The sequence below is a fragment of the Streptomyces albireticuli genome (assembly GCF_002192455.1).
In the GTDB taxonomy this organism is placed as follows: domain Bacteria; phylum Actinomycetota; class Actinomycetes; order Streptomycetales; family Streptomycetaceae; genus Streptomyces; species Streptomyces albireticuli_B.
In genome coordinates this window covers 4586357-4805000 of sequence record NZ_CP021744.1, presented here as the reverse complement: position 1 = coordinate 4805000, position 218644 = coordinate 4586357, and the positions used below count along the sequence as shown (strand labels likewise).

168 protein-coding genes, 2 tRNA genes, 2 pseudogenes and 1 riboswitch (2 of these 173 cut by a window edge) are annotated in these 218644 nt (G+C 73.0%); of the genes and pseudogenes, 56 read left to right on the top strand and 116 right to left on the bottom strand.

The genetic code is table 11. The annotated features are described in order from the left end of the window. Together SMD11_RS20750 and ahcY are read right to left on the bottom strand one after the other, a co-directional pair. Window positions 1-416, bottom strand: partial view of a hypothetical protein gene (locus SMD11_RS20750; protein WP_087927877.1) — the 5' portion only. Its footprint begins 199 nt before the window's first position; only the first 416 of its 615 coding nucleotides appear in the window; the start codon lies at window positions 414-416; its stop codon lies beyond the left edge, outside the window. A gap of 98 nt (window positions 417-514) precedes the next feature. Next, window positions 515-1972 carry an adenosylhomocysteinase gene (gene ahcY / locus SMD11_RS20745; RefSeq protein WP_087927876.1) on the bottom strand — a complete coding sequence of 486 codons (1458 nt, stop codon included), beginning with the start codon at window positions 1970-1972 and terminating at the stop codon, window positions 515-517. A gap of 423 nt (window positions 1973-2395) precedes the next feature. On the opposite strand from ahcY, the gene SMD11_RS20740 reads away from it, so the two are divergent. After that, window positions 2396-4384, top strand: coding sequence for a fructose-specific PTS transporter subunit EIIC (locus SMD11_RS20740; protein WP_087927875.1), 1989 nt, complete (start codon window positions 2396-2398; stop codon window positions 4382-4384). Between the two features lie 184 nt (window positions 4385-4568). On the opposite strand, the gene SMD11_RS20735 is transcribed toward SMD11_RS20740, so the two are convergent. The 6 genes from SMD11_RS20735 to SMD11_RS20710 all read right to left on the bottom strand — a co-directional run bounded on the left by SMD11_RS20735 (window position 4569) and on the right by SMD11_RS20710 (window position 10561). After that, window positions 4569-5537, bottom strand: coding sequence for a cation diffusion facilitator family transporter (locus SMD11_RS20735; protein ID WP_087927874.1), 969 nt, complete (start codon window positions 5535-5537; stop codon window positions 4569-4571). Window positions 5538-5636: 99 nt separating this feature from the next. Beyond that, window positions 5637-6842 (bottom strand): mannose-6-phosphate isomerase, class I, encoded by a 1206-nt coding sequence (gene manA, locus SMD11_RS20730; protein WP_087927873.1) that lies wholly within the window; start codon window positions 6840-6842, stop codon window positions 5637-5639. 144 nt (window positions 6843-6986) lie between these two features. Then, a complete protein-coding gene (locus SMD11_RS20725) occupies window positions 6987-8150 on the bottom strand; it encodes an SIS domain-containing protein (RefSeq protein ID WP_087927872.1) in 1164 nt (387 codons plus the stop codon). An 83-nt stretch (window positions 8151-8233) separates the two neighbouring features. Next, complete coding sequence (locus tag SMD11_RS20720; RefSeq protein WP_087927871.1) at window positions 8234-8422, bottom strand: Trm112 family protein; 189 nt, start codon at window positions 8420-8422, stop codon at window positions 8234-8236. Window positions 8423-8653: 231 nt separating this feature from the next. Further along, window positions 8654-10012 carry a phosphomannomutase/phosphoglucomutase gene (locus SMD11_RS20715; RefSeq protein ID WP_087927870.1) on the bottom strand — a complete coding sequence of 453 codons (1359 nt, stop codon included), beginning with the start codon at window positions 10010-10012 and terminating at the stop codon, window positions 8654-8656. 63 nt (window positions 10013-10075) lie between these two features. Then, window positions 10076-10561: a DUF3499 domain-containing protein gene (locus SMD11_RS20710; RefSeq protein ID WP_087927869.1), complete on the bottom strand. Its 486-nt coding sequence runs from the start codon at window positions 10559-10561 to the stop codon at window positions 10076-10078. A 227-nt stretch (window positions 10562-10788) separates the two neighbouring features. Here SMD11_RS20710 and SMD11_RS20705 point away from each other — a divergent pair, with 227 nt between their 5' ends. Then, entirely contained in the window at window positions 10789-11283 is a 495-nt protein-coding gene (locus SMD11_RS20705) for a metallopeptidase family protein (protein WP_087930630.1), read from the top strand. 163 nt (window positions 11284-11446) lie between these two features. On the opposite strand, the gene SMD11_RS20700 is transcribed toward SMD11_RS20705, so the two are convergent. The 3 genes from SMD11_RS20700 to SMD11_RS20690 form a co-directional block, all read right to left on the bottom strand. Beyond that, the gene (locus SMD11_RS20700) at window positions 11447-13033 is read right to left on the bottom strand and encodes a DUF5719 family protein (protein WP_087927868.1); all 1587 of its coding nucleotides are present in this window, start codon (window positions 13031-13033) and stop codon (window positions 11447-11449) included. Next, window positions 13030-16899, bottom strand: a complete 3870-nt coding sequence (locus SMD11_RS20695; protein WP_087927867.1) for a glycosyltransferase — start codon at window positions 16897-16899, stop codon at window positions 13030-13032. Before SMD11_RS20695 ends, SMD11_RS20700 begins: the two co-directional genes overlap by 4 nt. A 521-nt stretch (window positions 16900-17420) precedes the next feature. After that, entirely contained in the window at window positions 17421-17684 is a 264-nt protein-coding gene (locus tag SMD11_RS20690; protein ID WP_004952403.1) for a WhiB family transcriptional regulator, read from the bottom strand. A gap of 649 nt (window positions 17685-18333) precedes the next feature. On the opposite strand from SMD11_RS20690, the gene SMD11_RS20680 reads away from it, so the two are divergent. From SMD11_RS20680 to SMD11_RS20670, 3 genes are all read left to right on the top strand, one after another. Further along, window positions 18334-18870 carry a cysteine dioxygenase gene (locus tag SMD11_RS20680; protein WP_087927865.1) on the top strand — a complete coding sequence of 179 codons (537 nt, stop codon included), beginning with the start codon at window positions 18334-18336 and terminating at the stop codon, window positions 18868-18870. A gap of 65 nt (window positions 18871-18935) precedes the next feature. After that, window positions 18936-19904: a 2-phospho-L-lactate transferase gene (gene cofD, locus SMD11_RS20675; RefSeq protein WP_087927864.1), complete on the top strand. Its 969-nt coding sequence runs from the start codon at window positions 18936-18938 to the stop codon at window positions 19902-19904. Further along, window positions 19901-21277: a coenzyme F420-0:L-glutamate ligase gene (locus SMD11_RS20670; RefSeq protein WP_087927863.1), complete on the top strand. Its 1377-nt coding sequence runs from the start codon at window positions 19901-19903 to the stop codon at window positions 21275-21277. The genes cofD and SMD11_RS20670 overlap by 4 nt, the downstream gene beginning before the upstream one ends. A gap of 222 nt (window positions 21278-21499) precedes the next feature. Here the strand turns inward: SMD11_RS20670 and SMD11_RS20665 are convergent, their stop codons facing one another. The 3 genes from SMD11_RS20665 to SMD11_RS20655 form a co-directional block, all read right to left on the bottom strand. Further along, on the bottom strand, window positions 21500-22402 hold the full coding sequence (locus SMD11_RS20665) for a DNA-3-methyladenine glycosylase family protein (RefSeq protein WP_087927862.1): 903 nt from the start codon (window positions 22400-22402) through the stop codon (window positions 21500-21502). Between the two features lie 130 nt (window positions 22403-22532). Next, window positions 22533-23615 (bottom strand): sugar phosphate nucleotidyltransferase, encoded by a 1083-nt coding sequence (locus SMD11_RS20660; RefSeq protein WP_087927861.1) that lies wholly within the window; start codon window positions 23613-23615, stop codon window positions 22533-22535. A gap of 81 nt (window positions 23616-23696) precedes the next feature. Continuing rightward, window positions 23697-25187, bottom strand: a complete 1491-nt coding sequence (locus SMD11_RS20655) for a peptidoglycan recognition protein (RefSeq protein ID WP_087927860.1) — start codon at window positions 25185-25187, stop codon at window positions 23697-23699. A gap of 128 nt (window positions 25188-25315) precedes the next feature. On the opposite strand from SMD11_RS20655, the gene SMD11_RS20650 reads away from it, so the two are divergent. From SMD11_RS20650 to SMD11_RS20635, 4 genes are all read left to right on the top strand, one after another. Then, window positions 25316-26068 (top strand): TIGR03089 family protein, encoded by a 753-nt coding sequence (locus SMD11_RS20650; RefSeq protein ID WP_087930629.1) that lies wholly within the window; start codon window positions 25316-25318, stop codon window positions 26066-26068. Window positions 26069-26191: 123 nt separating this feature from the next. After that, window positions 26192-27499, top strand: coding sequence for an LCP family protein (locus SMD11_RS20645; RefSeq protein WP_234366100.1), 1308 nt, complete (start codon window positions 26192-26194; stop codon window positions 27497-27499). Window positions 27500-27726: 227 nt separating this feature from the next. Further along, a complete protein-coding gene (locus SMD11_RS20640; RefSeq protein ID WP_087927859.1) occupies window positions 27727-29484 on the top strand; it encodes an LCP family protein in 1758 nt (585 codons plus the stop codon). Between the two features lie 155 nt (window positions 29485-29639). Beyond that, window positions 29640-31391 (top strand): LCP family protein, encoded by a 1752-nt coding sequence (locus SMD11_RS20635; RefSeq protein WP_087927858.1) that lies wholly within the window; start codon window positions 29640-29642, stop codon window positions 31389-31391. Between the two features lie 93 nt (window positions 31392-31484). Here the strand turns inward: SMD11_RS20635 and SMD11_RS20630 are convergent, their stop codons facing one another. After that, the gene (locus tag SMD11_RS20630; RefSeq protein WP_087927857.1) at window positions 31485-32498 is read right to left on the bottom strand and encodes a glycosyltransferase family 2 protein; all 1014 of its coding nucleotides are present in this window, start codon (window positions 32496-32498) and stop codon (window positions 31485-31487) included. A gap of 222 nt (window positions 32499-32720) precedes the next feature. On the opposite strand from SMD11_RS20630, the gene SMD11_RS20625 reads away from it, so the two are divergent. After that, the gene (locus SMD11_RS20625) at window positions 32721-34223 is read left to right on the top strand and encodes an LCP family protein (RefSeq protein WP_087927856.1); all 1503 of its coding nucleotides are present in this window, start codon (window positions 32721-32723) and stop codon (window positions 34221-34223) included. A gap of 395 nt (window positions 34224-34618) precedes the next feature. Here SMD11_RS20625 and SMD11_RS20620 read toward each other — a convergent pair whose 3' ends face one another. After that, the gene (locus SMD11_RS20620; protein WP_087927855.1) at window positions 34619-35167 is read right to left on the bottom strand and encodes an acyl-CoA thioesterase; all 549 of its coding nucleotides are present in this window, start codon (window positions 35165-35167) and stop codon (window positions 34619-34621) included. A 120-nt stretch (window positions 35168-35287) separates the two neighbouring features. On the opposite strand from SMD11_RS20620, the gene SMD11_RS20615 reads away from it, so the two are divergent. Then, window positions 35288-36580, top strand: coding sequence for an LCP family protein (locus tag SMD11_RS20615; protein ID WP_087927854.1), 1293 nt, complete (start codon window positions 35288-35290; stop codon window positions 36578-36580). Here SMD11_RS20615 and SMD11_RS20610 read toward each other — a convergent pair whose 3' ends face one another. Both SMD11_RS20610 and SMD11_RS20605 read right to left on the bottom strand, forming a co-directional pair. Continuing rightward, window positions 36581-37384: a VOC family protein gene (locus SMD11_RS20610; RefSeq protein ID WP_087930627.1), complete on the bottom strand. Its 804-nt coding sequence runs from the start codon at window positions 37382-37384 to the stop codon at window positions 36581-36583. A 159-nt stretch (window positions 37385-37543) separates the two neighbouring features. Then, window positions 37544-38704 (bottom strand): acyl-CoA dehydrogenase, encoded by a 1161-nt coding sequence (locus SMD11_RS20605; RefSeq protein WP_087927853.1) that lies wholly within the window; start codon window positions 38702-38704, stop codon window positions 37544-37546. 238 nt (window positions 38705-38942) lie between these two features. On the opposite strand from SMD11_RS20605, the gene SMD11_RS20600 reads away from it, so the two are divergent. Both SMD11_RS20600 and SMD11_RS20595 read left to right on the top strand, forming a co-directional pair. After that, window positions 38943-40283 (top strand): UDP-glucose dehydrogenase family protein, encoded by a 1341-nt coding sequence (locus tag SMD11_RS20600; RefSeq protein WP_087927852.1) that lies wholly within the window; start codon window positions 38943-38945, stop codon window positions 40281-40283. Window positions 40284-40362: 79 nt separating this feature from the next. Beyond that, the gene (locus SMD11_RS20595; protein ID WP_087927851.1) at window positions 40363-40743 is read left to right on the top strand and encodes a VOC family protein; all 381 of its coding nucleotides are present in this window, start codon (window positions 40363-40365) and stop codon (window positions 40741-40743) included. A 45-nt stretch (window positions 40744-40788) separates the two neighbouring features. Here SMD11_RS20595 and SMD11_RS20590 read toward each other — a convergent pair whose 3' ends face one another. The 3 genes from SMD11_RS20590 to SMD11_RS20580 are packed head-to-tail and all read right to left on the bottom strand — an operon-like array spanning window position 40789 to window position 43633. Further along, complete coding sequence (locus tag SMD11_RS20590) at window positions 40789-41985, bottom strand: dipeptidase (RefSeq protein ID WP_087930626.1); 1197 nt, start codon at window positions 41983-41985, stop codon at window positions 40789-40791. Window positions 41986-41990: 5 nt separating this feature from the next. Beyond that, window positions 41991-42518 (bottom strand): 5-(carboxyamino)imidazole ribonucleotide mutase, encoded by a 528-nt coding sequence (purE, locus tag SMD11_RS20585; RefSeq protein WP_087927850.1) that lies wholly within the window; start codon window positions 42516-42518, stop codon window positions 41991-41993. After that, a complete protein-coding gene (locus SMD11_RS20580; RefSeq protein ID WP_234366433.1) occupies window positions 42515-43633 on the bottom strand; it encodes a 5-(carboxyamino)imidazole ribonucleotide synthase in 1119 nt (372 codons plus the stop codon). The genes purE and SMD11_RS20580 overlap by 4 nt, the downstream gene beginning before the upstream one ends. Before the next feature lie 237 nt (window positions 43634-43870). Between SMD11_RS20580 and SMD11_RS20575 the strand changes: the two genes are divergently transcribed. Beyond that, window positions 43871-44377 (top strand): GtrA family protein, encoded by a 507-nt coding sequence (locus SMD11_RS20575; protein ID WP_087927848.1) that lies wholly within the window; start codon window positions 43871-43873, stop codon window positions 44375-44377. 37 nt (window positions 44378-44414) lie between these two features. Here SMD11_RS20575 and SMD11_RS20570 read toward each other — a convergent pair whose 3' ends face one another. Together SMD11_RS20570 and SMD11_RS20565 are read right to left on the bottom strand one after the other, a co-directional pair. Beyond that, complete coding sequence (locus tag SMD11_RS20570; RefSeq protein WP_087927847.1) at window positions 44415-45671, bottom strand: ATP-binding protein; 1257 nt, start codon at window positions 45669-45671, stop codon at window positions 44415-44417. A gap of 54 nt (window positions 45672-45725) precedes the next feature. After that, window positions 45726-46406 (bottom strand): response regulator transcription factor, encoded by a 681-nt coding sequence (locus SMD11_RS20565; protein ID WP_087927846.1) that lies wholly within the window; start codon window positions 46404-46406, stop codon window positions 45726-45728. 463 nt (window positions 46407-46869) lie between these two features. Here SMD11_RS20565 and SMD11_RS20560 point away from each other — a divergent pair, with 463 nt between their 5' ends. Continuing rightward, window positions 46870-48408, top strand: a complete 1539-nt coding sequence (locus SMD11_RS20560) for a peptide MFS transporter (RefSeq protein ID WP_087927845.1) — start codon at window positions 46870-46872, stop codon at window positions 48406-48408. 79 nt (window positions 48409-48487) lie between these two features. Here SMD11_RS20560 and SMD11_RS20555 read toward each other — a convergent pair whose 3' ends face one another. The 5 genes from SMD11_RS20555 to SMD11_RS20535 form a co-directional block, all read right to left on the bottom strand. Then, the gene (locus SMD11_RS20555; RefSeq protein ID WP_087927844.1) at window positions 48488-49657 is read right to left on the bottom strand and encodes a hypothetical protein; all 1170 of its coding nucleotides are present in this window, start codon (window positions 49655-49657) and stop codon (window positions 48488-48490) included. Further along, window positions 49654-50865 carry a hypothetical protein gene (locus SMD11_RS20550; RefSeq protein WP_199843919.1) on the bottom strand — a complete coding sequence of 404 codons (1212 nt, stop codon included), beginning with the start codon at window positions 50863-50865 and terminating at the stop codon, window positions 49654-49656. The genes SMD11_RS20555 and SMD11_RS20550 overlap by 4 nt, the downstream gene beginning before the upstream one ends. A gap of 253 nt (window positions 50866-51118) precedes the next feature. Next, window positions 51119-51928, bottom strand: coding sequence for an LPXTG cell wall anchor domain-containing protein (locus tag SMD11_RS20545; protein ID WP_087927843.1), 810 nt, complete (start codon window positions 51926-51928; stop codon window positions 51119-51121). Window positions 51929-52097: 169 nt separating this feature from the next. Continuing rightward, on the bottom strand, window positions 52098-52592 hold the full coding sequence (locus SMD11_RS20540; RefSeq protein ID WP_087927842.1) for an ATP-binding protein: 495 nt from the start codon (window positions 52590-52592) through the stop codon (window positions 52098-52100). A 183-nt stretch (window positions 52593-52775) separates the two neighbouring features. Next, window positions 52776-53144 carry an STAS domain-containing protein gene (locus tag SMD11_RS20535; RefSeq protein WP_087927841.1) on the bottom strand — a complete coding sequence of 123 codons (369 nt, stop codon included), beginning with the start codon at window positions 53142-53144 and terminating at the stop codon, window positions 52776-52778. Between the two features lie 239 nt (window positions 53145-53383). Between SMD11_RS20535 and SMD11_RS20530 the strand changes: the two genes are divergently transcribed. Further along, window positions 53384-54274, top strand: a complete 891-nt coding sequence (locus SMD11_RS20530; RefSeq protein WP_087930625.1) for an RNA polymerase sigma factor SigF — start codon at window positions 53384-53386, stop codon at window positions 54272-54274. A gap of 102 nt (window positions 54275-54376) precedes the next feature. Here the strand turns inward: SMD11_RS20530 and SMD11_RS20525 are convergent, their stop codons facing one another. Then, window positions 54377-54733 carry a MerR family transcriptional regulator gene (locus SMD11_RS20525; protein ID WP_087927840.1) on the bottom strand — a complete coding sequence of 119 codons (357 nt, stop codon included), beginning with the start codon at window positions 54731-54733 and terminating at the stop codon, window positions 54377-54379. 59 nt (window positions 54734-54792) lie between these two features. Here SMD11_RS20525 and SMD11_RS20520 point away from each other — a divergent pair, with 59 nt between their 5' ends. Beyond that, window positions 54793-55296 carry a nitroreductase/quinone reductase family protein gene (locus SMD11_RS20520; protein ID WP_087927839.1) on the top strand — a complete coding sequence of 168 codons (504 nt, stop codon included), beginning with the start codon at window positions 54793-54795 and terminating at the stop codon, window positions 55294-55296. A 16-nt stretch (window positions 55297-55312) separates the two neighbouring features. Here the strand turns inward: SMD11_RS20520 and hutI are convergent, their stop codons facing one another. The 4 genes from hutI to hutU form a co-directional block, all read right to left on the bottom strand. Beyond that, window positions 55313-56482, bottom strand: coding sequence for an imidazolonepropionase (gene hutI / locus SMD11_RS20515; protein ID WP_087927838.1), 1170 nt, complete (start codon window positions 56480-56482; stop codon window positions 55313-55315). A gap of 44 nt (window positions 56483-56526) precedes the next feature. After that, entirely contained in the window at window positions 56527-57867 is a 1341-nt protein-coding gene (locus SMD11_RS20510) for a formimidoylglutamate deiminase (protein WP_087930624.1), read from the bottom strand. Further along, entirely contained in the window at window positions 57864-59054 is a 1191-nt protein-coding gene (locus SMD11_RS20505; protein ID WP_087927837.1) for an allantoate amidohydrolase, read from the bottom strand. Before SMD11_RS20505 ends, SMD11_RS20510 begins: the two co-directional genes overlap by 4 nt. 194 nt (window positions 59055-59248) lie before the next feature. Further along, complete coding sequence (gene hutU / locus SMD11_RS20500) at window positions 59249-60907, bottom strand: urocanate hydratase (protein ID WP_087927836.1); 1659 nt, start codon at window positions 60905-60907, stop codon at window positions 59249-59251. Window positions 60908-61066: 159 nt separating this feature from the next. Between hutU and SMD11_RS20495 the strand changes: the two genes are divergently transcribed. Then, the gene (locus tag SMD11_RS20495; RefSeq protein WP_087927835.1) at window positions 61067-62491 is read left to right on the top strand and encodes a diaminopimelate decarboxylase; all 1425 of its coding nucleotides are present in this window, start codon (window positions 61067-61069) and stop codon (window positions 62489-62491) included. Here SMD11_RS20495 and SMD11_RS20490 read toward each other — a convergent pair. Then, window positions 62475-63077 (bottom strand): hypothetical protein, encoded by a 603-nt coding sequence (locus SMD11_RS20490; protein WP_087927834.1) that lies wholly within the window; start codon window positions 63075-63077, stop codon window positions 62475-62477. The genes SMD11_RS20495 and SMD11_RS20490 overlap by 17 nt on opposite strands. A 282-nt stretch (window positions 63078-63359) precedes the next feature. Here SMD11_RS20490 and SMD11_RS20485 point away from each other — a divergent pair, with 282 nt between their 5' ends. Further along, window positions 63360-64694 (top strand): alpha/beta hydrolase family protein, encoded by a 1335-nt coding sequence (locus SMD11_RS20485; protein ID WP_087927833.1) that lies wholly within the window; start codon window positions 63360-63362, stop codon window positions 64692-64694. Between the two features lie 125 nt (window positions 64695-64819). Here SMD11_RS20485 and SMD11_RS20480 read toward each other — a convergent pair whose 3' ends face one another. Further along, window positions 64820-65671 (bottom strand): MurR/RpiR family transcriptional regulator, encoded by an 852-nt coding sequence (locus tag SMD11_RS20480; protein ID WP_087927832.1) that lies wholly within the window; start codon window positions 65669-65671, stop codon window positions 64820-64822. Window positions 65672-65795: 124 nt separating this feature from the next. Beyond that, a complete protein-coding gene (locus tag SMD11_RS20475) occupies window positions 65796-67157 on the bottom strand; it encodes an acyl-CoA synthetase (RefSeq protein ID WP_418952531.1) in 1362 nt (453 codons plus the stop codon). A 130-nt stretch (window positions 67158-67287) separates the two neighbouring features. Between SMD11_RS20475 and SMD11_RS20470 the strand changes: the two genes are divergently transcribed. Further along, window positions 67288-67716, top strand: coding sequence for a hypothetical protein (locus SMD11_RS20470; protein WP_087927830.1), 429 nt, complete (start codon window positions 67288-67290; stop codon window positions 67714-67716). A gap of 374 nt (window positions 67717-68090) precedes the next feature. Here SMD11_RS20470 and SMD11_RS20465 read toward each other — a convergent pair whose 3' ends face one another. Beyond that, window positions 68091-69485 (bottom strand): cystathionine beta-synthase, encoded by a 1395-nt coding sequence (locus SMD11_RS20465; RefSeq protein WP_087930623.1) that lies wholly within the window; start codon window positions 69483-69485, stop codon window positions 68091-68093. Between the two features lie 170 nt (window positions 69486-69655). Here SMD11_RS20465 and SMD11_RS20460 point away from each other — a divergent pair, with 170 nt between their 5' ends. The 3 genes from SMD11_RS20460 (at window position 69656) to SMD11_RS20450 (ending at window position 73392) form a co-directional block, all read left to right on the top strand. After that, on the top strand, window positions 69656-70681 hold the full coding sequence (locus SMD11_RS20460; protein WP_087927829.1) for an SGNH/GDSL hydrolase family protein: 1026 nt from the start codon (window positions 69656-69658) through the stop codon (window positions 70679-70681). Between the two features lie 377 nt (window positions 70682-71058). Then, window positions 71059-72279 carry an acetyl-CoA C-acetyltransferase gene (locus SMD11_RS20455; RefSeq protein ID WP_087927828.1) on the top strand — a complete coding sequence of 407 codons (1221 nt, stop codon included), beginning with the start codon at window positions 71059-71061 and terminating at the stop codon, window positions 72277-72279. Between the two features lie 285 nt (window positions 72280-72564). After that, window positions 72565-73392, top strand: a complete 828-nt coding sequence (locus SMD11_RS20450; protein WP_087927827.1) for a hypothetical protein — start codon at window positions 72565-72567, stop codon at window positions 73390-73392. Window positions 73393-73562: 170 nt separating this feature from the next. Here SMD11_RS20450 and SMD11_RS20445 read toward each other — a convergent pair whose 3' ends face one another. Further along, window positions 73563-73910 carry a hypothetical protein gene (locus SMD11_RS20445; protein WP_087927826.1) on the bottom strand — a complete coding sequence of 116 codons (348 nt, stop codon included), beginning with the start codon at window positions 73908-73910 and terminating at the stop codon, window positions 73563-73565. A gap of 98 nt (window positions 73911-74008) precedes the next feature. Between SMD11_RS20445 and SMD11_RS20440 the strand changes: the two genes are divergently transcribed. Beyond that, a complete protein-coding gene (locus SMD11_RS20440; protein ID WP_087927825.1) occupies window positions 74009-74239 on the top strand; it encodes a DUF4287 domain-containing protein in 231 nt (76 codons plus the stop codon). 111 nt (window positions 74240-74350) lie between these two features. On the opposite strand, the gene SMD11_RS20435 is transcribed toward SMD11_RS20440, so the two are convergent. The 4 genes from SMD11_RS20435 to SMD11_RS20420 form a co-directional block, all read right to left on the bottom strand. Continuing rightward, on the bottom strand, window positions 74351-75214 hold the full coding sequence (locus SMD11_RS20435; protein WP_087927824.1) for a Bax inhibitor-1/YccA family membrane protein: 864 nt from the start codon (window positions 75212-75214) through the stop codon (window positions 74351-74353). Between the two features lie 181 nt (window positions 75215-75395). Beyond that, complete coding sequence (locus SMD11_RS20430; protein WP_087927823.1) at window positions 75396-76241, bottom strand: TIGR03619 family F420-dependent LLM class oxidoreductase; 846 nt, start codon at window positions 76239-76241, stop codon at window positions 75396-75398. Next, on the bottom strand, window positions 76238-77827 hold the full coding sequence (locus SMD11_RS20425) for an AMP-binding protein (RefSeq protein WP_087927822.1): 1590 nt from the start codon (window positions 77825-77827) through the stop codon (window positions 76238-76240). Before SMD11_RS20425 ends, SMD11_RS20430 begins: the two co-directional genes overlap by 4 nt. 204 nt (window positions 77828-78031) lie before the next feature. Then, window positions 78032-78289, bottom strand: coding sequence for a helix-turn-helix domain-containing protein (locus SMD11_RS20420; protein WP_087927821.1), 258 nt, complete (start codon window positions 78287-78289; stop codon window positions 78032-78034). A 232-nt stretch (window positions 78290-78521) separates the two neighbouring features. Here SMD11_RS20420 and SMD11_RS20415 point away from each other — a divergent pair, with 232 nt between their 5' ends. Continuing rightward, complete coding sequence (locus tag SMD11_RS20415; RefSeq protein WP_087927820.1) at window positions 78522-82598, top strand: type I polyketide synthase; 4077 nt, start codon at window positions 78522-78524, stop codon at window positions 82596-82598. Window positions 82599-82617: 19 nt separating this feature from the next. On the opposite strand, the gene SMD11_RS20410 is transcribed toward SMD11_RS20415, so the two are convergent. Both SMD11_RS20410 and SMD11_RS20405 read right to left on the bottom strand, forming a co-directional pair. Next, complete coding sequence (locus SMD11_RS20410) at window positions 82618-83289, bottom strand: TetR/AcrR family transcriptional regulator (protein WP_159395333.1); 672 nt, start codon at window positions 83287-83289, stop codon at window positions 82618-82620. A gap of 177 nt (window positions 83290-83466) precedes the next feature. Beyond that, window positions 83467-83841 (bottom strand): ArsR/SmtB family transcription factor, encoded by a 375-nt coding sequence (locus tag SMD11_RS20405; RefSeq protein ID WP_234366099.1) that lies wholly within the window; start codon window positions 83839-83841, stop codon window positions 83467-83469. 135 nt (window positions 83842-83976) lie between these two features. On the opposite strand from SMD11_RS20405, the gene SMD11_RS20400 reads away from it, so the two are divergent. Together SMD11_RS20400 and sufU are read left to right on the top strand one after the other, a co-directional pair. Next, complete coding sequence (locus SMD11_RS20400; protein ID WP_087927818.1) at window positions 83977-85173, top strand: MFS transporter; 1197 nt, start codon at window positions 83977-83979, stop codon at window positions 85171-85173. A gap of 21 nt (window positions 85174-85194) precedes the next feature. After that, on the top strand, window positions 85195-85647 hold the full coding sequence (gene sufU, locus SMD11_RS20395; RefSeq protein ID WP_087927817.1) for a Fe-S cluster assembly sulfur transfer protein SufU: 453 nt from the start codon (window positions 85195-85197) through the stop codon (window positions 85645-85647). Window positions 85648-85709: 62 nt separating this feature from the next. Here the strand turns inward: sufU and SMD11_RS20390 are convergent, their stop codons facing one another. After that, window positions 85710-86945: a cytochrome P450 family protein gene (locus SMD11_RS20390; protein ID WP_234366098.1), complete on the bottom strand. Its 1236-nt coding sequence runs from the start codon at window positions 86943-86945 to the stop codon at window positions 85710-85712. Between the two features lie 324 nt (window positions 86946-87269). On the opposite strand from SMD11_RS20390, the gene SMD11_RS20385 reads away from it, so the two are divergent. Continuing rightward, window positions 87270-88829 carry an acyl-CoA carboxylase subunit beta gene (locus tag SMD11_RS20385; RefSeq protein WP_087927816.1) on the top strand — a complete coding sequence of 520 codons (1560 nt, stop codon included), beginning with the start codon at window positions 87270-87272 and terminating at the stop codon, window positions 88827-88829. Between the two features lie 60 nt (window positions 88830-88889). Then, a complete protein-coding gene (locus tag SMD11_RS20380) occupies window positions 88890-89921 on the top strand; it encodes an LLM class F420-dependent oxidoreductase (RefSeq protein WP_087927815.1) in 1032 nt (343 codons plus the stop codon). 84 nt (window positions 89922-90005) lie between these two features. Here the strand turns inward: SMD11_RS20380 and SMD11_RS20375 are convergent, their stop codons facing one another. After that, window positions 90006-91469, bottom strand: a complete 1464-nt coding sequence (locus tag SMD11_RS20375) for an aldehyde dehydrogenase family protein (RefSeq protein ID WP_087927814.1) — start codon at window positions 91467-91469, stop codon at window positions 90006-90008. A 172-nt stretch (window positions 91470-91641) separates the two neighbouring features. Here SMD11_RS20375 and SMD11_RS20370 point away from each other — a divergent pair, with 172 nt between their 5' ends. Both SMD11_RS20370 and SMD11_RS36845 read left to right on the top strand, forming a co-directional pair. After that, window positions 91642-92280, top strand: coding sequence for an SDR family NAD(P)-dependent oxidoreductase (locus SMD11_RS20370; protein ID WP_159395332.1), 639 nt, complete (start codon window positions 91642-91644; stop codon window positions 92278-92280). Further along, entirely contained in the window at window positions 92190-92393 is a 204-nt protein-coding gene (locus tag SMD11_RS36845; RefSeq protein ID WP_087927812.1) for an SDR family oxidoreductase, read from the top strand. Before SMD11_RS20370 ends, SMD11_RS36845 begins: the two co-directional genes overlap by 91 nt. A 90-nt stretch (window positions 92394-92483) precedes the next feature. Here SMD11_RS36845 and SMD11_RS20360 read toward each other — a convergent pair whose 3' ends face one another. From SMD11_RS20360 to SMD11_RS20335, 6 genes are all read right to left on the bottom strand, one after another. Further along, complete coding sequence (locus tag SMD11_RS20360; protein WP_159395330.1) at window positions 92484-93986, bottom strand: carotenoid oxygenase family protein; 1503 nt, start codon at window positions 93984-93986, stop codon at window positions 92484-92486. Window positions 93987-94003: 17 nt separating this feature from the next. Then, window positions 94004-96421: a KR domain-containing protein gene (locus tag SMD11_RS20355; RefSeq protein ID WP_087927810.1), complete on the bottom strand. Its 2418-nt coding sequence runs from the start codon at window positions 96419-96421 to the stop codon at window positions 94004-94006. Further along, complete coding sequence (locus tag SMD11_RS20350; RefSeq protein WP_159395329.1) at window positions 96418-97806, bottom strand: cytochrome P450; 1389 nt, start codon at window positions 97804-97806, stop codon at window positions 96418-96420. Before SMD11_RS20350 ends, SMD11_RS20355 begins: the two co-directional genes overlap by 4 nt. Window positions 97807-97827: 21 nt before the next feature. Next, on the bottom strand, window positions 97828-103920 hold the full coding sequence (locus tag SMD11_RS36465; RefSeq protein WP_087927808.1) for an SDR family oxidoreductase: 6093 nt from the start codon (window positions 103918-103920) through the stop codon (window positions 97828-97830). Between the two features lie 99 nt (window positions 103921-104019). Further along, window positions 104020-105804, bottom strand: a complete 1785-nt coding sequence (locus SMD11_RS20340; RefSeq protein WP_087927807.1) for an acyltransferase domain-containing protein — start codon at window positions 105802-105804, stop codon at window positions 104020-104022. A 459-nt stretch (window positions 105805-106263) separates the two neighbouring features. Next, window positions 106264-106346: transfer RNA gene (locus SMD11_RS20335), tRNA-Leu, on the bottom strand. 415 nt (window positions 106347-106761) lie between these two features. Between SMD11_RS20335 and SMD11_RS20330 the strand changes: the two genes are divergently transcribed. Together SMD11_RS20330 and SMD11_RS20325 are read left to right on the top strand one after the other, a co-directional pair. After that, window positions 106762-107547 carry an ABC transporter ATP-binding protein gene (locus SMD11_RS20330; RefSeq protein WP_087927806.1) on the top strand — a complete coding sequence of 262 codons (786 nt, stop codon included), beginning with the start codon at window positions 106762-106764 and terminating at the stop codon, window positions 107545-107547. A 93-nt stretch (window positions 107548-107640) separates the two neighbouring features. Then, the gene (locus SMD11_RS20325) at window positions 107641-110160 is read left to right on the top strand and encodes an ABC transporter permease (RefSeq protein ID WP_087927805.1); all 2520 of its coding nucleotides are present in this window, start codon (window positions 107641-107643) and stop codon (window positions 110158-110160) included. An 88-nt stretch (window positions 110161-110248) separates the two neighbouring features. On the opposite strand, the pseudogene SMD11_RS20320 reads toward SMD11_RS20325, so the two are convergent. The 10 genes and pseudogenes from SMD11_RS20320 to SMD11_RS20275 form a co-directional block, all read right to left on the bottom strand. Next, window positions 110249-111567, bottom strand: a pseudogene (locus SMD11_RS20320) (class I SAM-dependent methyltransferase). A 205-nt stretch (window positions 111568-111772) separates the two neighbouring features. Continuing rightward, a complete protein-coding gene (locus SMD11_RS20315) occupies window positions 111773-113158 on the bottom strand; it encodes an NAD(P)/FAD-dependent oxidoreductase (RefSeq protein ID WP_087927804.1) in 1386 nt (461 codons plus the stop codon). A gap of 355 nt (window positions 113159-113513) precedes the next feature. Further along, the gene (locus tag SMD11_RS20310) at window positions 113514-114455 is read right to left on the bottom strand and encodes a Ppx/GppA phosphatase family protein (RefSeq protein WP_087927803.1); all 942 of its coding nucleotides are present in this window, start codon (window positions 114453-114455) and stop codon (window positions 113514-113516) included. Beyond that, the gene (locus SMD11_RS20305; RefSeq protein ID WP_087927802.1) at window positions 114452-114982 is read right to left on the bottom strand and encodes a DUF501 domain-containing protein; all 531 of its coding nucleotides are present in this window, start codon (window positions 114980-114982) and stop codon (window positions 114452-114454) included. Before SMD11_RS20305 ends, SMD11_RS20310 begins: the two co-directional genes overlap by 4 nt. 54 nt (window positions 114983-115036) lie before the next feature. Next, on the bottom strand, window positions 115037-115507 hold the full coding sequence (locus tag SMD11_RS20300; protein ID WP_087927801.1) for an FtsB family cell division protein: 471 nt from the start codon (window positions 115505-115507) through the stop codon (window positions 115037-115039). Between the two features lie 112 nt (window positions 115508-115619). After that, the gene (gene eno / locus SMD11_RS20295) at window positions 115620-116906 is read right to left on the bottom strand and encodes a phosphopyruvate hydratase (RefSeq protein ID WP_087927800.1); all 1287 of its coding nucleotides are present in this window, start codon (window positions 116904-116906) and stop codon (window positions 115620-115622) included. Between the two features lie 334 nt (window positions 116907-117240). Beyond that, window positions 117241-117993 carry a transglycosylase family protein gene (locus tag SMD11_RS20290; protein WP_087927799.1) on the bottom strand — a complete coding sequence of 251 codons (753 nt, stop codon included), beginning with the start codon at window positions 117991-117993 and terminating at the stop codon, window positions 117241-117243. A gap of 3 nt (window positions 117994-117996) precedes the next feature. Next, window positions 117997-118181, bottom strand: a riboswitch (cyclic di-AMP (ydaO/yuaA leader). Between the two features lie 261 nt (window positions 118182-118442). Then, complete coding sequence (locus SMD11_RS20285; RefSeq protein WP_324614758.1) at window positions 118443-119486, bottom strand: transglycosylase family protein; 1044 nt, start codon at window positions 119484-119486, stop codon at window positions 118443-118445. A gap of 190 nt (window positions 119487-119676) precedes the next feature. Further along, entirely contained in the window at window positions 119677-120939 is a 1263-nt protein-coding gene (locus SMD11_RS20280; RefSeq protein WP_087927797.1) for a cytochrome P450 family protein, read from the bottom strand. Between the two features lie 164 nt (window positions 120940-121103). Continuing rightward, window positions 121104-121535 (bottom strand): DUF6479 family protein, encoded by a 432-nt coding sequence (locus tag SMD11_RS20275; protein ID WP_087927796.1) that lies wholly within the window; start codon window positions 121533-121535, stop codon window positions 121104-121106. A gap of 175 nt (window positions 121536-121710) precedes the next feature. Between SMD11_RS20275 and SMD11_RS20270 the strand changes: the two genes are divergently transcribed. Further along, complete coding sequence (locus SMD11_RS20270) at window positions 121711-122466, top strand: hypothetical protein (protein WP_087927795.1); 756 nt, start codon at window positions 121711-121713, stop codon at window positions 122464-122466. A 2-nt stretch (window positions 122467-122468) separates the two neighbouring features. On the opposite strand, the gene SMD11_RS20265 is transcribed toward SMD11_RS20270, so the two are convergent. From SMD11_RS20265 to SMD11_RS20245, 5 genes are all read right to left on the bottom strand, one after another. Continuing rightward, complete coding sequence (locus tag SMD11_RS20265; RefSeq protein WP_087927794.1) at window positions 122469-123446, bottom strand: nucleoside triphosphate pyrophosphohydrolase; 978 nt, start codon at window positions 123444-123446, stop codon at window positions 122469-122471. 109 nt (window positions 123447-123555) lie between these two features. Beyond that, entirely contained in the window at window positions 123556-124173 is a 618-nt protein-coding gene (locus SMD11_RS20260; RefSeq protein WP_087927793.1) for a SurA N-terminal domain-containing protein, read from the bottom strand. Window positions 124174-124363: 190 nt separating this feature from the next. After that, complete coding sequence (locus tag SMD11_RS20255; protein ID WP_087927792.1) at window positions 124364-125926, bottom strand: serine/threonine-protein kinase; 1563 nt, start codon at window positions 125924-125926, stop codon at window positions 124364-124366. Then, entirely contained in the window at window positions 125923-126945 is a 1023-nt protein-coding gene (locus tag SMD11_RS20250; protein ID WP_087927791.1) for a hypothetical protein, read from the bottom strand. Before SMD11_RS20250 ends, SMD11_RS20255 begins: the two co-directional genes overlap by 4 nt. Before the next feature lie 88 nt (window positions 126946-127033). After that, the gene (locus SMD11_RS20245; protein ID WP_199843915.1) at window positions 127034-129142 is read right to left on the bottom strand and encodes an N-6 DNA methylase; all 2109 of its coding nucleotides are present in this window, start codon (window positions 129140-129142) and stop codon (window positions 127034-127036) included. A gap of 196 nt (window positions 129143-129338) precedes the next feature. Here SMD11_RS20245 and SMD11_RS20240 point away from each other — a divergent pair, with 196 nt between their 5' ends. Together SMD11_RS20240 and SMD11_RS20235 are read left to right on the top strand one after the other, a co-directional pair. Continuing rightward, window positions 129339-130070: a hypothetical protein gene (locus SMD11_RS20240; protein WP_087927789.1), complete on the top strand. Its 732-nt coding sequence runs from the start codon at window positions 129339-129341 to the stop codon at window positions 130068-130070. Window positions 130071-130248: 178 nt separating this feature from the next. Beyond that, window positions 130249-131715 (top strand): DUF2079 domain-containing protein, encoded by a 1467-nt coding sequence (locus tag SMD11_RS20235; protein ID WP_087927788.1) that lies wholly within the window; start codon window positions 130249-130251, stop codon window positions 131713-131715. A 172-nt stretch (window positions 131716-131887) separates the two neighbouring features. Here SMD11_RS20235 and mfd read toward each other — a convergent pair whose 3' ends face one another. The 3 genes from mfd to SMD11_RS20220 all read right to left on the bottom strand — a co-directional run bounded on the left by mfd (window position 131888) and on the right by SMD11_RS20220 (window position 139060). Further along, window positions 131888-135445 carry a transcription-repair coupling factor gene (mfd, locus tag SMD11_RS20230; protein ID WP_087927787.1) on the bottom strand — a complete coding sequence of 1186 codons (3558 nt, stop codon included), beginning with the start codon at window positions 135443-135445 and terminating at the stop codon, window positions 131888-131890. Between the two features lie 256 nt (window positions 135446-135701). Then, entirely contained in the window at window positions 135702-138275 is a 2574-nt protein-coding gene (locus tag SMD11_RS20225) for an ABC transporter permease (protein ID WP_087927786.1), read from the bottom strand. Further along, window positions 138272-139060 (bottom strand): ABC transporter ATP-binding protein, encoded by a 789-nt coding sequence (locus tag SMD11_RS20220; protein WP_087927785.1) that lies wholly within the window; start codon window positions 139058-139060, stop codon window positions 138272-138274. The genes SMD11_RS20225 and SMD11_RS20220 overlap by 4 nt, the downstream gene beginning before the upstream one ends. Before the next feature lie 485 nt (window positions 139061-139545). Between SMD11_RS20220 and SMD11_RS20215 the strand changes: the two genes are divergently transcribed. Then, complete coding sequence (locus tag SMD11_RS20215) at window positions 139546-141384, top strand: lytic transglycosylase domain-containing protein (protein WP_159395328.1); 1839 nt, start codon at window positions 139546-139548, stop codon at window positions 141382-141384. Window positions 141385-141558: 174 nt separating this feature from the next. On the opposite strand, the gene SMD11_RS20210 is transcribed toward SMD11_RS20215, so the two are convergent. From SMD11_RS20210 to SMD11_RS20200, 3 genes are all read right to left on the bottom strand, one after another. Then, window positions 141559-142398, bottom strand: coding sequence for a cellulose-binding protein (locus tag SMD11_RS20210; protein ID WP_324614757.1), 840 nt, complete (start codon window positions 142396-142398; stop codon window positions 141559-141561). 262 nt (window positions 142399-142660) lie between these two features. After that, window positions 142661-145405 (bottom strand): SUKH-4 family immunity protein, encoded by a 2745-nt coding sequence (locus SMD11_RS20205; protein WP_087927782.1) that lies wholly within the window; start codon window positions 145403-145405, stop codon window positions 142661-142663. A gap of 7 nt (window positions 145406-145412) precedes the next feature. Then, window positions 145413-146390: an SMI1/KNR4 family protein gene (locus tag SMD11_RS20200; RefSeq protein ID WP_087927781.1), complete on the bottom strand. Its 978-nt coding sequence runs from the start codon at window positions 146388-146390 to the stop codon at window positions 145413-145415. Between the two features lie 375 nt (window positions 146391-146765). On the opposite strand from SMD11_RS20200, the gene SMD11_RS20195 reads away from it, so the two are divergent. After that, on the top strand, window positions 146766-147296 hold the full coding sequence (locus SMD11_RS20195) for a YwqJ-related putative deaminase (RefSeq protein ID WP_087927780.1): 531 nt from the start codon (window positions 146766-146768) through the stop codon (window positions 147294-147296). Between the two features lie 5 nt (window positions 147297-147301). Continuing rightward, on the top strand, window positions 147302-147808 hold the full coding sequence (locus SMD11_RS20190; RefSeq protein ID WP_087927779.1) for an SUKH-3 domain-containing protein: 507 nt from the start codon (window positions 147302-147304) through the stop codon (window positions 147806-147808). Window positions 147809-147987: 179 nt separating this feature from the next. Here the strand turns inward: SMD11_RS20190 and SMD11_RS20185 are convergent, their stop codons facing one another. Beyond that, window positions 147988-149274 (bottom strand): sensor histidine kinase, encoded by a 1287-nt coding sequence (locus tag SMD11_RS20185; protein ID WP_324614756.1) that lies wholly within the window; start codon window positions 149272-149274, stop codon window positions 147988-147990. 397 nt (window positions 149275-149671) lie between these two features. On the opposite strand from SMD11_RS20185, the gene SMD11_RS20180 reads away from it, so the two are divergent. The 5 genes from SMD11_RS20180 to pth all read left to right on the top strand — a co-directional run bounded on the left by SMD11_RS20180 (window position 149672) and on the right by pth (window position 153835). Next, window positions 149672-149742 (top strand) — tRNA-Gln (locus SMD11_RS20180). 117 nt (window positions 149743-149859) lie between these two features. Further along, window positions 149860-151338: a bifunctional UDP-N-acetylglucosamine diphosphorylase/glucosamine-1-phosphate N-acetyltransferase GlmU gene (glmU, locus tag SMD11_RS20175; RefSeq protein WP_087927777.1), complete on the top strand. Its 1479-nt coding sequence runs from the start codon at window positions 149860-149862 to the stop codon at window positions 151336-151338. 73 nt (window positions 151339-151411) lie between these two features. Beyond that, complete coding sequence (locus tag SMD11_RS20170; protein WP_087927776.1) at window positions 151412-152389, top strand: ribose-phosphate diphosphokinase; 978 nt, start codon at window positions 151412-151414, stop codon at window positions 152387-152389. Window positions 152390-152581: 192 nt separating this feature from the next. Continuing rightward, window positions 152582-153157 carry a 50S ribosomal protein L25/general stress protein Ctc gene (locus SMD11_RS20165; RefSeq protein WP_087927775.1) on the top strand — a complete coding sequence of 192 codons (576 nt, stop codon included), beginning with the start codon at window positions 152582-152584 and terminating at the stop codon, window positions 153155-153157. Between the two features lie 87 nt (window positions 153158-153244). Then, window positions 153245-153835: an aminoacyl-tRNA hydrolase gene (gene pth / locus SMD11_RS20160; RefSeq protein WP_087930620.1), complete on the top strand. Its 591-nt coding sequence runs from the start codon at window positions 153245-153247 to the stop codon at window positions 153833-153835. 102 nt (window positions 153836-153937) lie between these two features. On the opposite strand, the gene ppc is transcribed toward pth, so the two are convergent. Next, entirely contained in the window at window positions 153938-156691 is a 2754-nt protein-coding gene (gene ppc, locus SMD11_RS20155) for a phosphoenolpyruvate carboxylase (protein ID WP_087930619.1), read from the bottom strand. Window positions 156692-156904: 213 nt separating this feature from the next. On the opposite strand from ppc, the gene SMD11_RS20150 reads away from it, so the two are divergent. Both SMD11_RS20150 and SMD11_RS20145 read left to right on the top strand, forming a co-directional pair. Further along, the gene (locus SMD11_RS20150) at window positions 156905-157885 is read left to right on the top strand and encodes an acyl-CoA desaturase (protein WP_199843914.1); all 981 of its coding nucleotides are present in this window, start codon (window positions 156905-156907) and stop codon (window positions 157883-157885) included. Beyond that, a complete protein-coding gene (locus SMD11_RS20145) occupies window positions 157882-158574 on the top strand; it encodes a TetR/AcrR family transcriptional regulator (protein ID WP_087927773.1) in 693 nt (230 codons plus the stop codon). Before SMD11_RS20150 ends, SMD11_RS20145 begins: the two co-directional genes overlap by 4 nt. Before the next feature lie 64 nt (window positions 158575-158638). Here SMD11_RS20145 and SMD11_RS20140 read toward each other — a convergent pair whose 3' ends face one another. Next, window positions 158639-159454: a trans-aconitate 2-methyltransferase gene (locus SMD11_RS20140; RefSeq protein WP_087927772.1), complete on the bottom strand. Its 816-nt coding sequence runs from the start codon at window positions 159452-159454 to the stop codon at window positions 158639-158641. A gap of 141 nt (window positions 159455-159595) precedes the next feature. Between SMD11_RS20140 and SMD11_RS20135 the strand changes: the two genes are divergently transcribed. After that, window positions 159596-160093, top strand: a complete 498-nt coding sequence (locus SMD11_RS20135) for a MarR family winged helix-turn-helix transcriptional regulator (protein WP_087927771.1) — start codon at window positions 159596-159598, stop codon at window positions 160091-160093. Here SMD11_RS20135 and SMD11_RS20130 read toward each other — a convergent pair. The 9 genes and pseudogenes from SMD11_RS20130 to SMD11_RS20090 form a co-directional block, all read right to left on the bottom strand. Continuing rightward, complete coding sequence (locus SMD11_RS20130) at window positions 160052-160828, bottom strand: response regulator transcription factor (RefSeq protein WP_087927770.1); 777 nt, start codon at window positions 160826-160828, stop codon at window positions 160052-160054. The two genes, SMD11_RS20135 and SMD11_RS20130, sit on opposite strands and share 42 nt — an antisense overlap. Before the next feature lie 384 nt (window positions 160829-161212). Beyond that, complete coding sequence (gene galK / locus SMD11_RS20125) at window positions 161213-162385, bottom strand: galactokinase (RefSeq protein WP_087927769.1); 1173 nt, start codon at window positions 162383-162385, stop codon at window positions 161213-161215. Further along, window positions 162382-163362 carry a UDP-glucose 4-epimerase GalE gene (galE, locus tag SMD11_RS20120; protein WP_087927768.1) on the bottom strand — a complete coding sequence of 327 codons (981 nt, stop codon included), beginning with the start codon at window positions 163360-163362 and terminating at the stop codon, window positions 162382-162384. The genes galK and galE overlap by 4 nt, the downstream gene beginning before the upstream one ends. Next, window positions 163359-164408 (bottom strand): galactose-1-phosphate uridylyltransferase, encoded by a 1050-nt coding sequence (galT, locus tag SMD11_RS20115; RefSeq protein WP_087927767.1) that lies wholly within the window; start codon window positions 164406-164408, stop codon window positions 163359-163361. The genes galE and galT overlap by 4 nt, the downstream gene beginning before the upstream one ends. Window positions 164409-164727: 319 nt before the next feature. Further along, a pseudogene (locus SMD11_RS20110) lies at window positions 164728-165473 on the bottom strand (response regulator transcription factor). A gap of 287 nt (window positions 165474-165760) precedes the next feature. Next, window positions 165761-167677, bottom strand: coding sequence for a PQQ-binding-like beta-propeller repeat protein (locus tag SMD11_RS20105; RefSeq protein ID WP_087927766.1), 1917 nt, complete (start codon window positions 167675-167677; stop codon window positions 165761-165763). A 233-nt stretch (window positions 167678-167910) separates the two neighbouring features. Beyond that, complete coding sequence (locus SMD11_RS20100) at window positions 167911-169719, bottom strand: ABC-F family ATP-binding cassette domain-containing protein (protein ID WP_087927765.1); 1809 nt, start codon at window positions 169717-169719, stop codon at window positions 167911-167913. Between the two features lie 170 nt (window positions 169720-169889). Further along, window positions 169890-172493 (bottom strand): FtsX-like permease family protein, encoded by a 2604-nt coding sequence (locus SMD11_RS20095; RefSeq protein WP_234366097.1) that lies wholly within the window; start codon window positions 172491-172493, stop codon window positions 169890-169892. Window positions 172494-172619: 126 nt separating this feature from the next. Next, window positions 172620-174230 carry an acyltransferase family protein gene (locus SMD11_RS20090; protein WP_087927763.1) on the bottom strand — a complete coding sequence of 537 codons (1611 nt, stop codon included), beginning with the start codon at window positions 174228-174230 and terminating at the stop codon, window positions 172620-172622. Window positions 174231-174440: 210 nt separating this feature from the next. Here SMD11_RS20090 and SMD11_RS20085 point away from each other — a divergent pair, with 210 nt between their 5' ends. After that, on the top strand, window positions 174441-174860 hold the full coding sequence (locus tag SMD11_RS20085) for a hypothetical protein (RefSeq protein ID WP_159395327.1): 420 nt from the start codon (window positions 174441-174443) through the stop codon (window positions 174858-174860). A 234-nt stretch (window positions 174861-175094) separates the two neighbouring features. Here SMD11_RS20085 and SMD11_RS20080 read toward each other — a convergent pair whose 3' ends face one another. The 14 genes from SMD11_RS20080 to SMD11_RS20015 all read right to left on the bottom strand — a co-directional run bounded on the left by SMD11_RS20080 (window position 175095) and on the right by SMD11_RS20015 (window position 191573). Beyond that, window positions 175095-176024 (bottom strand): 4-(cytidine 5'-diphospho)-2-C-methyl-D-erythritol kinase, encoded by a 930-nt coding sequence (locus tag SMD11_RS20080; RefSeq protein WP_087927761.1) that lies wholly within the window; start codon window positions 176022-176024, stop codon window positions 175095-175097. Between the two features lie 250 nt (window positions 176025-176274). Then, window positions 176275-177150: a 16S rRNA (adenine(1518)-N(6)/adenine(1519)-N(6))-dimethyltransferase RsmA gene (gene rsmA, locus SMD11_RS20075; RefSeq protein WP_087927760.1), complete on the bottom strand. Its 876-nt coding sequence runs from the start codon at window positions 177148-177150 to the stop codon at window positions 176275-176277. Beyond that, window positions 177147-178736, bottom strand: a complete 1590-nt coding sequence (locus SMD11_RS20070) for a resuscitation-promoting factor (protein WP_087927759.1) — start codon at window positions 178734-178736, stop codon at window positions 177147-177149. The genes rsmA and SMD11_RS20070 overlap by 4 nt, the downstream gene beginning before the upstream one ends. Window positions 178737-178836: 100 nt before the next feature. Then, on the bottom strand, window positions 178837-179754 hold the full coding sequence (locus SMD11_RS20065) for a TatD family hydrolase (protein ID WP_087927758.1): 918 nt from the start codon (window positions 179752-179754) through the stop codon (window positions 178837-178839). Between the two features lie 33 nt (window positions 179755-179787). Beyond that, window positions 179788-180285, bottom strand: coding sequence for a hypothetical protein (locus tag SMD11_RS20060; protein ID WP_087927757.1), 498 nt, complete (start codon window positions 180283-180285; stop codon window positions 179788-179790). Between the two features lie 401 nt (window positions 180286-180686). Continuing rightward, on the bottom strand, window positions 180687-181547 hold the full coding sequence (gene rsmI / locus SMD11_RS20055) for a 16S rRNA (cytidine(1402)-2'-O)-methyltransferase (protein WP_087927756.1): 861 nt from the start codon (window positions 181545-181547) through the stop codon (window positions 180687-180689). A gap of 67 nt (window positions 181548-181614) precedes the next feature. Beyond that, complete coding sequence (locus tag SMD11_RS20050) at window positions 181615-182466, bottom strand: DMT family transporter (RefSeq protein ID WP_087927755.1); 852 nt, start codon at window positions 182464-182466, stop codon at window positions 181615-181617. 437 nt (window positions 182467-182903) lie between these two features. Beyond that, window positions 182904-184523, bottom strand: a complete 1620-nt coding sequence (locus tag SMD11_RS20045) for a penicillin-binding transpeptidase domain-containing protein (protein ID WP_087927754.1) — start codon at window positions 184521-184523, stop codon at window positions 182904-182906. A 174-nt stretch (window positions 184524-184697) separates the two neighbouring features. Then, complete coding sequence (locus SMD11_RS20040; protein ID WP_087927753.1) at window positions 184698-186458, bottom strand: dolichyl-phosphate-mannose--protein mannosyltransferase; 1761 nt, start codon at window positions 186456-186458, stop codon at window positions 184698-184700. Window positions 186459-186606: 148 nt separating this feature from the next. Then, complete coding sequence (locus tag SMD11_RS20035; RefSeq protein ID WP_087927752.1) at window positions 186607-187398, bottom strand: SDR family NAD(P)-dependent oxidoreductase; 792 nt, start codon at window positions 187396-187398, stop codon at window positions 186607-186609. A 10-nt stretch (window positions 187399-187408) separates the two neighbouring features. Then, window positions 187409-188599, bottom strand: a complete 1191-nt coding sequence (locus SMD11_RS20030; RefSeq protein ID WP_087927751.1) for a serine hydrolase domain-containing protein — start codon at window positions 188597-188599, stop codon at window positions 187409-187411. Window positions 188600-188761: 162 nt separating this feature from the next. Next, a complete protein-coding gene (locus SMD11_RS20025) occupies window positions 188762-189568 on the bottom strand; it encodes an energy-coupling factor ABC transporter ATP-binding protein (protein WP_087927750.1) in 807 nt (268 codons plus the stop codon). A gap of 168 nt (window positions 189569-189736) precedes the next feature. Then, a complete protein-coding gene (cbiQ, locus tag SMD11_RS20020) occupies window positions 189737-190510 on the bottom strand; it encodes a cobalt ECF transporter T component CbiQ (RefSeq protein ID WP_087927749.1) in 774 nt (257 codons plus the stop codon). A gap of 1 nt (window position 190511) precedes the next feature. Then, window positions 190512-191573, bottom strand: coding sequence for an energy-coupling factor ABC transporter permease (locus SMD11_RS20015; protein WP_087927748.1), 1062 nt, complete (start codon window positions 191571-191573; stop codon window positions 190512-190514). Between the two features lie 350 nt (window positions 191574-191923). Between SMD11_RS20015 and SMD11_RS20010 the strand changes: the two genes are divergently transcribed. After that, entirely contained in the window at window positions 191924-193963 is a 2040-nt protein-coding gene (locus SMD11_RS20010; RefSeq protein WP_087927747.1) for a DHA2 family efflux MFS transporter permease subunit, read from the top strand. A gap of 103 nt (window positions 193964-194066) precedes the next feature. Next, on the top strand, window positions 194067-194537 hold the full coding sequence (locus tag SMD11_RS20005; RefSeq protein ID WP_087927746.1) for an NUDIX hydrolase: 471 nt from the start codon (window positions 194067-194069) through the stop codon (window positions 194535-194537). A 10-nt stretch (window positions 194538-194547) separates the two neighbouring features. On the opposite strand, the gene SMD11_RS20000 is transcribed toward SMD11_RS20005, so the two are convergent. The 3 genes from SMD11_RS20000 to SMD11_RS19990 form a co-directional block, all read right to left on the bottom strand. Next, a complete protein-coding gene (locus tag SMD11_RS20000; RefSeq protein ID WP_087927745.1) occupies window positions 194548-195744 on the bottom strand; it encodes a MarP family serine protease in 1197 nt (398 codons plus the stop codon). Between the two features lie 223 nt (window positions 195745-195967). Further along, the gene (locus SMD11_RS19995; protein ID WP_087927744.1) at window positions 195968-198184 is read right to left on the bottom strand and encodes an MMPL family transporter; all 2217 of its coding nucleotides are present in this window, start codon (window positions 198182-198184) and stop codon (window positions 195968-195970) included. A gap of 119 nt (window positions 198185-198303) precedes the next feature. Continuing rightward, complete coding sequence (locus tag SMD11_RS19990) at window positions 198304-198876, bottom strand: TetR/AcrR family transcriptional regulator (RefSeq protein ID WP_087927743.1); 573 nt, start codon at window positions 198874-198876, stop codon at window positions 198304-198306. 179 nt (window positions 198877-199055) lie between these two features. On the opposite strand from SMD11_RS19990, the gene SMD11_RS19985 reads away from it, so the two are divergent. Further along, window positions 199056-202394: a S41 family peptidase gene (locus SMD11_RS19985; RefSeq protein WP_087930618.1), complete on the top strand. Its 3339-nt coding sequence runs from the start codon at window positions 199056-199058 to the stop codon at window positions 202392-202394. A gap of 69 nt (window positions 202395-202463) precedes the next feature. On the opposite strand, the gene SMD11_RS19980 is transcribed toward SMD11_RS19985, so the two are convergent. From SMD11_RS19980 to SMD11_RS19970, 3 genes are all read right to left on the bottom strand, one after another. After that, window positions 202464-202652, bottom strand: coding sequence for a hypothetical protein (locus SMD11_RS19980; RefSeq protein WP_087927742.1), 189 nt, complete (start codon window positions 202650-202652; stop codon window positions 202464-202466). A 90-nt stretch (window positions 202653-202742) separates the two neighbouring features. Beyond that, window positions 202743-203648: an SDR family oxidoreductase gene (locus SMD11_RS19975; RefSeq protein ID WP_087927741.1), complete on the bottom strand. Its 906-nt coding sequence runs from the start codon at window positions 203646-203648 to the stop codon at window positions 202743-202745. After that, window positions 203645-205174, bottom strand: coding sequence for a flavin-containing monooxygenase (locus SMD11_RS19970; protein ID WP_087927740.1), 1530 nt, complete (start codon window positions 205172-205174; stop codon window positions 203645-203647). The genes SMD11_RS19975 and SMD11_RS19970 overlap by 4 nt, the downstream gene beginning before the upstream one ends. Window positions 205175-205363: 189 nt before the next feature. Between SMD11_RS19970 and SMD11_RS19965 the strand changes: the two genes are divergently transcribed. Further along, the gene (locus SMD11_RS19965) at window positions 205364-206167 is read left to right on the top strand and encodes a MerR family transcriptional regulator (protein WP_199844077.1); all 804 of its coding nucleotides are present in this window, start codon (window positions 205364-205366) and stop codon (window positions 206165-206167) included. A gap of 329 nt (window positions 206168-206496) precedes the next feature. Here SMD11_RS19965 and SMD11_RS19960 read toward each other — a convergent pair whose 3' ends face one another. Next, window positions 206497-207564 carry a barstar family protein gene (locus SMD11_RS19960; protein ID WP_087927739.1) on the bottom strand — a complete coding sequence of 356 codons (1068 nt, stop codon included), beginning with the start codon at window positions 207562-207564 and terminating at the stop codon, window positions 206497-206499. A 240-nt stretch (window positions 207565-207804) separates the two neighbouring features. Between SMD11_RS19960 and SMD11_RS19955 the strand changes: the two genes are divergently transcribed. Further along, window positions 207805-208215 carry a hypothetical protein gene (locus SMD11_RS19955; protein ID WP_087927738.1) on the top strand — a complete coding sequence of 137 codons (411 nt, stop codon included), beginning with the start codon at window positions 207805-207807 and terminating at the stop codon, window positions 208213-208215. Further along, complete coding sequence (locus tag SMD11_RS19950; protein WP_087927737.1) at window positions 208212-208544, top strand: winged helix-turn-helix domain-containing protein; 333 nt, start codon at window positions 208212-208214, stop codon at window positions 208542-208544. The genes SMD11_RS19955 and SMD11_RS19950 overlap by 4 nt, the downstream gene beginning before the upstream one ends. 27 nt (window positions 208545-208571) lie before the next feature. Here the strand turns inward: SMD11_RS19950 and SMD11_RS19945 are convergent, their stop codons facing one another. The 6 genes from SMD11_RS19945 to SMD11_RS19920 form a co-directional block, all read right to left on the bottom strand. Next, window positions 208572-209039: a hypothetical protein gene (locus tag SMD11_RS19945; RefSeq protein ID WP_087927736.1), complete on the bottom strand. Its 468-nt coding sequence runs from the start codon at window positions 209037-209039 to the stop codon at window positions 208572-208574. An 81-nt stretch (window positions 209040-209120) separates the two neighbouring features. After that, window positions 209121-209345 (bottom strand): DUF397 domain-containing protein, encoded by a 225-nt coding sequence (locus tag SMD11_RS19940; protein WP_087927735.1) that lies wholly within the window; start codon window positions 209343-209345, stop codon window positions 209121-209123. Window positions 209346-209440: 95 nt separating this feature from the next. Then, complete coding sequence (locus tag SMD11_RS19935) at window positions 209441-210277, bottom strand: helix-turn-helix domain-containing protein (RefSeq protein ID WP_087927734.1); 837 nt, start codon at window positions 210275-210277, stop codon at window positions 209441-209443. Continuing rightward, the gene (locus SMD11_RS19930) at window positions 210274-210786 is read right to left on the bottom strand and encodes a DUF6879 family protein (protein ID WP_087927733.1); all 513 of its coding nucleotides are present in this window, start codon (window positions 210784-210786) and stop codon (window positions 210274-210276) included. The genes SMD11_RS19935 and SMD11_RS19930 overlap by 4 nt, the downstream gene beginning before the upstream one ends. Further along, window positions 210770-210979: a hypothetical protein gene (locus tag SMD11_RS36460; protein ID WP_087927732.1), complete on the bottom strand. Its 210-nt coding sequence runs from the start codon at window positions 210977-210979 to the stop codon at window positions 210770-210772. Before SMD11_RS36460 ends, SMD11_RS19930 begins: the two co-directional genes overlap by 17 nt. Window positions 210980-211522: 543 nt before the next feature. Beyond that, on the bottom strand, window positions 211523-212320 hold the full coding sequence (locus SMD11_RS19920; protein WP_087927731.1) for an exodeoxyribonuclease III: 798 nt from the start codon (window positions 212318-212320) through the stop codon (window positions 211523-211525). 67 nt (window positions 212321-212387) lie between these two features. On the opposite strand from SMD11_RS19920, the gene SMD11_RS19915 reads away from it, so the two are divergent. Next, the gene (locus tag SMD11_RS19915) at window positions 212388-212870 is read left to right on the top strand and encodes a GNAT family N-acetyltransferase (protein WP_087927730.1); all 483 of its coding nucleotides are present in this window, start codon (window positions 212388-212390) and stop codon (window positions 212868-212870) included. Window positions 212871-212946: 76 nt separating this feature from the next. On the opposite strand, the gene SMD11_RS19910 is transcribed toward SMD11_RS19915, so the two are convergent. From SMD11_RS19910 to SMD11_RS19900, 3 genes are all read right to left on the bottom strand, one after another. Then, the gene (locus tag SMD11_RS19910) at window positions 212947-213441 is read right to left on the bottom strand and encodes a DUF1269 domain-containing protein (protein ID WP_159395326.1); all 495 of its coding nucleotides are present in this window, start codon (window positions 213439-213441) and stop codon (window positions 212947-212949) included. A 230-nt stretch (window positions 213442-213671) separates the two neighbouring features. Then, complete coding sequence (locus SMD11_RS19905) at window positions 213672-214937, bottom strand: sensor histidine kinase (RefSeq protein WP_087927728.1); 1266 nt, start codon at window positions 214935-214937, stop codon at window positions 213672-213674. 20 nt (window positions 214938-214957) lie between these two features. After that, window positions 214958-215437, bottom strand: a complete 480-nt coding sequence (locus tag SMD11_RS19900; RefSeq protein ID WP_087927727.1) for a hypothetical protein — start codon at window positions 215435-215437, stop codon at window positions 214958-214960. Window positions 215438-215834: 397 nt separating this feature from the next. Between SMD11_RS19900 and SMD11_RS19895 the strand changes: the two genes are divergently transcribed. Beyond that, entirely contained in the window at window positions 215835-218096 is a 2262-nt protein-coding gene (locus tag SMD11_RS19895; protein WP_087927726.1) for an alpha-N-acetylglucosaminidase, read from the top strand. Window positions 218097-218109: 13 nt separating this feature from the next. Here SMD11_RS19895 and SMD11_RS19890 read toward each other — a convergent pair whose 3' ends face one another. Next, window positions 218110-218644, bottom strand: the 3' portion of a protein-coding gene (locus SMD11_RS19890) for an Lrp/AsnC family transcriptional regulator (protein WP_087927725.1). It continues 461 nt past the right edge of the window; only the last 535 of its 996 coding nucleotides appear in the window; its start codon lies beyond the right edge, outside the window; its stop codon occupies window positions 218110-218112.

The following is a 218644-nucleotide window of genomic DNA, read 5'->3' as shown; positions in this document are numbered from 1 at the left end:
CGGGGGGCCAGCACCGGGGAGGTGAAGCCGACCAGGCGGACGCGCTTGGCACCCTCCCCGAGCCCCGGGCGGACGAGCCGGGCCAGCGCCACATGGAAGGCGGGCGAGGCGCCGGTGAAGGCGTGCGCCGCGACATTGCCCTCCGTAGCGTGCTCGCCGGTCGGGTCGGTCCGTACCCAGGTGACGCCGTCGAGGGCGGCGCCCTTCACCTGCCAGCTCGCCGCGTGGAGCTGGACCCGGATGGGCCGGCCGAGCTCGTCGAGGGTGAGGTCGACCGAGCCGGTGTGCTCCCCGGACGGGGCGGTGAGCTGCGAGACGTAGCGCCAGCCCGAGGGGCCCGTGGCGCAGTGGAAGTGTTCCGAGCCGAGGGGCGTGTGGTCGTGCGGGTCGTGGAGGGAGTAGCGGCCGCGGGGCATGGTGTGGTCCTTGACGGGGAAACGGGGCAGGCCCCCGCCGAGGGCGGGGGCCTGCGTACCGGCTGAGGGTGCCGACGGGGTGCCGTCGGCGGGCCCGGTCAGTAACGGTAGTGGTCGGGCTTGTACGGGCCCTCGACCGGGACACCGATGTAGGAGGCCTGCTCCGGGCGGAGCGTGGTCAGCTTGACGCCCAGGGCGTCGAGGTGGAGGCGGGCGACCTTCTCGTCCAGGAGCTTGGGCAGCACGTAGACGTCGGTCGGGTACGACTCCGGCTTCGTGAAGAGCTCGATCTGGGCCAGGGTCTGGTCCGCGAACGAGTTCGACATGACGAAGGACGGGTGGCCCGTGGCGTTGCCCAGGTTGAGCAGGCGGCCCTCGGACAGCACGATGAGGACCTTGCCCTCGGCGAACGTCCAGGTGTGGACCTGCGGCTTGACCTCGTCCTTGACGATGCCCGGGATCCTGGCCAGGCCGGCCATGTCGATCTCGTTGTCGAAGTGGCCGATGTTGCCCACGATGGCCTGGTGCTTCATCTTGGCCATGTCGGCGGCCATGATGATGTCCTTGTTGCCCGTCGTGGTGACGAAGATGTCGGCGGTCTCGACGACCTCGTCCAGGGTGGTGACCTGGAAGCCGTCCATCGCCGCCTGGAGGGCGTTGATCGGGTCGATCTCGGTGACGATGACCCGGGCGCCCTGGCCGCGCAGGGACTCCGCGCAGCCCTTGCCGACGTCGCCGTAGCCGCAGACGACCGCGACCTTGCCGCCGATGAGGACGTCGGTGGCGCGGTTGATGCCGTCGATCAGGGAGTGGCGGCAGCCGTACTTGTTGTCGAACTTCGACTTGGTGACGGCGTCGTTCACGTTGATCGCCGGGAAGAGCAGCGTGCCCTGCTGCTGCATCTCGTACAGACGGTGGACACCGGTGGTGGTCTCCTCGGTGACACCGCGGATCTCGGAGGCCAGCTGGGTCCACTTCTGGGGGTTCTCGCCCAGCGTGCGGTTGAGCAGTGTGAGGATCTGCGCGAATTCCTCGCTGTCCGCCGTGGACGGGTCCGGAGCGGCGCCGGCCTTCTCGAACTCGACGCCCTTGTGGACCAGGAGGGTGGCGTCACCGCCGTCGTCCAGGATCATGTTCGGGCCGCCGGTGGCGGTGTCGGGCCAGGTCAGCGCCTGCTCCGTGCACCACCAGTACTCCTCCAGGGTCTCGCCCTTCCAGGCGAAGACCGGCACGCCCTGCGGGTTCTCCGGGGTGCCGTTCGGGCCGACGGCGATGGCCGCGGCCGCGTGGTCCTGGGTGGAGAAGATGTTGCAGGACGCCCAGCGCACCCGGGCGCCGAGGGCGACCAGGGTCTCGATGAGCACGGCCGTCTGCACGGTCATGTGCAGCGAGCCGGTGACGCGGGCGCCGGCCAGCGGCTGGGCCTCCGCGTACTCCTTGCGGATCGCCATCAGACCGGGCATCTCGTGCTCGGCGAGGGTGATCTCCTTGCGGCCGAAAGCGGCGAGGGAAAGGTCGGCGACCTTGAAGTCCTGGCCGGTGGAGGTGGTGGTCATACGGGCTGCTCCTCCTGAAGGGGCGAGCGAGAGTGGGTACGGCTGTGCACGCGGTCAGGCCGCCGAGGCGGGCAGCCGGACGGCAGCCGTCCGGGCCCGGTCGGGTGGAGTGCGGACGCACTCGTCCCCTGGCCGCAGCGCAGTCCGTCGGAGGCCCTCTCTCCCTCGGCCGGCCCGTCGCGCGGGCCGCCCGACCGCCATCAGCAGCGACGTCTGGCTCTGGTCACGAATCTACACCTGACGGCCCGGCGAACCCCAGCCCCTCCTGGCCCCGGCTCGTCGGTCCGCCGAGTTCCGCGCGCCCGGCGCCGCCTGACGATCCAGCAGGTAACCGCTTTGCTCCGCAGGTCACGTGTTGCAGGATGCGAACAGCGCGAGGACGCGGCACGCTCCCGCGCGCGATGACGTTGTGAGGAGATCCACGTGATCAGTCCAGCCGATCCTCCCGAGGACGCGGGGGCCCGGGGGCCGGGGCTCAAGCTGCTGGCGGTGACCGCCTGTCCGACCGGCATCGCCCACACCTACATGGCGGCGGAGAAGCTGGCGCAGGCCGCGCAGGCGCTCGGCCATGAGATCAAGGTGGAGACACAGGGGTCGATCGGCGCGGAGAACGTGCTGACTGACAACGATGTCAGGGAGGCGGACGGCATCATCGTCGCCGCCGACAAGGACGTCGACCTGAGCCGCTTCGTGGGCAAGAGGGTCCTCACCGTGGGGGTCGCGGAGGGCATCCATCACCCGGAGCGGCTGATCGACCGGGTGCGGACCGCGCCCGTGCACCGGGGCGCCGGGCCGGGAGCGGGCGCCGCCGGGCCGCCGGGCGCGGAGGGCGGCAGGGAGCGCGGCGCCCTCTACAAGGCGCTGATGAACGGCGTCTCGTACATGATCCCGTTCGTGGTCGTCGGTGGCCTGCTGATCGCCGTGTCGCTCGCGCTGGGCGGGCACACCACCCCCGAGGGGATCGTCTTCCACAGCTCCTTCTGGCAGTCCGTCCACGACATCGGCGTCATCGGCTTCACGCTGATGATCCCGATCCTGTCCGGCTACATCGCCTACGCCGTCGGCGACCGTCCCGCGCTCGTGCCGGGCATGGTCGGCGGCTGGATCGCGAGCCACGGGGAGCTCTACGACAGCAAGGCCGGCGCGGGCTTCATCGGGGCGATCGCCACCGGCTTCCTGGCGGGCTATGTGGTCCGGTGGATCCGGAAGGTCACGGTGCCGGAGTTCGTCCGACCGATCATGCCGGTCATCGTCATCCCGATCGTCGCGACGAGCGCCGTCGGGCTCTTCTTCGTCTACGTCATCGGGCGCCCCATCGCCTGGGTCTTCGAGCACCTGACGAACTGGCTGGGGAGCCTGACCGGCACCAGCGCGGCGCTGCTCGGGGTGCTGCTCGGGCTGATGATCGCCTTCGACATGGGCGGGCCGGTCAACAAGACGGCGTTCCTCTTCGGCGCGGGGCTGGTCTCCCGGAACCCGGAGGTCATGGGCATGTGCGCGGCGGCGATCCCGGTGCCGCCGCTCGGCCAGGGGCTCGCGACCGTACTGCGCCGCGGGCTGTTCACGCAGCAGGAGCGGGAGACCGGGCTGGCGGCGCTGTTCATGGGCTTCTTCGGCATCACGGAGGGCGCGATCCCGTTCGCCGCCGCCCGGCCGGCCCGGGTCATTCCCGCGAACATGCTGGGCGGCGCGGTGGCCGGCGCGGTCGCGGGCCTCGCCACGGTGAAGGACAGCGTGCCGCACGGCGGGCCGATCGTGGCGGTGCTGGGCGCGGTCGGCGGGGTGCCGATGTTCTTCGTCGCCATCGCCGTCGGCACGGTGGTGACGGCGATGGCGACGGTCACGCTGATGACGCTCGGCGGCGGGGCCGCCCCGCGGATGCCGGGTGCGGTGGCGGCCGTACCGGCGGTGCCCCTGGCGGCGGGCGGCGGCTCCGTCGAGGTGACGGGCGCCGCGACGGCTCTGTCAGGTCATCTCACGGAGGCGTCCGTACGTCCGTGGCTCGCCGCCCGGTCGAAGGAGGCCGCGATCCATGAGCTGGCCGGGCTGCTGGCGGCCACCGGCCGGGTGACGGACCTCGACGGGCTGGTCGGCGCCGTGCTCGCGCGGGAGGCGCTGGGCACGACCGGCCTCGGTGAGGAGATCGCGATCCCGCACGCCAAGACGGACGCGGTCGCGGCGCCGGTGGTCGGCTTCGCGCGGTCCGAGGAGGGCGTCGAGTGGGGGGCGCCGGACGGGACGAAGGCGCGCCTGATCTTCATGATCGCGGTGCCGGAGGAGATGGCGGGGGATGAGCATCTGCGGATTCTGGCGATGCTGTCGCGGAAGCTGATGGATCCGGGGTTCCGGGAGCGGTTGCTTTCCGCGGGGGGTGTGGGGGAGGTGATGGGGGTGCTGGGGGAGGTGTCGTAGCGGAGTGTTGTGCGGTGTGGGTGGGGTGAGGTGGGCGGGTGGACCGCTGCGCGGGGTCCTTCCCCGGCCCCGCCCCTTCCCGTAACCAGGGCTCCGCCCCGGACCCCGGTCCTCAAACGCCGGACGGGCTGGTATCGCGGGCGTACCCCGCATACCAAGCCCGTCCGATGTTCAAGACGTCATCTCAGTGCCGTGACGGTCCGCCCGGCGTCGCCGTCGGGTCCGCGCCCGCCGCCGCTGCCTCCTCGTCGTAGATGTCCGGCTCCAGGTAGATCACCCGGGCGATCGGGACCGCCTCCCGGATGCGGGCCTCCGCCGCGTCGATGGCCCGCGCGACCTGGACGGCGGTGTCGTCGTGCCGCACCGCGATCTTGGCGGCGACGAGCAGTTCCTCGGGCCCCAGGTGAAGCGTGCGCATGTGGATGACGGCGGTCACCGACTCGCCGTCGACCGCCGCGGCCCGGATCCTGGCGAGGTCCTCGCTGCCGGCGGCCTCGCCGAGGAGCAGCGACTTCGTCTCGGCCGCCAGGATCAGCGCGATCAGGACGAGCAGGGCGCCGATGCACAGCGTGCCGATGCCGTCCCAGACGCCGTCGCCCGTCGCGAGCGAGATACAGACACCGCCGAGCGCGAGGACGAGGCCGACGAGGGCGCCGAAGTCCTCCAGCAGGACGACGGGCAGTTCGGGCGCCTTGGCCGTGCGGATGAACTGGCCCCAGGACTGCTTGCCGCGCAGCTCGTTGGACTCCTTGATCGCGGTGCGGAAGGAGAAGCTCTCCGCGATGATGGCGAAGACGAGCACGCCGACCGGCCAGTACCAGTGCTCGATCTCGTGCGGTTCCTTGATCTTCTCGTAGCCCTCGTAGAGGGCGAAGACGCCACCGATCGTGAACAGCACGATGGAGACGAGGAATCCGTAGATGTAGCGCTCGCGGCCGTAGCCGAAGGGGTGTTCCTCGCTCGCCTTCTTCTGCGCCTTCTTGCCGCCGAGCAGGAGCAGCGCCTGGTTGCCGGAGTCGGCGACCGAGTGCACTCCTTCAGCGAGCATCGACGACGAGCCGCTGAACGCGAACGCGACGAATTTCGCCACGGCGATGGCCAGGTTGGCGCCCAGCGCGGCGACGATGGCCTTGGTTCCGCCTGATGCACTCATATGTGCGGGTTGTCCCTTCCGCCCCAGCAGTTGCTTTGCTTTTCCTTTACGGCGGGCCATTGTTGCAGCAGCCGGGCGGGGTTTCGGCTCAGATTCGCGTCAGAGGGCGACAGTGGCGCGGTAGACGGTGGCGCCGTCGCCGCTCAGCTCCACGCGCTCGCCGGCCCGGGCGAAGGCGGACTCGCCCTGTCGCAGCGTCAGCCGGGTGCCGTCGTCCGCGGTCAGGACGGCGGTTCCCGCGGTGCACAGGAGGATCTGCGGGGCGCCCGTGGGCAGGCCGGCCGGGGTCTCCGACGCGGGCGCGAAGACCTGCCGGGAGAGGCGGAACTCCGCGACGGGCGTCGCGTAGACCTCCTCGCCGCCGGCGTCGGCCTCGGGGCGCAGGACGGCGGGGACGGTGCTCTCGAAGCGGACGACGCGCAGCAGTTCGGGGATGTCGACGTGCTTGGGCGTGAGGCCGCAGCGCAGGACGTTGTCCGAGTTGGCCATGACCTCGACGCCGAGGCCGTCGAGGTAGGCGTGCGGCACCCCGGCCCCCAGGTAGAGGCCCTCGCCGGGGTTGAGGCGCACGTGGTTGAGGAGCATGGCCGCGACGACGCCGGGGTCGCCCGGGTAGTGGCGGGCGATGAAGGCGTACGCGGCGTACGCGGCCCGGTGCGGCCCGTCCTCGGCGGCGAGCCGCTCGGCCGCCGCGCCCGCGGCCTCGGCGGTCTCGGCCATGGCGGTGTGGTCGGCGCCCAGGACGGCGGTGAGGACCTCGCGCAGGGCGTCCGCCTCGGGCCGGGCGTGCAGCAGGTCGACGTAAGGCTTGAGGGAGTCCACGTCGAGCGCGGCGAGCAGGGCGGCCGTCTCGGCGGGGGCCCGGAAGCCGCAGAGGCCGTCGAAAGGCGTGAGGGCGCAGAGCAGCTCGGGCTTGTGGTTGGCGTCCTTGTAGTTGCGGTGGGGGGCGTCGTGCGGGATGCCGCGCGCCTCCTCCTCCGCGAAGCCCGCCTTCGCCCGGTCGAGGCCGGGGTGGACCTGGAGGGAGAGCGGCGAGGCCGCGGCGAGGAGCTTGAGCAGGAACGGCAGCCGCGGGCCGAAGCGCCGGACGGTGTCCGCGCCGAGCTCGGCCTCGGGGGCCTCACCGATGACGTCGCAGAGCGGTACGGGGCCGGCGCCGCGGTCGACGCGGGAGGGGGCGCCGGGGTGGGCGCCCATCCACAGCTCGGCCTGGGGTTCGCCGGTGGGGGCGGTGCCGAGGAGCTCGGGGATCGCGGTGGTGGAGCCCCACGCGTAGGGGCGCACGGTGTTGGCGAGGCGGTCCATGGGGGCGGTTCCTGACTGTCGGTGCGTCCTTCGGGCGTCCTTACGGTGGGCCGGGTCCGGATCACCGTGTCCACGGTGCCCCGGTCTCGCGCTCACCGGGCTGCCTGACGGGTCGTTCTTAGGGGTTCTTCTGGTTCTTGAGTTTTACGGGGTGGAAGCGAGCGCCAGGTAGACGGCGGCGAAATCCGTGATGGCGAGCAGCTCCGCGGCGGTCTCCAGGGGGCTTTCCCCCTCGTCCGCCTGGAGCTCGCTGACGGGGGTGTCGCGCTGGAGGGCCAGTTCGCGGGCGGCCGGGGCGGGCGAGGTGACGTCCGGCTCCCGCTCGCGGAGGAGGACGACGCGGGCGTGCAGGGCCTCGGGGTCCTCGACGCGGTCGCGGAAGAAGTCCTCCGGGTCGGCGCCGGCCGCGAGGTCCCCGGCGAGCAGGGTGCTGTGCGCGGTGAGGGCCTCGGGGAGCTCGGCGGCGAGCGCGGGGCGGCCGGCGAGCGCGGCGAGGACCGTCGCGAAGTGCCGGCCCGTGGCGCCCGCGAGGTCGCCCTCGGTCCAGATGAGCGGCATGGTGTCGGCCAGCTCGGCCGCCAGGGTCTTGGCGGGGTTGCTGTAGGTGGCGATCGCCGGTCCGCAGCGCTCGGCGACCTGGTCGAGGCGGTCGGCGAGCGCCTCGACCGCGCGGGCGTCCGCGGCCAGCAGGCCGATGCGGTCGGCGAGCACGAGCAACGGCGTGAGCAGGGACCAGAGGATGCCGGGGCCGACCGGCAGCGCGACCCGGTGGGCGGTGGCCCCGGGCTCGGCGTCCGCCGCGCGGGCCTCGCCGGGCGAGTTGGTCAGGGGGATCGCGAGGCCGCGGGCCTGGGTGGTGGCGTCGGCCAGCGGGGAACCGGCCGGGGTGACGCAGACGACGGAGCAGCCGCGCCGGTAGGCCTGTTCGAGCAGGATCGCGAGGCCGGGTTCCGTGCCGTCCGGGCTGGCGACGAGCAGCAGGTCCAGCGGGCCCGTCCAGCCGGGGAGCGTCCAGCGGAGGGCGCCGGGGGCGGGGGCCACGCCGGTCGGGCGGATCAGCGCGACCGGGGCGCTGTCACCGGCGAGGGCGGTGAGCAGATCGGCGGTGCAGCCGCCGGCGGGGCCGGGGCCGGCCACCAGGACGGCGCGTGGGCGGCCGTCGGGCCTGAGGGCGCCCACGCCCGCCTCGGTGGTGTTCCGGGCGGCCGTGCGGACCCTGGCGCCGGATTCGGCGGCGCCGCGGAGCAGGCCGTGGACATCGGCGCGGGACAGGGCGTCGGGGTCATCGAGGAGTGACTCGTCGAACACCGTTGATCAGCCTCCGATCGCCGTGGCGCACGCGCTCGCCGTCGCGTACGCCGTACGGGTTTGCCTGGGCCGGACGGGCGGGGTCAGGCCGGGCGCCGGGCCTCGTCCACGAGCAGCACGGGGATGCCGTCCCGGACGGGGTAGGCCAGGCCGCAGCCGCTGCCGCCCTGGCACACCAGCTCGGGGGTCTCCTCGGTGGCGCCTTCCTCGCGGAGGGGGGCGTGGCACGCCGGGCAGGCGAGGATCTCCAGGAGACCGGCTTCGAGCGGCATGGGGGTTCCCTTCGGGATGTGCGTCTCTGTCCGGCCAGCCTAGTCGCTCCCGCTGGGGGTGCGGGATCGTGGCGCGGCCACGGCGGGGTCCTCCGCAGGGCCCCGGCGGCGCGGGCGCGCCGCGCTTCGGGCTCTGCCCCGGACCCCGGTTCTCAAACTCCTCCGGTCGCCCCCCCCGGCGGTGCTCCGGGCAGGCCCGTTCACCCGCCCGGCGCTCCGGGGGCGGCGGGCTCACGCCCGGACGATCGCCAGGACCTCGTCCCGCACCCGCGCCACCGTCTCCGCGTCGCGCGCCTCCACATTCAGCCTCAGCAGCGGCTCCGTGTTGGAGGCGCGGAGGTTGAACCACCAGTCGGGCGTGGTGACGGTCAGGCCGTCCAGCTCGTCGATCGCGGTGCCCTCGCGGCCCTCGTACGCGGCGCGGACCGCGGCCGCGCTGGCGGCCTGGTCGGCGACGGTGCTGTTGATCTCGCCGGAGCCGGCGTACCGGTCGTACTCCCGGACGAGCCCCGAGAGCGCGCCTTCCTGGCCGCCGAGGGCGGCGAGGACGTGGAGGGCGGCCAGCATGCCCGTGTCGGCGTTCCAGAAGTCGCGGAAGTAGTAGTGCGCCGAGTGCTCGCCGCCGAAGATCGCGCCGGTGCGGGCCATCTCCTCCTTGATGAAGGAGTGCCCCACCCGGGTGCGGACCGCCTCGCCGCCGTGCTCCTTGACGACCTCCGGCACCGACCACGAGGTGATGAGGTTGTGGATGACCGTGCCGCCGGGGTGCTTCGCGAGCTCCCGCGCGGCGACCAGGGCCGTGATCGCGGACGGGGAGACCGGCTCGCCGCGCTCGTCGACGGCGAAGCAGCGGTCGGCGTCGCCGTCGAAGGCCAGGCCGATGTCGGCGCCGGTCTCGCGGACCTTCTCCTGGAGGTCGACGAGGTTCTTCGGGTCGAGGGGGTTGGCCTCGTGGTTGGGGAAGGTGCCGTCGAGCTCGAAGTACATCGGCGTGAGCTCGACGGGCAGGCCCTCGAAGACCGTGGGCACGGTGTGCCCGCCCATGCCGTTGCCCGCGTCGACGACGACCTTCAGCGGCCGGATGCCGCTCAGGTCCACCAGCGAGCGGAGGTACGCGGCGTAGTCGGCGAGGACGTCCCGCTGGGTGAGCGTGCCGGGGGTGGCGGCGGGCTCCGGGGCCCCGGAGTCGGCCCAGCCCTCGACGAGGGCGCGGATCTCGGCGAGGCCGGTGTCCTGGCCGACGGGGGCGGCGCCCGCCCGGCAGAGCTTGATGCCGTTGTACTGGGCGGGGTTGTGGCTGGCCGTGAACATGGCGCCCGGCAGGTTCAACTGACCGCTGGCGAAGTACAGCTGGTCGGTGGAGCACAGCCCGATCTCGGTGACGTCGACGCCGCGCGCCGCCGCGCCGCGCGCGAAGGCACGCGACAGGCCCGGCGAGGAGGGCCGCATGTCATGGCCGACCACGATCGCGTCGGCGCCGGTCACCTGGGCGAAAGCGGCGCCGAAGAGCTCGGCCAGCCCCTCGTCCCACTGATCGGGGACCACGCCGCGCACGTCGTACGCCTTCACGATCTGCGACAGATCAGCCACAGCCAACCCCTCCTGGAGTCCGGTACAGGAAGACAAACCTACCCGGAGGGACAGGAGACGCTGTCAGGAGTCGGGCGAGCGCAGCACTCTGAGGTGGCCTCGGCGGGCGACCTCCATCGGATCGGCCTCGCGGCCGGCCGGGGCGGTGGCGCCGGAGGTGCCGCCCGGCGGGGCCATGCGCTCCTGCGGACGGGCCGCCTCACGCACGGCGTTGGCCAGCGCTTCGAGGTCGTCACCGCTGGGGCGGGCGGGACCGCTGTCGAGGGCGAGCCGGACCACGTCCCAGCCACGGGGGGCGGTCAACCGCTCGGAGTGCTCGGCGCACAGGTCGTAACAGTGGGGTTCCGCGTAGGTGGCGAGCGGTCCGAGAACGGCGGTCGAATCGGCGTAGACGTACGTCAGCGTCGCGACGGCCGGGCGGCCGCACGCGGTGCGCGAACAGCGACGTACAGGGCTCACGAGGTTGGACGGTACCGCACTCTTGAGCGGTCCGCGACGACTCTCCTCCGGCTCACTCCTCCGTGTCGTCCCGGTTCGTCCCGTCGACACCGTTTCGCCACCGGGCCGTTGACCTGCGCGGAGGCCGTCGAACCGGATTTCGGCCGGTCGAAAAATTGTCATGAAGCCGTCCGTACAGTGTCATTCGGCATGGATCGACCGGTCCGCTACCTGGCCGCAATTGATCGCAGAGATGACCGGAATGTTCATCCGGCGACATGCTGTGGATGCGCGATCACTACGTGCGCACGGCCGACCGGCGGATACCCTCAGGAGTGATGGACAGCCCCGTACCTCCTCGTCACTCCGCATCGCGCCCGCGTCACCGAGACCGTCACGGACGTGGCATGCGCGGTCCGATCGCCCCGCCCCAAGTGCCGCTGTCGGTCAGTCGCGGCGAGGCGTTCGTCGATCTGGTGCACGACTCGGCGGAGCGGCTGGAGCGGCGCTGGCCCCAGCTCGCCGCCGTCGACTTCGTCGTCCGCGAGGTGCCGGTCACCCTCCGCGACGCGAGGGCACCGGCCGCGGATCCCGACGGGCCGGAGGGCCTCGACGTCTTCGACTTCGACGGCGAATCCGTGCCCCTCGGGCGGTACGTGCCCGCCCACGGCGACGCGCCCGACCGGATCGTGATCTACCGCCGCCCGGTGGAGATCCGCACCAAGAGCCGTGACGAGCGGGCCCTGCTCGTCCACGAGGTCGTGGTGGAGCAGGTCGCCGAACTCCTCGGGCTCGCGCCGGAGTCGGTGGACCCCCGCTACGGGCAGGACTGAGCGGCACCGGTCGGGCCGGGCGGGTGGTTCAGGCCACCGGCTGTTCAGGCTGTGAATGATGCAGGGGCTGAACAATGCGGCCTCTGAACAATGCGGCGCCTCGACAATGCGGCCGCTCGACGGTCCGGTGGTTCGACGATCCGGTGGTTCGACGATCCGGCCGTCAGCGGTTCAGCATCGACAGGTCCTGGCCCGCCGTCGGCACCGCCACCGTGGAGCGGTCGTCCGGCACCGGCTGGACCGTGAACATGGGCACGCCGTCCTTCGGCAGCGACAGCGTCCGTGAGGCGTGCACCGGGCCCCCGGAGACCTTCTCCACGGTCACCGCGTACGTCCCCTTGGCGCCGGTGGGCTGCGGGGGCTCCACGGCCAGCGTGGTGCCCGCCTTGACCGTGTAGGTCTTGCTGACGGCGGTCCCGCCCTCGCTGCCCGCCGACGAGGTGACCTTCACCTCCGCGGCCTCCTTGCCGGGCGCGACCAGGGCGAGCGTGCTGCCCTTGGGGCGGTTGTCCGCGACCGTGCCGCGCCGCTCGACGGGCGCGGTGGCGGGGATGAACGCGGTCTCCTGCTTGTCGTCCTTGCCGCGCGTCACCCGCAGGGCCGCGACGACCGGGGACTTGGCGCCTTCCGCCGTAAGGAGCAGCGACCCGGCCTCGCCCTTGGTGACGTCCCCGAGGTCGACGGCCTCCGTCATGCCGCTCTTGATGTGCAGCGTCTCGTGGCCGGCCGGGGTGATCGAGCCGCTCGGCCCGGCGAACCGCAGCTTGAGGTCGGCGTCGTCCGTGCCGGGCGCGAAGGCGATCAGCCTTACGGACGTCGCGTCGGCCGGGATGCCCGGCAGGACGGCGTCGGCGGCCGGTTCGGCGGAGGCCGGCAGCCAGTCGCCGCCGAGCTTGTCGTCGGAGGCCTGCACGGCGGCGCCCACCCGGCCGGAGCGGGCGGCCACGTGCAGCGTCGCGCTGTCCGCGGGCGCGTCCGACAGCGTCGACAGGAGCACCGGAACGGTGGACCGGGGCGGCAGGGTGACGCCCTCTCCGGCGGCGGCCTTGATCCTGCCGTCCTTGCCGTAGAGCTCCAGGTCGACGACGGCGGCCGTGGTGTCCGGGTTGGTCAGGTGGACGTAGTCCTGGCGCCCCTTGGCGGTGCTCACGCCCGGGAACCAGAAGGACGTGTCGGGGGCCGTGCACGTCAGCCCGTGCAGGCCGCGCCCGCTGCCCGCGCTGACCACGGTGGACTGCTGCACCGTCCAGCCGGGGGCCAGGGCGCCCTCGGCCGCGCCGACGAGGGCCGGCGCGTCGGAGCGGCCCGTGGTGGCGGTGGCCGGCTTGCCGGGCTCCTTCGGGGCGAGCACGGAGGTGCCGGGGGCCGTCGCGCCCTTGCCGTCGCTCTTGCCCTTGCCGTCCTTGCCATCCTTCTTGGCGCCGTCCTTACCGGCGTCCTTTCCGGCTTCCTTGGCCGCGTCCGTGACGGCGTCGTCCTTCTTGCCCGGGGCGGCCGCCACGAGGTCCGCCGCCGCCTTGCCGCCGGACACGCCCGCGGTCCGTGGCGTGAACGCCGTGTACGTGGTCTCCCCCACGTCCGAGGAGGTCGGGGCCGGGCAGAGCGCCGCCGACCGCTGCACGGGCAGCCTGGAGGGCGCCTTCGCGGGCGTCGTGCCCGCGCTGTCGGCGGGCGCGGCGACGACGGCCAGGCCCGTGGCGGCGGCGAGCGCCGCCACGGCGCCGAACAGGGACAGGGTGGTGCGCTTCACTGCTGTTCGCTCCCGTCGCGGTGGGGCCGGGTGCCGCCGCCGTACGTGGTGTCGTAGGGCTGTCCGCCGTAGCTGTACGGGTCGTAGGAACCGGCCGCGTACGGATCCGCCTGCTGCCCGCCCTGGTACGGGTCCGGCTGCGGGTACCCGGCCGCCTCCTGGCCCGCCTGCGGATAGCCGTTGCCGTCGTACTGGCCGCCGTAACCGCTCCCGTAGGCGTTGCCGTGGGCGCCCTCGTACGGACCCTCCTGGTAGCCCTGGGCGGCGTATTGGCCCTGGTGGCCGGAGTGGTCGGCCTGGCCGGTCCCCCAGCCGTCGCCGGCCTGCTGCTGCCCGTAAGGCTGCTGGTGCGGCACGGCCTCGTACGGGTCGGCGGACTGCTGGGCGTAAGGATCGGCCATCGGTTCCACCGCCACGGGCGGCTCGGGTGCCGCCGGTGCGGCCGCGCCGCCCGTGGCCCCGGCCGCGGCGCGGAGCCTGCGGGCGCGGCGGCCCTCGCCGGAGACGGGCTGCGCCGGCACGGGCGCCACGGTCTCCGGCGCGGGCGCGGCGGAGGCCGCCGGGGCCCCGGCGGCCGCGGCCTCCGGGAGGTCGTCGTCGACCTCGCGGCGGCGGCCCGGCAGGGCGAGGACCACCAGGACCAGCGCGAGCAGCCCCTGTGTCCACGCCCAGGCCGTGTGCGGCAGCGGGGTCCGGTAGGTCAGGGCGATCCGGCCGCCCTCGGCCGGGAGCGTGAAGCCCTGGGCCCAGCCGTCGACGGTCGTGGGCTTGAGCGCCCTGCCGTTCAGGGTGGCCTGCCAGCCGGGGTCGGCCTTGTCGGCGACCCGCAGCACCCGGCCGTCGCCGCCGGCGGCGAGCGTGCCGTGCGCCTCCACGGGCCCGGCCGCCACGGGCACCGGGCGGGCGCCGCCCTGGCCGCCGACGACGGTGACGCGGGCGACCTCCCGGTCGACCCGCCACAGCGAGCTGCTGTCCTGGCGGCTGAGCCGGGTGAGGCCGGTGGTGGTGTCCAGGACGCGGCCCATGCTCTTGGGGGCGCTGTCGCGGACGATCACATAGCCGACGGCGTAGTCGGCGAGGACGCCCGCCTGGTCGGCGCCGGAGCCCGCGACGAGCCCGGCGACGGCGGCGTCGAGCTTCTTGTCGGGCCCGGCGGAGGCGGCGAGCTCGGCGTCTCCGAGCAGGGCGCCGGAACCCCGGACGAGCGCGTAGGTGACGTGCCCGGCCTCGCCGCCGAGCACCAGGGTGCGGGCCTGGTCGCGGGTGGCCGCCTCCTCCGCGACGAACGCGGGCACCTGCGCGGCGGGCCGGCGCGCCAGCGGCCCGTCCGCGCCGCCCACCGCCCAGGCGACGGCGGCGGCCGGCGGCGCGGCGACCGCGGCGACGGCGACGAGGGCCGCGACGGGCTGCCGCCAGCCGAAGCTGAGGGCGGCGACGCGCTCGCGCGCGCCCTCGGCGCCGACGACGGACGCGGCGATGAGGGCCAGGCAGTAGGCGAGGGTGGCGGGCCCGGCCCAGCCGGAGGCGGCCGTGGTGAGCACCGCGCACAGGAGGGCGGCGAGGGCCGCGGCCCAGGCGGTGAGGACCGCCCGCCTGCGGTCGGCGCGGAGCAGGGCCGCCAGCGCGGCCAGCACCACGCCGACGAGCAGGAGACCGCCGAAGGTCTTCGGGCCGCCCGGATCGCCGGTGAGCAGCTGCCAGGGCGCGGACGCGCCCGGCTCCAGGTCGATGCCCGCCTCGGTGAGGAAGCGCCCGGGGTGCGCGAGCAGCCCGAACGACCAGGGGGCGAGGACGGCGAGCGGGGTCGCGGCGGCGGTCAGGAAACGGGTGCCGTGGACAGCCGGGCGGCCTCCGCCGCGCGTGAGGGACCAGGCGAGCGCGCCGAGGCCCAGGACGACGGCGAGCGGCCAGACGACGGGCGTGAAGGCGGTGGTGACGGTGAGCAGGAGGGCGTACGCCCAGGTCGCGCGCCAGGTGGGGCGGGCGCCCGGCGTCCGCAGCCCGGCGCTCGCGACGGCCGTGCGCGCCATCGGCGGCAGCAGGACCGCCAGGACCGCGGTGCCCAGCCTGCCGGTGGCGAGGGCGCCGGTGGCGGCGGGCAGGAAGGCGTAGGCGACGCTCGCCCAGGCCCGCAGGAGGCGTGAGGAGACCAGCGTGCGGGAAGAGAAGTAGGCGGTGAGCCCGGCCAGGGGCACCGAGCAGACGAGCAGCAGGGTGAGGGTGAAGCCGGTGGAGCCGAGGAAGAGCGCCGACAGCCCGGCGAGGACCGCGAGATAGGGCGGCGCCGCCCCGGTCGTGCCGGTGCCCACGGGGTGCCAGGCGTCGGCGTAGCGGGACCAGAGGCCGGAGACGCCGTCGGGGGCGGGCAGCAGGGCGCCGCCGGACAGCGAGCCGCCGCCGAGGAGCCCGCGGCAGGCGACGAGCGAGACGAGCAGGAGGACGGCGAAGAGGACGGGGCCGGGCTTGCGGGCGATCCGCTTGAGCCGGGCGAACTGCTCGATCTCCAGGAAGTCGGCGTCCTCGCCGCCGGGCCCGGACTCGACGGCGCCGTGCCGCCCGGCGGAGGAGGACTCGGTGTCCGGACGGCCTCCGAGACCGCTCGCGAGTCCTTCGACGGTGGCCCGGACGGTGGCGCCGGGAGGCGGGAAGAGCGGCCGCAGCTCGCTCGGGGCCACGGCCGGGCGGCCGCGTCTCTTCCGGGCGGCGCTGAGTCTGCCGGGGCGCAGCAGGGTGCCGAAGAGGCCGGTGAGCTCGTCCAGGGCCTGTCCGGGCGCCTTGCCGAGGAGGTATCCGAGTGCCCTCAGCAGGGTGCCGAGGACCAGCCGGACCAGCACGTACGGCAGGAGCTTGCCGTGGGTGTTGGCGAGCAGGGTGTGGACGGCACCGGCCTTGTCGACGCGGTGCGGGTTGACCGCGGTGCGGCCCGCGCAGTCGACGGGGCGGCGCTCGCGGGCGGCGGCCTCGGCGTGCCGGGCGACGGCGTCGGGCGCGATGAGGACCCGGTGGCCGGCGGCGTGGGCGCGCCAGCACAGGTCGACGTCGTCGCGCATGAGGGGCAGCCGGCTGTCGAAGCCGCCGAGCCGCTCGTAGACATCGCGGCGGATCAGCATGCCGGCGGTGGACACGGAGAGCACGGAGCGCACCTGGTCGTGCTGACCCTGGTCCTGCTCGCGGCGCTCCAGGCCGGTCCAGCGGCGGCCGCTGCGGGCGATGGAGACGCCCACCTCCAGCAGCTGCCTGCGGTCGTACCAGCTGCGGAGCTTGGGGCCGATGACGGCGGCTTCGGGCTCCGCGTCGGCGGCCCGCAGCAGTTCGTGGAGGGCGCCGGGCTCGGGGGCGCAGTCGTCGTGCAGGAGCCACAGCCACTGGACGGGTTCGAGCTCGCCGAGGCCCTGGCCGGTCCGGCCGCCGCGGCCGCCGGCGTCGTAGCCGTGCGGGTCGTCGGGGTCCTCGCGCCAGGTGCGGCTGACGGGGTCCCAGCCGCTGGAGCGCTTGAGGTACGGCAGTGTCTCCGGGTCCGGCGCGGGGACGGAGCGGACGGCCTCGTCGACGGCCGCGCCGAAGCCGGTGCGGCGGGCGAGGTGCAGGACGCGGTCGTCGCCGAGCGCCTCGGCCAGCAGCCGGGCGGAGTCGTCGGTGCTCGCGGTGTCGGCGCCGACGGCGGCCTGCACGGGGCGTTCCTGGCCGAGCAGGCCGGCCAGCGCGTCGGGCAGCCAGCGGGCGCCGTCGTGGGCGACGAGCACGGCGGTGACGACGTGCCGGGGGAAGGCCGGCGGCACGGCGGAGTCGTACCCGGGCAGGGGGGTGGGGGCGAACGGAGCGGTGCCGGCCGGGTGGTGGGCCGCCGTGGTGCTGTGCTCGGACATCGGGGTACGGGCCCTCCGGCCGGGGTCCGGAGGTCGCCCCCCGGAAGACTGCTGTGCTGGACTGCGGACGGTGCGCCCCCGCGGGGCGGCGGTGCGTCGCGGACGGGCCACCACACTAGTGGCTGCGCACACAGCGGTCCGCCTCGCTCGGGCGGCGCCCGGGAGACGGACCGTTCGTCAGGGGAAGGCTGTTACCGGTCGCGAACCGGCCGCGGAACCGGTCATGGAACCGGTCATGGAACCGGTTCCGGAACCGGTCGGAGTGCCGGTCGGGAGAACCGATTGAAGTACCGGTCGGGATGCCGGGCGCAGAACCGGTGGGGGTTCCCGGTGCGGGACCCCGGCGGTTTGCGCGCTCCGGCGGGGAAGCCGGTGCGGGTATGCGGGCCGGACCGGTCTCCGGTTTCCCGCGGGTCTTCCATAAGACCGTTCATCAGATCCATAGGATCTGTATGACCTATCGGAGTCCGAGTCCGATCCGGGTCGGATCCACGCGGGATCCGGCCGCCCGATCCGGGTGGTCAGACCGCGGCTTTCTTGAGGCGGCGGCGTTCACGCTCGGACAAGCCGCCCCAGATGCCGAAGCGTTCGTCATTGGCAAGGGCATATTCAAGGCACTCCGAGCGGACCTCGCAGGCGAGGCAGACCTTCTTGGCCTCGCGGGTGGATCCACCTTTTTCGGGGAAGAAGGACTCGGGATCGGTCTGAGCGCACAGTGCGCGCTCCTGCCAGCCGAGCTCCTCGTCCGCCTCCTCGACCAGCAGTTGCTGAAACAGCTCGGTCATGTGCGCCCCTCGTCTGTCATTTGCGTCCCCGTGATGCTGCCTTCATCAAAGCGGCAGAACGACACGGGTGAAATTACAAGTGTGCCGATCCGGGCCAGTCAAGCCGAGATCTGCTATTGGGCCCCTTATTCACTCTGCGGAACCAAAGCCAAGCAGAAAGTGCCCAAAACAATACAAGTCCGGACACATACATCTGCTCGCCACGACCGCCCCGTCACCTCTCTATGAGGTGAGGACGCCACGTGCGGCAATCCCGTTGCACCGTCCGGCCGAACGATGTTTACGGTCCCGACTGGTGCGCCACCTGTCCGTACCCACACATACGCAAACCTTTCGGCACCCACAGTAACCGGATGAGGTGAAAGATTAGCCCCAAAACGGACACGCGGTTGACAGAGCGCGGTCGCGCCCGCCACCTTGTTTCCATGCCAGCTATCGCCGCACTCAGCCTGACCCGCGCCTACGGGTCCCGCTGCGCTGTGCAGGCACGCTGTCGCTGTTCCAGCTGTTGATGCCCACGCGCTCCAGCTGACCTTCGCACCTCACCGCCCGCCGAGGGCTCGCGCTCCCGCACGCCCGTACGCGGCCACGCGTCACCCGTTCCGCCTGCTCCGCGCCGCCCCAGCACTTCCGCCGAGGAATCCCGCACATGAACAGCGATGTCCAGATCGCCGGCGACCCGCTCGCCGTCCCGCACCTGATGCCGCCGGTGCCCGCCCACCCCAGCACCGTCGCCGAGTTCGCCGGGCTGGCCCGCTCCGTCGCCGCCGACCGGGCCTCCTGGGCCCACCTCGTCCAGTACGACGCCACCAGCCGCTGGTACCACCGCCTGCGCACCGGCCCCGGCTACGAGGCCTGGCTGCTGAGCTGGGTCCCCGGCCAGGGCAGCGGCCCGCACGACCACGGCCCGTCCTCCGGCGTGCTGACCGTCCTCCAGGGTGAACTCACCGAGATCACCGGGGGCACGGGGCCGCACGGCGGCGCCCGCCGCCGGCTGCGCGCCGGAGCGCAGCGGGTCTTCGCGCCCGGCTACGCCCACGAGGTCGTCAACGACTCCCTCGCCCCGGCCGTCAGCCTCCACATCTACTCCCCCGGGCTCACGGAGATGCCCATGCACGGAGTCCGGCACCTGAGCAGGGACGCCTCCGCGCCGCGGCCCGCCCTCCAGGACGTCCTGCGCGGCTGACGCTCCGCCGGCCGCCCGGCCACCACCCCTCAAGCCCGGACCCCCGGCCTGACAGACTGCCCTTCATGCAGCGCATTGTGGTTCTGGCCGGCGGGATCGGGGGCGCCCGCTTCCTTCGTGGCCTCAAGTCAGCAGCCCCCGACGCGGACATCACCGTCATCGGCAACACCGGTGACGACATCCACCTCTTCGGGCTCAAGGTCTGTCCCGACCTCGACACCGTGATGTACACCCTCGGCGGGGGCATCCACGAGGAGCAGGGGTGGGGCCGGGCCGGTGAGACCTTCGCGGTGAAGGAGGAACTGGCGGCCTACGGCGTGGGGCCCGCCTGGTTCGGCCTCGGTGACCGCGACTTCGCCACGCACATCGTCCGTACGCAGATGCTCGCCGCCGGATATCCGCTCAGCGCCGTCACCGAGGCGCTCTGCGAGCGGTGGCGGCCCGGCGTGCGGCTCATCCCCATGAGCGACGACCGCGTCGAGACCCATGTCATGACCGACGACCCGGAGGCCGCCGGCGGCCGCAAGGCGATCCACTTCCAGGAGTACTGGGTCCGGCTGCGGGCCGAGGTGCCCGCGCACGCGATCGTCCCGGTCGGCGCCGACGAGGCCAAGCCCGCGCCCGGCGTCCTGGAGGCCCTCGCCGAGGCCGACGTCATCCTCTTCCCGCCGTCCAACCCCGTCGTCAGCGTCGGCACCATCCTCTCCGTGCCCGGCGTCCGCGAGGCCGTCGCCGCCTCCGCCGCGCCCGTCGTGGGCCTCTCCCCGATCGTCGGGGACGCCCCCGTGCGCGGCATGGCCGACAAGGTCCTCGCCGCCGTCGGCGTCGAGTCCACCGCCGCCGCCGTCGCCCGCCACTACGGCTCCGGCCTGATCGACGGCTGGCTCGTCGACACCGTGGACGCCGGCGCCGTACCCGACGTCGAGGCCGCCGGCATCCGCTGCCGCGCCGTGCCGCTCATGATGACCGACGTCGAGGCCACGGCGCGGATGGCCGCCGAGGCGCTCGCCCTCGCCGCGGAGGTGCGCGCGTGACCTCCCTCCCGTCCCCGGACCCGGCCCGGGCCCCTGTCCCGCCGCCCCCCGGTTTCCGGGTCTGGGCCCTGCCCGGCATCCCCGAGGTGCGGCCCGGCGACGACCTCGTCAAGCTCATCTCCGCCGCCGCTACCGCCGACGAGTTCCCCGGCCTCGCCGACGGTGACGTCCTGCTCGTCACCTCGAAGATCGTCAGCAAGGCCGAGGGCCGCGTCGTCGAGGCAGCCGACCGGCAGGCCGCCATAGACGCCGAGGCCGTACGGGTCGTGGCGCGGCGCGGCGAACTCCGCATCGTCGAGAACCGGCTCGGGCTCGTCATGGCCGCCGCCGGCGTCGACGCCTCCAACACCGCGGCCGGCACGATACTGCTCCTCCCCGAGGACCCCGACGCCTCCGCCCGCGCCCTCCGCGCCGGGCTGCGGGAAGCCCTCGGCGTCGACGTCGGCGTCATCGTCACCGACACCTTCGGGCGCCCCTGGCGCAGCGGGCTCACGGACGTCGCCATCGGCGCGGCCGGTGTGCGGGTGCTGGACGACCTGCGCGGCGGCGTGGACTCGCACGGCAACCCCCTGAACGTGACGGTCGTCGCCACGGCCGACGAGCTGGCCGCCGCCGGCGACCTCGTCAAGGGGAAGGCTTCCGGGCTTCCTGTCGCCGTTGTCCGGGGGCTTCCTCATGTCGTGGCCCCGGGTGAGAGCCTCGACGGTGAGGCCGACCTCGGGGCCCGTGCGCTCGTACGGAACTCCGCCGACGACATGTTCCGGCTCGGCACCTCCGAGGCCGTGCGCGAGGCCGTGACGCTCCGGCGCACCGTCCGCGAGTTCACCGACGCCCCCGTCGACCCCGGCGCCGTGCGCCGCGCCGTCGCCGCCGCCGTCACCGCTCCGGCGCCGCACCACACCACGCCGTGGCGGTTCGTCCTGCTGGAGTCCGAGTCCTCGCGCACGGAACTGCTCGACGCCATGCGGGACGCGTGGATCGCGGACCTGCGGGGGGACGGGTTCAGCGAGGAATCCATCGCCAAGCGGGTGCGGCGGGGCGACGTGCTGCGCGAGGCGCCCTACCTGGTCGTGCCCTGTCTGGTGATGGACGGCTCGCACACCTACCCGGACGCGCGGCGCAACGCCTCCGAACGGGAGATGTTCGTCGTCGCCGCCGGCGCCGGCGTGCAGAACTTCCTCGTGGCGCTGGCCGGTGAGCGGCTTGGGTCGGCCTGGGTCTCCTCGACGATGTTCTGCCGCCCCGTGGTCCGGTCGGTGCTGTCGCTGCCGGAGAACTGGGACCCGATGGGTGCCGTGGCCGTGGGGCACGCCGCCGCTCCGCCTCGGGAGCGGCCTGCCCGGGACGCCTCGGACTTCTTCTCCGTGCGGTAGCGATCTGCGTGCGGTAGCGATCGCCCTTGCGGTCGTGCGTGGCCGGGCGTCCGTGGTGCGGGCGCCCGGCCCTCCGGGGCAGGGCCCTGGACCGCGTATTTACGGCGCCGTGCCGGTCCCTTCCCGGCTTTCCGCCGGGTCCGCGCCGCACATACACGGCAGTGTCCAGGGCCCTGCCCCTGCGGGCCTGGCTCCCTCCCCGCCGCGTCCTTCCGCGGTCCTTCAGATGGCTCTGATGTCCCCCACCGAGAGCCTTGGGGCTCTTCTTGGTTGTGCTCTTGTCGTCAGGAGGATGAGGCGGCACGCCCTGTGTCTCTGGCCCTCGTACGGGGCCAGCAGGTCCAGCATCCCCGCGTCGTCCGTCCCCCTCGCCCCCGTCAGCGCGTAGCCCACCGTCCTCGGCAGGTGCAGGTCGCCCACCGTGACCGCGTCCGGCGCTCCGTTGCTGCGCTGGACCGTCTCCGCCGCCGTCCACGGGCCGATGCCCGGGATCGCCTGGAGGCGGGCCGCGGCCGAAGGCCCGTCCATCGCCGCCGCCTCCTCCAGCCGCGCCGCCGAGCGGGCCGCCCGGACGATCGCCGCCGACCGCTTCCCGTCCACGCCCGCCTTGTGCCACTCCCAGGACGGGATCAGCGCCCAGGCCCGGGGCTCCGGCATCACGCGCATCCCGGACGCCGGGCCCGGTGCCGGCTCGCCGTGCCGCTGGAGCAGCAGCCGCCAGGCCCGGTACGCCTCGTCGCTGGTCACCTTCTGCTCCAGGATCGCCGGGACCAGCGACTCCATGACCAGGCCGGTGCGGGCCAGGCGCAGGCCCGGGTTGCGGCGGTGCGCCTCGTGCAGGAGGCGGTGGCGCGGTACGAACGCCTCCGGGTCGTCCGTCGCGCCGAGCAGGGTGGGGAGGGTCTCCAGGAGCCAGTCCGCGCCCGGGCCCCACGCCTCGGCGCGCACCCGGCCGTCGTGGCACACCAGGTGCAGGGTGCCGGGGCCCGCCGGGGTGCGGGTGGCCCGCCAGACCGATCCGTCCGGCGCCCGGCGGTAGGCCGGGTCGCCGGGGCCGCGCGCCAGGACGCCCAGCGTGCGTCCCAGGTCGTACGGGCCCGGTGGGGCCCATGTGCGCGTTCCCATCCGGTCAGGGTACGTCCGGCCGGATAGGGAAGGGGAGGGTCCGTGTCCGTTTTTGGGGCTGCGCGGCGCTGCGGGGAATTGGTGCCGGAAAATCACTCTTGTGAGTGAATGGCTTGCTCCGCCGTGACGGTCACTGGTCCGACGAGAAGCGGACCGCCGCGTCCGGGATCCTCGCCCCGCACCAGATCCTCGCCCCGGCCCGCAGTTCGTTGTCGGCGCCGACGTCGGCCCCGTCCCCGATGACCGCGCCGTCGAGGACCGTACGGGCCCCGATCCGCGCCCCCGCGCCCACCAGCGAGTCACGCACCTGCGCACCCGCCTCGATCACCGCGCCGTCCAGCACGGTGCTGCCGTCGACCCGCGCGCCCGGCGCCACCCGGGCGCCCGCGCCGATGACCGTGCCGCCCGTGAGCTTGGCGTCCGGGGCCACCTCCGCGGTGTCGAGGACCAGCCGGTCACCGCAGCGGCCGGGGACCGCCGGGGACGGCGCCCGGCCCATGACCAGGTCCGCCGAGCCCCGTACGAAGGCCTGGGGGGTGCCGAGGTCGAGCCAGTACGTGGAGTCGACCATGCCCTGGAGGTGGGCGCCCGCCGCCAGCAGACCGGGGAACGTCTCGCGCTCCACCGAGACCGGGCGGCCCTCCGGGATGGTGTCGATCACCGAGCGGTTGAAGACGTACGCGCCCGCGTTGATCTGGTCCGTGACGATCTCCTCGGGCGTCTGCGGCTTCTCCAGGAAGGCCGTCACCCGCCCGTCCGGGTCGGTCGGGACCAGCCCGAAGGCCCGCGGGTCCTCGACCCGGGTCAGGTGCAGGGAGACATCCGCGCCCGCCGTGCGGTGGGTGTCGACCAGGGCCTCGATGTCGAGGCCGGTGAGGATGTCGCCGTTGAAGATCAGGACCGGGTCGTCCGGGCCGGAGCGCAGCTTGGCGGCCACGTTGCGGATCGCGCCGCCGGTGCCCAGCGGCTCCTTCTCGGTGACGTACTCCAGGTGCAGGCCCAGCGCGGAGCCGTCGCCGAAGTACGGCTCGAAGACCTCGGCCAGGTAGGACGTGGCCAGCACGATGTGGTCGATGCCCGCCGCGCGCGCCCGCGCCAGCTGGTGGGTGAGGAAGGGGACGCCGGCCGCCGGGACCATGGGCTTGGGCGTGTTCATCGTGAGCGGGCGGAGCCGGGTTCCCTTGCCGCCGACCAGGAGGATCGCTTCTGTCACCTTGTCGTCTCTGCTTCCTGCTGGGGCCGGGCCGTGATCGGCGGCCAGTGTATGCAGACCCGGAGTAGGTGGATTGCCAGATCAGCGTCCCTGGAGCCGGGCCGCCGTGGAGCGCGCCGTGCCGAGCCTGCTGTAGAGGCGGTCACCGGGGCACTCCGTCGCGTAGCCGTCGCGGTGCCCGGAGATGACCTTGAGCTTGACCGAGGTCCCCTTCTTGAACAGGTTGCCGCCGCCGGACACCAGCGTCGTGGTGCCCCTCGGGTTGGCCCCGAACAGTCCGAGCTTCCAGGCGGTGAGGGCGCCGACGGCGCTCACGGCCGCGGTGGGCGGGCTGCTCTTGTCGAATGTTCCGAGAACGGCGATGCCCATGCTGTTGCTGTTGAAACCGAGGGTGTGGGCGCCCATGACGGCCCTGGCCACACCGCCGGCGCGGCCTTCGTAGATCTTGCCGCACTTGTCGATAAGGAAGTTGTAGCCCAGGTCACGCCACCCGCTGCTCACCACGTGGTAGCGGTAGATACTGCGGATGACCGAGGCGGACTGAGCGCAGGTGTAGCGGTTGCCGGAGGCCGAATGGTGCACGAAGGCGGCCCGCACGGTGTTGGTGTACGCGAAGCCCTTCTCGCGCAGCGACTCGTCGGCGCCCCAGCCGGCCCGGGTGACGAGGCGCGGGCGCGGGCCGACGTAGCGGCCGGTGTCGGCCATCGACTGGTCCACGTCGTCGAGGTCCCCGGGGTACGTGGCGTCGACGGGGTCGCCGTACTCGGAGACCCGGGGCACCGACGCGTCGTCCGGGTCCATCGGGAACTCCGGGTCGTCGGCCCGGTGGCCGGTGCCCCGGCCGGTGCCGGTGGCGGCGATGTCGGCCACCGAGGTGGCCTTGCCGGCCGCCGGGATCTCGGTGGCGCCCAGCGGGACCAGCGGGGCGTTGGCGGCCGAGGTGGCGATCTCCTCCTCGGTGTCCGGCGGCGCGACGGCGCGGGTGCGGACCGGGTCCTCGCCCGGGTCGACCAGTTCCAGGCGCATACCGGCCGGCAGGGCACGGCCCTCCGGGGTCCGGTCGGCGACGGCCTCCGGGCGCACGCGCACCTGGATGGCGTCGGAGGCGCCGACCCACAGCGGCGCGGTGGAGCCGCGCAGCCGCCCGCCGCGCCCCTCGGCGGAGTCCAGGTCGGGGCGGTCGTCGTCATGGGTCTGCACGTCCTGCCACTTCGACCAGTCGCCGTTGGCCACCGCGCGGGTGCGCACCTGGGCCAGGCCGCGCAGCTCGGCGGAGGCGTCGTCCCAGACGATGCCGACCAGGGAGAAGGGCTTCACCTCCCGCTCCAGCAGCCCCTGCTCGGGGGCGGGCCCGCCCCCGAAGGCGCGCGCCCGGCCGCCCGCGGCGAGCGGGATCAGCGGCAGCGACTGCGTCGAGCCGGGGACCGCCCGGGGCGCGGCGGGCGCGTGCCCCTTGCTCCCACGGACCCCCGGGGAGGGCGAGGGAGCCGCCCCGTAAGAGGTCGCGAGGAAGGGCAGGGTGAGGGCGGCGGCGCATGCGGTCACGGTCGAGGAGACAAGAAATCCACGCATAAAAGAAATCCTGGACATATACGGGCAGACATGTCCATTCAGCGGGTGACGGCCAGTCGGCCGTGGCGGCCGTCACCCCGGGCCGTATCCCCCGGCCCGCGGCCGGCCCGCCGCGTAACCTGACGGCGATGAACGCCACCGATCGCACCCCCGCCGACCTGCTGCGTTCCGCGCTCGCCGCGGACCCGGCCCGCCCGCTCGTGACCTTCTACGACGACGCCACCGGCGAACGCGTGGAACTGTCCGTGGCGACCTTCGCCAATTGGGTGGCGAAGACCGCCAATCTGCTTCAGGACGCCTACTCCGTCGAGCCGGGCGACCGCGTCGCCCTGCACCTGCCCGCCCACTGGCAGACCGCCGTCTGGCTGCTGGCCTGCGCGTCCGTCGGCGTCGTGGCCGACGTGGGCGGCGACCCGGCCGCCGCGGACCTGGTCGTCAGCGGCCCGGACACACTGGAGGAGGCGCGCGCGTGCTCCGGCGAGCGCGTGGCCCTCGCCCTGCGCCCCCTGGGTGGCCGGTTCCCCCAGCCGCCGGAAGGCTTCGCCGACTACGCCGTCGAGGTGCCGAGCCAGGGCGACCGCTTCGCCCCGTACGTCCCCGTGGACCCGGACGCGCCCTTCCTCGCCGTGGGCGGCCTGGAGCTGACGGGCGCCCAGCTGGTGGAGCGGGCCCGCACGGACGCCTTCCAGCACGGCCTCGGCACGGGCTCGCGGATGCTGTCCGGCCTGCCGTACGACAGCTGGGACGGCCTCTCCGCCGGGCTCTTCGCCCCGCTGGCGGCCGGCGGCTCCGTGGTGCTCTGCCGCAACCTCGACCGGCTCTCCGGAGGCGGCCTGGACAAGCGCCGGGAGACCGAGCGCGTCACCGTGACGGCCCTCTGACGCTGCCGCATCCGCGCGGCCGCGCGATGATCGGGGGGCACGCATCAGACCAAGGCGCGGGCCCCCCGCGCGGACCAGGCCCCTACGGAGGCACGTACCACCCGGTGAGGGAGGGACGCAGCCGTGCACGACAGCATCGATCTCCTGCCGCCCGCGCCCCGGCGGCGGCGCCGCTGGCTGCGCTGGCTGGCCCTGGGCCTGGTGGTGCTGGTGCTCGCCGTGGTGGCCGTGGGCTGGCTGCTCTACCAGCGGCTCGACAGCAACATCACCACGGACACCGCGACCGCGAACGAACTGGCGCGCTACGAGAAGGAGCGCCCCTCGGAGCTGGTGTCCGGCGCGCAGAACATCCTGATCATCGGCTCGGACACCCGGGACGGCCCCGGCAACGGCAGCTACGGCGAGGACAGCGGCCAGCGCTCGGACACCACGATCCTGCTGCACGTGGCCGCCGACCGGCACAGCGCGACCGCCGTCAGCCTGCCGCGCGACCTGATGGCGAGGATCCCGGCCTGCCGCCGCCCGGACGGCACCGAGACCAACGAGCGGTTCGCCCAGTTCAACTGGGCCTACGAGCTCGCGGGGGCGGCCTGCACCATCCGCACCGTCGAGAACATCAGCCACATCCGCATCAATCACCATGTGATCGTCGACTTCAACGGCTTCAAGCGGCTGGTCGACGCCATCGACGGGGTCGAGGTGTGCCTCAAGCAGCCCGTGGACGACCCGGAGGCCCGGCTCAAGCTCCCGGCGGGCCGTCAGGTGCTCCTCGGGGAGCAGGCGCTCGGCTACGTACGCGCCCGCTACAGCCTCGGCAACGGCAGTGACACCGAGCGGATGGGGCGACAGCAGGAGTTCCTGGGCGCCCTGTTCAAGGAGATGCAGAGCAACGGCGTGCTGCTCAACCCGGCGCGGCTCTACCCGGTGCTGGACGCGGCGACGTCCTCGCTGACCACGGACGCCGGCCTGGACACCCTGCGGAAGATGTACGACCTGGTGCGCACCGTGCGCGGCATCCCCAGCGACCGGGTCCAGTTCCTCACGGTGCCGCGCCGCCCGTACCCGTACAACCCGGACCGCGACGAGCTCGTCCAGCCGGACGCCGACCAGCTCTTCGAGCAACTGCGCCGGGACCGCCCGGTGTCGGTGAGCGCCAACGTCCGGCCCGCGGACGGCAAGCCCGGCGGCGGGCCGGCGGGGAGCCGGCCCGGGGCCGAGGAGGGCGCCGAGGAGTGGACGCCCGAGCCGGAGTCCCCCGCGGCGGGTCCGGGTCCCGGGTACGGCGAGCCCTCCTCCGGCGCGCCCGCCTCGGGCGAGCAGTCCATCGCCCCTCCCGGCGCCTCCCCGATGAGCCCCCCGGCCGTCTCCCCGTCCCCCACCGCCCCTCCCACATACGAGGGAACCACCGCAGCACACGGCATCTGTGGATGAATCACCCGAAGCGTATGATCGGGTTTTTGCGTGGGCGAAGGGATTGGGCAGATTGCCCAGTTGTAGGGGAGTGGAATTTGTCACCGGCGTCGCTTGACGCTGAACTGGGCGGATAGTGTGAGCGATCCGGTGCGCACGGCCGGCTGACCGCGCACTGCACTGATGACGTGACCGAGCGCCTCTGGGGGGTAGGCGCCGCGTGGCACCGACGGAGGATTCAAGCGACCGTGGACGCGCAAGGCCGTGGGCGGGCGGGTGGCATCGACCCCGCCGACCAGTGGGTCTTCGACCCGAAAACCGGCAGCTACGAGCTGCGTCTTGACCAAGCCGAGGAGGCCGGGCAGGCCTCCGGGCACAGCTCCAGTACCGCTCCCACCGCCGATGCCCCGGCCGCTCCCGCCAAGCCCCGAAGCACCGAGGCACCGCCCGGCCGCCGCGCCGTGCCGCCGCAGCGCGGCGGTGGCGGCGGCGGACGGCGCGCGGGGGCCAAGCCGGCCACCGGCCGGCGGCGGCCCAAGCCGAAGAAGAGCACGAAGAAGAAGGTGATGCTGTGGACCGGCGGCACCCTCGCCTTTGTGCTGGTCGGCGGCTCGCTGGGCGCGTATCTGCTCTATCAGCACTTCAACAACAACCTGAACAAGATCGATGTCGGCGTGGACAACGCCGCCGTCACCAAGGGCCCCGTCAACATCCTGGTCATCGGTACCGACAAGCGTGACGGCAAGGGCAACCAGGGTTACGGCGACGAGGGCAGCGTCGGCCACGCGGACACCACGCTGCTCTTCCACGTCTCCGAGGACCGGTCGAACGCCACGGCGCTCTCCATCCCGCGTGACATGATCACCGACATCCCGGAGTGCACCACCAAGAGGGACGGGAAGACCACGACGATCCCGGGCTCCACGGGCGTCCGGTTCAACGAGAGCCTCGGCCAGGAGGACCGCGACCCGGGCTGCACCTGGCGGACCGTCGAGGCGCTCACGGGCCTGAAGGTCAGTCACTTCATGATGGCGGACTTCAACGCCGTCAAGCAGATGTCGGCGGCCGTCGGCGGCGTCGAGGTCTGTCTCGCCAAGGACATCGACGACCCCAAGTCGCACCTCAAGCTCAGCAAGGGCCGGCACAAGATCCAGGGTGAGGACGCGCTCGCGTTCGTCCGCACCCGGCACAGCGTGGGCTTCGAGAGCGACCTGGACCGGATCAAGCTCCAGCAGCAGTTCCTGAGTTCGATGATCCGCGAGATGAAGTCGGACGACACCTTCACCAACCCCAAGAAGCTCTACAACCTCGGTGACGCGGCGACGAAGTCCCTGACGGTCGACACGGGAATAGGGTCCGTCAGCAATCTGACCAAGCTGGCGAAGGACCTCAGCCGGGTCAACATCAAGAACATCTCCTTCGTGACCGTCCCGGTCAAGGACAACCCCGCCGAGGGCAAGAACCACAAGACGGTCGTCCTCGACAAGCCGAAGGCCGATCCGCTCTTCGCCATGGTCCGCGACGACGTCTCCCTCACCGAGGTGAAGGAGAAGGAGAAGAAGCAGCAGGAGAAGGCCGACGCCGCCCAGGACGCCCTCCTCAAGGGTCCCAAGGCCGAGCCCGCGAACGTCCGGGTGAAGGTCCTCAACGGCAGCGGCCGGATCGGCGCCGCCCAGGAGGCCGTCCTCTGGATGCAGAACTCCAAGGCCATGCGCCACACCAGTAATGGCGGCAACGCCGTCGGCGGCAAGAAGCTGGACAAGACCGTCCTGGAGTTCGCCCCCGACCAGGCCGATCAGGCGCGCCGGCTCGCGGAGGTCATGGGCCTGCCCGCCGAGGCCCTCAAGGTGGGCAAGACGGACGCCGCCCCGACCGCGGAGATGACGCTCACCCTCGGCGCCGACTACAAGGCCGCGGGCACTCCCATCTCCGTGCCGACGCCCGAGAAGGCGCCGGAAGGCATCCAAAAGGTCGAAGCGGACGACAAGAACATCTGCGCCAAGTGAACCCAGCCCCCGCACACATGCATCTCACTATCGGACGACCGGTCATTTGAGCACGGCACGGCCGTACGATCCGCTCGGAGCGATCTGCGTGCACAGAGCGACGAGATCAGACACGCCTGCCCATCGGGCCGGACGCAGCAGTTAGGGGAGGCCCCATGCGGGACAGCAGTGTGCGGGGGCCGCGGGCGCGCGGCCGCGTCCCGGGGGCCCGCGGCGGGCAGGAAACCGGCGCGGCCGGGAAGGCCGAGGACACCGGGAAGGCCGGAAAAGCCGGGAAAGCCCAAGAGGCCGGAAAGGCCGGGAAGTCCGGCAGGTCCGGTGGTTCCAAGCACCGCGCCGGGCGGCGCACCCGCGCGGCCCGAATAGCCCGCTGGACCGCGCTCTGCCTCGCGGTCCTCGTCCTCGGCACCGCCGCCGCGGGGTACTTCTACTACGAGCACCTCAACGGCAACCTCAAGAAGGACGCGCTCAACCTCGGCGACAAGCGGCTCGACCGCAGCGCCGCCAACGCCGCCGGCCAGCGGCCCCTGAACATCCTGATCCTGGGCTCGGACAGCCGGAACAGCCCGGAGAACGTCGCCCTCGGCGGCGCCCGCGAGGACGCCGACCGCAAGCCGCTCGCCGATGTGCAGATGCTGGTGCACGTCTCCGCGGACCGCACCAACATGTCGGTCATCAGCGTCCCGCGCGACACCCGGGTGACGATCCCCAAGTGCACCGACCCGGAGGACGGCAAGGTCTACCGGGAGACCGACCGCCAGATCATCAACACCAGCCTGATGAACGGCGGCCCCGGCTGCACGGTCGCCACCTGGGAGGAGCTCACCGGCATCCCCGTCGACCACTTCATGATGATCGACTTCGCCGGTGTGGTGAACATGGCCGACGCCGTCGGCGGCGTCCCGGTCTGCGTCGACAGCAACGTCTACGACGACAAGTCGGGGCTGCGGCTGCGCAAGGGCCGGCAGAACGTCAAGGGCGAGCAGGCCCTCCAGTGGCTGCGCACCCGCCACGGCTTCGAGGACGGCAGCGACATCGGCCGCACCCACGCCCAGCACATGTACATGAACTCGATGGTCCGCCAGCTCAAGTCCGGCACCAAGCTCTCCGACCCGGGCCAGCTCACCGACCTCGCCGAGGCCGCCACCAAGGCGCTCACCGTCGACAAGGACCTCGGTTCGGTCAAGAAGCTCTACGACCTCGCCGACGACCTCAAGCGGGTGCCGTCCGGCCGGATCACCATGACCACCATGCCGTGGGTCTCCGACCCGCAGAACCCGGACGCGCACGTGATCCCCAAGCCGGGCGACGCGGACAAGCTCTTCTCGCTGGTGCGCAACGACATCGCGCTCGACGGCAAGGACAAGAAGAAGGACGAGAAGAGCGCCTCGCCCGCGGCCCCGAGCGGGCCGAAGAGCGCCGTCGACGTCACCGTCTTCAACGGCACCGGCACGGCCGCCCAGCCCGTGGCCGTCGGCCGGGGCTCCGACATCGCCGCCTTCCTGGTGAAGCAGGGCTTCAGCAAGGCCACGGCGGACTCCACGCCCCGGTCGCAGGCCGACACGACGCTCAGCTACGCGAAGGCCTCCCAGCGCGGCGACGCCGAGGCACTGGCCAAGGCCCTGGGGCTGCCGGACAGCGCGCTGCGGATGTCCACGGCGGTCGACGGGCTGACCCTGGTCATCGGCGGGGACTGGCGTACGGGCACGTCCTACCCGAAGGCCGCGGACGGCCCGAAGGACGACGCCGGGAAGAACGGCGAGAAGAAGGACGGCAAGGGCGAGGACAAGGACGGGGAGAAGCCCCGCGGCAAGGCCGACGACAACAAGGCGCCCGAGAGCGCGGACCCGCTCAACGGCGACGACACCTCGGCCTGCATGAAGGTCAACTCGCTGAATCGTTTCTGAGCGGGACCGTTCCGGCCGGACCGTTCCCGGTCGGAACGGTCCGCGGACGGGCCGCCGTAAGGGTCCGGGCGGACCCGTACGGCGGCGCGCTCCCTACTTCGTGACCGCCGGGCGGCGGCTGGCGATGACCTTGCGGGCCAGCGAGCGCGGGCTGGTCAGGAAGCCGAACCCCCACGACATGTGCATCGTCGCCAGCGCCACCGGGATCTGCGCCCGCGCCTTGAGCGGCAGGCCCTTGCCCGCGGGCACCGAGCCCGCGGCGATGGCCGCCAGGTACCCGGCCGGCACGACCAGGCCCCACGGGGTGACGGCCGCGCCGACCACCACGCCCGCGGCGATGGCCACGACGGCGGTCGGCGGCGCGAGGTAGCGGAGGTTGATCGAGCCCTGGTGGTAGCGGGCGACGACGTGCCGCCAGCGGCCGTAGTCCTTGTACTGCTTGGCGAGCGCCTTCACACTCGGGCGCGGCCGGTAGGAGACCTTGAGCTCGGGCGAGAACCAGATCAGCCCGCCGGCCTCACGGATCCGGAAGTTCAGCTCCCAGTCCTGGGCGCGGATGAACTCCTCGTTGTAGCCGCCCTGCTGCTCCAGCGCCTCGCGCCGGAAGACGCCCAGGTACACGGTCTCGGCGGGGCCGGCCGCGCCGCCCGTGTGGAAGGCCGCGTTGCCCACGCCGATCTTCGAGGTCATCGCGGCGGCGACGGCGTGCTCCCAGTCGTTCTCGCCCTCGGCGTGCATGATGCCGCCGACGTTCTGCGCGCCCGTCTCGTCGAGCAGCCGCACGGCCGTCGCGATGTAGTTCGGCGACAGCATGCCGTGGCCGTCCACGCGCACCACGATCGGGTGACGGGACGCCTTGATCGCGGCGTTGAGCGCGGCGGGCGTCCGGCCGGTGGGGTTGGGGACGGTGTGGACCCGGGGGTCCTCCCTGACGAGCTCGGCGGCGATCTCGTCCGTGCGGTCCGTGGACGGACCGAGGGCGATCACGACCTCCAGCTCGCCGGCGTACTCCTGTTCCAGGATGTGCCGCACGGAGGTGCGCAGATGCCGCTCCTCGTTGAGCACCGGCATGATCACGGAAACGGCGGGCGGCTGCTGTTCGGGCATGGTTCCTCGGGGGTACGGGGGTCACTCACCGGACGGGCGGGGGGCGGCGGACTCGTCGGTCACGTTACCGCCAATGGCGGAAGCCGACGCTCCCGGCCGGGTGGCAGGCGTGACCCGAACGGCGTGGGGGCGCGGTCCGTAGATCGTATGGGCATACCGTGACCGCTCCCTGGCCCTTCCGGGCCCGGCCCCGTCCTGGTCCCGTCCGTCGCGGAGGTCCCCATGACCGCACCGGCCCGCAACCCGCGCTCGCACCGGGCCCGCCACGGCGCCCCCCGCCGCCCCCGCTGGGGGCTGCGGATCACCTCGCTGGCCGCGCTGGCGGTGCTGGGGGCGGGGGGCATCGGGCACGCCGTGGTCAGCGGGATCGACAGCCGGATCGACCGGGTGGACGCCTTCCGCGGGCTGGTCGACCGGCCGCCCGAGACCCGCCAGGGGATGAACGTGCTGCTGGTGGGCACGGACGGCCGGGAGCGGATCAGCCGGGCCCAGCGGGACCGCTACCACCTGGGCGGCGCGCCCTGTCACTGCACGGACACGCTGATGCTCGTCCACCTCTCCGCCGAACGGGACCGGGCGACCGTGGTCAGCCTGCCCCGCGACACCTACGCGATGATCCCCGAGCACACCGACGAGGCCGGCCGCAGGCGCCCGGCCCACCCGCAGAAGCTCAACGCCGCCTACGCCGAGGGCGGGCCCAGCCTGACCGTACGGACGGTGGAGCACCTGACCGGCGTGCACGTCGACCACTATCTGGAGGTCGACTTCGTGAGCTTCATGCGGACCGTCGACGTGCTGGGCGGGGTGCGGGTGTGCTCGGCCAAGCCGCTCCGGGACCGCTACAGCGGGCTGGACCTGCCGGCGGGGCCCAGCGACCTGGACGGCGGGCAGGCGCTCCAGTACGTACGCTCCCGGCATCTCGACGGCGCCGCCGACCTGGGCCGGATGCAGCGGCAGCAGCGCTTCCTCGCCTCGCTCCTGCACCAGGCGACGAGCAGCGGGGTGCTGCTGAACCCGGTGAAGTTCCAGGAGGTCTCCGCCACGCTGCTGGGCTCCGTCCGCGCCGACCGGGGCTTCGGCGGGGACGAGCTGGTCGGGCTGGGCCGGGCGATGCGCAACCTCACGCCCTCCTCCGCGGAGTTCGTCTCGGTGCCGGTGGGGGTCGCGGACTTCCCGGTGCCGCGCATCGGCTCGACCGTGAAGTGGGACGAGGCTGCGGCCGGCAAGCTCTTCCAGGCCCTGCGCGACGACCGGCCGCTCACCGAGCAGAACCGCCGGGCGCACGACGCCAAGGCGCCGCGCCGGCTGGCGGGGCCGCCGGCGCCGGTCGAGGTGGCGCCGCAGAAGGTCCGGGTGCAGGTCTACAACGGCAGCGGCCGCCACGGCCTGGCCCGCGCCACCGACCGGGACCTGCGCACGACCGGTTTCAGCACGACGGGCCTGCCGGCGGACGCGCGGGTGCCGGTACCGCAGCGGCGCACGGTGATCGCCTACGACCCGCGCTGGGACCGCTCGGTGCGCACCCTGGCGGCGGCGCTGCCGGGCGCGGAGCTGCGGCCGGTGCCGCGGCAGGGGCCGGTGATGAAGGTGACGCTGGGGCTGGACTTCAAGGAGGTGCGGGCGGTGCGGGTGATTGTGCCGGTCCCGAAGCGGCGGGGGGCGGCGGCGGTCACGGGCGACCAGGTGATCTGCCCGGAGGGGCCGCTGGGAGCGGCGGGGGTGTAGCGGGGGGAGTTTTCCCCTCCCCGCCCCTTCCCGAATGTCCTCAAGCGCCGGACGGGCTGGAATCCGGTCTCCGGACCTGTCGGCGCAGGCAGGCCTGAGCGAAATCCAGCACGCCGGCCCGGCCGGTGAAGACCGGGACGGGCGGAATCGGCCCCCAGCCCCGCCGGTAGGAGCCGACCCGGGCACATCCAGCCCCTCAGCCCGCCGGTGAAAGCCGACCCGGGCACATCCAGCCCCTCAGCCCGCCGGCAAAAGGCCGGCCCGGGCAAGATCCGGACCCCGGCCCCGGCGGCAAAGGCCGGCCCGGGCGGAATCCAGCCCGTCCGGCGTTTGAGGACACCGCGCGGTGGCGCGGAAGGGCGGCCCGGGGCGCGAGCCCCGAAGACCGTGGACGGTCAATCCTCGATACCGTCCGCGGCCCGCTTCTCGCGGAGCTCCATGATGGCCCGGCGGCGCGCCAGCCGGTGCGTGCGGCGGATCTGCGCCTCCTGGTAGCGCCTGCGGTCCCGCTCCGTCTCCGGGAGGACCGGCGGGACGCGCCGCGGCTTGCCGTCGGCGTCGACCGCGGCGAAGACCAGGTACGCGCTGCCGACCTGGACGGCGGGCGTCGACTCGTTCCACCGCTCGGCGAGCACCCGGACGCCGACCTCCATGGAGGACCGGCCGGTCCAGTTCACCTGGGCCTTCACATGGACGAGGTCCCCGACGCGGACCGGCTCCAGGAAGGCCATCTCGTCCATGGACGCGGTGACCGCGGGGCCGCCGGAGTGCCGGCCGGCGACCGCGCCGGCGACGTCGTCCACCAGCTTCATGATCACGCCGCCGTGGACGGTGCCCAGCAGATTGGTGTCGCTGCCGGTCATGATGTGGGACAGCGTCGTGCGCGAGGCCGACGTCGTCTTGCCGGGTATGTCCGTCTCCGGATTCCGGTCCTGAATGGTCATGTCCACCACTGTATGCCGCCCGTCGCCCGAGGGCCGTTCTGCATCAGCTCTGCAACAGCCCTGCCCCGATCATGTGGTCGCCCTGCCGGTCGCCCGGGTACCCGGGGCACACTGCGTTACATGAGCGATTGGCCGGATGGGCGGACCGACGAGCGGGGCCGGTACGGGCGCGGCAGTACGAATGCCGAGCCCGAGGGCGCCCGCGCCATGCCCCATGTGCGGCGCACGGCGCCACCCCGCCAGTACCAGCCGGCACCGGGCTACGACGAGGGCCCGGCGGTCACGGACCACGCCTCCGGCGGGCGCCGGGACGACGGCTACAACACCGGACAGGTCTACGGTCCCGGCGGCCCGGCCGGCCCGGGGCGCGGCGGCCACGGCGGGCACGGCGGCCGGGGCCCGCGCGGTGGCGCGCCGCGCACCACCCCGCCGAACTGGCGCAAGCGGATCACGGTCGGCCTGACCGCCTTCGTGGTGGTGCTGCTGGCCGTCTCCGTCGGCACGTACTTCTGGGCCGACTCCAAGCTGCGCCGCGAGGTCGACCTGGGCAAGGTCCAGGACCGGCCGGCGGCGGGCGAGGGCACCAACTATCTGATCGTGGGTTCCGACAGCCGCGAGGGCCTGTCCGACGAGGACAAGAAGCAGCTGCACACCGGGTCGGCGGACGGCAAGCGCACCGACTCGATGATGATCCTGCACACCGGTGACAACGGCACCACGATGCTGAGCCTGCCCCGCGACTCGTACGTCACGATCCCCGCCTTCACCGGCAAGGAGTCGGGCAAGAAGTTCCCCGCCTCGACGCACAAGCTCAACCAGGCCTACGCCGACGGCGGGCCGGAGCTGCTCGCGCAGACCATCGAGTTCAACACCGGGCTGCGCATCGACCACTACGCGGAGATCGGCTTCGGCGGCTTCCGCAATCTGGTCGACGCGCTGGGCGGCGTGGAGATGTGCCTGGACAAGCCGCTGAAGGACCGGGACTCCGGCGCGGACTTCAAGGCGGGCTGCCAGGAGCTGGACGGTGCCCAGTCGCTGGCCTTCGTGCGCCAGCGCCACCAGGAGGCCGACCAGGACCTGGGCCGGATGCGCAACCAGCAGAAGTTCCTGAACACCCTCGCGAAGCAGGCCGCCTCGCCGAGCACGGTCCTCAACCCGTTCCGCCTCTACCCCGTGATCGGCTCCGGGCTGGACACGCTCATCGTCGACAAGGACATGGGGCTGTTCGACCTGACGTCGATGTTCTGGGCGATGAAGGGCGTGACGGGCGGCGACGGCAAGCAGCTGACAGTGCCGATCGCGTCCGCGAACTTCCCGACGCGCAGCGACGGCGTCGCCGTGAAGTGGGACACGGCCAAGGCCAAGCAGCTCTTCGACCAGCTCAAGAAGGACCAGAAGGTCACCGCCGAGTGATCACGGGGCCTCGGTGGTGCTGGCGTCGATCAGGGCGAAGGCACCGCCCTGCGGGTCCTGGACCACGGCCATCCGCCCGGCGACCATGTCGAACGGCGGCTTGATCACCGAGCCGCCGGCCCGGATCACCGCGTCGACCGTGCTGTCCGTGTCGTCGACCGAGAAATAGGTCAGCCAGTGCGACGGTCCGTCGGGCGGGGCGGGCAGCACGCCGAGCGCCTGCATCCCGCCCACCGTCCGGTCGCCCGCGGTCAGCGAGAAGTAGCCGGGCGCGCCGTCCATCGGGGCCGCCTTGAGGCCGAGCGCGGTGGCGTAGAAGCCCGAGGCGGTGGCCGTGTCGTTGGTGTTGAGCTCGTTCCAGATGAACGAGCCGGGTTCGTTGACGACCTTCGCGCCCGTGAAGTCCTTGGCCTGCCAGAGGCCGAAGACCGCGCCCGTGGGGTCCTCGGCGACCGCCATCCGGCCGAGGGTGAGCACGTCCGTCCCGTGCATCATGAGCTTGCCGCCGTTGCCGGTGATCTGCCGCTCGGTGGCGTCCAGGTCGTCGGTGGCCAGATAGGTGGTCCACACGCTCGGCGGCGCCGGGTCGGGCGTGCTGCCGTCCGGGTTCATCGCCGTCATGATGCCCGCCACGGGCTTGCCGTCCTTGGCGCAGATCGCGTACCCGCCGGTCTCGGGCGGCCCGGCCTCGCCCTGCCAGCCGAACAGGTCGCGGTAGAAGTCGAGGGCGGCCTGCTGGTCGGGGACCATCAGGTCGACCCAGCAGGGGGTGCCGGGTGGGTACGGACCGGTGACGTCGGGCATGAGCGGGGCCTCCATGGCGGTACGGGCGTCCTCCACCCGCAGCTTCGGCGCGCGGCCGCGGCGCCGCCAGGGGTATTGGCCCGTACGGGCGCGAAAGGCCCCCCGGCAGGGTGCCGGGGGGCCTTCCCGCTCGCGCGCCGCACGGGCGCGTGCCCGGGGCTACTTCGGCAGGTTCCTCGCCATCACGATGCGCTGGACCTGATTCGTGCCTTCATAAATCTGCGTGATCTTGGCGTCGCGCATCATGCGCTCGACCGGGTAGTCACGGGTGTAGCCGTAGCCGCCGAGGAGCTGGACGGCGTCCACCGTGACCTCCATGGCCACGTCGGAGGCGAAGCACTTCGCCGCCGCGCCCTGGAAGGTGAGGTCGCTGTCACCGCGCTCGGACTTGGCGGCGGCCGCGTAGGTCAGCTGGCGGGCGGCCTCGATCTTCATGGCCATGTCGGCGAGCATGAACTGGACGCCCTGGAAGTCGCCGATCGGCTTGCCGAACTGCTTGCGCTCCTGGACGTAGCCCTTGGCGTAGTCGAGGGCGCCCTGGGCGATGCCGAGGGCCTGGGCCGCGATGGTGATGCGGGTGTGGTCCAGGGTCTTCATCGCCGTGGCGAAGCCGGTGCCCTCCTCGCCGATCATGCGGTCCGCGGGGATGCGGACGTTGTCGAGGTAGACCTCGCGGGTCGGGGAGCCCTTGATGCCGAGCTTCTTCTCCGGGGCACCGAAGGAGACGCCCTCGTCGGACTTCTCCACGACGAAGGCGGAGATGCCCTTGGAGCGCTTCTCGGGGTCGGTGACGGCCATCACCGTGTAGTACTCGCTGACGCCGGCGTTGGTGATCCAGCGCTTCACGCCATTGAGGATCCAGTGGTCGCCGTCGCGCACGGCCTTGGTCTTCATGCCGGCCGCGTCGGAGCCCGCGTCGGGCTCGCTCAGGCAGTACGAGAACATCGCGTCGCCCTTGGCGAGCGGGCCCAGGTAGCGCTTCTTCAGCTCGTCCGAGCCGGAGAGGATCACCGGCAGCGAGCCGAGCTTGTTGACCGCGGGGATCAGGGAGGACGAGGCGCAGACGCGGGCGACCTCCTCGATGACGATCACGGTGGCCAGGGCGTCGGCGCCGGCGCCGCCGAACTCCTCGGGGACGTGCACGGCGTGCAGGTCCGAGGCCACCAGGGCGTCCAGCGCCTCCTGCGGGAAGCGGGCCTGCTCGTCGACCTCGGTGGCGAACGGGGCGATCTTCGCCTCGGCGAGCTGGCGCACGACCTTGCGGAGCTCGTCGTGCTCCTCGGCCGGCCGGTACAGGTCGAAGTCCTTTGATCCCGCCAAGGCGTACTCCCCTGAGAGTTAACTACCGTTTAGTAACTCGATTCTAGGGGGCGGCTTCCGGGCAGGGATACGTGAGCTTGCCGACAGCGTCGCGACGACGGTCCGCACGAGTGCGCACCGCGCTCGGCACCACGTCCGGTACGGCGCCCGATGTTCATGGCGTCTCCCCAGGTCCTTCCCCTGCCGGGCCCCTACTATGCTCGGGCACCGCACCAGCCCGTCAGCACATGGAGCACGCATGGCCCCCAGGATCACCGTGATCGGCACCGGATACCTCGGCGCCACCCATGCCGCGGCCATGGCCGAGCTCGGCTTCGAGGTACTGGGCCTCGACGTGGTCCCCGAGAAGATCGAGACGCTCGGCCGGGGCAAGGTCCCCATGTACGAGCCCGGGCTGGAGGAGCTGCTGCGCCGCCACGTGGCCGGCATCGAGGGCTCGACCGGCAGGCTGCGCTTCACCACCTCCTGGGAGGAGGTCGGCGAGTTCGGCGACGTCCACTTCGTCTGTGTGAACACCCCGCAGAAGCACGGCGAGTACGCCTGCGACATGTCCTACGTCGACGCCGCCTTCTCCTCGCTGGCCCGGGTGCTGCACCGCCCGGCGCTGGTCGTCGGCAAGTCGACCGTGCCGGTCGGCAGCGCGGCCCGGCTCGCGGCGCTGCTGCGCGAGCTCGCCCCGGCGGGCGACGAGGTCGAGCTCGCCTGGAACCCCGAGTTCCTGCGCGAGGGCTTCGCCGTCCAGGACACCCTGCACCCCGACCGGATCGTCGTCGGCGTCTCCGGCGAGCGCGGCGAGAAGCTGCTGCACGAGGTCTACGCGACCCCGATCGGCGAGGGCACCCCCTTCGTCGTCACGGACTACCCGACGGCGGAGCTGGTGAAGACCGCCGCCAACTCCTTCCTCGCCACGAAGATCTCCTTCATCAACGCCATGGCCGAGGTGTGCGAGGCGGCCGACGGCGACGTGGTGAAGCTGGCCGAGGCCATCGGCCACGACGAGCGGATCGGCAAGAAGTTCCTGCGGGCCGGCATCGGCTTCGGCGGCGGCTGCCTGCCCAAGGACATCCGCGCCTTCATGGCCCGCGCCGGCGAGCTGGGCGTGGACCAGGCGCTGACCTTCCTCCGCGAGGTCGACTCCATCAACATGCGCCGCCGCGGCCACATGGTCGAGCTGGCCCGCGAGAGCCTGGGCGGCAGCTTCCTCGGGCAGCGGGTCGCCGTCCTGGGCGCGACCTTCAAGCCCGACTCCGACGACGTCCGGGACTCCCCCGCGCTGAACGTCGCCGGGCAGATCCACCTCCAGGGCGGCCAGGTCACGGTCTACGACCCCAAGGGCATGGCCAACGCCCGCAGCCTCTTCCCGACGCTCGGCTACGCGCCGACCGCGCTGGAGGCGTGCCGCGGCGCCCAGGTGGTGCTGCACCTCACCGAGTGGGCGGAGTTCCGCGAGCTGGACCCGGCGGCGCTGGGCGAGGTCGTGGCCGCGCGCCGGATCCTGGACGGCCGCAACGCCCTGGACGCGGCCGCCTGGCGGACCGCCGGCTGGGCCTTCCGGGCGATGGGCCGGCCGCAGGCGTAGCCCGGCGGACCCCGGGGGAAGCACCCCCGGGACCTCATTCTTTCCCCCTCGCACCACCCGCACCGTCCGAGGAGAGAGCGTGTCCTTCGCGAAGATCACGGCCACCGTCGTCGACTGCCCCGAGCCGCTCCGGCTCGCCCGGTTCTACGCCGAGGTGCTCGGCGGCCGGATCGAGGAGGACCCCGAGGACGCCGACTGGGTGGACCTCCATCTGCCGGACGGCGCGCGGCTGGCCTTCCAGCGCGCCCCCGGCTTCGTACCGCCGGAGTGGCCGCGCGCCGACGGCGGCTCCCAGCAGCTCCACCTCGACCTCGACGTGACGGACATGGAGTCGTCGCACGCGCGGGTGCTGGAGCTCGGGGCGAAGCCGCTGGACGTGGACGACGACGGGGGCCGGCGCGACTTCCGTGTCTACGCCGACCCCGCGGGGCACCCGTTCTGCCTGATCCGTACCGCCTGAGCGGTCCGGCCGGCTCTTTCCGGCCGTTCCGCTCCGGCGGGCCGGTCAGCCGTCCAGCTGGTCGATCGTGGCGATCGACGGGCCGCGGCTCGCCTGGAGCCCGCGCGCCACGTCCTCCGCGTCGCGCAGCACGCGCACGGCGTTCTTCCAGGTGAGCTTGGCGAGGTCGGCGTCCGACCAGCCGCGGCGCAGCAGCTCCGCGATCAAGTGGGGGTAGCCCGCGACGTCCGCGAGGTCGGCCGGGGTGAAGGCCGTGCCGTCGTAGTCGCCGCCGATGCCGATGTGGTCGACGCCGGCGACCTCGCGCATGTGGTCGAGGTGGTCGGCGACCGTCGCGGCCGTGGCGAGCGGGCGCGGGCGGACGGCCTCGAAGGCGCGCTGCACGGCCATGCCCGCGGCCGTGGTGTCCAGGTGGTGCAGGCCGTTGGCGCGCATGTTCTCGTCCGCGGCCAGGGTCCACTCGATGGCGGCCGGCAGGATGAACTTGGGCACGAAGGTGGCCATGGCCACGCCGCCGTTGGCGGGCAGCGCGGCGAGCACGTCGTCGGGGATGTTGCGCGGGTGGTCGCAGACGGCGCGCGCGGAGGAGTGCGAGAAGATCACCGGCGCCTCGGTGACCCGCAGCGCGTCCCGCATGGTGCCGGCCGAGACGTGGCTGAGGTCGACGAGCACGCCCGTGCGGTTCATCTCCCGGACGACCTCCTCGCCGAAGCGGGTCAGCCCGCCCGCCCTCGGCTCGTCGGTCGCCGAGTCCGCCCACGCGATGTTGTCGTTGTGGGTCAGCGTCATGTAGCGGACGCCGAGCCGGTGCAGGGCGCGCAGCGTCGCGAGGGAGTTGTTGATGCTGTGGCCGCCCTCGGCGCCCATCAGCGAGGCGATCCTGCCCTCGGCGCGCGCCGCCTCCATGTCGTCGGCGGTGAACGCGAGCCGGAGGTCGGCGGGGTGGCGGGCGACGAGCTGCCGTACGACGTCGATCTGTTCGAGCGTGGCGCTGACGGCCTCGTCGCCGGCCATGTCGGTGCGGACGTAGACGGACCAGAACTGCGCGCCGACGCCGCCCTCGCGCAGCCGCGGCAGGTCGGTGTGCAGGTCGGCGCTCTGGTCGGTGGCGATGTCGCGCCGGTCGAGGTCGTAGCGGACCTGCTCGCGCAGCGCCCAGGGGAGGTCGTTGTGGCCGTCGACGACGGGGTGCGCGGCGAGGAGCTCCCGGGCGCGGGCGAGGTGGGCGTTCCCGGCGGTCACGGCGGTCACTTCCCGAAGCCGAAGGAGTCGTTGCCGCCGGCCTTGGCGCGCAGCCGGCGGCCCTTCTCGGTCGCCTGCTCGTTGAGCTCGTCCTGGAAGTGGCGCATCCGCTCCTGGAGCTCGGCGTCGTGCGCGGCGAGCATCCGGACGGCGAGCAGGCCCGCGTTGCGGGCACCGGCGACGGAGACGGTGGCGACCGGCACCCCGGCCGGCATCTGCACGATGGACAGCAGGGAGTCCATGCCGTCGAGGTACTTCAGCGGCACGGGCACGCCGATGACCGGCAGCGGGGTGACGGAGGCGAGCATCCCGGGCAGGTGGGCGGCTCCCCCGGCGCCGGCGATGACCGCCTTGAGACCGCGGCCCGCGGCCCCCTCGCCGTACGCGATCATCTCGCGCGGCATCCGGTGCGCGGAGACGACGTCGACCTCGTAAGGGACCTCGAATTCGTCCAGGGCCTTGGCGGCGGCCTCCATGACGGGCCAGTCGGAATCCGAGCCCATCACGATGCCGACGAGGGGGGAGCTGGTCATTCGGTGATCGTTCCTCGCAGATATCCGGCGGCGTGGCTCGCGCGCTCACGCACATCCGCCAGGTCGTCGCCGTAGGTGTTGACGTGCCCGACCTTGCGGCCGGGCTTCACGTCCTTGCCGTACATATGGATCTTCAGCCCCGGGTCGCGTGCCATGCAATGGAGGTACGCGGAATACATGTCCGGGTAGTCGCCGCCGAGCACATTGGCCATGACGGTCCACCGGGCCCGGGGGCGGGGGTCGCCGAGCGGGAGATCCAGCACGGCCCGGACGTGGTTGGCGAACTGCGAGGTGATCGCGCCGTCCTGGGTCCAGTGACCGGAGTTGTGCGGGCGCATGGCCAGCTCGTTGACGAGGACGCGGCCGTCGCGGGTCTCGAAGAGCTCCACGGCGAGGTGTCCGACCACGCCCAGCTCCTTGGCCACCTTCAGGGCGAGCTCCTGGGCGTGCGCCGAGAGCTCCGCGGAGAGGCCGGGCGCGGGGGCGATCACGGTGTCGCACACGCCGTCGACCTGGATGGACTCCACGACGGGGTAGGAGACCGCCTGGCCGTGCGGGGAGCGGACGACGTTGGCCGCGAGCTCGCGGACGAAGTCGACCTTCTCCTCGGCGAGGACGGGCACCCCGGCGCGGAAGGGTTCCCGCGCGCCCTCGGCGTCGCGGACCACCCACACGCCCTTGCCGTCGTAACCGCCGCGCACGGTCTTGAGGACGACGGGGAATCCGTCACCCTCTTCCGCGAAGCGCACCACGTCGGCCGGATCGGCCACGATCCGGTGCCGTGGACAGGGCACTCCGATCTCCGTGAGCTTCGCCCGCATCACGCCCTTGTCCTGGGCGTGCACCAACGCGTCGGGCCCGGGGCGGACGGGGATGCCGTCGGCCTCCAGGGCCCGTAGGTGCTCGGTCGGAACGTGCTCGTGATCGAAGGTGATCACATCGCAGCCTTGTGCGAAAGCACGAAGGGTTTCCAGGTCGCGATAGTCGCCGATGACGACCTCGCTCACGACCTGGGCCGCCGAGTCCTGCGGGGTATCGCTGAGCAGCTTGAACTTGATGCCGAGGGGGATGCCCGCCTCGTGGGTCATACGGGCGAGCTGGCCGCCGCCGACCATGCCGACTACCGGGAACGTCACGCCCCCAGAGTATCCGTACGCGCGAACCACCCGGGCACCGCGTTTGGAGGATCGTCCGAAGAGACGTCCCGTGCGGTGATGGCCGATATCGCGCGCGTTCGTCTCGCGTTCACCGACTCGGCCCATCGGCCGCCGGGGTCGCTGGATAGCATGAACGCCGCTTCACCCCTCGGAACACTTTCCCCGACCGCCCACCGACGGAGCCTGACGATCGTTATGAATCAACGGCGCACAGTGCGATCCCGGCTGGAACGGCTGGCCCGCGAGATCGCGAAATTCGGCGCGGTCGGAGCCATGGGGTTCGTGGTCAATCTCATCGTCTTCAACATCTGCGTGCACGGATTCCAGCTCGCGGTGGTGCGCTCGGGCGTCATCGCCACCGCCGTCGCGATCGCCACGAATTATGTGGGCAACCGCTACTGGACGTACCGCGAGTGCGACCGCTCCCGGCGCAGCCGCGAGCTCTCCCTCTTCCTGCTCTTCAGCGGGGCGGGCCTGGTGATCGAGAACGGCATCCTGGCGCTCTCGCACTACGGCTTCGGGCTGACCTCGTCGCTCGCGGACAACATCGCGAAGAACGTCGTCGGGCTCGGCATAGGGACGGTCTTCCGCTTCTGGTCCTACCGGACCTGGGTCTTCCGGGCGCTGCCCGCGCGGGAGGCCGTGGAGACTGCTGAATCGTTCCTGGCGACGGCTCCGGAGCGGGCCGAGGCGCGTAAGTAGGTGTCCCCGGGGGCGCCGGAGGTACGGGCGGCGGCTCTCAGCCGTCGCCTTCGCCGTGGCCGTCCGCCTCACGGCTCAGGAAGAGCGCGAACACCGGCGGGTTCGCCTGGAGGAGCTCCAGCCGGCCGCCGTCCGCCTCCGCCAGGTCGCGGGCGACCGCGAGGCCGAGGCCCGTGGAGTTCCGGCCGCTGACCGTCCGCTCGAAGACCCGGGCACCCAGGTCCGCGGGGACCCCCGGGCCCTCGTCGGTGACCTCCACGACCGCCTGGTTGCCCGTGACCCGGGTGCGCAGCGCCACCGTGCCGTCCCCGTGCATCAGGGAGTTCTCGATGAGCGTCGCGAGGACCTGGGAGACGGCGCCCGGGGTGCCGACGGCCCGCAGCCCCGGCTTGCCCGAGCGCACCAGCGCCCGGCCCTCACTGCGCGTGGCGGGCCGCCACTCCTCCAGCTGCTGCTTGATGACCTCGTCCAGGTCGAAGGTGACGGCCGAGCTGGACTTGGGGTCACGGGAGTTCGTCAGCAGCCGCTGGACGACGTCGGTGAGCCGCTCCACCTGGGCGAGGGCGATCGTCGCCTCCTCCTTGACCGTCTCCGGCTCGTCGGTGAGCGTGATCTCCTCCAGCCGCATGGAGAGCGCCGTCAGCGGGGTGCGGAGCTGGTGCGAGGCGTCGGCGGCCAGCCGCCGCTCGGCGGTGAGCATCCGGGCGATCCGCTCGGCGCTGGAGTCCAGGACGTCCGCGACCCGGTCCAGCTCGGGCACCCCGTAGCGGCGGTGGCGGGGCCGGGGGTCGCCCGAGCCCAGGCGCTCGGCCGTCTCGGCGAGGTCGGTGAGCGGCGCGGTGAGCCGGTTGGCCTGACGCACGGCCAGGAAGACGGCCGCGACGACGGCCAGCAGGGCCACCGCGAGGATCACCAGCAGGGTGCGGCCGACCTCCCGGCTGACCGTGGAGCGGGACTCCTCGACCCGGACGATCTCGCCCTGCTCGCCCTTCTCCGTCGCCGCGATGACCCCGCCCTCCGGGCGGGTGCCGACCTCGATGGAAGGGCGGCCCGGGATGTCGATGCGGGCGTAGCGCTCCTGCGTGATCTGCTCGCGCAGCACCCCGGACTCCACGCGCTCGTGCCCGAGCAGCCGGCTGTCGACGATGGCGACCAGGCGCACGGCCTCGGACTTCACGCTCTCCCGCGCGCTGCTCTCGATCGTCCGGGTCTCGACGAGGACGAGCGAGACGCCGAAGACGGCGATCACGACGAGGACGACGGCGAGGGTGGAGTTGATCAGTCGGCGGCGCACGGTGCCCTCCGGGCGGTGGTACGAGGAGCAGCCCGGACGGGCCGCTGCGTCGGCTCAGCTCTTCTCGAAGCGGAATCCGACGCCGCGGACCGTGGCGATGTAACGCGGGTTCCCGGCGTCGTCCCCGAGCTTCTTGCGGAGCCAGGAGATGTGCATGTCGAGGGTCTTGGTGGAGGACCACCAGGTGGTGTCCCAGACCTCGCGCATCAGCTGGTCGCGGGTGACGACCCGGCCGGCGTCCCGGACCAGCACCCGGAGCAGGTCGAATTCCTTCGCCGTGAGCTGGAGTTCCTCCTCGCCCATCCAGGCGCGGTGGGACTCGACGTCGATGCGCACGCCGTGGGTCGCGGCCGGCTGCTGGTGGGACTCGACGGCGCCGCGCCGCAGCAGGGCCCGGACCCGGGCCAGGAGCTCGGCGAGCCGGAAGGGCTTGGTGACGTAGTCGTCGGCGCCGGCGTCCAGGCCGACGACGGTGTCCACCTCGTCGGCGCGGGCGGTGAGGACCAGCACGGGGAAGCCGTGGCCCTCGGTGCGCAGCCGTCGGCAGACCTCCAGGCCGTCCATTCCGGGCAGCCCGAGGTCGAGGACGAGCAGGTCCACCCCGCCCTTGAGGCCGGCATCGAGTGCCGCGGGACCGTCTTCGCGCACCTCCACCTCATAGCCTTCGCGGCGCAGCGCGCGCGCGAGAGGCTCCGAGATGGACGCGTCATCCTCGGCGAGCAGTACACGGGTCATGGGGTGATGGTAGTCCGCTCGGGCCCACGTCAGAGGTGCAGTCGGCGCCACCGGGACCAACACTTCACCTCGGCTGAACTCACCTTCGAAAGGGTGTGAATGGTTCCGGATCGGCCTGTGATCCATGTCTCAACTCCTTCCTTTTGCGGGCGGTGTGTGACGTATGGTTACCGGAAGTCTGTAGCACCACCGAGGGACCTTCGGCAGGTTTTCGCACCGAAGGTCTCTGTTGTGCGCGGGGCTGGACCCCCAGCCTTGTTTCACAGTGAATGACCTGGCGGCCGGGCCCGCCGCGCGAAGATGCGCGGGGGCGTGGATCCCGGTGCACGGCCGACCTGCCGGCCCTCACAAGGGCCGAACCCCTGGGGCGTAGGGGGCGGACGGTGCGGTGTCCGGTGCCGGCCAACCCCCACCCGGGCGCGCAGCAGCTCCACCGCGCGTCCCGAGCACACAAGGATCGACCATGGCGTCCAGCCTGACGAAGGGAACCGCCGAGCAGGAGAAGACCTCTCCGAGCGCCGGCGGCATGACCTTCTTCGGCCACCCCCTCGGCCTGGCCCCCCTCTTCCTGACGGAGATGTGGGAGCGCTTCAGCTATTACGGCATGCGCGCTCTCCTCGTCCTCTACCTGATCGCGGGTGGCCCGGACGCGAAGCCCGGCAGCCAGGGCGGCGGTCTGGCGATGCCCGAGGCCAGCTCGGTCGCCATCTACGGCGTCTACGTGGGCATGGTCTACCTGCTCGCCATGCCCGGCGGCTGGTTCGGCGACCGGATCTGGGGCCCGCGCAAGACGGTCACCATCGCGGCGGCCGTGATCATGGCCGGCCACCTGTGCCTGGCGGTCCCCGGCAAGCCGTCCTTCTTCATCGGCCTCGCGCTGGTCGCGATCGGCTCCGGCCTGCTGAAGTCCAACATCTCCACCATGGTCGGCCACCTCTACGACGGCCCGCAGGACCCGCGCCGCAACGGTGGCTTCACGATCTTCTACATCGGTGTCAACCTCGGCGCCGGCCTCGCGCCGCTCGTCATCGGCACCGTCGGCCAGACGGTCAGCTGGCACCTGGGCTTCGCGATCGCCGCGATCGGCATGGGCCTCGGCCTGATCATCTTCCTGCTGGGCACCCGCCTCCTGAGCCCGGAGAGCAGCGTCGTCCCGAAGCCGCTGCCGGCGGACGAGCGCAAGTCCATCCTGATGAAGGCCCTGCTGTGGTTCGGCATCGCCGCCGTCTTCTACGGCGTCGTCGCGGGCACCGGCCACTTCACGCAGAAGTGGGCCACCATCCCGCTCGCCCTGCTCGGCGTGGCCATCCCGGCCGCGGTCCTGATCCGCATCAAGCGCGACAAGGACCTGACCTCGGACGAGCAGACCAAGGTCACCGGCTACATCTGGTTCTTCATCGCCGCCGCCGTGTTCTGGATGATCTTCGAGCAGGCGGGCTCGACGCTGTCGACCTTCGCCGAGAAGCGGACCTCGGACACCATCTTCGGCTGGCAGATCCCGTCCACGCTGTTCCAGTCGATCAACCCCATCTGGGTCATGACCATCGCCCCGGTCATCGCCTGGCTGTGGCTGTGGCTGGCCCGCCGCGGCAGCGAGCCGAGCTCCACGGTGAAGTTCGCGGTGGCCATGGTCCTCATCGGCGCGTCGTTCTTCATCTTCGCGATCCCGATGTCGTCGGCCTCGGAGGGCTCGAAGGCCGGCCCCATGTGGCTGGTGATGATCTACATGATCCAGACCATCGGTGAGCTCTGCCTCTCCCCGGTCGGCCTGTCGCTCACCACCAAGATGGCGCCGGTGAAGTACGCCAGCCAGATGATGGGCGTCTGGTTCCTCGCGGTCACCGCGGGCAACTGCACCACGACCCTGCTGCGCGAGGTCGGCGGTCTCGACCTCAACGGCATCGGCGTGATCCTCGGCCAGGCCACCGCGGCGGTCCTCGCGGCCTTCGCGGTGTGGATGTACCGCAAGAAGATCGAAGCCCTCATGGGCGACGTCCGCTGACGCGGTCGCGGAACGGTTGAGGGTGCCCCCGGCGCGATGACGCGCCGGGGGCGCTTTCATCGGGGCCGCTCCGGCCGGCTCACGGCAGGGGTGCGGGAGGCTCGGGCGGGGGCGGCGCCGGGCGGCCGGGGGCCGTGTCCGGCGTGAACCACGGGAGGGTGCGGGCGGGGGAAGCCCCGGCCGCCGCCGAGGAGGCGCTGGAAGGCGGCGCGGAGGCTCCCGGAGCCTGACCGGAGGGCCTGATGCCGCCGGAGGCCGCGGAGGCCGCCTTACGGGCTTTACGGGCCTTACCGGCCACACGGGCCTTCCGGACCCTACGGGCCTTACGGCTCTTACCGGTTTCACTACGGGTCTTACGGACCTCCGCGGGCCGGAACCGGTCCACGACGGCCATGCCCGCCCGGAACAGCCCCGCGGGCACCACCACACCCAGCAGGATCCAGAAGAGCGTCACACCCCACGGCCTGCTCACGTCCCACGGCTCCTCGACGAGCAGCTTGTCGCCGTACTTCAGCGACACCAGGTAGTCGCCGTACGCGCCCGCCGCCAGTTCCACGTCCAGCGCGACCTTCGCCCGTTGCCCGGCCGGGACCGTGCCCCGCCAGCGCCGCTCCTCCCAGGTGGGCGCGAGCACCCCGTGCGAGGCGCCGACCCGGAAGACCGGGTTCTCGGCCGCCGTGGTGCCGAGATTGCCCACCGTAAGGACGAGCCGCCGCCTGGGCGGCGCCCCGAACCACGTGAGGATCCCGCTGGAGCCTTCCAGCCGCGCCCCCAGGACGCCGAGGCGCTCCCCGCCCGTCTGCCGGGGCAGCGGGGCGATCGGATGACCCGCGACGGCGAAGGGCGCGTCCACGGCCGCCGCCTCGCCGGTCACGGTCGCGACGTGCACCACGCACGGGCAGGGCTTGGGCGGCGCGGCGACCGGGATGCCCGTACGGAAGGCGCCGTCCGCGCCCGTGGTGGCGGTCCGGCCGTCCGCGTTGGCGCAGGCGTTGGTGCCGCCGATCATGTTCTGGCCGCAGACGAGCAGGGTGAGCAGCGTCCCCGGCCGCCACCCGGTGCCGCTCACGGTGAGGCTGCCGCCCTTGCCGGCCTCCTTACGGTCCAGGGTGACGGCCGGAGTGAGCACCGAGCCGTCGGCGGCCGCCCGGCCCGCGGGCAGCGGGACGAGCAGCGCGGCCGCGAGCAGGACCACGAGGAGCCCGGCCCAGGGGCGGCCGTGGCGGCGGGGAGCGGGGGCGCCCGTCACGCCGGGGTCCCGGCGACGGGCTGCGCGGCGGCCTCTCCGGGGGTCTCGGGAGGGGCCTCGGGGACGGCACGCTCCGGGGGCCGGGCAGGACGACGGGCGCGCGGGCGGCGGCGTACGGGCTGCGCGACCGCCTCCCCGGAGGCGTCGGGACGGCCCTCCAGAGCGGCACGCTCCCGAGGCCGAGCCGGACCACGGGGGCGCAGGCGACGGCGTACGGGCTGCCCGACGGTCTCCCCGGAGACCTCGGAACGGGTCCCCTGGGCGGCACGCTCCGGGGGCAGCCCCCGGCCACGGGCCCGCAGGCGGCGGCGTACGGCCTGCGCCACCGTCCCCCCCGAGCCCTCGGGAGGGTTCTCCAGGGCGGCACTCTCCGAAGGCCGCCCCCGGCCACGGGCCCGCAGGCGGCGGCGTACGAACAGTCCGGCCGAGGTCACCAGGGCGAGGGCGAACACTCCCAGTGCCGGCAGCACCCAGGGCAGGGGCGTCCAGGCTCCGGTGGCGGAGGCGTGCGCGCCGCCGGGGGCCGTCGCGGTGACCCGGACGTCGACCCGGTCCAGGCGCGGCGCACCGGGCCACGGCTCGGCCAGCCGCACCCTGCCGCCCGGTGGCAGCTCGGCGGGTACGCCGCTCGCGGCACGCCGCAGGACCGTGCCGAAGAGGCCGTCGGCGCGGATGGCCAGGCTCGGGGCGAGCGTGGTGTTGCCCCTGTTGACCAGGGCGTACCGGATGACCGCGCCCGTACCGGCCTTCTCGACCCGCACGTCCTCGACGGCGAGCGCGGCCAGCGCGGGCCCGCCGGTGACGCGCAGGGCGAGCCGTATCCGCGCCTCCCGGCCGCCGCCGGTGACGACGAGCGCGGCGGAGTGGTCGCCGGGCCGGGCGCCGCTCGGGACGGTCACGGTGAACGGGACGTCCGCGCGGGTCCGCGGCGGCACCCGCACCCGCTTCGCGGCCAGGGCGATCCAGGGGCCGGAGCCCCGCAGCTCCAGGGAGCGCGGCTGATCGGCGGGGTTGGCCACGGAGAGGCTGTCCTCCAGGACCGCGCCCGGGCCGCCCTCCAGGTAGAACGCCGTGCGGGCCGGAGCGCCCTTGCCGTTCGTGGCGGGTGCCGCGGTCCAGGGCGGGGCGGCGGCGAGGGCCGCGGGGGCGGTGAGCAGGACCGCGGTCGCGGTGAGGGCGCTCAGGGCGAGGCGGGGGCGGGTCGTCATCGGCGGCTCCCTGTGCGGGCGTACGGCGCGGGGGCGGGGGTGGACGGGGCGGGGCGGTGCCTCCGGCGGTCGTTCCCCGGCCCCGCCCCTTCCCGGCCCGGGGCTCCGCCCCGGCCCCGGTCCTCAAGCGCCGGACGTGCTGCTCTCAGCCCGTCCGGCGCTTGAGGACACCGCGCGTCAGCGCGGAAGGGGGCCTGGGGGCGGAGCCTCCAGTTCCGGGAAGGGGCGGGTAGGGGAAACCGCCGCGCACCCCTTACCCCGCCGCGCGGTTCCGCCGGGTGAGCCAGAGCGCCCCGGCCACCCCCGCGAGCAGCACCGTGCCACCCAGCGTCCCGAGCGCGACCGCGGAATCCGTGGGCCCGGTCTGCGGCAACTGCCCACCACTGCTGGAACCGGAACCTCCGGTAGTGCTGCCGCCCGAGCCGCCCGTGGAGCCGCCCGTCGACCCGCCGGTCGTCGAACCACCCGTGTCCGAGCCGCCCGTGGACCCGCCCGTGGTCGAGCCGCCTGTCGTGGACCCGCCCGAGGACGACCCGCCGGGCAGCTTGACGTCGAGCGTCAGTGAAGGCTTCGGGTTGTTCGACGGGGTGCACGTGGTCGTCGTGCCGAGCGCCTTGATGGTGAGGACGCCGGCCGTGAAGGTGACGGAGCCGGCCTTCTTGGGCGTGTACGTGCCCGACAGGTCACCGATCTTGATGGGTGTGTTGGCGGGGATCTTGTCCGCGTTCGGGGGGCCGGTCACCGCGACCGTGCCGGACTCCGCGCCGCCGAGCTTGATCAGGGCGCTCGGCTGCATCGCGCCCTTGCCGAGTTCGACGGGGCTGGAGGAGACGCCCTTCTCGAAGGACATCGTGAGCTTGTACGTGTCGCCGGTGGGCGTCGCCTTGATGTCGATGGGCGAGACGGCGCTGCGGTCCCCGATCGGGGTCTTGCACTGGTAGTTCACGTCGACCGTGACGGCGTGCGCGGCCGGGGCGACCAGCAGAATCGTCCCGCCGGCCAGGGCGGCGGCAGCCGCCGTCGCGGCCGTACGGCGCGCGGTGCGGCGTGGTAAGTGGGACACCTCGGGTTCCCCTCTCGTCCGGTGCCGTAGCCGAAATTCACTGACGACACATCAGATCGGGCGCCGACAGTACGCCGGGGACCTTGCGGAAGGAAGACACGGAACGCGCCGCTGTGGACATCAGCGGCGCGTGACCGGGCGCCGGCGGGCCCGCGCGGGGCCGGCCGGGTCAGGCGGGCGCGGCGAGCTCCGCCCAGACGGTCTTGCCGGGGCGGCCGTCGTTGCGCACGACCCCCCAGTCCAGGCAGAGGCGCTGCACGATGAACATGCCGTGGCCGCCCGGCCGGCCCGCGCGGTGCGGGGTCCGGGGCGCGGGCTGGCCCGCGCCGAGGTCGACGACCTCCAGCCGCAGCACCTTGCCCGCGCAGCTCACACGGAGCTCCTCGGGGCCGTCGGCGTGCAGGCAGGCGTTGGTGACCAGCTCGGAGACGACCAGCAGGACGTCCTCGGCGGCGGCCCGGTGATCGGCGGTGGCGGCCGGCAGCCAGCCCCAGTCCTGGAGTGCCTGGCGGGCGAAGTCCCGGGACCGGGGCACGGCGCCGCTCACCCCGACCAGGCGCAGGCGGCGGACCTGCCCGGCCGGTGGTGGGGTGACGGGCGAGGCGGCGCCTTCCGCCTCCGGACCGGGCTCGCCCGGCGGCGGGTACGGCCGGGTGGTGCTCATCAGCGCTTCACCTCACCGATTCACCGATTCAGAAATGATGGTCACCTGGCACATTGAACAGATTCAGCAGACTCCTGCCCGACCGAACGAGGGGAACACCCACTTCTTCGGTGCGACACTGTGACGCAGGCAACGCGTGCGTGACACAGGTGACGGGGCGGTGTGGCCGTGGTCACTCGGCGGCTACTCGGCGAGCGCGGCGTCGAGCGTGTCGTGCACGGCGAAGACGGCTTCGGCACCGGTGATCTCGAAGACCCGGGCGACGACGGGCTGCATGGCCGCGAGGTGGACGGCGCCACCGGCGGCCTCCGCGGTGAGGCGGGCGCCGAGGAGCACATTGAGCCCGGTGGAGTCGCAGAACTCCAGCTTCGAGCAGTCGACGACCACTCGGGACAGGCCCTGCGCCACACATCCGTCCAGCGATTCACGGAGCAGATCGGCCGTATGGTGATCGAGCTCACCCGCCGGCGTCACGACGGCGCTCCGGCCATGGCGCCGGACCTCAACATTCAGCCGGCCCTTGCTCGCACTGCCGACCATTTCGCGGTCCATGCGCGTCCTTTCTCGTGGGCCTGCGTGGGCGGGGAAAACACTACGCCTTCGCTACGGCGTCCGGTAGCCGAACATCCGTTATTTACCCATATAAGAGGACAAGACTCACTTGCTATCCGGAGGGCAAGGCAGGTAGGGCTAGTAGAGGACATCCACCACGGACGGCTTTGGAGGCGCCGCAAACCGCAGCAAGAAGTCATGGCATCGGCGGCCTTATGCCGAGAATGATGGAGGAGACCATGTCACCCCGGCTCGACGAACCGCGTACCGAATACTCTCGGGAGACCGCCTCGTCGACAACCCCGCCCGAGCAGATCGAGCCCGAGAACTGGGGGCTCCCCACGATCCCGCCGTACGACGAGGTGGGACCGGTCGACGCCCGGGCGTTGTCCAAGACGCTCTTCGCGCGGCTCATGGAGCTCGAAGAGGGCACCCACGAATACGCGTACGTACGCAACACCCTGGTCGAACTGAACCTGGCGCTGGTGAAGTTCGCGGCCTCCCGCTTCCGCTCCCGCAGCGAGCCGATGGAGGACATCATCCAGGTCGGCACGATCGGTCTGATCAAGGCCATCGACCGCTTCGAGCTCAGCCGGGGCGTCGAGTTCCCGACCTTCGCGATGCCGACCATCATCGGTGAGATCAAGCGCTTCTTCCGCGACACCAGCTGGTCGGTGCGCGTCCCGCGGCGCCTCCAGGAGCTCCGCATCGAGCTGGCCAAGGCCCGTGACGAGCTGGCCCAGCAGCTGGACCGCTCCCCCACCGTCGGCGAACTGGCCGAGCGCCTCGGCATCCCCGAGGACGAGGTCGTCGAGGGCATGGCCGCGAGCAACGCGTACACCGCGAGCTCCCTGGACGCCCAGCCCGACGAGGACGACACCGAGGGCGCCCTCACCGCCCGCATCGGCTACGAGGACCACGGCCTCGAAGGCATCGAGTACGTCGAGTCCCTCAAGCCGATGATCGCCGAACTCCCGTCGCGCGACCGGAAGATCCTCTCCTTGCGCTTCGTGGCGAACATGACCCAGTCGGAGATCGGCGAGGAGCTGGGCATCTCCCAGATGCACGTGTCCCGCCTGCTCTCCCGCACGCTGGTCCGGCTGCGGAGGGGACTGACGGTCGAGGAGTGACCGCCCGCCGTTCCCTCCCGCCCCTTCGCGGAGCGCCGCACGGAATCCCGTGCGGCGCTCCGCGTTTCCGTGACGTACGCGGGCGGCGAGACGCCCGTACGGCTACGCCGCCGCCCCCTCCGTCGCCGCGAGCAGTCCCGCCAGCGACGTCCGCGCGCCCTGGAGGTCCGCGATGCGCGCGTCGAGGCCCTCCAGGTGCTCGCGCAGGTGCGTGGCCACGCACGGGTCGAAGGCCGTCGCCGCAGCGCCCCGCACGCACGGCAGGACGTCACGGATGACGCGCGTGGGGAGCCCGGCCGCGAGCAGCACCCGGATGCGGCGGACGGTCTCCGGCGCGTCCGCGTCGTAGCGGCGGTGGCCGCTGGGCAGGCGCCGGGAGGCGAGCAGGCCCTGCTCCTCGTAGTAGCGCAGCAGCCGGACGCTCACGCCGGCGGCCCGCGCCAGTTCACCGATCTTCATGTGACCCGCCCCACATCCCCTTGAATCTCACACGGGTGTGAGAATTTAGCGTTGCGGTCATGACGAACACCGCACCCGCCCCGGCCGATTCCCCTTCCGCCGCTCCCGCCGTCAACAGCAACCCCTTCAACCTCCGCGTCATCGAGGAGTTCCGGGCCAACGCGGGCCGGGTCGGAGGGCAGTTCGCCGGGGTGAGGCTGTTGCTCCTCACCACCCTCGGGGCCCGCAGCGGGCTGCCGCGCACCACTCCCCTCGTCCACCTGGAGGACGGTGCGGACCGGCTCGTGGTCTTCGCGTCGAACGGCGGGTCGCCCACCGCCCCGGCCTGGTTCCACAACCTGATGGCCGCGCCCGAGGCGACCGTGGAGGTGGGTGCGGAACGGCGTTCCGTACGGGCCCGGCTCGTGGACGAGGCCGAGCACGACGCGCTGTGGGCCCGTCAGATCGCGGCCGACCCGGCCTTCGCGGACTTCCGTGAACGGGCGCGGCGGGCGGGGCGGACGACTCCCCTGGTGGCGCTGGAGCGGGTCGCGCCGGCCCCGGAGGCCGGGGGCGCGGTGTGAGGCGCCCCCGGGTCCGTCAGAGCTCGCGGACGCCGCGCCGCCAGACCGCCGTGACCAGGGGGACGCCCGGCCGGTAGGCGAGGTGGACGTGGCTGGGCGCGTCGAGGAGGGCGAGGTCGGCGCGGGCCCCCGGGGAGAGGCGCCCGATGTCCGTGCGGCGCAGGGCAGCCGCGCCGCCCGCCGTGGCGGCCCACACGGCCTCGTCGGGGGTCATCCCCATGTCACGGACGGCCAGGGCGACACAGAACGGCATCGAACTGGTGAAGGACGAACCGGGGTTGCAGTCCGTGGAGAGCGCGACGGTGGCACCCGCGTCGAGGAGCCGGCGGGCGTTCGGCCACTGCGCGCGGGTGGAGAACTCCGCGCCCGGCAGGAGGGTGGCCACGGTGGCACCGCTCGCGAGGGCGTCGACGTCGGCGTCGGTGAGGTGGGTGCAGTGGTCGGCGGAGGCGGCGCCGAGCTCGACGGCGAGCTGGACGCCGGGCCCGTAGGACAGCTGGTTGGCGTGCACGCGCGGGACGAGGCCGCGGGCGGCGCCGGCGGTGAGGATCGTCCGGGCCTGGTCGCCGTCGAAGGCGCCCTTCTCGCAGAAGACGTCGATCCAGCGGGCGTGCGGGGCGCAGGCGTCGAGCATCGGGCCGGTGACGAGGTCGACGTAGCCGGCCGGGTCGTCGGCGTAGTCGGGGGAGACGATGTGCGCGCCGAGGTAGGTGACCTCTTCGGTCTGCGCGGCGGCGATGCGCAGGGCGCGGGCCTCCTGCTCGACGGTGAGGCCGTAACCGGACTTGGTCTCCAGGGTGGTGGTGCCCTGACGCAGCGCCTCGTGGAGATAGCGCCGGAGGTTGGCCGCCAGCTCCTCGTCGCTCGCGGCGCGGGTGGCCGCGACGGTGACGCGGATGCCACCGGCGCTGTAGCTCCTGCCGGACATCCGGGCGTTGAACTCGGCGGTGCGGTCGCCCGCGAAGACGAGGTGGGAGTGGGAGTCGACGAAGCCGGGGAGCACCGCGCGGCCCCCGGCGTCGACGCGATTGTCAGTGGCGGGTGCTTTGCTGGACGTACCGACCCAGGCGACGCGGTCGCCGTCGACGACGACCGCCGCGTCCTGGAGCAGACCGAGGGGGCCTTCACCGAGGGAGGGGTCGTTGGTGACGAGACTGCTGATGTTGGTGATGACCGTGGTCGCCATGGGCGGTCGGTTCTCCTTCGGGTTTCTCGGTGGCTTCCGGGATCTCAGGCGCGCAGCGCCGCGACGGCCTCGGCCAGCGCCTGCCCCACGTCGGGCACGAGCTGATGGGCTCCCTCGCGGACGATGTGCCGGCCGCCGACGACGGTGTCCCGGACGTCCGCGTTGGTCGCCGCGAATACGGCCGTCTCGACGGCGAGCTCCGGCGGCGGGCCCGCCGTGCGCACCGTGTCCAGCGCGATCGAGGTGAGGTCGGCGAGGGCACCCGCCCGGATGCCGCCCGCGTCGTGCCAGCCGAGGGCGGCGTGGCCGTCCGCGGTGGCGGCGCGCAGCAGCTGGGGCGCGGTCCAGTGGCCGCGGGTGCGGCTGTGCAGCCGCTCGTCGAGCTCCATCGCGCGCGCCTCTTCGAGGATGTCGATGACGGCGTGGCTGTCGCTGCCGAGGGAGAGCGGCGAGCCCGCGCTCTGGAGCCTGGGCGCCGGGCCGATGCCGTCGGCGAGATCCCGCTCGGTGGTGGGACACATGCACACGCCGGTGCCGGAGTGACCCAGGAGGCGGATGTCCCCGGGCGTCAGGTGGGTGGCGTGGACGGCGGTGGTGCGCGGGCCGAGCACGCCGTGGTCGGCCAGGAGCGTGGTGGGGGTGAAGCCGTGGGCCTCGACGCAGGCGTCGTTCTCGGCGGTCTGCTCCGAGAGGTGGACGTGCAGCGGCGCCTCGCGCTCGTCGGCCCAGGCGGCGACGGTGGCCAGCTGGTCGACGGGCACGGCCCGTACGGAGTGGACGGCCGCGCCGATCCGGGTGTTGTCGTCGCTCTTGAGCCCGGCGGCCCGCTCGGCCCACCGCTCGGCGGTGGTGTCGCTGAAGCGGAGCTGGTGCCGGCTGGGCGGCGCGCCGAAGCCGGAGGAGAGATAGCAGGTGTCGAGGAGGGTGATGCGGATGCCGGCCTCGGCGGCGGCCGCGATCAGGGCCTCGCCCATGGCGTTGGGGTTGTCGTAGGCGGTGCCGCCGGGGGCGTGGTGGAGGTAGTGGAACTCCCCGACGGCGGTGATGCCGGCGAGGGCCATCTCGGCGTACACCGCGCGGGCCAGCGCGTAGTAGCTGTCGGGCGTGAGCCGGTCGGCGACGCCGTACATGATGTCGCGCCAGGTCCAGAAGGTCCCCTCGCCCTGCTGCACCGTGCCCCGCAGGGCGCGGTGGAACGCGTGCGAATGCGCGTTGGCCAGCCCCGGGAGCGTGAGGCCGCGCAGGGTCACCGAGCCCGTCGGCGGCTTCTTCGCGCCCTTGCGGACGGACGCGATCCGGCCGTCCGTGCCCGTCTTGATGACCACGCCCTGCTCGACCCCGGTGTCGAGCCAGGCGTGTTCCGCCCAGTAAGTCTGTGCCGTCAGCGACACGCCAGGCCCTCCAGTACGTCGGCGAGTGCGGTCACCCCGGCCAGGCAGTCGTCCTCGTCCGCCGTCTCGGCGGGTGAGTGCGAGACGCCCGTGGGGTTGCGTACGAACAGCATGGCGGTCGGGACGGTCCCGGAGAGGATTCCGGCGTCGTGTCCCGCGCCCGTGCCGAGGACGGGGACGTCACCGCCCAGGATCCGGCCGAGCTCGTCGCGCAGCGCGTGTTCGAATTCGACGACGGGGGTGAAGGACTCCCGGGTGATCCGGACGTCGACGCCGTCGCGCTCGCCGCGCTCGACGGCCGCCTTCTCGATCTCGGCGATCACCAGGTCGAGGGTGTCCTGGTCGGCGGCGCGGGAGTCCAGCCAGCCGCGGACCAGGGACGGGATGGCGTTGACCCCGTTCGGCTCGACGCTGACCTTGCCGAAGGTGGCGAGGGCGCCGGCGAGGCGGGCCTTCTTCCGGGCGGCGAGGACGGTGTTGGCGTAGGTGAGCATCGGGTCGCGGCGGTCGTCGAGGCGCGTGGTGCCCGCGTGGTTGGCCTCGCCGTGGAAGTCGAACCGCCAGCGGCCGTGCGGCCAGATGGCGGAGGCGATGCCCACCCGGTCGCCGGAGAGGTCCAGGGCACGGCCCTGCTCGACGTGGAGTTCGACGAAGGCGCCGATCCGGGCCAGCCGCTCGGGGTCGGCCCCGATGGCCTCCGGGTCGTACCCGGCGCGCTCCATCGCCTGCGGCAGGGTGACGCCGTCGGCGTCGCGCAGCTCCCGGGCCTTGTCGGGGGTGAGCTGCCCGGCGGCCAGCCGGGAGCCCACGCAGGCCAGCCCGAAGCGGGCGCCCTCCTCGTCGCCGAAGTTGACGACGGCGAGGGGACGGCCCGGCTTCGCGCCGCGCGAGCGCAGTTCGTCCAGCGCGGCGAAGGACGAGACGACGCCGAGCGGCCCGTCGAAGGCGCCGCCGTCCGGGACGGAGTCCAGGTGCGAGCCGGTGACGACGGCGTCACCGGCGGCGGGGTCGCCGAGCCAGGCCCACTGGTTGCCGTTGCGGTCGAGCTCGTAGGCGAGCCCGCGGCTCTCGGCCTGCGCGCGGAACCACGCGCGGCAGTCGGTGTCGGCACCGGTCCAGGCGTAGCGGCGGTATCCGCCGCTTTCTTGGTTACGGCCGAGGGGCAGAAGGTCGCGCCACATCTCGTGGAACGAGGGCGTTGTGGGCAGTCGTTCCGCCGGGGCGGAACGGGTGGGCACGACCCCACCCGCACCCGGCGGCGTACGGTCAGCCCCACCGGGGGTTTCGTACCCGGGCGCGGCCCGGTGGTCGGGCTGCGCCCGCCCTCCCCCAGGGGGTGCCCCCGGCCCTGCGGCACGACTGCCCGCGGCCTCGCTCACGAGTCCTCCCGCATCGGGACGCGGACGCCCTTGTCCTCCGCGACCGACTCCGCGATGTCGTACCCCGCGTCGACGTGCCGGATGACGCCCATCCCCGGGTCGTTCGTCAGCACCCGGCGGATCTTCTCGCCCGCGAGCTTCGTGCCGTCGGCGACCGTGACCTGGCCCGCGTGGATGGAGCGGCCCATGCCGACGCCGCCGCCGTGGTGGAGGGAGACCCAGGAGGCGCCCGAGGCGACGTTGACCATGGCGTTCAGCAGCGGCCAGTCGGCGATCGCGTCGGAGCCGTCGAGCATGGCCTCGGTCTCGCGGTAGGGCGAGGCCACCGAGCCGCAGTCGAGGTGGTCGCGGCCGATGGCCAGCGGCGCGGCGAGGGTGCCGTCGGCGACCATCTCGTTGAAGCGCTCGCCCGCCTTGTCGCGCTCGCCGTAGCCGAGCCAGCAGATGCGGGCGGGCAGGCCCTGGAAGTGGACCCGCTCGCCGGCCATCTTGAGCCAGCGGGCGAGGGACTCGTTCTCGGGGAAGAGTTCGAGCATCGCCTTGTCGGTCTTGTGGATGTCGGCCGCGTCGCCGGAGAGCGCCGCCCAGCGGAAGGGGCCCTTGCCCTCGCAGAACAGCGGGCGGATGTAGGCGGGGACGAAGCCGGGGAAGTCGAAGGCGCGGGTGTAGCCCGCGAGCTGGGCCTCGCCGCGGATGGAGTTGCCGTAGTCGAAGACCTCGGCGCCCGCGTCCTGGAAGCCGACCATGGCCTCGACGTGCCGGGCCATCGACTCGCGCGCCCGGGTGGTGAAGTCGGCGGGCTTCTCGGCGGCGTAGGTGGCCATGTCGTCGAAGTCGACGCCGACCGGCAGGTACGACAGCGGGTCGTGGGCGGAGGTCTGGTCCGTCACGATGTCGATGGGGGCGTTCATGGCCAGCAGCTGCGGGACGAGCTCGGCCGCGTTGCCCAGCACGCCGATGGAGAGCGGGCGGCGCGCGTCGCGCGCCTCCACGGCCAGCTGGAGCGCGTGGTCGAGGGAGTCGGCCTTCACGTCCAGGTAGCGGTGCTCGATGCGGCGCTCGATGGCGCGCGGGTCGCAGTCGATACAGATCGCGACGCCGTCGTTCATGGTGACGGCGAGCGGCTGGGCGCCGCCCATGCCGCCGAGGCCGGCCGTGAGGGTGATCGTCCCGGCGAGGGTGCCGTGGAACTTCTTGGCCGCCACGGCCGCGAAGGTCTCGTAGGTGCCCTGGAGGATGCCCTGGGTGCCGATGTAGATCCACGAACCGGCCGTCATCTGCCCGTACATGGTGAGGCCGAGGGCCTCCAGCCGGCGGAACTCCTCCCAGTTGGCCCAGTCGCCGACCAGGTTGGAGTTGGCGATGAGGACGCGCGGGGCCCATTCGTGCGTCTGCATCACGCCGACCGGGCGGCCGGACTGGACGAGCATCGTCTCGTCCTGCTTCAGCGTCCGCAGGGTGCGCACCATGGCGTCGAACGAGCGCCAGTCACGGGCGGCCTTGCCCGTGCCGCCGTAGACGACGAGCTTGTCCGGGTGCTCGGCGACCTCCGGGTCGAGGTTGTTCTGGAGCATCCGCAGAGCGGCTTCCTGCTGCCACCCCAAGGTGCTCAGCTCGGTACCTCGCGGTGCTCGAACGGGTCGCGGTCCTGACATGGGGCCCTGCCTCCCTGGCGCTCCGTAGAGACCATTGAATAGAACACTTCACATCTTGTGGCAGTGAATACCTCCAGTCAACAGGTGTGCGGGGGCCGCCGGGGACCGGACCGGCCGCGTCCCATGGCATCGCGCCCCGCCGGATGGTGGAGTGGACGCATGGGTCCGGAGAGCGCGAGCGCGCGCGAGCGACGTGAGGCCGCCGTCCGGGCGGCGGTGCGGGACGGTCTGGTCGACGCGCGGCGCCCCGTGGCCGGGCTGCTGGACGTGCGGGGCGTCCGCGGCGCCGTCGCCGCGCTGCGGGCCGCGTTCGAGGAGGTCACGGCGCCCGGCACGGAGGTGCTGCACGCCTTCGCCGTGAAGGCCGCGTCGCTGGTGCCCGTGCTGCGGCTGCTCGCCGACGAGGGGATGGGCTGCGAGGTGGCGAGCCCCGGGGAGCTGGCGCTGGCGCGCGCCGCGGGCGTGCCGGCGGACCGCACGGTCCTGGACTCCCCCGCGAAGACGGACGCGGAGCTGCGGGAGGCGCTCGCGCTCGGCATCGCGGTCAACGCCGACAGCCGCCAGGAGCTGGCCCGCCTGGACGCGCTCGTACGGTCCGCGCCGACCGCCTCCGTGCTGGGCGTACGGGTGAACCCGCAGCTCGGCGCGGGCAGCATCGGGGCGATGAGCACGGCCACGGCGACGTCCAAGTTCGGGGTGGCGCTGCGCGACGAGGGGGCGCGCGCATGGCTCGTCCGCGCCTTCGTGGAGCGCCCCTGGCTCACCCGGATGCACGCCCACGTCGGCTCGCAGGGCTGCCCGCCGGAGCTGATGGCCGAGGGCGTGCGGACCGCGTACGAGCTGGCCGAGGAGATCAACCGGGCCGTCGGCGGGCAGCGGGTGCGGACCCTGGACATCGGCGGCGGACTGCCCGTCAATTTCGCCTCCGAGGAGGTGACGCCGAGCTTCCGGGATTACGCGCGGCTGCTCGACGTGACCGTACCCGCCCTGTTCGACGGGCGCTACGGCCTGGTCACGGAGTTCGGCCGGTCGCTGCTGGCCAAGAGCGGCACGGTGCTGGCCCGGGTGGAGTACGCCAAGTCGGCCGGCGGGCGGCGGATCGCGGTGACGCACGCGGGCGCCCAGGTCGCGGCGCGGACGGTGTTCGCGCCCGGCGCCTGGCCACTGCGGGTGGCCGCCTTCGACGCGGAGGGGCGGCCCAAGGAGGGCGAGCCGGTGCCGCAGGACGTGGCCGGGCCGTGCTGCTTCGCGGGCGACCTGGTCGCGGTGGACCGGCCGCTGCCGCTCCTGGAGCCGGGCGACCATGTGGCGCTGCTGGACACCGGCGCGTACTACTTCTCGAACCACTTCGCGTACAACTCTCTGCCCCGCCCGGGGGTTTACGGCTACGTGTCCGCAGAAGGCCGCACGGAGGATCTCCGCGACGGGCACGGGGAGTACGGGCAGCACGGGGAGTACGGCGCCGGGCGCGCGCCCGGCGGCCCGGACGTCCGCTTCGTGCCCGTCCGCCGTCCGCAGTCGCTCGACGAGCTCGTCGAGGAGAGCGGCGGCCCGCTCGCCGCGGGTCTCAGCGCGCTGCGCTGACGCCCGGCCGGGAGGCCGCCCGCCCGGCCCGGCGCCGCGCGCCGCCCGGTGCCGCGTCCCCGGCGGAGAGCCCGGTGGTCTCGTAGCCGCGCACGTCCGGCCCGGCGGGTCCGCGCCGGACACTGTCCACGCGCACCCACAGCAGGCTCCCGGACCGCCGCTCCAGCCCGCCCAGCCAGCGGGCCTTCGCCCACAGCCCGGCGCCGGCCCCGGCCGTCGCCAGCCCGGCGGCGGCGGGCGCGGCGAAGGAGGAGCCGACGGCCGCGAGGAAGGCGAGCGCCAGCCACCAGCGGCCGGCTCGCCGCCGGTTCCGCAGGGTGACGGCGCGGTCCTGGAGGAAGACGGACCGGCCCGCCCGCGACGCGCCGCGCGCCAGTTCCTCGTAGCGCCCGCGGCGCACCGCGAAGACCACGGCCGCCGTGATCAGGAACAGCGCCGCGCCCGCCGTCACCCCGATCCGGCGCCCGGTGAGCCCCGGCACCAGGGTGCCGACGCCCGCGCCCACCAGTCCCGCCCACCACAGCGGGCCCGCGGCCGCTCTCACGACCACCGCCACCCGTGCCAGCGCATACGCACCGCGCCCCACGACGCACCTCCTCGTACCCGGGGACCTCTCGGCCCCCTGCGTGAACCTGACCGGAACCGGAGCCCGGACCGGGCCCGGCCCCGTCCGGAATCTGCCCGGATTCCGGCCGGAATCCGCGCGGCAGGCTAGCCAACGAATCTGAGTGCGGGCTGAGAAGCGCCGGGCACGGCCGGGGCGCGGGTCATACCGGGGTAGCACCCGCGTGTTGGCTCCGTCGTACGACGCGGCGGGGCACGGCCCTTCCCTAGAGTCGGCGCACCGGGCGAGCGGGAGGAGCGGGGCATGGTGGCGTACGAGCGGGGACTGCGGCGGCGGGCCGTACTGGCGGCGGGGGTGCTGGCCGGGACAGCGCTGCTGGGCACGGCGGCGGGCCGGGCCGAGGCGCTGGCCGCCCCGGCCGGCGCGGCGGCCGCGGCCCGGCCGCACGCGGAGCTGCCGGCCCCCACCGGCCCGTACGCCGTCGGCACGGCGACCCGGCACCTGGTGGACGCCTCCCGCCGGGACCCGTGGAAGCCGGAGAGCGGGGACCGCGAGGTGATGGCGAGCCTGTTCTACCCGGCCGGCGGAGGCGGGCACGGCCGGACCGCCCCGCACATGGACGCCGCGTCCGCCGCGCACTTCGGGGCGGCGGGCAGCGCGGCGGAGGCCAACTACCGGGTGCGCGCGGGCGCGGCCGACTGGGCCGCCACGCGCACGCACGCGCGCGTGGACGCGCCGGTGGCCCGCGGCGCCCGGTCCCTCCCGGTCGTCCTGTACTCGGCGGGCCTGGGCGACCCGCGCACCTGGAACACCGGCCTCGCGGAGGAGCTGGCGTCGCGCGGCTACGTCGTCGTCACGATCGACCACACCTACGACTCGTCGGAGGTCGCCTTCCCCGGCGGGCGCCTGGCGGAGTCCGTGCTGCCCGCCCTCGCCAAGGACCCCGGCACGGGGCCGCGCGAGATCGACGCCGCGCTGCGCCGGTCGCTGGCGGCGCGCGTGGGCGACACCCGGTTCGTCCTCGACGCCCTGGGCGGCGACGCCGCCTGGCGGCGGGCCATGCCGCGCGGCCTGGCCGACGCCATGGACCTGCGGCGCGTCGGCATGACGGGGCACTCCATGGGCGGCCTGACCGCCGCCCAGACCATGCTGGAGGACCGCCGGGTCCGGGCGGGCGTCAACATGGACGGACAGCTGGCCTTCGCCCTCCCGGACGCCTCCGGGAGCGCGCTGAGCGGGGCCGCGCGCGAGGGCGTGGACCGGCCGTTCCTGCTGCTGGGCTCCGAGGGGCCGGGCGCGGCGGAGAACCGGCCGTCGTGGACGGCCTTCCGGCAGCACTCGCGCGGCTGGAACGCCGAGCTGACCATGGCCGGTTCCCGGCACGGCGCGTACACCGACGCCGCGTCGCTGCTGCCTGCCCTGTCCCGGCAGGGCGCGCTGTCCGGGGCCGATCTGAAGGAGACCCTGGGGACCGTACGGCCGGAGCGGGCGGTGGCGGCGACGCGGGCGTACACGGTGGCGTTCTTCGACCGCTTCCTGAAGGGCCGGGACGGCGGCCTCCTGGACGGCCCGTCGACCCGCTTCCCCGAGATGCGGCTGTCCGGCGCGGGCTTTTCCCCTACCCGCCCCTCCCCGTAACCGGGGGCAAGCCCTGGACCCCCGCTCCGCGCTGACGCGCGGTGTCCTCAAGCGCCGGACAGGCTGATTTCAGCCCGTCCGGCGCTTGAGGACGATTCGGGAAGGGGCGGGGTGGGGAACGAGCCTCATTCGACGAACAGCCCCCGCGCCGCCGCCTTCGCGTCGAACTCCTCCAGCCGTGCCTGGGCGTCGGGCAGCGCGTCGCACATGGCCTCCAGCAGCACCCGCCCCAGCAGCATCGGCGCGCACGCCGTGTCGAAGGCGAGCCCGGTGCCGACGGCGGCGGGCAGCAGCAGGTCGCTGTGGCGGGCGACGGGCGCGAAGGTGGAGTCCGCGACGGTGACGACGGTCAGGCCCTCGCCCCGCGCGTACTCCAGCGCCTCGACCACCTCGCGGGGGTGCCGGGGCAGCGCGAAGCACAGCAGGGTGCTCGCACCGGCCCGCACGGCCGCGTCGATGCGGTCGGCGAGGAGCGTGCCGCCCTCGTCGAGCAGCCGGACGTCGGGGTGGACCTTGCGCGCGAAGTAGGCGAAGCCCGCCGCCTGCGCGGTGGCGGCGCGCAGGCCGAGCACGGGCAGCGGCCGCGACCGCGCGAGCAGCCGCCCGGCGCGGGCGACGGGCTCGGGGTCGGCGAGCAGGGAGGCGAGGTGGCGGAGGTTGTCGATCTCCGCCTGGACCGCCTCCTGGTACTCGTTGTACGAGCTCTCGCCGGGCTCGGCCGTGGTGGGGACGACCTCGCGCAGGTGGCGGCGCAGGGCGGGGTAGCCGTCGAAGCCGAGGGCGACCGCGAACCGGGTCACGGACGGCTGGCTGACGCCCGCGAGCTCGGCGAGCTCGACGCTGGAGAGGAACGGCGCGTCGGCGGCCCGCCGCACCACGCAGTGGGCGATCCGGCGCTGGGTGGGCGTCAGCCGGTGCCCTTCGAAGAGCTTTTGCAGGCGCGCGGTGGCCTCCGGCTCGCCGCCGTTGTCACTCATCGGCCCTCCACGTTCTCGGTACGGACCGTCGGCGGGTCCGCCGGCGGGGCCTCGCACGGTCATTCACGACCCCTGGTCCTGCATGGAATTATGCAGGAGGGTGTTCTCCCAGGGCCTCCCACCGCTACAGCGGCGGGAGGAGCTTCTTCTGCGGCTTGCCCATCGCGTTGCGCGGCAGCGCCTCCAGGAACCGGACGCGGCGGGGCCGCTTGTGCGCGGAGAGGTGTCCGGCCACGAAGTCGATCAGGGTCCGCTCGGACACCCCGTCGGCCACCACATAGGCGACGATCTCCTGCCCGAGGTCGTCGTGGTCCACGCCGACGACGGCCGCCTCCCGCACCGCGGGGTGGTCCAGCAGGGCGTTCTCCACCTCGCCCGCGCCGACCCGGTAGCCACCGGTCTTGATCAGGTCGACGGAGGCCCGGCCCACGATGCGGTGCATGCCGTCGGGGTCGACGGTCGCGATGTCGCCGGTGCGGAACCAGCCGTCCCCGGCGTGCGCCGCGGCCGTCGCCTCCGGGCGCCCGAGGTAGCCCGCGAAGAGGGTCGGCCCGGACACCTCCAGCTCGCCGATGCCGCTCTCGGTCCGCGCCAGCCTGGTCCTTATGCCCGGCAGCGGCAGGCCCACCGAACCGGGGCGGCGGTCACCGTCGGCCCGGGTCGAGACGGTGATCAGGGTCTCCGTCATGCCGTAGCGCTCCACGGGCCGCTGCCCGGTGAGCGCCTCCAGGTCGCGGAAGACGGGCGCGGGCAGCGCCGCGCTGCCCGACACCAGCAGCCGCGCCTTGCCGAGCTCCCGGGCGGCGGCCGGCTCCCGGACCACGCGGGACCACACGGTCGGCACGCCGAAGTAGAGGCTGCCGCCGGCCGCCGCGTACGCCGCGGGGGTGGGCCGGCCGGTGTGGACGAGCCGGCAGCCGGTGCGCAGGGCGCCCAGCACCCCGAGGACGAGGCCGTGCACATGGAACAGCGGCAGGCCGTGCACGAGGGTGTCCCCGGCCGTCCACGCCCACGCCTCGGCGAGCCCGTCCAGGCCGGCGGCGACGGCCGCGCGCGGGATCAGGACGCCCTTGGGCGAGCCGGTGGTGCCGGAGGTGTAGAGGATCAGGGCGGTGGTGGCGGGGTCCGGCTCGGCGCCTGACCAGTCGGCCCGCTCCGCCACGTCGACCGGCAGGTCGCCGCCCGCGCCCAGCACCAGGGCGGCACCGGAGTCGCGCAGGATGTGGTCCCGCTCGGCGGGCCCGGCGTCCGGCGGCAGCGGCACGGCGGGCACCCCGGCGAGCAGCGCGCCCACGACGGCGACGACGGTCTCCAGGGTGGCCTCCGCCTGGACGGCCACGGACGGCGCCCCGGCGATCCGGTGCGCCACCGCGGCCGCGGCGCCCAGCAGTTCCTCCCGCGAGCACGTCCGGCCGGCGACGGTCAGGGCGTCGGGCAGGTCGGGGCCGCCGGCGCCGCCCGCTCCGGCGGCGAGGGACGTCAGCAGAGGTACGGTCGGTTCGGGCACGGACTGCTCCTTCCACGGGGGTCCGCCGGCGGTCCGGGGACAGCCCCCACTGCGGATACGGGTGCTAGCCCCAACGACCCGGGGCTCCCGCGACCGTATCGTCGTCGGCATGACGGCCCACGACCCCGAGACGAAGTCAGAGATGAAGAAGGAACTCGACGCGACCCTCCAGACCCGCAAGGAACTGGGGCCGGAGTACGAGTCGGAGCTGGTCGACGGCTTCCTGGACAAGGTCGACCGGAAGATCGACGGCACCATCGACCGCCATGTGCGCCGGCATCTGGCGGAGCAGCAGATGGCCGCCGCCCGCGGCGCCCGCCCGCGGCCCGCCGAGGCGGGGCCCGGCAGCTTCGGGGAGCGGTTCGGCTTCGCGGCGATCTCGCTGGTGCTGGCGGTGCCGCTGTCCGCCATCGGCGTGGTCAACGCCGGGCTGGCCGGCCTGCTGGTGACCTGGGCGGGCATCGTGGGCGTCAACGCGCTCAACTCCGCCGGGTTCTTCCCCTGGCCGAGCCACCGCAAGCCGCACGACGAGAGCTGACGGGAGCCGCGCGCCCCCGGGGAGAAGTGAGCGGGGGGCCGCCGTACCCCGGCCGAGGCCGGAGTCGGGACGACGGCGGTCCCCCACGAGGACACGGTTCCGGGTCAGGGCCGGTCCACCCGTGTCCGGACGGCCTTGGAGTCCGGGAGCCGCTCCGGAGGTCCTGCCGCCGCACTGGTGCCGGTCCGGGCGGACCCTCGCCGACACCCCTCAATATGCCGGACCGTTGTTAAGTCCGTGCTGCGGACGCGTGACGCATACGTACCCTTTACGCGTCGTCCGCGTGACTTGACGCCCACTTGGCGCGGGATCCGGCGCCTGTCCGGCGCCCCGTCCGGCGCGCGCCGGACATCCGTCCGGCGCGCGCCCGGCGGCTACTTGGCGGGAGCGGCGCTCTCGGCCAGGAAGGCCAGCAGGTCCTGGCGGCTGACGACGCCCTTGGGCTTGCCCTCGACGATCACGATCGCCGCGTCGGCCTCGCCGAGCACCGCCATCAGGTCCGCGACCGGCTCACCGGAGCCGACCTGCGGCAGCGGCGGGCACATGTGCTTCTCCAGCGGGTCGGTGAGCGAGGCGCGCTGCGTGAACAGGGCGTCCAGCAGCTCGCGCTCCACGACCGAGCCGATGACCTCGGCGGCCATCACATCGGGGTGCCCCGCGCCCGGCTTGACGATGGGCATCTGCGAGACGCCGTACTCGCGGAGCACCTCGATGGCCTCGCCGACCGTCTCCTCGGGGTGCATGTGCACCAGCGAGGGCATGCCGCCGTCCTTGCGGCGCAGCACGTCACCGACGCGGGCGGCGTCGCCCGGCTCCTCCAGGAAGCCGTAGTCCGCCATCCACTCGTCGTTGAAGATCTTGCTGAGGTAGCCGCGGCCGCTGTCGGGCAGCAGCACGACGACGACGTCGTCCGGGCCGAGGCGCTTGGCGAGCTCCAGGGCGCTGACGACGGCCATGCCGCAGGAGCCGCCGACGAGCAGGCCCTCCTCGCGGGCGAGGCGGCGGGTCATCTGGAAGGCGTCCTTGTCGGAGACCGCGATGATCTCGTCGGTCACCGTGCCGTCGTAGGCGCTCGGCCAGAAGTCCTCGCCGACGCCCTCGATCAGGTACGGACGGCCGGAGCCGCCGCTGTAGACGGAGCCCTCGGGGTCGGAGCCGATGACCTTGACCCGGCCGTCGCTGACCTCCTTGAGGTAGCGGCCGGTGCCGCTGATGGTGCCGCCGGTGCCCACGCCGGTCACAAAGTGAGTGATCTTGCCCTCGGTCTGCTCCCAGATCTCCGGGCCGGTGGAGTGGTAGTGCGACAGGGCGTTGTTGGGGTTGCTGTACTGGTCCGGCTTCCAGGCGTTCGGGGTCTCCTGCACGAGACGGTCCGAGACGTTGTAGTAGGAGTCCGGGTGCTCCGGGTCGACGGCGGTCGGGCAGACGACGACCTCGGCCCCGTAGGCGCGCAGCACGTTGATCTTGTCGTTGGACACCTTGTCCGGGCACACGAAGATGCACTTGTAGCCCTTTTGCTGGGCCACGATCGCCAGGCCCACACCGGTGTTGCCGGAGGTCGGCTCCACGATGGTGCCGCCGGGCTTGAGCTCGCCGGACTTCTCGGCGGCCTCGATCATCCGCACGGCGATCCGGTCCTTCACCGAACCGCCGGGGTTGAAGTACTCGACCTTGGCAAGCACGGTGGCCTGGATGCCTTCGGTCACGCTGTTGAGCTTCACAAGCGGGGTGTTGCCGACAAGCTCAACCATCGAATCGTGATACTGCACGGTGATCTCCGCGGTCAGGGGCACTAGCGCATCGCGTACCCGTATCTCCAGCCTATTGCGCCGTCGAGGGGACACGGCCCCGCGTTGCACGGGGGTGGTCTCGGGGCAACAACCAGTTAGCGGGGTCCGGCGGGGGTGCGTACCGTCGGAGCGGGAGGAGGTCGGGGCCCATGTCCATGTCGAGGGCGAGAGTCGCACGGCGGATCGCGGCCGCCGCGGCGTACGGCGGAGGCGGTATCGGCCTGCTGGGCGCGACGGCGGTCGGTGTGCTGCTCACCGAGGCGCGGCTGGCCAAGCGGGTGGTCGGCGGGGCCCACGAGGCGCCGCCGCACGCGGACGGCCGCTACGGCTCCGCGTTCGTCCACCGGCTCGGCCGGGACCCGCTGCTGCTGGGGGTCCTCGGCGACTCCACGGCGGCGGGCCAGGGCGTGCACCGGCCCCGGCAGACGCCCGGCGCCCTGCTGGCCTCCGGGCTCGCGGCGGTCGCCGAGCGGCCGGTCACGCTGCGCAACGTGGCACTGTCCGGCGCCCAGTCCCACGACCTGGACCGGCAGGTCACCCTGCTGCTCGACGACGGCCCGCCCCCCGACGTCTGCGTGATCATGATCGGGGCGAACGACGTCACCCACGGGATGCCGGCGGCCCGCTCGGTGCGGCTGCTGTCCGACGCGGTGCGCAGGCTGCGCGAGGCGGGCAGCGAGGTGGTGGTGGGCACCTGCCCCGACCTGGGCACGATCGAGCCCGTCTACCAGCCGCTGCGCTGGGTGGCCAAGCGGCTGAGCCGGCAGCTGGCGGCGGCCCAGACGATCGGCGTCCTGGAGGCCGGCGGCCGTACGGTCTCGCTCGGCGACCTGCTGGGCCCGGAGTTCGCGGAGAACCCCCGCGAGCTGTTCGGACCCGACAACTACCACCCGTCCGCGGAGGGCTACGCCACGGCGGCGATGGCCGTGCTGCCGACGCTGTGCGCGGCGCTGGGCCTGTGGCCGGAGCACGAGGAGCGCCCGGACGTGGCGCGCCGCGAGGGCATCCTGCCGGTGGCCCGGGCGGCCGCGGAGGCGGCGTCCGAGGGCGGCACCGAGGTCACGGCGGCGCGCGGGCGCTGGGCCCTGCTCAAGCACCGCAAGCGGCGGCACCTGCCTGCCCATACGGAGGCGACTCCGCACCACGCGTGGCTTCGGGTGGGGCGGGGGTCGTGAGGAGGCCCGCCCTGACTGGGCGGTTCGGGCTCGGGTGCCGGCGGCGGTGGGTCGGGGGCGGGGCGGGGTGGGCCCTCCGGGGCTGCATGATTTACGGGCCCACTCACCCACCGGTGCACAGTTGGCCGCCGTACGGCCCGCAAATCACGCTTCACGCCCCTTCCGGGCCCACCCCGCCCCGCCCCCTCCCGCCGTACGCCGGCTGCGGGCCGTTACCCCCCCTGAGCGGCCGCTTAGAAAAGAGGTCCGCATCACAGCCGCCAAGCCGTGACCAGAGCCCTACGGACGGGTAACTTCCAACAGGCCCTGTCGTCCCGCCGCCCAGGCGCTCGGCAGGCCCGCCTCAGGCCCGCCTTCCCACGCCCACTGGAGCCGTGATGCCCGAAGCCGTGATCGTCTCAACCGCCCGCTCCCCGATCGGCCGCGCCTTCAAGGGCTCGCTGAAGGAGATGCGCGCCGACGACCTGACCGCGACGATCATCGGCGCCGCGCTCGCCAAGGTCCCGGAGCTCGACCCGCGCGACATCGACGACCTGATGCTCGGCTGCGGCCTGCCCGGCGGCGAGCAGGGCCACAACCTGGGCCGGATCGTGGCCGTCCAGATGGGCATGGACCACCTGCCCGGCTGCACGATCACCCGCTACTGCTCCTCGTCGCTCCAGACCTCGCGGATGGCGCTGCACGCCATCAAGGCGGGCGAGGGCGACGTCTTCGTCTCGGCGGGCGTGGAGACGGTCTCCCGGACGGTCAACGGCTCCTCCGACGGCATGCCCGGCAGCCACAACCCGCTCTTCGCCGAGGCCGAGGCCCGCACGGCCGCCCGCGCCGAGCAGGGCGCGGACGAGTGGCACGACCCGCGCGAGGACGGCCTGGTGCCGGACGCGTACATCGCGATGGGCCAGACCGCCGAGAACCTGGCGCGCCTGAAGGGCATCAGCCGCCAGGAGATGGACGAGTTCGGCGTCCGCTCGCAGAACCTCGCCGAGGAAGCCATCAAGAACGGCTTCTGGGCCCGCGAGATCACCCCGGTCACCACCCCGGACGGCACGGTCGTCACCAAGGACGACGGGCCGCGCGCCGGCGTGACCCTGGAGGGCGTGCAGGGCCTGAAGCCCTCCTTCCGCCCCGACGGACTGATCACGCCGGGCAACTGCTGCCCGCTCAACGACGGCGCCGCCGCCCTGGTGATCATGTCCGACACCAAGGCGCGCGAGCTGGGTCTGACCCCGCTGGCCCGGATCGTCTCCACCGGCGTCTCGGCGCTCTCCCCCGAGATCATGGGCTTCGGCCCGGTCGAGGCCAGCAAGCAGGCGCTGCGCCGGGCCGGCCTGGGCATCGGCGACATCGACCTGATCGAGATCAACGAGGCCTTCGCGGCCCAGGTCATCCCCTCCTACCAGGCGCTGGGCGCGGACCTGGACCGGGTGAACGTCAACGGCGGCGCGATCGCGGTCGGCCACCCCTTCGGCATGACGGGCGCCCGGATCACCGGCACGCTGATCAACTCCCTCCAGTGGCACGACAAGCAGTTCGGGCTGGAGACGATGTGCGTGGGTGGCGGGCAGGGTATGGCGATGGTCATCGAGCGGCTGAGCTGAGCTGGAGCGCAGCGGAAGCGAGGCGAAGACGCGCGGGCGGTCCGAGCGGCTGAGCTGATCACGAACTCATTCACGGCGCCCTGTACGTGACCGTGACCGAATCGCCCCCAGGATGTGACCAACCTCCTGGGGGCGATTCGTTTCCGCAGGTCAGATATGTTGAAGAGGCAACGTCCGGGCCCTAAGTCCCGTCCCCTTCATGACGTTTTGCACTGTGGGCATACAGCATCACGGGCGAAGCTGAGGTAGGAATCTGGGGGACCTATAGCAACCGGGAGTACGTCAGTGAGCGCCTTGTCCCTTGCCCTGCTGCTTGCCGCTGCCACCGCCACGGCGGCGGGTGCCGCCGCCCTCCACAGCACGCGCGGCCTGCGCAAGCAGATCGCGGCCCTGCGGGCCGACCTCGCCGCGGCCGGCGCGGAGCGGCGTGAGCGCGCCCAGGTGCCGCACGCCCGGCCCGCCCCCGGCGCCGAGATCGCGGAGATACGGGCCGCCGTCGCCGACGCCCTCGCCGAGGAGCGCGAGCGCGAGCTCGCCGAGGCCCGCGCCTTCTGGGCGGCCCAGGAGGCCAGGGACCCCAGCGGCGCCGACGCCCCCTCGCTGCTCGGCGGCCTGCCCGGGCTCGGTGACGACCTGCTGGGCCCCGAGGGCCCGTACGGCAGCCTCTACCTGCCCCGCCAGGCCGACCTCGTGGGACTGGACCCGCTGGACTCCGCGGCCTCCGCCGAGGCGGAGGCCGCGGAGTCCCCGGAGCTGGCCGCCGCGCGCCGCCGGCACCCCTCCCACCCCGAATTCACCCCCGCGGGCCCCGCCGGCGACCACGAGAGCACCGTCGAGCGCCTCGCCGAACTCTCGGACGCCCGGATTCCGCTGACCGACGTACGGCCGGGGCCGCTGGGCACCCTCGACGTGTACGTCTTCGCCGACGGCACGACGCTCTGCATGACCCCGGGGCACCGCGAGACGGCGGAGCGGCTGGGGGCGGCGCTGGACGCGGGGGACGCGCCTGTGCTTCTCGGGGGGTCGGGGGTTTCGGGGGCGTACGCGCTGACGTTCTCCTGTGCGGTGGAGAGGGTTTACGTCCTGGCTGATCGGGTGATCGCTTCGCCGTGATCCCGAGTTGTCCTCAAGCGCCGGACGGGCTGCGTTTCAGCCCGTCCGGGGGCACCTCCCAGCGGTAGCCGGGGGAGTTTGAGGACCGGGGTCCGGGGCGGAGCCCCGGTTCGGGAAGGGGCGGGGTGGGGTGGGGACAAAGCCCTGCGCAGCGGTATACCCACCCCCGTTCAGACAACCCCGCTCCGCCTCCCCGCCTCCTCCACCCGGGCCACCGCCTCCGCGACCCCCACCCCCTCCGGCAAGGCACCCGCGCCCCCGGCCGCCAGCGCCAGCGCTTCGGCCAAATCATGACCGGCCACCGCCACTTGGTCCGCGACCGCGAACATCCCCGCGTCCGGCATCTCGCGCGGCGAACCCGCGCCCGGTTCCTCCAGGCGCTGGGTCCACGCGGCCAACTCTCGGGCCAGGGCCAGCGCTTCCGCCGCGGCCCCCCTGCTCAGACGGGACTGCGGCAGGGACCGCAGCCGGTCGGCGTAGGCGTCCACGGCGGCAAGAAGAGGCGTCACATCATCCACAGCGCGAGCCTATGCGCCGCCGACGGACTGTTGCCAACGGATGAACACTCAGGCACGGTGACAGGAAGGACCATCAGCCGACGCGTCCGGAGGCGCCGATGTCCCACGTCTTCTCCGACGAGACCCACCGGAATCTGCTCTCCCGTATCCCTCAATGCACCGGCCGTGAAGTCGCGGACTGGCTGCGCACGGTAGAAGAAGGCCCTTCCCTCTTCCGATTCGAGGAGAAGGTGAGCTGGCTCCGTGGAGAGCACGACCTCGCCTACGGCCATGCCAAAGCGATCGTCCACGAGTACGACCTCCGACGGGCCGCGCGGAAGCTCCGGTAGCGGACGCCACCCCGATCAGCACCTCCACAACGGGGCACGCACATGCGAAGGGCCCGGGAAGACGATGTCTTCCCGGGCCCTTCGTCAGCCGCCGGCCGTCAAGCCGGGGCGCTAGTCGTTGCCGGTGATGGCGGTGACCAGCTGGAGCATCTGGACGTAGATCCACACCAGCGACAGCGTGAGGCCGAAGGCCGCCATCCAGGCGATCTCGCGGGGGGCGCCGTAGCGGACGCCGTCCTCGATCTGCTTGAAGTCGATCGCCAGGAAGGCCGCGCCGATCAGGACGCCGATGACGCCGACGCCGATGCCCAGCGGGCCCGAGCGCAGGCCGAGGCCGTCACCGCCGCCGAAGGCGGCGAACAGGACGTTCACCAGCATCAGCAGGACGAAGCCGATGGCGGCGGCCGTCACGAAGCGGATGAAGCGGCGGTCGACGCGGATCAGCCGGGTCTTGTAGGCGATCAGGACACCGACGGACACGGCGATCGTGCCGAGCACGGCCTGGACCGGGGCGCCGTCCGCGTAGTGGTTGTACGACCGGCTGACCACGCCGAGGAACAGGCCCTCCAGGGCCGCGTACCCCAGGATCAGCGCGGGGACGGGCTTCTGCTTGAAGGACTGGACGAAGCCGAGCACCATCGCGACGAGGCCCGCGGCGAAACCGACGCCCACCGGGATCTTCGCCGCCCAGCCGATGACCGCCGCGACGACGACCAGGCCCAGCGTGGTGCCGGTGCGCATGACGACGTCGTCCATCGTCATCCGGTCGGCCCGCGCGGGGGCCTGCGGGGCGCCCTGCTGGGTGTCGGGACCCTGCGCGTACGGGTTCGCCGCGTACGGGTTGGTGGGCTCCGCGTAGGGGTTGTTCGCGTACGGGTTGCCCTGGGCCGCGGTCCCGGCCTGCGGGGCACCGTTGAAGCCGGCGTAGCCGTTGTCGCGGAACCCTCGCGAGAAGACCGGGTTGCTGCTCCTCATCCTCACTCCTCCGTGGCCACCCTGCGCGGCCTTGCGACCAGGGTAATGGGTAGGCAAAAGAATGCACTCGTGCTTGGGGACGATCTTTTGGTCGGGTACCCCCACCCGGAGAACGGGAATCCCGCGCCGACGGTTCCCTTCCCCCTTCTGCCCCACGCGGAATCCACCCCGGCCACGGTGGTCACCCGAGCCCCGCGACGGTGAGCCGCCCGGCGATGCCCTTGAGCTGTTCGAGCACCTGGGGGGCCGGGCCCGGGGTGACCGGCAGGAGGATGCGGTGCACCCCCAGGGCGGCGTACTCGTCGACGTCCTCGGCGGACGGCTCGCCCGCGCAGACCGTGATGGGGATGTCCGCGCGCCCGGCCGCGCGGGCCCGCCGGCGCAGGGCCTCGGCCCGCCGGTGGAGCCGGGCCGGGCTCCGGGCGTAGGGGAGCCACTCGTCCCCGTAGGCGATCACCCGGTCGATGACGCCCTCGTCGTCGCCGGCGACCAGCACCGGCGGGTGCGGCCGGCGCCTGGGCTTGGGCCAGGACCAGATCCGCCGGAAGGAGACGTACGTCCCCTCGTAGCTGGCCTCCTCCTGGGTCCAGATGGCCTTGACGGCCTGGACCCGCTCCCGCATCAGGTCGAGGAGCGTGTCGGGGTCGCCGCCGTGGTTGCGCAGCTCCTCGGCGTCCCCGCCCGGCCCGACGCCGAACAGGAAGCGGCCCCCGGACATCTGGTCCAGGCTCGCCGTCTCCTTGGCCAGGATGATCGGGTCCCGCTGGGCGATCAGGCTGGGCCCGGTGCCGATGCGCAGCTCGGTGGTGGTCGCGGCGACGGCGGCCAGGGCCACGAAGGGGTCGTAGACGCGGTACGAGCGCGGGCGCAGGGCCTCGCACTCGGCCACCCGGGGCCGGCGCGAGGCGGGGATGTGCGTGTGCTCGGGGAAGAGCAGGGATTCGAAGCCCAGGTCCTCCGCCGCCCGCCCGAGTTCACTCGGCTCGATGCCGTCGTGCACCGGGTAGGTCAGCAGGCCGAATCTCACGAGCCGGCCCGGCCCGCCCCGGCGGCGGGGTTCCGCAGCTCGCGGCGCAGGATCTTGCCCGCGTTCGAGCGGGGCAGGGCGTCGAGGAACGCGACCGACCGCACCTTCTTGTACGGGGCCACGCGGGCCGCGACGTACTCCATGACGGCCTCGGCGGTGAGCGCGGCGCCGTCGCCGGGGCCCGGCGCGGCGACGACGTAGGCCCTGGGGGTCTCCATGCCGTCCTCGTCGACCACGCCGACGACGGCCGCGTCGGCGACGCCGGGGTGGGTGAGCAGCACGGCCTCCAGCTCGCCGGGCAGCACCTGGTAGCCCTTGTACTTGATGAGCTCCTTGACCCGGTCGCTGATGAAGAACCAGCCGTCCTCGTCCACCCGGGCCAGGTCGCCGGTGTGCAGCCAGCCGTCCTCGTCGACCACCTCGGCGGTCTCGGTGGGCCGGCCCAGGTAGCCGCGCATGACCTGGGGGCCGCGGACCCACAGCTCGCCCTCCTCGCCCGGGGCGACGTCGCGGCCGTCCTCGGGCGAGACCAGCCGGCACTCGGTGGAGGGCAGCGGCTTGCCGACCGAGCCGGGCGGCGGGGTCTGGCCGCGGGGCGGGACATGGGCGCCGGGCGACAGCTCGGTCATGCCGTAGGCCTGGACGACGGGGACGCCGATGCGCCGGTGGACCATCTCGGCGAGCTCGGGCTTGAGCGGGGCGGCGGCGCTGAGCAGCTGCTGGATCGAGGAGAAGTCGCGGCCCTCGACCAGGGGGTGCTTGGCGAGGGCGAGCGCGATGGGCGGCGCCACGAGGGCGTGCGTGATGCGCTGCCCGGTCAGGATGTCGAGGAAGCCCGCGAGGTCGAACCGCGGCAGGACCACCAGCGTGGCGCCGGAGCGCAGGGTGACGCCGATCAGCGTGCTGAAGCCGTAGGCGTGGAAGAAGGGCAGCACCGCCAGCACCCGGTGGTCGGGGGTGACCTCCAGGGCGTGGCTCATCTGGGCGATGTTCGCGGTGACGTTGCCGTGGGTGAGCACCACGCCCTTCGCCGCCCCGGAGGTGCCGCTGGAGTACGGCAGCAGCGCGATGTCCGCGCTGCCCCGGGAGGCGTCGGCGGCCGGCCGCGGGGCGCCGGAGCCGGCCAGGTCGCCGATGCTCCGGTGGTGCTCGGCCTCGTCCAGGACGAACACCTCGCGCACGGTGTCGCCGCCCGCCTCACGGACCGTGGGGAGCAATGCGGAGACGGTGAATAGAATGCGGGCTTCCGCATCTTGCAGCTGGCGGGCCAAGTCCTTGGCGGTGGCCAGCGCATTCACCAGGGTGACGGCGGCTCCGGCCCGGGCGGCGGCGAGACAGACCACCGGGTAGAAAAGGGAATTCGGGGAATAAACCGCCAGGACCTCGCCCGGCTTCAGCCCTGCGTCGGCGAGTCCCGCGGCCACGGAGTCGACCAGCCCGGCCAGCTCCGTGTAGGTAATGGTCCGGCCGCTCACCGCGTCCACCAGGGCGGGGTGGTCACCGCGCTCCGAGGCACCGTCGAGAATGTATTCGTCGAGCGGTCGGCCCGGAAGATCTATGTCCTGGAACGGGCTGCGATAAATCATTTTTGATTCTCCTGCACAGCGGGACGGCGAAAGAGGCGGAACCGGCGGTGCGGAGTGAAGGACGCAACGACGGATCCGCCTCCCCCACCCCCCGCCCGGCCACCGGCCTTGCAAAAGTTTGACGTTCCTCGAACCATTTCGGCCGACGACGCGCGGCCCGGCGGCCGGTTCCGGCCACCGGCCGCGCCGCGCGGACGCGGCGGCTCAGCCGGCCTTCACCGCGGCGAGATGGCGCCCTTGCGCCTGGTGGTAGATGTACGAGACGAGGCCGGCCTGAAGACGGGATTCCACTTCCAACTTGGTGAGTATGCGGGCCACATGGGCCTTGACGGTGCGCTCCGTCACCTGGAGCCGCACCGAGATGGAGCGGTTGGAACAACCCGCTCCGAGCAGCCAGAACACGTCCTTCTCCCGGATGGACAGGAGATCCACCCTCCTGATCTGCGGCCACCAGTCAGGCATCCGTCACCGACCCCCTCGCATCGACAACACGAAACATGGACTCGCGTCTACAACTGGACACTAGACGGTCTTTGCACTCCGGCGCACTTAATCGTGACCCACGTCTCAATCAAGGAATCATAAATGCGCAAATGCCGATCAATACACATATGCCGGGCAGTTGCCCGAGTGGCCGGGGAAGGCCGCCCACTTCCCGCCGAATAAAACATGTGCGCTGGTATACATTTGAAGCATGAATCACCTGGATGGCGAGAACAGGAAAGATATTGCTGTTATTGGAATGGGATGCCGATTCCCCGCCGCACAGAATGTCGATGAATTCTGGAAAATGCTGACGGAGAACACCGACGCGATCACCCGGGTACCCGCCGACCGCTACCCCGTGGCCGACCACCACGACCCGACCGGCAGCGTCCTCGGGAAGACCGTGTCGGCCTACGGCGGCTTTCTCGACAAGCCGTTCGATTTTGACGCGGGATTCTTCGGAATTTCCCCAGTGGAGGCCGTCACCTCCGACCCCCAGCAGCGCCTTCTCCTCCAGGTCGTCTGGGAGGCCCTGGAGAACGCGGGCGTGGTCCCCTCCCGCCTGGCCGGCAGCCGCACCGGGGTGTTCGTGGGCCAGGCCACCGCCGAGTACGGCGAGACCATCGCGCCGGCCGACCGCACCGTGCGCACCGCCGCCGGCACCCGGCTCCGGGCCATCACCGCGGGCCGCGTCTCCTACGCGCTGGACCTGCGCGGACCCAGCATGGTGCTGGACACCGCCTGCTCGTCCTCGCTGGCCGCCGTCCACACCGCCCGGCAGAGCCTGCTCACCGGCGAGAGCGACCTGGCGATCGCGGGCGGCGTCAACATCATCCTGTCGCCCGAGGACTCCATCGCCTACACCCAGGGCTCCATGATGGCCCCGGACGGCCGCTGCAAGTTCGGCGACGTCACCGCCGACGGCTTCGTCCGCAGCGAGGGCGTGGGCGTCGTGGTGCTCAAGCGGCTCGCCGACGCCGAGCGCGACGGCGACCCCGTGCTCGCCGTGCTGCACAGCAGCGTCTGCAACAACGACGGCCGGGGCTCGGGCCTGCTGCTCCAGCCCGCCGTGTCCGGCCAGTCCGACATGATCCACGAGGCGTGCCGCGCCGCCGGTGTCACACCCGCGCGGCTGGACTACGTGGAGGCCCACGGCACCGGGACGCCCGTCGGCGACGACGTCGAGCTGCGCGCCCTGGCCGAGGCCGTCGCGGGCGCCCGGTCGGCGGACCGCCCGCTGCCGATCGGCTCGGTGAAGAGCAACATCGGCCACACCGAGGCCACCGCGGGCGTCGCCGGCCTCATCAAGGCCGTGCTGATCGCCCGGCACGGCGTCATCCCCGCCTCCCTGCACGTCCGTACGCCGCACCCGCTGCTCACGCGGGACGACTCGCCCCTCGACCTCGTCCGGGCCAACCGGCCGCTGGGGAGGACCGGCGAGCGGGCCCTGATCGGGGTCAGCTCGTTCGGGCTGTCCGGCACCAACGTGCACGCCGTGATCGGCGAGTACGTCCCGGTGGCCGACGGCCCGGCCGCGACCGCCGAGGACGGCACCGGCCCCCACCTGCTGGTCCTGTCCGCCCGGTCGCACTCGTCCCTGCGCCGGCTGGCCCGCGCGTACGCCCGCCACCTCGGGCCGGACGGGCCCGGCCGCCGGCACTCGCTCCGGGACGTCTGCGCGACCGCGGCCACGCGCCGCGACGCGCACACCCACAGGCTGTGGGCGGTCGGCACGACGCACGACAACCTCGCCGCCACGCTGCGGGCGCTCGCCGAGGGGACGGAGACCCCCGACGGCGGCATCGCGGAGGCCGGCTTCGGCGGCGCCCGCGGGACCGTCTTCGTCTTCCCCGGCCAGGGGTCGCAGTGGCTCGGCATGGGCCGCCGGCTGCTGGAGACCTCACCCGCCTTCCGCGCCGCCATGGAGGAGTGCGACAGGGCGGTGCGCGACGAGCTCGGCTGGTCGGTGACCGAGCTGCTCACCACGGCCACGGAGGAGTTCCCCGACGACGTCGCCGTCGTCCAGCCCGTGCTGTGGGCCGTGCAGGTCGCGCTGGCCGCGGCCTGGCGCGAGCGGGGCGTCGAGCCCGACGTCTGCGTCGGCCACAGCATGGGCGAGGTGGCCGCCGCCCAGGTCGCCGGCGCCCTCTCGGCCGAGGACGCCGCCGCGGTGATCTGCCGCCGCAGCCGGCTGATGGAGCGGGTGGCCGGGTTCGGCTCGATGATGGCCGTCGAGCTGTCGGCCGACGAGGCGCGGCGGGCCGCGGCCGGGCTCGGCTCCCTCTGCGTGGCGGTGGAGAACTCGCAGAGGTCGGCGGTGCTCGCGGGCGCCCCGGACGAACTCCGGGAGCTCGGCCGGGTGCTGGCGGGCCGGGGGGTCTTCCACCGCATGCTGAAGGTGAACGTCGCCTCGCACTCCCCCGGCATGGACCTGATCCGCGAGGACCTGCTGGCCGCGCTCGCCGGCCTGCGGCCGAAGCCGGTGAAGACCGCGATGGTGTCCACCGTGCGCGGCGACCGGGTCCGGGGCCCCGAGCTCGACGCCGCCTACTGGGCCGACAACCTGCGCCACCCGGTGGAGTTCGCCGAGGCCGTGCGGTCCGTGGCGAAGGAGGGCGAGCACGTCTTCCTGGAGATCAGCCCGCACCCCGCCCTGCTGACGGCGGTCGACGACGTCCTGGGCGACCTGGGTACCCCGGTGCCGCCGGTCGCCTCGCTGCGGCGGCACGAGGACGAGCCGCTGATGCTGGCCCGCTCGCTGGGACAGCTGTTTGGCCAGGGGGCGGCCGTGGCGTGGGAGCGCTGGTTCTCCCCCCGCGGCCCGGTCGTCCCGCTGCCCGCCTACCCCTGGGACACCGAGACGTACCGGCTGCCCGCCGGCCCGTCGCGGCCGGCCGCGCGGCGCGAGCGGGTGCGCGAGTTCCCCGTGACCGGGTCGGTCGCGGTCACCTCCCTGCGCGGACTCGCGCCGATCCCGCCCTCGTACTACATGGCGGCGGTGCTCGACACGGCGCGCGCCGACGGCGAGGGGGACGACGGGCGCCTCGTCCTGGAGGACGTCCGGCTGGGCGAGGAGTTCGTCGACGTGACGGAGGGCGCCGGGGTGACGCTCCGGGTCACGCTCACGGACGACGGCCGGGCGGGCGGGGCGCGGGCCCGGGTGGAGGCTTTGCGTCCGCCGGGCGACGAGCGGCCGCCCGTGCTCTGCATGACGGCCCGGGTCCGGCACGACGAGGAGGCCGGCGACGGGCGGCGGGGCGCCGACGAGCTGAACGACGCGCTGGCCCGCTGCCGCGCCTACCTGCCCGCTGCCGAGTTCGAACGCCTGGCCGTGGCGCGCGGTTACGAGTTCGGCGAGGCGTCCCGCGCGGTGGCCCAGGCGTGGCGTACGGAAGGGGAGGCCGTCGCCCGGATGCGGCTGACGGGGGCGGGGCAGCCGGCCCTGTGGGAGGCGGGCCTCCAGTCCGTCGCCGCGGCCTATCCGCTGGGCGGCGCACCCTCCGCCGCGACGTGCGCCTACGTCCCGGTGTCCTTCGACAGCGTGGAGATCGCGGGCGAACTCCCGGCGGAGTTCTGGAGCCTGGCGCGGTTCGTGCCGGACCCGGCGCGGCCGGAGGGGCGGGCCGAGGTGCTGCTCCTGGACGGCGCCGGCGCCGTCCTCGCCGCGTTCCGGGACATCCGGATGCACCGGATCGCCGGGGCCGAGGCGTCCCTGCCGCAGCGGATGGCCTCGCTGCTGCCGAGGCTGCCGGAGTTCGTCGTGAGCGCGCCGGCCGTCGCCACCGTGCGCGGCGGGGCCACGGCGCTGCTCTCGCACGTCGGGAGCCTGCTCGGGCAGGTGGCGGCCCGGACCGCGGCCACCGCCGGATCCGCAGGGGCCGGACCGGACCCGCTGTCCTCCGCCGGGGCGCACCGGCCTCCCGTGGCACCTCCTGTGGCACCTCCTGTGGCACCTCCTGTGGCAACTGCCGCGCCACCCCCCGTCCCGTCCGCCGTCGCGCCTCCGGCGGCGGAGGCGGGTCCGCCCGGGCCACGGCCGGCGCCGGCACCCGCGTCCGTCCCGGCGGCGACGGCCGAGGAGCGCTTCCTGGCCCAGGTGGCCGCGGTGCTCGGGCTGCCGCCCGAACGGATCGACGGCCGCCGGCCGCTGCGTGACCTCGGGCTGGACTCCCTGATGGCGGGTCAGCTGCGCCGGAGGCTGCTCACCGAGCACGGTGTCGACCTGAGCATCGGCCGCCTGCTGGGCGAGGACAGCATCGGGAGCCTGGCCGGCTCCCTGCGGTAGGCCGCGACCGGGGTCCCCGTCAGGCGGCGCCGGGGGCCCCGCTCGGCTCGGGGGCGGCCGCGAGCGGCCGCTCCACGCCGAGCGCGTAGCCGGGCATGATGCCCCGGAGGATGATGTGGAACAGCTCCCGCAGTTCCGCATAGAGGTGGGTGTCCGCGCCCTGCGCCTGCGTCCAGCGGTAGAGGGCGCCCAGATAGGCGTCGCGGAGCAGCTGGCCCACCCGTGACGCGTCCACGCCGGGGGACACCTGGCCCTGCCGGAGGCCCTCCTCGATGATCTCCGCGAAGATCCGGCTGGAATAGGGGTCCTCCAGCATCGGCCGGCCGGCCTTCACCCAGGCGAGGAGCATGGCGCGGGTGATGTCCCGCTCCTCCTCGTTGATGTCCACCAGGGCGGACACGCACTGATCGAGGCGTGCCACGACATCGCCGCGCGGCGCGGGCAGGAATCCGAGGCTGGCCTGGAGTTTCTCCCGCCGCAGGTCGCCCCAGGCGATGATGATGTCTTCCTTGCGCTGGAAGTAATTGAAGAACGTGGCCCGCGCGACGTCGGCCTCTTCGGTGATCTCGTCGATCGAGGTCTGGTCGTAGCCCTGCTTCGCGAAAAGCGTGACCGCCGCCGAGTACAGCCGCTGGCGGACCCTCTGCTTATTTCGCTCCCGGCGCCCTGCGACCGGTTTGGTCTCTATCATCTCAGCTCCTGGATGCGGAGAATTGCGACTTCGCTCCGCACCGTCGACGCCGCCCAGTATGCGCATGTCCCGAAGGCACTGTGCGCCGCCTTTGACGGGAGGTTGGTGCATTTTGAACCATTTTTACGCTGCGGCGCAACCCCGCGTTCATCTCACGTACCGCGGACGAAACACGTTTCAGACATCGTTTCCGGTTCCGTTTCCGGCGCCGGCCGCGTCGGGAGAGTCCGTCACATCCAATTCCCGGGCGCCGCCGAGCACGGCGTCCAGCAGACCGGAGAACCGGGCATCCAGGTCTTCTCTACGCAATTGAACGAAATAGTTGCGGCCCTCCAGGCGGGTCCGGGTGATCCCCGCCTCGCGCAGCACCCGGAAGTGGTGCGACAGCGTGGACTTGTGGACGCCCACCAGGAACTCCTCCGGCCAGCACGGGTGGTACTCGCCGTCCGCCAGCACCAGGAGCATGCGCAGCCGGACCGGGTCCGCGAGCGCGCGCATGACCTCCACGAACTTGATGCCCACCGCGTCCGGTTCCGCGAGGTAGCGAGCCACCGGGCCTCCCTCCGCCAAGTCGACGCAGCGATTGTATCCGTTGCATGGCGATCAAACCGTACCTTGACACGATCACGGGACGGAGCCCTAGTATGACGACTGTCAAACGATCTGTTACGTATTAAGCGAGGGGAAATGTACAGTCGCCTGCTCTTCCTTACCCTAGGAACCTTCGCGGTGGGTACGGACAGCTTTGTCATCGCAGGAATCCTCCCCGAGATCTCCGACTCGCTCGACGTGAGCATTTCGACCGCGGGCCTGCTGATCACGGTCTTCGCGTTCACCTACGCGATCCTGTCGCCCATCGTGGCCGCCACGACCGCGCACTGGCCCCGCAAGCGCCTGCTGCTGGCCGGCCTGCTCATCCTGGCGATCGGCAACGCGCTGACCGCGGTCCTGCCCACCTTCGGGCTGGTGCTGGCCAGCCGCGCGGTCGCCGGTCTCGGCGCGGCGATGTTCACCCCGACCGCGAGCACCACGGCGGCGGCGCTCGCCCCGCCGGAGCAGCGCGGCCGGGCCCTCGCGATCGTGATGGCCGGTCTCAGCGGCGCCACCGCCCTCGGCGCGCCCATCGGCACGGTCATCGGCAGCCAGGTCAACTGGCAGGCGACGCTCTGGTTCGTCGCCGTGCTCAGCGTGCTCGGCGCCGTCGGCATCGCCGTGCAGATGCCCGACGTCCCCTCGATGCCCCCGGTCAACCTGCGCAAGCGGATGGCCCCGCTCAAGGACGCCCGGGTCGGCTTCACCCTGCTGACCACCGTGCTGGTCTTCACCGGCCTGTACACCAACTACAGCTTCGTGGCCGAGTCCTACGACCGGGCCACGGACGGCAACGGCACGGTCCTGGCCGTGCTGCTCTTCGTCTGGGGCGCCGGCGCGACCGTCGGCAACCTCGGCGCCGGCCGGCTCACCGACAGGATCCCGGGCAAGCGCATCATCGCCGTCGCGATCATCGTCGCGGGCATCGACTTCGCGCTGATGCCGCTGTCCAACCGGTACCTGGGCACCGCGATCGTGGCCATCTTCGTCTGGGGCATCTGCGGCTGGGCCTCGCTGGTCCCGCTCCAGCACCGGCTCCTGACGATCTCCCCGGCCCACGGCACCCTGACCATCGGCCTGAACGCCGCCGCCACGTACCTCGCGGTGTCCGCCTCCGGCCTCACCGGCGCCGCCGGCATCCGCCTGGTCGGCGTGCACAACCTCAGCCTCTTCGGGCTCGGCTTCATCGTGCTCGGCCTGATCTCCTCGGGCATCGCGAGCCGGCTCATCAAGAAGGGCGAGGACGCCCCGGAAGAGGCGTCCGCCACCACCCCGGCCATGTCGAAGAGCTGAGGGAAACCGAGGAGACCCGCCATGAATCTCGACTCGATGTACCGGGAAGTGATCCTCGATCACTACAAGCACCCGCACGGTCGAGGGCTTCGCGACGGCGACGCCGAGGCGCACCACGTGAGCCCGACCTGCGGCGACGAGATCACCCTGCGGGTGAAGCTCGACGGACGGGTCGTCCAGGACGTCTCGTACGAGGGGCAGGGCTGCTCCATCAGCCAGGCCAGCGCCTCCGTGCTCAACACCCTCCTGGTCGGCCGCGACCTGGACGAGGCGGAGCGCATCCGGGGCGCGTTCCTGGAGCTGATGCAGTCGAAGGGCCGGACCGCGCCCGACGAGGCGGACGAGGCCGTGCTGGACGACGCGGTCGCCTTCGCCGGGGTCTCCAAGTACCCGGCCCGGGTCAAGTGCGCCCTGCTGAGCTGGATGGCCTGGCGGGACGCCACGGACCGGGCGCTGGCCGCCACGGGCGGATAGGAACGGGGACGGAGCCCGCGTGCCGCACGCGGGCTCCGTCGCCACGGGACCGGTCACGGCCGTCAGGCCGCGGCCGCCGCCGAGACCTCCTGGCCCCCGTACAGCGGGGTCCCGGCGGGCCCGCCCAGGTCGACCGGGAGGGTGAGCAGACCGCGCATCGGCATCCCCGGGCGCCAGCGGAGCTCGTCCACCGGGGTGTCCAGGGCCAGACCGGGGAAGCCCTCGAAGAGGGCGCGGAGCGCGATCCGGGCCTCCATCCGGGCCAGCGCCGCCCCCAGGCAGTAGTGGATCCCGTGCCCGAAGGCCAGGTGCCCGCCGGTCTTCCGGCGGATGTCGAAGGACTCCGGGTCCTCGTACACCGCCTCGTCGCGGTTCCCGGACACCAGGGAGATCAGGACGATCCCGCCGTCGCCCGGGATCAGGGTGTCCCCGATCGTCAGGTCCTCCGAGGCGAACCGCCAGGTCGTCGCCTCCACCGGCCCCTCCCAGCGCAGGGTCTCCTCGATCGCCCCGTCCAGCAGCGACCAGTCCTCGCGCACCGCGGCCAGCTGCTCCGGGTGCGTCAGCAGGGCCAGCGTGGCGTTGCCGATCAGGTTGACGGTCGTCTCGTGGCCCGCGAAGAGCAGCACGAACGCCGTACCGCGCAGCTCCTCGTCGCTCAGCCGGCCGCCGTCCTCGTCGGTGACGTGGACGAGCGCGCTGAGGACGTCGTCCCCGGGCGCGCGCCGCTTCTCGGCGACCAGCTCGTCGAGGTAGGTGTTGAGGCGCGTGGCGCTCTCGAAGTAGTCGGGCGTCGGGGCGTCCGAGGAGATCAGCTTGTTGGACGCCTCCTGGAAGCGGTCCTGGTCCAGGGCGGGCACCCCGAGGATCTCGCAGATCACGGCGATGGGCAGCGGATAGGCCAGCGCCTCCATCACATCGGCCCGGCCGCCCGCGGCCAGGGCGCCGACCAGGTCCGCGGTGAGCTCCTCGATGCGCGGCCGCAGGGCCTCGATCCGGCGCGGCGTGAACGCCTTCGAGACCAGCTTGCGCAGCCGGCTGTGGTCCGGCGGGTCCGCGCTGAGCATGCTCCGGCCGAACAGCTGGGTGGTGTTCTCCTCGCTCCCGGTGCGCATCCTGCGCAGCTCGGGGGCGGCGAAGGACCAGTCCTTGCGCAGCCTCGGGTCGCCGAGGGCGGCCCGCGCCTCCTCGTAGCTGACGACGAGCCAGGCCTCCAGGCCGCCGGGCAGCCGCACCCGGTGCACGGGGCCCCGCGCCCGCAGTTCCCGATAAATCGGATAGGGATTCTCGGTAAACACTGGACCAAATTCCTCCAGGTCCACTATGTTGCCGCTCACTGAGGCTCCCTTCCGCGAGTTCGCATTTCCGGCCGGCCTTTCTGGGGCAGACAAAGCACAGAGGCCACCGAGCGGGAAGCTAGCAGTCGGCGCATGTCCCGTAAATTGAACTTTCGATACATTGCACGGGTCCGGGGCCTGTGCTGCCACTGTACTTTTGACCAGTGTTCGGCCGGGACCGATGCGGTCCGGGCCGGTTTCGTGTTCGACTGGACGGCCATCGCAATGGACTGCCGATTCTTTTGCAACACCACGGCCTGCATCGGATGCGGAGCGTAAATACACATGGGTGACGGGACGCTGCACGAGCGGATCGCGGAACTCCAGGAGCTGAAGTCCGCGGCGCGGCTGGGCCAGGACCCCGCGGCGACGGAGCGCCAGCACGCCAAGGGCAAGCTGACGGCCCACGAGCGCATCGCCCTGCTGCTCGACAAGGGGTCGTTCACCGAGGTCGAGGGGTTACGCAGACACCGTGCCCGGGGCTTCGGCCTGGAGGCCCGGCGACCGCACTCCGACGGTGTGATCACCGGCTGGGGCACCGTCCACGGCCGTACCGTGTTCGTCTACGCGCACGACTTCCGGATCTTCGGCGGGGCGCTCGGCGAGGCGCACGCCCAGAAGATCCACAAGATCATGGACCTGGCCGCCGCCGCGGGCGCGCCGCTGGTCAGCCTGAACGACGGGGCCGGGGCCCGCATCCAGGAGGGCGTCTCGGCGCTCGCCGGCTACGGCGGCATCTTCCAGCGCAACGTCCGGGCCTCCGGGGTCGTCCCGCAGATCAGCGTGATGCTCGGGCCCTGCGCGGGCGGCGCCGCCTACTCCCCCGCCCTCACCGACTTCGTGTTCATGGTGCGGGACATCTCCCAGATGTTCATCACCGGCCCGGACGTGGTCCAGGCGGTCACCGGTGAGCAGGTGAGCCAGAACGGCCTCGGCGGCGCCGATGTGCACGCCACGGTCTCCGGAGTGGCCTCGCTCGCCTACGACGACGAGGAGAGCTGCCTGGAGGACGTCCGCTACCTCCTGTCGCTGCTGCCCTCCAACAACCGCGAGCTGCCGCCGCACGAGCTGCCCACCGACCCGGCGGACCGTTCCAACGACGCGCTCCTGGACCTCGTCCCCGCCGACCCGAACCGCTCGTACGACATGCGCGCCGTCGTCGAGGAGATCGTCGACGACGGCGAGTTCTTCGAGGTCCACGCCGGCTGGGCGACCAACGTGCTGTGCGCCCTGGCCCGGCTGGACGGCCATGTCGTCGGGGTGATCGCCAACCAGCCCGCCTCGCTCGCGGGCGTCCTGGACATCCACGCGAGCGAGAAGGCCGCCCGCTTCGTGTCCACCTGCGACGCCTTCAACATCCCGCTGGTCACCCTCGTCGACGTGCCCGGCTTCCTGCCCGGCGTCGACCAGGAGCACGGCGGCATCATCCGGCACGGCGCCAAGCTGCTCTACGCCTACTGCAACGCCACCGTGCCCCGGGTCTCGGTCATCCTGCGCAAGGCCTACGGCGGCGCCTACATCGTCATGGACTCCCAGTCGATCGGCGCCGACCTCACCCTCGCCTGGCCCGGCAACGAGATCGCCGTCATGGGCGCCGAGGGCGCCGCCAACGTCATCTTCCGGCGCGAGATCGCCGCCGCCGACGACCCCGACGCCGTACGGGCGCAGAAGATCGACGCGTACAAGAGCGATCTGATGCACCCCTACTACGCGGCCGAGCGCGGTCTGGTGGACGACGTGATCGACCCCAGGGAGACCCGGTCCGCCCTGATCAGCGGCCTGCGGATGCTGCGCGGCAAGCACGCGGACCTCCCGTCGCGCAAGCACGGCAACCCGCCGCAGTAGGCACGCGCCCGGCGCCCCCGGCGCCCCGTCCATCCCGATGCATCACCGTCAGGAGACTCCATGAAGTTCGGGTACCACTCCGGCTACTGGTCCGCGAAGCCCCCCACGGGCGTGGAGGGTCTCGTCGCGGAGGCCGAGCGGCTCGGATTCGACTCGCTGTGGACCGCCGAGGCGTACGGCTCGGACGCCGTGGCACCGCTGGCCTGGTGGGGCGCGCGGACCGAGCGGCTGCGGCTCGGCACCGGCATCATGCAGATGTCCGCGCGCACCCCCACCGCGACGGCCATGACGGCGCTCACCCTCGACCACCTCTCCGGCGGCCGGTTCGTCCTCGGCCTCGGCGCCTCCGGCCCGCAGGTGGTGGAGGGCTGGTACGGCCTGCCGTACCCCAGGCCGCTGGCCCGCACCCGGGAGTACGTGGACATCGTCCGCGCCGTCATCGCCCGGGAACGCCCGGTGGAGTACGCCGGCGAGCACTACCGACTGCCCTTCCCCGGCGGTACGGGCCTGGGCAAGCCGCTGAAGTCGACGCTGCACCCGCTGCGCCGCGAGATCCCGGTCCTGCTGGCGGCCGAGGGCCCGAAGAACGTGGCGCTGGCCGGGGAGATCGCCGACGGCTGGCTGCCGTTCTTCTTCTCGCCGCGCAGCGACGCCTACTACAAGGAGCGGCTGGAGGAGGGCTTCCGGCTGCGGGCCGCCGAGCGCTCCCCGAAGGAGGACTTCGAGGTCCTCGTCAGCGCGCCCATCGTGCTCGACGACGACCTGGAGCGGGGCATCGACAAGCTCCGCCCGCTGATCGCCCTCTACGTCGGCGGCATGGGCGCCAAGGGCGCCAACTTCCACGCCGACGTGGTGGCCCGGATGGGCTACGAGGCCGACGTCGAGAAGATCCAGAACCTCTATCTGGGCGGGCACAAGAAGGACGCGATCGCGGCGGTCCCGGCGGCCCTGGTGCAGGACGTGGCGCTCGTCGGCGGCAAGGACAAGATCCGCGACGACCTGGCCGCGTGGGACGAGACGGTGGTGACCACCATGCTCGTCCGGGACGAGGACCCGCGCGTCCTGCGCACCATCGCGGAGCTCATGGACTGAGCTCCGCGCCCCGCGCGGACGGCGGCGGGTGACCGGTCCGTACCGGTCACCCGCCGCCGTCGTGCCACGGAAGGGGACGCCGGGTCAGCGGCCCAGCTCGGCGATGACGCTCTTGGTCTCCAGGTAGTTCTCCAGCACCGCGTGGCCCAGCTCGCGGCCCCAGCCGGACTGCTTGTAGCCGCCGAAGGGCAGCGCCGCGTCGACGGTGTTCCAGGTGTTCACGAACACCGTGCCCGCCTTCATCGCCGAGGCGGTGGTGAACGCCTTGTCGATGTCGCGGGTGAACACGCCGGCCGCCAGGCCGTACGGGTTGTCCTTCTCGATGGCGACGATCTCGTCGAGGCTGTCGAAGGGCAGGACGACCAGGACGGGGCCGAAGATCTCCTCGGCGACGATCCGCATGTGCGGCTTGGTGTCCGTGAAGATGGTCGGGGCCATGAAGTAGCCCTTCTCCCCCACGCGCCGGCCGCCGGTGCACAGGGTCGCGCCCTCCGCCACGCCGGACTCGACGTACTCCATGACGCGGTCGAGGTGCTCGGCGGAGACGAGCGGGCCCATCACGGTCGCCGGCTCGGTGCCGGCGCCCACGGTGATCTGCTCGGCGGCGGCCTTGAGGCCGGCCACGACCTCGTCGTGCACCGGGCGCTCCACGTAGAGGCGCGAGCCGGCGAAGCAGGTCTCGCCCTGGTTGAAGAAGATCGCCTCGGCGGACTTGGCTATCGCCTTCTCCAGGTCGGCGTCGGCGTAGACGACGTTGGGGGACTTGCCGCCCAGCTCCAGCGTCACCTTCTTCACGTTCTCGGCCGAGGCCCGGATGATCTCCTTGCCGACCTCGGTCGAGCCGGTGAACGCCACCTTGTCCACATCGGGGTGGGCGACCAGCGCGGCGCCGGTCGAGCCGTCACCGGTGACGATGTTGACGACGCCGTCCGGGACGCCCGCCTCCTGGATCAGCTCGCCGAGCCGCAGCGCGGTGAGCGGGGTCTGCTCGGCGGGCTTGAGGACGATGGTGCAGCCGGCCGCGAGCGCCGGGGCCAGCTTCCACGCGGCCATCAGCAGCGGGTAGTTCCACGGCACGATCTGCGCGACGACGCCGAGCGGCTCGCGCTGCGTGAAGGACAGGAAGCGGCCCGGCGACGCGGACGACATGGGGATGGTGTTCCCCTCGATCTTCGTCGCCCAGCCGGACATGTAGTGGAAGGTGTCCGCGGCCATCGGGACGTCCGCGAAGCCGGCGAAGGACACCGGCTTGCCGTTGTCCTTCGACTCCAGCAGCGCCAGCTCGTCCCGGTGCTCCAGGATCAGGTCACCGATCTTGTGGATGATCCGGCCGCGCGCCGACGGCGGCATCCTGCGCCACGGCGAGCCGGGCTCGAAGGCCTCCCGGGCCGCGCGCACCGCACGGTCCACGTCCGCGCCGCGGCCCCAGGGCACCGTGGCCAGCACCTGCTCGGTGGCCGGGTCCACGGTCTCGAAGGTCGCGCCGTCCGCGGCCTCGACCCACTTGCCGCCGATCAGCATCCTGCGCTCTTCCGGGCTGTTCGTCATCGAGAAATTCCTCCCATGGCACCGGCATCGGGTCCGGCCCCATTATTTGAAATCCTGACTGCCGCCGAGATCCGCACCGGTAAATCCGGGCTTCTCAACAGCAATTACCTTCGCTATGTTGTCAACGGTGCGGCGGGCGCCGCCCCTTCAAAACGAGAAAAGGAGAAATCCCATGACCGGGAAACCCGTTTCCGTCGTCACCGGCGCAGCCCATGGAATCGGCCGGGAGACCGCGATCCGGCTGGCCGCGGAGGGCTTTTTCGTGGTCGCCGCGGACCGGGACGAGGCCGTCTCGGAGGTCGCCGAGCTGACCGGCGGCCGCGCCGTGCAGTGCGATGTGACCGACCCGGAGGCCGTGCAGGAGCTGGCCGACGGCCTCGACCGGCTGGACGTGCTGGTCAACAACGCGGGCGTCTGGGAATTCATCCCGCTCGCCGAGACGACCGTCGAGCGCTATCGGCGGGTCATGGACATCAATGTGCTCGGCAGCCTGCTGTGCCTCCAGACCCTGACTCCGGTCATGGCCCGCAGCGGTGGCGGCTCGATCGTCAATCTCACGTCCTTTCTCGCCGAAACGACCCGCGCCGAGTCCGGTATCTATCCGGCGGCGAAGGCGGCCATCAACGCCCTCACCCGGCAGGCCGCCGTGGAATACGCGGAACTCGGTATACGGGTGAACGCGGTCGGCCCCGGAATGATCCAGACCGAGGGGCCGGTGACATGTACGGGCCGACGCGCGAGGAGCGGGACCGGCGTGGCAGCCACATCCCGCTCGGCCGCATCGGCCGCCCCCAGGACATCTCCGGGGTGATCGCGTTCCTCGCCTCGGACGAGGCCCGCTACGTCACGGGCCAGGTCCTCTACGCGGACGGCGGCATCGGCCTCGGCACGATGAAGTACCTCCGCCAGGCCTGGGCCGGCTGACCCGGCCGCCCGCCGGCCGCTGCCCCGCGAGGGCAGTGGCCGCGCCACGGTCCCCGTCCCCCTCTTCCGGGTCGCTCGTCCGGGCTCCGCTCAGCGCACCAGGCCCGCGTGGAACTGGCCGTGGAAGTCGTTCGGGATGTGGTGCGGCACATGGGCGCGCCCCAGCTCCTCGAACGACCGCGCGTCCAGCACGAGCATGAAGGACTTGCCGGTCTTGGCGTCGAGCACGCCCGACAGCAGGACGCCGTCGTCCTCCCCGGTGGCACCGGGACGCTGGACGAAGACGCCCTCGCTGGGGAAGCAGCCGCGCTCGTACCAGGTCTTGTACGAGCCGTCGACGATGTCGATCTTGGAGAGCCGGTTCATCGCCATCAGGCTCTTGGGCGAGGAGCTGATGCCGTAGGCGTAGCGGTACGGGCGGCCGTTGTTGCCCCGGTAGTTGATCGTCGGCATCTCGATGCCGCGCGGGGAGAGGTGCTCCCAGCCGACCGTGTCGCCGGACCCGGCCATCGGCAGGGTGTAGCGGCGCAGCGCGTACCCGTAGGCGTCCAGGTCGAACTGGCCCTCGGTGGGCGGCAGGCCGAGCACGGACTCGTACGGGGTGTGGGTGGCGGCGATGTCCACGACGATGTCGTTGCCGATCTCGGCGGCGTTGACGTGGTGGAAGGCGAAGAACGCCTCGCTCTCGAAGGTGCGGGTGACCTTGCCCTCGCGCTTGTCGACGACGAGGAAGCGGGCGGGCCGCTCGGGCTGCCAGCTCATGCAGGCGACGAACGGGTAGCCGGGGTCGCGGAACTTCTCCGTGTCGAGGACGACGGGGAACTCGACGAGGATCACGTAGTTCTCGGTCACGGCGAAGCTGTGCATGTAGCAGGGGTCGTCGATGTCGACGACGGCCAGCGGCTTCTGCACGGCCTCGTTCTCGGGGATGTAGAACACCTGGTAGGCGTTCCCGTCCGTCATCTTCGTCGTGTAGTTGATGACCGCGCGCTTGTGGAAGTCGAAGTGCGGGTGCGGGGTGGACACCTCACCGAGGAACTGGTCCTTGAAGGTGTGCTCGCCGTGCGCTTCCAGCTTCAGCGGGTCGAACTCCATCCACATCGGCGACTCGTTGATCGCGTAGAACTTCTCCGCGACCTTCATCAGGTTGACGCTGGGGTTGTCGCTGATGTTGGGCGAGTACGCGGACATGTGGCGGCCGAACAGCTTCTGGCAGGGGTCGAGGAGCTCCAGGCCGTACTGCTTGCCGTGGAACTCGCCCTTGTCCATCCACAGGTCGTAGGCCTTGGTGCGCAGGTGCCGGTTGACGTAGGAGACCTGGCCGTTGCCGAAGGAGTACGAGTGGAGCATGCCGAGCCCGTTGAACCAGTGCGTGAGGCGGTAGTCGCCCAGGTCGAACTTGGCGGGGCCGTTGCGGATCAGGGTGCCCGTCAGCCACTCCGGGATGCGCCCGGTGATCGGCAGACGGTCGACGCTGACCTCCTGGTCCAGGCTCTGGTAGCCGGGGAACTCCTTGGGCAGCGGCGAGGGACCGGCCGGGATGGTCATCCTCTGCGGAAGGACCGGCAGATCCGAGCTGGTCTCGGGGCTCATGACTCTCCTTGTGTGCATCACTGTGTGAGGTGTTCGGGCGCCCAGGCCAGGCCGGTCACCCGGAGCAGGGTGCGGTCGCTCCCCGCGTCCGCGACCCGCCAGTCCCGGCCGTCCGGGCCGCCGTGGAGCCGCACCCGGGCGGCGGTCGCGTCGCCTTCCGGGGCCAGGTCCAAGCGGGCGACGGTCAGCAGGTCCACGCCCGGGGCCTGCCGTGCGGTGTGCCGCCAGATGTTCTCCAGGGCGGCCAGCGGGAGCCGGGAGGCCGGCACGGAGGGTGCCGTCCACAGGTCGCCGGCGACGCTCTCGCGGAGCTCCGCCAGGTGGCCGCCGGCCGGGTCCTGGGACCAGCGCGCGAGCGGCAGGACCAGGCCCCGCCAGCGCAGCGGCCCGCCGGTGCCGGGCAGATGGCGGGCGGTCCCGGCCGCCGGCGTCCCTTCCGTCCGCCCCACCGGTTCCGCCCGCCCGGCCCGCTCGGGGTCGTGGACCACCCGCATCCGGGCCAGCACGTCCTCGGTACCACCGGCCGGGGCACCGGCCGGGAGGTAGCGGACGTCGACGACCCAGCGGGCGCCCTCGTAGCGGCCGGTCGTCTCGCGCCGGACGAGGAAGCCGGGCCCGGTGAGCCGCAGGGCGCCGACGCGTACGGTCAGGTCCTCGACGGACAGCGGGCCGGGCTCCAGGCCGCCCTCGGGCTCCAGCCAGCTCGCCGCCCGTACCGCGTTCTCCAGCATCAGGGAGACGGGCACCGCCTCCTCGCCGCCGACGAGGAAGTCCCCGAGCACCGGGGCGACGGTGCGGTCGAGGGCGACGGTCGCCGTGAGGGAGCGGCCCGGCACCTGGGTGCGCGGCTCGCCCAGGTGGAAGATCCGGGGCAGCAGCTCGGCGAAGCCGGGCAGGTCCGGGGCGGCGGGGTAGCCGCGCGCCTGGAGCGGGCCGAGGGCCCGGCCGAGCGGGCCGACGAAGCCGATCTCCCCGGAGGCGCCGGTGACCAGCTCGGTCCGCCAGCACCGGATGCCCTCGTCGACGTCGAGGGCCGTCATGTAGCGCAGGGTCGCCTCGAAGTTGGCGATCATGCCGACGCGGTCCCAGGTGGGCCAGCAGAGCGTGGTCACCGGGAAGGGCACCTGGTGGCGGGCCCACAGGCCGAGCCGGGCCAGACCGTCGTTGGCCGCGCCGTAGTCGAGCTGGCCCGTCATCCCGCCCAGCCGGCCGGTGAGCGAGCCGACGTTGCAGAAGAACTTCAGGGGCAGCCCGCGCACCTGCTGGAACAGCGTGACGAAGGAGTCGACCTTGGTGGAGACCGTGCGCAGGAACTCCTCGTCGGTCTTCTTCGGCAGCCGGACCGGGGTGTCGACCCCGGCGTTGTGGATGACGCCGGTGAGCGGCCGGCCCAGCCGTGCGAGGAGGTCCGCGACCTGTCCGGGCGCGGTGAAGTCGCAGCGCTCGTAGACCACGTCGAGCCCGGCCCCGGCGACCTCGGCCATGTTGCGGGCCAGGTCCCGGAGCGAGCGGACGCGCGCGAGGTCGGCCCGTACGTCCGCGAGGCCCTCGCCCTCCGCGCGGTGCACCAGGCGGTCCCGCTCGTAGCCCTTGAACTCCTCGTCGGTCAGGTCCGCCCAGGGCTCGGAGCCCTCGGGCAGCCGCTGCCGGCCGGTGACGACGATGCGGCAGCCGGACTCCTTCGCCAGGGACTTGGCGAACTCGAAGCCGATGCCGCGCCCGCCGCCCGAGACGAGCACCAGGTCCCCGGGGGTGATCCGGACCCGCTCCGGGCCCGGCTCCTCCCGCTGGGCGAGCAGGCTGTAGCGCCGCCCGTCCCGGTGGCCGACCTCGTACAGGCCCCACCGGTACAGCTCGCGGGCGAGCAGGGACGGGAGCGCGCCGGTCTCCTCCGGCGCCACGTCCACGACCCGGGTGTTGCAGTTGGGGAGCTCCCGGTGGAGCGTCTTGGCGAGGCCCGCCCAGATGCCGCCGAGCGGCTGGGCGGGGGCCTGCCCGGCGGGGTCCCCGTAGCCCATGAGGCCGCCGAGGTAGGTGACCGCGACGTAGAAGACCCGGTCCGCGTCCTCGGTCCCGGTCCAGTGCGGGTAGCAGGCCCGGAGCGCGGTGACCGAGCGCAGCAGGGCGTCCCGGTAGCCGTGGTGCTCCCCGGGGACGAACGGCTCGGCGGTGGTGAGGTCCACCAGGCCGTCGGGCGGCTGCCCGCCGACCGTCCAGTCCGCGCCCGCCCGTCCCGTCTCTCCGTGCCCGGCCACGACGGCGGTCGCGCCCGCGGCCCGGAGCTCGCCGGCCACCCGGCCGGCGAGCTCCGGGGTGCCGCCGAGCACCACGATCCTGGCCCCGCGCAGCCGCGCGGACGGCTCCGGCGGCAGCCCGGCCTGGGCCACCGCCCGCCACACCATCCGGCGCACGGGCGCCACCGCCGCCGTCGTCATGCCGCGGCCGCCCGCTGTCCGTCGTTGTGCTTGACGGTCATCAGGACCTTGGGCTGCGGGCGGAGCGAGACCAGCGCGGACGGGGTGACCGGGTGGCCGGCCACCAGGCTGAGCCGGTAGCGCCGGGTGATCATCGCGACGGCCAGCTGGATCTCCAGGAGCGCGAGGTCCATGCCGATGCACTTGCGCGCGCCGCCACCGAAGGGGAAGTAGTCGTACCGGTCACGGCCGCTCTTCTTGCCCGCGACCGGGCAGAACCGCTCCGGGTCGAAGGCCTCCGGGTCGTCCCAGCTCTCCTTGTTGTGGTGCGCCGCGTAGGTGGGCACCAGGATCGTGCTGCCGGCCGGGATGTGGAAGCCGTTGATGTTGTCGTCGGCCACCGCGTCCCGGGGGAACAGCCAGATCGGCGGGTACATCCGCAGCGACTCGTCGACGACCTGCCGCAGGTAGGTGAGCTGGGGAAGGTCGTCGGCGGTGGGCACCCGGTCGCCGAGCACCGCGTCCAGTTCGGCCTCCAGCTTGCGCCGGACGTCGACGTTCTTGGCGATGGCGTAGAGCGTCCAGGTCAGGGCGCAGCCCGTGGTCTCGTGCCCGGCCAGGAACAGGGTCTTGAGCTCGGCCCTGATCTGCGTCTGGGTGAACGGCTTGCCGGTGACCGCGTGGGTGGCGCCGAGCAGGGCGGCGACGACGCTCTCGTCGTCTCCCTTGCCCTGCCGGTGGAGGTCGATGATCTCGTCCATGACGCCGTTGAGCACGCCCTGGTAGTGCTTGAGGTCGCGCTGGTACTTGGTGGGGATCCACTTCGGCAGCATCTGCTTGACCTCGCCGGTCAGGATCATCGCCTTGAGCGAGAACCGGACGGCGGGCATCAGGCGGTCGGCGTAGTTCCGGAGGTCGACGCCGTAGAACATGCGGCCGAGGACGCCCATCGCCAGCCACATCATGTCGTCCGTGACGTCGATCTCCTCGCCCGTCCGGGCCGCGCCCTCCCACTTGGCGATGAGCTCGTCGGTGGTCGTGGTGATGACGGCGGAGTTGTTGCGCAGCTTGGTGCGGTTGAAGAACGGCTGGCTGACCGCGCGCCGCGTCTTCCACTCGGGGCCGTCGGTGGTGAGCATGCCGCGGCCGAAGAAGAGGTTGAAGCCGCGGTAGAACTTGCCGCGCGTGTAGTTGGAGCTGTTGTTCTGGAGCACGTGCTTGACGTGCTCGGGGCTGGTCAGCTGGTGGACGAGGTAGGGGCCCATCTTCATCCGGACGATGCCGCCGTACCGGCGCTGCATCTCCATCAGGAGCTTCAGGGTGTCCTTCTTGAAGCTGCTCAGGGCTCCGAACAGGACGCCGCCTTCGGGGCCGGGCGCCTGCCGGCCGGTTCCGGTCTCGGGCACGGGCTTCTCCTTGGTCGTCATTCAGCGCACCGCCATCGCCGGCTCGGTGAGGGGTTCCTTCTCGGGGGAGTAGAACTGCCCGGTCAGGTGGTCGACGTAGCCGATGACCGTGGCGCGGACGTCCTTCATCTGGGCGATGACGCGGCCGTCGGAGGTGGCGGCCACGAACCGGTTGTCCGGGTCGCTGCCCGGCATGTTGAAGCCGGCCGGGGTGGCGTAGAGCTCCAGCGAGCCGTAGCGCTCGACGAGTTCGGCGTCGTTGGCCCGCTCGTAGAGGTCGATCCGGCGGATCGACAGCGGGGCCGCGATCGGTACGAGGTGCCCGTCGACGAGGTTGAGCACGCCCGTCCGGGCGAGCCCGTCGAGCAGGATCGACGGCGCGGTGAAGCGGGACCACACCGGGTCGCCCGCGGGCAGGTCCACCCGGTAGGTGGCCCGCTTGCCCTGGGAGGTCAGCCGGGTGTCGGTGGTGGAGACGAACGGCCCGGTGAGCGTCACCGGCGAGGCCGGCGCGTGGTACGGGTCGATGACCGGCTGGGCGTCGGACTCGTCCCACTTCTCCCAGCGCGGCGGCGTCGGGAACCCGGCCCGCAGCAGCACCCGGGCGGTGAAGTGCGTCTTGTCCTTGACCAGCAGCACCCCGCTGGGCGAGACGACGTCGGTGGAGATGCGCACCTCGACCGTCGTCACCTCCTCCGTGCGGTCGGTCACCCGCGCGGTGATCCGCTTCGGGGTGTCCTTGCCCCCGTCGTAGGCCCGCAGGAAGTGCTGGAACTCCAGGTCCTCGTAGGCGAAGACCTGCATGTCCGGGGCGAGGAAGCGGGCGGCCTCGCCGGCGATCTCGGTGACGAACGTGCCCGGCAGAGTGGGTGCCTCACGGACCAGGTGGTGGTTCAGGTATCCGTGCGTCTCCAGGTCGAAGACGCAGGAGAAGACGGCCTCGTCGCGGTCGGCGGAGACCACCTCCCGCAGGTAGAACCCGCGGTCGGCCGGGCCGCCGGCCGCCGCGCCCGCCCGGGTGCCGGCGCCGCTGGGGTAGCCCGGGTAGAAGCGCTCGACCGTGGCCTCCTCGGCGGTGCCCAGGTGCACCACGGAGGGGTGCCGGTAGGGGGCGTGCAGCTCCCGTACGAAGTGGTGGGTGCCCTCGGCCACCGCCATGTGGCTGTACGAGCCGGCGCGCTGGAAGTACGCCTTGGTCAGCTCGTTGGCGCCCATGCCGGTGCCGTCCCAGAGCGTCCACCCGATGGTGAACTCGCTCTGCCCCGCGCTCCGGGCGCCGTAGGTGGCCGCCGTCGCCAGGAAGTCGTTGCCCGAGGCGTAGTCGGGCTCCCCGACCTGGCCGAAGTAGCCGAGCAGTGAGCCGAAGTTGCACCACATGCGGGGCTGCCGGTCGCCGAACGCCCGCTTGAGGTTGTGGTAGCTGCGCAGCTTCAGGTCGCGGATGGCGGTGAACTCCGCGAAGTTCTTGTCCTTGATGGACGCGGAGCGGTTCCGGCCCGCCGCGTTGATCAGCAGGTCCACGCCGGCGCCTGCGGCCAGGACCTTCGCCACGACCGCCTCGACGGCCGCGCCGTCCTGCCCGTCGCAGGCGAAGTAGGTGACCCGGCCGGCGCCGCTGTGCGCCTCCATGTCGGCGATGTTGCGGCGCGCCGCGCGGGCGTCCAGCATCCGGTCGAACTCGCGGTTGGCCTGGGCGACGTTCTTGCCCGCGCCGATGCTCCGGCGGATGTGGGCCTGGCGGGTGGCGGCGAACGTCTCGTCGTCGCCCTCGAAGACCTCGGCCGGGTAGCTGTCGAGCGGGTTGCTGCCGACCAGGTAGATCCGCGGGCCGAAGTGCTCGGCGAGGCTCTTGACCACCTCGGCGGTGATGCCGCGGGCGCCGCCCATGGCCAGCACCACGGAGTCGCGGGTCAGCCGGGCCTCGGTGGGTCCGGTGAGCTCGACGGGCTCGTCGACGAGCGTGTAGCCCTTACGGACGCCGCCGTCCTCGTACACGACGGGGAAGGTGCGGGCCAGCCGGGTCTCCGCCTCGGCGAGCAGGGCCCCCTTGCGGGGCCCGTCCTCGGCGGTGAACAGGGCGAACACCAGGGCCTCGGACAGCTCCAGGAAGGCGCCCTTGAACAGGCCGGAGAAGAGGCCGGCGAAGGCGTGCGGCACCTCGTCGGTGACGGCGCCCAGCAGCAGGCCGATGACGGAGGAGCCCTCGGTGTCCAGGTCGTCGAAGCGCGCCTGGAGGGTGAGGAACAGCGCGTCGTGCAGCGCGGTCAGGGTGGGGCTGCCGGTGGCCAGCGACCGGGGCAGCGGGGCGGAGCGGTTCAGGTCGGTGACGACCCGGACGTGGCGTACGGGCAGGCCGTGCGCGTCCAGGGCGGCGCGGACCGTCTCCGGGGTGACCTCCGACAGGTGGGTCCAGCCGGGCCGGGTCACGTCCACCTTGGCGGTGGAGAGCACCAGCGAGTCCTTCGGCAGGTGCCGCAGGCTGGCGCCGAGGTCCGGCAGGTCGGTGAGGACCACCACGCCCTGCGGCAGGAACGGGATCCGCTCGCGGGTCTCCGCCGCGGGCAGCTCGGTGAGGACCGGCACCCGGCGGCGCACCTGGAGGGGGCTGCCCGGCGCGTACTCCGCGGAGTCGGCGAACCGCTCCGGGAGCGGCGCGGGGGTGCCGTCCGCCGCGGGCCCGGCGGCCGGCGCGGCCGCCGGGGCGTAGGCGCCGGTGACGGTCAGCTGGAGCCGGGTGGTCGCGGTGCCCTGGCCGCAGGTGATGGCCACCTGGCCGGCGGGCCGGTGCAGGGCGTCGAGCAGCGCGAGGCCGCCCGCGGCGCCCAGGTAGCGGGACCGGTCGTAGGTCTCCGCGCCGCACTCGATGGTGTCGGCGCCGCCCGCCCGCTCGTCGTCGACGGTCAGCCCGTCCACGTAGCCGAGGATCGGCAGCCCGGCCTCGCGGGCCTTCGTCTCGGTGGCCAGGCCGAAGAGGAACGCGCCCTCGGCGAGGTCCTTGTCCTCCTCGAAGGAGGGGCCGAACAGGTCGGCCAGCACCGTGCGGTACTCGCGCAGGCTGTTGCCGTTGATGCCGCCGGCGAGCGCGAAGTCCAGCTCGCCGCTGCGCAGGTAGCGGCAGGCGGTCTCGACCGCGGTGAGCGCGGAGGAGAAGCCCGAGTCGAGCGTGATGTTCGGGCCCTTGAGGTCGAAGTAGTTGGCGACCCGGGCGGAGATGACGTTGGGCATCATGCCCGGGAAGGAGTCCTCGTTGGACGGGGGTATCTGGCCGCGCACCCGCTCCCGCAGCCGGTCGATCACCTCGTCCAGCGCGCCCGGGGCCGCGCCGTCCGCCTTCTGCCGCAGGGCGAGGGCGATGTCGTCGAGGTAGCAGCGGTTGGCGTAGAGCATGGCCGCGCGGGTCGGGCCCATGTTGCCGACGAACACACCCGTGGTGCGGCTGTGCTCCTCCCAGAAGTCCGTGAACTGGTCGCGCAGGTCGTGCGCGCACTCCAGGATCATCAGCTGGCAGCGGTCGATGGCGCGCACCGTCTTCGGAGGCAGCCGGACCTTGTTGAACGAGGGCGCCGGGTAGAACTCGCCGAAGCTGCTCTCCGCCCGCGCCGTGCCGTCGGTGAGCCAGCCGCGCACGGACTCGCGCGAGTCCAGCCCGGGGACGTGCGCGGACCAGGACACGACGGCGATCCGCTCGTCGGTGGGCGGGGTCAGCGGGCCCGCGGCCGCGGGCCCGGCGGGCTCGCCGGCCCGGTGCTCCTGGACGATCAGGTGGGCGTTGGTGCCGCCGAAGCCGAAGCCGGAGACCGCGGCGGAGCGGACCTTCCCCTCCTCGGCCGGCCAGGAGACCGTCTCGGTGGGGATCTCCAGCTTGGAGTCCTCCAGGTGGAAGTCCGGGTTGGGGGCGTTGAAGCGGTACTGGTGCGGGATCGCGCCGTGCTCCATGCCCAGGATCGCCTCGATGACGGAGACGACGCCCGCCGCCCAGCCGGTGTGCCCGATCAGCGACTTGTTGGAGGTCACATAGCTGGTGCGCTCGGTACCGAAGTGGCCCCGGAGGGTGGTGAACTCGGCCAGGTCACCGGCGGGGGTGCCGGTGGCATGGGCGATGATCCAGTCCACGTCCGCCGCGGAGACGTCGCCGTCCAGCGCCCGCTGCACGGCGAGGTCCTGGCCGGCCGCGTTGGGGGCGTAGATGGCCTTGCCCTTGCCGTCCGAGGACGAGCCGAAGGCCTTGAGCACCGCGAGGACCTTGTCACCGTCGCGCTGCGCCTGGCGCAGCCGCTTGAGGACGATCACGCTGGCGCCGTCGGCGAAGATCACGCCGTCGGCGTCGGCGTCCAGGGAGTGCACGGCGCCGCGCTTGGAGAGGCCCTGGAGCTTGGAGAAGAGCACCGTGCCGCGCGGGGCGAGGGCGAAGGCGCCACCGCACACGGCGATGTCGTGCTTGCCCATCAGCAGGCCCTTGATGCCGATGTCGATGGCGTAGAGGGACGAGGAGCAGGCGGTGTCGACCATCTGGAGCTCGGTGTTGCCCGGCAGGACGCCGTCCATGGCGAGCTGGCCGACCCGGTGCGGCAGGAATCTGGAGGGGGCGTTCCCGCCCCGCCAGTAGCGCTCGTCCAGGGTCGCCTCGATCCGGGCGAGGACCTCCGCGCGCTCGGCCTCGGGCACGTCCAGGTCCTGGACGATCTCCTCGGCCCGCTGCCGGATGCCGGTGATGACACCGGCCTCCTCCAGGTGCTGGCTGCCGTCGGGGGTGTAGCCGACGAGGAAGGAGTAGCGGTCGTCCCCGTCGTGCTTGACGCCGTCGAGCGCCTGCACCAGCGAGTGGCGCAGCCACATGGTGGTCAGCTCGTGGTCCGCGGCGTCGCCGAGGCCGTCGAGGGAGCCCTCCTCGGGCTCGAAGCCGGTGATGAAGACGCAGGTGTCCTGGTAGGACTTGTCCTCGGCCGCGGTGTCGGGCGAGAAGAAGGGGGCGCGCTCCCAGCGGTCCTCCGGGACGGGGACGAACAGCTCGTCACCGGTGATGCGCAGCTGCCAGAACTCCGAGGGGCTGTTCGCGCCGGCGACGGCCATGCCCATGCCGACGACGGCGATGTCGTCCGGGCCCGCGTCGTCGAAGAGCTCGTCGGCGGTTTCGGCTGCGGCCGCGGCGGCCGGCTCGGCCGGCGTCCGGTCCGGCACGGCCGCTACGGGCGCGGGTGCGGCGGCCGCTGCGGGCTCGGGAGCGGGCTCGGGAGCGGCCTCCGGGGTGGTGGAGGCGCCGGCGGCGGCCTCCGGGGAAGTGCCCGCCGCGTCGGCGGGATGGGCATCAACGACCGACGCGGCGGAGTCTGTGCGGGCGGGGGGCGCGAGGAGCGTGGCGCCCAGGGTGAGGCCGCCGTCGGCGAGGACGGTCTGGCCGGTGATCCAGCGCGAGGAGTCGGAGGCGAGGAAGCAGACGACCTCGGCGAAGTCCTCGGCGGTGCCGAGCCGGCCCAGCGGGGTGGCGTCGGCGATCGCCCGCTGCATCTCCTCGGCGCGCGGGAAGGCGTCGGCGACCTCGCTGACCAGCATCGCGGCGGACGCGGTGTTCACCCGGATGTTGTGCGGCGCGAACTCCACGGCCAGGTAGCGGGTGACCGCCTCGGCGGCCGCCTTGGCGGGCGCGCAGGCGAGGTAGTTGGCCATGACCATCTGGGAGCTGCCCAGGGCGGAGACCGTGACGATCGAGCCACCGCCCCGGCGGGCCATCAGCGGCGCCGCCGCCCGGGAGACCCGCAGGCCGCCCTTGTAGTTGGTGTCGATGGCCCGGTCGAGGAGGTCGTCGGTGATCTCGTCCACCGGCACCAGGGCGCCGTTGGCGGCGTTGTTCACCAGGATGTCCAGGCCGCCGAAGCGCTCGTCGATCTCGGCGAACATCCGGTCGACCTGCTCCTGGCGTGCGACGGAGGCGCGGATGAGCGTCACCTGGCCGCCGGCGGCCTCCAGCTCGGCCTTGGTCTGCTTGGCGGCGTCGGCGGAATGGAAGTAGTTGATGATGACGTGTGCGCCGCGGGCGGCGAGTGCCTTCGACACTGCCTTGCCCACGTTCCTGGCACCACCGGTGACCAGCGCCAGCTTGCCCTTGAGATCTTGCACGAACGTACTCCTCGCCCTTCTACATGGCCTGCCGGGCCCCGGGGCGCCGCTCTCGGGCGCCCCGGGCCGACGGTGGGATGCGTGGTGGTGCGGGGCTGATCAGGCCGCTACGGGGACCGCGCCGGATTCCAGGTTGGTGACGAAGAAGTCGACGACCTTGGCCATGGTGTCGATCTCCACAAGACGGAAACCCGTGTCACGCGGCGGCAGCCCGTAGTGCTCCGACACCCGCGTCAACAACTCCACCTGCTTCACCGAGTCCACACCCAACTCGGCCTCCAACAACACGTCCTCCGTGAAGACCTCTTCCGGGTACTCCAACGCGGCCGCATAAATGGAACGAATCGCATCCGCGACGGCACCGCGCTCGACGGCGGCCTGTTCGGCGGGAAGTTCCGTTGCCGTCTTTTCCTGCGGAACGTCGAGTTCCGCGGCTCCGTCACCGAGGTTCGCGACGAAGAAGTCGACAACCTTGGCCATGGTGTCGATCTCCACAAGACGGAAACCCGTGTCACGCGGCGGCAGCCCGTAGTGCTCCGACACCCGCGTCAACAACTCCACCTGCTTCACCGAGTCCACACCCAACTCGGCCTCCAACAACACGTCCTCCGTGAAGACCTCTTCCGGGTACTCCAACGCGGCCGCATAAATGGAACGAATCGCGTCGGCCACGGCACCGCGCTCGACGGCGGCCTTCGGGCCCGTACCGGCGGCGGCCGGCGGAGCGGCCTGCCCCGTGCCCTCGGCGCGCAGCGCGCGGAACTCCGCCAGCCGCTCCTTGCCGAGCCCGACGAGCTGGCCGCCGAACGCGGCCCAGAACTCGGCGAACTCCGCCGCGCCGGCGTCGGGGGCGAAGACGGCGGCGAGGGCCTTCGCCTTGCCGTCGTCGAGCTTCGCGGGGGTGCCGAGGTCCGCGAGGGCGCCGGCCAGGCCCAGCTTCCCGTCGCCGCCCAGGCTCAGCGTGGACCAGGTGGCCGGCCGGGCGCCGGAGCCCAGGACCTTGCCGACCAGCTTGGTCAGCACGGCCTTGCCGCCGACCTCGACGAAGCGCAGCTCGCGGCCCTCCCCGTGCAGGTGGCGCACGGCGGCGCTGAACCGCACCGGCTTGACGAAGTGCTCGGCCAGCAGCTCGCCGAGGGCGTCGTCGGGCTCGTAGTAGCGGCCGAGGACCGGGGAGTAGACCGGCGTCCGCAGCGGGCGCTGGTCGAGCTTGCCGACCAGGCCGGCGAAGACCGGCGCGGCGGGCGCGAGGATCGGGGTGTGAAAGGGGAACGGCGAGTTGATGTCGGCCGTCGAGATGCCCAGCTGCTTCGAGACGGCCAGGGCCTTCTCCATGGCGTCCCGCGGGCCGCTCACCACCGTCTGGGTGTCGTGGTTCTCGGTGGCGACGCTCAGCAGCTCGTCGCCGATGAGGGCGATCAGGGCGCGGACCCGGTCGCCGTCGGCGCTCAGCGCGGCCATCCGGCCCGGCGCCAGGCCCTGGCGCTCGATGACCTGCACCCGGTGGGCGACGATGCGGGCGCCGTCCGCCACCGAGAACGCCTGCGCGGCGACGAGGGCCGCGATCTCCCCCAGGCTGTGCCCGACCAGGACGTCGGCCTCCGCGCCGCTGTCGGCCAGGATCTGCCAGGCCGCGAGGCTGCTGCCGTAGATGGCGAGCTGCGACACCCAGGCGTCGTCCGCGAGCAGCTTCTCCATCTCGGGTGTCACATCGCCGAAAAGCACCTTGCTGAGGTCACGGGAGAAGAATTCCCGGCTGACCGTGTCGATCTCTTCGAAAACCCGCTTGATCTGCGGGTACTCACGATAGGCGGCGGCGAGTGCCGCGCCGTCAAATGCACCCTGGCCCGGAAAAAGGGCAATAACCTTGGCGCGCTCAACCATCGTACCGTCGCTCCCTCTTGGCTACCATGGTGTGTGGCGGAACTGAGTTCCAGGTTTCCGGAGGGCGGCATACGTATCCCACTGGCCGATATCTTGCCGATGACGAATTGCCGGAGTAAGAGAAACCCCGCGCCCCGTCAACGCCCCCTCACACAATCAGCTCGCCCGGGACGGAATACGCACGTTCCATCCCGCAGCATCGAAAAACTTAGCCAGAGCGGCCAGGAGCGTCAATTGTCCTTTGGGACACCGCAATACCCTCGGGGCGGCGGCGCGGGCGGCCCTCGCGCGGGCCCGCCATGGGATCCGACGGTTCGCCACCGATCGAACGTCAGTCAGAAAAACACACTGGCGGACCGGTTTTTTGTTCGGCGGGCCACGCGTTCCGGGATCCGGACCGGAAGCCGGCCGAAGCCCTCGCGTGAACCGCCTCGCGGACGAGGTTGAATTTTTGAGGAGTGCCCGGAGCCGGACTTGAACCGGCACGGCCCGAAGGGCCAGCGAGGTTTAAGCTCGCCGTGTCTGCATTCCACCATCCGGGCAGGGCTCTCAAGCGCACAGGCAGGAAGAGGCGCGCGAGCCTCCCTTGTAAGGAGAGCAGGACGAGCCTAGCTCGGGAGCGCCCCCCAAACAGCGGAACGAGGACCCGAGGTTGTCTTATTTTATGGGCAGCTGAGGGAACATCAGTACATGTTCGGCGCCAAAGGCACATGCCACGGGCCGATACCCCCCGCTCATGGCCCCACCCGCGCCCCGGTGCGGAATTGTCGCAATCTCGTGCCTTCGGGACGGCCGGGGCCCCTGAGGGCTCCCCTCATACCAGAGGAGGAGACCGGCCCGCCGGGATACCTCCCGGGTCGCCCCCGGGAACGGGCGCCAGGTCTGATCCCCGCGCCCTCCTGGCCAGCGACGATGGAGGAGTCCCCCCGACCGTCGTCCCGACAGGAGCGCTCCCCCGTGACCACCACCCCCTTCGGCGTGCAGACCGCCGCCCCCCGCACCACCGCGGTGGCCGCCCGCGCCACGGAGCTCTCCAAGGTCTACGGGCAGGGCGAGACCCGGGTGGTCGCCCTGGACGCCGTCTCCGTGGAGTTCCGCCAGGCCGAGTTCACCGCGATCATGGGCCCCTCCGGCTCCGGCAAGTCGACCCTCATGCACTGCATGGCCGGCCTCGACAGCGTCTCCAGCGGCTCCGCCACCATCGGCGACACCGAGCTCACCACCCTCAACGACAAGAAGCTCACCCGCCTCCGCCGCGACAAGATCGGCTTTATCTTCCAGGCCTTCAACCTGCTGCCGACGCTGACCGCCCTGGAGAACATCACCCTGCCGATGGACATCGCCGGCCGGAAGCCCGACAAGCAGTGGCTCGACATGGTCGTGGACACCGTCGGCCTCTCCGGGCGCCTCAAGCACCGCCCCAACCAGCTCTCCGGCGGCCAGCAGCAGCGCGTCGCCGTCGCCCGCGCGCTGGCCGGCAAGCCCGAGATCATGTTCGCCGACGAGCCCACCGGAAACCTCGACTCCCGCTCCGGCGCCGAGGTCCTCGGCTTCCTGCGCAACTCCGTCCGCGAGCTCGGCCAGACCGTCGTCATGGTCACCCACGACCCCGTCGCCGCCTCCTACGCCGACCGCGTCGTCTTCCTGGCCGACGGCCGCATCGTCGACGAGCTCCGGCAGCCCACCGCCGACGCCGTCCTCGACCGCATGAAGCGCTTCGACGCCAAGGGCCGTACGAGCTGACCCGCGCGGCCCCGCACCGGGCCCGCACCGAACCCCCCGGACTTCTCCCCTCGCCCCGCGCTCGGCGGCGCGGGAACCCCACTCAGGACTGACATGTTCCGTACCGCCTTGCGCAATGTGCTCGCGCACAAGGCCAGGCTGCTGATGACCGTCCTCGCCGTCATGCTCGGCGTGGCCTTCGTCTCCGGCACCCTGGTCTTCACCAACACCATCTCGGACGCCTACCAGAAGAGCTCCCAGAAGGGCTTCACCGGCGTCGACGTCGCCGTGCAGCCGCACAAGCAGGACAGCGACAAGAGCAACCCGGGCGCGGCCCCGCGGCTCTCCCAGAGCCTGCTCGACCAGGTGGCCAAGGTCCCGGGCGCCGCCTCCGCCACCGGCTCGGTCAACGGCTTCGCCGCCGTCGCCGACAAGAAGGGCAAGCTCGCCGGCGAGGGCTTCAACTCCTCCGGTGCCAACTACTACCCCGGCGCCGACGGCAAGGACCCCCGCTACCCGCTCAAGAGCGGCCGCGCGCCCCACGGCGCGGGCGAGGTCGCGCTGGACGAGAAGACCGCCGACCGCGCCGGGTACAAGGTCGGCGACACCGTCCGGATCTCCGTCGACGGCCCCGTCCTCCCGCAGAAGCTCACCGGCGTCTTCACCACCGACGACGGCAACGTCTCCGCCGGCGGCAGCCTCGCCCTCTTCGACACCGCCACGGCGCAGAAGCTCTACGGCAAGCCCGGCGAGTTCGACCAGATCGACGTCAAGGCCGCGGCCGGCACCTCGCAGGCCGCCCTGAAGTCCGCGGTCGAGAAGGTCCTGCCCAAGGACACCGAGGCCACGACCGGCAAGCAGCTCGCCGACGACGAAGCCAAGATCATCGCCCAGGGCATGGACGGCATGCGGACCAGCCTGCTGGTCTTCGCCGGCATCTCGCTGTTCGTCGGCGTCTTCATCATCGCCAACACCTTCACCATGCTGGTCGCCCAGCGCACCAAGGAGCTCGCGCTGATGCGCGCGGTCGGCGCCAGCCGCCGCCAGGTCACCCGCTCGGTGCTCATCGAGGCCTTCGTCGTGGGCTCCGTCGCCGGCGTCGCGGGCCTGCTCGCGGGCATCGGCATCGGCGCCGGGCTGCGCGGCCTGATCGGCGGCACCGGGGCCACCGTCCCCGACGGCCCGCTCGTCGTCTCCCCCGGCACCGTCGTCACCTCGCTGGTCGTCGGCGTCGTCGTCACCATGCTCGCCGCCTGGCTGCCCGGCCGCCGCGCCGCGAAGATCCCGCCGGTGGCCGCGATGAACAGCGTGCACGCCGTCGCCACCACCAAGTCCCTGGTGGTCCGCAACTCCATCGGCGGCGTCCTGACCGCTCTCGGCGCCGCGGTCGTCCTGACCGCCTCCAGCTCCACCATGATGGGCCTCGGCGCGGCCCTGGTCCTGATCGGCGTGTTCGTGCTGACGCCGCTGATCTCCCGCCCGGTGATCGCCGCCGCGGCGCCCGTCCTGCGCCTGTTCGGCATGCCCGGCAAGCTGGCCCGGCAGAACGCGGTCCGCAACCCGCGCCGCACCGCCGCCACCGCCTCCGCGCTGATGATCGGCCTCACCCTGATCACCGGCCTCACCGTGATCGCCGGCAGTGTGCAGCAGGCCATCGACAAGATGGCCACTGGCTCCCTGAAGGCCGACTACGTCGTCTCCATGGCCAGCATGACCCCGCTCTCCACCGACGTGGCGAAGAAGCTCTCCGCCCACCCGGACGTCACCGCCGCCAGCCCGCTGCGCGGCTCCCCGTCCCGGATCGACGGCGACCACGAGCAGCTCACCGGCGTCAACGGCCGGACCATCGGCAAGCTGACGAACCTCGACTTCACCGCGGGCTCCTTCGGCGGGCTCACCGGCGACAAGGTCGTCGTCGACGACGCCACCGCCCGCACCAAGCACTGGAAGCTCGGCTCGTCCTTCCCCGTCACCTTCGAGGACGGCAAGCAGGGCCGGCTGACGGTCTCCGGCGTCTACAAGGGCAACGACCTGATGCGCGGCATCATGGTCGACCTCAAGACCCTGACCCCGCATCAGAGCCAGGTCGACGACCGGCAGGTGATGGTCAAGACCAAGGGCGGCGTGAGCGACAGCACCGAGGACTCCCTGCGCAAGGCCCTCGGCGACAACCCCGCCATCCAGATCCAGACCAAGCAGGACATCTCCGACGGCATCTCCAAGGCCATCAGCCTGCTCCTGAACATGCTCTACGGCCTGCTGGCCATGGCCGTGATCGTCGCCGTCCTCGGTGTCATCAACACCCTGGCGATGTCGGTCTTCGAGCGCCAGCAGGAGATCGGCATGCTGCGCGCCATCGGCCTGGACCGCAAGGGCATCAAGCGGATGGTGCGCCTGGAGTCGCTGATCATCTCGCTCTTCGGCGGTGTGATGGGCGTGGGCCTGGGCGTCTTCTTCGGCTGGGCCGCCGGCGACCTCATCAGGAAGGGCATCAGCACCTACGAGCTGGTGCTCCCCTGGGGCCGGATGGGCGTCTTCCTGCTGCTGGCCGCCCTGGTCGGCGTGCTGGCCGCACTGTGGCCGGCCCGCCGGGCGGCGAAGCTCAACATGCTCGCCGCGATCAAGGCCGAGTAGCGGTCACTCCCCCTTCGGTACGGGTCCGGCCCCGCAGCGCGTGCTGCGGGGCCGGACCCGTTTTCCGTACGGGAAGGGGGCGCGGGCGTCAGCGCCAGTCGCGCGGGCGCAGCGGCACCCCGGCCTCCCCGACACCGGGGTACGGACCGCGAGGACCTGGTTGACGCCGATCCGGTTGCGCTCGAAGGACAGCGCGGACGCGGCCATGTAGAGCCGCCAGACCCGGGCGCGGCCGGGCGAGGTGAGCTCGACGGCCTCGTCCCAGTGGGTCTCCAGGTTGGCCACCCAGCGGCGCAGGGTCAGCGCGTAGTGCTCGCGCAGCGCCTCCACGTCCCGGACCTCGAAGCCCGCCTCCTCCAACTGGGCGACGGTCCGGCCGACCGGGGCCAGTTCGCCGTCCGGGAAGACATAGCGGTCGATGAACTCGTCGACCTCGTAGGCCGCCTCGTCGCGCAGCGGGCGGCGGGCGATCTGGTGGTTGAGCAGCCGGCCGCCCGGCTTCAGCAGGGCGTGCAGGTCGGCGGCGTACTCGGCGTAGAGCGCGGAGCCCACGTGCTCGGCCATCCCGATCGAGGAGACGGCGTCGAAGGGCCCGTCGGCGATCTCGCGGTAGTCCTGGACCCGGATCTCGATACGGTCCGTCAGACCGGCCTCGGCGACGCGCTTCCGGGCGTAGGCGGCCTGTTCCTCGGAGAGGGTGATGCCGACGGCGCTGACGCCGTACTCGCGGGCCGCGTGGAGCACCATCGAGCCCCAGCCGCAGCCGACGTCCAGCAGCCGCTGGCCCGGTTCCAGGGCCAGCTTGCGGCAGACGAGGTCGAGCTTGGCGCGCTGGGCGTCCTCCAGGCTGCTCACCCCGTCCTCCCCGGTCCCCCAGTACGCGCAGGAGTAGACCATCGAGGGGCCGAGGACGCGCTCGTAGAAGGGGTTGCCGACGTCGTAGTGGTGGCTGATGGAGGCCTTGTCGCGGCGCAGGGTGTGCAGCCGTCCGCCGGTCCTGCGGGCCTCTTCGCGCGGGGGCCGGGGGCGGAGTCCGGGCCCGGCGAGCTTGACCAGCTCGCGGGCGGCGCCGCGCAGCCGCGGGTCGCGCGCGGCGGTCAGCAGGGCCGCGAGGCCCGTGGGTCCCGCGGCGTCCTCGCCGCGCTCCCAGAGGGAGCCCGCGAGCAGGTCCAGCGCCTCGTAGAGATCGCCCTCGACGTCGAGGTCACCCGCCACCCAGGCGCGGGCCAGGCCGAGTTCGCCCGGCTTCCACAGCAGCCGGCGCAGGGCCCGGCGGCGGCGGACGACCAGGACGGGTGTGCCCGGCGGGCCGTACTCGCTGCGGTCCCAGGCGCGGAGCCGGATCGGGAGCGGGGCTCCCAGCACCTGTTCCGCGAGCGCGGTGAGCCGTCGGGCGGCGTCGGCCATGTCGCACACCTCCATGATGCAAGGTCAGGAGAAACGTTCAACTGACACCTAAACACCCGGAGTGGGTCCGGTAGTCCCGTTCCGTCAGACTAGATCAACTCTGCGCTTCCGAACACGCCGAAAGGCGCCCACCCCACGGATTGGTGGACGCCTTTCGGCTACGACGACCGCGGTAGCGCGAGCTCCGCGGATCGGACCAGCGGACTCAGGAAGCCTTGGCCTTCTGCGAGGGCGCCGAGGCGTCCTGCGGCTTGGGGGCCGGCTTGGCCGCCTCGTAGAACTCGTCGCGCGGGTTCTCCATGGCGCCGAGCGAGACGACCTCGCGCTTGAGGAACATGCCGAGGGTCCAGTCCGCGAAGACGCGGATCTTGCGGTTCCAGGTCGGCATGGCCAGACCGTGGTAGCCACGGTGCATGTACCAGGCGAGACGGCCCTTGAGCTTGATCTTCATCTTGCCCATGACGATCATCGCGACGCCCTTGTGGAGGCCGAGGCCCGCCACCGCACCCTTGTTGGCGTGCTCGTACGTCTTCTGCGGGAAGCCGCGCATGCCCGAGATGACGTTGTCGCCGAGGACCTTGGCCTGCCGCAGCGCGTGCTGGGCGTTCGGCGGGCACCAGGCGTTGGGGTTGCCGGCCTTGCGGCCGATCATGTCCGGGACCTGGGCGTTGTCGCCCGCGGCCCAGATGTAGTCGGTGCCCTGGACCTGGAGGGTCTCGGAGGTGTCGACGTGGCCGCGCGGACCCAGCGGCAGGCCGAAGCGGGACAGCGCCGGGTTGGGCTTGACGCCCGCGGTCCACACGATCGTGTTGGAGTCGACCTCAAGGCCGTTCTTCAGCACGACGTGGCCGTCGATGCAGGAGTCCATCGAGGTGGAGAGGTGGATCTCGACCCCACGGCTCTCCAGGTGCTCCTTGCCGTACGCGCCGAGCTTCGGCCCGACCTCGGGAAGGATCTTGTCCGCGGCGTCGACCAGGACGAAGCGCATGTCCTCGCGCTTGACGTTCGGGTAGTACTTCGCGGCGTCGCGGGCCATGTCCTCGACCTCGCCGACCGTCTCGGCGCCGGCGAAGCCGCCACCGATGAAGACGAAGGTGAGCGCCTTGCGGCGGATCTCCTCGTCGGTCGTGGAGTCGGCCTTGTCGAGCTGCTCCAGGACGTGGTTGCGCAGGCCGATGGCCTCCTCGATGCCCTTCATGCCGATGCCGTTCTCGGCCAGGCCGGGGATCGGGAAGGTGCGGGAGACCGCGCCGAGCGCGATGACCAGGTAGTCGAAGGGCAGCTCGTAGGCCTCGCCGACGAGCGGCGCGACCGTGGCGACCTTGCGGTCCTGATCGATGGTGGTGACGCGGCCGGTGAGGACCTCCGCCTTGGGGAGCACGCGTCGCAGCGGCACCACGACGTGGCGGGGGGAGATGCTGCCGGCAGCTGCTTCGGGCAGGAAGGGCTGGTAGGTCATGTACGAGCGCGGGTCGACGACTGTGACGGTCGCCTCCGCGTACCGCATCTTCTTCAGGATGCGGCGCGCCGCGTACAGGCCGACGTACCCGCCGCCTACTACGAGGATCCGTGGACGCTCCGTGGTGCTCATGTTTCGAGTATCCAGCACTCCCGACAGGGGTGCTCGTGAGCCCCTTCACAAGGTGTGGGGACCTGTCTGCTACACTCCGCCGCCTCCGTGACCCATGTCATGGTGCCGAAAGGGAACCACTCCGTCCGGGCGTGCGTTGTGCACCCCCACTGAACTGGACTTGTGGCGTGTGAGGCGACTGGACCACTGCTCCGTGGCCGCCTGCATAAACGTTCCTTTAACCCACCAGAAACCGGACCCATTCCGGCCGTGACGACCCCCGGGACGGACAAAGGGGACCCAAAGGTCCCCTGCCGTGGCCCGTCGGCCATTTTTTCATGTGAAGGATTTCACGAACCTTTTTCCGCGGCGCCCGTCAGGCGACGCTCCAGGCGATCCCGTCGAGGATGTCGTGCTCGCTCACGACGACCTCCTGGGCGCCTATGCGCTCCATGATCGAGCGCAGCACGAGCGCCCCGGCGGCGATCACGTCGACCCGGCCCGGGTGCATCACGGGGATCGCCGCACGCTGTTCGTGCGTCGACGTCAGCAGCTCGTCGGTGATCTCTTGCACCCGTTCCAGCGAGATACGGGAGTGGTGGATCACCGACCAGTCGTACTCCTGGAGGCCGAGGGCGATCGCCGCGACCGTGGTGACCGAGCCGGCCAGCCCCACGAGCGTCTTCGCCTCGCCCAGCGGAACGGTCTCCTCCGCGAGGTCCAGGGCGGCCTCGATGTCCGCCTTCATCGCGGCGATCCGGTCGGCCGCCGGCGGGTCGGACACCTCGCCGTCCCGCACCAGATGACGCTCCGTCATCCGGACGCAGCCCACGTCCACGCTGCGCGCGGCCCGCACCCGGTCCTCGCCCACGACGAACTCCGTGGAGCCGCCGCCGATGTCGACCACCAGATACGGCTTCGCCAGGTCGTCGCGGCCGGTCAGCTCCTTGGTCGCGCCGGTGAAGGAGAACTCCGCCTCCTGGTCACCGCTGATCACCTCGGGCTCCACGCCCAGGATCTCCACGACCCCGCGCACGAAGTCCGCGCGGTTCTCCGCGTCGCGCGAGGCGGAGGTCGCCACGAAGCGGGTGCGCTCGGCCTTCAGCTCGCGGATGACCCCGGCGTACTCCCGGCAGGCGGCGAAGGTCCGCTCCAGGGCCTCGTCGGCCAGCCGGCCGGTGCGGTCCACGCCCTGGCCGAGCCGGACGATCGTCATCCGGCGGTCCAGCTCGGTGAGCTCCCCGGTGGCCGGATCCAGGTCGGCGACCAGCAGGCGGATGGAGTTCGTGCCGCAGTCCACCGCGGCGACGCGGGTCACTTCTCGTCACCTCCGCAGGGGCTCACGCACGGGCCCTTCGCCCACCACTCGGGGAGCATCGCGAGGGCCTCGTCGCCCAGCGGGTTCACGCCCGGGCCCGCGGCCAGCGAGTGGCCGACGAGGACGTGCAGGCACTTCACGCGGTCCGGCATGCCGCCCGCGCTCGGGAAGCCCTCCAGCACCTCGATCGCGTCGCGGCGCGTGATGTAGTCGTCGTGCGCCGCCTGGTAGGCGGCGGCCAGCTCCGGGTCGGTCTTCAGGCGCGCCGTCATCTCCTTCATGACGCCGTCCGCCTCCAGCGTGCCGATCGCGGAGGCCGCGCGCGGGCAGGTGAGGTAGTACAGCGTCGGGAACGGCGTGCCGTCCTCCAGCCGCGGCTGGGTCTCGACGACGTCGGGGTTGCCGCAGGGGCAGCGGTGGGCGATCGTGCGCAGCCCGCGCGGCGGGCGGCCCAGCTGCTCCTTGAACGCGGCGATGTCCGCGTCGGTGGGCTCGGTGGGCTCGGTCTTCGGAGGAGGGGTGTCCATGTGCTCGCTCGTGCTCGCTCGTACTCGGTCTCGGATCGGGGTCGGGGGTGCGGCTCAGGGTGTGTCGGCGTCGGCGGTGTCCACGCCGTCCCAGAGGTTGCTGTACCAGGGGCGGTCCGCGGCCCCCTGGTCCTCGGGCCGCTTGGCGTCGCCGCTGCCGTCGACCACGCTGTAGCCGGTCTCGCCCTCGCGTACGTAGTGCAGGTGTTCGCGCGCCTGCTGCTCGACGTAGGCCGGGTCCTCCAGGCGCGCCTTGTGGTCCAGCAGCTCCTGGACCTGCTCGCGCGCCCGCTCGGACTGGCGCCGCTGGTCGGCGATGTCCGAGCGCTGGGTGACCCACTGGCGCATGGGGTAGGCGAGGGCGACGACCAGGGAGCAGACGACGAGCGCGAGGAGCGCCGCGCGGCCGGTCAGCCGGCTGCGGCGGGGCGGCTTGGCGCGGTAGACCCGGGCCGAGGGCCCGTTGACGAGCACCGTGCCGAGCGCCTTGAGCTTGGTCGCGGTGGAGAACCGGTCAGCCACCACATCGCCTCCCCGTTACGAACGTACGTCCCCGGCCACGGTACGGGACCGTGGCCGGGGACGTAGTGAGGCTGTCGACTCTCCCGGGGGAGTTTTCTCAGCCCTTGCCGTTCGTTCAGTTCGCGGAGCGGAACCGCGGGAAGGCGCTGCGGCCCGCGTACACCGCGGCGTCGTCGAGGATCTCCTCGATGCGCAGCAGCTGGTTGTACTTGGCGACACGCTCGGAGCGGGCCGGGGCACCGGTCTTGATCTGGCCGCAGTTGGTGGCGACGGCCAGGTCGGCGATGGTGACGTCCTCGGTCTCGCCGGAGCGGTGCGACATCATGCACTTGAAGCCGTTGCGCTGGGCCAGCTCGACGGCGTCCAGGGTCTCGGTCAGCGAGCCGATCTGGTTGACCTTGACCAGCAGGGCGTTGGCGGCGCCCTCCTCGATGCCGCGGCCGAGGCGCTCGGGGTTGGTGACGAACAGGTCGTCACCGACGATCTGCACCTTGTCGCCGAGGCGCTCGGTGAGGGTCTTCCAGCCGTCCCAGTCGTCCTCGAACAGCGGGTCCTCGATGGAGACCAGCGGATACGCGGCGACGAGCTCCGCGTAGTAGTCGGTCATCTCGGCGGCCGAGCGGGACTTGCCCTCGAACTCGTACGCGCCGTCCTTGTAGAACTCGGAGGCGGCGACGTCGAGCGCGAGCGCCACGTCCTGGCCGGGGGTGTAACCGGCCTCCTTGATGGCCTCGAGGATGAGGTCGAGGGCCTCGCGGTTGGAGCCCAGGTTCGGGGCGAAGCCGCCCTCGTCGCCAAGGCCGGTGGACAGGCCCTTGCGCTTCAGGACGGCCTTGAGGGTGTGGTAGACCTCGGTGCCCCAGCGCAGCGCCTCGGAGAAGGACTCGGCGCCGATCGGCGCGATCATGAACTCCTGGATGTCGACGTTGGAGTCGGCGTGCGACCCACCGTTGAGGATGTTCATCATCGGAACGGGCAGCAGGTGCGCGTTCGGGCCGCCGAGGTAGCGGAAGAGCGGCAGGTCGGAGGCCTCGGACGCGGCGTGCGCGACGGCAAGGGAGACGCCGAGGATGGCGTTGGCGCCGAGCGAGCCCTTGTTGTCGGTGGCGTCCAGGTCGAACATGGCCTGGTCGATCAGGCGCTGCTCGGTGGCGTCGTAGCCGACGAGCTCCGGGCCGATCTGCTCGATGACGGCCAGGACGGCCTTCTCGACGCCCTTGCCGAGGTAACGGTTCTTGTCACCGTCACGGAGCTCGATGGCCTCGAAGGCACCGGTCGAGGCACCGGACGGCACGGCGGCACGGCCCGTGGAGCCGTCGTCGAGGCCGACCTCGACCTCGACCGTGGGGTTGCCTCGCGAGTCGAGGATCTCGCGAGCTACGACGACGTCGATGGACGGCACGAGGGTCTCCTTCGTGTGTGTCTGGAGTTCTGCACCCCGAGCCTAACGGGCCCCGGAGGCTCCCCCTGCCGTTGGACCGGTTTCCCGGGCCGGGAAGCCGGAAAAAACAACACAAACGCCGAGATCAGGGGACGAATGTCAAGGGTGTTCGCTCAGCGGTGAAGGGAGCGGGGAACCGCCCGTGGCCGGGCGGCGGTGCGCCGGGAAACGGCGGAAGCCCCGCTCCGGCGCGCGCCCGGGGGCGCGGCGGAGCGGGGCGACCGCTGCGATCGGTGTCCGGCCGGCGACGGGTGAGCGTCCGGCCGGGCGGCGGCGGGGCGTGGCGCCCGCCGGGTCAGCGCAGGTGCAGCTGCTGACCGACGAAGATCAGGTCGGCGTCCTCGACGACGTCCTTGTTCAGCTCGTGGAGCTTCTGCCAGCCGCCCTTGACCTTCTCGGTCTCGGCGATCTTGGCGAGGGTGTCGCCTTCCTTGACCTGGTACTCGCCGTCACCCTTCTTGAAGGACCCCGAGGCGGAGTGCTTCGGGGCGGCCGGCTTCGGCGCGGGGGCCTCGTCCTGGTCGTCGGCCTGCGGGGCGACGTACTTCGGGGCGCTCTGCTTCGGCGCGGTCCGCTTGGGCGCGGCCTGGCGCTCGCTGCGGTCGGCGTGCGACTTGGTGGAGGTGCCGCGCGAGGACTTGGCGGTGCTGCCGGAGTCGGACGTGTCGACGTCGGCCTTGGCGCCACCCGGGGTCAGGCCGGGCACGGCGCAGCCCCAGGCACCCGGGCCCTGCATGGCGAGCAGCTTCTCGGCGACGGCGATCTGCTGGCTCTTGGTGGCCTGGTGCGGGTACGCGGCGTACTGGCCGCCGCCCGCGGCGTCCCAGGAGGACTTCGAGAACTGGAGGCCACCGTAGTAGCCGTTGCCGGTGTTGATGGACCAGTTGCCACTGGACTCGCACTGGGCGACCTTGTCCCAGGTGGAGACGGAGGCGGCGTTCGCGGAGGTGGCGATCATCAGCGGGGCGGCGACGGCCGCGCCGGTGACACCGGCGAGCGTGACGATGCGGACGGCCTTGGACGGACGACGGTGCTTGCCCTTGGACATGAGTCGTTTCCTCACCGACGCCTACGAGGTGAGCTGTCGGGTTCGGGCTAGTGAGTTCGCCCGGCCGGTCGTGCGAGCACTCCCGGCTTCACCCCAAGCCGTTCCGGCCTCCCCCGGTCACCGACCGACGGAATCCGTTCCGGCGCCTACCTTGGTTCCCCCGCTCCTGCCTACGGCGCTTAACGCGACGACTCCGCCGGCCGCCGGCAGGATTCGGCGTGGCGACCGTGGTGCTCGCGGTGGCGAGCGGTCACGACGGTAAACACAGTCGGCCGGAGGGTTCAAACCCCTCTTTCCAGCCACAGTTGCCTCTGGTTACCCATGGGAACCCGACATTTCCGCAGGTGAGGGCGGGTGCGGAAAGTCCGGGAGGATGCCGTTCCGCCGAAAAGCAACGAGACCCATGTCTCACTTTCGACTGGAACGGACATTCCCCCCGAACTGCCGCGCTATTTGCCCATCTCAAGCCTCTGACCAGGAAGGATCAGATCCGGATCCTTGCCGACCACCTTCTCGTTGCGCTCGTAGAGCGAGTGCCAGCCACCCGTAACGGAGTGCTTCTCCGCTATCGCTGACAGATTGTCACCGGGACGCACGGTGTAGTCGCCGGCCGCCGGCACACCCGGGCGCGCCTCGTCGCCGCCCCGGGACGGGCGCTGCTCGTCGTCCGAACGCGGCGGATCCGCGCGGTGCTTGCCCGTGCCCTCCCCGGCGGGGGCGCCGGGCGTACGGGAGTCCGCGGGGCCGGGCGTCGTGCCGGGGGTGCCCGTGGGCGGGTTGACGGGGGCCGTGGGGATCGCGGTGGGGTCGTCGGTGGGCGCGCCGCCGGGTCCGGCGTCCGGCCGTCCGCTCGCGGGGGCCGAGGGCGAGCCGGAGGGGGTCCGCGACGGGGATCCGTCGCCCTTGCCCGGCTCCCCGGAGCCGGAAGGCGTTCCGCTCGGGGCGGGTGCCGACGGGGACGGCGAGGAGGACGGCGTGGAAGGCTTCGACGGCTCGGAGGGCTTCGGCGACTCGGAGGGCTTCGTCGGCTCGGACGGCTTCGTCGGCTCGGACGGCTTCGACGACGCGGGCGACTCGGAGCGGTCCGTCGACGGGGACGGCGAGTGCTCCGGCGCGCGCGGGGCGGGAGACTCCGGCCGCGAGGGGTCCTTCGTGCTCCCGGGGTTCACGTCCGGCGCCCGGCCGCCCTTGCCGAGACCGGCCGCCGCGCCGCAGTTCTGCCAGGCGCTCGGGCCGCTGCCGTTGAGGATCTTCTCCGCGACGGCTATCTGCTGGGACCGGCTCGCGAGGTCGGGGCGCGGGGCGTACACCCGGCCGCCGTTCTGCTCCCAGAGCTCCTGGGTGAGCTGAAGTCCGCCGTACGAGCCGTTGCCGGAGTTGGCGCTCCACATGCCTCCGCTCTCGCACTGCGCGACGCGGTCCCAGGTCGGGGCGTCGGCCGCGTGGGCGCCGGTGGCGGCGAGCAGCGGCATGGCGATCGCCGATCCCGTCACCCCCGCGGCGACCACGATGGCGGGTGCCTGGCGGGGTCTGCGATGTCGACCGTTCCCGGAGCGCATGCGGTGGCCTCTCGTGTGGCGGCGGATATGGTCGTCGAAGATAGCGACGGCCCCCGGGAGTCACAAGCCGGTGTAGCGCAGGTCACGCGCAGATCACGTGCGGGGCACGTGGTATGACATGGGGTCATTTTTCGTGCGCCGTGAACTCCACCGGAAGCGTGCGCAGTCCGCGCATGATGAGCCCGCCGCGCCACCGCAGTTCCTCCGGATCGGCGGCCAGCCGCAGGTCCGGCAGACGGCGCAGCAGTGTGGCGAGGGCCGCCTGGCCCTCCAGCCGGGCGAGCGGCGCGCCCAGGCAGTAGTGGATGCCGTGGCCGTAGCCGAGGTGCTGGTTGTCGCGGCGGGCGAGGTCGAGGGTGTCCGGGTCGGCGAACCGCTCGGGGTCACGGTCGGCGGCGGCGAGGACGACGAGCACGGGGTCGCCCTCGGCGACGCGCTGCCCGCCGATCGTCAGGTCCTGGGTGGCGAACCGCCAGGTGGCGAGCTCCACCGGCCCGTCGTAGCGCAGCAGCTCCTCGACACCGGTCGCGAGCAGGCTCTCGTCGCCCTCGGCGAGGGCCCGCTGGAGCCGCGCGCGCTGCTCCGGATGGCGCAGCAGAGCGTAGGTTCCGTTACCGATCAGGTTCACAGTTGTTTCGAAACCGGCGAAGAGGAGGATGAAGGCCATCGCCGCGGCCTCGTTCTCCGTCAGGTGCTCACCGTGGTCGCTCGCCCGGATAAGGCCGGAGATGAGGTCTTCTCCCGGGTTCTCCCTCTTACGGTGGATCAGTTCCGCCAGATAGGTGCGCATCCGCTTGACCGCGCGGGCGACGCCGCCGCGCGGCCCGCCGCCGTGGCGGATCATCATGCCCGCCCAGTCGCGGAAGTCGTCCTGGTCCTCGCGCGGCACGCCGAGCAGGTCGCAGATCGCGTAGATGGGGAGGGGAAAGGCGAACTCGTGGATGAGGTCGGCCTCCCCTCTCTCCGCGAAGCCGTCGATGAGCTGGTCGGTCAGCTCCTGCACGCGGGGCGCGAACTCCGCGACCCGGCGCGGGGTGAAGGCCTTGGACACCAGCCGGCGCAGCCGGGTGTGGTCCGGCGGGTCGATGTTGAGCAGGTGCGTCATCAGATTGGCGCTGCGCTCGCCGGGGATGCCGACCTTGCCCTTGCCGTGGGCGGACTCGGAGTGGTGCACGGGGTTCTTCGAGAGCCGCTGGTCGGCGAGGGCCTGACGGGCGTCGGCGTACCGGGTGACCAGCCAGGCCTCGACACCGCTGGGCAGGGCGGTGCGGTGCACGGGGGCGTGCTCGCGCAGCCAGGCGTACGCGGGGTACGGGTCGGCGGCGAACTCCCAGGTGAAGAGGGGAGGCGCGGGAGCGGGGGCGGGCGAGGCGGTCTTGTCGTGCACGCTCCGACGCTACTAGGGCGGGGCGGGCGGGGCCGCCCCGCGCCCCTGGGACCCCGCCCGGGCCCCGGCGGAAAGGGGCGTACCGGGTGACGGGTCCCGGCAGGAAGGGGCGTTCCGGGTGACGGGTCCCGCGCGGCGGCACGCCGGCGGCGCACCCGGCGGCCTCAGTGGTGGCCGGGCCCGCCGCTGCCGAAGCCGCCGCTGCTGCCCGGGTTCCACTTCTTGCGCTCCTCCGACAGCTCCTCCGGGTGGCTGCCCGGGTTCTGCACCTCGTGCGGGAGCACCCGCTCCCCCTCCGCCTCCGGATGCAGCTCGTGCGACTCGCGGTGCTCGGTGACATAGCCGACCGTGCCCTCTTCGTCGTTGTGCCCGGGCCCGTGGTCGGGCGACGTCGGCCCGGTCTCGTGCTCCTGCCGCGTCTGCCAGGCGCCCATCCGGCGCTGCGGCGCGGAGGTCGGCGGGGGCTCCTGGTCCCGCTTCCGGAAGCCCTTGACGACGGCGACGATCAGCAGCGCGACCACGACGATGCCGACGATGAACTGGATGATGCCCCCCGCCCAGTGCGGGGCGGCGAGGACTGAGTACTCGATGCGCATGGGACTCGGGTACCCGGAGGCCGCCCGGACAAGTCGGTACCTAGGCCGAACGGGTGCCCGAGCGGGGGTGGGCCGACCCCGAAGTCATACTTACGTTCGACATTCGGGTCATTTGATGATCTTGCCGCCCAGGCCGCTCCGGCCGGCCGCGGATCCGTTTCACTAAGGAACAACCGTGCACGTTCACCCCCGCCGGTTCGCGGTCGCCACCCTGGCCGCCTCGACGCTGCTGCTGGCCACCGCCTGCGACGGCGGCTCCGGCAGCGGTTCCGGCTCCGGCTCCGGCTCCACGTCGAGCCCCGGGAACAAGGCGAAGCCGAGCAGCGCCCCGGCCCCTCTCACCCCCGCCCGCGCGAAGGACGCCCTCATCGGCGCCACGGACCTGCCGGCCGGCTGGAAGCTGGAGGAGAACGCCGTCATCGACAAGACCATGGGCGCCACCGACGAGATGCTGGAGAAGGCCCGCGCCCAGTGCGCGCCCCTGGTGACCGTCATCAATTCCGGCCGCCTGGAAGCGGACTACAAGGCCAACCTCCAGCAGGTCTTCGTCAAGCAGGGCGACGAGACCAACATCAGCCAGGACGTCAGCGGCTACACCCGCGAGCAGGCCGGGAAGGCCATGGCCGCGCTGCGCACGGCCGTCGGGAACTGTTCCTCCTTCAGCGCCACCATGAAGGGCAAGAAGGCCACGGTCACGGTGAAGGGGCTCGACGTGGCGAAGGCCGGCGACGACTCGCTCGGCTACACGGTCACCATCCTCGTCGGCGAGTACGCCATGGACTTCGACTTCGGCACGGTGCGCAGCCGCGGTGCCGTCACGACGGTCCGCAACAACTGGGGTGCCAACGGCGACCGCGGCAAGGAGGCCTTCACCAAGGGCCTCGCCAAGGCCGCCGAGAAGCTGACGGCGGCCGCGGCCGGGACCGCCTGACCTCAGCCGGCGGCGCCGCCCCGCGCCGACTCCGCGGCCACGATCGCGTCGCGGTAGGCGCGCGCGGCGGCGCGCAGCGCGGTCTCCGGCTCGACGCCGGACGCCTCGGCCCGCGCCGCCAGGGCCAGCAGCTCGTAGCCGATGCCGGACCCGGCCGGAAGGGCGACGTCCAGTCCCTCCGTACGGGCCCGGGAGGCCAGCTTCGCCGCGAGGGCGAGCGCCGGCTGACCCAGCGGGACGCCCTCGGTCACCGAGACCCGGCCCTTCTCCTCCGCCTTGGCGCGCAGCCAGTGCGCCTTGACCTCCTCCGGGGTCCCGGCGGTCTCCTCGCCGAAGACGTGCGGGTGGCGGTGGATGAGCTTGTCGACGATCGTGCCCGCCACGTCGTCGATCGCGAAGGGCTCGTCCGGGTCGTCCTGGGCGATCCGGGCGTGGAAGACGACCTGGAGCAGGACGTCGCCGAGCTCCTCGCGCAGCGCCTCCCGGTCCCCGGTCTCGATGGCCTCCAGCATCTCGTACATCTCTTCCAGGCCGTACTTCGCCAGGTCCTCGTGGGTGCGGATACCGCTCCACGGGCAGGCGCGGCGGATCCGGTCCATCACCTGGACGAGGTCCAGCAGCCGGGCGCCGGGCAGGTCGTACGAGCCGGGGAGCAGCTCCAGGGAGGGCATCGCCTCCCGGCCGGAGCCGGCCAGCCGGGCCAGCCCGTCGGTGAGGGCCGACTCGCCCTCGGCGGAGGTGAGCACGACCGCGCCGCGGCCGGTCAGGCAGTAGTCGACCAGCTCGCGGGCGGTGGCCGAGCCCTGCTCCACCTCGATCCCGGCCTCGCGCAGATAGGGCAGCTGCGGGTGGCCGGGGTCGCCGCACAGCACCCGGTCGGCGGCGCGCAGCGCCTGCCAGGCGGGCCAGGACAGCAGGCCCGGGGCGACCCGGTGGCTGGTGGTGAGCAGGACGATGCGGCCAGGTACGGACTCGTTCACACGGCCGAGCCTAGGCGACGCGGGGGGCGAGGGCCCAGACGTGCCGGATCGGGGGCGGCTTTCCGGGCCTGAGGTGCCGGTGCCCGGGCCCGGGCGCCGGCACCGTGGCTCAGGCCGGGCGCTCCGCGACGGGCGCGGCGGCGCGCAGCCAGGGCTCCTTGGCGGGCTGCGCCGTGCCGCGCTTGGAGTCCCAGGTGCCGTAGCGGGGGTTGACGTCGACGTTCAGGGCGTCGGAGGTGCGCATCAGGAGCTGGTTGGTCCGCTCGGTGCCGAACCGGGCGTCGAGCTTGGAGCGGACGAGCTCCACGGTCAGGGCCCGCTCGATCTGGTCCGGGGCGATCCCGAGCGCGAGGAACCTGTCGCGCACCGCCTCGGCCCCGCCGTTGGAGCGCTCGACCTGGGCGCGCTGCTCCTGGAGCTCGCGGCGGGAGACGGTGATGTCGTTGTCCTTGCCGGCCTTCTCGACGATGCGGTACTGGATGAGCCGCACGAGGGTGTCCTGGCCGAGCCGGGCGCTGTTGGCCGCCGCCTGCTGCCCCTGCGGGGAGGACCGCTGCGCCTCCCGGACCTCCGCCACCCGCGCCTGGAGCTGGGCGACGGTGATCCGGTCCTTGCCCACGACGGCCGCGGCACCCGGATGGGCGGTGGATCCGCAGGCGGTGAGGGCCGGTGCCGCGGCCAGCAGGGCGACGGCGGAGACGGAGAGCGCGGTCCTTCGGCGGATCATGAAGCCTCCCGGCAAAGATCGTGCGACGGTCCCTCGATGTTAGGGAGTCGGTGTGACGCGGGCCACCGATTCGACCAACGATTCGCGATTCGCGGAGACGCGCGGATCCGCCGACGGACCGTCAGCGCACCAGCCGGGCAGGCCCGGAGGCTCCCGGCGGCGGGCCCGGAGCGGGCCGGCGGCCGACTCCTCAGGCCCGCACCTGGCCGAGCCACTGGAGGGTGTGCCGGACCTCGGCGGGCAGGGGGTGGTGCGGGCCGTGCAGCCGCTCGGCGTCGTGGAGCAGCGCGACGAGCGTGTCGTGGGCGGCCTGCCGGTCGCCGAGGGACAGCAGCAGATGGCCTATGCGACGGCGGATGTCCAGGGGGGTGGTGGGGTCGTCCGGGTAGCCCTCGAAGCGCGGGAGCAGGGCGCGGTACTCGGCGAGCGCCGCGACCGCCTCCCCGAGCTGCTCCAGGCACTGCGCGGCGTCGTACTGGAAGCGAAGCACCCGGCGGGCGGCCTGCGGGCCGCTCTCCATGGCGTAGTCGTCGGCGAGGCGGCGCAGTTCGGGCAGCGCGCGCCGGTACTGGCCGTCGTCCATCAGCGTGGCCGCGTACTGCCTGCGGAGGGTGCGCACCACCGTGGACCGCTCGCCGTGCTCGGCGGCGGCCGCGGGGAGGATCGAGCCGAGGAGGTCCACGGCCTGGGTGATGCCGCCCTGGTCGAGGAGGCGCTTGACCTCTTCCACCGCTTCGGCCACGTCGGGACCGCTGGGGGCCTCCGGCGGCGGGCCGAGCAGCGCCGTCGCGGGGACCGGGGCGGGCTGCGCCGCGGTGGCGGCCCGGTCGGGCCAGGGGGCGTGCGGCAGAAGGAAGGGGCGCGTGGGGTTCATGGGCCCCAGGACCGGCCCGGCGGCGTTGCCCGTGGCCGTGCCGGGGAGCGGCAGCAGGGGCGCGAGCGCCTGGTACGCCTCCTGGGCGTCGGCGAAGCGGTGGAGCGGGTCCTTGGCCATCAGCCGCAGGACGAGCTCCTCCAGGGGCCGGGGCACCTCGGGCCGCAGCTGGCGGACCGGGACGGGCGGCTCGTAGAGGTGGCGGTGGAGCACGCCCAGCGCCGTCGAGCCGGCGAACGGCACCTCGCCGACCAGCAGTTCGTGGAGCAGCACGCCCAGGGCGTAGAGGTCGGTGTACGGGCCGACCGCGCCGCCCATGGCCTGCTCGGGCGCCATGTAGGCGGGACTGCCGATGGGCGAACCGGTGCGGGTGAGCCGGGTGGTGTCGGTGTCCAGGACGGCGGCGACACCGAGGTCGAGGACGAGCACGGAGCCGTCCGGGCGGACCATGACGTTCCGTGGCTTGAGGTCGCGGTGGACGATCGGCACGGCGTGCACGGCGGACAGCACGGAGCACAGCTGCGCCGCCACGGAGACGGCCCAGGGCCAGGGGTAGGGGTCGTTCTCGGCGAGGTGGTCGGCGAGGTCGGCGCCCTCCACGTACTGCATGACGAGGTAGAGCTCCTCGCCGTCGCTGCCCGCGTCGTGGACGGTGACGAGGCCGCGGTGGTCGACCTGGGCGGTGACCCGGCACTCGCGGACGAAGCGGCGGCGCATCTCGTCGGCGCCCTCGGTGCCGGCCATCCGGTCGGGGCGCAGCAGCTTCACGGCGACGCGGCGGTCGAGGCGGCGGTCGTAGGCGGTCCACACCTGGCCCATGCCGCCCTGGCCGATGACCGTGGCGAGCTCGTAGCGACCGGCGATGACGCGGCCGTTCACAGGCCCTGCTCCCTACGGTCCCGGGGCTCCCTGCGCAGCAGGTCGCTCAACTCGTCCAGCTCCGCCCGAACTTCGTCGATGCGCTGCGGCTGGTACGGCGTCGCGGCCTGGGGGCGGCGGTGCCGGCCCGGCGCCTGCGGCTGGGCGGGGGCCTGGGCGACCGGGTCGCCCTGGACACCTTGGACAGCCTGGACGCCCTGCCACGGCGGAGGCGTGGGCGCCGGGGGTGTGGGAGCCGGGGGTGCGGGAGCCGGCGGCATCTGAGGCTGCGGCGTGGGGCCCGGCGAGGGCTGGGATATGTAGCCGTACGAAGGGGTCGGCGGCGCCTGCCGGGCGTGCGGCGGCTGGGCGTACGGCGGCTGGGGATGCGACGGCTGGGGATGCGACGGCGGGAAGGGCGACGTCCGGGGCCGGGTCTGCTGGAGGTGGGCCTGCTGGGGCAGGGGCGGCTGGGCGTGGGGCGGGCGGGGCCGGGGCGGCTGCGGGTGGGACAGCTGGGCGGGGAACGGGGACCGGAAGGGCTGGGTCTCCGCGAAGGACCGGTCGGCGTGTACGGGGCGGGCGTCCCGGAAGCCGGGCGCCGGGGGCGGCCCCGGCTGTCCGTACGGCTGGGCGTCGCCCGCGTACGCGTCGTACGCCCCGGCCGGGGCGGGGGCCGCCGGGAAGGCGGGCGCGAGCTGGGCGTCGAGCTCCCGCTGGTGCCTGATGTCGCCCCGGATGTAGGTGGTGAGGGTGACGCCGCCCAGCACGAGCAGCGAGGCCACCGCCACATTGGGCCAGGGGGTGCCGGCGAGCGACTCCCGGAAGCAGGACATCAGGAAGACGGAGAGGACGAGCACTCCCCAGAACAACGCCCAGTCCAGGCCCCGCCGGCGGACGATGGCGAGCCTCAGCATCGGCACCCAGCACAGGATGCAGACGGAGCACACCGTGAGGACGATGACGACCACCCTGGTGGCGATCACCATCGATCTGCCGGGTCGGCTGTTCTGCGGCGGTGCGAGGCCGGGGCCGTTCATTCCTGCTCCTGGAGTGCGGTTGTGCCTGAGCCTATCTACCGACCCGGACAACACCGCCCCAGTTGTACGGATCAGACGGTGTAACAGATCACTCCGGCCGCACCGTGCCGTCGGTCAGCCCGTCGTACAGCCCCTGGACGAGGCGCTCGCCCAGCCGCTCGGTGAGCCGCAGCGCCTCCTCGAACGCGGCGAGTTCGCGGAAGCGGGCGCCGTAGCGCCGCTGGTCGGCCAGGGGCAGCCGGGGCACCTGGAGCCGGCGCACGTCGAGCCGGGTGGCGGTGGAGGCGTAGCTGCTGGCCTGGCGCTGGTTGGCGCTGCCCCGCAGGAAACCGGCGAGGAACCAGGCGTCGAGCGCGGCCGGGTCGGGCCGCAGGAGGAACAGACCGCGGCCGAGCGCGGCCCCGGCGGTGGCCTCGTCGACCACGCGGGCGGCGGTGACGTCGCCGAGGACCGGCACCACGACGTCGCCGGCCTCGACGAGGACGGGCTCCTCGGCCGGGCCCTCGGGGAGGGTGCCGGAGGGGGCGCCGCCCGCCTTGACGTCGTAGTCGGTGAGGACGGGCGGGGCGTCGGCGCCCGGTTCGGGGACGGCCCCGGGGCCGCCGGCGCGCAGCACGAGGGCTCCGGCACGGGCCAGTTCGCCGACGGTGGTGGCGGGCCAGCGGGCGGGGTCGGCGGGCTCGCCGGGCAGGGCGGGGGCCAGGTCGCCGGCCCGGCGCAGGGCGAGGGTGAGCCGGTCGTGGACGTCGGCGAGCTCGGCGGCGCCTCCGCCGGCCGCGGGCGGCGGGAGGTGCCGGGCCGGGGCGAGGTCCACGTCGTCGTCGAGGAGGTCGATGACGGGCAGCGAGCGGCACCGGCCGGGCCGCTCGGCGACCGTGCCGTGCCGGTCGAAGTCCGCCCAGGCCTCTAGGGCGGCGGTGCGGACGGCCTGCCAGGGGAGCTTCTCGCGGCCCGCCGGGGCGGGGCCGCCGGCGCCCGCGGTGTCGACGAGCAGGACGTGCGGGGTGGGTGACTGCTGGGCACCGGGCCGGCGCAGCACCCACAGGTGGAGGGGGATGCCGTAGGGCGGCGCGGCCCCGGCGGGCAGGGCGATCACTGCGCGCAGGGCGCCGCGGCGCAGGAGGTCGGCCCGGATCCGGCGGCCGGAGCGGCGGGAGGCGACGGCCGGCGGCATCAGCAGGACGGCGGTGCCGCCGGGCCGCAGGCGGGCGAGGGCGTGCTGGACCCAGGCGAGCTCGGATTCGGTGCGGGCGGGGAAGCCGTACTCCCAGCGCGGGTCGTAGGCCAGCTCCTCGTGGCCCCAGTTGCGTTCGTTGAACGGGGGGTGGCACAGCACGGCGTCGGCCGCGGAGTCCGTGAAGGCGTCGGCGCGCAGGCTGTCACCGGCGCGCACCCGCACCCGGCCGTCGGTGTGCAAGGCGAGGCGGAGGGCTGTGAGGGCGGCGAGCTCGGGGTCGGCCTCCTGGCCGTGGAACCCGGCCGGGGCCGGGGTGCCCGTGGTGACGGCGGCGTGCAGCAGGCCGCCGGTGCCGCACGCGGGGTCGAGGACGGTGTGCGGCCGCGGGCGGTCCGCGGGGTCCTGGGCGGCCCCCTGGGGGAGGCCGAGGGCGAGGGCCGCCATCAGCTCGGCGGGGCCGGCCGGGGTCAGGGTGTACTGCCGGGGGTTGGCGTCGAGGTGCCGGCCGAGGAGGAATTCGTAGACCTGGGCGGCGCTCCGGCCCGCGGCGAGCTCGGCGGCGCCGCGGAGGAGGGCGGAGGAGACGGCCAGCTCGGCGGGGCCGGGCACGGTGACGGGGTGCCGCTCGCCGAGCCGGGCGGCGAGCACGGCCTCCAGGGCCGTGGGCAGTTCCTCGGCCAGCTTGAGGTCGGTGAGGGCGGCGAGCTCCAGCCAGGTCGTCGGGCGGTCGTGGACGAGCAGGAGGACCGCGCCCGCGGTGCGCAGGGCGGCCACGGCGCCGGCCGGGTCGCCGCTGAGCTGCTGCCAGACCCGCTCGCGCAGAGGCACCTCGGCGAGCTTGCCCTGATGGCGCAGCCAGGTCTCGACGTCGCCGAGGGCGAAGGTCGGACTCGTCTCGGTGCCCCCTATGGGCTGGGGGAAGTCGGGGTGGCGCCGGCGCCAGTTGCTGACGGCCGCGCGGCCCACTCCGGCCAGCCGGGCGATCCCGGCCGCGGTCACTTCCGCTGCGCTCTCCTGCACCGGGCTCCCCTCTCACTCGCACGCTCGCCGGCCTGCGTCGTCTCGCTGTGGTGCCGAGCATACCCGCGCACAACGACCCGACCCGTTCACAGCCGTGAACTCACCCGTTCTCGTGAATCGTGTTGACTCGGTTCACAGCGTCTGTTGTCATTGCCTCATCGGTTCACGACTTTCCTCACGCCGAAAGGTGTCAGCCATGTCTCACCACGCCAACCCCCACAAGCAGCGGAGCTGGTTCGCGCGGCACAAGGTCCTCACCGGGGCCGGCGCGCTCGTCGTGGTCGTCGCGGTCGGCGCCGCGGTCGGCGGAGGCGGCGACGAGGGCGACGGCACGACCACGGCCTCGTCGTCCTCGGAGCGGGCCGGCGCGGGCAAGGACACGGCCAAGGGCGGCGCCAAGGAGAACCAGGACGGCCAGGGCAAGGACAAGAAGAAGGCGGACGTCTCCGGCAACGGCACGTTCCAGGTCGGCTCGGACATCAAGCCGGGCACGTACCGCTCCACGGGCAACAAGCTCGGCTGTTACTGGGAGCGGGCCAAGGACTCCAGCGGCGGCCTGGACTCGATCCTCGCCAACGACAACGTGCAGGGGGCGAGCTATGTGACGGTCAAGGCGGACGACAAGATCTTCAAGACGCGCGGCTGCAAGGGCTGGCACCGCGTCACCGAGGACAAGGCGGGCGCCACCCCGCAGACCCAGGTGTCCGGCAACGGCATGTACCGCGTGGGTGTCGACATAGCCCCGGGCACCTACAAGGCCGAGGGCAACAAGTCGGGGTGCTACTGGGAGCGCGACAAGGACGCCCTCCACGAGATGGACAGCATCGAGGCCAACGAGAACGTCACGGGCAGCGGCATCGTGACACTTTCCCCGCAGGACGGGTACTTCAAGACCAACGGCTGCGCGGACTGGAAGAAGACGGGCTGAGCCACCCCGGACGAGGCCGAGCCGGTCCGGACCAGACTGAACCGGTCCGGGCGACGGCCCGTCTCCTGAAGGGGGGCCGGAGGCCCAGGGGCTCCGCGTATCTTTTCCGACAGTCGTCCCGTCCTCCCGGACGGTCGTCCCACATGTCCCCCGCAGCCCCAGAGAAAAGGACTCCCCCATGGACCCGGCCGCAGCCGCCACCGCTCCGGCACCGGACCGGCACGCGGCCGAGGCGACGCCCGGGAGCCGGCCCCGCGCGGCCTCCCTGCGCGCGCCACGGCTCGATCCCTACTGGGTGGCGGGCGTCCTCTTCGTCCTCTTCACCGCGCTGTCGGTCTGCCGGCACCGCCGGATGCTCACCATGTCCTGGGACCTGGGGATCTTCGAGCAGGCCATACGGGCCTACGCCCACCTCCAGGCACCGGTCGCCGACCTCAAGGGCCCGGGCACCAACATCCTCGGCGACCATTTCAGCCCGGTCACGGCGCTCCTCGCCCCGCTCTACCGGCTCTTCCCGAGCCCTGTCGTCCTGCTCGTCGCCCAGGCCGCCCTCTTCGCCCTGTCCGCCGTCCCCGTCACCCGGCTGGCCGCCGGGCTGCTCGGCCGCAAGCGCGGCCTGGCCGTCGGCATCGCCTACGGCCTGTCCTGGGGCGTCCAGCGCGCCGTCGACTTCGACTTCCACGAGATCGCGTTCGCGATGCCGCTGCTCGCCTTCTCCCTGGAGGCGGTGGTCCGCCGGCGCTGGCGGGCCGCGATGGCCTGGGCCCTGCCCCTCGTCCTCGTCAAGGAGGACCTCGGGATCACCGTGGCCGCGATCGGCGTGGTCGTCCTGATACGCCTGCGCGGCACCCGGCGCGAGCCGAACGCCGCCGCGCTCGCCATCGGCCTCGTCGCCTTCGGGCTCGCCTTCGCCGCCCTCGCCTTCGGCGTGATCATCCCCGGCTTCAACCACGACGGCTCCTACGACTACTGGACCAAGCTCGGCGGCGGCGACGGCCCCGCCCCGACCATCCCCGCCGACACCGCGATCCGCACCCTGCTCTGGCTGCTGCTGCCCACCACCGGGCTCCTCGCCCTGCGCTCGCCGCTGCTGATCGTCGCGCTGCCCACCCTCGGCTGGCGGTTCGCCTCCCACGACGACCACTACTGGGGCACCGACTGGCACTACAGCGCCGTGCTCATGCCCGTCGTCTTCATCGCCCTCACCGACGCCCTCACCCGGGCCCGCGGGAGCCGCCGCCCCTGGCTGCGCTCCTACGCGGACCACCTGCCCGGCGCCGTCCTCGCGGCGGCCCTGGCCCTGACCGCCTCGCTGCCGCTCTACAGCCTGACCGAGCCGGACACCTACCGCGTCCCCGCGAGCGTCCGCGCCGCCGAGCGGCTCCTCGACCGCATCCCCGACGGCGCCACGGTCGAGTCCGACGTCGGGCCCATAAGCCGGCTGGCGGGGCGCTGCCGGGTGCTGTGGATCGGGGACACCCGCGGGCTGATACCGGAGTACGTGGCGATGCGCACGCCCGACGGCAAGGGGGCGGCGGACGTCGTGGAGGACATCCGCCGGCTGCACCCCGGGACGGAGTACGCGGTGCTGGGCAACGAGGGCGGGTACACCGTGCTGCGGCGGGTCGCGGCGACCGCCCCCTGACGGGAGGCGTTCCCCGGTCCGGCCCCCGGCCCCCGGGCCCCTGTTCCTCGGACCTCGGCCGCTCTGACTCCCCCCGGCTACCTCACCCGCTGCCTCCCGGAACGCCCCCTGCAAATGCCGCCGGGCGGGCCGAAGGATCCGGCCCGCCCGGCGGTCGAGGGCGACGAGGGCGTCACGACCCCAGGATCGTCGTGAGGAACTCCCCCGTCCACGCCAGCAGCTCCCGGCCCACCAGCGGCTTCCCGCCGATCGGGCGGGTGGCCGGCCTCGGCACGAGGATCTGCTGGGTGGCCGGCTTCATCACCGTGCGGGGGTAGAGCCGCTTGAGGCGCAGCTCCTGGGACTCCCTCAGCTCGACGGGGCCGAAGCGGACGTTCGAGCCCTGGAGGGTGATGTCGGCGACGCCGCACGCCCGCGCGAGCATCCGCAGGCCCGCGACGAGCAGCAGGTTCTCCACCGGCTCCGGGAGCTTGCCGTACCGGTCGGTGAGCTCCTCCCGGACGGCCCGGATGTCCTCCTCGCTGTTGGCCGAGGCGATCGCCCGGTAGGCCTGGAGGCGCAGCCGCTCGCCCGGCGCGTAGTCGTGCGGGACGTGCGCGTCGACCGGCAGCTCGATCTTCACCTCCAGCGGTGCCTCCGCCTCCTCCTCGCCGCCCTCGACCGACGCCCGGTAGTCCGCCACGGCCTCGCCGACCATGCGGATGTAGAGGTCGAAGCCGACGCCCGCGATGTGCCCGGACTGCTCGCCGCCGAGCAGATTGCCCGCGCCGCGGATCTCCAGGTCCTTCATCGCCACGTACATGCCCGCGCCCATCTCGGTGTGCTGGGCGATCGTGGCGAGCCGCTCGTGCGCGGTCTCGGTCAGCGGCTTCTCCGGCGGGTAGAGGAAGTAGGCGTAGCCCCGCTCGCGGCTGCGGCCCACGCGGCCGCGCAGCTGGTGCAGCTGGGACAGGCCGAAGTTGTCGCCGCGCTCGACGATCAGGGTGTTGGCGTTGGAGATGTCGATGCCCGACTCCACGATCGTCGTCGAGACCAGCACGTCGAACTTCTTCTCCCAGAAGTCGACGACGACCTGTTCCAGCGCGCTCTCGCCCATCTGTCCGTGCGCCGTCTGGATCCGCGCCTCCGGCACGATCTCGCGCAGCCGGGCCGCGGCCCGGTCGATGGACTCCACCCGGTTGTGGATGTAGAAGACCTGGCCCTCGCGCAGCAGCTCACGGCGGATGGCCGCGCCGATCTGCTTCTGGTCGTACGGCCCCACGAAGGTGAGCACCGGGTGGCGCTCCTCCGGCGGCGTGGTGATCGTCGACATCTCGCGGATGCCCGTCACCGCCATCTCCAGGGTGCGCGGAATCGGGGTGGCGGACATCGTCAGCACGTCGACGTTGGCGCGCAGCTTCTTCAGCTGCTCCTTGTGCTCGACGCCGAAGCGCTGCTCCTCGTCGACGATGACCAGGCCCAGGTCCTTGAACTTCGTCTCGGACGAGAAGAGCCGGTGCGTGCCGATGACGATGTCGACCGAGCCCTCGCGCAGCCCCTCCAGGACCGCCTTCGCCTCGGCGTCGGTCTGGAACCGCGACAGCGCCTTCACCACCACGGGGAACTGGGAGTACCGCTCGGAGAACGTCCCGAAGTGCTGCTGCACCAGCAGCGTGGTGGGCACCAGCACCGCGACCTGCTTGCCGTCCTGCACGGCCTTGAAGGCCGCGCGGACCGCGATCTCCGTCTTGCCGTAGCCGACGTCGCCGCAGACCAGGCGGTCCATGGGGACGGACTTCTCCATGTCCTCCTTGACCTCGGCGATGGTGGTGAGCTGGTCGGGCGTCTCCGCGTACGGGAAGGCGTCCTCCAGCTCCCGCTGCCAGGGGGTGTCCGCGCCGAAGGAGTGGCCGGGGGCCGCCATCCGCGCCGAGTACAGCTTGATCAGGTCGGCGGCGATCTCCTTGACGGCCTTCTTCGCGCGCGCCTTCGTCTTCGTCCAGTCCGCGCCGCCGAGGCGGTGCAGCGTGGGCGCCTCCCCGCCGACGTACTTGGTGACCTGCTCCAGCTGGTCGGTGGGGATGTAGAGCCGGTCGCCCGGCTGGCCGCGCTTGGCGGGCGCGTACTCCACCAGCAGGTATTCGCGGGTCGCGCCTTGGACGGTGCGCTGCACCATCTCGATGTAGCGGCCGACGCCGTGCTGTTCGTGGACGATGTAGTCGCCCGCCTGGAGGGTGAGCGGGTCGATGGTCTTGCGGCGGCGGACCGGCATCCGGCCCAGGTCCTTACTGGCGGACTTCTGCCCCGAGAGGTCGGTCTCGGTGAGGACCGCGAGCTTCAGGCCGGGGTCGACGAAGCCGTTGTCGAGGCTCGCGCAGGAGACGTGGACGACGGACGGCGACAGCTCGGCCACGTCCGCGTCCAGCCGGGCGGCGATGCCCTCGCCGCCGAGGACCTCGACCGTGCGGGCGGCGGGGCCGTGCCCCTCGGTGACGAAGACGGCCCGCCAGCCGTCCGCGAGCCAGCCCTTGGTATCGGCCAGGGCGCGGGCGGTGTCGCCGCGGTAGGTCTCGGGGGCGTGCATGCCCAGCTTGAGGGTGTCGCCGTCGCCCGCCGCGCCGGCGGCAGATGTCAGCGTCTCGTCGGCGGCGAAGGGGCTGACGGACCACCACATCATGCCGAGCTCGCGGGCCCGGTCGCGGACGTCCGCGATGCCCCACAGCGAGGCCGCGTCGACGTCGATGGGCGCCTCGCCGCCGCCGGCCGTGGCCGCCCAGGACGCCTGGAGGAACTCCTGGCTGGTGGCGACGAGGTCCGCGGCCCGGGTCCGCACCCGCTCGGGGTCGCAGACGACGGCCATGGCCCCGGCCGGGAGGACGTCGAGCAGCAGCTCCATGTCGTCCACCAGGGCGGGGGCGAGGGACTCCATGCCCTCCACCGCGATGCCCTCGGCGATCTTGCCGAGCAGCTCGCCCAGCTCGGGGTGCTCCTCCGCGAGCTCGGCGGCCCGCGCCCGCACGGCGCCGGTCAGCAGCAGCTCGCGGCAGGGCGGCGCCCACAGGCCGTGCTCGGCGGCCTCCAGGGACCGCTGGTCGGCGACCTTGAAGTAGCGGATCTCCTCGACGTCGTCGCCCCAGAACTCCACCCGCAGCGGGTGCTCCTCGGTCGGCGGGAACACATCGAGGATGCCGCCGCGGACGGCGAACTCGCCGCGCTTCTCGACGAGCTCGACCCGGGCGTACGCGGCGGCGGCCAGCGCCTCCGTGACCTCCCCGAGGTCGGCGCTCTCGCCCGTGCGCAGGCTTACGGGCTCCAGGTCGCCGAGCCCCTTGACCTGCGGCTGGAGCACGGAGCGCACGGGCGCGACGACCACGCTCACCGGCCCGGCCGCCGGGTCGTCGGCGCGCGGGTGCGCGAGCCGGCGCAGCACGGCGAGGCGACGGCCGACGGTGTCGGAGCGCGGCGAGAGCCGCTCGTGCGGCAGCGTCTCCCAGGCGGGGAACTCCACGACGCCGTCGGGCGGCAGCAGCGAGCGCAGCGCGGCCGCCAGGTCCTCGGCCTCCCGGCCGGTGGCGGTCACGGCGAGCACGGGGCGCCCGGCGGAGCGGGCGAGGGCGGCGACGGCGAACGGCCGCGCGGCGGGCGGGCCGACGAGGTCGACGTGCGGACGGTTGCCGTCGGCCGCGGCCTTGACCGCTTCGGCGAGCGCCGGATCGTTGACGACGGCGTCGAGCAGACCGTGCAGGCTCATGAAGGGTTTCCGATCCCGGGTTGGACGTGAGGGACAACGCGAATCGCCCGACACGTACGCACGGGCCGGGGTGCCCCCAGCCTACGACGGTGGGCCGACACACACCGCTGGAACGATTCGCCCGGGCGGCCGGGTCGGCGCGGGCCGGGGAGAGCCGCGCGAACGGCAGGAAGAGGGCATGAGAAGGCCCGGTCCTGGTGCGCACCCCCGTGGCGCACCGGGACCGGGCCGGGTCCGACGGACCCCCTCGCGGGGATCAGTCGGTGGCGATGGCCTTCAGGACGTTCATCCGGCCCGCCCGGAACGCCGGGACCAGTGCGGCCAGCAGGCCCACCACCGCCGACCCCAGGAAGACCGAGACGATCGTCGGCCAGGGGATGTCCAGGACGCCGAGGCCCTGGAGGGCCAGCAGCTTCTGGGCCGTGGTGCCCCAGGCCATGCCGAGGCCGAGGCCGAGCAGGGCGCCGAAGAGGGCGATGACGACCGACTCCAGGCGGATCATGCGGCGCATCTGGCGGCGCGAGAGGCCGATCGCCCGCAGCAGGCCGATCTCCCGGGTCCGCTCGACGACCGACAGGGCCAGGGTGTTCACGACGCCCAGCACCGCGACGATGATCGCGAGGGCCAGCAGGCCGTAGATCATGTTGAGCAGCTGGCCGACCTGGTCCTGGATGAGCTTCTTGTAGTCGGACTGGTCACGGACCTTGATCTGCGGGTACTGCTCGACGGACGCCTTGAGCGCGGCGGCGGCCTGCTCGGTCTGCCCGTCGGCGGCCTTGGCGAGGAGCATGAAGTCCAGCGGCATCTTCTCCGCCGGGAGGTAGCTCCGCGCGGTGGCGATGTTCGTGTACATCGCGCCCTGGTCGATGCTGGTGTCGTCCGAGGTGACGGCCTTGACCGTGAGCTCGGCCGGCTTCCCGCCGACCATGGCGACCTTCAGCCGGTCGCCCAGCTTGACGCCGTGGTCCTTGGCGAAGCCCTCCGGCACGGACATGGCGTCCTTGGCGTAGGCGTCCTTGAGGTCGCCCTTGACCGTCTCGGCGCGCACGTCGTCGGCGTAGGTCGGGGTCACCGCGGACAGCCGCTGGGTCGCGCTCTTGCCGTCCGGGGTGGTGATCTTCGCGTTGACGACCGTGTACTCGGTGACGTGCTCGACGTGGCCGGCGGACGTGACCGCCTTGACCACGGCCGGGCTCAGCGGCTGCTGGTTCTCGGACTGGACGATGAAGTCCGCGCCCACCGACTTGTCGAGCTGGTCCGTGGCCGAGGCGACCATGGAGGAACCCACCACGGCCAGGGCGGCGACCAGCGCGAGGCCGATCATCAGGGCGGAGGCGGTGGCGCCCGTACGCCGCGGGTTGCGCAGCGCGTTCCGCTCGGCGAGGCGGCCGACGGGGCCGAAGACCCGCAGCACGACCGCGCTCAGCACGCGGACGACGAAGCCGGCGAGCAGCGGGCCCACGACGATGAAGCCCACCAGGGAGAGCAGGACGCCGAGGCCCAGCATGCCCGAGCCCGCCTGGGCGTCGTCGGACGTGGCGGCGGCGACCAGCGACAGCCCGCCCAGGGCGGTCAGCAGCAGGCCGACCGTGGTGCGCACCTTGCCGGCCTTGCCGTCGGCCGGGGTGCCCGCGTCGCGCAGGGCGGCCATCGGGGAGATCTTCCCGGCCCGGCGGGCGGGGAGGTAGGCGGCGAGGACGGTCACGATCACACCGATGGCGAGACCGGTGATCGGCGTGGCGGCCTTGATGGTCAGCTCGCCCATGTCGAGCTTCATGCCCATGGACCCCATGAGCTTCATCAGCCCCACGGCGAGGGCCACACCGCCACCGATGCCCAGCACCGAGCCGACGACGCCGAGCAGCAGCGCCTCGACCAGCACCGACCGGTTGATCTGCCGGCGGCTGGACCCGATGGCCCGCATCAGGCCGATCTCCCGGGTGCGCTGGGCCACCAGCATGGAGAAGGTGTTGACGATCAGGAAGATGCCCACGAGGACGGCGATGCCGGCGAAGCCCAGCAGCGCGTACTTCATGACGTCGAGGAAGGAACCCAGCTCCTTCTTGTCCTCCTCCTTGGTCTCGGCGGCGGTGCGCACCGCGTAGTCGCCGGCGGCCGGGCCGAGGGCGGTGGTGACGCGCTCCTTGAGCTGCTCGTGGCTGACGCCGGAGGCGGCGGTCAGCCCGTAGCTGCTGTACTCACGGGTGCTGCCGAGCAGCTTGGCCTGCGCGGTCGGGGTGTCGAAATAGAGGACGGCCGCCCCGGGGTTCGTCGTCCTGTACGTCGCGATGCCGACGACCCGCACGGTGAAGTCGCCCGGGGCGGCGATCACCCGGAGGGTGTCCCCCGTCTTCACGTGGTGCTTGTCGGCGGTGTCGGAGTCGAGGACGGCCTCGCCCACGCCGTGCGGCTCGTGCCCGCTGGTGATCTCGACGGACTTCTTCTGGCTGTCGTCCCAGTTGGTGCCCACGGTGGGGGCGCCGGAGGTGGGGCTCAGGCTCTTCCTACGGCTGTCGGCGACCGTGATCTGCTGGCTGGTGGCGTGCGGCTCGACCTTGGCGACGCCGTCGACGGCGGCCAGCTTCTCCCGGAGCGACGCGGGGAGCGTCTCCGGCTTGCCGGTCTGCTGGGCGTCGTCGTTCTTCTTGGGGCTGACGCCCACGTCGGAGGCGGTGGACGCGAACAGCTTGTCGAACGTCGCCGTCATCGTGTCGGTGAAGACGAGCGTGCCGCAGACGAACGCCACCGACAGCATGACCGCCACGGCCGACAGCGCCATCCGCCCCTTGTGGGCGAGGAAATTGCGCAGGGAGGTACGGAGGACGGTCACGACACCCGCCCGCGCGCGTCGAAGTGCTTCATCCGCTCCAGGACCGCGTCCGCGGTCGGGCTGTACATCTCGTCGACGATCCGGCCGTCGGCCAGGTACAGCACCCGGTCGGCGTACGAGGCGGCCACCGGATCGTGGGTGACCATGACGATGGTCTGGCCCAGCTCGTCCACCGAGCGCCGGAGGAAGCCCAGCACCTCGGCGCCGGCCCGCGAGTCGAGGTTGCCGGTCGGCTCGTCACCGAAGATGATCTCCGGCCGGGCGGCGAGGGCGCGGGCCACGGCGACGCGCTGCTGCTGACCGCCGGAGAGCTGGTTCGGGCGGTGCTTGAGCCGCCCCGCGAGGCCGACGGTCTCCACGACCCGGTCCAGCCAGGCCCGGTCGGGCTTGCGGCCGGCGATGTCCATGGGGAGCGTGATGTTCTCGAGCGCGTTGAGCGTCGGGAGCAGGTTGAACGCCTGGAAGATGAAGCCGATCCGGTCCCGGCGCAGCTGGGTGAGCTTCTTGTCCTTGAGACCGGTTATCTCGGTGTCGTCGATGTGGATCTGCCCGGAGGTGACGGTGTCGAGGCCCGCCAGGCAGTGCATCAGGGTCGACTTGCCGGAACCGGAGGGACCCATGATGGCGGTGAACTGCCCACGGGCGATGTCCACGTCCACATGGTCGAGGGCGACGACCCGGGTCTCCCCGGATCCGTAGGCCTTCACAACCTGACGCGCGCTCGCCGCGACGGCCGTATGCCCTCCACTGCCCCCGGTCCTGGGAATCGATACAGCGGTAGTCACGTGAGTCTCCTATTACCTGTTCCGTCCGGTGCGTCCATGCCACCGGGCCATGTGCTCAGCCTGCGGGAATGCGGGTACCGGCCGCGATGGTGCTCATCCGTGTATGTGGGGTGGTGCTAACCCCACCCCCGCACTCCGGCCGTCCGTAAGAAGGCTAGGGAGCGCCCGGGGCACCCTCCTCCTGCTGCGGGACGAACCTCGCGGAGGAGCGCGGAGGAGATCGCGGGGAACATCCCCTAGGGGACGTGACCTTGCCGGCGCCCTCCGTCTCGGGGTAGCTCCGGCCACGCCACCGCGCGCCCCGGCGCCCGCGCCGCGCCCCCGCGGACGGCGCCCGCGCGGGGAACGAAGAGCGAAGAATGCGTGAAGCCCGTCCCCGGACAAGACAATTGGGGCTGCGGAGAATTAGTGTTCGGGTTCATGGCCGAGGGGGGCACCGTGCGACCCCCTTCGCACCGGCCGACGGCCTCCGGAGGAAGCAGCCTGTGAAGATACTCCGTACCCGCGCTGCCAGCGTTTCCCGGCAGGGCCTGTGCACAGCCCTGCTCGTCGCCAGCCTGACCGCCGCCGTCGGCGTCAGCCCCCCGCACAACATCGCCGACGCCGACGACACCAAGCCCGGCCCGGACAACCCCCAGGGTCTGCCGCACGGCACGCCCAACCTCACGCTGCCGGACCTCAAGCCCCGCTCCCCGGGCCCGCTGCCCCCGCCGAACCAGAGGGTCGACGGTTCGGACGCCGCCTCGGGCATCCCCGCGACGGCCCTGGACGCCTACCGGAAGGCGGCCCAGGCCATGCGGACCGACCGGCCGGACTGCCACATCCCCTGGGAGCTCATCGCCGGCATCGGCAAGGTCGAGTCGCACCACGGCACGATGGAGGGCAGACAGCTGCTCTCCGACGGCCGCAGCGACCGGAAGATCCTCGGTCCCCGGCTGACGGGCGGGCAGTTCGCCACGGTCCGCGACACCGACCACGGGCGCTACGACGACGACACCGAGTACGACCGGGCCGTCGGCCCCACCCAGTTCATCCCCTCCACCTGGGAGAGCTTCGCCTCCGACGGCAACGGCGACGGCGTCAAGGACCCCAACAACATCTACGACGCCGCCCTCGGCACCGCGCGCTACCTCTGCGCCGAGGGCCGGGACATGAACAAGCCGGAGGACCTCGACCGGGCCATCCTCCGCTACAACCCCTCCCGCGAGTACGTCACCGCCGTCCTCGCCTGGATGCGGAAGTACCAGTCCGGCGACGTCGCCGAGCTGCCGGGCCTGCCCGGCGGCGGCAGCCCGCAGCGCCCCGCGCCCTCCGGCAGCACCCCGGGCAACCGGCCCACGCCGACCCCGCCGGACCGGAAGCCGGGGAACACCCCGGGCGGCTCCGGCGGCGGCTCCACGGGGCCGGCGAAGCCCGCGCCGCAGAAGCCGACGCCTCAGAAACCCGAACCTCAGAAGCCGACGCCTCAGAAGCCCGATCCGCAGAAGCCCGATCCGCAGAAGCCGACTCCCGGGAAGCCGGCGCCCGTCGCCCACCTCGACCGCTACGAGACCGCCGAGGAGTGGCAAACCACCGAGGGCGCGACCTTCAAGGAGCGGGCCCGTGTACGGGCCACTGACCGCACGGGCAAGCCGGTCGCCGGCATCCAGGTGACCTTCGAGATCATCGGGAAGACCGACGCCTACTTCCCGAGCGGCACCAAGGCGACCAAGGTCACCAAGGTCACGCTCCCCACCGGCAAGGACGGCGTCGCCTCCGCACCGCAGGTCGTCGCGGGCGACCGGTCCGGCAACTTCCCCGTTCGGGCCACCGTCGACGTCCGGAACGTCGACCCCGTCGACTTCTACGCCACGGTCGTGGCCCCGCACGCCGACACCCTCACGCAGGTCGGCAACGAGAAGTTCACGGCTACCCCGAACGGCTTCTTCACCGATCGCCTGACGGTCGTCGCTCGGAAGAAGGACGGCACGGCCGTCAACCACCTCCGCCTGACCGCCACGGTCACCACCCCCGACGGCAAGACGGACGTGACCTCCGGCCCGTACTTCAAGGGCGCCGACGGGAAGCCCACCCGCACACTCGACCTCGGCCGGACCGCCGCGGACGGGACGCTCACCCTGCCCGAGCTGTTCACGGACAAGAACACGGGGGCGTACGCGCTGCGGCTGACGGCGGCCGACGGCACGGGCCTGGTGGTCCACCTGAACGTGGAGCAGAAGCCGGAGGGCGGGAAGGAGAAGGACGGCAAGGCGAGTCCCTCACCGTCCACGCCGGCCACCACCCCGTCGGCCACGCCGACGAAGAAGGCGGGCGCCACGTCGTGACCGGAGGTCCGCACCGGGGCCCCGGCCCCGGGTCGCCGGGCGGGCTCAGCCGCCGCCCGGCGACCTAGGACACCGCTCCGCCTGCGTCTCGCCGGGGGCGGGCGGCAAGGCCCGGCCGTACGGTCCGCGCACACCCGGGGAGCCGCCCGCCCGCCGGAGACGCCTCGCCGGAGGTCACAGCTCCCCCGCGCCCAGGTCCTCCGCGACCGGCTTCCCCGTCAGCGCCGCGAGGCTGTGCCGCACGTGCGCCATGTGCGCCCGCAGCTCCTCCCTCCGCTCGTCGTGCTCCCGCAGCACCCGCTCGGTGTCCCGGGCCACCCGCTCCTCGCGCACCCGCGCGTGCGAGATAAGGGCCGTGCCCTGCGCCTCCGCGTCCTCCTGGCCGTGCCGCGCGGCCTCCTCGGCCTCCGCGTAGCGCCGCTGCGCCTCGGCCAGGGCGTTGCGCGCGTACTCCTCCATCGCGGCGATCCGCACGTCCAGCGCCGCCTCGCGCTCGGCGATCTCACGGCCCGCGGTCTCCCAGCGCTCCGCGTGGCCCTTCTCCTGGTCCGCGAGGACCGCCGCCGTCCGCTGCCGCATCTCCTTCAGCGCCGCGAGGGCCTCCTCGCGGCGCTCCTTCACCTCGCGGCGCGCCACGGCCGCCACGTCGTCGGCGACGGCCTCGGCCGCCTCCAGGGCCCGGCGCGCCCACTCCTCCGCCTCGGCGCGCACGGCCACCGCGTGCTCGTGCGCGGCGTCCCGCACCGCGCGCGCGTGGCCCTCCGCCGCGTCCATCAGCTCGGCGGACGCCGCCTCCGCGCGCTCCCGCAGCCCCGTCGCCTCGGCCTGCGCCGTGAACAGCAGCCCCTGGGCGCGGTGCCCGAGCTGCTCGTAGGTCTGCGGTGGAAGCTGGGCCACGACTTGCGCGAGGCGCGCGACCTCGTCCTCCATCTCGCGCGCGAGCACGGTCAGCCGGGCGGCGCGCTCCCACGCGTCGTCCCGTCGGCGCGCGTACTCGGCGAGGGCGCGCTCCACCTGATCAGGACGGTAACCACGGCCCCGTACCACGGAGAAACCGTCAGGAGATACCGATGCACTCATCCTTGAAGCCCCTTTTATCCCGGATATCCGGTATGTGACGCGGTCCGGCGCACATCATTCCTGGACGACGGAACTGCCCGAAACACGACACTCCGCCCGCTTCCTCTGTCAAGAATGCGCCGACCGACGACAGCAGGGCGTCCGACCCCTCATCAAGGGTCGAACGCCCTGCGCCCTCAACACGCCGGTCGGCCCCCTAGAAGAGACCGTCCCACATCTGCTCGACCAGCACGGCCCACCAGTTCTCGGGAGACGCCAGCGCCGCCGGGTCCAGCGCCAGCAACTGCTCCTGGAAGTCCACGGTCCAGCGCCCGGCCTGCTCCGGCGTCAGCCCGTAGCGCCACCGCCACATCTTCCCGAGCAGAGCCAAAGAGCGTACGAACTGAGGAAGGCTCGTGTTGACGAACTGCGGTGGCACCGGCCCGCCGTCCGGTCCCGCCTCCATCGGCACCGCCACGATGTGCGCCGTGCCGTACTGCACGCACAGCTGCCGCCCGTAGTCGCTGCCCATCACCAGATACGAACCGGCGTCCGGGGCCGCCCGCACGCCACGCTCCGCCGCCAGCTCGCCCAGCGTCGGCACCGGCCGGCCCGGCTGCGCCTGGCCCCAGAAGAACGGGCCGAAGTCCACCGGCAGCCCCGCCCACACGAGCGTCTGCGCCACGACGTCCGGCACGCCCTGCCGCGACACCGCGCGCTGGTCGAAGCGGAAGACGCCCTGCGGGCCGAACGACTCCGCCAGCTCCCGCGCGACGGCCTCCGGACCCACCGGGGGCGCCTGCCGCACCTGCTGCGGATGCGGCAGCGGCACCCGGTTCGGCGCCGGCCGGGCCGGGCCGTCCGCCACCTGGTGCAGCTCGCCCTGGTGCTCCACCAGGTGCCGCACACCCTGCTGCCGGGTCGCGTGGTCCCGCCCGTACGCGGCCGTGTGGCTCACCCGCACCTGCGGCCAGGTCTCGCGCACCATACGGGCGCAGTAACCGCCCGGCAGGTCGCACGACTCCAGCTCCGTGTGCAGCTCCAGCACCTGCTGCGGCGGCACGTTCATGGCCCGCAGCTCGTGCAGGATCTGCCACTCCGGGTGCGGCGTGCCCGGCGCGCTGCGCCGGATCAGCTGCTGCTCCGAACCGTCGGGCGCGCGGTAACGCAGCACGGCCATGTAGCCGGGCCCGACCGTCGGCACCCCGGAGGGGGCTTGCGGATAGCCGTACGCGCCGGGCGCACCGGGCGGCACCGGAGCGGCGGGGGCGTGCGGAGCCGCCGGTGCGCCGGGTACGCCCGGCGGCGTCGGGGCACCGGGCGCACCCGGACCGGCGAGCATCGTCGCCGCGGCGTGCACCCCTCCGGGCCCCTGCGGGCCGCCGGGGGCGCCCGGAGGCACGGGGCCGCCCGTGGCGGGCCGGCCCGGCGCACCGGGGGCACCCGGGGCGCCGGGCGCGTGCGGGACTCCCGGCGCGTGCGGCGGCTGCCCCGGAGCGCCTGGGGCTCCGAGGGCGTTGGGGTCGGCGAGCATCGTCGCCGCGTAGTGCACACCACCGGCCGGCGGGTTCGGGGCGCCGGGCGCGCCCGGCGCCTGCGGCGGCTGACCGGGAGCCGCCGGGCCCGCCGGAGGAACCGGAGCGGCGGGCATGCCCGGGGCGTTGGGGTCCGCGAGCATCGTGGCGGCGTAGTGCGCGCCACCGGGCGGCGGGGTGCCGCCCGCGGGCCGCGCCCCTTCGGGGCCGCCCTGCGAAGGCTGACCGGGAGCGCCGGGGGCCTGCGGGGGCTGTCCCGGGGCACCGGGGGCGCCCGGCGGGCCGGGCGGCACGGGAGCGCCCGCGCCGGGGCGGCCCGGGGCACCGGGAGGTCCGGGCGGCATCGGGGCACCGGCTGCCGGCCTGCCGGGCGCGGCCGGGGCCCCGAGGGCCTGGCCGGGGGCACCGGGAGCACCGGGCGGTACGGGAGCGCCGGCCGGAGCCGGCGGGGCCGGCCGCCCCGTCGGGTCGTCGATGGCCGGTGCGATCGCCGTCGGCGGCAGCGCGCTGCCCGTGGCCATCAGCGCCGTCTTGGCGTCCGGCTGGACGCTCGGCGCCGGCGCGTCGTCCTCGTCGTCCGTGCCCGACAGCGCGGGCGCCAGCACCGTGGCGGGCAGGCCCACGGAGCGGTCGGCGTCGTCGTCGCCCACGTTCGTGTCGGCGTCGGCCCACGAGACCGCGCCGAGGGGCTCCGCGACACCGTCGCCCGCACCGGACGGACCGGCCGGGGAACCGGCCTGCGGGTCCGCCCAGGGGCTCGCCACCGGGCCGGTCGCCGAGGCGTCCGTACCCGGCCCCGAGAACGTGTCGCCCGTGCCCGAGGCACCGGCGGAGAACCCGGCGGAACCGTCCGTACCGAGCGGGCCGGCCGGGCCGGCCGACGCGTCCTCGCTACGCACCTCGGCGGAGGGCACCGGAGCGGGAGCCGGGACCGGAGCGGCCGTACCCCCGGCGGGCGTCGCCCCGGAAGCCCCGGAAGCCCCGGACACACCCGAAGCACCCGAAGTCACCGGAGCACCGGACGTCCCCGACGTACCCGTACGCCGGTCGGGGATCCCGATCGCGTCCGCCGCGTCCTGCAACCACTGAGGCGGACTCAGCAGGAAGGACGTCGCCTCCAGATCCAGCCGCTTGGGCGGTTCGTCCGCCACCGGCGCGGGCTCCTCCACGACTCCGTACTCCTCCTCGTACCGCCGGATCACCTCGCCGACCGGAAGCCCCGGCCACAGCGTCGTCTCCCCGCTGTCACGGGCGATCACCAGGCGGGCGCCGCCGCCGTCCGACGTCGGACCGTCCTCCCGGTCCTCCGCCCAGACCACGAAGCCCAGGTCGAACTCCCGTACCCGCACCTCCCGGTGCTGGTACGCCGGGACGTCACCGTTGACCCACCGCTCCGCGCGCTCCTGCGCCTGCGCGAACGTCACCATCCCGCGCTCACCCCTCCACCGGGACGGCGTACGCGAAGCCACCGTCGACCATCAGGTTCGCGACGGTCTCCAGCTCCGGCGGCCCACCGGCCAGCCGCGACAGAAACGCGTCGAAGTCCTCACCGCACGGCAGCAACAGCCGCTCCACCCGCTCGTGCACCGTCCAACCGTCCCGGTCCCGGGCGTCGTCGTACGGGCAGAACCACACCGAACCGATCGCCTCGCCCTTCACCTTCACCGCGAGGACACCGCCCTGCACGAAGGCCACACCCAGGTAGTCCTTGGTGAAGTGGTCGCGCAGGCACTTGTTCACGTACACGAGGTCGTTGACCGCCGCCTCGTCCCGCACCGTGAAGAACGGCTGGTCCACCAGCAGGCCCAGCTCGGCGTCCAGCGCCGCGCCCACCGGCGCGCAGCCGCCCGCGGCCTTCAGGAACGCGCGGTAGGCGCCCGGCAGCCGGTAGCCGAGGTCCTCCTCGACGCCCTGCACCTGCTCCTCCGTCACCGCCAGGTCCCGGTGCGGCAGCGCGAAGTGCACCGGCCGGGTCTCCTGGAGCGGCCGGGTGCCGCGCTTGTCCTGCTCGACGGCGGCCGTCGCCAGCCCGCCGTGGTGCCGCAGCAGCGCCTTCACCTCGGCCGGGACCAGCTCCAGCCGGCGGGTGCCCGCCACGTGGTGCCACGTCCAGCCGTGCGGCGTCGCCACCAGCGGCAGGCTCGCCCACAGCTCGTGGCCCTCCGCGTGCAGGGCCGCGTTCGCCGACACGTAGTCGGTCAGCCGCAGCTCGTCGACGCCGAAGCCCTCCGGCGGCTCGGCGATCTCCGCCGCGGCCCGCGCGTAGGGCGAGAAGTCCGGGAAGCCGTCGTCGTCCACCCGCACACCCTTGGGGTAGCGGCCGGCCCGCACCGGGTCCGGGAAGTGCACGACCTGCCCGGCATAGGCCGTGTTCGGTGGCGCGGCCTGCTGCCCGAGCCGACCTGTCGTCATGGCGGATGCCCCCTGCTGACTGTGTCCCCTGACGGCCCGGACAGGTGCGGCGGACGCCGCGGGCCACCAGACCCCGGCCGCGCCACGGGGCGGCCCGGCCGGTCGGTGTCCCCATGGCCGAGAACACCCCTAGTGCGGCACAGCCTATGCGGTGCCGCAAGGAGGCCGGCGCGCTCCGCGCCCCGTTTGCGGGCGCACTCGACGGGCCCGCCACGCCCGGCGTGCCACGGTCACCATGCGATGCCCCACAGTGATCACCCGACACATGAACACCACACGGCACTCACCCAACCCCGACCTGACTTCCACACCCGCCACCCCATTTGGCAGGCTGATCCCCGCAACAGGGGGATTGCACGGGAGGGAAGAACCACCATGCACACGACACAGGACCGCCAGACGGACGGCACCTCGCCCGGCGACCCCCGGCTCAGCTGGAGCGCCACCGAGGACGCCGACCGTCCGCCCGCCCTGCTCCACCGCCGCGACGGCATCCTGCCCGCCGTCGCCGCCGCCCTCTCCGTCCGCGGCGAGACGCTGACCTGCACCGGCGGCAAGGCGGAACAGCCCCCCGCGCTCCACCCCCTCGTCCAGGACTTCCTCGACACCCTCACCAGCGACCGCCGCGAGCGCTTCACCGGCCGCTGCCCCGAGGCGCTCCTCGTCACCCGCTACCTCACGGCCTTCGAAGCCGGCCGCAGCAAACGCGCCTCCCGCAAACCCCTCACCCACGGCGAGGCCCGGCGCGCCCTCAAGCACGCCAAGCTCACCGCCCGCCACATCCGCGAGGACGGCGACCCCCGCCACGGCGCCTACGCGCCCCCCTGCCGCTCCTGTACGGCGCTCCTCACCCACTTCGGCGTCCGGGCCGTCGACCCCGCCGCCCCGAACAACGGCAAGGGCTGACCCGCATGCGCGCCTTCGACCGCACCGCCGCCACCCGCTTCCCCGTCGCCGTGGACGCCGCCCTGCGCGAGGCCGGCTGGCAGCCGGGCCGATGGGACATCAAGGCCGCCGAGCACTGGGCCGACGCGCTGCGCGCCCACACCTCCCCGGCCGGCCACCGGCACACCGTCTTCCCCGCCGCCGTCGAGGCCTGGGCCGAGTTCGGCGGCCTGCACATCGCCGCCTCCGGACCGGGCCGGCACATCGCCCCCACGCCCTTCCGGATCGACCCGCTCCACGGGCTGCACCTCGCCCGCACCGTCGCCGACCTGGGCCGCGCGCTCGGCGCCGACGTCTGCCCCCTCGGCCAGGAGGCCGACGGGCAGGCGCTGCTCACCATCGACGCCCACGGGCGCGTCTACAGCCTCGACCACACCGGCGACTGGTACCTCGGCTCCGACATCGACCGCGCCATCGGCGCGCTCGTCACCGGCACCCGCCCGTCACGCCTCTCGGCGGGGCCGCGCGCCTGAGGCCCGCGGCGGCCGCGCACGCCCCGCGGCGGAGCCACCCACAAGGACGCCCGCCGGGGGCGAGAACCAGCCAAAACCAGGGCGAAAACCGGTCGAATCGCCAACGGGCCCCCGTGAGCCCGAACCGGACCGTCCGGACCGTCGTTGAACCGACGAGCCGCCCGCGGCACCCGGCACCCTCAGGCGCCCGCGCCACCGCCCCCGGGAATCACCGCCGACACCCGGAAACCCCCCGCGTCCGTGGCCCCCGACACGAAGACCCCGCCCAGCGCCGAGACCCGCTCCCGCATCCCCACCAGACCGTTGCCACCGCTCGGCAGCCCGGCGTCCGCCGCCCCGCCCTCCGACGGGCCGTTCTCCACCTGGAGCGCCACCTCACCCTCACGGTGCGCCAGCCGGACTATCGCCTTCGCGCCCGGCGCGTGCTTGTGCACGTTCGTCAGGGCCTCCTGCACCACCCGGTACGCGGTGCGCTCCACCCGCGGCCCGTACGCCCGCTCCTCACCCTCCACGCACAGCTCGACGACCATCCCCGCCGCGCGCGACTGCCCGACCAGGTCCTCCAGACCGTCCAGGCACGGACCGTCGCCGAGCAGGCCGTCGCCGGCCGCCGGCACCGCACCGGCACCCGCCACCGACACACGGGCCGAGGCGGCGGCCGCCACCTCCGCCAGCCGCTGCGGCCCGGCAGCGGCCGACGGGCCCACCACGGCCTCCCCCGAGGACGTCCGCAGCACGCCGAGCATCTCGCGCAGCTCCGTCAGCGCCTGCCGGCCCATGTCCCCGACCAGGCCCGCGTTCTTCGACGCCTTCTCCGGGTCCTTCAGCGCCACCGCCTGGAGCGCCGCCGCGTGCACGACCATCAGCGACACCCGGTGCGCCACCACGTCGTGCATCTCCCGCGCGATCCGGGTCCGCTCCTCGTTCCGCGCCCAGACGGCCCGCTCCTCGGCGCGGTCCGCCAGCAGCGACAGCTCCCGCTCCAGCCCGTCGGCCCGCTCCCGCAGACTCTCCACGAGCCGCCGCCGCGCCCCTACGTACAGTCCCGTCAGCACCGGCGGAGCGGCCACGCCCAGCGACATCAGCACGGCGAAGAACGTCACCAGCCAGGTGCCGGGACGGTAGCCGTCCTCGGCCAGGTCCTGGTCGAACCGGACGAACACCACGATGAACGTCCCCACGACGGACGCCCCGGCCAGCACCACCGTCAGCCGCCGCGGCACATCGGACGCGGCCAGCGTGTACAGCCCCACGATCCCCAGCAGCAGCCCCATCTCGGCCGGCGTGATCGCGATCGCCACCAGCACGACGGCTATCGGCCACCGCCTCCGCAGCACCAGCGACGCCCCGATCGGCACCCCCAGCACCAGCCCCAGCTCCCCTGGCGCCCCGATCTGATGCGCGAAGCCGACCCCCTCGGCCGCGCACTCCAACGCCGACAGCAGTCCCAGCACGACATCCAGCACCAGACTCCGCCGCCGCGCCCACCACCACGGCCCCTCGGGCGCGCCCCGCGCCGCCTTCCGCGATTGCCCCCGTTGTGGTCATACCACCCAGACTACGGGCGGTCGCCACCGGTTTTCCTGTGCGCGAGGCAGCACGGGACGCGTGCGATTGGGGGTGAAAGGCACCACTTTCCCGCGAACCGTTGGATCGATTCCCTTTTCGCCATACATGCGTCCACGCCGCCACGAGCCCACGGCCTTCGGCCCGGCCGCGGGCCGGAGCACGGGCCCGCCGGCCCCTCGCGGCACGCGTCCCGAACGGCACCGACCCGTACCGTCGCATTGAAGGCCGGTGGTACGGCATAGTGGTGGCTGCGCGTATGCCCGATCAAGAGAATCGGACATATTGGACGAACTATCCCGGGTCGTCTAATGGCAGGACAAATGGTTTTGGTCCATTGAATGAGGGTTCGATTCCTTCCCCGGGAGCCCTGAGTTCGCATCCCCTCGGGTCCTGACCTCCAGGTCAGGACCCGCCCGCGTTTCGGCGTGTAAACGCACCGGTATCCTTCGGATGTCCACCACCCGAAGCCGAAGGGCACACCCGTGAGCGCCAACCGCCCGGCAGCCGTCGTCGTCCTCGCAGCGGGTGAGGGCACCCGCATGAAGTCGGCGACCCCCAAGGTCCTGCATGCCATCTGCGGCCGCTCTCTCGTCGGACATGTCGTCGCCGCCTCCCGCGAGCTGGACCCCGAGCACCTCGTGGTGATCGTCGGGCACGCCCGCGAGAAGGTCGCCGCGCATCTGGCGGAGATCGACCCCGAGGTCCGCACCGCCGTGCAGTACGAGCAGAACGGCACCGGCCACGCCGTGCGCATGGGCCTGGAGGCGCTCGGGGACAGCGGGATCGTCCTCGACGGCACCGTCGTCGTCGTCTGCGGCGACACCCCGCTGCTGACCGGCGAGACCCTGCGGAAGCTCAGCGACGCCCACGCCGCCGACGGCAACGCCGTCACCGTGCTCACCGCCGAGGTCCCGGACTCCACCGGCTACGGGCGCATCGTGCGCGACGAGGCCACCGGCGCCGTGACGGCGATCGTCGAGCACAAGGACGCCACCGACGCGCAGCGCGCCATCCGTGAGATCAACTCCGGTGTGTTCGCGTTCGACGCCCGGCTGCTGGTCGACGCCCTCGGCAAGGTCCGCACGGACAACAGCCAGGGCGAGGAGTACCTGACCGACGTCCTGGGCATCCTGCGCGAGGCCGGGCACCGGGTGGGCGCGGCCGTCGCGGGGGACCACCGCGAGATCCTGGGCATCAACAACCGCGTCCAGCTCGCCGAGGCCCGCAAGCTGCTCAACGAGCGGCTGCTGCACACGGCGATGATGAGCGGTGTGACGGTCGTCGACCCGGCCTCCACCTTCGTCGACGTGACGGTGACCTTCGGGCAGGACGTGCTGGTCCACCCGGGCACCCAACTGCTGGGCGCCACCCACCTGGCGCAGGACGCCGAGGTGGGCCCGAACAGCCGGCTGAAGGACACGACGGTCGGCGAGGGCGCGGTCGTGGACAACACCGTCGCGGACGGCGCCGAGATCGGCGCGGGCGCGAACGTCGGCCCGTACGCCTATCTGCGGCCCGGCACCCGGCTGGGGACGAAGTCCAAGGCCGGCGCGTACGTCGAGATGAAGAACGCCGTGATCGGCGAGGGCACCAAGGTGCCGCACCTCTCCTACGTCGGCGACGCCACGATCGGCGAGTACACGAACATCGGCGCCGCGAGCGTCTTCGTGAACTACGACGGTGTGAACAAGCACCACACGACGATCGGCTCGCACTGCCGGACCGGCTCGGACAATATGTTTGTGGCTCCGGTCACGATCGGGGACGGCGCCTACACGGCCGCCGGCTCGGTCATCACCAAGGATGTGCCCCCGGGTTCGCTGGCTGTCGCACGTGGGCAGCAGCGGAATATCGAGGGCTGGGTTGCACGTAAGCGCCCCGGGAGCGCAGCCGCACAGGCCGCTTCCGCTGCTAGTCGAGACGCTCGTCCCGAGTCCCAGGAGACCGACGGCGGGCAGTGACCGTGACACGGGGGCGCCGTGCGGGGCGTACCGTGATAAGCGCACACAAAGCGACATCCAAGGAGACTGTGCTGTGACCGGGATCAAGACGACCAGCGAGAAGAAGCTGATGCTCTTCTCCGGCCGCGCCCACCCCGAGCTTGCCGAGGAGGTCGCGCACCAGCTGGGCGTAGGCCTGGTCCCGACCAAGGCATTCGACTTCGCCAACGGCGAGATCTACGTCCGCTTCCAGGAGTCGGCACGCGGCGCCGACTGCTTCCTGATGCAGAGCCACACGGCTCCCATCAACAAGTGGGTCATGGAGCAGCTGATCATGATCGACGCGCTGAAGCGCGCGTCGGCCCGCTCCATCACCGTGGTCGTGCCGTTCTACGGCTACGCCCGCCAGGACAAGAAGCACCGCGGCCGTGAGCCGATCTCGGCCCGTCTGGTCGCGGATCTGTTCAAGACCGCGGGTGCGGACCGGATCCTCACGGTCGACCTGCACACGGACCAGATCCAGGGCTTCTTCGACGGCCCGGTCGACCACCTGTTCGCCCTGCCGATCCTCGCGGACTACGTGGGCGCGAAGGTCGACCGCGACAAGCTGACGGTCGTCTCCCCGGACGCCGGCCGCGTGCGGGTCGCCGACCGCTGGTGCGACCGTCTGGGCGCGCCCCTGGCGATCGTCCACAAGCGCCGTGACAAGGATGTCGCCAACCAGGTGACGGTGCACGAGGTCGTCGGTGACGTGAAGGGCCGCGTCTGCGTCCTGGTCGACGACATGATCGACACCGGTGGCACCATCTGCGCCGCCGCGGACGCCCTGTTCGCCAACGGCGCCGAGGACGTCATCGTGACGGCCACGCACGGTGTGCTCTCCGGCCCGGCCGCGGACCGTCTGAAGAACTCCAAGGTGAGCGAGTTCGTGTTCACCAACACCCTGCCGACCCCGGGTGAGCTGGAGCTGGACAAGATCACGGTGCTGTCGATCGCGCCGACGATCGCGCGCGCGGTGCGTGAGGTGTTCGAGGAGGGTTCGGTCACGAGCCTCTTCGAGGAGCAGGCGTAACACCCTCCCTCACCACAGCCGATCGTTCTGATCGATTTCTGGGCGGCCTCCCCGCCGGGTACACTTCTCAAGTTGCTCGGCGAGGGAGGCCGCACTGGTGTGCGGCGGTCCGTTATCGACGCGCTCTTCGTAGCAGGTCTGTCGTGGGCCGGGTAACGGCCGTCAGATCTTTATCGCTTACGAGGAGTGCTCATGTCCGAGATCAAGATTCCCGCGCAGACCCGCACCGAGTTCGGCAAGGGCTTCGCCCGCCGCGCCCGCGTCGCCGGCCAGGTTCCCGCCGTCGTCTACGGCCACGGTGGCGAGCCGGTCCACGTCACCCTGCCGGGCCACGAGCTGATGATGGCGCTCAAGACCCCGAACGTCCTGCTCTCCCTGGACATCGAGGGCCGCGACGAGCTGGTCATCCCCAAGGCCGTCCAGCGTGACGCGCTCAAGGGCTTCCTGGTCCACGTCGACCTGCTGGTCGTCAAGCGCGGCGAGAAGGTCACCGTCGAGATCCCGGTCCAGACCGAGGGCGACCTGGCCCCGGGCGGCAACCTGCTCGAGCACACCCTGACCGCCCTGCCGGTCGAGGCCGAGGCCACCCACATCCCCGAGGCCATCGTCGTCTCCGTGGCGGGCCTGGGCGCCGGCGCCTCCGTGCTGGCCAAGGACGTCGTCCTGCCGGCCGGTGTCTCCCTCGCCGTCGACGCCGACGCCGTCGTCCTGCACGTCGTCGCCGGCCAGTCGGCCGCCGAGGAGACCGCCGAGAGCACCGAGGCCTGATCCTCGCCCTCACCGGCTTTTTCTTTGCGACCGCCGTCCCGCTCCACCGGAGCGGGGCGGCGGTTGGGCTATGAAGGAGATATGCAGATGACGGACGACTCCAGCCCCTGGCTGATCGTGGGCCTGGGCAACCCCGGTCCGGAGTACGCGGGCAACCGCCACAACGTGGGCTTCATGGTCGCGGACCTCCTCGCGGAGCGGCTGGGCGCGAAGTTCAAGACGCACAAGGCGCGGGCGCAGGTGGTCGAGGGGCGGCTCGGCGCGCCGGGGCCGTCGAGCCGGCGGGTCGTGGTGGCGAAGCCGATGTCGTTCATGAATCTGTCGGGCGGGCCGACGGCCGCGCTGCGGGACTTCTACAAGGTGCCGGTGGAGCGGATCGTCGCCGTCCACGACGAGCTGGACATCGACTTCGGTCAGCTGCGGCTGAAGCTGGGCGGTGGCGACAACGGCCACAACGGTCTGAAGTCGATCACGAAGGCGATGGGGCCGGACTACTGCCGGGTGCGCTTCGGCATCGGGCGGCCGCCGGGCCGTATGCAGGTCGCGGACTTCGTGCTGAAGGACTTCTCGTCGACGGAGCGCAAGGAGCTTGCGTTCGAGGTCGACCGGGCGGCGGACGCGGTGGAGACGCTGATCGTGGACGGTCTGGAGCGGGCACAGGGGACGTACAACGCCTGACCGCGCTCCTCGTGGCCGTCGAGCTCCTGGGCTCTTGGGCTCTTGAGCCGGAATCGCCGAAGGGCCCCTCCGTGGAGGGGCCCTTCGGCGTGTGCGCGGGGGTCAGCCGGTGTTGCGCAGACCCGCGGCCACGCCGTTCACCGTGAGCAGGAGCGCCCGGGCGAGCAGCGGGTCCGCGGCCTCGCCGCGCTCCGCGGCCTGCCGCTGCCGGTCCAGGAGCGTGACCTGGAGGTACGAGATCGGGTCCAGGTAGGCGTCGCGGATGTGGAAGGTCTGGCGCAGGACGGGGCTGGAATCGAGGAGTTCGGCCTCGCCGGTGATGCGGAGGACCTCCTGGACGGTCAGCTCGTGCTCGGCCTTGATGGCGTCGAAGACGTGCTTGAGGTCGTCGGGGACCAGCGTGTCGACGTAGTGCCGCGCGATGCGCAGGTCGGTCTTGGCGAGGGTCATCTCGACGTTGGAGAGGAAGTTCTGGAAGAAGTGCCAGTGCTCGTGCATCTCCTCCAGGACGGTGTCGAGGCCGGCCTCGCGGGCCGCCTTGAGGCCGGAGCCGACGCCGAACCAGCCGGGGACGATCTGGCGGGACTGGGTCCAGCCGAAGACCCACGGGATGGCGCGGAGGCCGTCGAGGCCGGCGCCGCTGTCGGGGCGGCGGGAGGGCCGGGAGCCGAGGTGGAGCTCGGCGAGCTGGTCGACGGGGGTGGAGGCGAAGAAGTACGCCGGCAGGTCCGGGTCCTCGACGAGGCGGCGGTAGGCGTCGTGGGCGGCGTCGGAGACGGTGTCCATCGCGGCGTCCCAGCGGGCCAGGGCCTCGTCGGACTGGCGGGGTGAGGTGTGCAGCGCGGAGGCCTGGAGGGTGGCGGCGACCGTCAGCTCCAGGTTCTCCCGGGCGAGGGCGGGGATGAGGTACTTGTCGGAGATGACCTCGCCCTGCTCGGTGACCTTGATCTCGCCCTCGAGGGTGCCCCAGGGCTGGGCGAGGATCGCGTCGTGGGTGGGGCCGCCGCCGCGGCCGACGGTGCCGCCGCGGCCGTGGAAGAGGCGCAGCCGCACGCCGTAGCGGTGGGCGACGTCGCGCAGCCGGCGCTGGGCGCGGTGGATCTCCCACTGGCTGGTGGTGATGCCGCCGAACTTGGAGGAGTCGGAGTAGCCGAGCATGACCTCCTGGACGTCGCCGCGCAGGGCGACGAGGCGGCGGTAGGAGGGGTCGGCGAGCATGTCGTCGAGGAGGCGGTCGGCCTCCTTGAGCTCGTCGGTGGTCTCCAGCAGCGGGACGATGCCGATCTTGGCCCAGCCGGCGTGGAGGTCCACGAGGCCGGCCTCGCGGGCCAGGACGGCGGCGGCGAAGACGTCGTCGGCGCCCTGGCACATGGAGATGATGTAGGACTCGACGACCTCGGGGCCGAAGCGGGCGAGGGCCTCGCGGACGGTGTCGAAGACGCCGAGGGTCTTGGCGCCGTCGGCGTCGAGCGGCGCGGGCTTGGGGGCGAGCGGCCGGCGCGAGCGGAGCTCCTTGGCGAGGAGCTTGCGGCGGTAGTCGCGGGGCATGTCGGCGTAGCGCCAGGACTCCTCGCCGAGGCGGTCGAAGAGCTGGCCGAGGGCGTGGTGGTGGGCGTCGGCGTGCTCGCGGACGTCCATGGTGGCCAGGTGAAGGCCGAAGGCGGCGAGGGTGCGCAGGGCGCGCTCCAGGCGGCCGTCGGCGATGAGGGCGCCGCGGTGGGCGCGCAGCGAGTCCTGGATGAGCTGGAGGTCCGCGAGGAGGTCGGCGGTGCCGAGGTAGTCGCGGCCGGGCTCGTGGGGGGTGTTGCGGGCGAGGCGCTCGCGGGTGTTGACGAGCTTCTGGCGGACGCAGGTGGCCTTGAGGCGGTAGGGCTCCTCGGCGTTGAGGCGCTTGTACCGGGGGCTGATCTCGGGGAGGAGTTCCAGGTCGTGCTGGAGGGAGGTGAGGAGCTCCTCGGTGGCGCCGCTGTTGCGGATGGAGTTGGAGAGGGCGCTGCGGAGGAGGTCGACGAGTTCGAGGGCGTCCGTGATGCCGTGCTCGTGCTGGAGGATCAGGACGTCCCAGGTGACCTGGGGGGTGACGTTGGGGTTGCCGTCGCGGTCGCCGCCGATCCAGGTGCCGAAGGTCAGCGGGCGGGTGGTGGCGGGGAGGGTGACACCGACGCGGTCGAGCTCGGCGGCGAGGTCCTCCAGGACGTCGCCCACGGCGTTCGCGTGGAGCTCGTCCAGGTAGTAGATGGCGTTGCGGGCCTCGTCGGTGGGCTCGGGGCGGGCGACGCGCAGTTCGTCGGTCTGCCAGAGCAGGTCGATGTTCTCGGCGAGGCGGAGGTCGGTGCGGCGCTTCTCGCCGCCGCCGGTGGCGGGGGTGTCGAGGAGCTCGGCGATGCGGCGGAGCTTGTTGAGGACGCTGCGGCGGGCGGCCTCGGTGGGGTGCGCGGTGAAGACGGGGCGCACATTGAGGTTCTCGACGGTCTGCCGGAGGTGGTCGGCGTCGGCGTCCTTGAGCTGGTCGGCGGTGCGGGCGAGGATCGAGCCCTCGGCGTCGCGCTTGGCGCGCAGCTCGCGGCCGCGGTGCACCTGCTCGGTGACGTTGGCGAGGTGGAAGTAGGTGGAGAAGGCCCGGACCAGCTTGGCGGCCGTGTCGGGGTCGGTCTCGCCGAGGAGGTGGGCGGCGGCCTCGCCGTCGGTGCGGGTGAGGGCGCGGACGCGCTCGACGAGGGCGAGGAGCTCCTCGCCCTCCTGGCGGACCAGGGTCTCGCCGAGCAGGTCGCCGAGGCGGCGGATGTCGGCGCGCAGGGCGGCGCTGCGCTGTGCTTCGTCCGCGCTCTGCCGGGTCTCGTCGGCGGCGGGGCTGATGTGGTCGGCACTGCTCACAGGTGCGGCTCCTTGCAGAGTTTCTGAGCACGTCTGGAGGGGTTGCGGACCGCGCTGTCCGGCGTGCACCAGCATAGGTCGCCGTCCGACGCGCGGTTGTCCACAGCCCTCGTGCTCCGGGGCGCCCGCCTGCCATACTTACGAGGCCGTAGGTTACGGACCCGTAGCCATGCCCCGAGCCCCCTGAGGGATCTCATGACTGCAAGCCCCGACGTGATCGAAGACGCGCCGAAGGCCCAGGAAACCCCGCTCCCCTCCGCCACGCTGGGTGGCGACAGCAAGCGTTCGGTGGAGCAGATCGCGCTGCTGCTGTTCATCACCGTCCCGTTCGTCGCGCTGCTCGCCGCGGTGCCGCTGGCCTGGGGCTGGGGGGTGAGCTGGCTGGATCTGGGTCTGATGGTGGCGATGTACTACATCGGCTGCCATGGCATCACGATCGGCTTCCACCGTTATTTCACTCACGGGTCGTTCAAGGCGAAGCGCCCGCTGCGGATCGCTCTGGCGATCATGGGGTCGATGGCCGTGGAGGGTCCGCTGGTGCGCTGGGTGGCGGATCACCGCCGGCACCACCGGTTCTCGGACGCCGAGGGTGATCCGCATTCGCCGTGGCGTTACGGCGAGACGGTCCCGGCGCTGCTGAAGGGTCTCTGGTGGGCCCACGTCGGATGGATGTTCGACGAGGAGCAGACGCCGCAGCAGAAGTACGCCCCGGATCTGATCAAGGATCCGGACATCCGCCGGGTGTCGCGCCAGTTCGTGCTGTGGACGTCGGTGTCGCTGCTGATCCCGCCGCTGGTGGGCGGTCTGGCCACCTGGTCCTGGCAGGGTGCGGTGACGGCCTTCTTCTGGGGTTCACTGGTGCGGGTGGCGCTGCTGCACCATGTGACGTGGTCGATCAATTCCATCTGCCACGCGGTGGGCAAGCGGCCGTTCAAGTCGCGGGACCGCTCGGGCAACGTGTGGTGGCTCGCGGTGCTGTCCTGCGGTGAGTCCTGGCACAACCTGCACCACGCGGATCCGACGTCCGCGCGGCACGGCGTGCTGAAGGGGCAGCTGGATTCCAGCGCCCGGATCATCCGCTGGTTCGAGAAGGCCGGCTGGGCCCATGACGTGCGGTGGCCGGATGCCGGCCGCATCGACTCCCGAAGGAAGGAAGATGCCGCTCACGCGGCATGATTGACAGCGTGGCGATCGATAGCAGTACCACCAGTAACAAGAACCGGGCCTCGGATTCGGGGCCGCGCCGCACCCGGAGGGTGCGGATGACCGGCGCGGAGCGCCGTGAGCAGCTGCTGGACATCGGTCGCACGCTCTTCGCCGAGAAGGGGTTCGAGGGCACGTCGGTGGAGGAGATCGCGGCGAAGGCCGGGGTCTCCAAGCCGGTGGTGTACGAACACTTCGGCGGCAAGGAGGGGCTGTACGCGGTGGTGGTCGACCGCGAGATGCGCCAGCTGCTCGACCTGGTGACGGGCGCGCTGACGGCGGGGCACCCGCGGGAGCTGCTGGAGCAGGCGGCCTTCGCCCTGCTGGACTACATCGAGTCGTACACCGACGGCTTCCGGATCCTGGTCCGGGATTCGCCGGTGGCCCAGTCGACGGGCACCTTCGCCTCCCTGATCAGCGATATCGCGACGCAGGTCGAGGACATCCTGGGCCTGGAGTTCAAGGCCCGCGGCTTCGACCCGAAGCTCGCCCCGCTGTACGCCCAGGCGCTGGTGGGGATGGTGGCGCTGACGGGTCAGTGGTGGCTGGACGTGCGCAAGCCGAAGAAGGCGGAGGTGGCGGCGCACCTGGTGAACCTGGCGTGGCACGGGCTGGACGGCCTGGAGCCGAAGCCGCGGCTGGTGGGGCACCGGCGCTCCTGACCGGGGCCCTCCCCGGACCCCGTTCCCGGCAGGCCGGCCGGGCCCGGATCCCGCCCGGCCCCGCTCAGCCGGGCCGCCGGCCCACCACGAAGATCCTCCGGAACGGGAAGACCGTGCCGTGCGGCCCGGCCGGGTAGGCCTCGCGAAGCATCGCCCCGTACGCGCCCAGGAACTCCTCCACCGCCCCGGGGTCGCCGGACAGGGCCGTCAGGACGGGCCTGAGGGCCGTCCCCTTCGTCCAGTCGAGGACCGGGTCCGGGCCGGTGAGCAGATGGCTGTAGGTGGTCTCCCAGGCGTCCACCGTGAGGCCGAGGCCGGTGAGCCGGTCGAGGTAGCCGGCCGGTTCGAGGATGTGCCGGGTGTCGTACAGGCCGCCGAGCCGGTCCCGCCAGCGCTCACTCCCGCACAGGTCCCGCAGCAGGGTGTGGCTGGGGGCCTGGAAGTTCCCGGGGAGGGTGAAGGCGAGGCTGCCCCCGGGGGTGAGGGCGGCCGTCCAGGCGGGGAAGGACCCGGCGTGGCCCGGCACCCACTGGAGGGTGGCGCTGGAGACGATCAGGTCGAAGGGTTCGGCGGGCGCCCAGTCGGTGAGGTCGGCGCGGGTGAAGTCGAGCCGGCCGCCGCCCGGTGTGGGGCCGGCGTGCGCGGCGGCCTCGGCGAGCATCTCGGGGGAGCTGTCGAGGCCCGTGACATGGGCCGTGGGCCAGCGTGCGGCGAGGAGCGCGGTGACGTTGCCGGGGCCGCAGCCGAGGTCGACGACGCGCGGCCCGCCGGGGCGGGCGACGGGATCGGGGATACGGGCGAGCAGGTCGTGGAAGGGGCGGGCACGGTGGCCGGAGTGGCGGAGGTACTGCCGGGGGTCCCAGGTGGCGGCGGTGGGCATGGGTGGGCCTCCTCGCGAGCGGGCAGGGGCGTGCCGAATACGGCGGACGGGAACATTCCGTACGCTTCCGTTCCAGCATGACCCCGCAAATCTCTTGACGTCAAGAGACTTCATGTCGACAGACCCTCTACACTGATCGTCATGGAGGACGAGGTCGATCGGCTTGTCGCAGCATGGCGTCGCGAGCGCCCGGACCTCGATGTGGAACCACTCGAGGTGCTCAGCCGTGTCAGCAGGCTGGCCCGCCACCTCGACCGGGCCCGGCGGCTCGCCTTCGCCGAGCACCAGCTGGAGCCCTGGGAATTCGACGTCCTGACCTCGCTGCGCCGGGCCGGCGCGCCCTACCAGCTCTCCCCCGGGCAGCTCCTCACCCAGACGCTGGTCACCTCGGGCACCATGACGAACCGCATCGACCGGCTCGCCAAGAAGGGCCTCGTCGAGCGGCTGCCCGACCCCACCGACCGGCGGGGCGTGCTGGTGCGGCTCACCGCCGAGGGCCGGGACCGCGCGGACGAGGCACTGGCCGGGCTGCTCGCGCAGGAGCGCGCGATCCTCGGCGAGCTCTCCCGCGCCCAACGCGGCGAACTGGCCGGACTGCTACGCCAGTTGACCGCCCCGTTCGACAACATTCCCGGCTAGGTCCACCGGCCCGACCCCGGCCCGCCGGGCCAGGGCCACCGCCGCGAGCGTGGAGTGCACCCCGAGCTTGCCCAGCACGTTCTGCATGTGCGTGCGGACGGTGTGCGGGGAGAGGTAGAGCCGCTCGGCGACGGCCTTGCGGCCCAGCCCGGCCACCATGCAGCGCAGCACCTCCCGCTCGCGCGGCGTCAGCGACTCCACCAGCCGCTCGCTCTCGGTGCGGTGCTTACGGGCCGCGGTGAGCTCCCGCAGCACGCCCGTGAGCAGCGCGGGCGGCAGATGCGTCTCGTCGCGCAGGACGCCACGGATGACGGCCAGCAGCCTGGAGAGCGAGCAGTCCTTGGCCACCCAGCCGCCGGCGCCCGCCTGGAGCGCCGCCGCGGCTCGTCTGGGGTCGTCGCGCTCGGCGAGGACCACCGTCCGCACGGCGGGCTGGCCGCTGCGGACCCCCGCCACCAGAGAGATGCCGTCGACCACGCCCTCGCCCTGCCCCGGGCCCTCCTGGCCCCGGAGCTGCCCCGGCACCACGTCCGGAGCCACCGTGCCCAGGTCGGCGTCCACGAGGAGCACGTCGAACCGCCGCCCCTCACCCGCCGCCCGCTCCAGCGCGCGCAGCGCCGCCGGCCCGCTGCCGGCCGCCGAGACGTCCACATCCGGCTCGGCCGCAAGGGCGGCGGCGAGCGACTCGGCGAAGATGCGGTGATCGTCGACCACCAGTACCCGAATACGTGCCACAGCCACCCCCATATCCCGGGAGAACGGCCAGTGCGGGTACGGCGCCCGGCCGCGGGGCCGCCATGCGCGCACGGCCGCCGCCGTGCCCTGACAGACCGCCCCGCCCCGGGCGTCGTACCTGACTGTCTCGCCCCCTGATCAGCGTCGGCCCCCACCGACGCTGTGCATCAGCGTACGGCCGGGGTCCGGCGTCGGAAGCCGATTGGCAAAACTGCCTGACCCGCCTGTTGATGGTGAGCTTTATGTTCAGTATTGGGGCAGTGAACGACATGGAACGACGCGATGTCGGCCATGAGCGGTCCGACCTGACCGGTCCCGGCCGGTCCGGTTCCGTCCGGGTCCGGCCCCTGGGCGAACACCCGCACCGCAAGGGCCGGTCAGCGGCTAGCGGAGCCGCCGGGCGCCCTCCCCCGCGACGGCCGGAAACACCCGTGGCGCGCGGTGCCCCGCCGCCGCGAACGCCCCGGCGACGGCCTCGGTGACGGCCGCTTCAGCCCCCGATTCCACCAGCACGACGGCCGAACCGCCGAAGCCGCCACCGGTCATCCGGGCGCCCAGCGCGCCCGCGCCGTTCGCGACTGCGACGGCCAGATCCAGCTCCGGGCAGGAGACCGCGAAGTCGTCGCGGAGCGAGGCGTGCCCGGCCGTGAGCACCGGCCCGACGGCGGCGACACGACCGGCCTCCAGATGATCGACAACCTGCCGCACCCGGTCGTTCTCGGTGACGACATGGCGCACCAACGCTCGTACGGCCGGATCCGGCACCTTTCCGAGGGCCGGTTCCAGACCCTCGGAAGGGATGTCCCGCAGAGAGCGCACGCCCAGCGCGCGAGCTCCTTCCTCACAACCGGCGCACCGGGCCGCGTACGCGCCGCCCGCCAGGGCGTGCCGCACGCGGGTGTCCACGACCAGCAGGGACAGCCCGGCGGCGGCCAGGCCGAGGGGGACGTGCCGGTGGCTGAGGTCGCGGGTGTCGAGGAACAGGGCGTGGCCCGCGACGCACCGGGCGGAGGCGGTCTGGTCCATGATCCCGCAGGGGACGCCGACGAACTCGTTCTCGGCGCGGCGGCAGACCGCGGCGATCTCCGCCCGGGACAGCCCGAGTTCCCCGACGCCGTCGAGCGCGAGGGCGACGGCGCACTCCATGGCGGCGGAGGACGAGAGCCCGGCGCCGCGCGGGACGTCGCCGTCCAGGTGGATGTCCGCGCCCGGGGCGGGGTGCCCGGCCGCCCGCAGCGCCCAGAGGACGCCGGCCGGGTAGCCGGCCCAGCCCGGGACGAGGCCGGGCTCCGGGCCGGTCGCGGAGAACTCCGCGCGGCCGGCCTCCGGTCCGTCGCCCAGGTGCAGCCGCAGCCGCCCGTCGGCGCGTGGCGCGGCGGCCGCCCGGACCGTGCGCGGCAGCGCGAAGGGCAGCACGAGCCCCTCGTTGACGTCGGTGTACTCGCCGATCAGGTTGACCCGGCCGGGCGCCGCCCAGACGCCGGCCGGGGCGCGGCCGAAGGCCCGCTCGAAGGCGGCCGCGGAGGCGTCGGCCCCGGCCGTGTCACGGGCGGTCATTCGACGGCCGTCCGGCGGGCGAACTCCCAGGCGTCGGCGATGATCCCGGCCAGGTCGGGGCGGGCGGGGCGCCAGCCGAGGGTCTCCGCGGCGCGCTCGGCGGAGGCCACGAGGACGGCCGGGTCGCCGGCCCTGCGCTCGGCGGCGAGCTGCGGGATCGGGTGTCCGGTCACCTTGCGGGCGGCCTCGACGACCTCGTGGACGGAGAACCCGTTGCCGTTGCCCAGGTTGCAGACGAGGTGCTCGCCGTCGCGGGCGGCGGACAGCGCGCGCAGATGGGCCTCGGCGAGGTCGGCGACGTGGATGTAGTCGCGCACACAGGTGCCGTCGGGCGTGGGGTAGTCGTCCCCGTAGACGGAGATCGCCGCGCGCCCGCCCAGGGCGACCTGGAGGACGAGCGGGATCAGATGGGTCTCGGGGGCGTGCCGCTCGCCGTGCCGCCCGTACGCGCCCGCGACGTTGAAGTAGCGCAGGGAGACGGCGGCGAGGCCGTGGGCCGCGCACTCCCCGCTGATCATGTGGTCGACGGCGAGCTTGGTGGCGCCGTAGGGGTTGGTGGGGCGGGTGGGGGCGTCCTCGGTGATCGGGACGGTGCCGGGTTCGCCGTAGACGGCGGCGGTGGAGGAGAAGACGAGGGTGCGGACGCCGGCGTCGCGCATGGCGGCGAGCAGCTCGGCGGTGCCGCCGACGTTGTTGCGCCAGTACGGCTCGGGGTCGGCGACGGACTGGCCGACCTGGGAGAAGGCGGCGAAGTGCAGGACGGCGTCGTACGAGCTGTCCAGCCAGCGCCCCGCGTCCTGGACCCGGCCCTCGATGAAGCGGGCGCCGTCGGGGACGGCGGCGCGGTGGCCGGTGGAGAGGTCGTCGAGGACGGTGACGGAGTGCCCGGCGGCCAGCAGGTGCGCGGCGACGACGCTGCCGACGTAGCCCGCCCCGCCCGTGACCAGGTAAGTGCTGCCGCTCGTTCGCTGATTCACGTGCTCGCTACCTCTCGCAGTCGGCGGGCCGCGGCCTCGGGCGGCACATCGTTGATGAACACACTCATGCCGGATTCGGAACCGGCGAGGAACTTCAGCTTTCCGGGAGCCCTGCGGACGGTGAAGAGCTCCAGATGCAGGGCGAATTCACTCCTGAGGGGATGCCGGGCGGGCGCCTGGTGCCAGGCGGAGATGTACGGGGTGGGCGGCTGCCCGGGACCGAAGATCCGGTCGAAGCGGCGCAGGAGCTCCAGCTGGATCCCGGGGAGCTCCGCGCGGGCGGCGTCGCCGAGGGCGGTCAGGTCGGGGACGCGCCGCCGGGGATACAGGTGGACCTCGTAGGGCCAGCGGGCGGCGTGGGGCACGTGGGCGGTCCAGTGCGCGCCGTCGAGGACCGTGCGGCGGCCGTCGGCGAGCTCGGCGGCGAGGGTGTCGTCGAAGAGGTTCCGGCCGCCGGTGCGCCGGTGGTGGGCGGCGGTGCGGTCCAGGACGCGCCCGGTGCGCGGGGTGACGAAGGGGTAGGCGTAGATCTGGCCGTGCGGGTGGCCGAGGGTGACGCCGATCTCCGCGCCCCGGTTCTCGAAGCAGTAGACCTGCTCGACGGTGGGGAGCGCGGAGAGCTCCGCGGTGCGGTCCGTCCAGGCCTCCAGGACGAGGGCCGCGCGCTCGGGGTCGAGGTCGGCGAAGGAGGCGTCGTGGTCGGGGGTGAAGCAGACGACCTCGCAGCGGCCGAGGTCGCCCGCGAGGGAGGGGAAACGGTTGTCGAGGACGACGACGTCGTAACCGGGGGCCGGGATCTCGGTCGGGGCGGCCCCGGGCCGGGTGGGGCACAGCGGGCAGGCGTCGGGCGGCGGGTGGTGGGTGCGGGCCTGGCGGTGCGGGGCGATGACGACGTCGTCGCCGAGTAAGGGGTCGTGGCGGATCTCGGGGGTGGTGGGGTCGGGGCGGAGGGGGCGGGGGTCGAGGGTGTCGTGCGGGGTGTCGTCGCGGAGGTCGTAGTAGCGGAGGGTGCGGCCGTCCGCGAGGGTGATCGCCGTCTTTTTCACGGGGGGCTCTTCCCCATCCCGTGCGGCGCCTTAACCGGAAGCGGTGCTGCCGGGTGGGTGGTGCGGCGGGGTGGGCCGCTGCGCGGGGCTTTGTCCCCGCCCCGCCCCTTCCCGAACCGGGGCTCCGCCCCGGACCCCGGTCCTCAATCTCCCCCAGCTACCGCTGGGAGGTGCCCCCAGACGGGCTGAAATCAGCCCGTCCGGCGATTGAGGACACCGCGCGTCAGCGCGGAAGGGGGCCTGGGGGCGAAGCCCCCAGTTACGGGAAGGGGCGGGGCTGGGGAAAGGCCGCCCGCAGGGCACCTCGGCCGCACAGCCGTCACCCGGCCCCGGACCCGGCCCGCCCAGGACTACAGCGGCCCCGACCCCCAGGCCCCCGCGGCGGCGGCACCGGCGCCGCGCCCGCCGCCGCGCGGTCCAGAAGCCCCGTGCGGGCCGCGAGCGCCGCGGCCTCCAGCCTCGACCCGACGCCGAGCTTCATCAGGACCCGCTGGACATGTGTCCGCGCCGTGCTGGGCGCTATTCCCATCCCGGCCGCGATCAGTCGCGTGTCCTCCCCTCGGCCACCCGCACCAGCACCTCGACCTCGCGCGGCGTCAGCAGCTGGAGCAGCCGGGCGCCCTCGTCGTCCGGCTGGGCGGCGGGGTTGAGGAGCTCCGTGAAGGCTCCCTGGAGCAGCTGCGGGTCGACCGCGGCCTCGCCGGCGCGGGCCTTCATCATGGCGCGCTCGACGCCCTCGATGCGCTCGTTGTGCCGGACGTAGCCGGAGGCGCCGGCGGCGAAGGCCGCGGCGATGCCGAGCGGGCTCGGCACCGGACCGAGGACCACGACGGCGACCTGCGGCCGCTCCCGTTTGATCCGGACGACCGGGTCGAAGGCCCCCGGCTCGGCGGGGGTGGCGGTGCCCAGCAGGCACACTTCCGGCGCGCGGCTCACCACCAGGTCGGCCGCTCCCGCGCTCGGCGCGGCGGCGGCCAGCACGCGGTGCCCGCGCAGCTTCAACGCCGAGGCGAGCGCCTCGGCCAGCAGACGGTGGTCGTCGACCACCATGAGCCGCACGCCCATGCGCTTGCCCCCTGTCGCCCGCGTACGTCTCTCCTCGGCCCCTCTTGCCCCCGGAAGCTACACGCTTGTTCGACGTCGCGCGCCCCTTACCGGTGAGAAGTCCCCCGGAATGCCGAAATCCCTGCCAATCACGTGTACTTCGAGACTGAAACGGATCGTTCAGGCACGAAGGCGTGGCGGGCAGGGATACGGACTTTCATGGTCCGCATCGTGCGGCAACCGGTCGGAAACGGCAACCGCGTCAACGCGGCGCGCGGGCCCGGGGACCCGCGCGTCAACCTAAGGCGTCAGCTCCCGCCGTAGATCTGGAGGGTGTACTGCTTGCCCAGACCGGAGATGGTGACCTTACGGATGTAGTTCGTGCCCAGGAAGAGCCGGCCCTGGGCGTAGACGCCCTGCTGGTAGTTGGGCGAGAGCTCACCCTCGGCCCGCGCCGTGTCGTCGGCGTTCTTCAGCAGGACATCGGCCTTGTACGTCTTGGGGTCGATGCGCAGCACCTGGCCACCCCAACGGAAGGTCGCGTTCCGGTAGGCGATCGGGTAGCCGTCCTTGTCGACGCCGAGCGGGACCATCTCGGTGCCGGCGGTGCCGTCCGTCTTGCCCTTGGTCTGACCGGTGGCCAGGTCGAAGGCGACGATCTCGTTGATCCGGCCCGGCTGGCTGCTGTTGCCGGAGGGGTGCTCCTCGGTCGGCAGGTACAGCGTGTCCTTGGTGACGGCCAGCTTGGAGCAGCCCTCGACCTCGGTGGCGGGGCACTTCGGCTCGTACTTGCCGTTGCCCGTGGAGATCTTGCTGCGGAGCGTGCCGTCCTTGCCGCTGTCGTCGACGACGAGGAAGTCCGAGGCGCCGTTGCCCGTGGTGTCGCCCGCGGAGACCGCGACGACGAGCGGGTCGGTGGAGGCGATGTGCGGGTAGTTCAGGCCGCTCGGCACCTTGTAGGTGGACTTGACCGCACCGGACTTGGGGTCGAGCGTCTGCACGGAGACCTGCGGGCGCTCGTAGTCGCCGCAGCGGCGGACGGCGACGAGCTTGCCGCCGCCCGCGTAGCCCGCGTCCTTGCAGTTGGAGCTGTCCTCCTTGGGCTTCCACAGCTCCTGGCCGCCGTCGAGGCTCCAGGCGGCGCCGCCGCTGGTGCCGCCGGCGGCGACGGTGCCGGCGCCGATGGTGACCTCGTCGAACGTGACGTCCCGGTCACCGGCCTTGGCGGACTTCTGCCAGAGCTTGGTGCCCTTGTTCACGTCGAAGGCGACGACCTGGGTGCAGGGGCCGCCGTACTTCTTCTCCTCGCTGGGCTTGCCGTCGCTGACGAGGACGACGGCCTTGCCGTCGTCGGTCGGCTTCGCGTTGGCCCAGCAGACGGCGCCGTCGAGCGGGAGCTCCCACTTCTTGCCACCGCTCAGGCCGTAGCCGACGATCTTGTAGACGTCGGCCTTGGCGACGGCCTGGTCGCCGACCCACATGCCCTTGGCGCTGACGAGGTCGTCGACCTTCTCCTGCTCGACCTCGAAGAGCAGCTTGCCGTCGACGGTCTTGGGCTTCTCGCCCTTGCCGCCGCCCTGCTCGCCGTTGCCCTGCTTGCCGCCGGTGCCCTGGCTGGTGCCGTCGCCGCCCTTGGCCTGCTCCTCCTTGTCGTCACCCGACACGGCGAACCAGACGCCGCCGCCGATGACGAGGACGAGCGCCACGGCGGCGCTGACGATGACGGCCATGCGCTTCTTGGCACCACCGCCGGAGCCGGGGCCGCCCGGGGCGCCGGGGGCGCCGTAGGGGCCGGGCTGCTGCGGGTAGGCGCCGAACTGCGGCTGCGTGGGCGCGCCGAAGCCCTGGCCGGGCTGTCCGGGCCCGCCCGGATAGCCGTAACCACCGGGCTGGGGAGCCTGGCCGGGGGCCGGGTAGCCGTAACCGCCGGGCTGCGGGGCCTGTCCGGGGTAGCCGTAGCCGCCCGGCGGCGCCGCGGGCGGGGCCTGCGGCACGCCCGGCGGGGGCGGCGGCGTCTGCGGAGCGCCCGGCGGCGGGGGCGGCGTCTGCGGAGCGCCCGGCGGAGGCGGCGGCACCTGGGACGGCTTCGACGGCACCTGGGGTGCCGCCTGGGTCGGCTGCTGGGGCGGGTAGCCGTACGAGGGGTTCGGCGCGCCGAAGCCTCCGCCCGGCTGCGCCGGCGGAACCCCCGGCGGCTGGTTGGGCGGCTGGGGCGGCTGTGACATCAGCTTTCCTCTTCACGCGGGTCGGTGGCCCGAGCGGTCTCCCCCGCGATCCCGGTGGCCGAAAATCCACCGGGAAGGAGCGAATCGGGCAGGCGACCCGCCAGTCGGACGGCAGGCGAGCGGGTGTTCTTTCTATCACCCGACTTCCCATATCAACGGGCCGATCCCGGGGTTTGCACCGCCTGAGACCGGCCCGTGACGAGACTGTTGCGACTTATGAGTCCTTGTACGACTCAGGCGTCTTCGGCCAGTTCCAGCCAGCGCATCTCCAGCTCGTCGCGCTCCGCGGCGAGTTCCCGGAGTTCGGCGTCGAGCTTGGCGACGGCCTCGAAGTCGGTGGCCTGCTCGGCGATCCGCGCGTGCAGCTTGGTCTCCTGCTCGCTGATGCGGTCGAGGCGGCGCTCGATCTTCTGGAGCTCCTTCTTGGCGGCGCGGGCGTCGCCGGCCGACTTCTGCTTGGTGGCGGCCTCCGGCGCGGCCGGGGCGACAGCGGGCACAGCAGCCTCGATGACCCGCTGCCGCCGCTCCAGGTACTCGTCGAGGCCGCGCGGCAGCATCCGCAGGGCCTTGTCTCCCAGCAGGGCGTAGACCTTGTCGGTGGTGCGCTCGACGAAGTACCGGTCGTGGCTGATGACGACCATCGACCCGGGCCAGCCGTCGAGGAGGTCCTCCAGCTGGGTCAGGGTCTCGATGTCGAGGTCGTTGGTGGGCTCGTCGAGGAAGAGGACGTTGGGCTCGTCCATCAGCAGGCGCAGGATCTGGAGGCGGCGGCGCTCACCACCGGAGAGGTCGCCGACGGGCGTCCACTGCTTCTCCTTGGTGAAGCCGAACTTCTCGCACAGCTGCCCGGCGGTCATCTCCCGGCCCTTGCCGAGGTCGACGCGGTCACGGACCTGCTGGACGGCCTCCAACACGCGCTTCTTCGGGTCGAGTTCGCCGACCTCCTGGGAGAGGTAGGCGAGCTTGACGGTCTTGCCGACGACGATGCGGCCGGCGGCGGGCTGCTCCTCGCCCTGGGTGCGGGCGGCCTCAGCGAGGGCGCGCAGCAGCGAGGTCTTGCCCGCGCCGTTGACGCCGACGAGGCCGACCCGGTCGCCGGGGCCCAGCTGCCAGGTCAGGTGCTGGATCAGGGACTTGGAGCCGGCCTGGACGGTGACGTCCTCCAGCTCGAAGACGGTCTTGCCGAGGCGGGAGTTGGCGAACTTCATCAGCTCGGCGGTGTCGCGCGGCGGCGGCACGTCGGCGATCAGCTCGTTGGCGGCCTCGATGCGGAAGCGCGGCTTGCTGGTGCGGGCGGGGGCGCCGCGGCGCAGCCAGGCGAGCTCCTTGCGCATCAGGTTCTGCCGCTTGGCCTCCTCGGTCGCGGCGATCCGCTCCCGCTCGGCGCGGGCGAAGACGTAGTCGCTGTAGCCGCCCTCGTACTCGTGGACGGCGCCGCGCTGGACGTCCCACATGCGGGTGCAGACCTGGTCGAGGAACCAGCGGTCGTGGGTGACACAGACCAGGGCGGAGCGGCGGGCGCGCAGGTGGGCGGCCAGCCAGGAGATGCCCTCGACGTCGAGGTGGTTGGTGGGCTCGTCGAGGACGATCAGGTCCTGCTCGGCGATCAGCAGCTTGGCGAGCGCGATGCGGCGGCGCTCGCCGCCGGAGAGCGGGCCGATGACGGTGTCGAGGCCCTGCGGGAAGCCGGGCAGGTCCAGGCCGCCGAAGAGGCCGGTGAGGACGTCGCGGATCTTGGCGCTGCCGGCCCACTCGTGGTCGGCGAGGTCGCCGATGACCTCGTGGCGGACGGTGGCGGCCGGGTCCAGGGAGTCGTGCTGGGTGAGCACGCCGAGGTGCAGGTGGCCCGCGTGGGTGACCCGGCCCTTGTCGGCCTCCTCCAGCCTGGCGAGGATGCGGATCAAGGTGGTCTTGCCGTCGCCGTTGCGGCCGACGACGCCGATCCGGTCACCCTCGTTGACACCGAGGGAGATGCCGTCGAGCAGCGCACGGGTGCCGTACACCTTGTCGACGGCTTCCAGATTGACGAGGTTCGTGGCCATTCCGCTCCTGCTCCTGCGCGGGCTGCGCTGCTTTTGTGATCGGCTTCCCAGGGTAGTCGGCGCACGGCGCGGCCGGCCCCGTGGCCCGGGAGCGCTGCCGGGCCACGGGGGACGCGCCAGGTCGCGGGCGCCCGCGCGCCGGAAGGGCCGGCTCTCCCGGCCCCCGCGGCTCAGGCCTTCGCCGCCACCACCGGGCGGATCCGCAGCGCGGCCCAGGTCGGGACCAGCGTCCCCACCAGTGCCAGTGCCAGCGCCCCGGCCGCCGTCGTCAGATAGATCACGGGCGGCCCGGAGGGCAGCCAGCCGTCCGTCGCGGCCAGGCTGAAGGGGACCAGGGCGGCGGCCGCCGCCAGCGTGCCCAGGGTCAGGCCCATGGCCGTGACCAGGGCGGCCTCCACGGTCATCATGCGCAGCACCTGGCCCCGGGTGGCGCCGGTGAGGCGCTGGAGGCCGAACTCGCGGCGGCGGTCGCGTACGGAGATCACCAGGGTGTTCACGACGGACAGGGCGGTGTAGCCGATGAGCATGCCGCAGATGAGGAAGTTGACGGACGCCTGGGCGCGGGTGTCGCGGGCGTGCCCGTCGATCACGCCGTCCCGGTCGGTGACGGTGAGGCCCGGGTGGGCGGCGGTCAGGGCTCGCAGGGCGCCGGCCACGGTCCGGGGGTCGGTGCCGGCGGCGGCGCGCACCAGGATCTGCGCGGGCAGGCCGGCGGTGGTGTGCGGGGCGAGGAGGGTGACGGGGACGAGGGCCGTCGCGTAGCCGGGCCGGTCGGCGAGCAGGGCGACGACGCGGAGGCCGGCGGTGGAGCCGTCGCCGAGCCGCAGCCGTACGGTGTCGCCGACGCCGCGGCGCAGCCGGTGGGCGGTGGCCTCGGGCAGCGCCACGGTGTCGCCGCGCAGGGCGGTCAGGCTGCCCGCGGTCACCGGGGCGGCCAGGGTGCGCCCGGCGGATCCGGCGTCGACTCCCTGGAGGGCCAGGCCGCGCTTGTCCTGCCCGTGGTCGACGGGCCGCTCCAGCCAGCCGGTGCTGGTGACGTACGCGCCGGCGGCACCGACGCCGGGCACCTTCCGCACCCGGTCCACGAAGGCGGGGTCCACGCCGCCGGCGGCCGAGGTGACGACGGCGTCGGCCTTGAGGCCGTCGGTGAACTGCTTGCCGGAGACGTCGGCGGCGGTGGTCTGGAGGTAGAGCATGCCGGTGGTGACGGCCGTGGCGAGCATGATCGGGGTGACGGCGCCGGCCACGCGGATCGAGCGGGCCCGGCAGTTGCGGGCCGCGAGCCGGCCGGTGACCCCGCCGAACAGCCGGGCGGGCCACTGGAGGACGGCGGCCGCCGCCTTGGTGAGGGCGGGACCGATCAGGGCGAAGCCGATCGCGGCGCACAGCACGGTGGGGCCGGCGGTGGACGCCGCGACCGGGCCTTCCAGGACGAGGGCGGTCACCAGGCCGAGCGCCACCGTGCCCGCCAGGAACAGGGCGGCGAGGAGCAGCCGGGGCCAGGAGATCCAGCGCTGCCGTGCCTCGGCCTCGCCGAGCGCCTCGGTGGGCCGGACCCTGACGGCGCGCCAGGCGCCGAGGACACCGCCGCCGAGCGCGGTCAGGAGGAGGGCGCCGCCCGCGGTGACGGCGGGGATCCAGCCCTGCCGGAACTCGACGGTCTCCGCGATCATGCCGGTGCCGACCAGCCGCTCGTACAGCCAGTGGCCGGCGAGCGGGCCGGTGAACCAGGCGACGGCCCCGGCGAGGGCGGTGACCATCAGGGTCTCGCCGAGCACGAGCCGGCGCAGCTGGCCCCGGGTGGCGCCGACGGCCCGGAGCAGGGCGAGTTCACGGTGCCGCTGCCCGGCGGCCTGGGCGACGGTGGCGCCGACGACGAACACCGCCGTCTCGACGGCGAGCCCGCCGAAGGCCCCGGCGACGGCGATCAGGTTCTCGCCGCCCTCGACGACCTCGGGGTGCTCGACGGCTCCCCGGTCGTCGCCGGCCAGGACGGTGACGCCGTGCCCGCGGAGGGCGTCGGCGATCCGCTCGCGGAGGGCGGCGGTGCCGGTGCCGGGGCGGGTGGTGACGGCGATGTCGGCGACGGTGCCCGCGCGGGGCGCGAGCCGGGCGGCCTCGGCGGTGGAGAGGAAGAGCGTGGCCTGCGGCACGGCGCGCCCGGCGGCGGGCCGGACGACGCCGGTGACCCGGTACGGGGCGGTGGTGCCGTGCGCGGTGAGGGCGACCCGGTCCCCCGTCCGGACCCCGGCCGCACGGGCGAGACCCTCGTCGAGGACGGCCTCGCCGGGGCGGGTGGGTGCCTCGCCCGCGGTGAGGGCGTACGGGGTGAGGGCGGCGGACTCCCAGCCGTGGGCCCGGGCGGCGGCGGGGGTGCCGGTGCCTCCGGTGACGGCGGCGTCGATCGTGCGCTCGCCGACCGCGGTACGGACGCCCTGGACGGCGCGGACCCGCTCGACGAGCGCTTCGTCCAGCTCCACGCGCTCCGGGAACAGCCCCTTCGCCTTGTGCTTCTCGTCGTCGGCCAGGGAGTACCTCGGGTCACCCGTGACGAGGAGCTGCGCGCCCGCGAGGCGTTCGGGCGGGGTGTTGTTGCGGATGCCGGTCTCCATCAGGCCGCCGCAGGCCATGACGATCGTCGCGCCGAAGAGCAGCGCGAGGAAGGTGGCGGTGAAGGAAGCGGTGCGGTGGCGCAGCGAGCGGCGCGCGAGCTTGCCCATCACGCGGCGGCCCCGGCCCGTCCATGGCCCGTCGTTCTGCGGATCACGCCCCACCCCTGTTTTTCCGTCGTGCCTGTTTTTCCGTCGTGCGGCCGCCGGTCGCGGCGACGGCCTCAACGCTAGGGACGGGGCGGGCGCGGCCCCATGGGACGAGCGGGCCTCCTGGGGGTGGGGACAGCCCTACCGGCGACGTGGGGTTCCGCCGGCCGCCTCGACGAGCAGCCAGCCCACGGCGGCCATGAGGACGGCGGCGGGCGCGGTGACCCGGAAGGCGACGAGGACGGCGGTGCGGCCTTCGAGGAGACCGGCGAAGCCGACCATGGAGAGACCGAGGACGCCGAGGAGGGCGAGGGTGACGCCGGTGGCGGCCGCGGCGGTCATGGCGCGGTTCCGCTGCGCGGGGCTTTCCGAGTGCGGCGCCGTCTCCCGCTGCGCGGACCGTATCCGCTGCGCGGGGCTTTCCGAGTGCGGCGCCGTCTCCCGCTGCGCGGACCGTATCCGCTGCGCGGGGCTTTCCGAGTGCGGCGCCGTCTCCCGCTGCGCGGACCGTACCCGCTGCGCGGAGCTTTCCGGGTGCGGCGCCGTGCCTCCGCGGGGCCTTGAGGGACTGCTTCGCTTTACGTCCCTCAAGGCCCCGCTGCGGCCCGCCGCCTCCCGTGGGTGGGTGGGGGAAACCCTCTTGGGCACCGCCGGGGCCTCCGCCTTGCGGAAGACGGCCACCAGGAGCGCGGTCACCAGTGCCGCCGCCGCGATCCTCAGCGGCACCTGCGCCCACCACGCGGCGCTCGCGGGGGCCGGCAGGGGGACGTCGAGGGCGAGCAGGGCGCCGTAGACGCCGAGCATCGCGGTGAGGTGCCACAGGAACGCGGTCATGGCGATGCCGTTGGCCGCGACGACGGCGCGCCACACCCGGGGGCGGGCCACCAGGCGCGCCATGGGGCGGCGCAGGAGTTCGACGGCGCCGACCAGCCACAGGCCGTGGCAGAGCAGGGCGAACGTGGGCGGCGCCATGTTGCTGATCCTCTCGCCGGGCATGCCGACCATCGACAGCGGGTACGGGCCGAGGGCCACGAGCCCGGCCGCCCCGGCCATACCCACCGCGGCGAGGACGGCCGGGCGGCGCAGGCGGCCGTCGGCGCGCAGGAAGCCGAGCTGGTGGACGGCGAGCCAGACGAACGCGAAGTTCAGGAACTCCACGTACGGGACGCCGGCGGCGAACCGCAGCACGTCGACGCCGGCGGCCGCGCCGGCCAGTGCGGCGAACGCGCCCCATCCGCACCGCTCGTGGAGCCGGAGCAGCGGCGGGGTGAAGGCGACCATGGCCAGGTAGATGCCGATGAACCACAGGGGCTGGGCGACGAGCCGGGCGGCGACGTCCGTCAGCGGGCCGTCCCCGCCGAGGAGTTGGACGGCGAGGGCGCCGGCGCCCCAGACGGCTATGAAGAGCATGGTGGGGCGCAGGAGGCGCTGGAGGCGTGCGCGAAGGAACGCGGCGTAGGCCGGTCCCCCGGCACGGCGGGTCAGGGACCGGTAGGAGAGGGCGTGCGAGAAGCCGCCGACGAAGAAGAACACCGGCATGACCTGGAGCACCCAGGTGAGGAGCTGCAACCCGGGCTCGACCGCGAGCAGGTTGCCGACCTCGGCCCGGCCGTGGTCGGCGGTCACGGCGGCCATCAGCCAGTGGCCGAGCACGACGGTGCCGAGCGAGACGACCCGGAGCAGGTCGATCGTCCGGTCGCGCCCGGCGGGGGTGGCCGCGGCGAGGTCGCGCGCGGTGGGTGTCGTAGCCATGCCCGCACCCTGGCCCGGCGAGGGCGGGCGTCGCCACGGAGGCCGTACTCAGGTGCGGCTGAGTACGGCTACTCAGCCGGTGACCCCGCCCTGCCCGTACGGGCGTTCCAGCGCGGCGCATCTGCGCGGTTTCGCATGGTTGCTCCTGGATTCGCCGTCCGGGATCGTGCTTCTCGGCCATCGGTACGGACGGGACGAGGGGGACGACGCATGGCAGCGGTACGGGCACTCCGGTGGGCGGCGGTGGCCGCCGCCGGGCTGATGCTGACGGGCGCCGCGGTGACGCCGGGGCCCGCGGCGGCGGCACCGGCTCCCGAGCGGGTGGTCGCGGACGACGGGCAGGGGCGGTTCGCGTACTGGCTCAGCTGGCGGGCGAAGCGGTGGCGGGACGCCACGACCTATTACGTCACGGGGCAGGGGTGGCCGCCGCACACGACGGTCAGCCTGTCGACGGAGGGGTGGCACCGGGCGCCGGTGTCACGGGCGTGGAGCGAGCCGCGGGTGGATGGCGCGGGGAACTTCTCGTACGAGGCGTATGTGCGGTATGTGGACCCGTATCAGGGGGAGTTGACGTTGCGGGCGGTGGATGCGGCGGGGCATGCGGAGACGGTGCGGATGGCTGCGCCGTAGGGGTGGGGGTGCGGCGTGGGGCGGAGCGCCGCGGGCGGGGTGGGCGGGGCGGGTCGCCATGGGGGGCCGGGGCGGCATGGGGGGGCGGGTCGCCATGGGGGTGCCGCTGCGCGGGACCTTTTCCCCTACCCGCCCCTCCCCGGAACCGGGGGCAAGCCCCCGGGCCCCCTTCCGCGCTGACGCGCGGTGGCCTCAAACGCCGGCCGGGCTGATTTCGCCCCGGCCCGGCTGGATTCAGGCCGTCGGCAGCACCGTCGCTCCCGGGGCCGCACCCGACGTGACCCGGACCGACCGGCACGTGCCCGACGACCTCAGCGCGTCCGCCACCTTCTCCCCCTCCTCCTCGTCCCGGACCAGGAACGCCGTGGTCGGGCCCGAGCCCGAGACCAGGGCGGCCAGGGCGCCGGCGCCGGTGCCCGCGGCGAGGGTGGCGGCCAGGGACGGGCGCAGGGAGACCGCGGCCGCCTGGAGGTCGTTGGTGACGGCCGCGGCGAGCGCGGGCGCGTCGCCGGTGCGCAGGGCGTCGAGGAGCGCGGGCGACGGCTCCGGGGCGGGCACGTCCGCCACACCCGAGCCCCCGCCTGAGACCTCGCGCAGGCGGTCGCACTCGGCGTAGACCGCCGGGGTCGACAGGCCGCCGTCGGCGACGGCGAAGACCCAGTGGAAGGTGCCGCCGACGGGCAGCGGGGTGAGGATCTCGCCCCGGCCCCGGCCCAGCGCCGCCCCGCCGACCAGGCTGAACGGCACGTCGCTGCCGAGCTCGGCGCAGATGTCGAGCAGTTCCTCGCGCGAGGCCCCGGTGCCCCACAGGGCGTCGCAGGCCAGGAGCGCCCCGGCGCCGTCCGCGCTGCCGCCCGCCATGCCGCCGGCGACGGGGATGTCCTTGTCGATGTGGATGTGGACGGCCGCCTCGCGCCCGTGCCGGGCGGCGAGGGCGAGCGCCGCGCGGGCCGCGAGGTTGGAGGCGTCCAGCGGCACCTGGCCGGAGTCCGGCCCGGAGCAGGTGATCCGCAGTTCCTCGGCGGGCGTGACGGTCACCTCGTCGTACAGGCCGACGGCGAGGAAGACGTTGGCCAGGTCGTGGAATCCGTCCGGCCGTACGCCGCCGACGGCGAGCTGCACGTTGACCTTGGCGGGGACGCGGACGGTGACGGACGGGCTCACGGAGCGGGCTCCTCGGGTCGTACGGGAGAGGGTCACGGCCGATCGTACGGGGGCGTGAGCCGTCAGCCGGAAGACGGCGGGAGGTGACGGGGGCGCAGGGGTGGGGGTCCGGGGCGCTTACGTGTATTTGCGGGCCCAGTGCGGGGGTTCCCCTGCGGTTCGGGGCGGCGGGCCCGTAAATATACGGCCCCGGACCCCCACCCCGGAGCCCCCGGCACCGGCACCGGCACCGGCACCGGACACGTACGCCTCAGCCCTGCTTGTTCTCCGCGATCGCCACGAACTCGTCCACCGTCAGCGACTCGCCACGCGCCTGCGGCGAGATCCCGGCGGCGACCAGCGCGGCCTCCGCGGCGGCGGCCGAGCCGGCCCATCCCGCCAGCGCCGCCCGCAGCGTCTTGCGGCGCTGCGCGAAGGCGGCGTCGACGACCGCGAAGACCTCCTCGCGGGTGGCCGTGGTGTCGATCGGCTCGCTGCGGCGGACGAGGGAGACGAGGCCGGAGTCGACGTTCGGGGCGGGCCAGAAGACGTTGCGGCCGATGGAGCCGGCCCGCTTGACCTCGGCGTACCAGGCGGCCTTGACCGAGGGGACGCCGTAGACCTTGTTGCCGGGCGCGGCCGCGAGCCGGTCGGCGACCTCGGCCTGGACCATCACGAGCGTCCGCTCGATGCTGGGGAACCGCGCCAGCATGTGCAGCAGCACGGGCACGGCGACGTTGTAGGGCAGGTTGGCGACCAGGGCGGTGGGCGGCGGGCCGGGCAGCTCGGTGACCTGCATGGCGTCGCTGTGCACGAGTGCGAAGCGGTCCGCGCGGCCGGGCAGCCGGGCGGCGATCGTCGACGGGAGGGCCGCGGCCAGCACGTCGTCGATCTCGACCGCGGTGACCCGGTCGGCGGCCTCCAGCAGGGCGAGGGTCAGGGACCCGAGACCGGGGCCGACCTCGACGACGACGTCGTCGGGCCGCACCTCGGCGGTCCGCACGATGCGCCGGACGGTGTTGGCGTCGATCACGAAGTTCTGGCCGCGCTGCTTGGTCGGGCGTACCCCGAGGGCTGCGGCCAGCTCGCGGATGTCGGCGGGACCGAGCAGGGCGCCGGAATCGTCTGTGCTGGGGCTGGAGCTCACCCGTGAAGTTTACGGCCGCACACGGGCCACGGGCTCGCCCCCCGGCTGACGTAGAGCTTCTTGGCCCGGAAGGTCTGCTCGGCGGCGGGCGCGTCCTGGGGCCGGCCCTTGCCGCCGAGGCCCTGCCAGGTGCGGACGTCGAACTGGTAGAGGCCGCCGTAGGTGCCCGACGGGTCGACCGCGTTCGCCCGGCCGCCGGCCTCGCACTGGGCGAGGCCGTCCCAGTTCAGCCCGTCCGCGCCCTGCACGGCGGTGGGCATGGCCTTGGTGCCGACCTTCACGATCTGGGTGGTGGGCCGGCGGACGGTCTCGGTGGAGATCTTCCGGGGCTTCTGCTTGACGCCGTTGACGGTCCGCAGGGCGTAGGTGACGCGCTCGACGCCCTTCTCGCCGCGCTGGGCGACGACCTCGGTGCCCTTGAAGAGGGTGGGGTCGTCGCGCCGCTCGGTGGTGAAGTCGATGGGCACCTCGCGCACCTCCTCGCTGCCGGTGATCCGCATGACGGAGATCGTCTGGCCCTCGCGCGGGAAGCTGTCGGGGTCGACGGAGGTGGTGTCCTGGCCGCGCAGGGTGATGCCGGCCTGGTCGATGGCCTCGTGGACGGTGGCGGCATTGGTGCGGATGGTGCGCTCGCGCCCGTCGGCCATGAAGGTGACGGTCCGCTCGGTGCGGACGTCCAGGTCCAGGCCCTCGCGCGCGATGGAGGCGGAGCGGGATGCGGACAGGTAGGCGCCCTCGGCGCGCACCCCGAGCTGGCGCAGGGCGCCGTCGACCGTGCGGGCGGTGGTCCACACGTGGTGGTGCTCGCCGTCGAGGGTGAGGGTGACGGGGCGCCCGTAGCGGACGGTGATCTCGTCGCCCGCGCTGAGGTCGTGGTCGTGGCCGGGGGTGACGGCGTCATGGGCGCCGAGGGACATGTGCTCGTCGGCGAGGAGCTCCTCGACGTCGTCGGCGAAGGTGTGCAGCGTGCGGGAGCTACCCTCGACGTTGAGCTTGACGGTCTTGTCGCTGACGATGAAGGCCGAGGTGCCGCCGGCGAGGAAGGCCACGACGAGGGCCTGCGGGACGAGCCGGCGCAGGGCGTCGGGCCGCTCGCCGGCCCGCTTGCGCCGGGCGGAGCGGCGGGCGCGCTCGCCCTCGGGTTCGCCGGCGGGGTCGGCAAGGGGCGCGGGGGGCTCCGGCGGGGCCTCCGTGAGCTCCTCGGCGGGGGTGGTGGCGGCGCCCTGCCGGGGCAGGTGCGGGAGCTCGTCCGGATCGGCGGGGGGCGCGTAGGAGCCCGCTTCGCGCGGTTCGGGCAGGAACGGATCGTAGAAGCCCTGGGGTGGTTCGTATATCCCGTAGGGCTCGCCGGGGGCGTCGTAGGAGCCGTACGGCGCCGCGGGGGCGGGCGGCGCGGCGGCCGGGGCGGCCTGCGCATAGGCCCCGGACGTCCCGTACGCACCGTGCGGCTCATAGGGCGCGTAGTGGCCGGAGGGCTCGTACGGGTCGTACGGGCTGTATGCGTCGTACGGGTCAAATGCTGGGTAGAGCGGTACTTCCGCCGCACCGCGGCGTGCGGCGCGGGGGCTGCCCTGTGCATGCGTCACGCGACACTCCCCTGGGTCGAACTGTCCGGCCCGGGACTGTAGCGGAGGGAGCGTCACTCTCCAAAGTCATATGATCACACGGTGTCGCGGCGGAACCGGCTCAGTAGCCGAACGCCCTTGCGGTATTCGCGGCGACCGCCGTGGCCAGGGCGTCCTCGTCCACCCCTCGGTACCCGGCCATCGCGCGCAACGTGACCGGAATGAGGTACGGCGCATTGGGCCGTCCGCGATAGGGCATCGGCGTCAGGAACGGCGCGTCCGTCTCGACGAGCACCCGGTCGAGCGGGGCGACGGCGAGGGCGTCCCGCAGGTGCTGGGCGTTCTTGAAGGTCACATTGCCCGCGAAGGACATGTAGTAGCCCGCCTCGGCGCACACCTTCGCCATCTCGGCGTCGCCGGAGTAGCAGTGGAAGACGACGGTCTCCGGGGCGCCCTCCTCCTCCAGCACCCGCAGGACGTCGGCGTGCGCCTCCCGGTCGTGGATGACCAGGGCCTTGCCGTGGCGCTTGGCGATGTCGATGTGGCGACGGAAGGAGCGCTCCTGGGCGGCCATGCCCTCGGGGCCCGTACGGAAGAAGTCCAGGCCGGTCTCGCCGACGCCGCGGACGTGCGGCAGCGCGGCCAGGGCGTCGATCTCCTCCAGCGCCGCGTCCAGCGCGGCGTCGCCGCCCGGCTCGCGGGCGCCCTGGCGCGACCAGCCGTCGGGGTCGCCCAGGACGATGCGGGGGGCTTCGTTCGGATGCAGGGCCACGGTGGCCCAGACGCTCTCGTGCGCGGCGGCCGTCTCCGCCGCCCAGCGGGATCCGGCCAGGTCGCACCCCACCTGGACGACGGTGGTCACCCCTACCGAGGCGGCCTTGGCCAGGGCTTCCCCGACGGAGGAGCCCTGCATGTCCAGATGGGTGTGCGAGTCGGCGACCGGCACGTTCAGCGGTGCCGGGAGGGGCGGGGGGACGTCCTTGTCGCTCTGACTCCGCGCGCCGCCGGGCCTGTCGCTGTTCGATGCTTTTGCCGCCATGGACGCGATTCTAGAGATCGCGCGGCCTCGCGCTCACTTGCGGTGGTGGAAGGGGTGCAGGAGGTCCGACAGGTGCCAGTGGTGGGCGCGCGAGGACTCCTCGGCGCCTTCGGTCTTCTCCGGGGCTTCCCCGGCGCGCGGGGAGGGGGCGGAACCGCTCGTGCGGTACGGCCCGGCGGGCGCCTGGTCCGTGGCGGGCACGTCCGTCTGCGCGTACTGGTGCAGGACGCCGGCTATCCGGGAGACCTGCCCGGAACGCATGATGCGGACGGCGTGACCGCCGCAGTTCATGCACGTGGGGTGCGTCAGCGGGGACGGGACGCGCTCCCCGTCCGCGTAGTAGACGACGAACGGCCGGCCCTCGGCGTCGGTGTAGTGCTGTATCTCGTACGACTGCTCCCAGCCGTGCCCGCACCGCATGCACGCGAAGGCGTACGACTCGTGGGCGGGCTCCAGTGCGCCGGGCGCGGCGGCCGGGTGGCCGGCGGCTGTCGGACGGACACCGTTCGAGGTTCCTGCGATCTCGCTCATGGCAGCTCCTCTTGTCCTGAGGACAAGTCTCTCCGGGATCGGACGTCCCACATCCAGGGAACGCCCTTACCGGCGAAGTCGCAGCAGCCTCTCCCCCGAATTGGGACAAACTTGGCGTCGCACTGCCCAAAATGCCAGGCTGCCAGGCCTAAGCTTTGCCTTTCACGATAGCCCTTTACCTGGGGATGGGCCTGGTAATGAGGGCCGGGACGGGCCTTTCGCTCCGGGGGCGCTCCCGGGCGCGCCCGGGAGCGCCCCCGGGTGGTCCCGGTGGAGCTTTTCCCCCGCCCGCCCCCTCCCGGAGGCCCTCGCCGAAGGGGCTGATTCCGGCCCGTGCGGCGGGTGCGCCACCGCCGCACCCGGGTGCGGCGGGCAGGGCGCGGGCAGGGCCGGGGAGCCCGCTACTTCGCCGGCTTCCCCGCCGCGTTCTTCGCCGCCACCACCGCGTCGAAGACCTCCCGCTTGGGCAGCCCGGCCTCCGCGGCCACCGCGGCGATCGCCTCCTTACGGCGCTCCCCCGCCTCCTCCCGGACCTGCACCCGGCGCACGAGCTCCGCGGGGTCGAGGTCCTGGGGGCCGGCCTCGGGGGCGCCCTCCACGACGATGGTGATCTCGCCGCGGACGCCCTCGGCGGCCCAGGCGGCGAGCTCGTCCAGGGGGCCGCGCTTGACCTCCTCGTACGTCTTGGTCAGCTCGCGGCAGACGGCGGCCCGGCGCTTCGGGCCCAGCGCCTCGGCCATGGCGGCGAGGGTGTCGTCCAGGCGGTGCGGCGCCTCGAAGTAGACGAGCGTACGGCGCTCGTCCGCCACCTCGCGCAGCCGGCCGAGCCGCTCCCCCGCCTTGCGCGGCAGGAAGCCCTCGAAGCAGAAGCGGTCCACGGGCAGCCCGGAGACGGCGAGCGCGGTCAGCACGGCGGACGGGCCCGGCACGGCCGTGACCTTGATGTCACGCTCGACGGCGGCGGCGACGAGCCGGTAGCCGGGGTCGGACACGGACGGCATGCCCGCGTCGGTGACCAGCAGCACCCGGGCACCGCCGGCCAGCGCCTCGACGAGCTCGGGCGTACGGGCCGACTCGTTGCCCTCGAAGTAGGAGACGACGCGGCCGGTGGTGTGCACGCCCAGCGCCTGGGTGAGGCGGCGCAGCCGCCGGGTGTCCTCGGCGGCGATCACCTCGGCGGCGGCGAGCTCGGCGGCCAGCCGCGGGGGCGCGTCGGCGACGTCACCGATGGGGGTACCTGCGAGTACGAGCGTTCCAGTCACGGCTCCATCCTCGCAGGGTCGGACGGCGCGGCTCGCCGGGCGGGCCCGTAGCGGCCGGTGCGGGGCGTCACCCCGCGTGCAGCATCAGGCTGATCCCCACGACCATGAGCCCCGCGGCGGCGATCCTCGGCGCCCCGAACCTCTCCTTCATGACGACGGCGCCGATCGCCGCGCCCACGATGATCGACGACTCCCGCAGCGCCGCGATCGGCGCCAGCGCGGCCCGGGTCTGTGCCCACAGGACGAGTCCGTAGGCGAAGACCGACAGCACTCCGCCGAGCAGGCCGCGGGCGGCGTGGGGGCGGAGCCCGGCGACGAGCCGGCCGCGGCGGGTGGCCAGCGCGTAGGCGGGGATGGCGAGCCCTTCGAGGATCATCAGCCAGGCGATGTAGCCGAGGGGCGAGCCGGAGGCGCGGACGCCCAGGCCGTCGACGACCGTGTACGCGGCGATGGCCAGGCCGGTGGCGAGCGCGGCGGTGATCGCCGGCCAGTGCGGGCGCGCGCCGGAGCCGCGGATGCCCCACAGCGCCAGGCCGACCAGCCCGGCCGAGGCCACCGCGACCCCGGCGAGCTGCCAGGCGTCCGGCAGCTCGCCGGCGAAGACCGCCGCGAGGACGGTCACGGCCAGCGGCGCGCTGCCACGGGCGATCGGGTACATCTGCCCGAAGTCGCCGAGCGTGAAGGACCGCATGAGCAGCAGCTGGTAGACGACGTGCAGCACGGCGGAGGCGAGCAGATACGGCCAGGCCCCGCCCGCGACCCCGGGCACGAAGGGCAGCAGCGCGAACCCGCAGAGCGCGCCTCCGCCGCCGACGAGGGTGAACGCGAGCAGTTGGTCCTTGATGCCGTGGGCGATGGCGTTCCAACTGGCGTGGGTGACGGCGGCGGCGAGGACGGCGGCGACGACGAGGGGGGTCATGCGGGGTGCTCGCGCGTACGTATTCCTGACGGGCGATCAGCTGAAGTGCTCATGTCGTGACGCTAGCGCCGCGGCGGTGGGGTGCGCTGTTGCGGCGGTCACCGTCGGGGCTCCGCGGGCGGGTGGGTCGCCTGCGGCGAGCTTTTTCCCCAGCCCCGCCCCTTCCCGCTGCATCCGATGTGCGGCTCCGCCGCGTGCGGGGCTCCGCCCCGGACCCCGGTCCTCAAACTCCCCCAGCTACCGCTGGGAGGTGCCCCCAGACGGGCTGAGTTGTCGCCCGGAACCGGGCAAATCCAGCCCGTCCGGCGCTTGAGGACACCGCGCGTCAGCGCGGAACGGGGGCCCGGGGGCTTGCCCCCGGTTCCGGGAAGGGGCGGGTAGGGGACAAAGCCCGCCGCAGGCGCACCCCGCCCCCACCGCACCCGCACCCGCACCCGTCACCCCGCCCGCAGCACCGCCGCCACGATCGGCCCCGCCGAATCCCCGCCATGACCCCCCTGCGGCACGACCGCCGCCGCGGCCACGTCCCCCCGGTACGCCGTGAACCACCCGTTCGGCAGCGTCTGCCCGTCGATCTCCGCCGACCCCGTCTTCGCCCCGACGTCGTTCCCGAGACCGGACATCGCCTTGCGCCCCGTGCCCGAGACCGCCGTGAGCCGCATCATCGAGCGCAACTGCTGGGCGACGTCCGCCGGGAGGGAGCGCGAGGCCCGCGCGAGCTGCCGGCCGTCGACGGACGGGTCGACGAGGTAGGGCTGGTGGAAGGAGCCCGTGCGCGCGGTGGCGGCGACGGAGGCCATGTTCAGGGGGGACATCTGCACCTTGCCCTGGCCGATCATCGCGGCGGCCTTGCCGGCGCCGGACTCTACCGGGACGCTGCCGTCGAAGCTCGCGAGGCCGGTCTTCCACTCCAGGCCGAGGCCGAAGACGTCCCGGGCCTCGGCGGCGAGCGCGTCGTCCGGGACGCCGCCGGCGAGGGAGATGAAGGCGGTGTTGCAGGAGGCGGCGAAGTCCTGGGCGAAGGTGGCGCCGGGGTTCTCGCTCTCCTCGACGTTGTGGAAGCGCATGCCGTAGGTGGCGTACTTGGGACAGGGCAGCGGCTTCCCGGGGGCGGCCTTGCCCTTCTCCAGCAGCATCGCCGCGGTGACGACCTTCATGGTGGAGCCGGGCGGGGTCTGGCCCATGAGCGCCGCGTTGAACTCGGTCTTCTTCGAGTTGGCGACGGCCAGGATCTCGCCGGTGCCGGCCTTGACCGCGACGACGGAGGCGTCGTCGCGGCCGCTCACGGCGGTCTCGGCGGCGCGCTGCACCTTCGCGTCGAGCGTCGTCCTCAGCTTTGCGGGCTTGCCCTTGGAGACCACGTGCAGGGTCTTCGGGGCGGCCTCGGGGCCGGCGCCCGGGGTGACGGCGCGCACCTCGACGCCGGGTTCGCCGCCCGCCTTCTCGGCGAAGCGCCTGCGCAGCTCCGGCAGGACGGGCGCGAGCGAGGGGAGGTCCTTGGCGTCGAGCACGGTGCCGTTGCGGTCGAGCGCGGTCAGCTGCGGCGCGGCGCCGGCGTCGGTGCGCAGGGTCTCGCCGCGGGCGAGCTGGGGGTGGACGACGGCGGACCGCCAGTCGACGAGGGCCTTCCCGGTGGCCGGCCCGCGGACGACGTCGAGGGCCGACTCGTAGGTCCAGGTGACGCGCTGCTTGCCGTAGCCGATCTCGGCGCTGACGGAGAAGGGCACCCGGGTGCCGGTCGCCGTGCCGGGCTTGAGCGTGACCTTCTCGACGTGGGCCTGGTCGCGGTAGCCGTTGAGGGCGGTGGTCGCCGCCTCCACGTTGTCGGTCAGGGCGGCGGCTTTCGCGGCGTCGCCGTCCTGCCAGGCGGCGAGGAAGTCGCGGGCGGTGTCGGCGGTCTCCTTCTCCGTCGGCGGCCCGGTCCTCTTGGGGGCCGGTTCGCCGTGCGCGGAGTTGGTTCCCGCGACCGCGTCGATCACGTTGTACGCGCCGAGTCCGGCGGCTCCCACCAGTCCGGCGGTCACGACACCCACCGCGATCTTCGCACCCTTGTGCATAAGTCAGCCCCCTCCAGGCCCCCACCCCAAGGTTTTAATCAGCTGATTAAAACCTTCGGTTCGGCACTGTACGGGACAGGAGGGGAGGAAGGGACCCCGATGGCCGGAACCGGTCTCTCCGGACACCCCGGCACACACCCCGCTCCCGGGCACGCGCGGCGCCCGCCGGGCGGCTCAGATCCAGGTGTCGAACCACATCCGGTTGCGCCAGGCCTCCATCGGGATGGGGTGCCCGGTGTAGATCGGGAAGAAGTAGATGAAGTTCCAGACGATGAGCAGCACCAGGGTGCCCGCCCCGACCGCGCCCACGACCCGGCGCCGCTCGGAGGAGCCCGGGGGCCCCAGGACCGCCCCGATCATCATGGCCAGCGCCAGGCACAGGAACGGCACGAACACGACCGCGTAGAAGATGAAGATCGTCCGCTCCTGCCACAGGAACCACGGCAGATAGCCCGCCGCGACGGCGCACAGCACCGCGCCCGCGCGCCAGTCGCGCCGCAGCCCCCACCGGTAGAGCAGGTAGAGCAGGGCGAAGCAGGCGGCCCACCACAGCAGCGGGGTGCCCAGCGCGAGGACCTCGCGGGCGCACTTGTCGGTGGCGTCCGCCGGGCAGCCGTCCTGGCCGGGCGAGGGGGACTCGTAGAAGTACGAGACCGGGCGGGACTGCACCAGCCAGCTCCAGGGGTTGGACTGGTAGGTGTGCGGCGAGGTGAGGGTGGTGTTGAACCTCCAGACCTCCTGCTCGTACGTCCACAGGCTGCGCAGCGGGTTGAGGACGCCGGCGAGGAAGCCGTCCGGGCTGTGGCCGCCCTCGGTCTCGGCCCAGTGCCGGTAGTAGCCGCTGTGCTGCCAGCCGTCCTTCTCGCTGTACGTGCCGCTCTTGAGGAACCAGCCCGTCCAGGAGGCGAGGTAGACGCCGAGGGCGACGGGCACGGTCGACAGGAACGCCCACGGCACGTCGCGGCGCAGCGTGGCGAGCGTGGGCCGGCGGGCGCCGGCCAGGCGGCGCGAGCCCATGTCCCACAGGACGGTCAGCAGGCCGAAGGCCGCCAGATAGACGGCTCCGTTCCACTTGGTGGCGCAGGCCAGGCCCAGGAAGACGCCGGCCGCGATCCGCCACGGGCGGAGGCCGAGCGGGAGCCGGTCGCCGACCGCGGCGTCGGGCCGCGCGGGCCCGTCGTCGCCGACCGGGAGGGCGGCGGCCAGCCGGGCCCGCGCCTTGTCGCGGTCCACGAGCACGCAGCCGAAGGCGGCCAGCACGAAGAACATCAGCACCGAGTCGAGCAGCGAGGTGCGGCTCATGACGAAGTGCAGGCCGTCCACGGCCATGAGGGCGCCCGCGAGGCAGCCCAGGAAGGTGGAGCGGAAGAGCCGGCGGCCGATGCGGCAGAGCATCAGCACCGAGAGGGTGCCGAGGACGGCGACCATGAAACGCCAGCCGAAAGGGTTCAGCCCGTAGAGCCACTCACCGAGGCCGATGACCCACTTGCCGGCCGGCGGGTGCACGACGTAACCGGGGGCGTCCGGGACCGTGTGGAAGCCGTCGATGATCTTGTCGTTGATGTCGTCGGGCCACTTCGCCTCGTACCCGGACTTCCACAGGGCCCAGGCGTCCTTGGCGTAGTACGTCTCGTCGAATATCACGGCCTTGGGGCTGCCCAGGTGCCAGAACCGGGTCAGCCCGGCGACGAGCGCGATCAGCAGCGGCCCGATCCACCCCGACCACCGCGCCAGCACCAGGGCGAGCGGCGGCCGTGCCCCGAGCGCCTCCCACACCCGCGTCCCGGGCTCGGGGAACGCCGGTACGAGCCGCTCCCGGACGTCGGGCCGCGGCCCTCCCGCATAGCCGAACCGGCGGAGTCTGCGCTGCCACGGGGGCTGTCGCTCGTCCGCCGTCTGGCCCTGGTGTGCTCGGGTCGCGGTGTCACTGGTCACCGCGCCATCGTAGGGAACCAGCCTGTGGGAGTCCGGAGGGCGGCGCGCGGCCCCCCGTCCGGCGGGGGCGGAGGGGCGCGTTCCGGGGCGGCGGGGCACGCGGCCCGCTCCCGGCCGGCCCCTCGCCCGCGGCCGTCCCGCCCGTGGGTCAGTCCCCCGCCAGCGCTCCCCGCAGCCCCACGTTGCTCACCAGAAGCCCGCCGTCCACCGGCAGCGTCACCCCTGTGATCCAGGACGCGTCCTGGGACGCCAGGAAGGTCACCGCCGCCGCGATGTCCTCCGGGCGGCCGACGCGGCCGAGGGGGTACTGGGTGGCCGCGCGGTCCAGGTGCGCCTCGCGGCCCGCCCAGTTCGGGGTGTGGACGGTGCCGGGCGCGACCAGGTTCACCCGGACACCCCGGGGCGCGCAGTGGCCGGAGAGGGTGCGGGTGAGGCTCGCGAGGCCGGCCTTGGCGGCGCTGTAGGCGTGGTTCCCGAAGTCCTGTTCGCCGTTGACCGAGCCGATGTTGACGACGGAGCCGCGGCCGCCCGCCGCGGCCAGGTGCGGCACGGCCGCGCGGACACAGCGGAAGGCGCCCGTCAGCGTGATGTCGAGGTCCCGGAACCAGTCGTCGTCCGCCTCGTCCTCGACCAGCGCCGGGTCGGGGTGGCAGGAGAGGGCGTTGTTGACCAGCACGTCGAGACGGCCGAAGCGCCCCACCGCCGTGGCCACCGCCGCCTCGACGGCCGTGCGGTCGCCCACGTCGCAGGCGAGCGGCTCGGCGGTGCCGCCCGCCGCCCGCACCGCGGCCGCGACCCGGTCCGCCCGCGCCCCGTCGAGGTCCGTGACGAGCACCCGCGCGCCCTCGGCCGCGAAGCGCCGCGCCGTGGCCTCGCCGATGCCGCGGCCCGCCCCGGTGATCAGTACCGCGTAGCCGTCGAAGCGCGCCGCTGCTGCCATGCGGCAAGCACTACCCGGCGAGCGCCTTGCCAACCGCCCGTACGAGCGCCTGGGCGCGCGGGTCCGCCGTGACGTTCTTCTGGAGGCCGTTGGTGACGTAGCCGAAGGCGATGCCCGACTCCGGGTCCGCGAAGGCCAGCGAGCCGCCCCGGCCCGGGTGGCCGAAGGAGCCGGGGGCCAGCAGCGGCGAGGCCGCGCCGTGCAGCATGTAGCCGAGGCCGAAGCGGGTGTTCACCACCAGGACGCGGTCCGGGCCGACCGACTCCTCGGTACGGGCCAGGGTCAGGGTCGCGGGCGCGAAGAGCCGGCGGCCGCCCTCCACGTCCCCGATCAGCGAGGCGTAGAAGCGGGCCAGCCCGTCCGCCGTGGCGATGCCCGCGGAGGCGGGGAGCTCGGCGGCGCGGTACGCGGGGTCGTTCTCGTCGGCGAGCGGCGTGATCGCGGCGAACGCGCGGCGGGTGAGGGAGTCCGGGTCGTCGTAGGCGGCCGAGACGGACTTCTTGGGGCGCACCCGCAGCCCCGGCGTGGCGGGCGCGGCGGGCGGCTCGATGCCGGCGACCCGCCCGGCCCGGTCCCGCTCGGCGTCCGGCAGCCCGATCCACAGATCGGCGGCGAGCGGCCGGGCTATCTCCTCGGCCACCCAGGTGCCTGTCGTGCGCCCGGTGATCCGGTGCACCAGCTCGCCCAGCAGCCAGCTGTACGTCTGCGCGTGGTAGCCGTGGGCCGTGCCGGGCTCCCAGGCCGGGGCCTGGGCGGCGACGGCGCGCGGGCCGCTCACCCCGTCGACGGCCTCGGCCGGGGTCAGCGGCGTGTCGAGGACGGGCAGGCCGGCGCGGTGGGACAGCAGGTGGCGCACGAGGACGCGCTCCTTGCCGTTCGCCTTGAACTCGGGCCAGTACGTGCCGACGGGCGCGTCGAGGTCGACCTGGCCGCGCTGGTGGAGCAGGAGCAGCACGGCGGCGGCGACGCCCTTGGTCGCCGACCGCACGATCTGGGCGGTGCCGGGGAGCCAGGGCGCGGCGTCGGTGTCGCCGGGCGCCGCGTCGGCGTCCTTCGTGCCGCCCCACAGGTCGACGGCCTTCCGGCCGTGCCGGTAGACGGTGACGGCGGCGCCGCGCTCCCCGCGCCGGGCGAAGTTCTCCGCGAAGGCGTCCCGGACCGGCTCGAAGCCGTCCGCCACCGTGCCCTGGACGTCCACCACTGTTCTCCTGCTCCCACTGTGCCGATCGCTGTCAATACCTCCCACAATGGTGCAACGTCATGGTCGATGCGCGTAGACCGGGGCACCGGAACCGTCAGGTGCGGCCGCCGCGCGGGCGGTGACCGCGGTGGCCGCCCCGACGGTCCGGACGCGTCGCCCCCGTCAGGGACCGCCGCCCGGCCCCCGGCCCGGGACCGTCACCGCGCGCGGGTCGAAGCCGAACGGCAGCTCCAGCCGGTGCGCCCGCATCAGCGCCTCGTCGCAGAGCAGCTCCCGCGTGGCGCCGTCCGCGACGATCACGCCGTCGCTGAGCACCACCGCCCTGCCGCACAGCTCCAGGGCGTACGGCAGGTCGTGCGTGACCATCAGGACGGTGACGTCGAGGGCGCGCAGGATGTCGGCGAGCTCACGCCGGGAGGCCGGGTCGAGGTTGGAGGACGGCTCGTCCAGGACGAGGATCTCGGGCTCCATGACGAGGACGGTCGCGACGGCCACCCGGCGCCGCTGCCCGAAGGAGAGGTGGTGCGGGGGCCGGTCGGCGAAGCCCTCCATGCCGACGAGGGCCAGCGCCTTGCGTACGCGCGCCTCCAGCTCGGGCCCGCGCACCCCGGCCGTCGCCGGGCCGAAGGCGACGTCCTCCCGGACGGTGGGCATGAAGAGCTGGTCGTCGGGGTCCTGGAAGACGATGCCGACCCGGCGGCGGACCTCGGCGAGGTTCCGCCTCTCCACCGGCAGCCCGCCGACCCGGACACCGCCCAGGCCGCCGCCGAGGATGCCGTTGAGGTGGAGGACCAGGGTGGTCTTGCCGGCGCCGTTCGGGCCGAGCAGGGCGACGCGCTCGCCGCGGGCGACCGTGAGGTCGACGCCGAAGAGGGCCTGGTGGCCGTCGGGGTAGGCGTAGGCGAGGCCGGAGACTTCCAGGGAGTACGGGGTGGGGGTTACGGGAGGTGTGGGAGATGCGGGGGGCATGGTGGTCTCCGTCCGGGGTGCGGTGGCCAGGCGAAATTCAGCCCGTCCGGCGCTTGAGGACACCGCGCGTCAGCGCGGAACGGGGGTCCGGGGGCTTGCCCCCGGTTCCGGGAAGGGGCGGGGCCGGGGAAAAGCCCCGCGCAGCGGCACCCCGCCCCGGCCCGCCGCTCACCCCGCCGCATACGCCCACCCACCCGCGCACACCGCCAGAGCCGCCACCGGCAGAGCCGCCGCCCGCGCCCACTGCGCCCGTGTCGCCGTCACCTCGTCGATGACCGGCACGGCGCCCGCGTACCCCCGGCTGACCATCGCCAGATGGACGCGCTCCCCCCGCTCGTAGGAGCGGATGAACAGCGTGCCCGCCGTCCTGGCCAGCACGCCCCAGTGCCGGACGCCGCGCGCGCGGAAGCCGCGCGAGGCGCGGGCGACCCGCATCCGCCGCAGCTCGTCGGCGACGACGTCCCCGTACCGGATCATGAAGGACGCGATCTGGACGAGCAGCGGCGGCAGCCGGAGGCGCTGGAGGCCCAGCAGCAGGGCGCGCAGCTCGGTGGTGGCGGCCAGGAGGACGGAGGCGGCGACGCCGAGGGTGCCCTTGGCGAGGACGTTCCAGGCGCCCCAGAGGCCGGCTTCGCTGAGGGCGAGACCGAGGACGCGCACCCGCTCCCCCTCGGCGACGAACGGCATCAGCACGGCGAACGCCACGAAGGGGACCTCGATCAGCATCCGGCGGAGGAGGACGGCCGCGGGGATCCGGGCGGTGGCGGCGACAACGGCGAGGAGCGCGGCGTACAGCGCGAAGGCCCAGACCGCGGTGCGCGGGGTGGAGACCACGACGAGGACGAAGGCGAGCACGGCGAGGAGCTTGCAGTGCGGGGGCAGCGCGTGCACCGGGGAGCGGCCGGGCCGGTAGAGCCGGTGGGAGGCGTGGCCGGCGCCCATGTCAGACGGACCCGGCCGCCGGGGCCTCCGCGGCGGACGCGGCCGTGCGGGAGCGGCGCCGGCGGACGACGAGGAAGACACCGGTGCCGGCGGCGAGGGTGGCGCCGACGCCGATCACCCCGGCGAGGCCGCCGGAGATCCGGGTGTCGGAGACGTCCTTGACCTGGTAGTCGGCGAGGGGGGAGCCCTTGGCGGCGTGTTCCTCGGTCTTGCTGTCGAGGCCCTTGTCGTGGGCGACCTTCTCCAGGCCGTCGGGGCTGGTGGAGGCGTAGTAGCTGACGCCGCCGGCGCAGACGAGGGCGGCGGCGAGGCCGGCGGCCCACACCCGGCGGACGGAGCGGCGGGCGGGGACGGGGGCCCGCGCGGGCACGGGCTCCGGGGCGGGCGCCCTGGACGTCCGCAGTTCCAGCGGCCGTACGAGCCCGCGGGCGCCGTGCACGAGGTCGGGCCGCACGGCGATCACCGCGCCGACCGTCAGGGCGGTGATGGCGGCCTCGCCGATGCCGATGAGGACGTGCACGCCGACCATGGCCGTGAAGACCTTGCCGAGCGGGACGTCGGTGGTGCCGCCGAGGGCGTAGAGGAAGGTGAAGGCGCAGGCGGCGGCCGGTACGGACACCAGCGCGGCGACGAACGAGGCGGCGGTGACGCCGGACCTGCGGCGGGGCAGGAGGGCGAGGAGCGCGCGGAAGGTGCCGTAGGCCACGAGGGTGGTGACGACGCCCATGTCGGTGATGTTGACGCCGAGCGCGGTGAGGCCGCCGTCCGCGAAGAGCACTCCCTGCATCAGCAGGACGACGGATATGCAGAGGACGGCGGTGTACGGGCCGACGAGTATCGCGGCGAGGGCACCGCCCAGGAGGTGTCCGCTGGTACCGGCGGCGACGGGGAAGTTGAGCATCTGGACGGCGAAGACGAAGGCGGCGACGAGGCCGGCGAGCGGTGCCGCCCTGTCGTCGAGCTCGCGGCGCGCGCCACGGAGGGCGGTGGCGACGGCCGCCGCGGCGAGGGCGCCGGTGGCGAGGGAGACCGGGGCGTCGATGAATCCGTCGGGGACGTGCATGGCGGGACTCCGCTCTGCGGGGCCGTGCGCGGTGGCCTGCGGCGGGGCTGTGCGCCACAGGTGTCCGGCACGGCTGATCGTCACGGGCGGCGCGTCCGCTGTCCGGCGTGCTCCGCGCGGCGCGGGGCTCGCGCGGTGCCGCGCGCCCGTGCGGATGCACCGGCCCGCACGCCGTGCAACGGAGGAACCGCTCGATGATAGGCGCGTGTTGCGAACCCTTCGCAAGAGCGTGTGCGCCGCTTCTGCACGCCTCTCGCTCACCCGCGCGCCGCCAGCGGTGGCGGGAGACGGCGTCTGCCCGAATGCTGAATCCCGGAGGACTACGTTCCGCGGACTTCGGAGGTTGCCACATGGCCACGGCCGCCGCGCCCACCGCCGAGGTCCCCGTGACCCCGCCCGAGCTCAGCCGCCGCCGGATCAACCTCGTCTTCGTCACGATCGTCCTCGGCATGCTGCTGGCCGCCCTCGACCAGACGATCGTGTCGACCGCGCTGCCGACGATCGTCGCGGACCTGGGCGGCGGCGGGCACATGGCGTGGGTGGTGACGGCGTACCTCCTCGCCGAGACCGTCTCGACCGTCCTCGTCGGCAAGTTCGGCGACCTCTTCGGCCGAAAGGTGATCTTCCAGCTGAGCGCGGTGGTGTTCGTCGGCGGCTCGGTCTTCGCGGGCGCGGCCAACTCCATGCTGATGCTGATCGCCGCGCGAGCCCTCCAGGGGATCGGCGGCGGCGGTCTGATGGTGACGGCGATGGCGCTGATCGCGGACGTCATCCCGTTGCGCGAACGCGGAAAGTACCAGGGGGCGCTGGGCGCGGTGTTCGGCGTCACGACGGTGGTCGGGCCGACGCTCGGCGGGGTCTTCACCGACCACGCGACCTGGCGCTGGTGCTTCTACGTCAACGTGCCCGTGGCGATCGTCATGGTGGTCATGGCGGCGCGGACGATCCCGGTGGTGCGCTCGGCGGTGCGGCCCGTCATCGACTACGCGGGCATCGCGCTGGTGGCGCTCGGCGCGTCCGGGCTGGTGCTGGGCCTGGAGTGGGGCGGCAACGAGTACGCGTGGGGGTCGCCCGTCATCATCGGCCTGTTCGCGGGCTCGATCGTGCTGCTGGCCGCGTTCGTCCGGGTGGAGCTGCGGGCCGAGGAACCCATGCTCCCCATGCACCTCTTCGCCAACCCCGTCTTCACGATCTGCTCGGTGCTCAGCTTCATCGTGGGTTTCGCGATGCTGGGGGCGCTGACGTACCTGCCGACGTATCTCCAGTACGTGGACGGGGTGTCGGCCACCATGTCGGGCGTACGGGCGCTGCCCATGGTCGCCGGGCTGCTGGGCGCGTCGATGCTGTCCGGCGTGGCGGTCAGCCGCACCGGCCGCTACCGCGTCTTCCCGATCGCCGGGATGGCCGTGATGGCGCTGGGCCTGTTCCTGATGTCGACGATGGGCGCGTCGACGGGGCCGTGGCTGGAGTCGCTGTACATGTTCGTGCTCGGCGCCGGCATCGGACTGGCCATGCAGGTGCTGACGATCGCCGTGCAGAACACGGTGCCGTACCACGAACTGGGCACGGCGACCTCGGGCGTGACCTTCTTCCGCACCCTGGGCAGCGCCTTCGGCACGGCCATCTTCGGCACGCTCTACGTCAAGCAGCTCCGGCCCAACCTGGAGGAGGCGCTCGCCCGCTCCCCCGGCGTCCCGCCGGCCGCGGTGCAGAGCCCGCAGGACCTCGCCCGGCTCACCCCGGAGCAGGCGCGGCCGGTCATCGACGCCTACGCGGAGACGATCAACTACGTCTTCCTGTGGGTCGTCCCCGTCGCGCTCGCCGGCTTCGTCGCCGCGTGGTTCCTCAAGCAGGTGCCGCTGCGCGACAGCGCGCGGGCGGGGGCGCAGGACATGGGCGAGGCGTTCTCGGCGCCCGACTCGGCGGAGGCGCAGCGCCAGTTGGAACGGGCGGTGGCGAGCGTCATGCGCAAGGCCGAGGGCCCCCCGGTGAGCCGCCAGGTCCTCGCCGCCTCGGGCAGCTCCCTGGGCCCGGCCGAGGCCTGGACGCTGGGCCAGATCCACTGGCGCCTCCGCGTCCGCGGCGAGGCCCTCCTCTCCTCCGTGGCCGCAGCCCACCGCATGCCCCCGGAGGCCCTGGAACCGGCCTTCACCCGCACCGCCGCCGCCGGCCTCGCCCGCCTGGACGGCGACCACCTCACCCTCACCCCGGCCGGCGAGGCCGAACTCGACCGCCTGGGCACGGCCTGGCGCGCCTGGCTGGCCGGCCACCTGAACGACTGGGACGTCACGGACCCGCAGGACAGGGCGCTCCTGGACAGGGCGCTGGACACGATGGCGGCGCGGCTGCTGGAGGAGGACGAGAAGGGGCAGGAGCGGATCGGGGTGTAGGGGCGGGGCCGGGCCGATCCGGTCTTTCGCCATCGCCCAAGAGGACCGCAGCGGCACGCCGTTCACCCCTGCGGCACCGCCCGGCGGACCCTAGGCTGAGCCCGTGGCCCGTACCGAGTACTACGACGACCCCACCGCCCCCGAGCCCAACTCCCTGGTCGTCGCCGCCTCGGCCGTCGTCACCGACGCCGCGGGCCACGTCCTGCTCCAGCGCCGCCGTGACAGCGGCCTGTGGGCCCTGCCGGGCGGCGGCATGGAGATGAGTGATTCCCTGCCCGGCGCCGCCGTGCGCGAGGTCAAGGAGGAGACCGGGCTCGACGTGGAGATCACCGGGCTCGTGGGGACGTACACCGATCCGCGACACGTGATCGCCTATACGGACGGCGAGGTGCGCCGGCAGTTCAACGTCTGCTTCACCGCCCGCATCACCGGTGGCGCGCTCGCCGTCTCGGAGGAGTCCACGGAGCTCCGCTTCGTGACGCCGGACGAACTGGACGCGCTCCCCACGCACCACACGCAACGGCTCCGGCTGGAGCATTACCTGGCCCGCCGGGAGCAGCCCTACCTGGGCTGACGCGCCCCCGTCACAGCGCCGCCCGGCTCCCCGTGTCCACCGCCGTCGTGGCCGTCGCCGCGCGGGCCGCCGCGTCCGCGACCTGGTCGGCGGTCAGGACGTAGCCGGTCTCCGTGTCGGCGGTGGAGCGGGCGAAGACGACGCCGTAGACCTTGCCGGTGGTGGTGAGGAGGGGGCCGCCGGAGTTGCCGGGGCGGACGGTGGAGCGGACGGAGTAGACGGTGCGGCTGGTGATGCCGTCGCCGTAGATGTCCTGGCCCTTGGCGCGGACCTCGTTGGCGACGGTCGCGGCGCGCAGGTCGAGGCCGCCGTTCTCGGGGAAGCCCGCGACGACGGCCGCGTCGCCGCGCTTGGCGGTCTTGTCGAAGGGGAGGACGGGGGCGTTCAGGCCGGGGACGTCGAGGACGGCCACGTCGGTCTTCGGGTCGAAGAGCACGACCTTCGCGGGGTACGCCTTGCCGACGCCGCCGATCTTCACGGTCGGGCGGCTGACGCCCGCCACGACGTGGGCGTTGGTCATCACATGGCGGGACGCGTAGACGAAGCCGCTGCCCTCCTGGCCCCGGCGGCCGTCGCCGACGTCGGCGACACCCTCGACCTTGACGACGCTCTCGCGCGCGGCGCGCGTCGCGGCGACGGTGACCGCGTCGCCGGAGGGCTTGGCGACGCTGGTGGCCGGTTCGTTCTCGAAGGGGTTGAAGACCTGCGGGAAGCCCGCCCCGGACAGCGCGTCCGTCGTGCGGCTGAACCAGGTGGGCGCCTGTTCGGGCATCGCCTTCTGGACGGCCCCGAGCAGCGTGGAGTCCTTGATCTCCCTCGTCAGGAGGGTGGAGTTCGCCGAGACGAGGACGCTCGCGGCGACCCAGCCCACGAGGAGCACGGCCAGTGAGTTGACGGCCGCGCCGCCGATGCCGTCCACGCCGCGCACGGGCGCCCACGTCAGCCTGCGGCGCAGCTGCCAGGCCAGCCGCCCGGCCAGGGCGTGCCCGATCGCGGCGGGCAGCAGGACGACGAGCACGGCGACGACCGCGGCCGTCGAGGTGCCCGCGGTGAAGGGCTCCAGGGCGTACGGCAGCGCCAGCACGCCCAGCACCGCGCCGCCGAGGAACCCGGCGAGCAGCACCACTCCGGCGACCAGGCCGCGCCGGAAGCCCGAGACCGCGTAGGCGACGACGATCAGCATGAGAAGCACATCGAGCAGGTTCAACGTGGAGCCCTTTCCGTCACACGCGCCCCCGACCGCGCCCACAACGTGTGTGGACTTAAGAAAACGCCCGTTTAGGGACCAACAGTTCCCTCACATGGCGTAGACCACAAAACGTGACCGCCGGGGAAACGGACGGGCCCGGTGGGTCTCCTGTTCCCAGGAGACCCACCGGGCCCGTTCCTCATCCGTCCTCGGCCGGGCCGTTACGGCCCGGTCTCAGCGGTCAGACGCCGCTCGGCTCCCGCACCGGCTCGCGGTCCGCCACCCGCTCCGGGGCCTCGTCCGTGAGCCGCTCCTGGAGCTTCTCGCCCTCGACGTCCACGTTCGGCAGCACCTTGCCGAGCCAGCCCGGCATCCACCAGGCGGCCTTGCCCAGCAGGGCGAGGACGGCCGGGACGATCGCCATGCGGACGACGAACGCGTCGAAGAAGACGGCGATGGCCAGGCCGAAGCCGATCATCTTGATCATCTGCTCCGAGGAGCCGATGAAGCCGGCGAAGACGCTGATCATGATGATGGCGGCGGCCGTGACGACCCGCGCGCCGTGCTTGAAGCCGGTCACGACGGCCTGGCCGGGACGCTCGCCGTGGACGAACGCCTCCCGCATCCGGGTGACGAGGAAGACCTCGTAGTCCATCGCGAGACCGAAGACGACACCCACCATGAAGATCGGCATCATGCTCATGATCGGGCCGGTCTCCTCGACCCCGAAGAGCGAGCCCAGCCAGCCCCACTGGAAGACCGCGACGACGGCACCGAGGGCCGCGACCACGGACAGCAGGAAGCCGAGCGCCGCCTTCAGCGGGACGAGCACGGACCGGAAGACGACCATCAGCAGCAGGAAGGCCAGGCCGACGACGAGCGCCAGGTACGGCAGCAGCGCGTCGTTCAGCTTCTGCGAGACGTCGATGTTCATCGCCGTCGCGCCGGTGACGAGCACCTTCGCGCCCGCGTCGGCACCCGCCGCGGCGCCCTTGTCGCGGATCTCGTGGACCAGGTCCTCGGTCTCGACGCTGGTCGGCTTGGACTTGGGGACGACCAGCAGGGTGGCCGCGTCCCCGGCCTTGTTGAACTGCGCGGGCGTGACCGTCGCGACGTTGCCCAGGCCCTTCAGGGTGTTCTGGACCTTGTCCATCGCGCCCTTGGGGTCCTTGGCGCCGGCCACGTCGCCGACGACCATCAGCGGACCGTTGAAGCCGGGGCCGAAGCCCTCGGACAGCAGGTCGTACGCCTTGCGCTGGGTGGTGTTCTTGGAGGCGGCGCCGTCGTCCGGCAGGCCCAGCTCCAGGGAGGCGGCCGGCACGGCCATCGCGCCCAGGCCGAGCACACCGGCCACCAGGACCAGCACCGGCTTGCGCAGGACGAAACGGGCCCAGCGGGTGCCCATGTTCGCCTTCTCGTCGGCGGCCGCGCCCGGCTTCGCCTTGCGGACCTTGCGGGCCAGCACCTGCTTGCCCGCGAAGCCGAGCAGCGCGGGGATGAAGGTGAGCGCGATGAGGACGGCGATGGCGACCGTACCGGCGGCGGCCATGCCCATCTTCGTCAGCATGGGGATGTTGACGACCGCGAGACCGGCCAGCGCGATGACGACCGTGAGACCGGCGAAGACGACGGCGGAACCGGCGGTGCCGACGGCCCGGCCGGCGGCCTCCTCCCGCTCCCGGCCCTCGGCGAGCTCCGCGCGGTAGCGGGAGACGATGAACAGCGCGTAGTCGATGCCGACCGCGAGGCCGATCATCATGGCCAGCGTGGAGGTGTTGGTGGAGAGGTCCAGGACCGGCGCCAGCGCGGCGATCGAGGAGACGCCGATGCCCACGCCGATGATGGCGGTCAGCAGCGGCAGACCGGCCGCGACCAGCGAGCCGAAGGTGATCAGCAGGACGACCGCCGACACCGCGATGCCGATGGCCTCCGAGCCGCCCTCGGGCATGGACTGGAGCACGCTGCCGCCGACCTCGACGGTCAGGCCCGCGTCACGCCCGTCCTGCGCGGCGTCCTTCAGCTCGTCGCGCGAGGACTCCTCCAGGTCCATGGACTTGACCTTGTACGCCACGGAGGCGTAGCCGGTGGTCCCGGACGGGTTCACGGACTGGCCGAGGAACGGGTCGACGGCCGTGGCGACCTGCGGGCTGCGCTTGAGGTCGCCGATGACCTTCTCGACGGCCGCCTTGTTCTTCGCGTCGGTGAGCTTCTGGCCCTCCGGCGCCTTGAAGACGACGCGGGCGCTCGCGTTCTGCTCGTTGTTGCCCGGGAAGCGCTTCTCCAGCAGGTCGAACGCCTGCTGCGCCTCGGTGCCGGGTATGGAGAAGTCGTTGTTGGAGGACTTGGACGCCGTGGCGGCGCCGGCCCCGGCCAGCACCAGCAGCAACAGCCAGGTGAGGGCGAAGTACCAGCGGCGCCGGTAGGCGAGCCGGCCTATTTTGTAGAGGAACGTGGCCACGAGAAGGTCGTGCTCCCGTCGGATCAGGTGGACGAACAGGGCATGGGGGGCCAGCCCGACGACGAGAGCGGCGCGTCAGGTGGGAGGTGTGGGGGTGGTGGGGAGAGTGGAAGCCTGAGCTACAGGCCGAGGGCGGGGAGGACCACGGCGTCGATGTAGCGGCTCAGGTACGCGGGATCGGCGTTCCGGTCCTCGACCAGCGGCCGGGTGAGGAAGGCACCGAGCATCATGTGCGGGACGAAATCCAGCGCGGGGGTGTCCGCGGCGATCTCGCCCCGGTCGACCGCGCGCCGCAGCAACGCTTCCATGCCGGCTTTCTCCGGCTCGATCAGCAGCTCGCGCAGGGCGCGGTGGAGATCGGGGTTCGTGTGGATCGCGTGCCCCAGACCCCGCATAAGGGCGGCGTCCTGTTCCATCTGCGCATCGTCGGCCTCGCACACCAGGGCCTGGAGGTCATCGCGCACCGAACCGGTGTCGATGTCCGCCAACTTGATCGGCTTCGTGTGGCGCAGGGCGCTCACCACCAGCTCCGGCTTGCCCTTCCACTGGCGGTAGAGGGTGGCTTTGCTGGAGTGCGTACGGGCCGCGACGGCGTCCATGGTGAGGGCGTCGTAGCCGACCTCACGCAGGATGTCGAGCACGGCTTCGTACAGCTCGGCCTCGCGCTCAGGGGTCAGCCGGGTGCGTCGCACCGCCGGAGTGGGTGATTCCGTCGGCATTGCCACGCCTCCCTTCCGGCTGACCGGTGAACTGCTGAACGAAACGGTTTCGTACACCTTGAGGGTACGGGGCCGAAAAGCGGGACGACGCCGTTCCGGTGGTGTTCTCCGTCACGGTGACCGAGTTGCCGCGGCCCCCGGGGCCCGAAACCATGGGTGGGGTGAGAGAGGACCCTGGCGCGTATCTCCGCTTCCCGCATCTGCACGGCGATCTCCTCTGCTTCACCGCCGAGGACGATCTCTGGGTGGCGCCCCTGGCCCCCGTGGGCGCGGCCGACGACGGACCGGGAGGTCCGGGGGCGGCCGGGCGGGCCTGGCGGCTGACCGTCGACCGGACCCGGGTGGGGCACCCCCGCTTCTCGCCCGACGGCCGGCACATCGCCTTCACCACCTGGCGCAGCCTCGACCCCGAGATCCACCTCGCCTCCGTGGCGGGCGGCCCCGCCCGCCGGCTCACCTACTGGGGCAGCGGCGACGCCCGTGTCTGCGGCTGGGCGCCGCCCGACGAGCACGGCACCTGCGACATCCTCGCCGTCTCCTCGCACGGCCAGCCCTTCTCGTACTTCTCCTGGGCCTACCGGCTGCCCACCGACGGCAGCCCCGGCGGCCGGCTGCCCTGGGGCCCGGTCTCGGACATCGCGACCCGCGGCGCGGATCACAAGACGCTGCTGCTGGCCGGCAAGCCGCCGCACGAACCCGCCGCGTGGAAGCGCTACCGCGGCGGGGCGACCGGCCGGCTGTGGCTGCACGGCACCCGGCTGGTCCCGGACCTGGGCGGCCACCTGGAGTCGCCGATGTTCGTCGGCGACCGGATCGCCTTCCTCTCCGACCACGAGGGCGTCGGCAACCTCTACTCCTGCCTCCCCGACAGCTCCGACCTGCGCCGCCACACCGACCACGACGCCTTCTACGCCCGGCACGCCTCGACCGACGGCACCCGCGTCGTCTACCAGTGCGCGGGCGAACTGTGGCTGGTCGACGACTTCGGGCCGCGGGGCGTCCCGCGCCGGCTGGACGTCCGCCTGGGCGGGCCGCGTGCGGGCAGGCGGACGTACCAGGTGCAGGCCGCCTCGCACGTCGACGCGCTGACGGTGGACGCGACCGGCCGGGCCAGCGCCGTCCAGGTGCGCGGCAGCCTCTACTGGCTCACCCACCGCGACGGCCCGGCCCGGACGATCGCCGACACCCCGGGCGTCCGGGTCCGGCTGCCGGAGATGCTCGGCTCGACCGGCCAGGTGGCCTATGTGACGGACGCGGAGGGCGAGGACGCGATCGAGATCGCGCAGCTTCCGCGCGCCACCGGGCCCAGCGAGCCGCGCCGGCTGGCGGTGGGCCGGATCGGCCGGGTGCAGGAGCTGCTCGCGTCGCCGGACGGCGAGCGGCTGGCGGTCGCCGCGCACGACGGGCGGCTGCTGCTCGTGGACACCTCGGCGGGTGAGGAAGGTGAAGGGGGTGAGGCGGACGGGACCGGTGGGGCCGCCGGTGTCGTCAGCGAGCTCATCCGCTCCACCAACGGCCCCGTCCGCGACCTCGCCTTCTCCCCCGACTCCGCCTGGCTGACCTGGTCGCACCCCGGCATCGGCCGCTCCCTGCGCCAGATCAAGATCGCCCGGCTCTCGGACCGGCTGATCGTCGACGTCACCAACGGCCGCTTCGAGGACGAGCAGCCCGTCTTCACCCGCGACGGCCGCTACCTCGCCTTCCTCTCCTGGCGCGGCTTCGACCCGGTCTACGACGTCCACACCGGCGACCTCTCCTTCCCGCTGGGCTGCCGCCCCTACCTCGTACCGCTGTCGTCCGCGACGCCCTCGCCGTTCGCGCTGTCGGCGGAGGGCAGGCCGGCGGCCGGCGGGCTGGACGCGGACGAGAACGGCGGCGCGGACGGGGCGACGCTGGTGGAGGTGGAGGGGCTGGAGAGCCGGGTGACGCCGTTCCCGGTGGCCGCCTCCAAGTACTCGGCGCTCCACCCGGTCAGCGGCGGCGGCCTGGTCTGGCTGCGCTGGCCGATCTCCGGCGCCCTGGGCGAGACGTTCGCCAACCCCGCCGACACCTCCGGCCGCCCCACGCTCGAACACTTCGACCTGGCGAAGGCCAAGCGCACCGAACTCACCAGCTCCCTCGACTGGTTCGCGGTCAGCGGCGACGGCACCCGGCTGGTCGTCAACGACGAGGGCGAGCTGCGCGCCGTACCCGCCACGGACGTCGGCGACCCCGACTCCACGGTCTACATCGACATGCGGCGCATCCTGCACGACGTGGACCCGGCGGCCGAGTGGCGGCAGGCGTACGAGGAGGCGGGCCGGATCGTCCGCGCGTACTTCTGGGAGCCGGGGATGTGCGGCGTCGACTGGGACGGGGTGCTGGCGCAGTACCGGCCGCTGGTCGAACGGGTCGCCACCCCCGACGACTTCGCGGACCTGCTGCGCGAGGTCCTCGGCGAGCTGGGCACCTCTCACGCGTACGTCGTCCCGGCGCGCCGCAACGAGGGCCCGCCGCACTACCAGCGGGCCATCGGGCTGCTCGGCGCGAACCTGGTCCGGGGCAAGGACGGCTCCTGGACCGTGCGCCGCATCCTGCCCGGCGACTCCTCCGACTCCAAGGCGCGTTCGCCGCTGGCCGGTTCGGGCATCCGGGAGGGCGCGGCGCTCACGCACGTCGACGGGCGGCCGGTGGACCCGGTCGCGGGCCCGTACCCGCTGCTGTCGGCGGCGGGCGGCACGACCGTGGAGCTGACGTTCCGGCCGCCGGAGGGCGAGGGCCCGGCCCGCCGGGTGGCCGTCGTGCCGCTGGTCGACGAGCGGCCGCTGCGCTACCAGGACTGGGTGGCCAAGCGCCGCGCGGTCGTCCGGGACCTCAGCGGCGGCAAGTGCGGCTATCTGCACATCCCCGACATGGGCGGCTCCGGCTGGGCGCAGTTCAACCGCGACCTGCGGATGGAGATGTCACGGCCGGCGCTGATCGTGGACGTGCGCGGCAACGCGGGCGGCAACATCAGCGAGCTGGTGGTGGAGAAGCTGACCCGCACGATCGTCGGCTGGGACCTGACGCGGGACGCCCAGCCGGTGTCGTACGCGAGCAACGCGCCGCGCGGGCCGGTCGTCGCGATCGCGGACGAGATGACCTCCTCCGACGGCGACATGATCACCGCGGCGTTCAAGCTCCAGGGCATCGGGCCGGTGGTGGGCCTGCGCACCTGGGGCGGCGTGGTCGGGATGACCGGGCGGCACCGGCTGGGCGACGGCACCGCGATCACCGTGCCCATGAACGCCGCGTGGTTCGACGCGTACGGCTGGGGCGTGGAGAACCACGGGGTCGAGCCCGACATCGAGATCGACCGCACCCCGCTGGACTGGGCGGAGGGCCGGCACAAGCAGCTCGACGACGCGGTGCGGGTGGCGCTCGATCTGCTGGAACGGCACGGGGCGGCGAACCCGCCGGACTACTCGGGGGTGCCGGACCTGCGGCGGCCGAAGCTGCCGCCGCGCCGGTGAACCGAGAAGCGAGAAGTAAGGGGCACTCCCCCAGAGGGAGTGCCCCTTACTTCTCGCTTCTGCTACGTCCTACCGGCGGTCGTCCATCTCGTCCTGTATGTCGTCGAAGGACCGCTGACCCTGTTGACGGGCCTCGTCGGCGCGCTGGCGGAGCCGTTCCTGCTCGCTCTGGCCGCGCTGCTTCGCCTCGTCCTGCTTGCCCTGTAGCTTCTCCTTGGCCTGCTGGGCCTTGGCCTGCATCTCGTCCTTGATGCCCATGCTGGTTCACTCCTAGCGGGGTGGGGGATGGGGCGGATGAGCGCCCCGGATCAGCGTGGCACGCACCCCCACGGCACGCATATCGGACGATTACGGAACGCTACGCTCGCGCCTCGGACGCTCCGTACGGGCCTTCTCGTCCGCCGCGCCGCCCGCGCCCACCAGCCCGGCCCGCGCCCCTTCGAGCAGCGGCCCGAAGCGGCGCATCTCGCGCCGGGCGCCCAGCGCGAGGGGGCCGGGCAGCAGGCCGCGCACCGGCTGCATGCCGCGCAGCCAGCCCTGACCGTAGACGTGGGCCGAGCGCCGCTCGATGCCGGTGACCAGCCGGTCGACGGCCGGGCCCAGCGGATAGGTGCGGTTCAGCGGCCACGGCAGGCGCTGCCGCAGCTCGCGCATCACCTCGTTCTCGTCGGCGCCGCGCACCATGTCCGTGTCGGTCCAGGTGAGGTAGCCGACGCCGACCCGTACGCCCTTGTGGCCGACCTCGGCGCGCAGGCAGTGCGCGTACGCCTCGACGCCGGACTTCGAGGCGCAGTACGCGGTCATCATGGGCGCGGGTGCGAGGGCGGCGAGGGAGGCGATCTGGAGCAGATAGCCGCGGCTCTCGGACAGGACGGGCAGGAAGGCGCGCCCGGTGACCGCGCTGCCGATGAGGTTGACCTCGATGACGCGGCGCCAGGTCTCCGGGTCGGAGTCGGCGAAGGGCCCGCCGGACGCGACGCCCGCGTTGGCGACGACGATGTCCACCTTGCCGAAGCGGGCCTTGACCTCGGCGGCGACCTCGGCCATCGCCTCGTGGTCGGTGACGTCGGCGTGCCAGTGGGCCGCGTCCTCGTGCAGCGAGCGGGCGACGCGGCGCAGCTCCTCGGGCTCCAGGCCGACGAGCGCGACCTTGGCGCCCCGCGCGGAAAGCTTCCGGGCGAGCTGTTCCCCGACCCCGCGGGCGGCCCCGGTCACCACGGCGACCTGGCCTTCCAGGGCGATACGTCCTCTCATCGCGCTGCCTCCGTGACGGGTGAGGGCGCGGGTGCGGCGCTGCGGGCCCTGGGCGCCCGCAGCAGCTGGTACTCGGTGAGGTCGACGCGCCGGGTGGCGCGGCGGAACGCGGAGGTGGTGTCCGGCCAGAGGGTGGTGTTGCGGCCCTCCGCGTCCAGGTACCAGCTCCGGCAGCCGCCGGTGCTCCAGACCGTGCGCCGCATCCGCGACTGGAGGCCGCGGTTCCAGACGCCCATGGCGGAGCGGCGGGCGTCGAGCGCGGCGCGGCCGCCGAGGGTGTCCAACTGCCGCATGTAGTCGGCCAGGTAGTTCAGCTGGGACTCGATCATCAGGATCATCGAGCTGTTGCCGAGGCCGGTGTTGGGGCCGAGGACCATCAGGAAGTTGGGGAAGCCGGGCACGCTGGCGCCGCGCAGGGTGGCCATGCCGCCCTTCCACGCCTCGGCGAGGGTGACCCCGTCGACGCCGGTCACGTGCGCGGCCATCGGCACGTCGGTCACCCGGAAGCCGGTGCCGAAGACGAGGGCGTCGGCCTCCGTCTCCGTGCCGTCGGCGGCGATCAGCGTCGAGCCGCGGACCTCGGCGAGGCCGGAGGTCACGACGTCCACATTGGGCCGGGTGAGGGCCGGGTAGTAGTCGTTGGAGAGCAGGATCCGCTTGCAGCCGATGCGGTAGTCGGGGGTGAGCGCGGCCCGTAGCGCGGGGTCCTTGACGGCCTTGCGCAGATGCGCCCGGGCGACGTTCTCGACCAGGCCGAACCGCTCCGGGCGCTTGGTGAAGACGCTGACCTGGGCCTCGCGGACGCCCCAGAGGAACCCGCGGCGCAGGGTGCGGGTCGGGGGCACGTGGGTGTGCAGCCAGCGCTCGGCGGCGGTGATCCGCCGGTCGGCGCGGGGCAGCACCCAGGGCGGGGTGCGCTGGAAGAGCGTCAGCCGGCGCACCTCGGGCTGGACGGCCGGGACGATCTGGATGGCGGAGGCCCCGGTGCCGACGACGGCGAGCCGCTTGCCGCGCAGGTCGTAGGAGTGGTCCCAGCGGGAGGAGTGGAAGACCTTGCCGGGGAAGGTGTCCAGGCCGGGCACGTCGGGGACGCTGGGGTCGGAGAGCGGGCCGCAGGCGGAGACGACGACGTCGGCGGTGCGCGGGCCGGCGGCGGTGTCGATCTCCCAGAGCAGCCGCCCGGCGTCCCAGCGCAGGCCGCGCACCTCGCAGCCGAGGCGCAGGTGCGGGCGGATGCCGAAGGTGTCGGCGACGTGCTCCAGGTAGGCGCGGATGTGCGGCTGGCCGGAGAAGTTGCGGGGCCAGCGGGGGTTGGGGGCGAAGGAGAAGGAGTAGAGATGGGAGGGGACGTCGCAGGCGCAGCCGGGGTAGGAGTTGTCCCGCCAGGTGCCGCCGATCGAGTCGGCCCGCTCCAGGACGACGAAGTCGGTGATGCCCTCGCGGCGCAATCGCACGGCCGCTCCGAGGCCGCCGAATCCGGACCCGATCACCGCCACCCGTGTGTGCTCGTGCTCGTGCTCGGCCATGCCGCCGCCTTCCGGTCTCTCGCGTCGACCGTGCCAGTGATTGCTGGCACGGTGGGAGCGTAGGACAGTGGGCGGAGGAGCGATAGGGGCCGGGGACAAGGAAGTTACCGACGGTTCGGAGGGGCTTCCCCCGTGGACGTAAAGGCATAGGCTGCGGGCGTGGCGAGTGACGAGGACGCCTCCGGGCCCGTGCCGGCGAGCGGTGCCGCCGTGCCCGAGGGGCGCGAGTACCGGGTCGCGGAGCTGGCCGAGGCGGCCGGTGTCTCCGTCCGCACGGTGCGCTTCTACCGCGAGCGCAGACTGCTCCCGCCGCCCCGCCGGGAGGGCCGCATCGCCTGGTACGGCGGGCGCCACCTGGCCCGGCTGCGGGCGATCGCGGCGCTCCTGGAGCGCGGCCACACGCTGGGCGGCATCGCCGAGCTGCTCACGGCGTTCGAGTGCGGCCGGGACGTCGGGGAGCTCCTCGGCCTGGCGGGCGCGGCGATCACCGTCCCGTGGTCGGAGGAGACCGCGGTCCGGCTCACCCCGGCGGAACTGGCCGACCGCTTCCCGGGTGAGGTCACCCCGGAGAACCTCGCGGCCTCCGTGGACATCGGCTACCTCCGGCTGGAGGGCGACGAGCTCGTCCACATCAGCCGCCGCCTGCTCGACGCCTCGACGGCCCTGGTGGCCCACGGCGTCCCGCTGGCCGCGGTGCTCGCCGCCGGCCGCGAGGTCCGCGCCCACGCCGACGCCCTCGCGGAGACCTTCACGACCCTCATCCGCACCCACGTCCTGGCGGACGCCCTCACCCGCGCCGCCGCGGGCCGCCCCGTACCCCCAGCCGAACTCGCCCGCATCACCGACACCCTGAGCCGGCTACGCCCCCTCACCAACACGGTCGTGGAGGCGGAGGTGGCCATGGCCATGGACCGGCGCGTGCGCACCGAACTCGACGAATGGCTCGGTGCGCACGGCGCCGCCGACGAACCGGGACCTGCCCGGCCCGGCTGACGACGGCGGCGATCGTGTGGGCGGACCCATGCCGTAAGTACGGCCCACACGACGGGGGTGGCCGGGTGTGCGGTGCGCGGTGGTGCGGTGCGCGGTGGTGCGGTGTGCAGTGGTGCGGTGTGCGGTGGTGCGGTGTGCGGTGGCGGCTCCGGTCCTCGGGGTTCCGGGAACGGGCGCTGTGCGCAAGGCGATTGAAGCAAGAAGCGACGCGGTGCCGCAGAAGAAGCCGGATACCGCCCGATCAAACGCTTTGTTTGCGCCGAAGGCGGGGATGCGCGGGCGGTGAAGGAGTGCGCCGCGCGGCGGCCGCTGTCGCGGCCGGGCGGCTGTCAGCGGAGGATGACCTCCACCCGCCCCTCCGCCAGTTCGAGCAGCATCTCGTCGAAGTAGCTGTACCGCTCACCCTGCGGGCTCACCATCCGGGCCAGGCTCCGCCGTGCGACGCCGGAGTCCTCCCAGACGAGGGTGAAGGGAGCTGTCGCCCCGAAGTTTCCCCTCAGGCAGTCCCTCACCGCCGCCAAGCAGCCGCCGAAGTACCCGCCGGGCCCGTTGACGGCCTCGCCGAGGGCCAGGTACAGGCCCGGCGCGTCCGTGATGTGCCGCCCGTCCATGCGGTGGACGGTCCCGGCCGCGCGGTCCGGGGTGGCGCGGCCGCGGCAGCCACTCTCCCGTACGAGGTCCAGCCACGCCTGGCGGTCGGAGGTCCCGTAACCGGCCCAGGTGTCGGGCTCCGTCGGACAGCCGCCGATCCGGCGCTCCCAGAGGGGCCGGGCGAGCGCCGGGACCGGATCCCGGAGCGCGTTGGTGAGGTCGACGTCGATCAGCCCGGGGCCGAGTGCCGACGGGCGCCACGCGGCCACCTCGGCGGTGACGTAGCGGTCGGCCAGCTCGGCGCCGGTCCGGTCCAGGACCACCAGGCGTGCCTCTCCGAGCCGCAGCGCGCTCCGGGTGCCGGTGGCGAGGGCCTCCTGGAGCGCGGCGCCGGGGGCGCAGCCGATCAGCCGCAGGGGAGGAGGCTCCGGCTCGTCGTCCGGTGGGTCGATCTCTTCGAAGTCCACGCACGTCCCGAGCGGTTCGTACTCGTCGTGCAGCATCAGCCCCGCCCCGAAGTACGGGTCGTCGGGCGGTTTCAGGTGGTCGTCCGCTCCCTCGATGACGATGTCCCACAACGAGGCGTCCGCGGGGTGGGGGCGGTGTTCGACGACCCGCACGTCCCGCAGGGGCCAGGGGTCGATCCGCTCCGACCCCTCGGGGCACAGCTCGTCGGGCCGCGGCGCCACCCAGATGTCGCCGAGCCGGGCCGAGCCACCCGCCAGCGCCTCGCGCAAGGGGCCGGCGGGATCGCATCCGATGAGCCGGTAGGGCCAGTGGTACAGGTCCACGAACAGCCCGGACACGTCCGCGCAGACGCCCCAATCCGTGTCGTTGTCGGTGTTGACCAGGGCGAACGCCGGGGGGCCGGTCCGGTCGGCGGACTGTGGCCAGATGTGCTTCGGTACGGGGTCCTCCTGGGTGGGTGTACTGGGTCGGATCGTAGACGACCGTCATGAGAACGAGTGACCCATGTATGTACTTGCCAAATTGGAAAATAGTAGCCATCTCGGAAAGGAGAAGATCGTCAGGGTGTGAGGGGAGTCATGAGCGAAGTCGCCGACGCCATGGGGGCGCTGGGCCGCGCGGCGGCCGTGGAGCGGGCCGCCCGGGACGGGAGCGGCTGGTACGCCCGTTACCTGCGGGTGTTCGCGGCGAGCCAGTTGGTGCTCGTCCCGATGGCCCTGCTGTGGCACGGGGCCACCTCGGCGATGGTCTACGCGGCCGCCAACGCGCTCCTCGTGACGGGCCTGAGCGTCTACGCGGCCCGGCAGCGCGTCGTCCGCCGGGGATTCGGCGTCAAGCACGGCCTGGTGGTGGGCGCCTGGGCGGTCACGTTCGGCCTCGTCGTCGCACTCGGCACCACGGTCTTCAAGGACAGCCTGCCGTTCGCGGCGGCCGCCGCCCTGGCCTGTGCGCTGATGGGCGCCCGGCTTGAGACGCGGCACCGGCCATGACGACCGATTCCCGGAACGACCAGCGTGGCACGCACCCTCGCCACGCCCTGGAGCCCCTGCTCAACTCCGCGGTGCGCTTCTCCGTGGCGGCGGCCCTGTCCCGGGTCGACAAGGCGGAGTTCGCCTTCGTCCGCGACCTGGTCGAGGTCACCGATTCGACCCTCTCCAAGCAGGTCGCGGCCTTGGAGGAAGCGGGCCTGGTGGCGGTGCAGAAGGGCCGCGTGGGCCGTCGTCCCCGGACCTGGCTCACCCTTACGGACGAGGGAAGAGCCGTGTACGAACGGCACTTGGCGGCGCTTCGGGCGATCGCGGACGGGGTGGCGCCGTGACGGGTGTGGGTGGCGACCGATCGGCCCTCAGGTGAGGGGGCATTCCAGTTCAGGATGCGCGCGGTTGGGCGAACAGGTCACCACGGCGAGGCTGAGGAAGAGCGGACGCCCTAGGTAGTGGCCGAGTGAGATGTCCCCGCCCCACGCGAGGGTCGCGGCCGCATGAGCGGTCCTCCCCGCGAGCCGGGCGGTGTCACGATCCGCCGCCGAGCCGAAGCGTGGCGCATACTCCGCGAGCCGCTCCCCGAGCCAGTCCGCGGCTTCCTTGGGCTCGTCCCACGTGCCCTGGATCAGTGCGGCGGGCTTCGCCAGCCAGTACGCCGTCTCCAGCGGGGGCAGACCGGTCACCCGCCACTCCGCCGTGGCCTGTCGGTACCGCTCCCGCACATCCGGCGGACTGGTGTCCGTCGGAGGCGTCCGGCAAGGCGGTCGCCGCAGACTCTCCCTGTCGAACTCGGCTTTGTCGCCCACCCAGAGATAACCGTGGAAATGCACAGCCGCAGCCCCTCCCGGAGCGCTGATGGAGGCGGCCCCCGCACTCCCGGAGCGGGAAGGCGGGGGCCGCGTATCGAAGGGTCAGACCGAGAGCCCGAAACGGGCCGGATCGATACCGGCCGCGTCCAGTTCCGCGAGAGTGAACCTCAGCGGCTCCGCGCCGGGCCGCTTGCTGTCACCGAACGCGTAGACGCCGGCTCCGATACGGGCGAGAGTGACGCACGATTCGCCGTCCGGATGTGTGTTGCCGCCGCATGCCTTCGCGAACCGGACGCCGTCGAGGGGCAGGCCGTACAGATCGGTCACAATGAGCCTTCCTGAGTGTGGGACGGATTCCGCAGGAGTGCCCCCACATCGTGGATCCGACCCGGTCGCAGGACCAGCTCTATTCACGTCCTGGCTTAAAGATCACGAGCGGCGTCCGCGCACTCTCTCAAGAAGGTTCGGGCATCGTCCCCGAACAGAGCATGTCTTTCCATGGCAGAAAAAAGTTCCAGGTGTGCGGCCACATCCCGTGAGTCCCGCAGGACGCGAATCCCGGCAGTCGTCTCCACTGTGGTCAGGGTCGTGTCATAGATCGTGAAGGTGTCCATCGGGGCCACCGAAATGTGCCCCCTGGCCGGGACGACTCCCAGTTTCACGTGGGGAAGTCTCGACACCGAGACCAGCCGGTCCAACTGCATGGCCATCGCCGGGGCGGGGACGAGAGGCCATTTGACGGCCAATTCCGACAGGATGAACGTGAACTTCTTGGTCGTGTCGTACAGGATCTCCTGACGGTCCAGCTTCTTCGCGATCAGCCTGCTCTGGTCGCCTTGCAGGTGGGAAAGGCTGGCTTTGATGTACTCCGGCGTGGAGAGGAGTCCAGTGATCATCGACAGCAGAAAGTATCTGAACTCGGACGATGAGGATTCCAGGCCGGCCAGCTCCTGCTGCTTCTGGTGGAGCCCTCGGCGGCGGAGCGACCGCAGATCCTGCCATTCGGTGTGGGCGGTCCTCGCGAGAGCCGTCGCCTCATCGATCAGCTCCTGTGGGGCATCGGTCGCCCTCAGGATGCGTTCGACATCGATGATGCTGGCGAGGACCTTCCCGTTCTCGATTCTGCTGATCTTGGATTGAGACATGTTGCAGCGCTTGGCGAGCCGGTCCCCGGAGAGTCCGGCTCGCTTGCGTACGTCCTTGAGCATGGCCGCCAGATCCTGCTTGGACTGGCCCATCCGCTCGGGGTGGAGCGTCACCCTCCCGTGTACTCCAGGAACGGAATCGACTCGGACACTGCGATCCGCTGGTATTCGACGAACCGACTGACGTCTCCGTCGTGCAGTTCGCGGCTGATCTGTGTGCCATCCGGTCGGTAATTCATGAGGACCACCTTGGACCGGTCGAACATCCAGAAGTCCCGGACCCCCGGCAGCGGGTTCTCCCGTTCCGTGACATCGAGGATGCGGATGTCCTCACCGGCCTTGACGTGGTGCCGGTAGTAATACTCGAACTCGAATCGCAGGTATTCGGAGAGGGGGCGGGTCACGATGTGCACCCGGCCTGCCCTCTTACCCTCCTTGCGCCACTCCCGGACCTCGCCCATCCAGCTCGACCAGTAGTCGTCGGGGGATTTCTCGCCGGCCAGGAAGCGGTCCATCTTTTCGGCTTCTTGAGGCATGGTGTAGACCGGCAGCGTCTCCAGACGCCACGCCTCCGACCGCATGGAGTCGAAGCACCTGTTCCACTCTTCACCAGCCAAGAGCACGGAATGCCTCCTTGAGAACGCTCTCGGGAACCTCCACGAGCCCCTCACCGTGAGGCGGAGTGAAGGCGTCGGACACGTTGCCCTGAACTACGAACGATCCTGTCGTCGTGCGGTACACGTTCGGGCAGTCCTTTTCCCCGCACTCACCATTGCCGTTACCCGTGAGACGGGTGAGCGCCGCGTGTCCGGGCATGCGAACCCCCTTGGCTGCTGGCCCTGTTGGACCGACTGCCGATGACGTTACGAGGGCCTATGCGTGGGCGTCCATGCCAGGACGCGACTATGCGCGTGTCGGACTAAGGATCTTGTTGCGGCGCCTTCCCGTGCGCGGACGCAGCCGTGCGGGGATCGGGTGACGGTGACTGCTCGCCCGCAAGGCCGCGCGTTCCACCACGGCCTTCAGGGTGCGGGCCGCGCGGCCCGGGGTGGCGACGAGGTAGTCGATGGGCCGCCCCATCGGCTGGGAGGCACGGCAAGCGCCGACGATCGCCGGTCCTGGTACGGGCTGAAGGTCCAGTCCGTACCAGGGCGGGCCCATGAACCCACCGGTCACCGGCCGGGTTCCGCGCGGGCCGCCATGTGCCGGATGTTGGACGCTTCCTCCAGAAGCGCCTTGGCTTCGGCGGCATCGGTGCACTCGTAGGCGGCGCGGTGTTCGAGGCCGGTGACGTGGGCGCCGCGCGCGAGGGCGTACAGGGCACGCGCCCGGACCGTGCCCCGCCGCCCGCTCGCCGGTCTACAGGTCGTAGACGGCGGTCACGGGCGCGTGGTCCGACCACCGCTGGTCATGGCTGGCCGCCCGCTCCACGTACGCCTTCACCGCGCGCTCCCCGATCCCCGGCGTCGCGACCTGATAGTCGATCCGCCAGCCCGAGTCGTTGTCGAAGGCGCGCCCGCGGTAGGACCACCAGGAGTACGGGCCCTCGACGCCGGGGTGGAGGGCGCGGACGACGTCCACGTACGCCGCCTCGTCGAAGACGCGGGTCAGCCAGGCGCGCTCCTCGGGGAGGAAGCCGGCGCTCTTGCGGTTGGCCTTCCAGTTCTTGAGGTCGGCCTCGGTGTGGGCGATGTTCCAGTCACCGCAGACGATCACCTCGCGGCCGTCCGCCGCCGCCCGCGCGCGGAGCGCGACCAGGTACGGCAGGAACTCCGCCATGAAGCGTTCCTTCTCGTCCTGGCGCTCCGTGCCCACCTCGCCCGACGGCAGGTAGAGGCTCGCGACCGTGACGCCGGGCAGGTCGATCTCCGCGTAGCGGCCGCTGCCGTCGAACTCGGCCGAGCCGAAGCCGACCCGCACCGCCTCCGGCTCCCGGCGCGAGTAGAGGGAGACGCCCGCGCGGCCCTTGGCCGCCGCCGGGGCGTGCACCGTGTGCCAGCCAGCCGGCTCCCGGACCTCGTCGGGGAGCTGGTGGGCCTCGGCGCGCACCTCCTGGAGGCAGACGACATCGGCCTCGGTCTGCGCCAGCCAGTCCACGAAGCCCTTCTTGGCGGCGGCGCGCAGCCCGTTCACATTCACAGAGGTCACGGTGAGCATTCCGGCACGATACCGACTTCCGAGACAGCACTGCCGCGGACCACCCGTCCACCCGTACGATTTTCCGATGCGTATCGTGACTGCCGCTTACGATCACCCCGACGCCGTGAAGCTCACTGACCAGGTGCAGCAGGAGTACGTGGAGCGCTACGGCGACGGCGACCTCTCCCCCATGGACCCCGCGCAGTTCGACCCGCCGCGTGGCCTATATCTCATCGCCTACGACGAGGACGGCACCCCCGTCGCCACCGGCGGCTGGCGGTCCCAGGAGGCGGGCGAGGAGGGCTACGCCGACGGGGACGCCGAGCTGAAGCGGATGTACGTCGTCCGGGGCGCGCGCGGGCGCGGGCTCGCCCGGAAGATCCTCGCGGCCCTGGAGGACGACGCGCGCCTGGCCGGGCGCACCCGGATGGTGCTGGAGACCGGCGTCATGCAGCCCGAGGCCATCGCCCTGTACCTCTCCTCCGGTTACGAGCCCGCCGAGCCGAAGTTCGGCATGTACCGGTTCCACGACAGCAGCCGGTGCTTCGCCAAGTCCTTCCTCGTCTGACGGTCCGACGAGGAAGGGCGATCCGACGAGGTCCGACGGGCCGACGAGGCGTGACGGCCCGACGAGCGGCCCCGGCTCACTTCTCCCCGATCGCCGCCTCCACCGCCTGCCGCACCCCCTCCGCCGGGTACCTCTCCACCGCGTCCCCGTACGGCTCCAGCGCGTCGTCCACCAGCTCCGGCCGGTCCTCCGCCACCTCCGCGATCAGGACCGTGCTGCCCGGCGGCACCTCCGCCGCCAGCATCTCCACCGCCGCGTTCGCCGCCGTCGCCTCGCGCGCGTCGTGGGCGCCGCCGATCAGCCCGCCCGCGCCGAAGCCGATCATGATGCCGAGCGGGCCGCCGAGGATGCCGACGAGCCCGCCGACCAGGCCGCCCACCGCGAAGCCGCGCGCCGTGCCGGTGTGGTCCTCGGAGTCGGGGAACTCCAGGTTGCCGTCCGCGTCCCGGCTGATCACCGTGGCCTCGCGCAGGCGGATGTCACCGTCCTCGTGCGCCTGCCGCAGGGCGTCGAGGGCGTGCCGCCCCGCCCCAGGGCCGTCGACGTTCATGAACAGGACGTGTTCGTCCATCGTGGCCGCTCCCATGCGTCTGCCGCGTCAGCTGCCGCTGCTCCGGCTGTGCCTGCCTGCTACGTCCGCGCCGGCGGGGTCCGGTCTCCGCCGGACTCCGCCGGAACCGTCGGTTCCAGGCGGTTCCACTGTCGGTTCCACTTTTGCGGCTACCCCGTCGGCCCGCATGTCCACGCCCGCGTTCACCCCCACGTTGGCCCCCGCGTTCACCCCCATGTTCGCTCCCGCGTTCACGCCCCGGCGTCCGCGGGCCCCTCAGCCGCGCCCCCGGCACCGTCCGGCCCCCGCACCGCCTCCGTGAGGTCCAGCGTCGCCTCCGCTCCCCCGCCCTCCGGGTTCGCGAACGTCAGCCGCGCCCCCAGCACCCTGGCCTGGCCCGCCGCGATCGTCAGCCCCAGGCCCAGGCCCGACCCGGATCCCGTACGGAACCGCTGCGGACCCCGCGTGAGCAGCTCCGGCGGAAAGCCGGGCCCGCTGTCCCGCACCCGGACCGCACCGCCGTCCACCTCGACGACGACCGGCGCCCGGCCGTGCCGGAACGCGTTGGTCACCAGGTTGGCCAGGATCCGCTCCACGCGCCGCCCGTCGGTCTCGACCAGGGCGTCCGCGACGATCTTGACCGCGACCTCGGCCCCGCCCGCCTCCACCGGCACCGCCGTGCCCCGCACCGCCCGCCGCGTCAGCTCGCCCAGCGCCCGTACGTCCGTGTCGGCGCGCTCCGCCGAGCCGTCCAGCCGGGCGACCTCCAGGACGTCCTCCATCAGGCCGCTCACCCGCCGCGCCCGCTCCTGGACCATCTCGGCGGGCCGGCCGGGCGGCAGCAGCGCCGCCGCCGCGACCAGGCCGGCCACCGGGGTGCGCAGCTCGTGCGCGATGTTCGCGGTCACCTCGCGCTCGGCCGTCAGCCGGGCGGCCAGCGCGTCGGCCATGGTGTTGACGGCGACCGTCAGCCGCGCGATCTCGTCCTTGCCGCCGCGCGGTCTCAGCCGGGCGCTGAGGTCGCCCTGGGCTATCCGCTCGGCCGTGCGCGCGGAGGCGTTCAGACGGCGGCCCGCCACGGTCGCGAGGCCCACCCCCACGACGCACGCGAAGGCCGTGCCGAGGCCGCCCGCCCACCACAGGACCTCGTCGAGGTTGCGGAGGTTCTCCGTCTGCCGGGTGTAGGGGTGCTTGACGACGATGATGTCGTGGCCCAGCCGGCTGCCCGCCCAGAGCGTCGGCTCGGGGCCGCCGCGCTCCAGGTACGTGGCGCGCTTGCCCTTGTCGATCGCGGCCCGCAGGGGCCCGGGTATCCGTTCGGGGTTGATCAGCGTCCGGGGCCGGTCGACGCCCGCCGCGTGGTCCTCGACGGCCGTGCCCAGCCGGGTGTCGATGGCCTCGCGGGCCGTCTCCAGCTGGTTCATGGCGGTGCGGTGGTGCACGACGAGGCCCATGATGACGGCGACCAGGGCGGCCGTGGCGGTGATGGCCACACCGATCTTCGTACGCAGTCCCATGGCTGGCGGCTCCTCGACGGCTAACGCTGGGGGACGTGGAGCCGGAGGCCGCGCAGGCCGGCGGGGGGCTGGGCGGAGCGGCCAGCGGGCGCTCCGTCGGGGTCGACCGTCACGCGGCTGTAGTAGGCGGAACGATCCTGTCGTACGAGCCCGCTGAGCGTGACCTTCGCCCGGCGCGGCCCGTCCTGACACCCGGGGCCGCACCAGGCGCCCTCCACCCGGCCGACGGCCACGGCGGTGGGCCCGCCCCAGGTCCGCCAGCGCAGGCCGGCCAGCCGGACGGTCTCCGAGACAGAGAGGGCCGCCGGGCGGCGGAGCGGGGGCTTCCCCGGGCCCTCGGAGACGAGGACGGGATCGCCGGCGGCCGCCTGAGGGCTGTGCGCGGGGCCACTGATCTCCAGCCCGCCGGGTTCGGCGCACCCGCACAGCAGCACGGCCGCCAGGGCGGCGGCGAGGGCCGCGGCGCCGAGGGGCAGGGCGAGGGTTCGCGGGGAACGCACGGGGTCGGGCTTTCTCTGAGGGGACGGACGGGACGGACGTTTCGAACTGAAGAGCGAGCGAGTCGAACGGGGAGTCGGGCCGGGGTCGGGCCGCCAGGGCCCGGACGCCGATGCTCCGCCGACCACCGGCGCCCGGCCGACCCGGACGCCGGACCCGCCACCGGACCTGTCACCAGGCCGGTCACCAGGACCGGAACCGGACCCGCCGCCCGGTCCGTAGCCGAACGTCCGCACGCCTAGCAGTTCCGACCCACCCGATGGGGCCATTCGTGCCAAATGTAACCGGCGTGGCTGGATTGCCGCCCGCGCCCTTGCCCCTCGGCGGTCGTCAGCTCGTAGGATCACCGCGCTCCAGTGGTCCAGTCCGGTCGCCCCAGTGCCACGGTGGAGGTCACTCATGCACATCGCCCGTCGTACGCTCCTCGGCGCGCTCGCCGGATCCACCGCGCTCGGGGCCGTGGGCCTGTCCCCCGCCGGAGCCGCGGCCGACGACGAGGCCGGAGCGGCGGCCGCCGGGGACGCCGCCGACGCCGACCGCGTCACGGAGGCCGCGCAGGCCGAGGTCAGGCCCTCTTCGGCGGCCGCCGCTGCCGCCCTCGCCCGGCTGCTGCCCCGCCACCACCGCCAGGTCACCTTCCGCACCGTGCCGCGCGCGGGCGGCGCGGACGCCTTCCGGGTGACGGGCGGGCCGGGCGCCCTCGTGGTGGAAGGCACGACGCCGGCCGTGCAGCTCACCGGCTTCCACTGGTACCTCAGACATACGGCCCACGCCCACTTCTCCTGGAACGGTGCGCAGACCGCCCTCCCCGACCGTCTCCCCGGCGTCCGTACCCCGCTCGTCAAGGCCGCGAACGTCACCCACCGCTTCGCCCTCAACGACACCAACGACGGCTACACCGGGCCGTACAAGGGGTGGGACTACTGGGAGCGCGAAATCGATGTACTGGCCCTCCACGGCTACAACGAAGTGCTGGTCTACGCGGGCGCCGACGCGGTCTACCACCGGACGTTCGCGGAGTACGGCTACGACGACGCCGAGCTGCGCCGCTGGCTGCCCGGCCCCGCCCACCAGCCGTGGTGGCTGCTCCAGAACATGTCCTCCTTCGGCGGGCCGGTCTCCGACTCGCTCCTCGAGCGCCGCACCGCCCTGGCGAAGCGGATCGTACGGCGGCTGCGCGAGCTGGGCATGACACCGGTGTTCCCCGGCTACTTCGGCACGGTGCCGCCCGGCTTCACCCGCCGCAACCCCGGCGCGCGCACCGTCCCGCAGGGCAACTGGGGCGGGTTCCGCCGCCCCGACTGGCTCGACCCGCGCACCCGGCACTTCGGGCGCGTGGCCCGGACGTTCTACCGGGTGCAGAAGGAGCTGTTCGGCGCCACGTCGATGTACAAGATGGACCTGCTGCACGAGGGCGGCAAGCCCGGGGACGTCCCCGTGGGCGAGGCGGCGAAGGCCGTCGAGAAGGCGCTGCGCGCCGCGCACCCGAAGGCCACCTGGGCCATCCTCGGCTGGCAGGAGAACCCGCGCCGCGAGATCGTCGACGCCGTCGACAACAGCCGCATGCTGATCCTCGACGGCATCTCCGACCACTACCCCAACGTCACCGACCGCGAGGCCGACTGGGGCGGCACGCCCTACACCTTCGGCTCGATCTGGAACTTCGGCGGCCACACCGCGATGGGCGCCAACACCCCCGACTGGGCCGCCCTCTACGACCGCTGGCGCACCCGGGACGGCAGCGCCATGGACGGCATCGCCCTCATGCCGGAGGCCGCCGACAACAACCCGGCGGCCCTGGCCCTCTTCAGCGACCTGCCGTGGACGGACGGGCCGGTGGCGCTGAAGGAGTGGTTCGAGCGGTGGCCGCGCTACCGCTACGGCGGCGCGGACGCCCACGCCGTCCGCGCCTGGGACGTCCTGCGCCGCACGGCCTACGGCACCAGCCGCGCCGACCGCTGGAGCGAGCCCGCCGACGGCCTGTTCGGCGCCCGCCCGGACCTGGCCGTCAGCCACGCCGCCGCCTGGTCGCCGCGCGCCCTGCGCTACGACGCGAAGCAGTTCGACCGCGCCCTGCCCGAACTGCTCGCGGTGGCCCCGGCCCTGCGCCGCAGCAGCGCGTACCGCTACGACCTCCTCGACGTCACCCGGCAGTGCGTCTCCAACCGCGCCCGGCTGCTGCTGCCCCGCGTCAAGGCCGCCTACGACGCGGGGAACCGGGCCCGCTTCCGCGAGCTGACGCGCCAGTGGCTGGGCTGGATCGACCTCCTGGAGAAGACCGTCGCCACCGACGCGGACCACCTGCTGGGCCGCTGGATCGCCGACGCCCGCTCCCACGGCTCCTCCGAGGCCGAGCGCGACCGGCTGGAGTACGACGCGGTGTCCCTGCTCACCACCTGGGGCGGGCGCGCCTCGGCGAACGGCGGCAAGCTCCACGACTACGCCAACCGCGAGTGGTCCGGGCTGGTCGGCGGGCTCTACCGGCTGCGCTGGCAGACGTACTTCACGGAGCTGGACGCGGCCCTGGCGGCCCACCGGAAGCCGAAGCCCATCGACTGGTTCGCGCTGGAGGACCGCTGGACGCGCCACCACCCGGCGTACCCGGCGCGGCCGTCGGGGGACATCGTCCGGGTGGCCCGCGAGGTCGCGGCGAAGCTCTGACCCCGGCCGGGCCTCAGAGCCGCACGCCCGCCCGCTTGACCGCCCGTCCCACCACCGTCGTCTCCGCCCGCGCGATGCCGAGGGGGGCCAGGACCTCGGTGGTGAAGCGGTACAGCCCGCCGAGGTCCTCGCAGAAGAGCGCCACCAGGAGGTTGGCGGGACCGCTCGTCGCCAGCACGCCGTGCACCCGCGGATGCGCGGCGAGCACCCGGCCCGCCTCGGCCAGCCGGGCGGGCGGCACCTCCAGCCACAGGTTGGCGTCGACGGCCATGCCCAGCAGGCGCGGGTCGACGCCGACATGGGTCCGCAGCAGCCCGGCGCCGGTCAGCCGCCGCAGCCGGCGGCGCACGGTGGACTCGGGGGCGCCCAGCTCGGCGGCGAGCGCGGCGCCGGGCAGCCGGGCGTCCTGGTCGAGGACGGCGAGCAGCCGCAGGTCCAGGGCGTCGGGGGCGTACGCGTCACCGGCGGCGTACGCGTCACCGGCCGGCGGACCGGGATCCTCCGGGGTCAGCGCCGCCACCTCCCCGTCGTCCAGCCAGCCGGCCCGC

What these genes read in the sequence shown, in the direction of transcription:
- ahcY (WP_087927876.1), bottom strand. Translation starts at nt 1,972, where the DNA reads ATGACCACCACCTCCACCGGCCAGGACTTCAAGGTCGCCGACCTTTCC.
- SMD11_RS20735 (WP_087927874.1), bottom strand. Translation starts at nt 5,537, where the DNA reads ATGAGTGCATCAGGCGGAACCAAGGCCATCGTCGCCGCGCTGGGCGCC.
- manA (WP_087927873.1), bottom strand. Translation starts at nt 6,842, where the DNA reads ATGGACCGCCTCGCCAACACCGTGCGCCCCTACGCGTGGGGCTCCACC.
- SMD11_RS20720 (WP_087927871.1), bottom strand. Translation starts at nt 8,422, where the DNA reads ATGCCGCTCGAAGCCGGTCTCCTGGAGATCCTCGCCTGCCCGGCGTGC.
- SMD11_RS20705 (WP_087930630.1), top strand. Translation starts at nt 10,789, where the DNA reads ATGGACAGCCCCGTACCTCCTCGTCACTCCGCATCGCGCCCGCGTCAC.
- SMD11_RS20695 (WP_087927867.1), bottom strand. Translation starts at nt 16,899, where the DNA reads ATGTCCGAGCACAGCACCACGGCGGCCCACCACCCGGCCGGCACCGCT.
- SMD11_RS20690 (WP_004952403.1), bottom strand. Translation starts at nt 17,684, where the DNA reads ATGACCGAGCTGTTTCAGCAACTGCTGGTCGAGGAGGCGGACGAGGAG.
- SMD11_RS20680 (WP_087927865.1), top strand. Translation starts at nt 18,334, where the DNA reads ATGAACAGCGATGTCCAGATCGCCGGCGACCCGCTCGCCGTCCCGCAC.
- cofD (WP_087927864.1), top strand. Translation starts at nt 18,936, where the DNA reads ATGCAGCGCATTGTGGTTCTGGCCGGCGGGATCGGGGGCGCCCGCTTC.
- SMD11_RS20665 (WP_087927862.1), bottom strand. Translation starts at nt 22,402, where the DNA reads ATGGGAACGCGCACATGGGCCCCACCGGGCCCGTACGACCTGGGACGC.
- SMD11_RS20655 (WP_087927860.1), bottom strand. Translation starts at nt 25,187, where the DNA reads ATGCGTGGATTTCTTGTCTCCTCGACCGTGACCGCATGCGCCGCCGCC.
- SMD11_RS20650 (WP_087930629.1), top strand. Translation starts at nt 25,316, where the DNA reads ATGAACGCCACCGATCGCACCCCCGCCGACCTGCTGCGTTCCGCGCTC.
- SMD11_RS20635 (WP_087927858.1), top strand. Translation starts at nt 29,640, where the DNA reads ATGCGGGACAGCAGTGTGCGGGGGCCGCGGGCGCGCGGCCGCGTCCCG.
- SMD11_RS20630 (WP_087927857.1), bottom strand. Translation starts at nt 32,498, where the DNA reads ATGCCCGAACAGCAGCCGCCCGCCGTTTCCGTGATCATGCCGGTGCTC.
- SMD11_RS20625 (WP_087927856.1), top strand. Translation starts at nt 32,721, where the DNA reads ATGACCGCACCGGCCCGCAACCCGCGCTCGCACCGGGCCCGCCACGGC.
- SMD11_RS20620 (WP_087927855.1), bottom strand. Translation starts at nt 35,167, where the DNA reads ATGACCATTCAGGACCGGAATCCGGAGACGGACATACCCGGCAAGACG.
- SMD11_RS20615 (WP_087927854.1), top strand. Translation starts at nt 35,288, where the DNA reads ATGAGCGATTGGCCGGATGGGCGGACCGACGAGCGGGGCCGGTACGGG.
- SMD11_RS20610 (WP_087930627.1), bottom strand. Translation starts at nt 37,384, where the DNA reads ATGCCCGACGTCACCGGTCCGTACCCACCCGGCACCCCCTGCTGGGTC.
- SMD11_RS20600 (WP_087927852.1), top strand. Translation starts at nt 38,943, where the DNA reads ATGGCCCCCAGGATCACCGTGATCGGCACCGGATACCTCGGCGCCACC.
- purE (WP_087927850.1), bottom strand. Translation starts at nt 42,518, where the DNA reads ATGACCAGCTCCCCCCTCGTCGGCATCGTGATGGGCTCGGATTCCGAC.
- SMD11_RS20580 (WP_234366433.1), bottom strand. Translation starts at nt 43,633, where the DNA reads ATGGTCGGCGGCGGCCAGCTCGCCCGTATGACCCACGAGGCGGGCATC.
- SMD11_RS20575 (WP_087927848.1), top strand. Translation starts at nt 43,871, where the DNA reads ATGAATCAACGGCGCACAGTGCGATCCCGGCTGGAACGGCTGGCCCGC.
- SMD11_RS20565 (WP_087927846.1), bottom strand. Translation starts at nt 46,406, where the DNA reads ATGACCCGTGTACTGCTCGCCGAGGATGACGCGTCCATCTCGGAGCCT.
- SMD11_RS20560 (WP_087927845.1), top strand. Translation starts at nt 46,870, where the DNA reads ATGGCGTCCAGCCTGACGAAGGGAACCGCCGAGCAGGAGAAGACCTCT.
- SMD11_RS20550 (WP_199843919.1), bottom strand. Translation starts at nt 50,865, where the DNA reads ATGACGACCCGCCCCCGCCTCGCCCTGAGCGCCCTCACCGCGACCGCG.
- SMD11_RS20540 (WP_087927842.1), bottom strand. Translation starts at nt 52,592, where the DNA reads ATGAGCACCACCCGGCCGTACCCGCCGCCGGGCGAGCCCGGTCCGGAG.
- SMD11_RS20535 (WP_087927841.1), bottom strand. Translation starts at nt 53,144, where the DNA reads ATGGACCGCGAAATGGTCGGCAGTGCGAGCAAGGGCCGGCTGAATGTT.
- SMD11_RS20530 (WP_087930625.1), top strand. Translation starts at nt 53,384, where the DNA reads ATGTCACCCCGGCTCGACGAACCGCGTACCGAATACTCTCGGGAGACC.
- SMD11_RS20525 (WP_087927840.1), bottom strand. Translation starts at nt 54,733, where the DNA reads ATGAAGATCGGTGAACTGGCGCGGGCCGCCGGCGTGAGCGTCCGGCTG.
- SMD11_RS20520 (WP_087927839.1), top strand. Translation starts at nt 54,793, where the DNA reads ATGACGAACACCGCACCCGCCCCGGCCGATTCCCCTTCCGCCGCTCCC.
- hutI (WP_087927838.1), bottom strand. Translation starts at nt 56,482, where the DNA reads ATGGCGACCACGGTCATCACCAACATCAGCAGTCTCGTCACCAACGAC.
- SMD11_RS20505 (WP_087927837.1), bottom strand. Translation starts at nt 59,054, where the DNA reads ATGTGGCGCGACCTTCTGCCCCTCGGCCGTAACCAAGAAAGCGGCGGA.
- hutU (WP_087927836.1), bottom strand. Translation starts at nt 60,907, where the DNA reads ATGTCAGGACCGCGACCCGTTCGAGCACCGCGAGGTACCGAGCTGAGC.
- SMD11_RS20495 (WP_087927835.1), top strand. Translation starts at nt 61,067, where the DNA reads ATGGGTCCGGAGAGCGCGAGCGCGCGCGAGCGACGTGAGGCCGCCGTC.
- SMD11_RS20485 (WP_087927833.1), top strand. Translation starts at nt 63,360, where the DNA reads ATGGTGGCGTACGAGCGGGGACTGCGGCGGCGGGCCGTACTGGCGGCG.
- SMD11_RS20480 (WP_087927832.1), bottom strand. Translation starts at nt 65,671, where the DNA reads ATGAGTGACAACGGCGGCGAGCCGGAGGCCACCGCGCGCCTGCAAAAG.
- SMD11_RS20470 (WP_087927830.1), top strand. Translation starts at nt 67,288, where the DNA reads ATGACGGCCCACGACCCCGAGACGAAGTCAGAGATGAAGAAGGAACTC.
- SMD11_RS20460 (WP_087927829.1), top strand. Translation starts at nt 69,656, where the DNA reads ATGTCCATGTCGAGGGCGAGAGTCGCACGGCGGATCGCGGCCGCCGCG.
- SMD11_RS20455 (WP_087927828.1), top strand. Translation starts at nt 71,059, where the DNA reads ATGCCCGAAGCCGTGATCGTCTCAACCGCCCGCTCCCCGATCGGCCGC.
- SMD11_RS20440 (WP_087927825.1), top strand. Translation starts at nt 74,009, where the DNA reads ATGTCCCACGTCTTCTCCGACGAGACCCACCGGAATCTGCTCTCCCGT.
- SMD11_RS20435 (WP_087927824.1), bottom strand. Translation starts at nt 75,214, where the DNA reads ATGAGGAGCAGCAACCCGGTCTTCTCGCGAGGGTTCCGCGACAACGGC.
- SMD11_RS20425 (WP_087927822.1), bottom strand. Translation starts at nt 77,827, where the DNA reads ATGATTTATCGCAGCCCGTTCCAGGACATAGATCTTCCGGGCCGACCG.
- SMD11_RS20420 (WP_087927821.1), bottom strand. Translation starts at nt 78,289, where the DNA reads ATGCCTGACTGGTGGCCGCAGATCAGGAGGGTGGATCTCCTGTCCATC.
- SMD11_RS20415 (WP_087927820.1), top strand. Translation starts at nt 78,522, where the DNA reads ATGAATCACCTGGATGGCGAGAACAGGAAAGATATTGCTGTTATTGGA.
- SMD11_RS20410 (WP_159395333.1), bottom strand. Translation starts at nt 83,289, where the DNA reads ATGATAGAGACCAAACCGGTCGCAGGGCGCCGGGAGCGAAATAAGCAG.
- SMD11_RS20400 (WP_087927818.1), top strand. Translation starts at nt 83,977, where the DNA reads ATGTACAGTCGCCTGCTCTTCCTTACCCTAGGAACCTTCGCGGTGGGT.
- sufU (WP_087927817.1), top strand. Translation starts at nt 85,195, where the DNA reads ATGAATCTCGACTCGATGTACCGGGAAGTGATCCTCGATCACTACAAG.
- SMD11_RS20385 (WP_087927816.1), top strand. Translation starts at nt 87,270, where the DNA reads ATGGGTGACGGGACGCTGCACGAGCGGATCGCGGAACTCCAGGAGCTG.
- SMD11_RS20380 (WP_087927815.1), top strand. Translation starts at nt 88,890, where the DNA reads ATGAAGTTCGGGTACCACTCCGGCTACTGGTCCGCGAAGCCCCCCACG.
- SMD11_RS20375 (WP_087927814.1), bottom strand. Translation starts at nt 91,469, where the DNA reads ATGACGAACAGCCCGGAAGAGCGCAGGATGCTGATCGGCGGCAAGTGG.
- SMD11_RS20370 (WP_159395332.1), top strand. Translation starts at nt 91,642, where the DNA reads ATGACCGGGAAACCCGTTTCCGTCGTCACCGGCGCAGCCCATGGAATC.
- SMD11_RS36845 (WP_087927812.1), top strand. Translation starts at nt 92,190, where the DNA reads ATGTACGGGCCGACGCGCGAGGAGCGGGACCGGCGTGGCAGCCACATC.
- SMD11_RS20360 (WP_159395330.1), bottom strand. Translation starts at nt 93,986, where the DNA reads ATGAGCCCCGAGACCAGCTCGGATCTGCCGGTCCTTCCGCAGAGGATG.
- SMD11_RS20355 (WP_087927810.1), bottom strand. Translation starts at nt 96,421, where the DNA reads ATGACGACGGCGGCGGTGGCGCCCGTGCGCCGGATGGTGTGGCGGGCG.
- SMD11_RS20340 (WP_087927807.1), bottom strand. Translation starts at nt 105,804, where the DNA reads ATGGTTGAGCGCGCCAAGGTTATTGCCCTTTTTCCGGGCCAGGGTGCA.
- SMD11_RS20325 (WP_087927805.1), top strand. Translation starts at nt 107,641, where the DNA reads ATGTTCCGTACCGCCTTGCGCAATGTGCTCGCGCACAAGGCCAGGCTG.
- SMD11_RS20315 (WP_087927804.1), bottom strand. Translation starts at nt 113,158, where the DNA reads ATGAGCACCACGGAGCGTCCACGGATCCTCGTAGTAGGCGGCGGGTAC.
- SMD11_RS20305 (WP_087927802.1), bottom strand. Translation starts at nt 114,982, where the DNA reads ATGGACACCCCTCCTCCGAAGACCGAGCCCACCGAGCCCACCGACGCG.
- SMD11_RS20290 (WP_087927799.1), bottom strand. Translation starts at nt 117,993, where the DNA reads ATGTCCAAGGGCAAGCACCGTCGTCCGTCCAAGGCCGTCCGCATCGTC.
- SMD11_RS20275 (WP_087927796.1), bottom strand. Translation starts at nt 121,535, where the DNA reads ATGCGCATCGAGTACTCAGTCCTCGCCGCCCCGCACTGGGCGGGGGGC.
- SMD11_RS20260 (WP_087927793.1), bottom strand. Translation starts at nt 124,173, where the DNA reads ATGATCCGCCGAAGGACCGCGCTCTCCGTCTCCGCCGTCGCCCTGCTG.
- SMD11_RS20250 (WP_087927791.1), bottom strand. Translation starts at nt 126,945, where the DNA reads ATGAACGGCCCCGGCCTCGCACCGCCGCAGAACAGCCGACCCGGCAGA.
- SMD11_RS20240 (WP_087927789.1), top strand. Translation starts at nt 129,339, where the DNA reads ATGTCTCACCACGCCAACCCCCACAAGCAGCGGAGCTGGTTCGCGCGG.
- SMD11_RS20235 (WP_087927788.1), top strand. Translation starts at nt 130,249, where the DNA reads ATGGACCCGGCCGCAGCCGCCACCGCTCCGGCACCGGACCGGCACGCG.
- mfd (WP_087927787.1), bottom strand. Translation starts at nt 135,445, where the DNA reads ATGAGCCTGCACGGTCTGCTCGACGCCGTCGTCAACGATCCGGCGCTC.
- SMD11_RS20205 (WP_087927782.1), bottom strand. Translation starts at nt 145,405, where the DNA reads ATGGTGACGTTCGCGCAGGCGCAGGAGCGCGCGGAGCGGTGGGTCAAC.
- SMD11_RS20200 (WP_087927781.1), bottom strand. Translation starts at nt 146,390, where the DNA reads ATGACGACAGGTCGGCTCGGGCAGCAGGCCGCGCCACCGAACACGGCC.
- SMD11_RS20195 (WP_087927780.1), top strand. Translation starts at nt 146,766, where the DNA reads ATGCACACGACACAGGACCGCCAGACGGACGGCACCTCGCCCGGCGAC.
- SMD11_RS20190 (WP_087927779.1), top strand. Translation starts at nt 147,302, where the DNA reads ATGCGCGCCTTCGACCGCACCGCCGCCACCCGCTTCCCCGTCGCCGTG.
- SMD11_RS20165 (WP_087927775.1), top strand. Translation starts at nt 152,582, where the DNA reads ATGTCCGAGATCAAGATTCCCGCGCAGACCCGCACCGAGTTCGGCAAG.
- pth (WP_087930620.1), top strand. Translation starts at nt 153,245, where the DNA reads ATGACGGACGACTCCAGCCCCTGGCTGATCGTGGGCCTGGGCAACCCC.
- SMD11_RS20150 (WP_199843914.1), top strand. Translation starts at nt 156,905, where the DNA reads ATGACTGCAAGCCCCGACGTGATCGAAGACGCGCCGAAGGCCCAGGAA.
- SMD11_RS20145 (WP_087927773.1), top strand. Translation starts at nt 157,882, where the DNA reads ATGATTGACAGCGTGGCGATCGATAGCAGTACCACCAGTAACAAGAAC.
- SMD11_RS20140 (WP_087927772.1), bottom strand. Translation starts at nt 159,454, where the DNA reads ATGCCCACCGCCGCCACCTGGGACCCCCGGCAGTACCTCCGCCACTCC.
- SMD11_RS20135 (WP_087927771.1), top strand. Translation starts at nt 159,596, where the DNA reads ATGGAGGACGAGGTCGATCGGCTTGTCGCAGCATGGCGTCGCGAGCGC.
- galK (WP_087927769.1), bottom strand. Translation starts at nt 162,385, where the DNA reads ATGACCGCCCGTGACACGGCCGGGGCCGACGCCTCCGCGGCCGCCTTC.
- SMD11_RS20105 (WP_087927766.1), bottom strand. Translation starts at nt 167,677, where the DNA reads ATGTCACAGCCGCCCCAGCCGCCCAACCAGCCGCCGGGGGTTCCGCCG.
- SMD11_RS20100 (WP_087927765.1), bottom strand. Translation starts at nt 169,719, where the DNA reads ATGGCCACGAACCTCGTCAATCTGGAAGCCGTCGACAAGGTGTACGGC.
- SMD11_RS20090 (WP_087927763.1), bottom strand. Translation starts at nt 174,230, where the DNA reads ATGGCTACGACACCCACCGCGCGCGACCTCGCCGCGGCCACCCCCGCC.
- SMD11_RS20085 (WP_159395327.1), top strand. Translation starts at nt 174,441, where the DNA reads ATGGCAGCGGTACGGGCACTCCGGTGGGCGGCGGTGGCCGCCGCCGGG.
- SMD11_RS20065 (WP_087927758.1), bottom strand. Translation starts at nt 179,754, where the DNA reads ATGGCGGCAAAAGCATCGAACAGCGACAGGCCCGGCGGCGCGCGGAGT.
- SMD11_RS20060 (WP_087927757.1), bottom strand. Translation starts at nt 180,285, where the DNA reads ATGAGCGAGATCGCAGGAACCTCGAACGGTGTCCGTCCGACAGCCGCC.
- SMD11_RS20050 (WP_087927755.1), bottom strand. Translation starts at nt 182,466, where the DNA reads ATGACCCCCCTCGTCGTCGCCGCCGTCCTCGCCGCCGCCGTCACCCAC.
- SMD11_RS20045 (WP_087927754.1), bottom strand. Translation starts at nt 184,523, where the DNA reads ATGCACAAGGGTGCGAAGATCGCGGTGGGTGTCGTGACCGCCGGACTG.
- SMD11_RS20035 (WP_087927752.1), bottom strand. Translation starts at nt 187,398, where the DNA reads ATGGCAGCAGCGGCGCGCTTCGACGGCTACGCGGTACTGATCACCGGG.
- SMD11_RS20025 (WP_087927750.1), bottom strand. Translation starts at nt 189,568, where the DNA reads ATGCCCCCCGCATCTCCCACACCTCCCGTAACCCCCACCCCGTACTCC.
- cbiQ (WP_087927749.1), bottom strand. Translation starts at nt 190,510, where the DNA reads ATGGGCGCCGGCCACGCCTCCCACCGGCTCTACCGGCCCGGCCGCTCC.
- SMD11_RS20015 (WP_087927748.1), bottom strand. Translation starts at nt 191,573, where the DNA reads ATGCACGTCCCCGACGGATTCATCGACGCCCCGGTCTCCCTCGCCACC.
- SMD11_RS20010 (WP_087927747.1), top strand. Translation starts at nt 191,924, where the DNA reads ATGGCCACGGCCGCCGCGCCCACCGCCGAGGTCCCCGTGACCCCGCCC.
- SMD11_RS19985 (WP_087930618.1), top strand. Translation starts at nt 199,056, where the DNA reads ATGGGTGGGGTGAGAGAGGACCCTGGCGCGTATCTCCGCTTCCCGCAT.
- SMD11_RS19980 (WP_087927742.1), bottom strand. Translation starts at nt 202,652, where the DNA reads ATGGGCATCAAGGACGAGATGCAGGCCAAGGCCCAGCAGGCCAAGGAG.
- SMD11_RS19975 (WP_087927741.1), bottom strand. Translation starts at nt 203,648, where the DNA reads ATGAGAGGACGTATCGCCCTGGAAGGCCAGGTCGCCGTGGTGACCGGG.
- SMD11_RS19970 (WP_087927740.1), bottom strand. Translation starts at nt 205,174, where the DNA reads ATGGCCGAGCACGAGCACGAGCACACACGGGTGGCGGTGATCGGGTCC.
- SMD11_RS19955 (WP_087927738.1), top strand. Translation starts at nt 207,805, where the DNA reads ATGAGCGAAGTCGCCGACGCCATGGGGGCGCTGGGCCGCGCGGCGGCC.
- SMD11_RS19950 (WP_087927737.1), top strand. Translation starts at nt 208,212, where the DNA reads ATGACGACCGATTCCCGGAACGACCAGCGTGGCACGCACCCTCGCCAC.
- SMD11_RS36460 (WP_087927732.1), bottom strand. Translation starts at nt 210,979, where the DNA reads ATGCCCGGACACGCGGCGCTCACCCGTCTCACGGGTAACGGCAATGGT.
- SMD11_RS19920 (WP_087927731.1), bottom strand. Translation starts at nt 212,320, where the DNA reads ATGCTCACCGTGACCTCTGTGAATGTGAACGGGCTGCGCGCCGCCGCC.
- SMD11_RS19915 (WP_087927730.1), top strand. Translation starts at nt 212,388, where the DNA reads ATGCGTATCGTGACTGCCGCTTACGATCACCCCGACGCCGTGAAGCTC.
- SMD11_RS19910 (WP_159395326.1), bottom strand. Translation starts at nt 213,441, where the DNA reads ATGGACGAACACGTCCTGTTCATGAACGTCGACGGCCCTGGGGCGGGG.
- SMD11_RS19905 (WP_087927728.1), bottom strand. Translation starts at nt 214,937, where the DNA reads ATGGGACTGCGTACGAAGATCGGTGTGGCCATCACCGCCACGGCCGCC.
- SMD11_RS19895 (WP_087927726.1), top strand. Translation starts at nt 215,835, where the DNA reads ATGCACATCGCCCGTCGTACGCTCCTCGGCGCGCTCGCCGGATCCACC.